General features: G+C 67.0%; 233 protein-coding genes, 5 tRNA genes and 1 other RNA gene (2 of these 239 cut by a window edge). 135 read left to right on the plus strand and 104 right to left on the minus strand.

All coding sequences use genetic code 11. The annotated features are described in order from the left end of the window. Positions 1-211, minus strand: the 5' end (the start) of a protein-coding gene (locus ACWPMZ_RS04355) for an intradiol ring-cleavage dioxygenase (RefSeq protein WP_455702788.1). Its footprint begins 569 nt before the window's first position; the window shows 211 of its 780 coding nt (coding positions 1-211); the start codon lies at positions 209-211; the stop codon falls past the left edge of the window. Then, positions 204-791, minus strand: coding sequence for a TlpA family protein disulfide reductase (locus ACWPMZ_RS04360; protein WP_455702789.1), 588 nt, complete (start codon positions 789-791; stop codon positions 204-206). Before ACWPMZ_RS04360 ends, ACWPMZ_RS04355 begins: the two co-directional genes overlap by 8 nt. A 16-nt stretch (positions 792-807) precedes the next feature. Here ACWPMZ_RS04360 and argH point away from each other — a divergent pair, with 16 nt between their 5' ends. From argH to ACWPMZ_RS04395, 7 genes are all read left to right on the plus strand, one after another. Continuing rightward, positions 808-2,184: an argininosuccinate lyase gene (argH, locus tag ACWPMZ_RS04365; protein ID WP_455704160.1), complete on the plus strand. Its 1,377-nt coding sequence runs from the start codon at positions 808-810 to the stop codon at positions 2,182-2,184. Beyond that, positions 2,181-2,423: a hypothetical protein gene (locus ACWPMZ_RS04370; RefSeq protein WP_455702790.1), complete on the plus strand. Its 243-nt coding sequence runs from the start codon at positions 2,181-2,183 to the stop codon at positions 2,421-2,423. The genes argH and ACWPMZ_RS04370 overlap by 4 nt, the downstream gene beginning before the upstream one ends. 3 nt (positions 2,424-2,426) lie before the next feature. Beyond that, complete coding sequence (lysA, locus tag ACWPMZ_RS04375; RefSeq protein ID WP_455702791.1) at positions 2,427-3,689, plus strand: diaminopimelate decarboxylase; 1,263 nt, start codon at positions 2,427-2,429, stop codon at positions 3,687-3,689. Between the two features lie 2 nt (positions 3,690-3,691). Further along, positions 3,692-4,468 carry an NAD(P)-dependent oxidoreductase gene (locus ACWPMZ_RS04380; protein WP_455702792.1) on the plus strand — a complete coding sequence of 259 codons (777 nt, stop codon included), beginning with the start codon at positions 3,692-3,694 and terminating at the stop codon, positions 4,466-4,468. Between the two features lie 108 nt (positions 4,469-4,576). Further along, positions 4,577-4,741, plus strand: coding sequence for a hypothetical protein (locus tag ACWPMZ_RS04385; RefSeq protein ID WP_455702793.1), 165 nt, complete (start codon positions 4,577-4,579; stop codon positions 4,739-4,741). Between the two features lie 13 nt (positions 4,742-4,754). Beyond that, entirely contained in the window at positions 4,755-5,711 is a 957-nt protein-coding gene (locus tag ACWPMZ_RS04390; RefSeq protein ID WP_455702794.1) for a hypothetical protein, read from the plus strand. Next, positions 5,699-6,601, plus strand: a complete 903-nt coding sequence (locus ACWPMZ_RS04395) for a transposase (protein WP_455702795.1) — start codon at positions 5,699-5,701, stop codon at positions 6,599-6,601. The genes ACWPMZ_RS04390 and ACWPMZ_RS04395 overlap by 13 nt, the downstream gene beginning before the upstream one ends. Here the strand turns inward: ACWPMZ_RS04395 and ruvX are convergent. Genes ruvX through pyrE form a run of 8 tightly spaced genes read right to left on the minus strand, consistent with a single transcriptional unit; the run spans position 6,598 to position 12,276 of the window. Next, on the minus strand, positions 6,598-7,095 hold the full coding sequence (gene ruvX, locus ACWPMZ_RS04400; RefSeq protein ID WP_455702796.1) for a Holliday junction resolvase RuvX: 498 nt from the start codon (positions 7,093-7,095) through the stop codon (positions 6,598-6,600). The genes ACWPMZ_RS04395 and ruvX overlap by 4 nt on opposite strands. Next, positions 7,062-8,246, minus strand: a complete 1,185-nt coding sequence (locus ACWPMZ_RS04405) for a DUF3089 domain-containing protein (RefSeq protein ID WP_455702797.1) — start codon at positions 8,244-8,246, stop codon at positions 7,062-7,064. Before ACWPMZ_RS04405 ends, ruvX begins: the two co-directional genes overlap by 34 nt. Beyond that, positions 8,246-9,355 carry an AI-2E family transporter gene (locus tag ACWPMZ_RS04410; RefSeq protein ID WP_455702798.1) on the minus strand — a complete coding sequence of 370 codons (1,110 nt, stop codon included), beginning with the start codon at positions 9,353-9,355 and terminating at the stop codon, positions 8,246-8,248. The genes ACWPMZ_RS04405 and ACWPMZ_RS04410 overlap by 1 nt, the downstream gene beginning before the upstream one ends. Beyond that, on the minus strand, positions 9,356-10,252 hold the full coding sequence (gene lepB / locus ACWPMZ_RS04415) for a signal peptidase I (protein WP_455702799.1): 897 nt from the start codon (positions 10,250-10,252) through the stop codon (positions 9,356-9,358). It lies immediately after the preceding gene. A gap of 14 nt (positions 10,253-10,266) precedes the next feature. After that, entirely contained in the window at positions 10,267-10,683 is a 417-nt protein-coding gene (gene acpS / locus ACWPMZ_RS04420; protein ID WP_455702800.1) for a holo-ACP synthase, read from the minus strand. Further along, on the minus strand, positions 10,680-10,922 hold the full coding sequence (locus tag ACWPMZ_RS04425) for a hypothetical protein (RefSeq protein WP_455702801.1): 243 nt from the start codon (positions 10,920-10,922) through the stop codon (positions 10,680-10,682). Before ACWPMZ_RS04425 ends, acpS begins: the two co-directional genes overlap by 4 nt. A gap of 26 nt (positions 10,923-10,948) precedes the next feature. Further along, positions 10,949-11,698 carry a pyridoxine 5'-phosphate synthase gene (locus ACWPMZ_RS04430; protein ID WP_455702802.1) on the minus strand — a complete coding sequence of 250 codons (750 nt, stop codon included), beginning with the start codon at positions 11,696-11,698 and terminating at the stop codon, positions 10,949-10,951. Continuing rightward, the gene (gene pyrE, locus ACWPMZ_RS04435; RefSeq protein WP_455702803.1) at positions 11,698-12,276 is read right to left on the minus strand and encodes an orotate phosphoribosyltransferase; all 579 of its coding nucleotides are present in this window, start codon (positions 12,274-12,276) and stop codon (positions 11,698-11,700) included. The genes ACWPMZ_RS04430 and pyrE overlap by 1 nt, the downstream gene beginning before the upstream one ends. Before the next feature lie 188 nt (positions 12,277-12,464). On the opposite strand from pyrE, the gene coxB reads away from it, so the two are divergent. The 8 genes from coxB (at position 12,465) to ACWPMZ_RS04475 (ending at position 18,921) form a co-directional block, all read left to right on the plus strand. Next, a complete protein-coding gene (coxB, locus tag ACWPMZ_RS04440; protein WP_455702804.1) occupies positions 12,465-13,598 on the plus strand; it encodes a cytochrome c oxidase subunit II in 1,134 nt (377 codons plus the stop codon). A gap of 41 nt (positions 13,599-13,639) precedes the next feature. Then, a complete protein-coding gene (gene ctaD / locus ACWPMZ_RS04445; RefSeq protein WP_455702805.1) occupies positions 13,640-15,370 on the plus strand; it encodes a cytochrome c oxidase subunit I in 1,731 nt (576 codons plus the stop codon). Positions 15,371-15,449: 79 nt separating this feature from the next. After that, positions 15,450-16,382 carry a heme o synthase gene (locus ACWPMZ_RS04450; RefSeq protein ID WP_455702806.1) on the plus strand — a complete coding sequence of 311 codons (933 nt, stop codon included), beginning with the start codon at positions 15,450-15,452 and terminating at the stop codon, positions 16,380-16,382. Further along, positions 16,379-16,501, plus strand: a complete 123-nt coding sequence (locus tag ACWPMZ_RS04455; protein ID WP_455702807.1) for a hypothetical protein — start codon at positions 16,379-16,381, stop codon at positions 16,499-16,501. Before ACWPMZ_RS04450 ends, ACWPMZ_RS04455 begins: the two co-directional genes overlap by 4 nt. A gap of 5 nt (positions 16,502-16,506) precedes the next feature. Beyond that, on the plus strand, positions 16,507-17,073 hold the full coding sequence (locus ACWPMZ_RS04460) for a cytochrome c oxidase assembly protein (protein ID WP_455702808.1): 567 nt from the start codon (positions 16,507-16,509) through the stop codon (positions 17,071-17,073). Positions 17,074-17,137: 64 nt separating this feature from the next. Further along, positions 17,138-17,959, plus strand: a complete 822-nt coding sequence (locus ACWPMZ_RS04465) for a cytochrome c oxidase subunit 3 (RefSeq protein WP_455702809.1) — start codon at positions 17,138-17,140, stop codon at positions 17,957-17,959. Positions 17,960-17,962: 3 nt separating this feature from the next. Further along, entirely contained in the window at positions 17,963-18,331 is a 369-nt protein-coding gene (locus ACWPMZ_RS04470; RefSeq protein WP_455702810.1) for a DUF983 domain-containing protein, read from the plus strand. 29 nt (positions 18,332-18,360) lie between these two features. Next, entirely contained in the window at positions 18,361-18,921 is a 561-nt protein-coding gene (locus ACWPMZ_RS04475) for an SURF1 family protein (protein WP_455702811.1), read from the plus strand. 30 nt (positions 18,922-18,951) lie between these two features. On the opposite strand, the gene ACWPMZ_RS04480 is transcribed toward ACWPMZ_RS04475, so the two are convergent. Beyond that, complete coding sequence (locus ACWPMZ_RS04480) at positions 18,952-19,413, minus strand: SRPBCC family protein (RefSeq protein ID WP_455702812.1); 462 nt, start codon at positions 19,411-19,413, stop codon at positions 18,952-18,954. A gap of 48 nt (positions 19,414-19,461) precedes the next feature. Here ACWPMZ_RS04480 and ACWPMZ_RS04485 point away from each other — a divergent pair, with 48 nt between their 5' ends. From ACWPMZ_RS04485 to ACWPMZ_RS04525, 9 genes are all read left to right on the plus strand, one after another. Then, on the plus strand, positions 19,462-19,806 hold the full coding sequence (locus ACWPMZ_RS04485; protein WP_455702813.1) for an ArsR/SmtB family transcription factor: 345 nt from the start codon (positions 19,462-19,464) through the stop codon (positions 19,804-19,806). A 58-nt stretch (positions 19,807-19,864) separates the two neighbouring features. Next, positions 19,865-21,268 (plus strand): threonine synthase, encoded by a 1,404-nt coding sequence (gene thrC / locus ACWPMZ_RS04490; RefSeq protein WP_455702814.1) that lies wholly within the window; start codon positions 19,865-19,867, stop codon positions 21,266-21,268. After that, positions 21,268-22,167 (plus strand): class I SAM-dependent methyltransferase, encoded by a 900-nt coding sequence (locus ACWPMZ_RS04495; RefSeq protein ID WP_455702815.1) that lies wholly within the window; start codon positions 21,268-21,270, stop codon positions 22,165-22,167. Before thrC ends, ACWPMZ_RS04495 begins: the two co-directional genes overlap by 1 nt. Before the next feature lie 9 nt (positions 22,168-22,176). Then, positions 22,177-22,545, plus strand: a complete 369-nt coding sequence (locus ACWPMZ_RS04500) for a dihydroneopterin aldolase (protein WP_455702816.1) — start codon at positions 22,177-22,179, stop codon at positions 22,543-22,545. Beyond that, positions 22,545-22,862 (plus strand): Rossmann fold domain-containing protein, encoded by a 318-nt coding sequence (locus ACWPMZ_RS04505; protein WP_455702817.1) that lies wholly within the window; start codon positions 22,545-22,547, stop codon positions 22,860-22,862. Before ACWPMZ_RS04500 ends, ACWPMZ_RS04505 begins: the two co-directional genes overlap by 1 nt. Before the next feature lie 239 nt (positions 22,863-23,101). Further along, on the plus strand, positions 23,102-24,103 hold the full coding sequence (gene moaA / locus ACWPMZ_RS04510; RefSeq protein WP_455702818.1) for a GTP 3',8-cyclase MoaA: 1,002 nt from the start codon (positions 23,102-23,104) through the stop codon (positions 24,101-24,103). A gap of 34 nt (positions 24,104-24,137) precedes the next feature. Continuing rightward, positions 24,138-24,350 carry a MoaD/ThiS family protein gene (locus ACWPMZ_RS04515; protein ID WP_455704161.1) on the plus strand — a complete coding sequence of 71 codons (213 nt, stop codon included), beginning with the start codon at positions 24,138-24,140 and terminating at the stop codon, positions 24,348-24,350. 1 nt (position 24,351) lies between these two features. After that, positions 24,352-24,801: a molybdenum cofactor biosynthesis protein MoaE gene (locus tag ACWPMZ_RS04520; RefSeq protein WP_455702819.1), complete on the plus strand. Its 450-nt coding sequence runs from the start codon at positions 24,352-24,354 to the stop codon at positions 24,799-24,801. Between the two features lie 76 nt (positions 24,802-24,877). Beyond that, positions 24,878-25,306 (plus strand): hypothetical protein, encoded by a 429-nt coding sequence (locus ACWPMZ_RS04525; protein WP_455702820.1) that lies wholly within the window; start codon positions 24,878-24,880, stop codon positions 25,304-25,306. Here ACWPMZ_RS04525 and ACWPMZ_RS04530 read toward each other — a convergent pair. Next, a complete protein-coding gene (locus ACWPMZ_RS04530) occupies positions 25,303-25,989 on the minus strand; it encodes a Crp/Fnr family transcriptional regulator (protein ID WP_455702821.1) in 687 nt (228 codons plus the stop codon). The genes ACWPMZ_RS04525 and ACWPMZ_RS04530 overlap by 4 nt on opposite strands. Further along, a complete protein-coding gene (locus tag ACWPMZ_RS04535) occupies positions 25,986-26,480 on the minus strand; it encodes a hypothetical protein (protein WP_455702822.1) in 495 nt (164 codons plus the stop codon). Before ACWPMZ_RS04535 ends, ACWPMZ_RS04530 begins: the two co-directional genes overlap by 4 nt. 192 nt (positions 26,481-26,672) lie before the next feature. Here ACWPMZ_RS04535 and rplU point away from each other — a divergent pair, with 192 nt between their 5' ends. The 3 genes from rplU (at position 26,673) to ACWPMZ_RS04550 (ending at position 28,288) form a co-directional block, all read left to right on the plus strand. After that, positions 26,673-27,278 carry a 50S ribosomal protein L21 gene (gene rplU / locus ACWPMZ_RS04540; protein WP_455702823.1) on the plus strand — a complete coding sequence of 202 codons (606 nt, stop codon included), beginning with the start codon at positions 26,673-26,675 and terminating at the stop codon, positions 27,276-27,278. Positions 27,279-27,297: 19 nt separating this feature from the next. Next, complete coding sequence (rpmA, locus tag ACWPMZ_RS04545; RefSeq protein WP_455702824.1) at positions 27,298-27,567, plus strand: 50S ribosomal protein L27; 270 nt, start codon at positions 27,298-27,300, stop codon at positions 27,565-27,567. Positions 27,568-27,733: 166 nt separating this feature from the next. Beyond that, positions 27,734-28,288, plus strand: a complete 555-nt coding sequence (locus ACWPMZ_RS04550) for a GNAT family N-acetyltransferase (RefSeq protein ID WP_455702825.1) — start codon at positions 27,734-27,736, stop codon at positions 28,286-28,288. A 12-nt stretch (positions 28,289-28,300) separates the two neighbouring features. Here the strand turns inward: ACWPMZ_RS04550 and wrbA are convergent, their stop codons facing one another. Then, entirely contained in the window at positions 28,301-28,903 is a 603-nt protein-coding gene (gene wrbA, locus ACWPMZ_RS04555; RefSeq protein ID WP_455702826.1) for an NAD(P)H:quinone oxidoreductase, read from the minus strand. Positions 28,904-29,083: 180 nt separating this feature from the next. On the opposite strand from wrbA, the gene ACWPMZ_RS04560 reads away from it, so the two are divergent. Then, a complete protein-coding gene (locus ACWPMZ_RS04560; RefSeq protein ID WP_455702827.1) occupies positions 29,084-30,730 on the plus strand; it encodes an FAD-dependent oxidoreductase in 1,647 nt (548 codons plus the stop codon). Between the two features lie 49 nt (positions 30,731-30,779). Here ACWPMZ_RS04560 and ACWPMZ_RS04565 read toward each other — a convergent pair whose 3' ends face one another. The 8 genes from ACWPMZ_RS04565 to infA all read right to left on the minus strand — a co-directional run bounded on the left by ACWPMZ_RS04565 (position 30,780) and on the right by infA (position 37,579). Continuing rightward, on the minus strand, positions 30,780-31,493 hold the full coding sequence (locus ACWPMZ_RS04565) for an RBBP9/YdeN family alpha/beta hydrolase (protein WP_455702828.1): 714 nt from the start codon (positions 31,491-31,493) through the stop codon (positions 30,780-30,782). Between the two features lie 84 nt (positions 31,494-31,577). Continuing rightward, a complete protein-coding gene (gene epsC / locus ACWPMZ_RS04570) occupies positions 31,578-32,585 on the minus strand; it encodes a serine O-acetyltransferase EpsC (protein WP_455702829.1) in 1,008 nt (335 codons plus the stop codon). 154 nt (positions 32,586-32,739) lie between these two features. Next, positions 32,740-35,259 carry a TonB-dependent receptor gene (locus tag ACWPMZ_RS04575; protein WP_455702830.1) on the minus strand — a complete coding sequence of 840 codons (2,520 nt, stop codon included), beginning with the start codon at positions 35,257-35,259 and terminating at the stop codon, positions 32,740-32,742. A gap of 208 nt (positions 35,260-35,467) precedes the next feature. After that, positions 35,468-35,542: transfer RNA gene (locus ACWPMZ_RS04580), tRNA-Phe, on the minus strand. 89 nt (positions 35,543-35,631) lie between these two features. Next, a complete protein-coding gene (locus tag ACWPMZ_RS04585; RefSeq protein ID WP_455702831.1) occupies positions 35,632-35,796 on the minus strand; it encodes a DNA gyrase inhibitor YacG in 165 nt (54 codons plus the stop codon). Beyond that, positions 35,793-36,752: a ribonuclease gene (locus ACWPMZ_RS04590; protein WP_455702832.1), complete on the minus strand. Its 960-nt coding sequence runs from the start codon at positions 36,750-36,752 to the stop codon at positions 35,793-35,795. The genes ACWPMZ_RS04585 and ACWPMZ_RS04590 overlap by 4 nt, the downstream gene beginning before the upstream one ends. Then, entirely contained in the window at positions 36,745-37,320 is a 576-nt protein-coding gene (locus ACWPMZ_RS04595; protein ID WP_455702833.1) for a Maf family protein, read from the minus strand. Before ACWPMZ_RS04595 ends, ACWPMZ_RS04590 begins: the two co-directional genes overlap by 8 nt. A 13-nt stretch (positions 37,321-37,333) precedes the next feature. Then, positions 37,334-37,579, minus strand: a complete 246-nt coding sequence (gene infA, locus ACWPMZ_RS04600) for a translation initiation factor IF-1 (RefSeq protein ID WP_455702834.1) — start codon at positions 37,577-37,579, stop codon at positions 37,334-37,336. 202 nt (positions 37,580-37,781) lie between these two features. On the opposite strand from infA, the gene ACWPMZ_RS04605 reads away from it, so the two are divergent. From ACWPMZ_RS04605 to ACWPMZ_RS04620, 4 genes are read left to right on the plus strand one after another with little or no spacing between them, the layout of a single operon-like run. Further along, on the plus strand, positions 37,782-40,907 hold the full coding sequence (locus tag ACWPMZ_RS04605; RefSeq protein ID WP_455702835.1) for a hypothetical protein: 3,126 nt from the start codon (positions 37,782-37,784) through the stop codon (positions 40,905-40,907). A gap of 46 nt (positions 40,908-40,953) precedes the next feature. Next, positions 40,954-42,897 carry an excinuclease ABC subunit UvrC gene (gene uvrC, locus ACWPMZ_RS04610; RefSeq protein WP_455702836.1) on the plus strand — a complete coding sequence of 648 codons (1,944 nt, stop codon included), beginning with the start codon at positions 40,954-40,956 and terminating at the stop codon, positions 42,895-42,897. Further along, positions 42,894-43,391, plus strand: a complete 498-nt coding sequence (locus ACWPMZ_RS04615) for a DUF2199 domain-containing protein (RefSeq protein WP_455702837.1) — start codon at positions 42,894-42,896, stop codon at positions 43,389-43,391. Before uvrC ends, ACWPMZ_RS04615 begins: the two co-directional genes overlap by 4 nt. Beyond that, positions 43,378-43,749 (plus strand): YkvA family protein, encoded by a 372-nt coding sequence (locus ACWPMZ_RS04620; protein WP_455702838.1) that lies wholly within the window; start codon positions 43,378-43,380, stop codon positions 43,747-43,749. The genes ACWPMZ_RS04615 and ACWPMZ_RS04620 overlap by 14 nt, the downstream gene beginning before the upstream one ends. Here ACWPMZ_RS04620 and ACWPMZ_RS04625 read toward each other — a convergent pair. From ACWPMZ_RS04625 to def, 4 genes are all read right to left on the minus strand, one after another. Beyond that, complete coding sequence (locus tag ACWPMZ_RS04625; RefSeq protein WP_455702839.1) at positions 43,746-44,003, minus strand: hypothetical protein; 258 nt, start codon at positions 44,001-44,003, stop codon at positions 43,746-43,748. The genes ACWPMZ_RS04620 and ACWPMZ_RS04625 overlap by 4 nt on opposite strands. After that, positions 44,003-45,187, minus strand: a complete 1,185-nt coding sequence (locus ACWPMZ_RS04630; protein ID WP_455702840.1) for a zinc-dependent alcohol dehydrogenase — start codon at positions 45,185-45,187, stop codon at positions 44,003-44,005. Before ACWPMZ_RS04630 ends, ACWPMZ_RS04625 begins: the two co-directional genes overlap by 1 nt. Next, positions 45,184-45,843 carry an SRPBCC family protein gene (locus ACWPMZ_RS04635; protein WP_455702841.1) on the minus strand — a complete coding sequence of 220 codons (660 nt, stop codon included), beginning with the start codon at positions 45,841-45,843 and terminating at the stop codon, positions 45,184-45,186. Before ACWPMZ_RS04635 ends, ACWPMZ_RS04630 begins: the two co-directional genes overlap by 4 nt. A gap of 149 nt (positions 45,844-45,992) precedes the next feature. Then, the gene (def, locus tag ACWPMZ_RS04640) at positions 45,993-46,562 is read right to left on the minus strand and encodes a peptide deformylase (RefSeq protein WP_455702842.1); all 570 of its coding nucleotides are present in this window, start codon (positions 46,560-46,562) and stop codon (positions 45,993-45,995) included. 101 nt (positions 46,563-46,663) lie between these two features. Here def and ACWPMZ_RS04645 point away from each other — a divergent pair, with 101 nt between their 5' ends. Continuing rightward, the gene (locus tag ACWPMZ_RS04645; protein ID WP_455702843.1) at positions 46,664-47,056 is read left to right on the plus strand and encodes a nuclear transport factor 2 family protein; all 393 of its coding nucleotides are present in this window, start codon (positions 46,664-46,666) and stop codon (positions 47,054-47,056) included. Here the strand turns inward: ACWPMZ_RS04645 and recR are convergent. After that, on the minus strand, positions 47,046-47,645 hold the full coding sequence (recR, locus tag ACWPMZ_RS04650) for a recombination mediator RecR (protein WP_455702844.1): 600 nt from the start codon (positions 47,643-47,645) through the stop codon (positions 47,046-47,048). The genes ACWPMZ_RS04645 and recR overlap by 11 nt on opposite strands. Before the next feature lie 45 nt (positions 47,646-47,690). On the opposite strand from recR, the gene fmt reads away from it, so the two are divergent. Next, a complete protein-coding gene (gene fmt, locus ACWPMZ_RS04655; protein ID WP_455702845.1) occupies positions 47,691-48,593 on the plus strand; it encodes a methionyl-tRNA formyltransferase in 903 nt (300 codons plus the stop codon). Continuing rightward, positions 48,590-49,333, plus strand: coding sequence for a tRNA pseudouridine(38-40) synthase TruA (gene truA / locus ACWPMZ_RS04660; RefSeq protein WP_455702846.1), 744 nt, complete (start codon positions 48,590-48,592; stop codon positions 49,331-49,333). Before fmt ends, truA begins: the two co-directional genes overlap by 4 nt. Here truA and ACWPMZ_RS04665 read toward each other — a convergent pair. Continuing rightward, on the minus strand, positions 49,330-51,558 hold the full coding sequence (locus ACWPMZ_RS04665) for a transglycosylase domain-containing protein (protein ID WP_455702847.1): 2,229 nt from the start codon (positions 51,556-51,558) through the stop codon (positions 49,330-49,332). The genes truA and ACWPMZ_RS04665 overlap by 4 nt on opposite strands. Positions 51,559-51,689: 131 nt before the next feature. On the opposite strand from ACWPMZ_RS04665, the gene ACWPMZ_RS04670 reads away from it, so the two are divergent. Further along, positions 51,690-52,622 (plus strand): TauD/TfdA dioxygenase family protein, encoded by a 933-nt coding sequence (locus ACWPMZ_RS04670; protein ID WP_455702848.1) that lies wholly within the window; start codon positions 51,690-51,692, stop codon positions 52,620-52,622. Between the two features lies 1 nt (position 52,623). Here ACWPMZ_RS04670 and ACWPMZ_RS04675 read toward each other — a convergent pair whose 3' ends face one another. Continuing rightward, entirely contained in the window at positions 52,624-53,577 is a 954-nt protein-coding gene (locus ACWPMZ_RS04675) for a leishmanolysin-related zinc metalloendopeptidase (protein WP_455702849.1), read from the minus strand. A gap of 220 nt (positions 53,578-53,797) precedes the next feature. Between ACWPMZ_RS04675 and ACWPMZ_RS04680 the strand changes: the two genes are divergently transcribed. After that, on the plus strand, positions 53,798-54,904 hold the full coding sequence (locus ACWPMZ_RS04680; RefSeq protein WP_455702850.1) for a zinc-binding dehydrogenase: 1,107 nt from the start codon (positions 53,798-53,800) through the stop codon (positions 54,902-54,904). Here ACWPMZ_RS04680 and cobS read toward each other — a convergent pair. Beyond that, entirely contained in the window at positions 54,901-55,884 is a 984-nt protein-coding gene (gene cobS, locus ACWPMZ_RS04685; RefSeq protein ID WP_455702851.1) for a cobaltochelatase subunit CobS, read from the minus strand. The two genes, ACWPMZ_RS04680 and cobS, sit on opposite strands and share 4 nt — an antisense overlap. 65 nt (positions 55,885-55,949) lie before the next feature. Then, complete coding sequence (locus tag ACWPMZ_RS04690) at positions 55,950-56,561, minus strand: winged helix-turn-helix transcriptional regulator (RefSeq protein WP_455702852.1); 612 nt, start codon at positions 56,559-56,561, stop codon at positions 55,950-55,952. 146 nt (positions 56,562-56,707) lie between these two features. On the opposite strand from ACWPMZ_RS04690, the gene ACWPMZ_RS04695 reads away from it, so the two are divergent. The 8 genes from ACWPMZ_RS04695 (at position 56,708) to ACWPMZ_RS04730 (ending at position 61,873) form a co-directional block, all read left to right on the plus strand. Further along, positions 56,708-57,142: a VOC family protein gene (locus tag ACWPMZ_RS04695; RefSeq protein ID WP_455702853.1), complete on the plus strand. Its 435-nt coding sequence runs from the start codon at positions 56,708-56,710 to the stop codon at positions 57,140-57,142. Then, on the plus strand, positions 57,139-57,807 hold the full coding sequence (locus tag ACWPMZ_RS04700; protein ID WP_455702854.1) for a glutathione S-transferase family protein: 669 nt from the start codon (positions 57,139-57,141) through the stop codon (positions 57,805-57,807). The genes ACWPMZ_RS04695 and ACWPMZ_RS04700 overlap by 4 nt, the downstream gene beginning before the upstream one ends. Positions 57,808-57,809: 2 nt before the next feature. Further along, the gene (locus tag ACWPMZ_RS04705; protein WP_455702855.1) at positions 57,810-58,526 is read left to right on the plus strand and encodes a DUF1428 domain-containing protein; all 717 of its coding nucleotides are present in this window, start codon (positions 57,810-57,812) and stop codon (positions 58,524-58,526) included. Between the two features lie 3 nt (positions 58,527-58,529). Beyond that, a complete protein-coding gene (locus ACWPMZ_RS04710; RefSeq protein ID WP_455702856.1) occupies positions 58,530-59,333 on the plus strand; it encodes a VOC family protein in 804 nt (267 codons plus the stop codon). 4 nt (positions 59,334-59,337) lie between these two features. Next, a complete protein-coding gene (locus ACWPMZ_RS04715) occupies positions 59,338-59,817 on the plus strand; it encodes a VOC family protein (protein WP_455702857.1) in 480 nt (159 codons plus the stop codon). 3 nt (positions 59,818-59,820) lie between these two features. Next, entirely contained in the window at positions 59,821-60,489 is a 669-nt protein-coding gene (locus ACWPMZ_RS04720) for a dihydrofolate reductase family protein (protein WP_455702858.1), read from the plus strand. A 2-nt stretch (positions 60,490-60,491) separates the two neighbouring features. Then, the gene (locus ACWPMZ_RS04725) at positions 60,492-61,166 is read left to right on the plus strand and encodes a glutathione S-transferase family protein (RefSeq protein WP_455704162.1); all 675 of its coding nucleotides are present in this window, start codon (positions 60,492-60,494) and stop codon (positions 61,164-61,166) included. A 74-nt stretch (positions 61,167-61,240) separates the two neighbouring features. Continuing rightward, positions 61,241-61,873: a glutathione S-transferase family protein gene (locus tag ACWPMZ_RS04730; RefSeq protein ID WP_455702859.1), complete on the plus strand. Its 633-nt coding sequence runs from the start codon at positions 61,241-61,243 to the stop codon at positions 61,871-61,873. On the opposite strand, the gene ACWPMZ_RS04735 is transcribed toward ACWPMZ_RS04730, so the two are convergent. After that, positions 61,870-62,472: a J domain-containing protein gene (locus tag ACWPMZ_RS04735; RefSeq protein ID WP_455702860.1), complete on the minus strand. Its 603-nt coding sequence runs from the start codon at positions 62,470-62,472 to the stop codon at positions 61,870-61,872. The two genes, ACWPMZ_RS04730 and ACWPMZ_RS04735, sit on opposite strands and share 4 nt — an antisense overlap. Before the next feature lie 40 nt (positions 62,473-62,512). Between ACWPMZ_RS04735 and ACWPMZ_RS04740 the strand changes: the two genes are divergently transcribed. From ACWPMZ_RS04740 to ACWPMZ_RS04755, 4 genes are read left to right on the plus strand one after another with little or no spacing between them, the layout of a single operon-like run. Further along, the gene (locus ACWPMZ_RS04740; RefSeq protein ID WP_455702861.1) at positions 62,513-62,803 is read left to right on the plus strand and encodes a BolA family protein; all 291 of its coding nucleotides are present in this window, start codon (positions 62,513-62,515) and stop codon (positions 62,801-62,803) included. Next, complete coding sequence (locus tag ACWPMZ_RS04745) at positions 62,800-63,507, plus strand: glutathione S-transferase (RefSeq protein WP_455702862.1); 708 nt, start codon at positions 62,800-62,802, stop codon at positions 63,505-63,507. Before ACWPMZ_RS04740 ends, ACWPMZ_RS04745 begins: the two co-directional genes overlap by 4 nt. Positions 63,508-63,520: 13 nt before the next feature. Then, positions 63,521-64,405: a pirin family protein gene (locus ACWPMZ_RS04750; protein WP_455702863.1), complete on the plus strand. Its 885-nt coding sequence runs from the start codon at positions 63,521-63,523 to the stop codon at positions 64,403-64,405. Continuing rightward, on the plus strand, positions 64,405-65,283 hold the full coding sequence (locus ACWPMZ_RS04755; protein ID WP_455702864.1) for an alpha/beta fold hydrolase: 879 nt from the start codon (positions 64,405-64,407) through the stop codon (positions 65,281-65,283). Before ACWPMZ_RS04750 ends, ACWPMZ_RS04755 begins: the two co-directional genes overlap by 1 nt. A gap of 10 nt (positions 65,284-65,293) precedes the next feature. On the opposite strand, the gene ACWPMZ_RS04760 is transcribed toward ACWPMZ_RS04755, so the two are convergent. Then, positions 65,294-66,364: a DUF2332 domain-containing protein gene (locus tag ACWPMZ_RS04760; RefSeq protein ID WP_455702865.1), complete on the minus strand. Its 1,071-nt coding sequence runs from the start codon at positions 66,362-66,364 to the stop codon at positions 65,294-65,296. A gap of 44 nt (positions 66,365-66,408) precedes the next feature. On the opposite strand from ACWPMZ_RS04760, the gene hisG reads away from it, so the two are divergent. The 3 genes from hisG to nusB are packed head-to-tail and all read left to right on the plus strand — an operon-like array spanning position 66,409 to position 68,827. Further along, a complete protein-coding gene (hisG, locus tag ACWPMZ_RS04765) occupies positions 66,409-67,080 on the plus strand; it encodes an ATP phosphoribosyltransferase (protein WP_455702866.1) in 672 nt (223 codons plus the stop codon). Next, positions 67,080-68,372 (plus strand): histidinol dehydrogenase, encoded by a 1,293-nt coding sequence (gene hisD, locus ACWPMZ_RS04770; RefSeq protein ID WP_455702867.1) that lies wholly within the window; start codon positions 67,080-67,082, stop codon positions 68,370-68,372. The genes hisG and hisD overlap by 1 nt, the downstream gene beginning before the upstream one ends. Further along, positions 68,369-68,827 (plus strand): transcription antitermination factor NusB, encoded by a 459-nt coding sequence (gene nusB, locus ACWPMZ_RS04775; protein WP_455702868.1) that lies wholly within the window; start codon positions 68,369-68,371, stop codon positions 68,825-68,827. Before hisD ends, nusB begins: the two co-directional genes overlap by 4 nt. Here nusB and ACWPMZ_RS04780 read toward each other — a convergent pair whose 3' ends face one another. Next, entirely contained in the window at positions 68,828-69,661 is an 834-nt protein-coding gene (locus ACWPMZ_RS04780) for a S1/P1 nuclease (protein WP_455702869.1), read from the minus strand. A 58-nt stretch (positions 69,662-69,719) separates the two neighbouring features. Here ACWPMZ_RS04780 and thiL point away from each other — a divergent pair, with 58 nt between their 5' ends. Next, positions 69,720-70,586 carry a thiamine-phosphate kinase gene (thiL, locus tag ACWPMZ_RS04785; RefSeq protein ID WP_455702870.1) on the plus strand — a complete coding sequence of 289 codons (867 nt, stop codon included), beginning with the start codon at positions 69,720-69,722 and terminating at the stop codon, positions 70,584-70,586. A gap of 3 nt (positions 70,587-70,589) precedes the next feature. Here thiL and ACWPMZ_RS04790 read toward each other — a convergent pair whose 3' ends face one another. Next, the gene (locus ACWPMZ_RS04790; protein ID WP_455702871.1) at positions 70,590-71,606 is read right to left on the minus strand and encodes a fatty acid desaturase; all 1,017 of its coding nucleotides are present in this window, start codon (positions 71,604-71,606) and stop codon (positions 70,590-70,592) included. Then, positions 71,606-71,803 carry a hypothetical protein gene (locus tag ACWPMZ_RS04795; RefSeq protein ID WP_455702872.1) on the minus strand — a complete coding sequence of 66 codons (198 nt, stop codon included), beginning with the start codon at positions 71,801-71,803 and terminating at the stop codon, positions 71,606-71,608. The genes ACWPMZ_RS04790 and ACWPMZ_RS04795 overlap by 1 nt, the downstream gene beginning before the upstream one ends. A 233-nt stretch (positions 71,804-72,036) precedes the next feature. Between ACWPMZ_RS04795 and ACWPMZ_RS04800 the strand changes: the two genes are divergently transcribed. From ACWPMZ_RS04800 to ACWPMZ_RS04815, 4 genes are all read left to right on the plus strand, one after another. Continuing rightward, complete coding sequence (locus ACWPMZ_RS04800; protein WP_455702873.1) at positions 72,037-74,181, plus strand: sodium-translocating pyrophosphatase; 2,145 nt, start codon at positions 72,037-72,039, stop codon at positions 74,179-74,181. Positions 74,182-74,333: 152 nt separating this feature from the next. Further along, complete coding sequence (locus ACWPMZ_RS04805; protein WP_455702874.1) at positions 74,334-75,491, plus strand: GNAT family N-acetyltransferase; 1,158 nt, start codon at positions 74,334-74,336, stop codon at positions 75,489-75,491. Next, the gene (locus ACWPMZ_RS04810) at positions 75,488-76,363 is read left to right on the plus strand and encodes a JmjC domain-containing protein (protein ID WP_455702875.1); all 876 of its coding nucleotides are present in this window, start codon (positions 75,488-75,490) and stop codon (positions 76,361-76,363) included. The genes ACWPMZ_RS04805 and ACWPMZ_RS04810 overlap by 4 nt, the downstream gene beginning before the upstream one ends. Positions 76,364-76,398: 35 nt before the next feature. Further along, on the plus strand, positions 76,399-77,277 hold the full coding sequence (locus ACWPMZ_RS04815) for an acyl-CoA thioesterase (protein WP_455702876.1): 879 nt from the start codon (positions 76,399-76,401) through the stop codon (positions 77,275-77,277). 3 nt (positions 77,278-77,280) lie between these two features. On the opposite strand, the gene ACWPMZ_RS04820 is transcribed toward ACWPMZ_RS04815, so the two are convergent. Beyond that, entirely contained in the window at positions 77,281-77,721 is a 441-nt protein-coding gene (locus tag ACWPMZ_RS04820; protein ID WP_455702877.1) for a four-helix bundle copper-binding protein, read from the minus strand. A gap of 109 nt (positions 77,722-77,830) precedes the next feature. Between ACWPMZ_RS04820 and ACWPMZ_RS04825 the strand changes: the two genes are divergently transcribed. Further along, the gene (locus ACWPMZ_RS04825; protein ID WP_455702878.1) at positions 77,831-78,193 is read left to right on the plus strand and encodes a DUF1622 domain-containing protein; all 363 of its coding nucleotides are present in this window, start codon (positions 77,831-77,833) and stop codon (positions 78,191-78,193) included. 58 nt (positions 78,194-78,251) lie between these two features. Here the strand turns inward: ACWPMZ_RS04825 and ACWPMZ_RS04830 are convergent, their stop codons facing one another. Continuing rightward, positions 78,252-79,913 carry a formate--tetrahydrofolate ligase gene (locus ACWPMZ_RS04830; protein WP_455702879.1) on the minus strand — a complete coding sequence of 554 codons (1,662 nt, stop codon included), beginning with the start codon at positions 79,911-79,913 and terminating at the stop codon, positions 78,252-78,254. Positions 79,914-80,129: 216 nt separating this feature from the next. On the opposite strand from ACWPMZ_RS04830, the gene ACWPMZ_RS04835 reads away from it, so the two are divergent. Both ACWPMZ_RS04835 and ACWPMZ_RS04840 read left to right on the plus strand, forming a co-directional pair. Then, positions 80,130-81,572, plus strand: a complete 1,443-nt coding sequence (locus tag ACWPMZ_RS04835) for a DNA recombination protein RmuC (RefSeq protein ID WP_455702880.1) — start codon at positions 80,130-80,132, stop codon at positions 81,570-81,572. Further along, the gene (locus ACWPMZ_RS04840) at positions 81,569-82,276 is read left to right on the plus strand and encodes a hypothetical protein (RefSeq protein WP_455702881.1); all 708 of its coding nucleotides are present in this window, start codon (positions 81,569-81,571) and stop codon (positions 82,274-82,276) included. Before ACWPMZ_RS04835 ends, ACWPMZ_RS04840 begins: the two co-directional genes overlap by 4 nt. 15 nt (positions 82,277-82,291) lie before the next feature. On the opposite strand, the gene ACWPMZ_RS04845 is transcribed toward ACWPMZ_RS04840, so the two are convergent. The 7 genes from ACWPMZ_RS04845 to ACWPMZ_RS04875 form a co-directional block, all read right to left on the minus strand. Then, positions 82,292-83,095, minus strand: a complete 804-nt coding sequence (locus ACWPMZ_RS04845) for a TrmH family RNA methyltransferase (RefSeq protein WP_455702882.1) — start codon at positions 83,093-83,095, stop codon at positions 82,292-82,294. Positions 83,096-83,116: 21 nt separating this feature from the next. Further along, positions 83,117-83,392 carry an HPr family phosphocarrier protein gene (locus ACWPMZ_RS04850; protein WP_455702883.1) on the minus strand — a complete coding sequence of 92 codons (276 nt, stop codon included), beginning with the start codon at positions 83,390-83,392 and terminating at the stop codon, positions 83,117-83,119. Positions 83,393-83,396: 4 nt separating this feature from the next. Further along, entirely contained in the window at positions 83,397-83,801 is a 405-nt protein-coding gene (locus tag ACWPMZ_RS04855; protein ID WP_455702884.1) for a PTS sugar transporter subunit IIA, read from the minus strand. A gap of 70 nt (positions 83,802-83,871) precedes the next feature. Continuing rightward, positions 83,872-84,798, minus strand: coding sequence for an RNase adapter RapZ (gene rapZ, locus ACWPMZ_RS04860; protein WP_455702885.1), 927 nt, complete (start codon positions 84,796-84,798; stop codon positions 83,872-83,874). A 40-nt stretch (positions 84,799-84,838) separates the two neighbouring features. Beyond that, positions 84,839-85,258, minus strand: a complete 420-nt coding sequence (locus tag ACWPMZ_RS04865; protein ID WP_455702886.1) for an HPr kinase/phosphorylase — start codon at positions 85,256-85,258, stop codon at positions 84,839-84,841. After that, the gene (locus ACWPMZ_RS04870) at positions 85,255-86,814 is read right to left on the minus strand and encodes a stimulus-sensing domain-containing protein (protein WP_455702887.1); all 1,560 of its coding nucleotides are present in this window, start codon (positions 86,812-86,814) and stop codon (positions 85,255-85,257) included. Before ACWPMZ_RS04870 ends, ACWPMZ_RS04865 begins: the two co-directional genes overlap by 4 nt. After that, positions 86,807-87,580 (minus strand): response regulator transcription factor, encoded by a 774-nt coding sequence (locus ACWPMZ_RS04875; protein WP_455702888.1) that lies wholly within the window; start codon positions 87,578-87,580, stop codon positions 86,807-86,809. Before ACWPMZ_RS04875 ends, ACWPMZ_RS04870 begins: the two co-directional genes overlap by 8 nt. A 247-nt stretch (positions 87,581-87,827) precedes the next feature. Between ACWPMZ_RS04875 and ACWPMZ_RS04880 the strand changes: the two genes are divergently transcribed. The 5 genes from ACWPMZ_RS04880 to ACWPMZ_RS04900 all read left to right on the plus strand — a co-directional run bounded on the left by ACWPMZ_RS04880 (position 87,828) and on the right by ACWPMZ_RS04900 (position 94,417). After that, complete coding sequence (locus ACWPMZ_RS04880) at positions 87,828-89,429, plus strand: phosphoenolpyruvate carboxykinase (protein ID WP_455702889.1); 1,602 nt, start codon at positions 87,828-87,830, stop codon at positions 89,427-89,429. Positions 89,430-89,558: 129 nt separating this feature from the next. Next, positions 89,559-90,467, plus strand: coding sequence for a PAS domain-containing protein (locus ACWPMZ_RS04885; protein ID WP_455702890.1), 909 nt, complete (start codon positions 89,559-89,561; stop codon positions 90,465-90,467). 200 nt (positions 90,468-90,667) lie between these two features. After that, the gene (locus ACWPMZ_RS04890) at positions 90,668-91,093 is read left to right on the plus strand and encodes a TadE/TadG family type IV pilus assembly protein (protein ID WP_455702891.1); all 426 of its coding nucleotides are present in this window, start codon (positions 90,668-90,670) and stop codon (positions 91,091-91,093) included. After that, the gene (locus ACWPMZ_RS04895; protein WP_455702892.1) at positions 91,090-92,745 is read left to right on the plus strand and encodes a TadG family pilus assembly protein; all 1,656 of its coding nucleotides are present in this window, start codon (positions 91,090-91,092) and stop codon (positions 92,743-92,745) included. The genes ACWPMZ_RS04890 and ACWPMZ_RS04895 overlap by 4 nt, the downstream gene beginning before the upstream one ends. 82 nt (positions 92,746-92,827) lie before the next feature. Beyond that, positions 92,828-94,417, plus strand: a complete 1,590-nt coding sequence (locus ACWPMZ_RS04900) for a tannase/feruloyl esterase family alpha/beta hydrolase (protein ID WP_455702893.1) — start codon at positions 92,828-92,830, stop codon at positions 94,415-94,417. On the opposite strand, the gene ACWPMZ_RS04905 is transcribed toward ACWPMZ_RS04900, so the two are convergent. Together ACWPMZ_RS04905 and ACWPMZ_RS04910 are read right to left on the minus strand one after the other, a co-directional pair. Then, positions 94,414-95,391, minus strand: a complete 978-nt coding sequence (locus ACWPMZ_RS04905; protein WP_455702894.1) for a polysaccharide deacetylase family protein — start codon at positions 95,389-95,391, stop codon at positions 94,414-94,416. The two genes, ACWPMZ_RS04900 and ACWPMZ_RS04905, sit on opposite strands and share 4 nt — an antisense overlap. A 50-nt stretch (positions 95,392-95,441) precedes the next feature. Beyond that, entirely contained in the window at positions 95,442-95,834 is a 393-nt protein-coding gene (locus tag ACWPMZ_RS04910) for a DUF3597 domain-containing protein (RefSeq protein WP_455702895.1), read from the minus strand. Positions 95,835-95,930: 96 nt separating this feature from the next. On the opposite strand from ACWPMZ_RS04910, the gene ACWPMZ_RS04915 reads away from it, so the two are divergent. After that, positions 95,931-96,155 carry a hypothetical protein gene (locus ACWPMZ_RS04915; protein WP_455702896.1) on the plus strand — a complete coding sequence of 75 codons (225 nt, stop codon included), beginning with the start codon at positions 95,931-95,933 and terminating at the stop codon, positions 96,153-96,155. 27 nt (positions 96,156-96,182) lie between these two features. On the opposite strand, the gene ACWPMZ_RS04920 is transcribed toward ACWPMZ_RS04915, so the two are convergent. Together ACWPMZ_RS04920 and ACWPMZ_RS04925 are read right to left on the minus strand one after the other, a co-directional pair. Beyond that, complete coding sequence (locus tag ACWPMZ_RS04920; protein ID WP_455702897.1) at positions 96,183-96,851, minus strand: energy transducer TonB; 669 nt, start codon at positions 96,849-96,851, stop codon at positions 96,183-96,185. Positions 96,852-96,963: 112 nt separating this feature from the next. Then, complete coding sequence (locus ACWPMZ_RS04925; RefSeq protein ID WP_455702898.1) at positions 96,964-97,620, minus strand: alpha/beta hydrolase; 657 nt, start codon at positions 97,618-97,620, stop codon at positions 96,964-96,966. A 90-nt stretch (positions 97,621-97,710) separates the two neighbouring features. Between ACWPMZ_RS04925 and ACWPMZ_RS04930 the strand changes: the two genes are divergently transcribed. Genes ACWPMZ_RS04930 through ACWPMZ_RS04940 form a run of 3 tightly spaced genes read left to right on the plus strand, consistent with a single transcriptional unit; the run spans position 97,711 to position 100,201 of the window. Then, positions 97,711-98,790 carry a cysteine desulfurase family protein gene (locus ACWPMZ_RS04930; protein ID WP_455702899.1) on the plus strand — a complete coding sequence of 360 codons (1,080 nt, stop codon included), beginning with the start codon at positions 97,711-97,713 and terminating at the stop codon, positions 98,788-98,790. Then, on the plus strand, positions 98,787-99,869 hold the full coding sequence (locus ACWPMZ_RS04935) for a cysteine desulfurase family protein (RefSeq protein WP_455702900.1): 1,083 nt from the start codon (positions 98,787-98,789) through the stop codon (positions 99,867-99,869). Before ACWPMZ_RS04930 ends, ACWPMZ_RS04935 begins: the two co-directional genes overlap by 4 nt. Continuing rightward, positions 99,866-100,201, plus strand: coding sequence for a 2Fe-2S iron-sulfur cluster-binding protein (locus tag ACWPMZ_RS04940; protein WP_455702901.1), 336 nt, complete (start codon positions 99,866-99,868; stop codon positions 100,199-100,201). The genes ACWPMZ_RS04935 and ACWPMZ_RS04940 overlap by 4 nt, the downstream gene beginning before the upstream one ends. A 3-nt stretch (positions 100,202-100,204) precedes the next feature. On the opposite strand, the gene ACWPMZ_RS04945 is transcribed toward ACWPMZ_RS04940, so the two are convergent. Next, the gene (locus ACWPMZ_RS04945; RefSeq protein ID WP_455702902.1) at positions 100,205-100,750 is read right to left on the minus strand and encodes a type 1 glutamine amidotransferase domain-containing protein; all 546 of its coding nucleotides are present in this window, start codon (positions 100,748-100,750) and stop codon (positions 100,205-100,207) included. 98 nt (positions 100,751-100,848) lie between these two features. On the opposite strand from ACWPMZ_RS04945, the gene parC reads away from it, so the two are divergent. After that, a complete protein-coding gene (parC, locus tag ACWPMZ_RS04950; protein WP_455702903.1) occupies positions 100,849-103,128 on the plus strand; it encodes a DNA topoisomerase IV subunit A in 2,280 nt (759 codons plus the stop codon). Between the two features lie 76 nt (positions 103,129-103,204). Here the strand turns inward: parC and ACWPMZ_RS04955 are convergent, their stop codons facing one another. From ACWPMZ_RS04955 to ACWPMZ_RS04980, 6 genes are all read right to left on the minus strand, one after another. After that, positions 103,205-103,714, minus strand: a complete 510-nt coding sequence (locus ACWPMZ_RS04955; RefSeq protein WP_455702904.1) for a hypothetical protein — start codon at positions 103,712-103,714, stop codon at positions 103,205-103,207. A 239-nt stretch (positions 103,715-103,953) separates the two neighbouring features. Continuing rightward, the gene (locus ACWPMZ_RS04960) at positions 103,954-105,120 is read right to left on the minus strand and encodes a CCA tRNA nucleotidyltransferase (RefSeq protein WP_455702905.1); all 1,167 of its coding nucleotides are present in this window, start codon (positions 105,118-105,120) and stop codon (positions 103,954-103,956) included. Next, a complete protein-coding gene (locus ACWPMZ_RS04965) occupies positions 105,117-105,716 on the minus strand; it encodes an NUDIX hydrolase (RefSeq protein ID WP_455702906.1) in 600 nt (199 codons plus the stop codon). Before ACWPMZ_RS04965 ends, ACWPMZ_RS04960 begins: the two co-directional genes overlap by 4 nt. Continuing rightward, entirely contained in the window at positions 105,713-106,279 is a 567-nt protein-coding gene (locus tag ACWPMZ_RS04970) for a DUF1285 domain-containing protein (RefSeq protein ID WP_455702907.1), read from the minus strand. The genes ACWPMZ_RS04965 and ACWPMZ_RS04970 overlap by 4 nt, the downstream gene beginning before the upstream one ends. A gap of 26 nt (positions 106,280-106,305) precedes the next feature. Continuing rightward, a complete protein-coding gene (locus ACWPMZ_RS04975; RefSeq protein WP_455702908.1) occupies positions 106,306-106,821 on the minus strand; it encodes a GNAT family N-acetyltransferase in 516 nt (171 codons plus the stop codon). Between the two features lie 43 nt (positions 106,822-106,864). Next, complete coding sequence (locus ACWPMZ_RS04980) at positions 106,865-108,061, minus strand: PQQ-dependent sugar dehydrogenase (RefSeq protein WP_455702909.1); 1,197 nt, start codon at positions 108,059-108,061, stop codon at positions 106,865-106,867. Here ACWPMZ_RS04980 and ACWPMZ_RS04985 point away from each other — a divergent pair. Both ACWPMZ_RS04985 and ACWPMZ_RS04990 read left to right on the plus strand, forming a co-directional pair. Then, on the plus strand, positions 108,060-108,698 hold the full coding sequence (locus ACWPMZ_RS04985; protein ID WP_455704163.1) for a ribonuclease HII: 639 nt from the start codon (positions 108,060-108,062) through the stop codon (positions 108,696-108,698). The genes ACWPMZ_RS04980 and ACWPMZ_RS04985 overlap by 2 nt on opposite strands. Before the next feature lie 105 nt (positions 108,699-108,803). Continuing rightward, positions 108,804-109,721 carry a hypothetical protein gene (locus ACWPMZ_RS04990; protein WP_455702910.1) on the plus strand — a complete coding sequence of 306 codons (918 nt, stop codon included), beginning with the start codon at positions 108,804-108,806 and terminating at the stop codon, positions 109,719-109,721. Positions 109,722-109,734: 13 nt separating this feature from the next. On the opposite strand, the gene ACWPMZ_RS04995 is transcribed toward ACWPMZ_RS04990, so the two are convergent. Then, positions 109,735-110,436 (minus strand): sulfotransferase family protein, encoded by a 702-nt coding sequence (locus tag ACWPMZ_RS04995; protein WP_455702911.1) that lies wholly within the window; start codon positions 110,434-110,436, stop codon positions 109,735-109,737. 262 nt (positions 110,437-110,698) lie between these two features. On the opposite strand from ACWPMZ_RS04995, the gene ACWPMZ_RS05000 reads away from it, so the two are divergent. The 3 genes from ACWPMZ_RS05000 (at position 110,699) to folP (ending at position 115,850) form a co-directional block, all read left to right on the plus strand. Then, positions 110,699-111,820 (plus strand): DNA methyltransferase, encoded by a 1,122-nt coding sequence (locus ACWPMZ_RS05000; protein WP_455702912.1) that lies wholly within the window; start codon positions 110,699-110,701, stop codon positions 111,818-111,820. An 81-nt stretch (positions 111,821-111,901) separates the two neighbouring features. Next, positions 111,902-114,508 carry a G8 domain-containing protein gene (locus ACWPMZ_RS05005; protein ID WP_455702913.1) on the plus strand — a complete coding sequence of 869 codons (2,607 nt, stop codon included), beginning with the start codon at positions 111,902-111,904 and terminating at the stop codon, positions 114,506-114,508. A gap of 217 nt (positions 114,509-114,725) precedes the next feature. Beyond that, on the plus strand, positions 114,726-115,850 hold the full coding sequence (folP, locus tag ACWPMZ_RS05010) for a dihydropteroate synthase (protein WP_455702914.1): 1,125 nt from the start codon (positions 114,726-114,728) through the stop codon (positions 115,848-115,850). On the opposite strand, the gene ACWPMZ_RS05015 is transcribed toward folP, so the two are convergent. Next, positions 115,851-116,300 carry a hypothetical protein gene (locus tag ACWPMZ_RS05015; RefSeq protein WP_455702915.1) on the minus strand — a complete coding sequence of 150 codons (450 nt, stop codon included), beginning with the start codon at positions 116,298-116,300 and terminating at the stop codon, positions 115,851-115,853. It abuts the gene before it with no gap. A 158-nt stretch (positions 116,301-116,458) separates the two neighbouring features. Then, positions 116,459-117,880: a sigma-54-dependent transcriptional regulator gene (locus ACWPMZ_RS05020; protein ID WP_455702916.1), complete on the minus strand. Its 1,422-nt coding sequence runs from the start codon at positions 117,878-117,880 to the stop codon at positions 116,459-116,461. 161 nt (positions 117,881-118,041) lie between these two features. Between ACWPMZ_RS05020 and ACWPMZ_RS05025 the strand changes: the two genes are divergently transcribed. The 8 genes from ACWPMZ_RS05025 to ACWPMZ_RS05060 all read left to right on the plus strand — a co-directional run bounded on the left by ACWPMZ_RS05025 (position 118,042) and on the right by ACWPMZ_RS05060 (position 124,466). Further along, positions 118,042-118,161 (plus strand): aa3-type cytochrome c oxidase subunit IV, encoded by a 120-nt coding sequence (locus ACWPMZ_RS05025; protein ID WP_455702917.1) that lies wholly within the window; start codon positions 118,042-118,044, stop codon positions 118,159-118,161. Positions 118,162-118,186: 25 nt separating this feature from the next. Next, a complete protein-coding gene (locus tag ACWPMZ_RS05030) occupies positions 118,187-119,308 on the plus strand; it encodes an NAD(P) transhydrogenase subunit alpha (RefSeq protein ID WP_455702918.1) in 1,122 nt (373 codons plus the stop codon). A 9-nt stretch (positions 119,309-119,317) separates the two neighbouring features. Next, positions 119,318-119,623, plus strand: a complete 306-nt coding sequence (locus ACWPMZ_RS05035; protein ID WP_455702919.1) for an NAD(P) transhydrogenase subunit alpha — start codon at positions 119,318-119,320, stop codon at positions 119,621-119,623. A gap of 59 nt (positions 119,624-119,682) precedes the next feature. Beyond that, a complete protein-coding gene (locus ACWPMZ_RS05040; protein WP_455704164.1) occupies positions 119,683-121,134 on the plus strand; it encodes an NAD(P)(+) transhydrogenase (Re/Si-specific) subunit beta in 1,452 nt (483 codons plus the stop codon). A gap of 95 nt (positions 121,135-121,229) precedes the next feature. Further along, complete coding sequence (locus ACWPMZ_RS05045) at positions 121,230-121,928, plus strand: aspartate/glutamate racemase family protein (RefSeq protein WP_455702920.1); 699 nt, start codon at positions 121,230-121,232, stop codon at positions 121,926-121,928. Positions 121,929-122,030: 102 nt separating this feature from the next. After that, positions 122,031-123,191: a deoxyguanosinetriphosphate triphosphohydrolase gene (locus ACWPMZ_RS05050; RefSeq protein WP_455702921.1), complete on the plus strand. Its 1,161-nt coding sequence runs from the start codon at positions 122,031-122,033 to the stop codon at positions 123,189-123,191. Continuing rightward, positions 123,184-123,873, plus strand: coding sequence for an NAD(P)H-binding protein (locus ACWPMZ_RS05055; RefSeq protein ID WP_455702922.1), 690 nt, complete (start codon positions 123,184-123,186; stop codon positions 123,871-123,873). Before ACWPMZ_RS05050 ends, ACWPMZ_RS05055 begins: the two co-directional genes overlap by 8 nt. Continuing rightward, complete coding sequence (locus ACWPMZ_RS05060; RefSeq protein ID WP_455702923.1) at positions 123,870-124,466, plus strand: DUF938 domain-containing protein; 597 nt, start codon at positions 123,870-123,872, stop codon at positions 124,464-124,466. The genes ACWPMZ_RS05055 and ACWPMZ_RS05060 overlap by 4 nt, the downstream gene beginning before the upstream one ends. A 51-nt stretch (positions 124,467-124,517) precedes the next feature. Here ACWPMZ_RS05060 and ACWPMZ_RS05065 read toward each other — a convergent pair whose 3' ends face one another. The 3 genes from ACWPMZ_RS05065 to ACWPMZ_RS05075 form a co-directional block, all read right to left on the minus strand. Continuing rightward, positions 124,518-124,643, minus strand: coding sequence for an entericidin A/B family lipoprotein (locus tag ACWPMZ_RS05065; protein WP_455702924.1), 126 nt, complete (start codon positions 124,641-124,643; stop codon positions 124,518-124,520). A 14-nt stretch (positions 124,644-124,657) separates the two neighbouring features. After that, complete coding sequence (locus ACWPMZ_RS05070; protein ID WP_455704165.1) at positions 124,658-124,786, minus strand: entericidin A/B family lipoprotein; 129 nt, start codon at positions 124,784-124,786, stop codon at positions 124,658-124,660. Positions 124,787-124,851: 65 nt separating this feature from the next. Next, entirely contained in the window at positions 124,852-125,772 is a 921-nt protein-coding gene (locus tag ACWPMZ_RS05075) for a DMT family transporter (protein WP_455702925.1), read from the minus strand. 89 nt (positions 125,773-125,861) lie between these two features. On the opposite strand from ACWPMZ_RS05075, the gene ACWPMZ_RS05080 reads away from it, so the two are divergent. Beyond that, entirely contained in the window at positions 125,862-126,086 is a 225-nt protein-coding gene (locus ACWPMZ_RS05080) for a hypothetical protein (RefSeq protein WP_455702926.1), read from the plus strand. Between the two features lie 42 nt (positions 126,087-126,128). On the opposite strand, the gene ACWPMZ_RS05085 is transcribed toward ACWPMZ_RS05080, so the two are convergent. Then, positions 126,129-127,646, minus strand: a complete 1,518-nt coding sequence (locus ACWPMZ_RS05085) for a CpaF family protein (protein WP_455702927.1) — start codon at positions 127,644-127,646, stop codon at positions 126,129-126,131. 210 nt (positions 127,647-127,856) lie between these two features. On the opposite strand from ACWPMZ_RS05085, the gene ACWPMZ_RS05090 reads away from it, so the two are divergent. Continuing rightward, positions 127,857-128,765 carry a DMT family transporter gene (locus ACWPMZ_RS05090; protein WP_455702928.1) on the plus strand — a complete coding sequence of 303 codons (909 nt, stop codon included), beginning with the start codon at positions 127,857-127,859 and terminating at the stop codon, positions 128,763-128,765. On the opposite strand, the gene ACWPMZ_RS05095 is transcribed toward ACWPMZ_RS05090, so the two are convergent. Continuing rightward, entirely contained in the window at positions 128,762-130,249 is a 1,488-nt protein-coding gene (locus tag ACWPMZ_RS05095; protein WP_455702929.1) for an ArnT family glycosyltransferase, read from the minus strand. The genes ACWPMZ_RS05090 and ACWPMZ_RS05095 overlap by 4 nt on opposite strands. 87 nt (positions 130,250-130,336) lie before the next feature. On the opposite strand from ACWPMZ_RS05095, the gene ACWPMZ_RS05100 reads away from it, so the two are divergent. After that, positions 130,337-130,618: an HNH endonuclease gene (locus tag ACWPMZ_RS05100; protein ID WP_455702930.1), complete on the plus strand. Its 282-nt coding sequence runs from the start codon at positions 130,337-130,339 to the stop codon at positions 130,616-130,618. 100 nt (positions 130,619-130,718) lie between these two features. Here ACWPMZ_RS05100 and ACWPMZ_RS05105 read toward each other — a convergent pair whose 3' ends face one another. From ACWPMZ_RS05105 to ACWPMZ_RS05130, 6 genes are all read right to left on the minus strand, one after another. Continuing rightward, positions 130,719-130,976 carry an ATP synthase F1 subunit epsilon gene (locus tag ACWPMZ_RS05105; protein ID WP_455702931.1) on the minus strand — a complete coding sequence of 86 codons (258 nt, stop codon included), beginning with the start codon at positions 130,974-130,976 and terminating at the stop codon, positions 130,719-130,721. Between the two features lie 4 nt (positions 130,977-130,980). Next, on the minus strand, positions 130,981-132,438 hold the full coding sequence (gene atpD, locus ACWPMZ_RS05110) for a F0F1 ATP synthase subunit beta (protein WP_455702932.1): 1,458 nt from the start codon (positions 132,436-132,438) through the stop codon (positions 130,981-130,983). A 54-nt stretch (positions 132,439-132,492) separates the two neighbouring features. Further along, positions 132,493-133,368, minus strand: a complete 876-nt coding sequence (locus ACWPMZ_RS05115) for a F0F1 ATP synthase subunit gamma (protein WP_455702933.1) — start codon at positions 133,366-133,368, stop codon at positions 132,493-132,495. 28 nt (positions 133,369-133,396) lie between these two features. Further along, on the minus strand, positions 133,397-134,926 hold the full coding sequence (gene atpA / locus ACWPMZ_RS05120) for a F0F1 ATP synthase subunit alpha (protein WP_455702934.1): 1,530 nt from the start codon (positions 134,924-134,926) through the stop codon (positions 133,397-133,399). Positions 134,927-134,963: 37 nt separating this feature from the next. After that, entirely contained in the window at positions 134,964-135,518 is a 555-nt protein-coding gene (locus ACWPMZ_RS05125; protein ID WP_455702935.1) for a F0F1 ATP synthase subunit delta, read from the minus strand. A 136-nt stretch (positions 135,519-135,654) separates the two neighbouring features. Next, positions 135,655-137,208, minus strand: coding sequence for a S1C family serine protease (locus tag ACWPMZ_RS05130; protein WP_455702936.1), 1,554 nt, complete (start codon positions 137,206-137,208; stop codon positions 135,655-135,657). A 101-nt stretch (positions 137,209-137,309) separates the two neighbouring features. On the opposite strand from ACWPMZ_RS05130, the gene ada reads away from it, so the two are divergent. From ada to ACWPMZ_RS05145, 3 genes are read left to right on the plus strand one after another with little or no spacing between them, the layout of a single operon-like run. Then, on the plus strand, positions 137,310-138,332 hold the full coding sequence (gene ada / locus ACWPMZ_RS05135; protein ID WP_455702937.1) for a bifunctional DNA-binding transcriptional regulator/O6-methylguanine-DNA methyltransferase Ada: 1,023 nt from the start codon (positions 137,310-137,312) through the stop codon (positions 138,330-138,332). After that, the gene (locus ACWPMZ_RS05140) at positions 138,329-139,093 is read left to right on the plus strand and encodes an isocitrate lyase/PEP mutase family protein (protein WP_455702938.1); all 765 of its coding nucleotides are present in this window, start codon (positions 138,329-138,331) and stop codon (positions 139,091-139,093) included. Before ada ends, ACWPMZ_RS05140 begins: the two co-directional genes overlap by 4 nt. Before the next feature lie 39 nt (positions 139,094-139,132). Next, on the plus strand, positions 139,133-140,071 hold the full coding sequence (locus tag ACWPMZ_RS05145) for a CPBP family intramembrane glutamic endopeptidase (protein ID WP_455702939.1): 939 nt from the start codon (positions 139,133-139,135) through the stop codon (positions 140,069-140,071). Here ACWPMZ_RS05145 and ACWPMZ_RS05150 read toward each other — a convergent pair. Then, positions 140,029-141,576 carry a hypothetical protein gene (locus ACWPMZ_RS05150; RefSeq protein WP_455702940.1) on the minus strand — a complete coding sequence of 516 codons (1,548 nt, stop codon included), beginning with the start codon at positions 141,574-141,576 and terminating at the stop codon, positions 140,029-140,031. The genes ACWPMZ_RS05145 and ACWPMZ_RS05150 overlap by 43 nt on opposite strands. Before the next feature lie 57 nt (positions 141,577-141,633). Then, entirely contained in the window at positions 141,634-143,799 is a 2,166-nt protein-coding gene (locus tag ACWPMZ_RS05155) for a primosomal protein N' (protein ID WP_455702941.1), read from the minus strand. 65 nt (positions 143,800-143,864) lie between these two features. On the opposite strand from ACWPMZ_RS05155, the gene ACWPMZ_RS05160 reads away from it, so the two are divergent. Together ACWPMZ_RS05160 and cobT are read left to right on the plus strand one after the other, a co-directional pair. Further along, the gene (locus ACWPMZ_RS05160; protein WP_455702942.1) at positions 143,865-144,575 is read left to right on the plus strand and encodes a DUF4197 domain-containing protein; all 711 of its coding nucleotides are present in this window, start codon (positions 143,865-143,867) and stop codon (positions 144,573-144,575) included. Between the two features lie 47 nt (positions 144,576-144,622). Beyond that, positions 144,623-146,440 (plus strand): cobaltochelatase subunit CobT, encoded by a 1,818-nt coding sequence (gene cobT, locus ACWPMZ_RS05165; protein WP_455702943.1) that lies wholly within the window; start codon positions 144,623-144,625, stop codon positions 146,438-146,440. Positions 146,441-146,487: 47 nt separating this feature from the next. Here cobT and ACWPMZ_RS05170 read toward each other — a convergent pair whose 3' ends face one another. Further along, a complete protein-coding gene (locus tag ACWPMZ_RS05170; RefSeq protein ID WP_455702944.1) occupies positions 146,488-147,354 on the minus strand; it encodes a hypothetical protein in 867 nt (288 codons plus the stop codon). Between the two features lie 166 nt (positions 147,355-147,520). Here ACWPMZ_RS05170 and cysS point away from each other — a divergent pair, with 166 nt between their 5' ends. Further along, positions 147,521-148,996 carry a cysteine--tRNA ligase gene (gene cysS, locus ACWPMZ_RS05175; RefSeq protein WP_455704166.1) on the plus strand — a complete coding sequence of 492 codons (1,476 nt, stop codon included), beginning with the start codon at positions 147,521-147,523 and terminating at the stop codon, positions 148,994-148,996. Further along, positions 148,984-149,922 (plus strand): NAD(P)-dependent oxidoreductase, encoded by a 939-nt coding sequence (locus ACWPMZ_RS05180; protein ID WP_455702945.1) that lies wholly within the window; start codon positions 148,984-148,986, stop codon positions 149,920-149,922. The genes cysS and ACWPMZ_RS05180 overlap by 13 nt, the downstream gene beginning before the upstream one ends. Before the next feature lie 44 nt (positions 149,923-149,966). On the opposite strand, the gene ACWPMZ_RS05185 is transcribed toward ACWPMZ_RS05180, so the two are convergent. Together ACWPMZ_RS05185 and ACWPMZ_RS05190 are read right to left on the minus strand one after the other, a co-directional pair. Then, positions 149,967-150,320 carry a hypothetical protein gene (locus ACWPMZ_RS05185; protein WP_455702946.1) on the minus strand — a complete coding sequence of 118 codons (354 nt, stop codon included), beginning with the start codon at positions 150,318-150,320 and terminating at the stop codon, positions 149,967-149,969. Next, complete coding sequence (locus tag ACWPMZ_RS05190) at positions 150,304-150,498, minus strand: hypothetical protein (protein WP_455702947.1); 195 nt, start codon at positions 150,496-150,498, stop codon at positions 150,304-150,306. The genes ACWPMZ_RS05185 and ACWPMZ_RS05190 overlap by 17 nt, the downstream gene beginning before the upstream one ends. 116 nt (positions 150,499-150,614) lie before the next feature. On the opposite strand from ACWPMZ_RS05190, the gene ACWPMZ_RS05195 reads away from it, so the two are divergent. The 3 genes from ACWPMZ_RS05195 to ACWPMZ_RS05205 all read left to right on the plus strand — a co-directional run bounded on the left by ACWPMZ_RS05195 (position 150,615) and on the right by ACWPMZ_RS05205 (position 153,106). Further along, entirely contained in the window at positions 150,615-151,238 is a 624-nt protein-coding gene (locus ACWPMZ_RS05195) for a LexA family transcriptional regulator (protein WP_455702948.1), read from the plus strand. Between the two features lie 115 nt (positions 151,239-151,353). Further along, positions 151,354-152,394, plus strand: a complete 1,041-nt coding sequence (locus ACWPMZ_RS05200; RefSeq protein WP_455702949.1) for a nuclear transport factor 2 family protein — start codon at positions 151,354-151,356, stop codon at positions 152,392-152,394. A 43-nt stretch (positions 152,395-152,437) separates the two neighbouring features. Beyond that, positions 152,438-153,106, plus strand: coding sequence for an MBL fold metallo-hydrolase (locus ACWPMZ_RS05205; protein ID WP_455702950.1), 669 nt, complete (start codon positions 152,438-152,440; stop codon positions 153,104-153,106). Here ACWPMZ_RS05205 and ACWPMZ_RS05210 read toward each other — a convergent pair. Then, entirely contained in the window at positions 153,103-153,495 is a 393-nt protein-coding gene (locus tag ACWPMZ_RS05210; RefSeq protein WP_455702951.1) for an MAPEG family protein, read from the minus strand. The two genes, ACWPMZ_RS05205 and ACWPMZ_RS05210, sit on opposite strands and share 4 nt — an antisense overlap. A gap of 192 nt (positions 153,496-153,687) precedes the next feature. Here ACWPMZ_RS05210 and rpmF point away from each other — a divergent pair, with 192 nt between their 5' ends. The 5 genes from rpmF to ACWPMZ_RS05235 all read left to right on the plus strand — a co-directional run bounded on the left by rpmF (position 153,688) and on the right by ACWPMZ_RS05235 (position 156,679). After that, entirely contained in the window at positions 153,688-153,870 is a 183-nt protein-coding gene (rpmF, locus tag ACWPMZ_RS05215; RefSeq protein ID WP_455702952.1) for a 50S ribosomal protein L32, read from the plus strand. Between the two features lie 28 nt (positions 153,871-153,898). Beyond that, positions 153,899-154,954 (plus strand): phosphate acyltransferase PlsX, encoded by a 1,056-nt coding sequence (gene plsX / locus ACWPMZ_RS05220; protein WP_455702953.1) that lies wholly within the window; start codon positions 153,899-153,901, stop codon positions 154,952-154,954. 14 nt (positions 154,955-154,968) lie between these two features. Next, a complete protein-coding gene (locus ACWPMZ_RS05225) occupies positions 154,969-155,916 on the plus strand; it encodes a beta-ketoacyl-ACP synthase III (protein ID WP_455704167.1) in 948 nt (315 codons plus the stop codon). A gap of 89 nt (positions 155,917-156,005) precedes the next feature. Then, entirely contained in the window at positions 156,006-156,302 is a 297-nt protein-coding gene (locus ACWPMZ_RS05230) for an integration host factor subunit alpha (RefSeq protein ID WP_455702954.1), read from the plus strand. After that, positions 156,302-156,679: a MerR family transcriptional regulator gene (locus tag ACWPMZ_RS05235; protein WP_455702955.1), complete on the plus strand. Its 378-nt coding sequence runs from the start codon at positions 156,302-156,304 to the stop codon at positions 156,677-156,679. Before ACWPMZ_RS05230 ends, ACWPMZ_RS05235 begins: the two co-directional genes overlap by 1 nt. Before the next feature lie 19 nt (positions 156,680-156,698). Here ACWPMZ_RS05235 and ACWPMZ_RS05240 read toward each other — a convergent pair whose 3' ends face one another. The 3 genes from ACWPMZ_RS05240 to ACWPMZ_RS05250 form a co-directional block, all read right to left on the minus strand. Beyond that, positions 156,699-156,965, minus strand: a complete 267-nt coding sequence (locus ACWPMZ_RS05240) for a hypothetical protein (RefSeq protein WP_455702956.1) — start codon at positions 156,963-156,965, stop codon at positions 156,699-156,701. A gap of 77 nt (positions 156,966-157,042) precedes the next feature. Continuing rightward, positions 157,043-157,576, minus strand: coding sequence for a SixA phosphatase family protein (locus tag ACWPMZ_RS05245; RefSeq protein WP_455702957.1), 534 nt, complete (start codon positions 157,574-157,576; stop codon positions 157,043-157,045). Next, complete coding sequence (locus ACWPMZ_RS05250) at positions 157,573-160,311, minus strand: ATP-dependent DNA helicase (protein WP_455702958.1); 2,739 nt, start codon at positions 160,309-160,311, stop codon at positions 157,573-157,575. Before ACWPMZ_RS05250 ends, ACWPMZ_RS05245 begins: the two co-directional genes overlap by 4 nt. 210 nt (positions 160,312-160,521) lie before the next feature. Between ACWPMZ_RS05250 and ACWPMZ_RS05255 the strand changes: the two genes are divergently transcribed. Next, a complete protein-coding gene (locus ACWPMZ_RS05255; RefSeq protein ID WP_455702959.1) occupies positions 160,522-161,565 on the plus strand; it encodes a hypothetical protein in 1,044 nt (347 codons plus the stop codon). 70 nt (positions 161,566-161,635) lie between these two features. Here ACWPMZ_RS05255 and ACWPMZ_RS05260 read toward each other — a convergent pair whose 3' ends face one another. Beyond that, positions 161,636-163,123 carry a tannase/feruloyl esterase family alpha/beta hydrolase gene (locus ACWPMZ_RS05260; RefSeq protein WP_455702960.1) on the minus strand — a complete coding sequence of 496 codons (1,488 nt, stop codon included), beginning with the start codon at positions 163,121-163,123 and terminating at the stop codon, positions 161,636-161,638. 13 nt (positions 163,124-163,136) lie between these two features. Further along, positions 163,137-163,388: a hypothetical protein gene (locus tag ACWPMZ_RS05265; protein ID WP_455702961.1), complete on the minus strand. Its 252-nt coding sequence runs from the start codon at positions 163,386-163,388 to the stop codon at positions 163,137-163,139. A 110-nt stretch (positions 163,389-163,498) separates the two neighbouring features. Between ACWPMZ_RS05265 and ACWPMZ_RS05270 the strand changes: the two genes are divergently transcribed. Next, complete coding sequence (locus tag ACWPMZ_RS05270) at positions 163,499-165,130, plus strand: lysine--tRNA ligase (protein ID WP_455702962.1); 1,632 nt, start codon at positions 163,499-163,501, stop codon at positions 165,128-165,130. On the opposite strand, the gene ACWPMZ_RS05275 is transcribed toward ACWPMZ_RS05270, so the two are convergent. The 3 genes from ACWPMZ_RS05275 to ACWPMZ_RS05285 all read right to left on the minus strand — a co-directional run bounded on the left by ACWPMZ_RS05275 (position 165,118) and on the right by ACWPMZ_RS05285 (position 167,689). Next, positions 165,118-165,816, minus strand: coding sequence for a prolyl hydroxylase family protein (locus ACWPMZ_RS05275; protein WP_455702963.1), 699 nt, complete (start codon positions 165,814-165,816; stop codon positions 165,118-165,120). The genes ACWPMZ_RS05270 and ACWPMZ_RS05275 overlap by 13 nt on opposite strands. 4 nt (positions 165,817-165,820) lie before the next feature. Then, on the minus strand, positions 165,821-166,510 hold the full coding sequence (locus tag ACWPMZ_RS05280; protein ID WP_455702964.1) for a prolyl hydroxylase family protein: 690 nt from the start codon (positions 166,508-166,510) through the stop codon (positions 165,821-165,823). 138 nt (positions 166,511-166,648) lie between these two features. Continuing rightward, entirely contained in the window at positions 166,649-167,689 is a 1,041-nt protein-coding gene (locus ACWPMZ_RS05285; protein WP_455702965.1) for an RcnB family protein, read from the minus strand. A 238-nt stretch (positions 167,690-167,927) separates the two neighbouring features. Here ACWPMZ_RS05285 and ACWPMZ_RS05290 point away from each other — a divergent pair, with 238 nt between their 5' ends. Both ACWPMZ_RS05290 and ACWPMZ_RS05295 read left to right on the plus strand, forming a co-directional pair. After that, complete coding sequence (locus ACWPMZ_RS05290) at positions 167,928-168,059, plus strand: entericidin A/B family lipoprotein (RefSeq protein WP_455702966.1); 132 nt, start codon at positions 167,928-167,930, stop codon at positions 168,057-168,059. A 172-nt stretch (positions 168,060-168,231) separates the two neighbouring features. Further along, a complete protein-coding gene (locus ACWPMZ_RS05295) occupies positions 168,232-168,447 on the plus strand; it encodes a hypothetical protein (protein ID WP_455702967.1) in 216 nt (71 codons plus the stop codon). Between the two features lie 34 nt (positions 168,448-168,481). On the opposite strand, the gene ettA is transcribed toward ACWPMZ_RS05295, so the two are convergent. Beyond that, positions 168,482-170,155, minus strand: coding sequence for an energy-dependent translational throttle protein EttA (gene ettA, locus ACWPMZ_RS05300; protein ID WP_455702968.1), 1,674 nt, complete (start codon positions 170,153-170,155; stop codon positions 168,482-168,484). Positions 170,156-170,319: 164 nt separating this feature from the next. On the opposite strand from ettA, the gene ACWPMZ_RS05305 reads away from it, so the two are divergent. Continuing rightward, a complete protein-coding gene (locus ACWPMZ_RS05305; protein ID WP_455702969.1) occupies positions 170,320-171,150 on the plus strand; it encodes a hypothetical protein in 831 nt (276 codons plus the stop codon). A 17-nt stretch (positions 171,151-171,167) separates the two neighbouring features. Beyond that, entirely contained in the window at positions 171,168-171,542 is a 375-nt protein-coding gene (locus ACWPMZ_RS05310) for a DUF6152 family protein (RefSeq protein WP_455702970.1), read from the plus strand. A gap of 19 nt (positions 171,543-171,561) precedes the next feature. On the opposite strand, the gene ACWPMZ_RS05315 is transcribed toward ACWPMZ_RS05310, so the two are convergent. The 4 genes from ACWPMZ_RS05315 to ACWPMZ_RS05330 all read right to left on the minus strand — a co-directional run bounded on the left by ACWPMZ_RS05315 (position 171,562) and on the right by ACWPMZ_RS05330 (position 174,483). Continuing rightward, positions 171,562-171,638: transfer RNA gene (locus ACWPMZ_RS05315), tRNA-Pro, on the minus strand. A gap of 21 nt (positions 171,639-171,659) precedes the next feature. Beyond that, positions 171,660-171,736, minus strand: a tRNA-Ile gene (locus ACWPMZ_RS05320). A 49-nt stretch (positions 171,737-171,785) separates the two neighbouring features. Next, positions 171,786-172,781, minus strand: coding sequence for a polysaccharide deacetylase family protein (locus ACWPMZ_RS05325; RefSeq protein ID WP_455704168.1), 996 nt, complete (start codon positions 172,779-172,781; stop codon positions 171,786-171,788). A 19-nt stretch (positions 172,782-172,800) separates the two neighbouring features. Next, positions 172,801-174,483: a sensor histidine kinase gene (locus ACWPMZ_RS05330; RefSeq protein WP_455702971.1), complete on the minus strand. Its 1,683-nt coding sequence runs from the start codon at positions 174,481-174,483 to the stop codon at positions 172,801-172,803. Positions 174,484-174,700: 217 nt separating this feature from the next. On the opposite strand from ACWPMZ_RS05330, the gene ACWPMZ_RS05335 reads away from it, so the two are divergent. After that, positions 174,701-175,165 (plus strand): Lrp/AsnC family transcriptional regulator, encoded by a 465-nt coding sequence (locus ACWPMZ_RS05335; RefSeq protein ID WP_455702972.1) that lies wholly within the window; start codon positions 174,701-174,703, stop codon positions 175,163-175,165. 6 nt (positions 175,166-175,171) lie between these two features. Here the strand turns inward: ACWPMZ_RS05335 and ACWPMZ_RS05340 are convergent, their stop codons facing one another. From ACWPMZ_RS05340 to aroQ, 4 genes are all read right to left on the minus strand, one after another. After that, positions 175,172-175,804, minus strand: a complete 633-nt coding sequence (locus ACWPMZ_RS05340; RefSeq protein ID WP_455702973.1) for a phytanoyl-CoA dioxygenase family protein — start codon at positions 175,802-175,804, stop codon at positions 175,172-175,174. A gap of 28 nt (positions 175,805-175,832) precedes the next feature. Beyond that, entirely contained in the window at positions 175,833-177,182 is a 1,350-nt protein-coding gene (gene accC, locus ACWPMZ_RS05345) for an acetyl-CoA carboxylase biotin carboxylase subunit (protein ID WP_455702974.1), read from the minus strand. 4 nt (positions 177,183-177,186) lie between these two features. Beyond that, positions 177,187-177,687 (minus strand): acetyl-CoA carboxylase biotin carboxyl carrier protein, encoded by a 501-nt coding sequence (gene accB, locus ACWPMZ_RS05350; RefSeq protein ID WP_455702975.1) that lies wholly within the window; start codon positions 177,685-177,687, stop codon positions 177,187-177,189. A gap of 106 nt (positions 177,688-177,793) precedes the next feature. Further along, the gene (aroQ, locus tag ACWPMZ_RS05355; protein ID WP_455702976.1) at positions 177,794-178,228 is read right to left on the minus strand and encodes a type II 3-dehydroquinate dehydratase; all 435 of its coding nucleotides are present in this window, start codon (positions 178,226-178,228) and stop codon (positions 177,794-177,796) included. A gap of 123 nt (positions 178,229-178,351) precedes the next feature. On the opposite strand from aroQ, the gene ACWPMZ_RS05360 reads away from it, so the two are divergent. Further along, complete coding sequence (locus tag ACWPMZ_RS05360; protein ID WP_455702977.1) at positions 178,352-180,664, plus strand: calcium-binding protein; 2,313 nt, start codon at positions 178,352-178,354, stop codon at positions 180,662-180,664. Between the two features lie 285 nt (positions 180,665-180,949). Next, positions 180,950-181,243 (plus strand): putative quinol monooxygenase, encoded by a 294-nt coding sequence (locus ACWPMZ_RS05365; protein WP_455702978.1) that lies wholly within the window; start codon positions 180,950-180,952, stop codon positions 181,241-181,243. A gap of 170 nt (positions 181,244-181,413) precedes the next feature. Here the strand turns inward: ACWPMZ_RS05365 and ACWPMZ_RS05370 are convergent, their stop codons facing one another. Both ACWPMZ_RS05370 and ACWPMZ_RS05375 read right to left on the minus strand, forming a co-directional pair. Continuing rightward, positions 181,414-182,172, minus strand: a complete 759-nt coding sequence (locus tag ACWPMZ_RS05370) for a hypothetical protein (RefSeq protein ID WP_455702979.1) — start codon at positions 182,170-182,172, stop codon at positions 181,414-181,416. A 173-nt stretch (positions 182,173-182,345) separates the two neighbouring features. Beyond that, positions 182,346-182,756, minus strand: coding sequence for a holin family protein (locus ACWPMZ_RS05375; protein WP_455702980.1), 411 nt, complete (start codon positions 182,754-182,756; stop codon positions 182,346-182,348). An 83-nt stretch (positions 182,757-182,839) separates the two neighbouring features. Here ACWPMZ_RS05375 and ACWPMZ_RS05380 point away from each other — a divergent pair, with 83 nt between their 5' ends. Next, positions 182,840-183,682 (plus strand): fumarylacetoacetate hydrolase family protein, encoded by an 843-nt coding sequence (locus tag ACWPMZ_RS05380; RefSeq protein ID WP_455702981.1) that lies wholly within the window; start codon positions 182,840-182,842, stop codon positions 183,680-183,682. 85 nt (positions 183,683-183,767) lie between these two features. Continuing rightward, positions 183,768-184,631: a dioxygenase family protein gene (locus ACWPMZ_RS05385; protein ID WP_455702982.1), complete on the plus strand. Its 864-nt coding sequence runs from the start codon at positions 183,768-183,770 to the stop codon at positions 184,629-184,631. A gap of 31 nt (positions 184,632-184,662) precedes the next feature. Here the strand turns inward: ACWPMZ_RS05385 and ACWPMZ_RS05390 are convergent. Continuing rightward, positions 184,663-184,739: transfer RNA gene (locus ACWPMZ_RS05390), tRNA-Pro, on the minus strand. A gap of 220 nt (positions 184,740-184,959) precedes the next feature. On the opposite strand from ACWPMZ_RS05390, the gene yajC reads away from it, so the two are divergent. From yajC to secF, 3 genes are read left to right on the plus strand one after another with little or no spacing between them, the layout of a single operon-like run. Next, positions 184,960-185,280: a preprotein translocase subunit YajC gene (yajC, locus tag ACWPMZ_RS05395; protein WP_455702983.1), complete on the plus strand. Its 321-nt coding sequence runs from the start codon at positions 184,960-184,962 to the stop codon at positions 185,278-185,280. A gap of 22 nt (positions 185,281-185,302) precedes the next feature. Beyond that, positions 185,303-186,907, plus strand: a complete 1,605-nt coding sequence (secD, locus tag ACWPMZ_RS05400) for a protein translocase subunit SecD (RefSeq protein ID WP_455702984.1) — start codon at positions 185,303-185,305, stop codon at positions 186,905-186,907. 13 nt (positions 186,908-186,920) lie between these two features. Then, complete coding sequence (gene secF, locus ACWPMZ_RS05405; RefSeq protein WP_455702985.1) at positions 186,921-187,898, plus strand: protein translocase subunit SecF; 978 nt, start codon at positions 186,921-186,923, stop codon at positions 187,896-187,898. A gap of 39 nt (positions 187,899-187,937) precedes the next feature. On the opposite strand, the gene ACWPMZ_RS05410 is transcribed toward secF, so the two are convergent. Both ACWPMZ_RS05410 and ACWPMZ_RS05415 read right to left on the minus strand, forming a co-directional pair. Next, complete coding sequence (locus tag ACWPMZ_RS05410) at positions 187,938-189,119, minus strand: glycosyltransferase (RefSeq protein WP_455702986.1); 1,182 nt, start codon at positions 189,117-189,119, stop codon at positions 187,938-187,940. Further along, a complete protein-coding gene (locus tag ACWPMZ_RS05415) occupies positions 189,116-189,688 on the minus strand; it encodes a helix-turn-helix domain-containing protein (protein WP_455702987.1) in 573 nt (190 codons plus the stop codon). Before ACWPMZ_RS05415 ends, ACWPMZ_RS05410 begins: the two co-directional genes overlap by 4 nt. A gap of 92 nt (positions 189,689-189,780) precedes the next feature. Here ACWPMZ_RS05415 and ACWPMZ_RS05420 point away from each other — a divergent pair, with 92 nt between their 5' ends. After that, positions 189,781-192,069 carry a DUF885 family protein gene (locus ACWPMZ_RS05420; protein WP_455702988.1) on the plus strand — a complete coding sequence of 763 codons (2,289 nt, stop codon included), beginning with the start codon at positions 189,781-189,783 and terminating at the stop codon, positions 192,067-192,069. 7 nt (positions 192,070-192,076) lie between these two features. On the opposite strand, the gene ACWPMZ_RS05425 is transcribed toward ACWPMZ_RS05420, so the two are convergent. Next, positions 192,077-193,879, minus strand: a complete 1,803-nt coding sequence (locus ACWPMZ_RS05425; RefSeq protein WP_455702989.1) for an ABC-F family ATP-binding cassette domain-containing protein — start codon at positions 193,877-193,879, stop codon at positions 192,077-192,079. A gap of 99 nt (positions 193,880-193,978) precedes the next feature. On the opposite strand from ACWPMZ_RS05425, the gene ACWPMZ_RS05430 reads away from it, so the two are divergent. The 4 genes from ACWPMZ_RS05430 to ACWPMZ_RS05445 all read left to right on the plus strand — a co-directional run bounded on the left by ACWPMZ_RS05430 (position 193,979) and on the right by ACWPMZ_RS05445 (position 197,265). Continuing rightward, entirely contained in the window at positions 193,979-194,695 is a 717-nt protein-coding gene (locus tag ACWPMZ_RS05430; protein ID WP_455702990.1) for an SIMPL domain-containing protein, read from the plus strand. 66 nt (positions 194,696-194,761) lie between these two features. After that, a complete protein-coding gene (locus ACWPMZ_RS05435; RefSeq protein WP_455702991.1) occupies positions 194,762-195,085 on the plus strand; it encodes a PepSY domain-containing protein in 324 nt (107 codons plus the stop codon). Positions 195,086-195,164: 79 nt separating this feature from the next. Further along, positions 195,165-195,842, plus strand: a complete 678-nt coding sequence (locus ACWPMZ_RS05440; protein ID WP_455702992.1) for a response regulator transcription factor — start codon at positions 195,165-195,167, stop codon at positions 195,840-195,842. Between the two features lie 106 nt (positions 195,843-195,948). Further along, positions 195,949-197,265: an ATP-binding protein gene (locus ACWPMZ_RS05445; RefSeq protein ID WP_455702993.1), complete on the plus strand. Its 1,317-nt coding sequence runs from the start codon at positions 195,949-195,951 to the stop codon at positions 197,263-197,265. 4 nt (positions 197,266-197,269) lie between these two features. Here ACWPMZ_RS05445 and ACWPMZ_RS05450 read toward each other — a convergent pair whose 3' ends face one another. Beyond that, a complete protein-coding gene (locus ACWPMZ_RS05450; protein ID WP_455702994.1) occupies positions 197,270-197,698 on the minus strand; it encodes a GFA family protein in 429 nt (142 codons plus the stop codon). A 120-nt stretch (positions 197,699-197,818) separates the two neighbouring features. On the opposite strand from ACWPMZ_RS05450, the gene ACWPMZ_RS05455 reads away from it, so the two are divergent. Next, a complete protein-coding gene (locus ACWPMZ_RS05455; RefSeq protein WP_455702995.1) occupies positions 197,819-198,439 on the plus strand; it encodes a peptidase in 621 nt (206 codons plus the stop codon). A 3-nt stretch (positions 198,440-198,442) separates the two neighbouring features. Here the strand turns inward: ACWPMZ_RS05455 and ACWPMZ_RS05460 are convergent, their stop codons facing one another. Beyond that, a complete protein-coding gene (locus ACWPMZ_RS05460; protein ID WP_455702996.1) occupies positions 198,443-198,748 on the minus strand; it encodes a chorismate mutase in 306 nt (101 codons plus the stop codon). A 65-nt stretch (positions 198,749-198,813) separates the two neighbouring features. On the opposite strand from ACWPMZ_RS05460, the gene ACWPMZ_RS05465 reads away from it, so the two are divergent. The 6 genes from ACWPMZ_RS05465 (at position 198,814) to ACWPMZ_RS05490 (ending at position 204,977) form a co-directional block, all read left to right on the plus strand. Then, a complete protein-coding gene (locus tag ACWPMZ_RS05465; RefSeq protein WP_455702997.1) occupies positions 198,814-199,824 on the plus strand; it encodes a polyprenyl synthetase family protein in 1,011 nt (336 codons plus the stop codon). 61 nt (positions 199,825-199,885) lie between these two features. Next, on the plus strand, positions 199,886-202,306 hold the full coding sequence (gene hrpB, locus ACWPMZ_RS05470) for an ATP-dependent helicase HrpB (RefSeq protein ID WP_455702998.1): 2,421 nt from the start codon (positions 199,886-199,888) through the stop codon (positions 202,304-202,306). Positions 202,307-202,324: 18 nt separating this feature from the next. Then, entirely contained in the window at positions 202,325-202,603 is a 279-nt protein-coding gene (locus ACWPMZ_RS05475; protein ID WP_455702999.1) for an ETC complex I subunit, read from the plus strand. An 80-nt stretch (positions 202,604-202,683) separates the two neighbouring features. Next, an RNA gene (gene ffs / locus ACWPMZ_RS05480) (signal recognition particle sRNA small type) lies at positions 202,684-202,778 on the plus strand. A gap of 50 nt (positions 202,779-202,828) precedes the next feature. Next, positions 202,829-204,619 (plus strand): DNA polymerase III subunit gamma/tau, encoded by a 1,791-nt coding sequence (locus tag ACWPMZ_RS05485; RefSeq protein ID WP_455703000.1) that lies wholly within the window; start codon positions 202,829-202,831, stop codon positions 204,617-204,619. 22 nt (positions 204,620-204,641) lie between these two features. Further along, the gene (locus ACWPMZ_RS05490; RefSeq protein WP_455703001.1) at positions 204,642-204,977 is read left to right on the plus strand and encodes a YbaB/EbfC family nucleoid-associated protein; all 336 of its coding nucleotides are present in this window, start codon (positions 204,642-204,644) and stop codon (positions 204,975-204,977) included. Between the two features lie 19 nt (positions 204,978-204,996). On the opposite strand, the gene ACWPMZ_RS05495 is transcribed toward ACWPMZ_RS05490, so the two are convergent. Next, positions 204,997-205,818: a PilZ domain-containing protein gene (locus tag ACWPMZ_RS05495; protein WP_455704169.1), complete on the minus strand. Its 822-nt coding sequence runs from the start codon at positions 205,816-205,818 to the stop codon at positions 204,997-204,999. Between ACWPMZ_RS05495 and lon the strand changes: the two genes are divergently transcribed. Together lon and ACWPMZ_RS05505 are read left to right on the plus strand one after the other, a co-directional pair. Beyond that, the gene (gene lon, locus ACWPMZ_RS05500) at positions 205,817-208,210 is read left to right on the plus strand and encodes an endopeptidase La (protein ID WP_455703002.1); all 2,394 of its coding nucleotides are present in this window, start codon (positions 205,817-205,819) and stop codon (positions 208,208-208,210) included. The two genes, ACWPMZ_RS05495 and lon, sit on opposite strands and share 2 nt — an antisense overlap. A gap of 244 nt (positions 208,211-208,454) precedes the next feature. Beyond that, on the plus strand, positions 208,455-208,727 hold the full coding sequence (locus ACWPMZ_RS05505) for an HU family DNA-binding protein (protein WP_455703003.1): 273 nt from the start codon (positions 208,455-208,457) through the stop codon (positions 208,725-208,727). Between the two features lie 55 nt (positions 208,728-208,782). On the opposite strand, the gene rlmB is transcribed toward ACWPMZ_RS05505, so the two are convergent. Continuing rightward, the gene (rlmB, locus tag ACWPMZ_RS05510; protein WP_455703004.1) at positions 208,783-209,490 is read right to left on the minus strand and encodes a 23S rRNA (guanosine(2251)-2'-O)-methyltransferase RlmB; all 708 of its coding nucleotides are present in this window, start codon (positions 209,488-209,490) and stop codon (positions 208,783-208,785) included. A gap of 217 nt (positions 209,491-209,707) precedes the next feature. Between rlmB and ACWPMZ_RS05515 the strand changes: the two genes are divergently transcribed. The 5 genes from ACWPMZ_RS05515 to ACWPMZ_RS05535 all read left to right on the plus strand — a co-directional run bounded on the left by ACWPMZ_RS05515 (position 209,708) and on the right by ACWPMZ_RS05535 (position 215,592). Beyond that, positions 209,708-209,793, plus strand: a tRNA-Tyr gene (locus ACWPMZ_RS05515). 268 nt (positions 209,794-210,061) lie between these two features. Continuing rightward, positions 210,062-212,530 carry a TonB-dependent receptor gene (locus tag ACWPMZ_RS05520; RefSeq protein WP_455703005.1) on the plus strand — a complete coding sequence of 823 codons (2,469 nt, stop codon included), beginning with the start codon at positions 210,062-210,064 and terminating at the stop codon, positions 212,528-212,530. Between the two features lie 29 nt (positions 212,531-212,559). Next, positions 212,560-213,468: a VOC family protein gene (locus ACWPMZ_RS05525; protein ID WP_455703006.1), complete on the plus strand. Its 909-nt coding sequence runs from the start codon at positions 212,560-212,562 to the stop codon at positions 213,466-213,468. Positions 213,469-213,493: 25 nt separating this feature from the next. Further along, a complete protein-coding gene (locus tag ACWPMZ_RS05530) occupies positions 213,494-214,612 on the plus strand; it encodes an FAD-dependent oxidoreductase (protein WP_455703007.1) in 1,119 nt (372 codons plus the stop codon). 8 nt (positions 214,613-214,620) lie between these two features. Further along, a complete protein-coding gene (locus ACWPMZ_RS05535; protein WP_455703008.1) occupies positions 214,621-215,592 on the plus strand; it encodes a fumarylacetoacetate hydrolase family protein in 972 nt (323 codons plus the stop codon). 56 nt (positions 215,593-215,648) lie between these two features. Here the strand turns inward: ACWPMZ_RS05535 and ACWPMZ_RS05540 are convergent, their stop codons facing one another. Continuing rightward, complete coding sequence (locus tag ACWPMZ_RS05540; RefSeq protein ID WP_455703009.1) at positions 215,649-216,242, minus strand: TetR family transcriptional regulator; 594 nt, start codon at positions 216,240-216,242, stop codon at positions 215,649-215,651. Positions 216,243-216,422: 180 nt separating this feature from the next. Between ACWPMZ_RS05540 and ACWPMZ_RS05545 the strand changes: the two genes are divergently transcribed. Beyond that, positions 216,423-217,375 carry the 5' portion of an MBL fold metallo-hydrolase gene (locus ACWPMZ_RS05545; protein WP_455703010.1) on the plus strand. 31 nt of this gene lie beyond the right edge of the window, so the window shows 953 of its 984 coding nt (coding positions 1-953); its start codon is at positions 216,423-216,425; its stop codon lies beyond the right edge, outside the window.

Here is a 217,375-nt window from a genome sequence, read left to right on the forward strand (position 1 = left end):
CCAGCACGTTGAGCCGGCCGCCCTGGTCGCGCCCACCGTCGGCCGGGAAGGGCCCGCGGGTCTCGCGCGGGGTGAGGATGCAGGAAGCGGCCTGCGCGCCGCTGCTGCACGCCCCCAGCGCCAGCCCGCCCAGACCGAGCAACCCCAGCGCGCCCCGGCGGTGGAGCGTTGCGGCGCTGTCGAGCCGGAGCTGACTGGTGGTGTCAGGCATCGTTCGCCAGCGCTTCGTCGATCAGGCCGCGCGCCTCGGGGCTGCCCCAGTCATACCCGCCGATCACCCGCCATACTTCCTTGCCCTGCGCGTCGTAGAGCACGGTCAGCGGCAGGCTCGCCCCGCCGCCGAAACCGAAAGCGAGGTCGTTCTCGGGATCCATCCAGCTGGGCAGGTTGTCCCATCCCTTGCCTTCGAGGAACGGGCCGACGAGCTCCGCCCCCTTCATGTCCTCGCTCACGGTCACGACGTCGACCTTGCCCTTCAGCTCGCCCGCGAGGGAATTGAGCAGCGGCATTTCCGCGATGCAGGGCGCGCACCAGGTGGCCCAGAGGTTGAGCAGCATCGGCCGGCCGGTCGGCTTGGCGAGGTCGAACTTGACGCCGGCGAGATCGGTCACCACCGCTTCGGGCAGGTCCTGGCCCGCCTGGCTGCGGTCGAGCAGGCCGGTGAGCTCCTCGCCGGCCTTGGCCGCGGCGGAATTTTCCTTCTGTTGCGCCGCCTCCTCGCTTTGCCTATCGCAGCCCCCCGCAAGAAGGGCGAAAGCGCACGTGAGCGAAAGCAAGGCCAGGCGGGGCATGGAAGGCTCCAATCAGATGTGGGGCGGGCGCTTTGCAGAAGGCCCCGCGGCGATCATGCGCGAGATTAACGCTTCCATCCCGTTCGACAAGGCTCTGTGGCGTCAGGACATCGCCGCCAGCAAGGCGCACGTCGCCATGTTGGGCACTTGCGGCATCGTTTTGGCCGAAGATGCGCAGGCGATATCGGCGGGGCTCGACACCGTCGCGGCCGAGTACGAAGCCGACGGCGTACCCGAGGACTGGGACCTCGAAGACATTCACATGACCACCGAAAGCCGGCTGGCCGAACTGATCGGTCCGGTGGCGGGCCGGCTGCACACCGCGCGCAGCAGGAACGACCAGGTGGCGACCGACTTCCGCCTCTGGGTGCGCGACGCGATGGACCAGGCCGACGCCGGGCTGGCCCAGCTCCAGGCGGCGCTGGTGACCCGCGCGGGCGAACATGCCGGCTCAATCATGCCCGGTTTCACCCATCTGCAGGCCGCCCAGCCGGTGACCCTGGGTCATCACCTGATGGCCTATTACGAAATGATCCGGCGTGATCGCAGCCGCTTTGCCGACGCACGGGCACGGATGAACGAAAGCCCGCTCGGCAGCGCCGCACTGGCCGGCACGGGCTTCGCGATCGACCGCGAGATGACCGCGCGCGCGCTCGGGTTCGATCGGCCGACGCAGAACAGCCTCGATGCGGTGTCCGACCGTGATTTCGCGCTCGATTATCTGCAGGCCGCCGCCCAGTGCGCGCTACACCTAAGCCGTTTGGCGGAAGAACTGATCCTGTGGGCCAGTCAACCGTTCGGTTTCGTCCGCCTGCCGGATTCGCTGAGCACCGGCAGCTCGATCATGCCGCAGAAGAAGAACCCCGACGCGGCCGAACTGGTGCGCGGCCACAGCGGCCGGATCGTCGGTTGCCTGACCGCGCTGATGGTCACGATGAAGGGCCTTCCGCTGGCCTATTCGAAGGACATGCAGGACGACAAGCCGCCCGTGTTCGAAGCCGCGGGGCTGCTCGGCCTGTCGATCGCGGCGATGACCGGCATGATCGCCGAGGCGACGTTCCGCACCGACCGCATGCGACAGGCCGCCGAACTGGGCTATGCCACCGCCACCGACCTGGCCGACTGGCTGGTGCGCCAGGCGGGGGTGCCCTTTCGCGAGGCGCACCATATAACGGGCGCTGCGGTCAAGCTGGCGGAGGGCAGGGGCGTGGCGCTTGATGCGCTGTCGCTCGGCGACCTGCAGGCGATCGACGGCAGGATCGGCGAGGACGTCTTCGCCGCGCTTTCGGTCGAATCCTCGGTCGCCGCGCGCGCCAGCCTAGGCGGCACGGCTCCCGAACAGGTCCGCAAGCAGGTCGCCGCCGCACGCAACGTCTTGGGGATGGAATCATGAGACTACGCCATTCCGCCCTGCCGCTGCTCGCGCTGCTGGCAGCCTGCGGGCAGAAGCAGGACCTGCGCCCGCCCGAAGGCCATGACCTGCCGCCCGCGCCCTATGGCGCCGCGAACCAGCCGACGGCCGCCGAGCTGCTCGAGCCGTCGATCCAGGCCGCGCCGGAACGCAGCGTGGAATTGCGCCGACGGTCCGAAGAGCGTGCCGACGATCCCTTCGACCTCCCGCCCGAGAACTGATCCTTGGACCATTTCCAGCTTCGCGATGGCGAACTCTACGCCGAGGACGTGCCGCTCGCGCGCATTGCCGAGGATGTCGGCACGCCGGTCTACGTCTATTCGCGAGCCACGCTGGAACGCCACGCGCGCGTCTTCCGCGAGGCGCTGAGCGGCCTGCCGCGCACGCACGTGGCCTTCGCGGTCAAGTCCAACCCCAACCTGGCCGTGCTCAAGGTCATGCAGCGCGAGGGGCTGGGGGCCGACGTGGTGTCGGGCGGCGAGCTGAAGCGCGCTCTCGCCGCGGGGATGCCCGCGGATGACATCGTCTTTTCGGGCGTCGGCAAGACCGCGCGCGAACTTGCCATGGGTCTCGAGGAGAACATCGGCCAGTTCAACATCGAAAGTGAAGAGGAAGGCATCGAGCTGGCGCAGATCGCGGCGGCGCGCGGCCAGGTGGCGCAGTGCGCGCTGCGGGTGAACCCGGATGTCGATGCGCGAACTCACGCCAAGATCTCGACCGGCAAGTCGGAGAACAAGTTCGGCGTCCCGATTGACCGGGCGGCCGGCATCTACGCCCGCCTTTCGCAATTGCCGGGCATGGCGATGCGCGGGGTCGCAGTCCACATCGGCAGCCAGCTTGCCGACCTCGAACCGCTCGAAAGCGCCTTCGGCAAGCTCGGCGCGCTGATTGCCGAACTGCGCGCGGGCGGCCACCCGGTGACGCACGCCGACCTCGGCGGCGGCCTGGGCGTCCCCTACAAGGCGGGCGAGGTCTTCCCCAGTCCCGCAGAATACGGCGCCATGGTCGAGCGGGCGACCCGCGGCTGGGACGTGACGCTGATGTTCGAGCCGGGCCGCGTCATCGCAGGTAACGCGGGGGTGCTTCTGACGCGGGTGATCCGCGTTAAGCGGGGCGGCAACGGCCCTCCGTTCGTGATCGTCGATGCCGCGATGAACGATCTGGCGCGGCCCGCGCTCTATGGCGCCTGGCACGATTTCGATGCCGTCCGGCCGGTTCCGCAGCGGATGACGGCCAACATCGTCGGCCCGATCTGCGAGACCGGCGATACCTTTGCGATGGGCCGCGAGATCGATGCACTGGAGGCCGGCGACCTTGCTGTCTTCCGCACTGCCGGCGCCTATGGCGCGACGATGGCGTCGAGCTACAACAGCCGCGGCTTCGTGGCAGAGGTGATGGTCGACGGATCCAACTATGCCGTCGTTGCCGACCGGATCGCGCCCGAAGAGATAACCGCCGCCGAGCGCGTTCCCGACTGGCTCCAGTGACGATGCGCGCCTTGCCCCTTTTCCATCGCGTGGCCGGCCAGCCGGTGATCGTGCTGGGGGAGGGCGAGGCAGCGGCGGCCAAGCGGCGCCTGGTCGAGCGTGCGGGCGGGCTGGTCGAAACTGATGTCCAGGCAGCGATCGATCGCGGTGCAAGACTGGCTTTCGTGGCGCTCGACCGGGACGAAGCGGAAGCGGCGGCGATCCGCCTGCGCTGCGCCGGGTTGCTGGTCAACGTGGTCGACCGGCCGGAACTGTGCGACTTCACCACGCCCAGCGTGCTCGATCGCGATCCGGTCATGATCGCAATCGGGACCGATGGCGCGTCCGCCGGGCTCGCCAAGCACCTGCGCTTGCGGCTCGAAGCGCTGCTGCCCGCCGGGCTCGGGCTGCTGGCGGAGGCCCTGTCGGCCGCCCGCGCGGCCATACGCGAACGCTGGCCCGACGGCGCCGAACGGCGCATGGCGCTCGATTCGGCACTGCGCGAAGGGGGTTCGCTCGATCCGTTCACCGGGGCGGGACCTGCCGAGGTGGCCGAGTGGCTGACGGAGGGCCGCGCAGTGCCGCGCTCCAGCAGGATAGAAATGACGGTCGGCGACGATCCCGACGCGCTGACGCTGCGGCAACTCCAGTTGCTGGGCGCGGCCGAGACCATCGTCTTCGAACCGGGCGTGGGCGAAGACATCCTGCACCGCGCCCGGGCCGATGCCGTGCGCCTGCCGATCGCACAGGACGACGGGCGACCGCGCTCCGGCCTGACGGTTATCCTGCGCGCCGGCTGACCGGCCACCTATTCAAGACATTACAGTCATTTAATTTCAAGTCGCCGGGTGCGGACGGCAGGGCTTTTCGCGCGGGGACGCAGCCCCGCGTTGAAAAGGGAAACCCGCATGAAACTTCCGTCCATCGACATCGCATCGTTGCCCGAATTGGGCACCAAACTGACCGGCATCTTCGGCAGCATCGGCGAAAACACGCCGGGCCACGACGACACGATCGTCATCCTCGCGACGTTCGCGTTCGAAGTCTCGCCTCCAGGCGGCGGCATCCTCTGAGGCCGAGGGCGCGATGCGGATCGACCCGGTGATAGAGGCCATGCGGCGGGACCGGTCGGTCCTGCAGCAGGCGCAAGGCGTGGTTTTCGACGCCGCCCGCCGATGGTCGCAGGACCCCCGCATCGCGCCCGTCGTAGAAGAACTGGATGCCTTCGGAGCAGGCGCCTCGCTGTTCGATTGCCCCCTGGTGTCGGATTTGTTCGGGCCGGGGAGGGCGGCGCAGGAGTTCGTGGCCTCGTTCGCCCGCGGCCAATGCGCGGCGCTTACGGAGGCGCGTTTCGCGCAGGTCCCTTTCCGCCATGCCTACGACGGGCGCATGGCCACCCTGCTGCTCGCCCAGCGCGGCCCTGCGCGACTGACGCTGGTCTCGTTCGAGCCGGGTAGCCACGCGGGTGGGCCGCTCGTGTTCAGCGATTCGGTGCGGCACGAAGCCGTGCTCGCCGGAAGGGCGCAGGCGACGCGCACCGTGCACTGCCGCGACGGCGCTTTCGAGCGAAGCGAACTGGCGCTCGAAGCGGGGTCCCGGCTGACGCTCGACCTTTCTAGCCAGGCACTGTTCGTCCACCGGGTCGCGCAACGCCTGGTTTGCTTACGCCTTGCCCGCGACAGTGCTGAACCCGGTCCGATGCGCGAATACGATCCCGCCACCGGCGCGCTGCGGCGGCAGGCGTCGGGCAGTTCGCGCGACAGCCGGCATGAAACGATGCTTGCGCTGCTCGGGCGGATGAAGCGGACCGAGGCAGCGCCGACGATGGCGGACCTGGCCCTGTCGCCCGGGCCCGACACCTTGCGCTGGGAAGCGCTGCGCGAATGCCTTGCGCTCGATACCGCGACCGGATTTGCGGCGCTGTGCGCCGTGGCGTGCCGGCCCGGCGATCCCCTGGCCATGGCTGCCGGCGCCCTGCGCGCGCAACTCGTCGAGGCGCATCCGCAACGGCTGCAGCTGGAGGCAACCGCATGCCGCGCGTGATCGAACTGCCGGGCGAAGCGCAAGCGTGCGAACTTGGCGAGTGCGTCGAGGCGCTGGAGGCGTCGGGCTTCGACCCGTTCGCGGAGGAAAGCCTGCTTCACGCGGCGGGATGGCTGCGCCGGCTGGGGCACAATCCCGACTTCCTGGCCGACATCATCCTGCGCGAACTTAAGAACCGCCACCGCGAGGACACCTGCGACAACAGCTACAGCCCGCAGGTCATCATGCTCTCGGGCCTGGGCGGCGAGATGTTCATGCGGGCGAACATCTGGCCCAGCGAGGACGAGCACATGGTGCGCGCCAGCGGCGGCTCGGCCTTCGTCTACGGCATGGCGCACGATCACAATTTCGACTTTCTTACATACGGTTATTTCGGCCCGGGCTACTGGTCGGACTACTACGAGTACAATTACGGCGCGGTCGCCGGTGCCGTCGGCGAGCCGGCCGGGCTGCGTTTCGTGGAACGCTCGCGGCTCGACCAGGGCAAGCTGCTTCACTACCGCGGCCTGCGCGACGTCCATGCGCAGATGCCGCCTGATTCGCTGTCGATTTCCCTCAACGTGATGCACGCCGATGGGGCGCAGGGGTGGTACGACCAGTACGGCTTCGACCTTGCATCGAACACCGTGAGCAAGGTGCTGGACACCCCCGCGACCGACGTCTTCCTGCGCATCGCCGTCGGGCTCGGCGTGGATGAAGCGCTCGATCTGGCCGAGACCTTCGCCCGGACACACCCGTCCGACCGCATGCGGCTGACCGCGCTCGAGGCGCAGGCAGGGCGGCTCTACATTGCGGGTCGCGATGCGCTGTGGCGGCGGGCGGAAGGCGCCGGTTCGCGCCTCGTGATGTTGGAGGCGCGGCGCCATCGCGCGGCGCTGGCAGCGAATTAGAAAACTCCGCCCGCCAGCGCGTCGAGCGCGGCCTGGAGGATGACCGCGGCTGCGTGGCTGTCGATCCGGGTGGCCCGCTTGGCCCGGCTCCAGTCCTGCGCGATGAGGTCGCGCTCGGCGCTCGCGGTCGACCAGCGTTCGTCCCACAGCAGCACCGGCACGCCCAGCGGCGCGAGGTTGCGCGCATAGGCGCGAGCCGATTGCGCGCGCGGACCCTCGCTGCCGTCCATGTTGAGCGGCAGGCCGAGCACGATCCCGGCCACCTGACGCGCGGTCACCAGCGTGCGCAGTTCCTCGAGGTCGCGGCCGAACTTGCCGCGCGGCAGCGTCTTGCCCGCGGTGGCGAAGCGCCATCCGGCATCGCTCAGCGCCGTGCCGATGGTCCTGGTGCCCAGATCGAGCCCGAGCAGCACGCCGCCGCCGGGCAGGGCCGCGCGAAGCTCGGCCGCAGTCGTGGCGATCAGGTGGCCGCTGGCGCTGCCGGAGCCGCCCATGCCCGCATCCGCCGCACCACGTCGTCCTGCAAGTTCCGCCAGAACAGCGGGATATCGTAGACGTGGTAGTTGTTGCCCGGAAGGACGCCGGGCCCGAGGTCCGGCGGATCGCCGATCAGCAGCAGGCCCGATGGATCGCAGCGCGCCGGGACCGCGCCGGGGATCAGCTCGGCGGTGGTCAGGCCCTCGTCCGGCTTGAGAGTGCCGAGGTTGGCCGCGGCATCCGCCTCCCCATCGATCGTGCCGGTCAGCGGGTTGACGCACAGCAACCCTGTCTCGCCGCGCGGCTGCCCATCGTAACCGGGCGATGTCCGGTAGCGTTCGAGCAGCAGGCCCGGCTCGGCCGGATCGGCAAAGCTGGAATAGGCGACGATGCAGCGCGGTTGATCGGCTGCCGCGCAGGCGGGCAGGCCCAGGGCTGGCAGATCGTGTGCGACCGAGATCGGCCAGCCGATGGCGTAGACCATCGCGATGCGGCCCTGCAGCGGGGTTCCGGCGATGCGCTCCTTGAGCAGGCGGGTGATGTGCGCCGCCCCCTGGCTGTGCCCGGCAAGGACTATCGGCATGCCCGGCTCCACGCTTTCGAGGAAGTAGTCGAAGGCCATCGACACGTCGCGATAGGCCGCGTCGATCGCGCGGGTCGCCTCGGGCTTGTCGGTCAGGAATGCGCCAAAGGTCGCCTGGCGATATTTCGGCGCCCAGATCTCGGTGGCGCGATTGAACGGGCTGGCCATGCCCCGGATGAACAGGCGCGCGCGGGAATCCGCTTCCGCGTCATTGGCCGGGGCATTCCAGGCGGACCGGTTCATGTAGCTGGTCGGATGGACGAAGAAGACGGCGAATTGCGGCACGGTCTCGGCCGCAGGCGTCGGCACCGGCACGGGTACCGAATCGCCCCCAGCCTGCGCATCCTCGACGGACAGCAGCGGTTGCCAGCGCGCCGGGTCCGCCGGTGCACCTATGCCGGGGCGCGAAAACCACATCGCCGGATCCTGGTAGGCGCCGCCCGCCAGCGCGTCCTGCTCGACGAACTCGGCAGTCGGCACCAGCGCCACCTGGGTCGCCTTGTCGGACCATGCGGTCAGGGCAATCGCCCCGATGATGACCAGGACGATGCAGACGGCAACGATATTGAGGAACGTCCGGACCATCAGTCCGCGGCGCCCTCTTTCTTCAGCCGGTCGGCCCGCCGCTCGAGCGCGACCTTGATCATCGCCAGCATGGGATCGGCGAGCGCCAGGCCCAGGATGCCGAACAGCACGCCGAAGATCAGCTGGCTCATCAGCACCAGCGCCGGGGCCAGGTCGACCGTCTTCTTCGCGATCATCGGGACCAGGATGTAGCCGTCGATGTTCTGCACCAGGAAGTAGACGAAGATCGTGTAGAGCCCCATTTCGGTACCGCCGGAAAAGCCGACCAGCACCATCAGCGCGCCGGAAATGATCGCACCGATATTGGGGATAAACGCGAGCAACCCCGTCAGCAGCGCCAGCAGCGCGGCCATCGGCACCGGCGTGCCCGAATAGAGCCCCCAACCCATCAGCATGACCCAGGTGAACAGGCCCTCGAAAGCCATCCCGGCGAGGCGCCCGGCGAGCAGGCGGCGCATGGTGAAGGCCATGTGCCCCACGGTATCGGCCAGCTCTGCCCGGCGGTGGCCGGGCACCATCCAGGCCAGCCCCCGCTCGTAGGCGCGCGGATCGATTGCAAGATAGATGCCGATGATGGCGATGAGGAACAGGGTCGTCAGCCCGCCGAAGATGCCGCCGATCGCCTTGGTGACCGTGCCGACCCCGCTGAAGAGGTTGTTCACCAGGTTGCGGATATCGTCCTCGCCCACGGCGAAGCCCTTGGACTGCATCCAGGCGAAGATGCGGCCGAGCTGTTCCCCGGCCAGCGCCGGGAACTGCGCGGCCTGCTGCGAAATCTGCGATCCGGCGAAGTAGAACAGCCAGGCCAGGAAGGCGACCGACAGGAGCAGCACGATCGTCATCCGCCAGCCGCGGCCGATCGGCAGCACGCGCCCGAGCAGGCGCGCCCCGCCGTCGAGCATACAGGCGAAGACCATGGCCCCGAAGATGACCATCAGCGACTGCGCGATGTAGATCGACAGCACCACCAGCCCGATCACCGTGGCCCAGACAAGCGCCTTGCTCGCCTCGTAGCGCAGCTTGGGATCGGTAATCTGGGTCGGGTTGTTGCCGACGTTGTCTTCGGCGATGACCTTTTCGATCGGCGGATCTGCGGCAGTATCGCTCATCTAGTCGGCGCCCTTCTCAAGTGCGGGGCGCAGCGTGGTCCACGCGCGGCCCGGGCGCAAGCTTTGCCACCAGGTCAACGGGTTCCAGGTCGCGCTGCCGTCGAGCGAGAAGGTGAGGAATTCGGCGCGCCCGCCGATGTTCTCGATCGGCACCGGGCCGCCCAGGCCCTGCGACCAGCCGGATTGCGCGCGGCTGTCGGCAGAATGGTCGCGGTTGTCGCCCATCAGGAAGACATGGCCTTCGGGAACGAGCGTTTCGGGATAATTGTCGAGTTCCTGCTCGCGGTCGTCGATCACGAGATAGCTGGCGCCGTTGGGCAATGTCTCGCGATAGGTCGGCGGCTCGAACACCACCTTGCCGCTGGGCAGCACGGTGCGGAAATCGTAGAAATCGTCGAGACACGAGCGGCCCCCGTCGCAGACCTGCGCGTCCTCGGCGATCTGGACGCTTGGGACGACCTCGCGCCGGACTGGGCGGCCATTGAGGATGACCTGGCCGTCGACCACGGCGATCCGGTCGCCCGGGCGGCCGATCACGCGCTTGATGTAGTCCTCCGCCCGGTCCGGCGGCACCGCGATCACGATGTCCCCGTATTCCGGGGTCGAGGGATTGATCCGCCAGTGGCTGCGCGGCAGCACGTGGAAGCTCGCCGAGACCCATGACCAGCCATAGGGATATTTGCTCACCACCAGCCGGTCGCCCACCAGCAGGCCCGGCATCATAGAGCCCGACGGGATGTAGAACGGCTTGGCGACGAAGGTGTGGAACGCCAGCACGCCCAGCAGCATCAGCGCCAGGCCGCGCAGTTCGTGCAGCCAGTTGACCTTTTCCTTCGCGGGCTTTTCAGCGCCCGGCTTGTCTGGGGTTGCCGTGGGGTCGGCGGGTGCTTGATCCATCGTGCTTTCGGAAATCAGAGGGGGCCGGATGACATGGGGCTGGCCTCGATCACCACGAAGGCCTGCGCCCAGGGGTGATCGTCGGTCATCGTCAGGTGAACCCGCGCCTCATGGCCGTGCGGCGTCAATTCCGCAAGCCGCGCGGCGGCGCCCCCGGTCAGGGCAAGCGTCGGCGCGCCCGAGGGCAGGTTCACCACGCCGATGTCCTTGTGAAACACCCCGCGCTTGAATCCCGTGCCCACCGCCTTGGCGAAAGCCTCCTTGGCGGCCCAGCGCTTGGCATAGGTGCCGACCGCGGTGAACGGGCGGCGGGCCGCCTTGGCCCGCTCGACGTCGGTGAAGCAGCGCGCGGTGAACTTGTCGCCCCACCGCTCGAGCGAACTCGCGATCCGCTCAATGTTGGTGAGGTCGGAGCCGAGGCCGATGATCACGAGATGCTCGCCGTCCTGTAAAAGATCCAGATGAGCAAGACCCAGTTGACGCTGACGACAAGCGAGGCGGCAATGACTATCTTCTTCGCGTCTACGAGGAGGCCGACAAGCAGGTATGCCACCAGCTGGCCTGCGATCCAGAGCCATCCGAACGTCCCGCCAGCCCCACCGACCATCGAAATTGCAATAAGAAGCGGAGGCAAGCCGAGGAGGCCCACGATTCCCTTCGAAAGCCCCACAAGGTGACGCTCCGTTCTCGGCGAATTCACCGCGCGTCATCCATCAGGTCGCGCATGCGCACCACCGCGCTTTCCAGCCCGGTGAAGATCGCCTCGCCGATTAGGTAGTGGCCGATGTTGAGCTCGGCGAGCTGGGGGATGGCGGCGATCGGCTGGACGTTGTCGTAGGTCAGGCCGTGGCCCGCATGCGGCTCGATCCCGTTCTTGGCGGCGAGCGCGGCCATGTCGGCGATCTTCCTGAGTTCCACCGCCACCTGATCGCCCTCCGCATGGGCATAATCGCCGGTGTGGAATTCGACCACGGGAGCGCGCAGGCGCAAGGCGGCATCGACCTGGCGCTCGTCCGGGCCGATGAACAGGCTCACGCGGATGCCGGCTTCCGACAGCTTGTCGACGATTGGCACGAGCCGGTTGTGCAGGCCCGCGGCATCGAGTCCGCCTTCGGTCGTCACCTCCTCGCGCTTTTCGGGCACGATGCAGGCGGCGTGCGGGCGGTGGGCGAGGGCGATGGCGAGCATCTCGTCGGTCGCTGCCATCTCGAGATTGAGCGGCAGGCCCGTCGCGTCCTGGATGCGCTTCAAGTCGCCGTCGCGGATATGCCGGCGGTCCTCGCGCAGGTGCGCGGTGATTCCGTCGCCGCCGCAGGCCGCGACGATCTGCGCCGCGCGGACCGGGTCGGGATGGTCGCCGCCGCGCGCGTTGCGGATGGTGGCGACGTGATCGATGTTGACGCCAAGGCGCAGCCGGGGGTGCGCGGGCCGATCGGGATCGGCCACTATGTGCGGCTGCCGGGCTTGGTCACCGGGACGGCCGCGAGCTCCGCCGGGATCTCGTCGGGCGCATAGGTCGGGAAGTTGAGCGCCACGAGCGGGAAGAAGGGGACGCCCATGTCGACCTCGCCGGCCGAACGGTCGACCAGCGCGGCAGCCGCGATCACATTGCCGCCGGCGGCCTCGATCGCCACGATCGCTTCCTTGCCGCTGAGGCCGGTGGTGACCACGTCCTCCACCATCAGGACCTTCTCGCCTTCCTTCAGGGTAAAGCCGCGGCGCAGTTCGAAGGTGCCGCTCGGCCGCTCGACAAAGACCGCGTCGACATCGAGCGCGCGGCCGATCTCGTGGCCGATGATCAGCCCGCCCATCGCCGGGCTGACGACCTTCTCGATCTGGCTGCGCAGTTCGCGTGGCATCTTCTGGCAGATCGCCAGGGCGAGCCGGCCGGCGCGCTCGGCGTTCATCAGCACGCGCGCGGCCTGCAGGTAGTGGGCGCTGTGCCGCCCGCTGGAGAGCCGGAAATGGCCTTCGAGCAGGGCGTGGCTGGCGCGGAACTCGGCGAGAACCTCGTCTTCGGTCATGGCAGTATCGCGCAATTCCCTAGGATACGATTTGCGGTCCGCCGACGGGGCGTCGGACCTGTCGAAAAATCTCCCTAGAAGCGCTTGAGGCACGGGGCAAGCGCGCGTATAGGCCCGCCAAACCTGCCCCTGCCGGGGCCGTTGGCGTGTTCGCGCGCATTGCAAACAGGACGGAAAGCGGCACAGTGATGACCCTTGGCGAGTTCGCCCGCAAGCGACTGAGTTTCCTCGCGGTATTGGTGGCAATCCTGGCCATCGTGGTCGTGGCGCAGCCCGCTTCGGCGGCGGCGGCCGAGCCGGCCGCGCAATCCGCGGCGCTGGCTGCCGACGCCACGGCTGCCGACGCAGCCGCTCCGGCTGCTGCCGACGCGGCTGCTGCTCCGGGCGCGACCGCCGCTGCCGCCGCCGCTCCTGCAACCGGCGGCGCCGCCGCTTCGGGTTACACGCCGCTGGGTCCCGAATGGATCAAGGGCCAGCCGCACAACGGCGGTTTCGACTTCCAGAAGCAGTATTCGCCCACCGGCCACTTCGCCTACAAGATGCACACCTGGCTGCTGGTCCCGGTCATCACGGTGATCAGCCTGTTCGTGCTGTTCCTGCTGCTCTACGTCATGGTCCGCTTTCGCCGCGCGAAGAACCCGGTCCCGTCGAAGACCAGCCACAACACCTTCATCGAGATCATCTGGACGGTCATCCCGGTGCTGATCCTGGTGATCATCGCGATCCCCTCGATCATCCTGCTGCGCGACCAGTACGAAGCGCCGCCGGAAGATGCGCTGACCGTCAAGGTCACCGGCTACCAGTGGTACTGGGGCTACACTTATCCCGACAACGGCGACTTCGAGGTCATCTCGAACATGATGCCCGAGGAAGAGGCCAAGGCGAAGGGCTTCCCCAGCCAGCTCGAGGTGGACAACCGCATGGTCGTGCCGGTCGGCGAATGGATTCGCATCCAGACCATCGGCGCCGACGTGATCCACTCGTTCGCGGTGCCCAGCCTGTGGTACAAGCTCGACAGCGTGCCCGGCCGCCTGAACGAGAAGAAGATGTTCATCGAGGAACCCGGCATCTACTACGGCCAGTGTTCCGAACTGTGCGGCGCGCGCCACGGCTACATGCCGATCGCGATCGAGGCTCTGCCCCGTCCGCAGTTCGAAGCCTGGGTGCGCGCGCAGGGCGGCACGCTGCCCGCTGATGGGGCCGCGTCCAGCGCGGTCACCGCGACGACCCCGGCCGCCGCCGCCGATGCCGCCGCGACCACCTCGAGCGAAGCGGACACGGTGACGGATCCGGCGCCCGCGCCGACCGCCCCGACCGCGTGATCGCAGCCTAGACCGAATTACGGACCCGAGAGACCAGACAGATGGCTACCACCGCCGACCACTTCGAAGCCCATCACGACGATCACGCGCATCATGACGCCGATCACAAGCCGGGTTTCTTCGCCCGCTGGTTCATGTCCACGAACCACAAGGACATCGGCACGCTGTACCTGATCTTCGCGATCTTCGCGGGCATCATCGGCGGGGCCATCTCGGGCATCATGCGGATGGAACTGGCCGAGCCGGGCATCCAGTATCTCGGCTGGTGGGTCACCTTCCTCGGCGGTCCCGAGCAGGTCGATCTCAACGCCATGGGCCACATGTGGAACGTGTTCATCAGCGCCCACGGCCTGATCATGGTGTTCTTCATGGTCATGCCGGCGATGATCGGCGGGTTCGGCAACTGGTTCGTGCCGCTGATGATCGGTGCGCCGGACATGGCCTTCCCGCGCATGAACAACATCTCGTTCTGGCTGACCGTGGCGGGCTTCTGCAGCCTGCTGATGTCGAGCTTCGTCCCGGGCGGCACCGGCAACGGCGCCGGCACGGGCTGGACGGTCTATGCCCCGCTCGCGACGAGCGGGTCGGTCGGCCCGGCGGTCGACTTCGCGATCTTCTCGCTGCACCTGGCCGGTGCCGCGTCGATCATGGGCGCGATCAACTTCATCACCACGATCTTCAACATGCGCGCGCCGGGTATGACCCTGCACAAGATGCCGCTGTTCGTATGGTCGGTGCTGGTCACCGCGTTCCTGCTGCTTCTGGCGCTGCCGGTGCTGGCCGCGGCGATCACCATGCTGATCACCGACCGCAACTTCGGCACGACGTTCTTCGACGCGGCCGGCGGCGGCGACCCGATCCTGTACCAGCACCTGTTCTGGTTCTTCGGCCACCCGGAAGTCTACATCATGATCCTGCCGGGCTTCGGCATGGTCAGCCAGATCGTCGCCACGTTCAGCCGCAAGCCGGTGTTCGGTTACCTGGGCATGGCCTACGCGATGGTCGCCATCGGCGTGGTCGGGTTCATCGTCTGGGCGCACCACATGTACACCGTGGGTCTCGACGTTAACACGAAGATGTATTTCACCGCGGCGACCATGGTCATCGCGGTGCCGACCGGCATCAAGATCTTCAGCTGGATCGCCACGATGTGGGGCGGCTCGCTCGAGTTCAAGAGCCCGATGATCTGGGCGATCGGCTTCATTTTCCTGTTCACCGTCGGCGGTGTGACCGGCGTGGTGCTGGCCAACGGCGGCATCGACGATGCGCTGCACGACACCTACTACGTCGTCGCCCACTTCCACTACGTGCTGTCGATGGGCGCGGTGTTCAGCCTGTTCGCCGGGTTCTACTACTGGTTCCCGAAGATGAGCGGCCGGATGCACTCCGAACTGCTGAGCCACCTGCACTTCTGGGGCTTCTTCATCGGCGTGAACATCATCTTCTTCCCGCAGCACTTCCTGGGTGCGCAGGGCATGCCGCGCCGCTATCCGGACTACGCGGAAGCCTATGCCTACTGGAACGAGATCAGCTCGTTCGGGTACGAGGTGATGGCCGGGTCGATGATCTTCTTCTTCGTCAACCTCGTCTACGCCTTCACGGCCGGCAAGAAGGTGGGCAACAACCCGTGGGGCGAAGGCGCGACTACGCTCGAATGGAGCCTGCCGAGCCCGCCGCCCTACCATCAGTTCGAGACGCTGCCGGTGATCGAGGATTACCACAGCCATCACAACGCCATCGGCACGCCGGACGAATTGAAGGAAGCGCACTGAGCGCCTGCCTTTCCGGCCAGCGATACCGTATAGCTGGGGCGCGCCGGAAACGGGGCGCCCTTCGCTTTTGGAGCCGAACATGACCACCGCCGCTCCCCCCAACGCAGCCATTGCCGAGTGGCGGGACTATTTCGCGCTGACGAAGCCGCGGGTGATGAGCCTGGTGGTCTTCACCGGATTGTGCGGCCTGCTCGCCGCGCCGGGCACGATCCACCCGGTGCTCGGCTTCGTCGCGGTGCTGTGCATCGCGCTGGCCGCGGGCGGGGCGGGCGCGCTCAACCAGTGGTGGGAAGCCGATATCGACGCGGCGATGAAACGCACGTCCAAGCGCCCGCTGCCCAGCGGCAAGATGCACCCCAGGAACGCACGCGATTTCGGCATCGCCATCTCGACCGGCGCGGTGCTGCTGATGGGCTTGGCGGTGAACTGGCTTTCGGCCGCGATCCTGGCCGGCTCGGTGGTCTACTACGCGGTCATCTACACGATCTGGCTCAAGCCCAGGACGCCGCAGAACATCGTCATCGGCGGCGGTGCAGGGGCCTTTCCGCCGCTGATCGGCTGGGTCGCGGTGACGAACGACATCACCCTGATGCCGGTGCTGCTGTTCCTGATCATCTTCATGTGGACCCCGCCGCATTTCTGGGCGCTCGCGCTGTTCGTGCAGACCGATTACGCCAAGGCCGGCATCCCGATGCTGCCCGTGGTCGCGGGCGAGACCGAGACCCGGCGGCAGATCCTGATCTACTCCGTGATCCTGCTGATCGTCAGCCTGGTCCCCTGGTGGATCGGCGGCACCGGGTGGATCTACGGCGCGGCGGCGCTGCTGCTGTCGGGGCTGTTTCTGGTGATGGCCGTGCCCGTCGCGGCAAGGCGCTCTGTCCCCGCGGAGCAGGGCGGGGACCGGATGCAGCCCGAGAAGCGGCTGTTCGGCTATTCGGTGCTCTATCTCTTCGCGCTGTTCGCCGCGCTGGTTGCGGATCACATGCTTCTGGGGGTAGGGGGCACGGCATGACTCCAGAGGAAGAAGCCGCCTTCAAGCAGGCCCGCAAGGGCCGCAACGTCGCCCTGGCGCTGGTGCTCGCCGGGTTCGTCGTGCTGTTCTACGTGCTGACCTTCGTCAAGATGGGCTGAGCGCGATGGCGAGCGTGGCGATCGAGGGGAAGAACCGGCGCACCGGGCTGCTCATGTTCGGCCTGGCGCTGGCGATGCTGGCGCTGGGGTTCGCCGCGGTGCCGCTCTATCGCCTGTTCTGCCAGGTGACCGGATTCGGCGGCACGACCCAGCGCGCGACCGAGGCGCAGGCGGCGGACGCTGCAACGCGCAGCGCCGGCGCGCGGATGATCTCGATCCGCTTCGATGCCAATACCGCGCCTTCGCTGCCGTGGCATTTCAAGCCGCTGCAGGTGACCGACACCGTGCAGATCGGCCAGCGCGACATGGCGATCTACACCGCCAAGAACCTGTCCGACATGCCCGTGACCGGCAACGCGACCTTCAACGTCGAGCCGGAACAGGCGGGCAAGTATTTCAGTAAGGTGCAGTGCTTCTGCTTCACTCAGCAGACGTTGCAGCCGGGGCAGGAAGTGCGCATGCCGGTGGTCTATTATGTCGACCCGGCCGCGCTCGACGATCCGAACATGGACGGGGTGACGCAGATCACCCTCAGCTACACATTCCACAAGGCGGTCGATCAGGCCTCCTAGCCACTTTACCCATGCGGCCGGGGCGATTAAGGGCCACGGCGAATACCAATCAGGAAGCGATCCAATGGCCGGCGCCAAGAACCACGACTATCATATCCTTCCCCCCGACATCTGGCCGCTGGTCGGCGCGTTTTCGGCCCTGACCTTCACCAGCGGCATGGTGCTCTACATGCACGACATGCCGAACCACTGGCTGGTCCTGGGCCTCGGCATCGCCGGCCTGATCGCCACGTTCTTCAGCTGGTTCGCCAATATCATTAAGGAAGCGCAGTCGGGCGATCACACGCCGGTCGTGCAGCTTCACCTGCGCTACGGCATGATCCTGTTCATCGCTTCGGAAGTGATGTTCTTCGTCGGCTGGTTCTGGAGCTGGTTCGATTTCGCGCTCTTCCCCTCGGCTATTTCCGAGGTGGTCGGCGGGCAGTTCCCGCCCAAGGCGATCGAGGCGGTGATGGATCCGTTCGACCTGCCGCTGCTCAACACGCTGATCCTGTTGTGCTCGGGCACCACGGTGACCTGGGCGCACCACAGCCTGATTCACGGCGATCGCGAAGGGCTGAAGAAGGGCCTGTGGCTGACCGTCATCCTGGGCGCGATCTTCACCTGCATCCAGGCCTACGAATACGCTCACGCGCCGTTCGCCTTCGGCGGCAACACCTACAGCTCGGCGTTCTACATGGCGACCGGGTTCCACGGCTTCCACGTCCTGGTCGGCACGATCTTCCTGATCGTTTGCCTCGTGCGCACCTACAAGGGCCACTTCACGCCCGACCATCACTTCGGCTTCGAAGCGGCGGCGTGGTACTGGCACTTCGTCGACGTGGTGTGGCTGTTCCTGTTCATCGTCGTCTACATCTGGGGCGGCTGGGGCGCGCCGATCCACTGATCGATGCTCGATATCGATGACTTGTCGAAGGGGCAGCCCGGTCTCGGCCAGGCTGCCCTTTTCGGTCTCTGCCCCCGCTGCGGGGCCGCGACCCTGTTCGCCGGCTGGGTGCGCTTCGCACCGCGCTGCGGCGCCTGCGGGCTGGACTTCGCCCGCTTCAACGTGGGCGACGGCCCGGCGGCGTTCCTGATCATGATCGTGGGGGCGCTGGTAACCGGGCTGGCCATCTGGCTCGAGCTTGCGCTCGGTCCGCCGTGGTGGGTCCACCTCCTGCTATGGGTGCCGCTGGTGATCGGCGGGACGGTCTGGGGCCTGCGCATGGCCAAGGCCGCGCTGCTTCATTCGGAATATCGCCGCGGGGGCGGCGAGTGACGGCTCCTGCCGCCAGAGGGCGCCTGCCCGTGATCGCGACGATCGTGGTGCTGGCCGCGGTCGGCACGATGATCGCGCTCGGCGTGTGGCAGCTTCAGCGCATGGCGTGGAAGGAAGACCTGCTGGCGCGCTACCGCCAGGCCGAAACGATGAGCGCGCCGATCGCATGGTCGAGCGATCCGGCGGATTACGAAAAGGTCCTGTACCGCCGCACGCGGGTCGACTGCGTGGAGGTGACCGGCATGGATTCGGTCGCCGGGCGCTCCGCCGCCGGGCAATCGGGCTGGTCGCACGTCGCGCATTGCCGCCTCGTGGACGGCGGCACGGCCGACATCGCGCTGGGCTGGTCGCGCGATCCGGCTTTCCCGGCATGGACGGGCGGGGAGGTCGGCGGCGTCATCGGCCCGCAGGGCGAAGGGGTGAAGCTCGTCGCCGCGCCCGCGCAGGCCGGGCTGGCGGATCTCGCTGCGCCCGATCCCAACGACATCCCCAACAACCACCTGGCCTACGCCGTGCAGTGGTTCTTCTTCGCCCTGACCGCGCTGGTCATCTACTGGCTGGCGCTGCGGCGGAAGTGGCGCGGGGCTTAGGCCAGGCCGCGCATCGGCGCGTCCCCGCGCCTACTTGTACATCCCCTCGCGCAGGTTGATGCCGTGCTCGGTCCAGACCTTGAGCGCCGCGAGCATCTGGCTCCAGCCCATGCAGTTGCCGTAGCTCGCCTTGAGGCCTGCGTCGGTCTCGTGCCAGCCTTCCTCGGCGATTTCGACCAGCGTGCGAGCGTCGTCGCCCTCGACCGGCTTGAAGGTCATCATCACCGTGGTGTCGTACTTGGGCCCGTCACCGGGCTCGTTCGCCTCCCACTCGAGGACGATCCGCTGGTCGGGCACCACTTCGCGCACGTGGACCGGGAAGGCGCCGGGGAAATCGGCGAAGTCCCATGTCACCGTCGCGCCTTCCTCCAGCCGCCCGCGGGCGCCGCCGGTGGTGAAATAGCACGACAGCTTGGCCGGGTCGGCGACCGCCTCGAACACCTCGTGCACCGGGCGGGCGATATTGGCGAACACGCGAAACTTGAGGTCCATCGCAAAGCTCCTCTTGAGTCGCCGCCAGATATGTTATAAAAACATAACATGTCAAGCGACGACGATCTCGACGCCGTGTTCAAGGCGCTGGCCAGCCCCGTGCGCCGGGCGATCTGCGACGCGCTCAAGCCGCGCCCGCTGACCACCAAACAGCTGGCCGAGGCCTTCGCCGAAATCGACCGCACCACGGTGATGATGCACCTGCGGGTGCTGGAGGAGGCCGGCCTCGTCGTGCCGGTGCGCAAGGGGCGCGAGCGGTTCAACCATCTCGACGCCATGCCCATCCAGGCAATCCACGAGCGCTGGATCGGCCCTCATGCCGCCGCGGCGGCGGCCGGTCTGTCGCAGCTCAAGCGCGAACTGGAAGCCGCGCCCGATGTGGCGAAGGTTTAGCCGCCCCTAGCGCCGGTTGCTTGCCCGCCGCCCGCCGCACCGCTAACCGCTGGCCGCGATGCAGTACGTCTCCACCCGCGGCACCGCCCCGGCGCTCGATTTCGAAGGCGCGACCCTCGCCGGCCTGGCCAGCGACGGCGGGCTCTATGTCCCTGCCGCATGGCCCACGTTCACGCCCGGCGAGATCGCGGCGATGCGCGGCCTGCCCTATGCCGAACTGGCCCAGCGCATCATGCAGCCGTTCGTCGGCGACTCGCTCAGTCCCGAGCGCCTGCTCGAACTGTGCCGCGAGGCCTATGGCCGGTTCAGCCACGCCGCGGTAACCCCGCTCAACCAGCTCGACGAGCGCAACTGGCTGCTCGAGCTGTTCCACGGCCCCACGCTGGCGTTCAAGGACGTCGCGCTGCAGCTTCTCGGGCTGCTGTTCGAAGAGTTCCTCGCCCGCCGCGACGAGCGGCTGACCATCGTCGGCGCGACCAGCGGCGACACCGGCAGCGCGGCGATCGACGCGGTGGCCGGGCGCGAGCGGATCGACATCTTCATGCTCCATCCTGCCGGCCGGGTCAGCGACGTCCAGCGCCGCCAGATGACCACAGTGAAGGCGCCCAACGTTTACAACATCGCCATCGACGGCAGCTTCGACGATGCGCAGGCAATGGTGAAGCGCATGTTCGGCGACACCGCGATGACCGGGAGCTTCCGCGTCAGCGCGGTCAACTCGATCAACTGGGCCCGGCTCATGGCGCAGGTGGTCTATTATTTCGCCGCCGCGCTGCAGCTCGGCGCGCCCGAGAGGAAAGTCGCCTTCAGCGTTCCCACCGGCAATTTCGGCGACGTCTTCGCCGGGCACGTCGCGGCGCGCATGGGCCTGGGCATCGAGCGGCTGATCGTCGCGACCAACGTCAACGACATCCTCCACCGCGCGCTGGCCCATGGCGACTATTCGGCCGGCACGGTCACCCCCACCGCCGCGCCGAGCATGGACATCCAGGTGTCGAGCAATTTCGAGCGCCTGCTGTTCGACGCCGGCGGGCGCGACGGCGTGGCCTTGGCCGAGCAGATGCGCGGCTTCGAGGCGACGAAGGCCATGCGGCTGACCAACGCCCAGCGCGAAGGCGCCGCCGGCCTGTTCACCAGCGCGCGCGCCGACGCCGACGACATGGCCCGCGCCATGCGCTGGGCGTGGGAGAGCTGCGACGGCGAGGTGATCGACCCGCATACCGCTATCGGCCTCCACGCCGCGCGCGCGGCGGACCTGCCGGCCGATGTCCCCATCGTCACGCTCGCCACCGCGCACCCCGCGAAATTCCCCGACGCGGTCGAGCGCGCGACCGGCCTGCGCCCTGCGCTGCCCACGCGCGTGGGCGACCTGTTCGAGCGCGACGAGGCCTACGTCGAACTGCCGGGCGATTACGATGCGATCGCCGCCTATGTCGCGGAGCACGCGGCGCCGAGCCGCTGATGGCGCAGCTTGCCGAGCAGCCGCTGGTCCTCGCCGGAGAGGGCTGGGACGATTACGGCCTTGTCGACAGCGGGCATGGCCGCAAGCTCGAACGCTACGGGCCGCATCGCTTCATCCGTCCCGAACCGCAGGCCATGTGGGCGCCGCGCCTGCCCGACTGGCAGGCCGACGGCGAGTTCGTGCCAGGCAGCGACGAGGACGGCGGCGGCAAGTGGCACTTCGCCCGGCCGGTGCCCGACGGTTGGCAGCTGGCATGGCCGGATGCCGACGGACCGGTCCGCTTCACGGCGCAGTGCACCCCCTTCCGTCACCTCGGCTTCTTCCCGGACATGGCCCCGGTGTGGAGCTGGATGCGCGGCGAGCTGACGGGCAAGCCCGACGCGGCTACCCTCAACCTGTTCGGCTATACCGGTGTCGGCACGCTGGCGCTCAGCGAATGCGGCCCGGTGACCCACGTCGATGCCAGCAAGAAATCCGTCGCCCAGGCGCGCGAGAACGCCGCGCTGGCCGGGATGGAAGACCGCTCGATCCGCTGGCTGGTCGACGATGCGGCCAAGTTCGCCGCGCGCGAGGTGCGGCGCGGCAAACGCTACGACGGGATCATCCTCGACCCGCCCAAGTTCGGCCGCGGCCCCGACGGCGAAGTCTGGCGGCTGGAGGAGGGGCTTCCCGGCCTCGTCGCCGATTGCCGGCAACTGCTCGATCCCAACAGCCGCTTCCTGTTCCTCACCGTCTATGCCGTGCGGATGAGCAGCCTCGCGCTCGCCGGGTTGCTGGCCGAGCACCTGGCAGGGCTGCCGGGCCGGATCGAACACGGCGACCTGGCCGTGCGCGAGGATGGGGAGGGCGGCCGCCTGCTGCCCACCGCGATCTTCGCGCGCTGGTCGAATCCGGAGTAACGCGGGGCCATGGCCGATTCGCTCTATCTCGAGATCGCCGACTTCGAGCACCTGGTGCATACCGGGATCTACTCGGAGGAGACCGGCCGTCCGCAGCCGCTGCGTTTCACCGTGCGGGTCAAGCTGAAGGCGATCGACCACTACGATGCCGACACGCCGCTCGATGCCAGCAAGAACTACATGGACCTGAAGTTCGCCTGCTCTGGCGCGCTGGGCGACACGCACTTCAAGCTGATCGAGGCGGTGGCCGACCATGTCTGCGAGACGCTGTTCGTGCAGGACGAAAGGATCGAAGAGGTCAGCGTGAAGATCGTCAAGCTGGCGCTGAGCGAGGCGGACGAGAAGATCGGCATTACGCTCACCCGCGAGCGGCGCTGATGGAGGTCATGCGGTGGGAGGTGGCCGATCTGGCCGAGGGCCCGCTCGATCGCGCAGCCCGCTTCTACGCGCACGACGTTGCCGGGATCCGCAGCAGTCGCGACGGCCATCCCGGACGCGACGTGGCGCTGGTCTTCGCTCCCGCGTCGCACGAACATCAGGCCTGGCGGCTCGCTGCCGTGCAGGAGCTGGCCCGCGAGTTCGCCCCCGCACGGGTCAATGGGATCGTCGGCCAGGAAGAGGAGGCGATCGCCGCGACCATCGCCTATCTCTGCGGCGCCCCCGGGGTGACCGGCCAGCTTCTCGCGGTGGCCTAGACTTTCCTACAAGCCTGCAATCTGCTGCTGTCGGGCAATGGCACCGTCTTCCTTTTTACCGAGCATCGCGGGAGCCGTGACTGCCGCCTTCGAGCGCCGGGGGATTTTCTCCCCTGAACCGTGTAACATGCGGTCCATGTCTGCGATCTACGCCCGCTCCGACGCCCTGAAAGCACAGCGAACTGCGCCCCAAGGCGAATGCGTTTGAACTTGCCCCGCGCAACCTCCACAATGCGCGCATGAGCTGTTCCGCTCCCCTCGTCGACGCGTTCAACCGGCGCATCAGCTATCTGCGGCTGTCGGTGACGGACCGGTGCGACCTGCGCTGCACCTATTGCATGCCCGAGGCGATGCAGTTTCTTCCGCGCAAGGACGTCCTGAGCCTGGAAGAACTGCACAAGCTGGCGCTCGCCTTCATCGACCGCGGCGTGAGCAAGATCCGCCTGACCGGCGGCGAACCGCTCGTGCGGCGCGACATGATCGAGCTGGTCCAGGCGATCGGCCGCAAGCTGGGCGACGGGCTGGACGAGCTGACCCTGACGACCAACGGGACCCAGCTCGACAAGTTCGCCGAGCCGCTGTTCGCCGCCGGGGTGCGCCGCATCAACGTCTCGCTCGACACGATGGACGCGGGCCTGTTCCAGGAACTCTCGCGCCGCGACCGCCTCAGCGCGGTGCTGCGCGGCATCGCCGCCGCGCGCGACGCCGGGCTCAAGGTCAAGATCAACACCGTCGCGCTCAAGGGCCTGAACGAGGAGGAGATTCCCTTCCTCGTCGAATGGGCCCATGCACAGGGGCACGACCTGACGCTGATCGAAGTCATGCCGCTGGGCGAGGTGGAAGGCGAGCGGGTCGACCACTACCTGCCGCTGACCGCGATCAAGGACGCGCTCGACGCGCGCTGGACCCTGACCCCCTCGGCCCACTCGAGCGGCGGCCCGGCGCGCTACTGGGACGTGGCGGAAACCGGCGGGCGGGTCGGCCTGATCACCCCGCTGACCAACAACTTCTGCGCCACCTGCAACCGCATCCGCGTGACCGCGACCGGCCAGCTCTACGCCTGCCTGGGCGGGGCCGAGCAGGTCGACCTGCGCGCCGCCTTGCGGTCCGAAGCGCCTGACGCGGCGCTCGCCGCCGCGCTCGACGAGGCGATGCGGATCAAGCCGGAGCGGCATCATTTCCGCATCGAACAGGGCGCCGCCCCGGCCCAGCCGCGGCACATGTCCCTGACCGGGGGCTAGGACCCTGGCCGTCCGCGTCGTCTTTCTCGGCAAGCTGGCCGACCTCGCCGGCGCGCCCACGCGCGAATTCGCCGCGCCGCTCGACTGGGGTTCGCTGCTCGAAGGGCTGGACGGCGATCTGGCCGACATGGTCGCCGGCGACAGGGTCAAGCTGGCGGTCGGCGGCACCGTCGTGGCCGACAAGCGCACGCTGATGGCGGGCGACGGCGACGAGGTCGCGCTTCTGCCGCCCGTCTCCGGGGGCTGACATGGCGCGCGACGTCCGCCTGGTGAGCGAGCCGTTCGAGCCCGAGCGGCTCGTGGCCCAGTTCAGCGCCGCCTATCCGGGCCTGGGGGGTGTCTGCACCTTCGTCGGCGCGGTCCGGCCGGACGACGGGGTCGAGGCGCTCGAGCTCTCGCACTACGCTCCGCTGACCCTCGCCGGGATGGAGGCGCTGGCCGACAGGGCGCTCGCCCGCTTCGACCTGCTGGGGATCCTCGTAGTCCACCGCACCGGCGAAATGCGCCCCGGCGATCCGATCGTGCTTGTCAGCGCCTGCGCGCTCCACCGCCGGGCGGCGATCGAGGCGGTCGATTTCGCGATGGACCATCTCAAGTCCGACGCCTGGTTCTGGAAGCGCGAGAAGCGCGCCGGCGCCTGGAGCTGGATCGAACCGAGGGCGCAGGACCACTCGGACCTGGCACGGTGGGGCGAATAATTCGGCGGGTTTGATCGTGGTCAAATCCTTGCCCCGCGATCGGGTGCAAACCGGCTCCATAGCAAGGAGCTGACCGATGGCCGAGAAACTGACCCGCCAACTCGTCGCCGAAAAGGCGATCGTCCATGCCGAGATCCCCATCCGCGCGCCGCACCAGGTCGACCGGACCTTCGAGTTGCCGACCGGGCTCTATATCGCGATGGCGGCGCTGTTCTTCGGTTTCGTGGCGGTGATGGCCACGGGCTTCGCCGCGCCGGGAATGGTCGTGCCGACCGGGATCATCGTGGTCTTCATCGCGGCTTTCTTCGCCGTTCCCACGGCCATGATGCGCACCCGGCCCGAGACCCGTCGGAAGGCGCTGCCCTGGCATCGCTTCCAGCGCGAAGGGATCGTCACGCACTTCGGCCCAGCGAGCGCGCGCGACGCGGCGATCCAAGTCCTAATCCTGCCGGCCATGCTGTTCGGCTGGGGCCTCGCCGTGGTGACGATCGCCGCGCTGGTCTAGTCCGCCGCCGCTCCAAGCCGCGCGGGGTCGAGCAACTCGATCCCGCGCGCACCGCGTTTGCGGATCGCCCCGTCTGCTTCCAGCGCGGACAGCATCCGGCTCACCGTCTCGATGGTCAGGCCCAGCAGGCTCGCCATTTCGCCCCGCGTCAGAGGCAACTCGAAAGTCCCCGCCGGATGGCACGGCGAATCGCTCGCCGCCCGGGCCAGCGCCAGCAGCAGGTTGCCGACCCGCTCCTCGGCGCTGCGCCGGCTGGTCAACTCGAGCATCCTGCGGCTTTCGTGCAGGTCCTCCTGCGTGCGCCGCAGCAAGGCACGGGCGAGCGCCGGATGGTCCTGCACGGCGCGGTCGAGGTCGGCCTGTGCAAACAGGCAGACCTTGCTGTCGGTCAGCGCGGTGATGTCGTGCGCGGCGAAGGGTGCGAAGAGCTCGCCGACGAAGCCCGCCGGATGGACCAGCGCGAGGATCCGCTCGCTGCCGTCTTCGTCGGTCGCGGATATCTTCAATGCGCCACTGACGAGCGTAGCGCAGTTCGTGCTCGGCTCGCCTGCCGCGAAGACGGTCTCACCCCGCCGGAATGTGCGGGTACGCCCACTGCGGGCGAGCGCCTCGCGGCCGGCGTCGTCGAGCACCGAGCAGGCGGCCCTGTCGCGGACCGGACACTCGGCGCAGGCGAGGCTCATTGCCCCAGCGAGGCGTGGATCTCGTTGATCCGCGCCGTCTCCTCGTCGACCATCGCCGCGATCGCCGACTGCGCTTTGGCGAGCCCCTCGGTGGAGCGCCCTTCGGTCGATGCATCGACCACGAGCCGGTCGAGATCGGCGAGCGCGATCATCGTCCGGCTCCTCTCCGTCTCCAGCCCGGCGAGAGCGACGCTGGCCGATGCCCAGCCGTCGCTGCCGACCGCCGCCCCGCGCCCGCCACGTGCGGCGGACTGGGCCGCGGCAAGCTTGGAGCGAAACGAATCGTAGGCCGACGTCGCTTTCGCCACGAGACCATCGACCGAGGCGAGCGCCCCGGCGCTGGGCGGTTCGGGTGCCGCGGGCGGGGCAGGCTGCAGGGTTCCGGTCACCCGCTCGGCGTCGCGAATCGCCAGGCTGGGATAGTTTGCGCCGCCCGTGGCGCAGGCCCCCAGAAGGAGCGATATAGGCAAGGCAAGGAAGTGCGGCTTCATGGGTGTGGCCTAGCGCCAACCCCGGGCGCTGACCAGTTGCCCGAAGCGAAAATCCGGCCTAGTGGGCGTTGACAGGCGCCGGCTGTTCCCCTAACGGCTGCGCTCTTTCCGGCACCCCGTTGGGTGCCCTTTTTGTCGTTTACGGCTGCAGCAGCCGGGGGCGGCAGTCGAAACGAACGGATTAGGTGAACCATGTTCGCAGTAGTGCGCACGGGCGGCAAGCAGTATCGCGTTTCCGCCGGAGACAAGATCGCGGTTGAGAAGCTGGCGGGTGAAGCCGGCGACACGATCGAGCTGGGCGACGTCCTCCTCGCGGGGGACGGCGGCGAAATGAAGGACTCGGCCAAGGTGAAGGTCGCGGCGGAAATCATCGCCCAGGCCAAGAGCGAGAAGGTCAAGGTCTTCAAGAAGCGCCGCCGGCACAACTATCGCCGCACGGCCGGCCATCGCCAGCAGATGACCCTCCTGCGCATTGTGCAGGTTGGCGATTCGAAGGCCGAGCCGACGCAGAAGAAGGCCGCCGCACAGCCGGCAGAGGCCGACGCTCCCGTCGCCGTGACCAAGGCCGATGCCCCCGTCGCTGTCACCAAGAGCGCGCCGAAGGCTGAAGCCGTCAAGGACGAGCCGGCTAAGGGTGTCGACACGGTGAAGACGGACAAGGCCGTGAAGGCGGAACCGGTCAAGAAGGCCGCCACCGCCGCCAAGGCCGACGAGAAGCCCGCTGCCGCTGCAAAGCCGGCCGCGAAGAAGGCCCCCAAGGACGCCGCGCCCAAGAAGCCGGCTGCCGACAAGAAATAAGAATTCGGAGTAGTTCGCAATGGCACACAAGAAAGCAGGCGGTAGTTCGCGCAACGGTCGTGATTCGGCCGGCCGTCGCCTTGGCGTGAAGAAGTTCGGCGGTCAGGAAGTGATCGGCGGCAACATCATCGTGCGTCAGCGCGGGACCAAGTTCTATCCCGGCAGCAACGTGGGCATCGGCAAGGATCACACCCTGTTTGCCCTGGGCGCCGGCCGCGTGCGATTCCACGACGGCAAGCAAGGCCGCAAGTACGTGTCGGTAGACATGATGGCCGAGGCTGCAGAATAAACGGATGAACCGATAAAGGGGTCATCCACCGGGATGGCCCCGCCGGACACCAGAGTCCGGCCAGTCGAGGGAGATGGGGCCAGCCCGTCTCCCTTTTTTAGTCTCCCTCGCAACGAGACCGTCATGGACCCGGGCTACGGGCCGGCGGCACGAGGGAGTGAAGACGATGTTCTACCGGAGCGAGCGGCTGTTCCTGCGGCCCCCCTTCCCGGAGGATTCCCGGGCGATCCATGACGGCATCTGCGATGCCGGCGTCGTGGCGATGCTGTCGAGCGCGCCGTGGCCCTATCGCATGGCCGATGCCGAGCAATTCTGCGGTCGCGGCATGCGTCCGATGGAGCCCACCTTCATCGTGACGCTGCCGGATGCTCCCGGTGCACCACTCGTCGGCGCAATCGGGCTGCAAGCGAAGGACGAGGGCGCCGAGCTCGGTTACTGGATCGCTCGTCCTTATTGGGGACGTGGTTATGCCACCGAGGCAGGAAAGGCCGTGCTCGATGTCGCACGGTCGCTCGGCATCCGAAAGGTGCTGTCGGGCCATTTCGTCGACAATCCGTCCTCGGGCCGGGTCCTGCGCAAGCTGGGTTTTGCCGAGACGGGCGAGGTCCGCCCGACCTTCTGCCGGGCGCGCGGCGGCGAGCTGGTCCTGGCGCGGCGTTTCGCGATCGAACTCGATCCGGCGGGCGAAGCTTGCGCGGCAGACCGGATGCGTACCGCATGAAACGGTCGGCGGTCAGGCGCTGAGCTTGGCCGCCGTTTCCGCCACGCGCTTGCCCAGGTAACGCGCGCCGTCCAGTTCGACGGTGCTGGGCTGGCGCGACCCATCGTTGTCGGCGATGGTCGTGGGGCCGTAAGGCGAGCCGCCCTTGACCTCGCCCACACCGTTCTGCCCGGCGAACCCGTAATCTAGGCCGACGATCGTGCAGCCGAAGTGCAGCAGGTTGGTCAGGATGGAGAACAGCGTCGTTTCCTGTCCGCCGTGCTGGGCAGCCGTCGACGTGAAGGCGGCGCCGACCTTGCCGATCAGGGCGCCGCTGAACCAGACGCCGCCGCAGGTGTCGAGGAACGCGGCCATCTGGCTCGGCATCCGCCCGAAGCGCGTCGGCGCACCGATCACGATGCCGTCATAGCTGCCCAGAACATCAGGGCCTTCGATTTCGGCGTGGCTGTCGTCCTTGCGAAAGCCGGCCGCGGCGGCGACCTCGGGCGGTGCGGTCTCTGCGACCCGGCGAATTTCGCAGGTGTGGCCGGCGCCCCGCACACCTTCGGCAACGGCCTCCGCCATCGTGGCGATATGACCGTAGGACGAATAGTAGAGCACGAGAATCTTGGCCACGGCGGGGTCCTTTCGGGGAGAATCGAGTGGGTCAGACCCTGTGCGCGGCCGGCCCACGCGTCAATTGGTTCGGGCCCGAGCGACGCATCGGAGAGCTCGCATCGCGCGGCGATGCCATCTCCGGCACCCGGCGGCCGTGCCGCGCTTGACTTGGGCCTTCGGCGCGCCATTCAGTGCCCTATGGAAACGATCGGCGGCGACCTTCGGGCGATGAGCCCGCAACCCTTCCTGCCCGAATACCTCGCTGCCATGCGGCAGGTGGGCGTGGAGCGAATGTACCGCGCGGGTGAGATCATTACCCCGGTCGGGCAGCGGATGGACCGCTTTCTGCTGGTGCTCGATGGGCAGGTGGACATCGTCCATCCATTCACCGGGGAAACGATGATTGCCGGTGCCATGGGCACGGGGCAGTTCCTCGGCGAGCTCAACTTTCTCAATGCAGGCACCAACACGACCCCGACCCGCGCCGCGGTCGATACCCTGATGCTCGAGGTCCCGCGCGCGGAGATGCTGGAGCTGATGGCGCGCACCCCGGAGCTGGGCGATCACATCATCACGGTCTTCGCTGCCCGGCGGCGCCGGCTGCTAGAGGAGCAGCGCAGCGCGGTCACCCTGATCGGCGCCGACCGTGACCCGGCGATCCAGCGTGTCGCGGTATTCCTCTCGCGCAACAGGATCCCGTTCCAGAACTACGACCTCGACGAGAAGTCCGAGACGGCGATCGCGCTGTGCGAACTCGTCCGGCACCGGCCGTCGGTAGTGACCGACAAGGGCGTGCGGATCGAAGACCCGACCCCGCGCAAGATCGCGGCCCTGCTCGGCCTCGATCTTGAGACGAGCGAGATCGAGCAGCTCGACCTCCTGATCGTGGGTGGCGGCCCGGCGGGCGTGGCGGCGGCCGTCTATGCCGGGTCCGAGGGGCTGAAGGCGCTGGTGATCGAGGACACGGCAATCGGTGGCCAGGCCGGCACCAGCAGCCGAATCGAGAACTACATGGGATTTCCCAGCGGAATCTCGGGTGCCGACCTGGTGTTTCGCGGACAGATCCAGGCCATGAAGTTCGGCACTCGCTTCGCCATGCCGCGCCGGGTGCAGAGCCTGGCGCGCACCGAGGACGGGTTTTGCGCCACGCTCGAGGACGGCAGCACGCTGTGCGCCCGCGCGGTGCTCGTGGCGACGGGCGTGCAGTATCGGCGCCTGCCGATCGATCGGCTCGAACAGCTGGAAGGCGCGGGAGTCTACTATGCTGCCACCGAGATGGAGGCTCGATTCTGCCGCAATACCGAGGCGGTGGTGATCGGCGGCGGCAACTCGGCAGGCCAGGCGGCGATGTTCCTTTCCCGCCATGCCCGCCACGTTCACCTGCTGGTCCGCGGCCACGACCTGTCGGCGACGATGAGCGACTACCTGCGGCGACGGCTTGAGGCAGAGCCCGCCATAACCATCCGCTATGGCTCGCAGCTCTGCGGGCTCGAGGGCGACGCGCAGCTCGAAGCGGTGATCTGCGCCGAGCCCGACGGCAAGGTGCGGCTCGACGCCAGGGCACTGTTCGTCATGATCGGCGCGGCGCCCAACACCGAATGGCTGTCGGGCCTGGTCGAGCTGGACGACAAGGGCTTCGTCAAATCCGGGCCGGATGCCGGGGTTGCCGGCCCGTACGAAACCACCCATCCGGGAATCTTCGCGGCCGGGGACGTGCGGTCCGGGTCGGTGAAACGCGTGGCCTCATCCGTCGGCGAGGGCTCGGTGGTCGTGAGCGCTATCTGGTCCTACCTCGATGCGCACCCCGGTTCCGAGCAAACCTCGCTAACGGCCGCTTCGGCCTAGAGTTGCTCACGCTGCTTCCAAACGGGAAGGCCTCCGGAATTGATGTAGCTCAAGGGTCTCCAGTGCTTCCAAGCGGGTAGCTAAGGGGCGTGCCGGCGCGGCGAAAGGGTACCACCCGATTGTTCGGATCGTAGGACGAGTTGCGACCGATTCCCATTCGCCGACCGGAAGCGCCAGCGCGCCTTTCGACAAGCCGAGCGAGCAATTCCTTGCCCGCCTGCCAGTCACCCAGTCCCGAGTCGGCATTCAAATGGCCCAGCCTGCCCACGTTTTCGAAGCCGGCGCCCCAGTCGTCTGCAAGCTGCCGCGCGGCATCGATGCTGCAGAAGGGATCGTTTTCGCTGGCGACCAGGATTGAAGGAAAGGGCAGGTTCTCGCGCGGGCAACTCGAAAAGCGGGCAAGCCGGGCATCGATGCCCTCGCGGTCGACATCGGGGGGCGCAACAAGCAGCGCTCCGATGACAGGATTGCCGTAATCCGGCTGCTCGAGTGCCGCCCACCAGGCGACAGCAAGGCAGCCCAGACTGTGCGCAACCAGGATTGTCGGGCGTGCGGCGCGATGGATCGCAAGGTTCAGCTGATTGACCCAGGTATTGCGGTGAGGATTATCCCACATACCGAGTTCGGCGCGCCGGAAATCGCTACACTGCTGTTCCCACAGCGATTGCCAATGCGCAGGTCCGCTATTGTTGAGCCCGGGGACGTTCAGGATGAGTGGGCGACGAGCCATCTGATCGTCGTCGAGCTGAAGGTCGTGGTTCACGGCGTTGCTCCTGAAATCAAATTCATGGACTTGCCGAAATTATGTCTACTAAACCGATTGACAATAGGATTGCGGTAGGCGGCCTCAGGTTTGCGGTATCGCGCCCGGGTCTGCCAAAACTTCTTCGATCGTGTGATGTTGCGAAAGCGCCGTTATCGTGTGGTTCTGCTCCGGTGCCTGCAGGACCCGCGTGTAGGGTGGAACGCCGTGGGTCAGCCACACGTTGCCCCCGATCTCTGAACCCCTGCCGATGACAACCCGACCAAGGATGGTAGCACCCGAATAGATCACCACATCGTCTTCGATGATCGGATGGCGTGGCATCGATTTGAGCAACAGGCCGTCCTGGTCGGTGGCAAAGCTCTTCGCGCCAAGGGTGACACCCTGATACAGCCGGACGTTTCTGCCGATTATGGCGGTCTCGCCTATGACGACGCCCGTGCCGTGGTCGATGAACAGGCCTGCGCCGATATGAGCGCCCGGGTGGATGTCGATCCCGGTTTGCCCGTGAGCGATCTCCGAAATGATTCGAGCGACGAGCGGCGCACCCAATGCCCCCAACAGGTGCGCCAACCGATGATGGATAATCGCCAGTAAACCGGGATAGCAAATCAGAACCTCATCGAGACTGCGCGCGGCGGGATCTCCGCGGAAGGCGGCCTCGATATCCAGATCGAGCATCGTGCGGATGCGAGGTAGCTGCCGGGCGAACTCGGCAACGATGGAAGAGCTGTGCCGGTCGATCGCTTCGGCTTCGGTCTTGTCGGGAATGCCGTGGTAGGCGAGCTCAAGACGAATTTGCGCCTGAAGACGAGACAGCGCCACGCGCAGTGTCTGGGTGACGAACTGGTCTTCGTTGTGCGGCCGGACATGGTCCGGACCAAGGCGGAGCGGAAAAAGCACTCCGCACAGGTCCTCCATGAGCTTCTGGACGCGGTAGCGAGACGGGAAGCCAACGCTGCCAAACTCCGCATTCCGGGCGTTCGCCTTGCGCGTCTCGTGGCGGATCCTGTTCAGCTCGCCGATCACATCGTCGATCTGCCAGAAGTCCTCCGATTGCTGCCCTGCTTCGGTAGGTTCTGCGACAGCCATCAATCTACTTCCTTTGGTTAGCGAGGTGCGCGCAGCCACGGCTTCCGAAGCGGTTTGCTGCGCGCGTGTCTCCGGCTCTCGGCCCTCCATGGCGGAGAGCCGAGAATATGCTCGAATGAGATCCGGGACGGCCGGGTGGTCTTTCCGGGCCGGGTCAGAACGACCCCTTGATCGTAAAACCCCAGGTGCGTTCGTCGCCCGGCGTTCCGGCGATCAGGCCGACATTGCCCGGGGCCACCTGCAGCAGTTCGATGTAGTTCACGTCGAAGGCATTTCGCACCCAGGCGAAGAGATCGAGACCCTCGGTGCGGAACCCTGCGCGGAAGTTGGTGAGCGCGTAACCATCGACCACGGTGTACACCGAAGGCGAGGCGTTCGAGTTCCAGTTCGAGCGATAGTTGCCATCGATCCCGATGTACGCCTGCCCGTCACGCGAGAGCAGGGAGACCGGGGCGTTGGCTTCCGCCCCGTACGAGAATGCCCACTTGGACACCCCGGGCAAACTCTGGCCGGAGATGTCGCACGAGCGGGGCGACAGCGAGCCGGGCACGCCGGCGGGGCCAGGCTGCTGGCTGCCGTTGGCGGCCACGAAAGTACCGCCCGACAGCTCCGGCGGGCAGGGAGCGCTGGTAAACCTGGCGTAGGTCGCGTCGGTGTAGGCGGCGTTGGCGTAAGCGGTGAACCGATCGCTGGTGCGGATCTTGAAGTCCGCCTCGATGCCCTGCGAACGGACCTTTTCGGCGTTGGCGAGATACCCTCGGACGGTGCCGAACTGGCCGCCGTTCACCGTCGCCTGGAAGTTCTTAATGTCCGTGCGGAAGGCGGTGAGATTGAACGTGGCCTGCCGGTCGAGGAACTGTGTCTTGAGACCGACCTCGTAATGGTTGACCGACTCGGGCAGCACGGTGCTCGCCGACAGCACCGGCTGGTTGTTGGTGTCGAGCGGCAGACCGTTCTGGTTGATCCCGACCGTCTTGAAGCTCTTGGCGTAGGTCGCATAGGCCAGGACGTCGCGCGCGATCTTGTAGTTGACGTTCAGGTCGTAGCTGAAATTCCAGTCGCTAACCTCAGGCGTTGTCAACTGCGGCTGATAGACGCCGCACTGCGCGGTCAAGACCGCGTTGCCAGCCTGCGCTGCCGCGCTGCAGCTTTGAATGAGCTGGCCCGACCCTGTGGTGACGACCCTCTGATAAAATCCTTCCTTCTTGTCGTAGTTGATCCGAATGCCCGGTTGAATGGTGAGGTCGGGGGTCACTTCGTAGCTGAGCTGGCCATACAACGCTGCGCTGTCGGACTTGAGGTACTGCGTGTTGCTGGCGGTGAGGCCGTTGAGCACCTCGGGCCGATTGTACACGTTGTTCGGGTCGGTCGAGGGTGCCAGACTGTAGCGCGTGGCGTCGAGACCCTGACGCTCGAGTCCTTGCGTATCGATCCGCTGGCGGAAACCGAACAGCCCGACGACCGCATCGATGCGGTCACCTTCGTAGTTGTAGCGGAACTCCTGGCTGTATTGATTCTGCTGCGACGGATTGTTCGAAGCCGAGACGACCGAGGCCGCGGTAAAGTCGCGGTCGTTCTGCGGCTTCCAGTCCCAGAACCGCCAAGCGCTGATCGAATTGAAGGTGCCGGGGCCGACGTCCCATTTGACCCTCAGCGAGGCGCCACCAATGATGTTCCCCGCCTGAAGGGGCGCGTCGAGATAGGCCACGCGATCGTAAATGTTGCGGCTCGTGGGCTCGTAATTCCGCCCGGTTTCGGTGCGGATGCGCGCGATGATTGCGTCGAACTGCCGGTTGAGCGCCCGTTGGGTGGTGCCTAGGCGTACGAAGCCCGTCCCGCAGCATTCGGGATCCTGCTCGCTATAGTCGCCCGACAGGATGATATCGAGATCCGCATTCGGGCGGAACAACAGCTGCCCCCGGACGCCGAGATTGTCCTGCTCGTTGATGAGGCGATCGGAGGTCGGGTTATAAAGTGTCCCGTTGCGGCTGGTCGAGGCGATGGCGATGCGCGCTGCAATGGTGTCGGACAGCGGGCCCGAGACAGCGGCCTTGGCCTGCTTCAGTCCGAGATTGCCCACCGTCAACTCGGCGCGGCCCTCGAAATCGAAAGTCGGCTGGTTAGTCGTGATGTTGATTGCGCCGGCGGTCGTGTTCTTGCCGTACAGCGTGCCTTGCGGGCCGCGCAGCACTTCGACCTGGTCGACGTCGAGAAAGTCGAACGTCGCCGCGGCCACCCGCGAGTTGTACACATCATCGACGTAGATACCGACGCCCTGCTCGAAGCCGTCGCTGGTGAGGCCGAACGGCACACCGAGACCGCGGATGTTGACCGAGGTGTTGCGCGGATTTGAGGTATAGACCTGGAGCGTCGGGGCGAGCTGCTGGAGCTTCACGACGTTGAAATTGCCGGTCGCCTCGATGCTGTCGCCCCGGATGACCGAGATCGCCAGCGGGACATCCTGTGCGGTTTCCTGGCGCCGGCGGGCGGTGACGATGATGACGTCGCCGCGGGAAATTTCGGGCTCTTCTTCGCCGACGCTATCGGCGGTCGCGACCGAAGCAGCAGGGGTCGTTGTGGGCACAGTGTCGTTGGCTTCGCTCTCCTGCGCCAGCGCCATCGTGGGAAAAGCAGCAGTGGTGAGCAAAGCAACGGCCAGGCGATAAGGACGCATATAAACTCCTGTCAGGTCGGTGTGGACCTAACTCTACTAAAGGAGTTGACAATGGCGTTGCGACGAAGCCTTTCCAGTTTGCGCCCAAGCGAAACTTTCCATTTCGATCGCTTCGATTTCAGATACGGCGCGCCAGATGGGGCCCTTCAGGGCACGCGCCGATGCGCCAATCCCTTCGCAGGGCAGACGGGAATTCAAAGATGGGGAGTGGTGCCCAGGGGCGGAGTCGAACCACCGACACGACGATTTTCAGTCGTCTGCTCTACCACTGAGCTACCCGGGCGTCGCCAATTTGCGTGCCCCGAAAGGAGCCGCCAGCGATTGGAAGCGCGCCTATGGCGCTCCCCGCAACGGTTGGCAAGACCCTTCCGCTCAATCGCTCTCGGGCGCCACGTCCTCGGGAGCGGCGGGCGGGCCGGGGATCGCGTAGCCGTCGTTGAACCACTGGGCGAGGTCCCGGTCGCGGCAGCGCGACGAACAGAACGGGGCGAATTCTTGGGAGCGGGGCTTGCGGCAGATCGGGCAGGGCTTGTTCATCGCGAGACCGCCTGCGCGAAGCCGCCGTCGAGCGCAAGAGCGGCCTCCTGCACAACCTTCACATCCCGACCGGTCCGCCGCCCAAGGGCAGCCAGCCAGTCGTCGGTCAGTCTTGCTTGCACGGCCGGATGACAGGTGAGGAGCAACTGACCTGGTTCGACCAAAAACTCTGCCCGGCGCAAAAGCAGGCGCGCGGCCGACCCCGCTCTATCGAACGCCAGGCAGTGAAGGAGCGACGGACGAGTCACGCGCGCGACGATTTGCACGAAGCCGAAGCCGTTCATGGCCGTGCGTTCGTGGGGCCAGTCGACAAGCGCGTCGTCCAGCGCGCGGTCGACCCAGCGACGGTCGGACTTGTCCGTCAGCGTCGGGAAGTCGATCCCGATCGAACCGCTGAGGTCCATCCGGTTGACCGCGTCGGCGATGGCGGGGACGCAGGCGCGAGCCAGTTCGGCGGCACGATAATTCCCGTCGACGTCGACCAAAGTCATCGCCTGTGTCGGTATCACGGTGATCGAACCCCCGGGGAACGCGACCTCGCCGCTCCACGCCTCCTGCCAGACGTCCTCCCACAGTCCCGTCGGGAAGTGCCGCACGATCCGGGCCCCCAGTGATTCCCCCAGAGTTGGCGCGGGGCGGGGCGCCGCGTCGGTCGGCCGCACCTGCGCGCGCTTGAGGCGGCCCCTTTCGGCCAGGGCGGGCCGCGTCACTTCGAAGCGAAGGGTCGATCCCTCGACAGCACCGGCGGGCAGCCGGTCGCAAAGCGCCTCGAGACCGCCGGCGAAGCCCACCGTGCCCCGCCGCCGCTTGCCGTCGAAATGGATCAGCTTGCCCTCGAGCACGGCGCCTGTGGCGAGGTCTCCCGGCCAGTCGATCTTCGCTGCCCGGGCCTCTCCGCCATCGACCAGCAGCGCGCGGTGCTCGCCGATCCCTTCCTCGACCAGCCACTCAGCCAACGGGGAAGCCTGCGGATTTGAGCAGGGCCCGCGTCTCGAACAGGGGGAGACCGACGACGCCCGAGTGGCTGCCGGAAATCCACGCGATCAGGCCCTCGGCGCTACCCTGGATGGCATAGCCGCCGGCCTTGCCATGCCATTCCCCGCCGGCGACGTAGGCCTCGAGCTCCTCGGCCGAAAGGCGCTTGAAGCGCACCTGCGTTTCGCTCAGGCGCTCGCGCAAGGTGCCGTCGGGCGCGAGCAGGGCGACCGCCGACAGGACCCGGTGCCTGCGGCCGGAAAGGATGCCGAGGCAAGCGCGCGCGGTCGCTTCGTCTTCCGCCTTGGGCAGGATCCGGCGACCCACCGCCACAACGGTGTCTCCCGCCAGAACGTGGGCGATCGGATCCGCTGCGGCGTGCGCTTTTTCGGCGGCCATACGGCGGGCGTAATCGCGCGGCAGTTCGGCCTTGCGGGGTGTTTCGTCGATGTCCGACCCGCCGAAGCGCGCGGGTTCGATCCCGAGCCGCGCGATCAGTTCGCGCCGGCGCGGGCTTGCAGAGGCGAGGATGAGACTGGGCGCGTCCAAGGCGCCGGCCCGCTTACTGAGGGCCCGGGCCGCCCCGGCCGGGCATGAAGCGATAGGTGATGCGACCCTTGGTGAGATCGTAGGGGGTCAGTTCGACGAGTACCTCGTCCGCCACCAGCACGCGGATGCGGTTCTTGCGCATTTTCCCCGCCGTGTGGCCGATTATCATATGGCCGTTTTCGAGCTCCACCCGGAACATCGCGTTGGGCAGCAGTTCAACCACCTTCCCGCGCATTTCGAGGAGTTCTTCTTTCGCCATATAATTCAGTTTCCAATTCGCTGCATTTCGTCGGCGGGCGCCATAGCTGCAAGGGGGTCAAAAGGAAAGCCTCGCCCCTCGCCCTGCGAACTATCGCGACGGGACGCGACACTTTGTTACCCGAAATGCAGTTGCCGCTGTCACGTCGTTCATCGACTAGGCGCCACGGGGGATGCGTGAACTTGTCCGAAGGATTTCCGCCGTGCGCTATCTCCCCGCAGCCAGTCTGACTGCTCTTGCCGCCGCCATCGCCGCCCCCGCAGCGCTGGCTCAAGACGCTCCGACTGACGTAAAGGCGCCTGCTGCAGCGGCGCAACAGGTCGTCGATCCGCCGGCTCCGGGCGAAGAGACGATCAGCGATAACGAGATCGTGGTCATCGCGGGTTCGCTGCGCGGACAGGTCGATGCCCCGCAGCCTGCGATCGCCGAACTCGATGAGGAGGACATCGCCTCGTACGGCGCTGGCTCGCTCGCCGAACTGGTCGCCGCGCTTCAGAACGAAACCGGCAGCGGCCGCGGGCGGGGCAGCGGGCCGCCGATCATGCTGATGAATGGACTGCGGGTATCTAGCTTCCGCGAAATGCGCTCGTTCCCTCCCGAGGCCATCCGCAAGGTCGAGATCCTGCCCGAGGAAGTGGCGCAGAAATACGGCTATTCGCCCGACCAGCGAGTGATCAACTTCATCCTGAAGGACAACTTCGCGAGCAAGGAAGTCGAGCTGGAATACGGCCAGCCCGACCGCGGCGGCACTTCGACCAAGGAGGCCGAGGCGACCGTGCTGCGGATCAGCGGCCCCAGCCGCATGAACTTCAACCTTGAGGTCAGCGACACCAGTGCGCTGACCGAAAGCGAGCGCGATATCGTGCAGACGGTCGTTCCGGTGGTGGCGGGCGATCCCGATCCGGCGCCTTACCGGACACTCGTTGCCGACGCGCAGACCTATTCGCTGACCGGCAACTGGACCACCGCTCTGGGTGAATCCGGGTCGTCGCTAAGCCTCAACGGCGCGATCCAGCGCAACGAGAGCAAGTCGTTCAACGGGCTCGACAGCGTGCTGCTCACCGCGCCCAGCGGGGCCACGCGCCTGCGGCTGTTCGGTGCCGAAGATCCGCTGTCCCGCAGGAGCCGCAGCGACACCTATTCCCTGGGCGCGACGCTCAATACCCGCGCGGGTGACTGGCAGCTGACCGGCACGGTCGACGCCAATCACGGTGACAGCGAAACCCGGATCGATCGACAGGCGGATACCGCGGCGCTGCGCGCTGCCGCGCTGGCGGGTGCCTTCGCCCTGGATGCGCCGATTGCGGCGGGCCTCGCTGGCAACGGGTTCGACACCTCGCTGAGCAAGACCGACAGCGCCACGGCCAAGTTCACCGCGATGGGCCAGCCGCTCGAACTGCCCGCCGGCGAAGTGGCGGTCACGCTCGACGCCGGATACGACTGGGACCGCATCACCAGCAGCGATACGCGCAGCGGCGGACCGGGAAGCCGGCTTACCCGCGGAGATCTCAATGGCGGCATCAACGTCTCGATCCCCGTCGCCGAGCGCGGCACGGGCGCGCTCGGCGCGATCGGCGACCTTTCGGCCAACCTGAGCGCGGGCGTGAACTATCTTTCGGATTTCGGCACGCTGACGGATTGGAGCACGGGTCTCAACTGGAGCCCGATCGACGATCTCAACTTCCAGGCGACCTATATCGTCCGGGATGCGGCACCCGGGCTGAGCCAGCTCGGCGCGCCGACGATCGTCAATTTCAACGTGCCGTTCTTCGATTTCACGACCGGCACCACGGTGCTCGCCGATGTGACCAGCGGCGGTAACCCGAACTTGTCCAAGGAAACGCAGAAGGACCTCAAGCTCGGCGTTTTCTACCAAATTCCGCTGTTCGATCGCTCGACGATCTCGGTCGAATGGTTTCGCAACAGCTCGCGCGACGTGACGGCCAGCTTCCCCTTGCTCACACCCGAGATCGAGGCGGCTTTCCCGGGTCGTGTGACCCGCGATGCGGCGAGCGGACGCCTGCTGTCGGTCGATCAGCGCCCGGTGACGTTCTACAGCCAGAAATCGCAGCGTTTGCGCACGGCGATAAACCTTTCGGGACGCATCGGCGAACAGCCTGCGGGTGGACAGCGCGGCGGTGGCGGCTTCGGCGGTGGCTTCGGCGGTGGAGGACCGGGCGCCGGCGCATCCGGAGGCGGTGAGGCCGGTGGCGGCAGACGCGGCGGCGGCGGGACGATGGTCTTCGGCGGTCCTCCGGGCGGCCAGGGCGCGGGCCAGGGCCGTTTCAACTCCGAGGCTTTCCAGCAGTTTCGCACTCAATTGTGCGCCGAAGGAGCCACTGGCGTTCCCGATATCTCGGGCTTGCCGGAGCAGATGCAGCAACGCCTGAAGAACGAGGACGGCACGGTCGATCCCGCTCGCGTCGCCGAAATGCGGCAGCGCATGTGCAATGGCCAGGGCGGTCCGGGCGGGGCGGCGTTCCTCAATCCCGAGGGTTTCCAGCAATTGCGCACGGCGTTTTGTCCCGCGCCCGGCACTCCGGGCGGGGCGCCGGCCGAGCCAAACCTTGCGGTTCTCCCCGAGCAGTTCAGGGCAAGGCTCAACGGACCCGATGGGACGCCGGATCCGGCCCGGATCAAGCAGTTGCAGGATCGTATCTGTTCGGCCGAGGCGGGCCAGGTCCCCGCGGGTGCCGGTGGCCGGCGAGGCCAGGGCGACGGGCAGGGCGCGCCCCAGGTTGCCGCACAGGGCGGCGTTCCGGCTCAGGCAGCGCCCGCTCCGCAGGCCGCCGGGCAGGGCGGGGGAGCGGCCGGCTTCAACCCGATGCAGCGCCGGCAGGGCAATTTCGGACGCTGGAACCTGTCGCTGAGCCATACCTACGAGATCGAGAACGAAGTCCTGATCGCACCGGGCGGACCCTTGCTGGACCTGCTCGACGGCGATGCCCTTTCGGGCGGCGGAATTTCGCGCCACAGCTTCGGCCTGGAAGGCGGGGTCTTCTACAACGGCATGGGACTGCGCTTCCAGGGCGACTACGGCGGCAAGACGCGGGTCGACGGCAGCGGGCTGCCGGGCAGCACGGACCTGTTCTTCGACGACATCTTCAAGCTCGACCTGCGGATATTCGCGGACCTCGGCCGGAAGGAAAAGCTGGTCGAGCAGGTGCCGTTTTTCGCGGGCACGCGGGTGTCGCTCAGCGTCGACAACGTGTTCGACGCCAGGCAGCGCGTTACCGACAGCACCGGCGCCACGCCGCTGCGCTACCAGCCGTTCCTGCTCGATCCGAACGGGCGGACCTTCGAAATCGAATTCCGCAAGATCTTCTGATCCTTCCGGGGTGACGGAATCGGCGCGAGACCCTATCTCGCGTTCCATGTCCCGCACCCCGGCAGGCTCTCCCCCCGATCCGCGCGGCGCCGAGCGCTTCCTCGAGGAGCGCGCGACATATGCCGTCCAGGGCGCCGGCAAGCCGGACCTGGAGGCTGGGATCAAGGCGATCCGCGAGACCGTCCGCACGCTGAAGCCCAAGCCCGGGGTCTATCGGATGACCGATGGGCGGGGGGACGTGCTCTATGTCGGCAAGGCACGGGCGCTGAAGAACCGGGTCGCGAATTACACCCAGGTTTCCAATCTTTCCAATCGCTTGCAGCGCATGGTCAGCCAGACGCGCGGAATGGAGATCGTCACCACGAACTCCGAGGCGGAGGCCTTGCTACTCGAAGCGCAGTTGATCAAGCGCTTCAGGCCGCCGTACAATGTTCTGCTGCGCGACGATAAGTCGTTCCCGTTCATCCTGCTGCGGACCGAACATGCCTTTCCGCGCATCATGAAACATCGCGGCGCGCGCAAGATAAAGGGCGACTACTACGGTCCCTTCGCCAGTGCCGGATCGGTCAACACCACGATCAACGCACTGCAGAAGCTGTTCCTGCTGCGATCCTGCACCGACAGCTTCTTCGCCCGGCGCGACCGGCCCTGCCTGCTGTACCAGATCAAGCGATGCTCGGCGCCGTGCGTCGGCCGGATCGACCGCGAGGGTTATGCCGAACTGACGCGCGAGGCGAAGGACTTCCTCGGCGGCAAGAGCGGCGCGGTGCAGAAGAAGATCGAACGCCAGATGGCCGAAGCGGCCGCGGCGCTCGACTTCGAAAGCGCGGCCATGCTGCGCGACCGGCTCCGCGCCGCGACCTTCATCCAGGGCAGCCAGGCGATCAACGCCGAAGGGGTGGGCGATGCGGATGTCTTCGCGCTGGCGGCCAAGGGCGGGCAGCTGGGCATCCAGGGTTTCTTCGTTCGCGGCGGGCAGAACTGGGGCCACCGCGCCTTCTTCCCGAGCCACTACCAAGAGGTAAGCGAGGAAGAGGTTCTGAGCCGCGTGCTGGCGCAGTTCTACGAGGAAGTGCCGCCGCCGCGCACCATCCTGGTCGATCGCGAGCTGCCCGACCGCGCGCTGCTGGAAGAAGCCTTTTGCGCGCTGGCGGGGCGCAAGGTCGAGATCAGCGTGCCGCAACGGGGCGAACGCCGCCGGCTGATGCAGCAGGCTCAGCGCAATGCGCTCGAAGCGCTGGACCGCCGCCTGGCCGAAAGCGGGACCCAGGCCAAGATCATGCGCGAACTGACCGAGTTCCTCGAACTGCCGGAGGAGCCGCGCCGGATCGAGGTCTACGACAACAGCCATATCCAGGGCACCAAGGCGGTCGGGGCGATGATCGTCGCCGGGCCGGACGGCTTCCAGAAGGGCCAGTATCGCAAGTTCAACATCAAGAGCGCGCAGACCGACGACGACTTCGGCATGATGCGCGAGGTCATGGCCCGCCGCTTCGGGCGCGCGCTGGAAGAGGATCCGGACCGCGACGGAGACACCTGGCCGGGCCTGGTGCTGATCGACGGCGGCAAGGGGCAGATGTCCTCGGTGCGCGACACGCTGGAGGAACTGGGCATCGAGGACGTTCCTCTCATCGCGGTGGCAAAGGGACCGCACCACGGGCGCGAGGGCCGCGAGGTGTTCCATTTCCCCGACGGCCGGGAGAAGACCCTGCCGACCAACAGCCCGGTGCTGTTCTATCTCCAGCGCCTGCGCGACGAGGCGCACCGGTTCGTGATCGGGGCGCACCGCGCCAAGCGCAGCCGTGCCATTACCGCCAGCCCGCTCGACGAGATCCCCGGCATCGGCCCCTCGCGCAAGCGCGCGCTGCTGCTGCACTTCGGCACCGCGGGCCGGGTGCGGGCTGCCTCCCTCGAAGATCTGCAGCGGGCACCCGGCGTCAGCGCGGCGGTGGCGCAGGCGGTCTACGATTTCTATCACCCGCGCGGATGAGCGAAGGCTTCCGTTTCAAGTGCCGCACCTGCGGCGAATGGCACGAGGGTGTCCCGCACCTGTCGGCGGCCGCTCCCCTGTACTACTACGGCATCCCCGAAGCGGACCGGGAGCGGCGCTGTGTGCTTACCGCGGATACCTGCGTGGTCGATGGATCGATTTTCTTCGTGCGCGGGATTATCGAAATCCCCGTCGCCGGCCTTGCCGATCCTTTCGGATGGGGCGTCTGGGTGTCGCTCAGCGAAGCGCATTTCCGGGAGTACGACCGGGCAACCGAAGGGCGCGAACGCCTCGGGCCGTACTTCGGCTGGCTGTCGGCCGCGCTGCGCCCCTACCCCGAGACAGAGAACCTGAAGACGATGCTGCACCCCCGCCCGCTGGGCGAGCGGCCGTCGATCGAACTCGAACCCACAAACCATCCGCTGGCGATCGAGCAAAGGTGCGGCATCGACCGCCGCCGGCTCGAGGAAATCTACGAGAGTGTCCTTCACTAGGCTGCGGGACTGGGCCCGCGCGATCAAGCGCGATGTCGTCGCCCTGTGGCTGGCCGCCGGCGACCCACGCACGCCGCTTGCCGCCAAGATCGTCGCCGCCACCACCGCCGCCTACGCGCTCAGCCCGATCGACCTGATCCCGGACTTCATCCCGGTGCTGGGCTACCTCGACGACCTGCTGATCGTGCCGGCCGGCGTCTGGCTGGCGGTGCGGCTGATGCCGGTGCAGTTGATGGCCGAACTGCGGGTGGAGGCCGAGGCGCGCGATCGACCCCGGTCGATGGCCGGGGCGGTGGCGGTCGTGACGGTCTGGCTGGCGGCGGTTGCCCTGGCCGGCTGGTGGTGGTTCGCGCCCTAGGCCGATTTTGGCTGGGCCATTCGACGGTGCATCTCGGCCAGGAGAGTGTCGGGCAGGATGCCTGCAAACACGTCCTGAACCTTGTTCATGAACCCGCTCACCGTGTGACCGTCGCCGGCGAGCAAGGCGTCATATCCGTCGCGCGCGACCTTCGCCGGATCGGCCCTGTTCTGCGAACGGCCGACGCTGGTGTCTTCCAAGTTTGCCCGATCGAAGAATTCCGTTTTGGACAGCTTGTCGATCACCTTGCTCATCACGCGGCCGCAAACGCGGGCTTGAGGACCACCTTGGTCCATTCGTTCTGCTGCTCCTTGAAGTTCTTGTACCCCTCGGCCGCCTGACTCAGCGGCAGGCGGTGGCTGATGAGGAAGGTGGTATCGAGGGTTCCGTTCTCGACCATCGCCAGCAGCTTGCGAGTGTATTTCTGCACGTGCGTTTGGCCGGAGCGGATCTGCAAGCCCTTCTCCATCAGGGCGCCGAGCGGAAACTTGTCGCTCATGCCGCCATACACCCCGGGGATGGAGACCTTGCCGCCGAAGCGGACGGCAAGCAGCGCCTGCTTGAGCGCGCTGGCGCGATCGGCACCGATCCCGACCTTCTGCTTCACCACGTCGATCATGTTGTCGATGGCGAACCCATGCGCTTCCATGCCCACGGCATCGATCACGGCGTCCACGCCGATCCCGCCCGACATCTCCATCAGCGCCTCGCGCACGTCGGTGCGACGGAAATCGATGATGTCGGCCCCGAGCTTCGCGGCGAGTTCGAGGCGATGCGGATAGTGGTCGATGGCGATCACCTTTGCGGCGCCCATCGCCAGGGCAGACTGTATGGCAAACAGGCCGACCGGGCCGCATCCCCAGACCGCCACCGTATCATCGGGCTGGATGTCGGCGTTTTCGGCCGCCATCCAGCCGGTAGGGAGGATGTCGGACAGGAACAGGACCTTCTCGTCCTCCAGATGGTCCGGAACGACGATCGGCCCCACGTCGGAGAAGGGCACGCGAACGTATTCGGCCTGGCCGCCGGAGTACCCACCGGTCAGGTGCGAATAGCCGAACAGTCCGGACATCGGCTGACCGTAAAGCGTTGCGGACATGTCCTGCTTTTCCGCCGGATTCGAGTTCTCGCAGGCCGAGTACTGCTCGACGGAACAGTGAAAACAGCCGCCGCAGCTGATCGTGAACGGCACGACGACGCGCTGGCCCTTCTTTAGCGTGCTGCCCGAACCGATCTCCACCACCTCGCCCATGAACTCGTGGCCGAGGACATCGCCGGGTTTAACGCCTGGAATGACGCCATCGTAAAGGTGCAGGTCGCTGCCGCAAATCGCGGTCGACGTGATTTTGATGATGGCATCGCGCGGATTGATGATCTCCGGATCGTCGACGGTTTCGACGCGAACGTCCTTGGCTCCATGCCAGGTGAGCGCCTTCATGCCGCGTCCTCCTGCTGGGACTGGCGCGTTTCGTCGCGCCGCCTTGCCGATGTCGCCACTTCGCCGGTTTCCAGCAGCATCTTCAATCGCTTGAGATCGTGGCGCGCCTGGACGGCCGGTTCGCGAAGGAACAGCTTGGCGACGGCCCTGCCCGCGGCGCCTGCAGGGGGATCGTACGCGACGATCAGCGTGACCTGCGTCCCGCGATCTCCCGGCGCATCTTTGAACATGACCCGGCCCTCGGTATCGATTTCCGATCCCTCGACGGAGCGCCAGGCAATCAGTTCACCCGGTTCCTCGCGCACGATTTGTGTCTCGACGTCCACCGTCCGACCGGCGGGCGCCTTGATGCGCCAGGTCGAGCGCTTTCCGTCGGGCGATTTCGTGATCGCTTCGAGGTTTTCCATGACTCCGACCAGATTCGAGAAATCGCGCCAGAACGCGAACAATTCGTCGCGCGGCTTGCGGATGGTGACGGTCCGGCCGGTGACTTCGTAGTCTCCGAACCCGCGCCTGGCGGTGTAGCCCGGCGCACTGTCGCCTTCGCCGCTCTTGCGCCGTTGGTGCAGAAAGGCGCCGAAGGCCAATCCGCCCAGCGCCAATCCCAAACCTACTGCACCCGCTGCAGCGGCTTTACTTTCCTGTTTCGATGTCATTTTCCGGTCTCCTCTTCGTCAAGCGAAGCGAAACCGGGGATGTTCCCGGTAGAGTGACCGAGGCTGAAGCTTATCGATGGGGCGGGCAGCGCAGAGGGCCGGCCGAGTTGGGAGGCAGTCGCGCCGGGCTAAGCAACTAGACTACCCGGTCAGGCCGCCTTGCGCAGCTTGTCGAGCTTCTTGAGCGCCATCTGCCGCTTCAGGCGGCTGAGGTGGTCGATGAAGAGGATGCCCTCGAGGTGGTCCATCTCGTGCTGGATGCACACGGCCAGCATGCCTTCCATCTCTTCTTCGTGGGTCTTGCCCGCGAGATCCTGCCAGCGCACGCGGCAGCGTGCGGGGCGCTCCACATCGGCATAGATGTCGGGGACCGACAGGCAGCCTTCCTGATAGCTCCGAATGTCCTCGCTGGGGTCGAGGATCTCGGGGTTTACGAACACCCGCGGATCGTTCTTCACAGGCTGGTGATAGTGCGTTTCGCCGCCGTGCGAATGGCATTCCTCGGGCTCGGCGTCGGGATCGTCTTCCTGCAGGTCGATAACCAGCAGGCGAAGCGGCTCGCCCACCTGGATCGCGGCGAGGCCGATGCCGTGCGCGGCGTACATCGTGTCGAACATGTCGTCGACGAGCGTCTTGAGGCCATCGTCGAAGGCTTCGACGGGCTTAGACACGATCTTGAGCCGGGGATCCGGCACTTCCAGGATTTCACGGATAGCCATGGGGGCCAGATAGTATTTAGTCGCCCGTCCGACAAGACCGTGCGACGGAGCGAGGAACGCCGGCCAGCGGCGCGAATTGTTTCATCGAAGGAGGCCGTTCGATGAACGACGAGCAGACGATAATCGATCTCGAAACGAGGTTCTGGCAGACGATGGTCGACAAGGACGCCAAGACCGCGGCGAACATGATTGCCGGCGAAGGATTGGTCATTGGGCCGATGGGCGCGATGGCGATCGACCCCGCTAAATACGAAGCCATGACCAACGAAGGCGACTGGAACCTGAGGACCTTCCAGTTCGATGACGTTCGGGTCGTTCAGCCGTCGGGCGATGTCGCGATCATCGCCTACAAGGTGCACCAGACCGGCGACATGAAGGGGCAGGAAATGGACCTCAAGTGCGTCGACAGCACCACCTGGGTGCGCGAGGATGGCGCATGGAAGTGCTCCCTGCACACCGAGACGATCCTCGGCGAAATGCCCCTCAGGAACTGACCGGCCTGCGCGCGCGCAGCGCCTGCGCCAAGGTGCCTTCGTCGAGGTAATCGAGCTCGCCGCCCACGGGCAACCCGTGGGCTAGTTGGGTCACGCGCACCGGGTAGGCTTCCAGCCGTTCGGCAATGTAGTGCGCGGTCGTCTGGCCTTCGAGGGTGGCGTTCATCGCCAATACGATCTCGTCGATCCCCCCTTCCGCCACTCGCTCGAGCAGGCGGCCGATCGTCAGGTCCTCGGGTCTCACGCCTTCGAGCGCCGACAGGCGCCCACCGAGCACATGGTAGCGGCCGGGGAACAGCTTCGCGCGGTCCAGTGCCCACAGGTCGGCGACGTCCTCCACCACGCAAAGCTGGCGCTGGTCGCGGCGCGGATCGGTGCAGATGACGCAGGGGCTTTGCGTGTCGACGTTGCCGCACTCGGGGCACTCCACCAGCCGTTGCTGCACGGCCACCAGCGCCTCGACGATCTGGGCCAGCGCGGTTTCCCGCCGCTTGACCAGCCAGAGCACAGCGCGCCGTGCGCTGCGGGGGCCGAGACCCGGCAGGCGGGCCAGCGCGCTCGCCAGCGTCTCGATTTCTTGCGAAGCCATCGGACGGGAGATAGGGCGCGGGGCTGGAATTAGGAAGGCCGGACAATGCGCATCGTCTTCATGGGAACGCCGGACTTTTCCGTGCCGACCCTGCGCGCTCTGGCCGAGGCCGACCATACGATCGTTGCAGTCTACACCCAGCCGCCGCGGCCGGCCGGGCGGGGCAAGCAGGAGCGCAAGTCTCCGGTTCACCTCGTCGGCGAGGCGATGGGCATTCCCGTGTGCCACCCGCTGAGCTTGCGCGATCTCGACGTGCAGGCCGATTTCGCCGCGCACGAGGCGGATCTCGCGGTGGTCGTGGCCTACGGCCTGATCCTGCCGCGCGCCATTCTGGAGGCGCCTAAGCGTGGTTGCCTCAACGTCCACGGCAGCCTGCTGCCCCGCTGGCGCGGTGCGGCGCCCATCCAGCGGGCGATATTGGCCGGCGACAGCGTGACCGGAATCACGATCATGCAGATGGAGGAAGGGCTCGACACCGGGCCGATGCTGGCCGTCGCGCGCGTTCCGGTGGAGGACAAGACCGCGGGTGAGCTGCATCACGAACTGGCAGAGGTCGGCGCGCACCTGCTCGTCGATACGATCGCCCAGCTCGACCACATCAAGCCGCAGGCCCAGCCGCATGGCGCAACCTATGCCGACAAGATCGCCAAGTCCGAAAGCCGCCTCGACTGGAGCGAGACCGCCGAGCGGCTCGAACGCGAGGTCCGCGCGTTCTCGCCATTCCCCGGTTCGTGGTTCGAATTCGATGGCGAGCGGATCAAGGTGCTGCGCGCGCGGATGATCGGCGTGAACGGCGCGCCCGGCACGGTGCTTGACGACGAGCTGACGATCGCCTGCGGCAATGCCGCGCTGCGCCCGGTCACCGTGCAGCGCGCGGGCAAACCGGCGATGGACGCCGCGGCCTTCCTGCGCGGAATGTCGGTGCCGGTCGGCACTGTCCTGCGGTGACCCGTTTCGCGTTGACCTTGGAATTCGACGGCGGACCTTTCATGGGCCTGCAGCGGCAGGATCACGGGCCGAGCGTCCAGCAGACCGTGGAGGATGCGGTCCACGCGGTGACGGGCGAGCGGGCGGTGCTGCACAGCGCGGGCCGGACCGACAGCGGGGTCCACGCGCTGGCGATGCGCAGCCACGTGGATATCGCGAAGCCAATCGAGCCGTTCCGCCTGGCGGAGGCGCTCAATGCGTTGATGCGCCCCGCGCCGGTTGCAGTGATCGCCTGCGAGGTGGTGGCGGACGACTGGCATGCGCGGTTCTCCTGCGTCGGACGCGAATACGAATATCGCATCCTCAACCGCCGCGCCCCGCCGACGCTGGAGAAGGGCCGGGTGTGGCATGTGACCCGCCCGCTGGATGCCGAGGCGATGCACCGCGCGGCGCAAGCGCTCGTCGGCAGTCATGATTTCACGACGTTCCGTTCGGTGAACTGCCAGGCGAAGGACCCGGTCAAGACGCTGGACCGGCTCGATGTCAGCCGCGAAGGCAACCACGTGGTGATACGCGCCGCGGCGCGCAGCTTCCTGCATCACCAGGTGCGCTCGATGGTCGGCACGCTGGCGCTCGTCGGCCTGGGGCAGTGGAGCAAGGGGCAAGTGGCCCAGGCCCTGGCAGCGAAGGACCGGGCGGCGCTCGGCCTCAACGCGCCGAGCGAGGGGCTGTATTTCGTGCGCGCCGTCTACCCGGCCTAATTGCCCTGCTGCTGCTGTTCGATCCGCTGGCGCTGCTGCTGGTAGATCTGCTCGTCGAGCTGGCGCCCGGGGGGTGACGGCGAGGGCGAGGGCTGCGGCTGCCCGGGCGTGATGCGCACGCCGTTGCCGTCCACCCGCACATCCACCGGCACGCCCTCGATCGCGCCTGACAGGCCCACTCCGCCGTCGCCGATGGTCAGGGTCGCATCGTCGCCGAGGGGGATGTCGCCGACGTCGGGGACGTCGAGCGGCTGGACCGGCCCGCTCGGATTGACCCGCGGGGCGGGCGCCGCTTGTCGACCGGTGGCTTGCAGCATGAAATCCTTCCAGATCCGCGCCGGAAGGCTGCCGCCGGTCACGCCGGGCAGGGGACTGTTGTCGTCGTTGCCGATCCACACGCCGACGACCAGGTTTTCCGCATAACCGACGAACAGGGCGTCGCGGTTGTCCTGCGTCGTCCCGGTCTTGCCGAAGTTGGGCACCGGAAGGGCGGCGGCGCGCCCGGTGCCGCGGTTGACCGCCTGGCGCAGCATCGACTGGATATCGGTGTGCGTGGAGCGCGAGAGGCTGTCCCGTCCGCCGAGCAGCCAGCCGAACACCCCGCCATCGTCGCGCGGGAAGGCGGTGGGCCTGACCGGGAAGCTGTTGGCCGCGACCCCCGCGTAGGCGCTGGTCAGTTCGAGCAGCGTCATCGTCGAGGTGCCGAGCGCCATAGAGGGATCGCCCTCCGGCAGCTCGCTGGTCACGCCGAGCTGGCGCGCCATGGCGACAACGGCGTCGCTGCCGACCTCCTGCTGCAAGCGCACCGCGGCGACATTGCTCGAGCGGGCGAACGCGTCGGCCAGCGTGATCGTGGGCGAATAGCTGCCGCTGGAATTCTTCGGGCGGTAGGTGCCGGTCGTGATCTCGGAATTGTCGATCACGTCGTCCGGGCTCATCCCGGCATCGAGCGCGGCAAGGTAGACGAACAGCTTGAACGTCGATCCCGGCTGCCTGCGCGCCTGGGTGGCGCGGTTGAACGGGCTCTTGCGGTAATCGCGCCCGCCGATCATCGCCACGACCTCGCCGTTGGGCCGCATCGCCACCAGCGCCACCTGGGCACTGCCAAGCGGGGCGCGGTTGACGGCCCGCCGCGCGGCTTCCTGCAAGCGCGAGTCGAGCGTCGTGGCGATCGTCTGGCGCGCGTAGCCGACATCGGACAGCTTGCGCGCTTCGGGCAGCGCCCAGTCCGCGAAATAGGTCCCCGTAGGCAGTTCGCTGTCGAGATCGCGCACGTCTAGCCTGGGCGCCTTCATGGCCCGCGCCTCGGCCTCGGTAAGATACCCCGCCGCGACCATCGACTGGACGACGATTTTCATCCGCCGCTCGGCACGGGCATAATGCTTGGTCGGCGCGTAAGCACTCGGCGCCTGGACCAACCCCGCCAGCATCGCCGCCTGGTTGGGCAGCAGCTTTTCCGGCTGGCGATAGAAGTAATGCAGGCTGGCGGCGCGGATGCCGTAGACGTTGTCGCCGAAATAGGCGTTCGAGAGATACCGCTCGAGTATCTCGTCCTTGGTCAGCCAGGTCTCCAGCCAGAAGGCAATCAGCGCTTCGCGTGCCTTGCGGGTGAGGGTCTGCTCGGGCGTCAGGAACGTGAACTTGGCGAGCTGCTGGGTGATCGTGCTGCCACCGCCATAGCCCGTCCAGACTGCGCGGACGATGGCGCGCGGGTCGACGCCCCAGTGGGTATAGAACCGGCGATCCTCGGTGGCGATGAAGGCCTCGGCCACATGCGGCGGAAGCTTGGCCATCTCGACCGGGGCCTCGACCACCGCGCCGTTGCGGGCGATCGGCGTGCCGTCGCTCGCGAGCAGCGTGACCTGGGGTGGGGCAATCGGCTTGAGCGACTTGGAAAGCGGCGCGGTGATCAGCAGCCACGCGACCAACAGCAGGAACACGCCCACGATGGCGGCCACGATCCGCGATACCCACCACCGCTTGCGCCGATCCTGCCAGTACGCGCGGTGCCACCAGCGCTGGTCCGTTCGATGATGGTCGGGGAAGCGGCGCCCCAGTTCACCGTCGAGCCATTGGCCGAACTCGGGGTCGCCCGGGCCTTCGCTCTCGTAGAGCGGGGAGTAGGGCGCATCCTCGATCCAGCCGGGCCCCGCGTCGTCGTCGGGCTCGATCCGCGCCCAGTCGGGTCGCCTGTCGCGAGGTTTGATGAGGCCGAACAATGCCATGGATGCTGTATTACTTAACCAACACAGTTATTGCGAGCGATTTTCCAGCGCCCGGTATGATTGCTGACAGGTTGACGCAAAGACGATATGATTAGCATACTAAGCAAATTCGATGTGAGGCCTGCACACTTATGAGCCCAGAGGTGAACCTGCTGCAACCGTGCGGCGCGGAGTTGTCGGGTGTCGATGTCGCGCAGCTGACGCCGGACCTCGTGACCCTGGTCGAGGATCTGATGCGCGAGCACGCGATCCTGGTCATCCGCGGGCAGGGCCACATCGACGACTTGGACCATCTGGCATTCAGCCGCGCGTTCGGTCCGTTGGAATTGCCCGGCGCCCGGCCCGACGGTCACATGGCCCGGGTGGCATTCGGCCTTTACGACGTCTCGAACCTCGGGCCGGACGGCGAGATCGCCGATGCGGACGGACCCCGCGCGAAAATTGCCAAGGGCAACGAGCTGTTCCATGCCGACAGCAGTTTCAACGATCTGCCGAGCAAGTGGTCCATGCTGCGCGGCGTGATCGTCACCCCGGAAAAGGGCGAAACCGAACTCATCGATGGGCGACTGGTTTACGACGCTTTGCCCGCGGAGATGAAGGAGCGCCTCGAGGGGCTGCAGGTGGTTCACAACTACCTCCACAGCCGGCGCAAGGCCGGGGCCGCGGTTGCCGACGACAGCCCGCTCGCGCCCTACATGCGCGCGGTGCACCCGCTTGTTCGCACGAGCGCCTCGGGTCGGCCTGCCTTGTTCGTGGGGGCTCACGCGGAAAAGATCGTCGGGATGGACCCGGCCGAGAGCACTGCGCTGATCGAGGAGCTGATCGCCTTCGCCACCCAGCGCCGGTTCGTCTACGCACACAAGTGGCGGCAGGGCGACATCGTGATCTGGGACAATCGTTGCACGCTCCATCGCGGGACCGAATACGATTACCGCCGCTACAAGCGCGACATGCGCCGCTCGACGATCAACGAGAGTGGCCCGGAACGCAGCGCGATCCCCGAGCATCTGAGCCTGGCGATGCTGTCCGGGCCACCCGCAACGCAGGCGGCCCGGAACGACTAGTTCAGACGAGCGGCAATTCGGCCACCACCACTTCCCAGTTGCTGTTGAGCTGGTAGCCCATGTCGGCAAACGCCGCGCCGCTCATGGTCGACATGTAGTTGGCGTCGTCGATGTAACCGGTCATCAGTTCATTGAGATAAGTATCATCGTCCCAGTGCGAGCCGGCCGTCCCCTGGCCGCCGTCGGTCTCGACGAAGATCTGGCTGGTGCCGAACAACTCGAGGGATTCCGCCTTTGCCTTCGCGCCGGTGAACAGGTTGTTGGCGTCGACCAGGTTCAGGCGCGACCAGATCGAGCCGAAGCCCAGGCTGTGCGCCATTTCGTGGATGACGATGTCGTCGAACAGGCCCTGATTGAAGAAATCCTGCGCATCGGCGATGTCGAATTCCATCGTCGCCGTGGCCGGGAGCGAGTTGCTGGTCCGCACCGATGTCGGCCCGGCCTGGCCCAGGATGCCACCGGCACCGTCGATGTTGCTCAGCGTCGCCGAGATCGTGATGTCGTCCACCGTCGTGGTCTTGCCGCGGCTGCGGACGGAAACGTCGGCGAGCTCTCCGACGATCAGAGAGGTGAAGAAGTCGGCGGCCGCCACGAAGGTGTCGTGCAGTGCCTGCGTCCAGGTCCCGTTGAACTGGATCGTGATGTTGAAGCCCGATGCGGCATTCGACGGACCGCTCACATAAGCGGGAAAGGTCAGGCCGCCCCCGCCGCCACCGCCGCCGCCGCCGCCGCCCCCGCCACCGCCGCCGGGCTTGGCCGACGCCGGCCCGCCGTTGTGTCCATGCGCGACATCGGTCACGTAGATCACGCGCGTCAGATCGACTCCGGTGATGACGTCGCTCGAATCCGGAATGGCCGGCGCAGGCAGTATGCCGCCGCGGCCCACCGCCGGCGGATCGGCGAACCCGTGGAACACGACATCTTCGGCAAAGGGCTTGGCTGGTCTGACTGGCATGTTCGATTTCCTCCCTTCCCGACACCGCGCGGCTTGGTCTCGGGAGCAAGCGCAGGCTACCCCCATTTTGTAGGCATGCAATTCCATTTACCGCGTTTCCACCGCGAGCGGACTTGCACCGCGCGCGGCCTGCCGGGAGTGCTTGCCGAAGTAGCAAAAACGGCGCGATACACGCGGCAGCGGAGTCGCTTTGGCTCGAAGAAGGAAAAGGCGATGGCGCATGACGTATAGCGGCCACCAACTGCGGACCACCCTGGCCGATGACGGCACTCTCACGGTGGAGATCGTGCCGCACGAATGGAGCGAGCCGCAGGGCAACACGATTCTCGTCCGGGTCGAAGCCGCGCCCATCAACCCATCGGATCTCGGCCTGTTGTTCGCCTCCGCCGACACCGACAGTGCGGAGTACGCGCCCGGCAAGGTGGTGGCGCGCATGCCGGAAGGTGCGACGCGCGCGATGAAGGCGCGCCACGGCATTTCCATGCCGGCGGGCAACGAGTGTGCCGGCACGGTCGTTGCTGCGGGCGACGCACCGGCAGCCAGTGCGCTGCTGGGCAAGCGGGTCGCCTGCGTGCCGGGGACGGCCTATGCCACCTACGCTCTCGCCGACGCGGCGATGGCGATGCCGCTGCCCGACGATGTTTCCGCCGAGCAGGGCGCATCAAGCTTCGTCAATCCGATGACCGCGCTGGGCTTCGTCGAGACCATGCGGATGGAGGGTTTCACGGGGCTGGTCCATGCTGCCGCTGCCAGCAACCTGGGGCAGATGCTGGTGAGGATCTGCGCGGAGGACAAGGTACCGCTGGTCAATATCGTCCGCAGCCAGGCGCAGGTCGCCCTGCTACGCGACTTGGGCGCCGAGCACGCGCTCGACATGACGCTGCCCGATTTCCAGCAGGACCTTGCCGAGGCGATCCATTCGACCGGCGCGATGCTCGGCTTCGATCCGATCGGCGGCGGCACGCTCGCCGGGCAGATCCTGACCGCGATGGAGCAGGCCGCCAGCCGCGGCGCCGCCTTCAGCCGCTACGGATCGTCGGTGCCCAAGAAGGTCTATATCTACGGCGCGCTCGATATGGGGCCCACGATCCTCAACCGGGCCTTCGGGCTGACATGGGACATCGGCGGCTGGCTGCTCACGCCGTTCATGGCCAAGGCGGGACCGGAGGTGGTCGGCCGGATGCGAACGCGGGTGATGGCCGGACTGACGACCACGTTCGCCAGTCACTACAAGGCGCGCGTCGGCCTCGAGGAGATGCTGTCGAAGGAGGCCGTGGCGGAGTACAACGCCCGCCGCACGGGCGAGAAATACCTCGTCGTGCCCTAGATCTTCGCCACGACGCTTTCAGGCAGTTCCACGCCGAACACGCGCTGGTAGTATTCGGCCACCAGCATCCTCTCCGCCTCGTCGCACTTGTTGAGGAAAGTCAGCCGGAAGGCGAAGCCGGGATCGTTGAAGATCTCGGTGTTCTGGGCCCAGGTGATGACGGTGCGCGGGCTCATCACGGTGGAGATGTCGCCGCCGATGAAGCCCTGACGGGTCAGGTCGGCGACGCGGATCATGTCCGCCACCAGCTTGGGATCGACCGTCGTCTTGGCGGAAACGATCTCCTGCTCGACCGAGGCGGGCAGATAGTTCAGCGCGGTGACGATGCTCCAGCGGTCCATCTGGCCTTGGTTGATCGCCTGGGTGCCGTGGTAGAGACCGCTCGTGTCGCCCAGGCCCACCGTGTTGGCGGTGGCGAACAGGCGGAACCACGGGTTGGGGCGGATCACGCGGTTCTGGTCCAGCAGGGTCAGCTTGCCCGACTGCTCCAGCACGCGCTGGATGACGAACATCACGTCCGGGCGGCCGGCGTCGTATTCGTCGAATACCAGCGCCACCGGGTGCTGCAGCGCCCAGGGCAGCAGGCCTTCGCGGAATTCCGTCACCTGCAACCCGTCGCGCAGCACGATCGCATCGCGCCCGATCAGGTCGATGCGGCTGATGTGCGCATCCAGGTTGATGCGGATGCAGGGCCAGTTGAGGCGGGCGGCGACCTGTTCGATATGGGTCGACTTGCCGGTGCCGTGATAGCCCTGGATCATGACCCGGCGGTTGTGGGCGAAGCCGGCCAGGATCGCGAGCGTGGTATCGCGGTCGAAGACGTAGGTCTCGTCGCGATCGGGCACCCGCTCGTCGGCCTTGGAGAAGGCCGGGACCTTCCAGTCGACGTCGATGCCGAAGGTCTCGCGGACGTCGATTTCGCGGTCGGGCGCGGCTATCGCAGTGCCCGATTCTCCGTGGGTGCTGGTCATCTCGTTCATCGTGGTGAACGCCTAGACGCGGGGGAGGGGTGCTGCAACCGGCAATCCAGTTGCCGATTGGCCGTTCAGCCCACCTTCTGGGGGAGATGGAAGAGGTCGATAAAGCGCGCGAAAAGCGACGGATCGCCTTCGACCGTCAACCCCTGTCCGGCAAGCCCGGCCGGAGGAACCTTCAGGTAGATCATGGCGGCGACGAGCGGCGCGGCCGGAGCGCGGACGACGACGTCGGCCCCGGCCGTCGGCCCGCGAACGATCGGCATCGTCCCGTCCTTCACCGTTGCCACATAGCTCTCGCCCGCGACCTCGAACCCGACCGTAGCGCTGAGGTGCCGCGCCTTCTCCTTGTCCAGCATGGTCCGCAGCGACAGCATCAGCGAGACCGGCGACAGCGGCAGCGTGGGATCGTGCGCGACATGGGTGGCGGCCCACCGGCCCAGTTCCTGGATCGCGGGTTCGGCCAGTTGGCCCCATTCGGTCAGTTCGTAGACCTGCACGTTGGCGGGCGAGGGGAGGGCGACCTTGCGCACGGCGCCCGCCGCCTCGAGCCCGGCAAGCCGCTCGGTGAGCACCTTGGCCGAAATGCCGGGCAGGCTGGCGCGAAGTTCGGAAAAGCGGCGCCCGCCGAACATCAGTTCCCTGATCACCAGCATCGACCAGCGTTCGCCGACGAGTTCCATCGCGAACGCCGTTCCGCAGGCGTCCTCGTACCACTTGCCATGACCTTTTCGCGGCGACTCGGTTTCTTTTTGTAACTTCACGGTTGCTTTTAGTAACTGACAAGTGCACCAAAGGCAAGTCCCGAGTCGCGAATGGAGAGAGAGCGATGGAGAAGATGATTTTCGTAAACCTGCCGGTGGCCGATCTCGGCAAGTCGCGGGCTTTCTACGAGGCGCTCGGGTTCGTAAACCAGCCCAACTTCACCGACGAGACCGCTGCCTGCATGAAGTGGTCCGACGCGATCTACGTCATGCTGCTCACCCATCCCAAGTGGCAGGGCTTCACCGCCAAGGCGATCCCCGACGGGTTCAAGAGCGCGCAGCACATGCTGGCGCTGGTGCTGGAAGACCGGGCGGCGGTCGATCGCCTGGTCGAGGCAGGCGCCGCCGCGGGGGGCGCGGTGGACACCAGCGAGCCGCAGGATCACGGCTTCATGTATCAGCGCACGCTGGAGGACCCCGACGGCAACATCTGGGAGCCGTTCTGGATGGACCCCAAGTTCGCCAGCGGTGAAGCCGCCCCGCAGCCGGGGGCTGCATGATGGCCGCGCCAACCGTCACCGCCTTCGACTGGGTGCCCGATTTCGCCAAGGGCCTGGTGCGCGACCTGCGGGTCCGCTGGGCCTTCGAGGAAATCGGCCAGCCTTACGCGATCGAGAAGTTCGGCGCCGCCGCGCCGCGCCCCGATGACTACGCCCAGTGGCAACCGTTCGAGCAGGTCCCCGCCTTCCGCGACGGCGACCTCGCGTTCTTCGAAACCGGCGCCATTCTGCTCTACATCGCCGAAAAGCATGGCGCCCTGCTGCCGCAGGATGCGCCGGCCCGCTGGCAGGCCATCTCCTGGCTGTTTGCCGGGCTCAACAGCGTGGAGCCGACCATCCAGCGGTATTTCACCTACCACGTCTTCAATGCCGGCAAGGACTGGGCGGCGAGCGCCGAAGAGGCCGTGCTGCCGCTGCTGAAGCAGAAACTGAAGCGAGTGTCCGACGCCCTGGGCGACAAGGACTGGCTGGCCGGTGAGTTCTCGATCGCCGACATCATGATGGTCACAGTGCTGAACAATCTGCGCGATACCGATTTCGTCGCCGGATTCCCCAACCTGGCCGCCTATCACGCGCGCGGCCTGGAGCGGCCGGCCTATCAGCGGGCGCTCGCATCGCAGCTGGAAGATTTCGACGGCGTACCCCCGTCCAAACAAGGAGCCTGATCATGTATCTGCAAGGATTCATCGTCCCCGTCCCCGCCGAGAAGCAGGACGCCTATCGCGACATGGCCGAGAAGTTCTGGCCCATCGCCCACGACAACGGAGCGATCGAGCACGTCGAGGCCTGGGAGGCCGACGTTTCCGACGGCAAGCAGACCGATTTCCGCCGCGCCGTCGCGCTTGAGGATGGCGAGAAGGTCGTGTTCTCGTGGGTCGCCTGGCCCGACAAAGCCACGGCAGACGCCAGCAACGAGAAACTGATGAACGACCCGCGCATGGACGAAATGGGCAAGGACATGCCGTTCGACTCCACGCGGATGGTCTATGGCGGCTTCGAACCCTTCCTCGATGAAGGCGTGTCCAGGGGCGGCGGCTATGTCGATGGTTTCGTGGCCCCTGTGCCGGATGAAAATCGGGAAGCTTACGTCAAGATGGCGACCGATGCGGCCAAGGTGTTCCTCGACCACGGCGCGCTGCGCGACGTCGAGGCCTGGGGTTCCGGCATCGAATTGGGCAAGGTCACCAGCTTCCCGCGTTCTGTCGAGGCGAAGGAGGGCGAGAGCGTGGTGTTCTCGTTCGTCGAATGGCCCGACGAGGCGACCCGCAAGGCGGGCTGGGAAAAGATCATGGCCGACGAACGCATGAACGGCGTGGACATGCCGTTCGACGGCAAGCGAATGTACTGGGGCGGTTTCGTCCCCATCGTCGACCGCGGGCGCTGAGCGATGGGCAGGCAGGAGGATCGCGGCGCTTTCGTCTGGTACGAGCTGATGACCGACGACCCAGCGGGCGCCAAGGCGTTCTACGACGCGGTGGTCGGCTGGAACCTGCAGGCAGAGGGCAACAGGATGCCCAACGGCAGCGAATACCGGATGATCGGCCGGTCGGATGGCGGCAATGCGGGCGGCGTGCTGGCGATCACGCCCGCGATGGCCGGGCACGGAACGAAGCCGGGCTGGTTTCCCTACATTCATTCGCCCGATGTCGACGCGACCTGCCAGGCGCTCACGGAAGCCGGGGGCACCGTGCACATGGCGCCCAGCGACATGGGCGTGGGCCGCATCGCGATGGTTGCCGACCCGTGGGACGCGGTTTTCTACGTCATGGACCCGCAACCACCCGCGGGCGATCCGGACGCCAAAAGCGACGTGTTCGCTGGGAAACCGCAGCACGTCCGCTGGAACGATCTGTGGTCGCCCGATCCCGCAAAGGCGGCCGCGCTGTACGGCGAACTCTTCGGCTGGCGCCAGGAGGGGTCGATGCCGATGGGCGAGCAGGGCGACTACCTGTTCCTCTATCGCGGAGAAGGCATGATCGGCGCGGCCGGACCCGCGACGCCGGGCGGGCGCGGTCCGCGGTGGGACATCTACATCGGCGTCGACGATATCGATCGGGCGGCCCAGGCGGTCGAAGCCGGGGGCGGCAAGCTGACCGGCGAAATCCAGCAGATCCCGGGTGGCGACTATTCGGTCCACGCGCAGGACCCGCAAGGTGCGGCGTTCGGCCTCGTGGGCCCGCGCAAGGAGTGATGCAATGAGCGAGAAGATGACCACCGTGCTGTGGTACGACGGCACGGCAGAGGAAGCTGCGCAGTTCTATGCCGAGACGTTTCCCGACAGTTCCGTCGGCACCGTCTTTCGCGCCCCGGCGGATTTCCCCGGCGGAAAGAAGGGCGATGCGCTCACCGTCGAATTCACGCTGATGGGGCGGAGTTTTTCGGGCCTCAACGGCGGCGACATTTTCAAGCCCAACGAGAGCGTGAGCTTCATGGTCGTGACCGAGGACCAGAAGGAGACGGACCGTTACTGGAACGCCATCGTCGGCAACGGCGGGCAGGAAAGCCAGTGCGGCTGGTGCAAGGACAAGTGGGGCTTCAACTGGCAGATTACCCCGCGCACGCTGCTGGAATCGCAGCAGGCGGGCGGCGATGAAGCGGCCCGCGCATTCGAAGCGATGATGACGATGCGCAAGATCGACGTCGCCGCCATCGATGCCGCGCGCAAGGGCAGCTGACGCATGGCCCGGCGTATCCTGGGCACCGTGTTTCAGACGCTCGACGGCGTGATGCAGGCGCCGGGCGGGCCGAGCGAGGACCCGACCGATGGCTTCGACCTTGGCGGGTGGCAATTCGGCTTTCCCGACGAGGAAGCGGGCGAAGCGATCGGCGAAAGCCTGCAGCCGCCCTACGCCCTGCTGCTGGGGCGCCGGACCTACGACATCTTTGCCTCCTACTGGCCGTATCACGACGGTGACGACAAGGAGGTGGCCGACCAGTTCAACGCGGCGGAGAAGTTCGTCATGACCCGGTCGGATGCGCCGCTCGATTGGGCAGGGAGCCGGCGGATCGGCAGTTTCGAGGAACTGGCCGAGGTGAAGGCGGGCGAGGGGCCGGACCTGCAGATCTGGGGCAGCAGCACGCTTTACCCCGGGCTGATGCAGCGCGGCCTGCTCGACCGGATGACCCTGCTGACCTATCCGCTGGTGTTGGGCAAGGGCAAGCACACCTTCCATGACGGCGCGCCGCCCACGACGATGCGGCTGGTCTCCGGCCGGATGACCGCCAGGGGCACCGCCGTCGCGACCTTCGAACCGACGCCCGGCATTGCACAAGGCGACAGTCCGCCCGCGCAATCAAATCCGAGCGAGGAGCGGCGCCAGAGCGCGATCGCCCGGGGCGACTGGTGAGCATGGAGCTCTACGGCCACCTGTTCTCGTCCTACACCTGGAAGGCGCTGATCCCGCTCTATGCGAACGGAACGCAGTTCACCTTCCGCGAGATCGGCCCGGCGGGAAGCGAGGAGGCGAATGCTTTCGTTCATGCCGAGCATCCAGCGGGCAAGTTCCCGATCCTGGCCGACGGCGAGACCGTGGTGATCGAGGCGACCGCGATCGTCGAGTACCTCGCCGTCCATCATCCCGGGCCGGCGCCGCTCATCCCCGCCGACCCGGCCGAAGCGGCGCAGGCCCGGATGATCGACCGGGTGTTCGACAACTACCTGGAAAGCAACTTCCAGCGCATCGTCGGCGCCTACCTGACCAACACCGAAGTCGGGAAGACGCCCATCGTCGGCGAGCCGATCATGGCCGAGGTCGAGGCCGGCAAGGCAGGATTGCGCCGGGCCTATGCCTGGCTGGAGCGATGGCTGGGGTCGCACGACCTGCCGACCGACGTGTCGCTAATCACCTGCGCCGCGGCCCCGGCGCTGTTCTATGCCGACTGGTGCGAGCCGATACCGGGCGATTGCCCGCGGCTCTGGGCATTGCGGGAACGGCTGCTCAAGCTGCCGCCCGTTGTGCGTTGCATCGACGATGCCGCCCCCTTCCGCGGCTACTTTCCGCCGGGGGGCGAATTGCGGCTGTAAGGGTGTTACGACCTTTCCTACAGGGCAGCGTTCTGTAAATGTTCTCCGCTTGCAATGTTGCCGGGAGCGATTCGATGGCTGCGATCACGTTCTTCTTCAATCCGATGAGCCGGGCGCAGATCGTGCGCTGGGCGCTGCATGAGGTCGGGGCAGATTACGATGCCGTGTTCGTCGACTGGGGCCACAAGCCGAAGGCGCTGCTCGACGCCAACCCGATGGGCAAGCTGCCGACGATCATCCATCACGACGGCGGCCACGATCGCGTCGTGACCGAGGCAGCTGCGATCTGCCATTACCTCGCGGCGGTGTACACTTCGTCTAACCTTTCGCCGCAGGACCATGAAAAGGCGGACTATTTCCGCTGGATGTTTTTCGCCGCGGGGCCGCTGGAACAGGCGGCCACGGCGAAGATGCTGGGCTGGCAGGTTCCGGCGAACCGCGAGGCCTCGGCCGGGTTCGGCACCTACGACCTGACGGTGGATACGCTGGAACACTGGTTCGACAGCCATGACTACGTCTGCGGCGACCGCTTCACGATGGCCGACGTCTATGTCGGAATGTCGGTCGATTGGGGGCTGAAGTTCGGGTTCCTGCCGGATCGCCCCTCCTTCCTCGCCTATGCAGAGCGCTTCCGCGCCCGTCCGGCCTATCGCGAGGCGAAGGCGATCGACGATGCGCTGATCGCTCAGGCCCAGAGCGAAGGCTAGGCGAAGGCGGCGGCCTTGCGCAGCAGCTGATAGGCCTCGATCACCCGTTGCAGGCGCACTTCGTGGCTGCGGTCGCCGCCGTTGCGGTCGGGGTGGTAGCGGCGGACGAGTTCGCTGTAGCGGCGGCGCAGCGCCGGCCGGTCGCTCTGCGCGGACAGGCCCATCACGCTCAGCGCCTCGTGCTCGCGCACGGTGAAGCGCGGGTGGGCCGCCTGCCAGGCGGCGCGGCGCTTCGCCTCGCCCGCCGCCCGCGCCTTGATGTCACCCGCGCGGGCGCCGATCGCGTCGAGCGGGTCGTCGAAGTCGGTCCAGCGCGGCATGCCGTTGGCGCCGGGGGTGAAGGCCCGGGTCTCGCGCGCCCAGCCGCCGAGCGGCGATTGCGCGGCGTAGATCTCCTCGGCGCTCATGCCCTCAAACCAGTCGTAGCCCGCGTTAAACTCGCGCACGTGGTCGAGGCAGAACCAGCGCCACTGGCCCGGCCCGTCGAACCCGGAAGACCGGCTGCCGGGCGCGCGGAACTCCCCCGCTTCGTCGCATCCGGGCGCCTCGCACGCGCGTTGGCTATCCTCGAACCTTCCATGGAACCTTGCGCTGCGCATTGGCTATAGGATGGGGAGACTCGCAAAAAAGGAAAGACCGTTGACCGGACAGGTTGCACAGGAAATCGAAAATCTGCTGCAGGAGGCCTTCGCGCCGACCCGGCTCGAGGTGATCAACGACAGCGCCAAGCACCATGGCCACATGGGCGACGACGGCAGCGGCGAATCGCACTTCACCCTGGTGGTCGAAAGCGCCGCGTTCGCCGGAAAGGGCCGGCTGGAACGCCAGCGAATGGTCAACCGCGCGTTAGGCGACATTCCGGGCCAGCGGGTCCACGCCATGGCAATCCGCGCCTTCGCTCCCGGAGAAGGCGGCGGGGACGGCGCGTGAGCATCCAGCTCTGGTACTGGCCGACGATCCCCGGCCGCGGCGAGTTCGTCCGCCTGTTCATGGAAGCCGCCGAGATCGACTACGAGGATGTCGCGCGCGACGAGAGTGCCGACGCGCTGGTCGAGGACCTGCACGCCCGCCAGGGCATCCGCCCGTTCGCGCCGCCCTACATCGTCGACGACGAGATCGTGATCGGCCAGACCGCGCTCATCCTCACCTATCTCAACGACCGCGAAGGGCTGGGCAGCGGCGACCTCGCGACCGATCTCGGCCTCGTCCAGCTGCAGTTCGACATCGCCGACTTCGTGGCCGAAGTGCATTCGGTCCACCACTCGATCGCCAGCGGCCTCTTCTATGCCGACCAGATGGATGCCGCTTACAGCCGCGCGGAGGACTTCCGCGCCAACCGGATCCCCAAGTGGCTAATCCATTTCGACAACGCGGTGGGCACCAACGGCGGGCCTTTCGTGCTGGGCGACCAGTGGAGCCATGTCGACACCAGCCTGTTCCAGGTGATGGAAGGGCTGGACTACATGTTCCCCAACTACATGAGGAAGATGCAGGGGACCTGGGCCTGGCTCGAAGGGCTGCAATCCGCGGTGCCGGAGATCGAGGGCCTGGCCGAATACCTGGCCAGCGAGCGGCGCATCGAATTCAACGAGGACGGCATCTTCCGCCACTACGAGGAGCTGGACGAACAATGACGGAGATTTGGCAATGAGCATCATCAAAACAGTCACCCCCGTCACTCACGATCTCGGCAGCTTCCAGGTGCGCCGCGCGGTGCCGAGCGTGGATTGCCGGATGGTGGGACCGTTCGTGTTCGTCGACCAGTTCGGCCCCGCACAACTGGCGCTGGGGGAGGGGATGGACGTGCGCCCGCACCCGCACATCAACCTCGCCACGGTCACCTGGCTGTTCGAGGGCGCGATCGACCACCGCGACAGCCTCGGCACCTACAGTACGATCCACCCCGGCACGGTCAACCTGATGACCGCCGGAAGCGGCATCGTCCATTCCGAACGAAGCCCGGCGAGCGAGCGGGCGGGCGGGCCCAAGCTGTACGGCATGCAGACCTGGCTCGCGCTGCCCGACGGGCAGGAAGAGATTGCCCCGGCCTTCGAAGCGGTGAGCGACCTGCCGGTGATCTCCGACGGCGGGGCCGAGGCGCGGATCATCATGGGCTCGCTGTGGGGCGAGCGCGCACGGACGACCTGCCATGCCGAAACGATCTACGCCGATATCGTGCTGGCCCCCGGCGCGTCGCTGCCGATCGAGGCGGAGGCGGACGAGCGCGCGGTAATGCTGGTCGGCGGCGAGGGCAGCCTCGATGGACAGCCCCTGTCCCTCTACACCCTCTATGTCCTCAAGCCGGGCGAGGCGATGACCCTGCAAAGCGAACGCGGCGGGCGCGCGATGCTGCTGGGCGGAGAGGCGTTCGCCACCCGGCGGCATGTCTGGTGGAATTTCGTCAGTTCGGACCGCGAGCGGATCGAACAGGCCAAGGCAGACTGGCGCGAAGGCCGTTTCGCGCCGGTGCCGGGTGACGAGGTGGAATTCATCCCGCTGCCCGAGAAGCCGATCACCGTCAGCTACCCCTGATGCATCGCGTCGCGCTGGCCAGCGGCGTCGAACTGGCGGTGGAAGACACCGGCCCGCGCGGCGCGCCGGCGCTGATCTTCCTGCATGGTTTTCCGGAGAACCACCGCACCTGGCGCCACCAGGTCGCGCATTTCTCGGATCGCTTCCGCTGCGTCGCGCCCGATCAGCGGGGCTACGGGCAGTCCTCCAGGCCGCCCGAAGTGAGCGACTACACCGCCGACAAGCTGGCCGGCGACGTGTTCCAGCTGGCCGATGCGCTGGGGATCGACCGCTTCACCATCGTCGGCCACGACTGGGGCGGGGCGATCGCGTGGATCGTCGCTGCGCTGGGGCAGGGCACCCGGGTCGAGCGCTGCGTGATCGCCAACGCGCCGCACCCGGCGATTTTCCAGCGGCTGCTGTGGACCGACCGGGCGCAACGCCGCGCGAGCCAGTACATGCGCGCCTTCCGCGATCCGGCCAACGACGAGCTGGTGCGCCAGCACGGCCTCGGCACGCTTCTCCTCAAGGCGCTCGACTGGTCGAAGCCTTCGCCCATGCCGCCCGAGGAACGTGCCATCCTGCTGGAGGAGTGGGCCGATCCCGAGCGGGCCTTCGCGATGCTCAACTGGTATCGGGCGAGCGCGATCGACGTGCCTCCCGCCGACGCGCCGCTGGCATTGCCCGAGGATTACGCGCCGTTTCCCTTGCCGCGCATTGCCATCCCGACATTGGTCGTCTGGGCGGAAGGGGACGAGGCCCTGCCGCTGGTCAACACCGAGGGCCTCAGCGACTGGGTCGGTGATCTGCGGCTGGTGACGGTGCCCGGCAGCGGCCATTTCGTCCCGTGGGAAGCGCCCGATGCGGTCAATGCCGCGATGGACGATTTCCTGCGCTGACGGTTGGCGGTCAGTCCGCCCCGCGCCATTCGACCCATGCGCCGTGCGGGTGCGCGGTCGAGAGCAGGACGGGCTCCTCGCCGCCGGGCCAGTAGCGCACCACGAGCTCGTGGCTGAACGTCGCCCGGTTGGTCTCCAGGCTGATCCAGGCGAGGGGAGTGTCGGCAGCGGCAGACTTCCCGGCCGCCAGCATCATCCGCTCGATCTCGGCCTTCGCGCTATCGGGGAGGTATTGCCACATCACCGTGTGGAACATCGTCCGCGTCACCCCCGATTGCTGCGGACGGGCCAGCATCTCGCGCACGAAATCCGCGGCGTCCTGGCGCACGACCTCCGGCGCGGCGCGCCCGGCCATCTCGATCGCCGCGTCGAGCCGCGCCATGCGCTCGGTGGCGTCGGCCCAGACATAGGCCTTGAGCCTGAGCGCCTGGTCCGGATCGCCGAGATCGATCGGCGCGAGGTCGCAGCCGCGCACCGATACGATCTCCACCGTAACCTGCGGCGGCGGATCGCCGCGCCACTCCGGCGCGATGGTCATCGGGGAGGCAGCCGGGCCTGCGGTCGTCCCGCCCAGATCGTAGCGATAGCGATCCATCATCGTGTTCACGCCCGCGCTGGCGCCGATCTCGTTCAGTTCGAACTTCGGCCCAAGCCGCTGAGACAGCCACAGCAGCCCCGCCATCACGCTGGCGGAACGGCCGGCCTCGTTGGTCTGGGGCGGCCCGTCGAGCCAGGGCATGAGGCGTGCGTCGAACATCTCGGCCATGCTGGCGACGATCGCGTTGATCGCGCGCTGATCGGTCAGCAGACCGGCGTAGACAGGTTCGAGCCGACGGTCCTCGCCGCTCAGGTAGAGCCAGTGCAGGCCGCCCGCGACACGCAGCGGCATCGCGTCGGCCAGCGACAGGCCCTGCCAGTTGGCCATCCGCCGCCCCGTCGCGCTCGGCCCGTCGAGGATCGCCAGCTCCGCGCGAATTACCCGCGCTGTGCAGGGCGCGCCCGCCTCCTCGCCGTGGCGGGCCTGCCACTCGATCGCCTCGCGGACGTCGGCGATTTCCATCACGGGCTTGCCCTCGGCCATTTGCGTTGCCCTTTCCCCGGTGCTTGCCTATCTGCGCCCCGACCATGACCGCGCCGCCGCCCCAACGCCCTCTCACGTTTGCCGTCCCCAAGGGCCGCATTCTCGACGAGGCACTGCCGCTGATGGCGCGCGCGGGCCTCGTGCCGGAAAGCGCTTTTCACGACAAGGGCAACCGGGCGCTGGCTTTTGCGTGCGAGGGCGGCCAGGCGCGCCTGATCCGGGTTCGCGCGTTCGACGTGGCGACTTTCGTGGCCTTCGGCGCGGCGCAGGCCGGGATCGTCGGCAGCGACGTGATTGACGAATTCGATTTCTCCGAGCTCTATGCCCCGGTCGACCTGGGCATCGGGCGCTGCCGCCTTTCGGTGGCCGAGCCGCGCGACACCGCGCCCTACAATCCGGGCAACCCCAGCCACCTGCGGGTCGCCACCAAGTATCCCAACCTGACCAAGCGCTGGTTCGAGGCGCAGGGCATCCAGGCGGAATGCATCAAGCTGAACGGCGCGATGGAGCTGGCGCCCGGCCTGGGCCTGGCGGGGCGGATCGTCGACCTGGTATCGACCGGGCGCACGCTGGCGGACAACGGGCTGGTGGAGACCGACACCATCATGGACATTTCCGCGCGCCTGATCGTCAACCGCGCCGCGCTGAAGACCGACCCGCGCGTCGCCGCGCTGGTGGAACGGTTCCGCGCGCTGTCGGATGCGGACGCCGCCTGATGCAGCGCTTGAAGACCACCGACCCGGAGTTCGCCAGGAAGTTCCAGCGCATCGTCGACGACCGGCGCGAGAGTGGCGACAACGTCGCACGCACCGTGAGCGACATCCTCGAGAAGGTCCGCGGCCGGGGCGACGAGGCGCTGCAGGAAATGACTGCGCGCTACGACGGCCATTTTCTCACCGCCGACATCTCCAGCTGGCGCATCTCGAAGGACGAGTGCGAGATGGCCTTCCTCGCGCTCGACGCGAAGCTGCGCCAGGCGCTCGAACTGGCGGCGCAGCGCATCCGGGCCTATCACGAAAGCCAGCTTCCCGCCGACCGCGACTACGTCGACGATGCCGGCGTTCGGCTCGGGGCGAAGTGGCGTCCGGTCGATGCGGCGGGGCTCTACGTGCCCGGCGGCAGGGCGTCCTACCCCTCGTCCCTGCTGATGAACGCCATTCCGGCCCGGGTGGCAGGGGTCAAGCGGCTGGCGGTGGCCACGCCGACGCCCAAGGGCACCTGCAACCCGCTGGTGCTGGCTGCCGCGCACATCGCCGGGATCGACGAGATCTGGCGCATGGGCGGGGCGCAGGCGATCGGCGCGCTCGCCTATGGCACACAGCGGATCCGCCCGGTCGATGTGATCACCGGGCCGGGCAATGCCTTCGTCGCCGAAGCCAAGCGCCAGTTGTTCGGCGTGGTGGGTATCGACATGGTCGCCGGCCCGAGCGAGATCCTGGTCATCGCCGACAGCAGCAACGACCCTGACTGGATCGCCGCCGACCTGCTGAGCCAGGCCGAACACGATCCGGCCGCGCAGTCGATCCTGATCACCGACGACGAGGATTTCGCCGAGCAGGTGGAAGACCGCGTCGACGTACAGTGCGCGATGCTTTCGACCAATCGCACGGCCAAGGCGAGCTGGACCGATCACGGCGTGATCATCCTGGTGCAGGATCTGGCCGAGGCCGTCGGCCTCGCCAATCGCCTGGCGGCCGAGCACGTCGAACTCGCGGTCGAGGATCCCGAGGCCATGTTTGCCGAACTGCGCCATGCGGGCAGCGTGTTCCTGGGGCGCCATACGCCCGAGGCGGTCGGCGATTACGTCGCGGGGCCCAACCACGTCCTGCCCACGGGCCGCCGCGCGCGGTTCGCCAGCGGGTTGTCTGTGCTCGATTTCATGAAGCGCACGAGCTTCATCCAGCTCGACCGCGCGGCGCTCGAACAGATCGGCCCCGCCGCCATCGCGCTGGCCGAGGCGGAAGGTCTGCCGGCCCACGCTGAATCCGTGAAGGTCCGTCTCAAGTGAGTTCCAAAGGCAATCGGCGCTCCCAGGCCCGTTCCGCCGCCCGCCTCGCGGCGGTGCAGGCGCTGTACCAGTACCAGATGGAAGGGACCGGCTCGGCGCGATTGCTCGACGAGTTCCACCAGCACCGGCTCGGCCGCGAGATCGAGGACGCGCAATATGCCGACGCCGACGTCGACTTCTTCGACGACGTGGTCAGCGGCACGATCGCCCGCATCGAGGAGATCGACGCCCTGCTGACCGAGCGTCTGGCCGAGGGCTGGACTATCGCCCGGCTCGACCGGACGATGCTGCAGATCCTTCGCGCCGGGGCCTACGAATTGCTTGCCCGGGCCGACATTCCGGTCGGCACCGCGATCAGCGAATACGTCGACGTGGCGCACGCCTTCTTCGAACAGCGCGAGGCCAAGTTCGTCAACGGCGTGCTCGACGGCGTGGCCAAGGCCGTGCGCAGCTAGCTAGCGCGCTTCGGCGAACACCCAGTCCAGATAGGCCGCCATGCGGATGCCGGCCTGCTGCAGGCGCTGCTCCATCGCGGCGTTCCAGTCGTAGGTGTAGAGGTACTGCAGCTTGAACGGCGCCTCCACCGTGCCGTTGCCGAATTCCGCCGTCGCCGTGGGGTAGATCCGGTTGCGCAGGGCGATGCTCTCGTCGAGCCAGATCGCCGGCCGCGGCTCCCACCATTCGACCACCTGCTCGGGCTTCATCCGGCCCTCGAGCCGCTCGGCATACTCGCTGTAGCTGAGCGCCTGTTTCTCGATCATGCCCACGTCCCACACCCAGTGCAGGTTGGTGCGTACGGGGTTGTCGAACCACAGGACCTGTACGTCGTTGCCGCCGCGGTCGCCGTCCTTCCCTACGTGGAGCGGCTGGTGGAGGTCGCCCACGATGTGCACCACGAACCGAAGCGCCAGCTCGCGCCTTTCGGGCGTGGTGGCGGGATCGCGCAGTTCGCGGGTGAACATCTCAAGGGCCGTCACGGCATCGCCCTCGGGCGGGTGGACCAGGTCCTCGGCACCGTCCGCGGCATCGGCCAGGGTGACGAAATGCCAGGGGTAAGAGGTGCGCCGCCAGAACTCTTCCCGGCCCGAGCGCTGCTCGTCGGGCCATGTCGAGGCTTCGGGCAGCTGCTCGTGGTTGAGGATCTGCTCGATCCTCGCGCGTGTCTGGCCGCTGACGTTATCCTGCGCTATCTGCGCGGTGATGCGATGGCCGACCGGACCCCAGGCGCCGACCGGGGTGGCGGAGGCGAGCAGCCCGGCAGTGGCGGTGACAAGGGCAAGGGTCTTCATGCGTGCGAATCCCGATAGTGCATTTCGTTGCCCCGTCGCTTAGCGAAATGACCGCCGGATGAAAGGGGAAGCCGCCTTCATAGCCGCCCTGCGGCAGATCGCGCGCGATCCCGCGGCCCGGGGCTTGGACGACGATTGCGCAGTTCTTCCGCTCGGCGCCGAGATGCTGGTGCTGACCCATGACGCGATGGTCGAGGGGGTCCACTCGCTGCCCGGCCAGGACCTGGCCGATGTCGCGTGGAAGCTGGTGGCGAGCAACCTGTCCGACCTTGCGGCCAAGGGCGCGCGGCCGATTGGCGTCCTGCTGGGACACACACTCGGCGAAGGGGATGACCGCTTCCTGGCCGGGCTGGAGGAAGTGCTCGGCCATTACGGCGTGCCGCTGCTCGGCGGAGACACCGTGAGCGGAACCGGTGCGCGCACCTGGGGCCTGACCGCCATCGGCACGGCGACCCACGTTCCCGTCCCCTCGCGCAGCGGAGCAAGGCCGAGCGACGAGGTCTGGATAACCGGCGCGCTGGGCGGCGCGATGATCGGATTCGAAGCGATGCGCGGCGGCCTGGCCGCCGATACGATGCGCTATCGCCGCCCGATGGCGCGGCTGATCGAAGGCGAGTTGCTCGCGCCCCTCGTCACCGCGATGATGGACATTTCCGACGGCCTGCTGCTCGATGCGTCCCGCATGGCACAGGCCAGCGGAGTGACGATCGAGATCGATGGCAGCGCGGTGCCCGTTCAGGCCCCCGAGGAACGGCGCGAGGACGCCATGCGCTGGGGCGACGATTACGAGTTGCTGTTCACCCTGCCGCGCGGCAGCGAAGCGCCGGTTGCGGCGTCCAGGATCGGGCGCGTGGGCGAAGGCGGGGGCTCACCCGTGCTGGTCGACGGGCGCGAGCCGCAGGGAAAACTGGGTTACGAGCACTGAGGCTCAGAGCGCGCTGCAGTCCACTCCGCGCTTCTCCAGCAGGGGCTTCATTTCATAGTACGCGTACTTGGTCGCGTGGTTGGGGATGCCCGGGTAGAGATGGTGGACGATGTGGTACTGCATCCCGAGCGACAGCCAGTGCCCGACGCGGGTGCTGAACACGCGGGTGTTGGTATAGCGGTCGAGCCCGTCGCGCGGATGGTGCGGCGCCCAGCTGAGCCAGTAGCGGATGTAGCTGAGACCCAGGTGCCGCGGCAGCCAGAAGAGGAACGCGGCCTCGAAGGCATGACCCGACCAGGCGAGCGCGAACATGAAGCCCATGCTGCCCAGTTGCAGCAGCATCGTATCGCGCAAGGCGACCTTGGCGGCCGGCGTGCCGATCCGTTCGAGACAGCGCTTGTAATGGTGGATCGATCCGTCCGCCCCCGGTTGCCGGTTGAGCCAGGTCTTGATCCACGCCTTGAAGCTGCTGTCGGCCCCGTCGGTGTAGTCGGGATCGTTCTCGGGGTGATTGGTGTGATAGTGGTGATGCAAGTGCATCAGCCGCGCCATCGAGAACGGGAAGATCAGGATGATCGTGGCGACCTGTCCCACCGCCTCGTTCCAGAAGTGATACTTGGTTCCGGGCCGCCCGATGTTGTTGTGCATCGCCTCGTGGCTCGGCACGTAGCCGACCGCGGCGATGAACGTGGCAAACAGAAACCACGGCCAGATCGGCGTGATGTCCAGCATCGTGAGCGGAAAGCTGGCGATCCACAGCGCGAAGCAGGCGAGCGTGACCACGGTGTAGATCCGCATCTGCCTGGGGTCGGACAGCCAGCGGGCGGCGACCTCGCGCTCCTGCATCCGCAGGCTGACACGCACGTGCTTGTCGAGCTCGGGCGCCGTGCGCCACTGGAACACCGGCTCGTGCCCGGCGGCATCGCCCCGGTCGCGGGTGACGCCGCCTTCGATCAGGCCGCCTTCGGGCAGGGCCTCGATCGTCTCGTCGCGGGCGAGATCGTCAAGCGGGCGGTCCATCAGATCCACCGGCCCTTGATGTTGGCGTAGAGGCCCCAGGCGCCGCCGAAGATCAGCCCGAAAGCAAGTGTGGAGAGGCCGAACGGGGCGCCGATGTCCCAGTAGTCCATCGACTGGGCGGTGAGCGGCGCGATGAAACCGATCCCGAACAGGAACGGCATCCACAGCAACAGCTTCCTGATGATCACGATCCCCATCGATGGTTACCGTATTATATACCATCGTGACCCGCAATATTCCTAGAATCCCTGTATGATTCCGGAACGCCGGGCGTGGTATTCGCGCCACGCCGCCGGCGGGCGCTGGCATCGTGGAGAAGCCGGCGGGATGGCCCGATTGCCCCTTGCGCCTCGCCCGCGTGCCCTATAGCCAACCGCTTCCCCTCGCGAAGACGGTGGGGAGTAGGGATTCAAGAGGGGGAAGGTCACTCATGGACCTCGTAGTCATTTCTATCGTTCTGGGCCTGCTGGCGATCGTCTACGGTTTCGTCACCAGCCGCCAGGTGCTCGGCAGTTCGGCCGGCTCCGAAAAGATGCAGGAAATTGCCGCTGCGATCCAGGAAGGCGCGCAGGCCTATCTGAAGCGCCAGTACACCACGATCGCCATTGTCGGCATCGTCGTGGCGATACTCGTCGGCCTCTTCCTCGGTCCCATCAGCGCCACAGGCTTCGTGATCGGTGCCGTGCTTTCGGGCGTCGCCGGGTTCATCGGGATGAATATCTCGGTACGCTCCAACGTCCGCACCGCGGCCGCCGCCCAGAAGGGCCTGCAGGAAGGCCTGACCCTGGCGTTTCGCGCCGGCGCCATCACCGGCATGCTGGTAGCGGGTCTCGCGCTGCTTGCCATCGCGGTGTTCTTCTACGTTCTCGTCGGCTCGATGGGCTTCGAGGCCAATAGCCGCGTCGTCGTCGATGCGCTGGTCGCGCTGGCCTTCGGCGCCTCGTTGATCTCGATCTTCGCGCGCCTCGGCGGCGGCATCTTCACCAAGGCGGCGGACGTCGGCGCCGACCTCGTCGGCAAGGTCGAGGCCGGAATCCCCGAGGACGATCCGCGCAACCCGGCCGTCATCGCCGACAACGTGGGCGACAATGTGGGCGACTGCGCCGGCATGGCCGCCGACCTGTTCGAAACCTACGTCGTGACCGTGGGCGCCACGATGGTGCTTACCGCGCTGCTCATGAAGGGCCTTGGCGACCTGCTGCTGCCGATGATGTCGCTGCCGCTGCTGATCGGCGGAGCGTGCATCGTCACCTCGATCATCGGCACCTACTTCGTCCGCCTGGGCGGCGGCACGAACGTGATGGGCGCGATGTACAAGGGCTTCCTGGTCACCGCCGTGCTCTCGGTCCCGCTGATCGCCTTGGTCATCGACTACGCGATCGGCCTCGACACGACCATCGGCCGCAGCCTCGAAGGCGTCGACCTGGGTGAACCAGTGGCGACGGAAGGCCTGGCCGAACAGGTCGTCAGCTTCACCGGCTGGGACTTGTTCTGGTGCTCGCTGCTCGGCCTGGTCATCACCGGCCTGATCATCTGGATCACCGAATACTACACCGGCACCAAGTACCGCCCGGTCAAGTCGATCGCCAAGGCGTCGGAAACCGGCCACGGCACAAACGTCATCCAGGGCCTGGCTATCTCGCTCGAAGCGACCGCGCTGCCGACGCTGGTGATCGTTGCGGGCATCATCATCGCGTACCAGCTCGCCGGCCTCATCGGCATTGCCTATGCGGCGACCGCGATGCTGGCGCTCGCCGGCATGGTCGTAGCGCTCGACGCCTACGGCCCGGTGACGGACAACGCCGGCGGTATCGCGGAAATGGCCGGTCTCGACGACAGCGTGCGCGAGAAGACCGATCTGCTCGACGCCGTAGGGAATACCACCAAGGCGGTGACCAAGGGCTACGCCATCGGTTCGGCAGGCCTCGCAGCGCTGGTCCTGTTCGCCGCCTACACCACCGACCTGGGCGAGTTCTTCCCCGACGTGGACGTCGATTTCAGCCTCGAGAATCCGTACGTCATCGTCGGCCTGCTGCTCGGCGCCCTGTTGCCGTACCTCTTCGCCGCAATGGGCATGACGGCTGTCGGACGCGCTGCGGGCGACGTGGTGATCGACGTACGCGAGCAGTTCCGCACCAATCCGGGCATCATGACCTACGAGTCCAAGCCCGACTATGCCCGCACCGTCGACCTGGTCACCAAGGCCGCCATCAAGGAGATGATCGTCCCCTCGATGCTGCCGGTGCTCGCGCCGATCGTGGTCTACTTCGTGATCACCGCGATCGCCGGGCAGCAGAACGGCTTCGCGGCCCTCGGCGCCCTGCTTCTCGGCGTGATCGTGGGCGGGCTGTTCGTCGCCCTGTCGATGACCGCCGGCGGCGGCGCGTGGGACAATGCCAAGAAGTACATCGAGGACGGCAATCACGGCGGAAAGGGCAGCGAAGCCCACAAGGCGGCCGTGACCGGAGACACGGTGGGCGATCCTTACAAAGATACTGCCGGTCCGGCGGTCAATCCGATGATCAAGATCACCAACATCGTCGCCCTGCTGCTGCTGGCCGCTCTCGCGGGCTGACACGGCAGGCAACGAACCCGAACCCCGCCGGGAGTGATCCCGGCGGGGTTTTTCTTTGCCTGCCGCACGGTCGTTAACTGTTCTTTCGGCTTGCCCGCCTAGGAAAAGGGCCATCGGCACCGCCCGCCGCCGCTCGCGAAAGTTAACGCCCGATGGCCACACGGCCCGCCGCGATTCCACAATTTGCCGCTGCGGCGGGGGAAGTCGCCGCGCCGACCGTCCGGCTCGAAGCGAAGTCGTGGCGCGAACTGGCCGTTCCGGACGAGGCGGTCCGGTGGGAAGCGCTGGCCGAATGGGCGGCCGAGCCCAATCCTTTCTACGAAAGCTGGTATCTCCTGCCGGCCCTCGAAGCGTTCGATCCGGCGGGCCGGGTGAAGCTGCTCTGCCTGGAGGCCGATGGCGTGCTGGCCGGCGTGATGCCGCTGGCGCGCGACTGGACCTATTACGGCTACCCATTCCCGCAGATGTTCGGCTGGACCCACCCGAACAGCTTCGTGGGCACGCCGCTGGTCGCTGCGGGGTTCGAGAAGATCTTCTGGCGCGAACTCCTTGCCTGGGCCGACCGGCACGCCGGCGCGGCGCTGTTCCTCCACCTGACGAACGTGCCGCTCGCGGGGCCGCTGCATGGCGCCCTGAGCGAAGTCTGCCGGGCGGAGGGCCGCGGGCTGGCTCTCGTCAAACACGAGGAGCGGGCCATGCTCGCCAGCGATCTCGCCCCGGAGGACTACTTCGCGGCCGCACTGGGCGGCAAGAAGCGCAAGGAACTGCGCCGCCAGCACAACCGGCTGGCCGAGCAGGGCGATCTGCAGGTCCGCCGCCTGCGCGGAAGCGAAGGCCTCGACCAGTGGATCGCGGCGTTCCTCGAGCTCGAGGCGCGCGGGTGGAAGGGCGCGCAAGGCTCGGCCATGGCCAGTTCGGAGACCACCAAGCGCCTGTTCAGCCAGGCTCTCGCAGGCGCAGCCCGGTGCGGCAGGCTGGAGCGGCTCGAACTGACGCTCGACGGACGGTCGATCGCGATGCTGGCAAGCTTCCTCACCCCACCCGGGGCATTTTCCTACAAGACCGCCTTCGACGAGGACTTCGGCCGCTTCTCGCCCGGCGTGCTGTTGCAGCGCGAAAACCTCGACCTGCTCGAACGCCCCGACATCGCCTGGTGCGACAGTTGCGCGGCGCCCGACCACCCGATGATTGATCACCTGTGGCGCGAGCGCCGGGCGATCGGCCGCGTCTCCGTTGCAATCGGCGGCCCGCTCCGTCGCCGCCTGTTCGCCGCCCTCGCGCGGCGCGAAACCCGAGGAATCGAGCAATGACGGCTATCAACAACACCCTTGGGGGCATCGCCCTGGACGCTTTCCCGCCGGCCACCCGGGCCCGCTTCGCGGCAAACTATCCCGAGGTGACGCACGTCCTGCAGCATGGCCTGCGCGAACATCCGCTCCTGGCGATCGAGGCGCTGGCGCAGCTTGGCGAGGCGCTGCCCGACGCCTCGGTCGAATACAATCGCGGCAACCTGCCCATCGGCGTCGATGGGAAGCCCGGCTCGAATGGCCTGACCATCGGCGAAACGATCCGCACGATCGCCACCAGCGGTTCCTGGGCCGTGCTCAAGAACATCGAGCAGCATCCCGCCTATGCCGCGCTGCTGGCCGGCCTGCTGGGAGAGATCGAAAGCGAAATCGTGGCCAGGACCGGCCGCATGCTCAAGACTCAGGGCTTCATCTTCGTGTCGAGCCCCGATGCTGTGACGCCCTATCACTTCGACCCCGAACACAACATCCTGCTGCAGTTGCAGGGGACCAAGACGATGACCGTCTATCCCGCCGGCGACGCCCGGTTCTCGCCCAACCGGGTGCATGAGCAATATCACACCGGCGGCGCACGCGAACTGCGCTGGAGCGACGACTTCCTGGGTCTGGGAACGCCCTTCGACCTCAATCCCGGCGACGCGATCTTCGTACCGGTGATGTCGCCGCACTATGTGAAAAACGGACCTGCGGTGTCGATCTCGCTGTCGATCACCTGGCGCAGCGACTGGTCGTTCGCCGAGGCGGACGCGTGGGCCTTCAACAAATGGCTGCGGGCGCGCGGCTTCGAACCCAGGCGGACCGGCCGCTGGCCGCGGACCAACAAGGCCAAGGCCTATGCCTGGCGGGTCCTGCGGCGGCTCGGCGCGCGCGAATAGTTGACCCCTGGCAGAGCCGGGGCCATGGCGCGGCCATGAGCGAACCCACCGCCGAAGACCTTGTCGCGCGCCTTCTCGAACTGCTCGACCCGAAAGACCTCGGCCAGGATCGCTTCGAAGGGCCGCGCAAGCCCGGCGGCGTCGGCCGCGTCTACGGCGGCCAGGTCATCGCGCAGGCGCTCGTCGCCGCGCAGCGCACCGTCGATCGCGGCCGCCGGGCCCATTCGCTCCATGCCTATTTCCTGCGCGGCGGCAGCGAGGACCATCCGATCGAGTTCGAGGTGGCGCGCGTGTTCGAGGGGCGCAGCTTCGCCAACCGCCGGATTACGGCGAGCCAGCAGGGCCAGGCGATTCTGGCTGCATCGGTGTCGTTCCAGGCGCAGGAGGAGGGCCTGCAGCATCAGGCGGCCGCCATGCCCGAGGTGCCGCCGCCCGAGGATCTGGCGTCCGAGGCGGACCTGATCTCGGCATTGCCCGAAAGCGCGAAGCGGGGGCTGTTGCCCTTCCTGCTCGAACCGCGCCCTGTCGACACGCGCCCGGTCGATCCTCGCGCCTTGCTCGACAGAAGCGAACTGCCGCCCCGGCAGCAGGTCTGGTTCCGCATGCGCGCCGCGGCGCCCGCCGATCCGCTCATCCATCAGGCGATCCTCGCCTACTGGTCGGACATGCGCCTCATGCTCACGTCGACGCTGCCGCATCCGGTCGCGTTCGCCCTGCGCGACATCAAGGGCGCCAGTCTCGATCACACGATCTGGTTCCACACGGACGTCAAGATCGACGACTGGCTGCTCTACGACATGGAAAGCCCGTGGAGCGGAGGCGCGCGCGGGCTCAACTTCGGCCGCATCTTCAGCCGAGACGGGACGCTGGTCGCCAGCGTTGCGCAAGAAGGCATGTTCCGCCCGGCGCGCTAGGGGTCAGGCGGCGCCATGGTGGAAGGTGCTGGCGCGCCCTTCGGCATGAACTTCTTGGTTGAGCGTTTCGAGCGCCCGGCGGCAGTCGTCGGCGCATTCCTGGCACATGCGGGCACAGCGGCGGCAATGGTCGTGGTCATGCTGTTCGCATTCCGCCCGGCAGGTTTCACAAGCCTCGATGCAGGTCGCCAGCATCGTGCGGATAAGCTGGCGGTTCTCGTCGGTCCGGCGGCTCGCCACGCGGTACGTCGCGGTGCACACATCTGCACAATCCATGCACAGGCGGATGCAGCGGCGCATGTCCATCTCCTCGGCGCTGCAGGCATCGGCGCACGAATTGCAGATCGCCGCGCAATACATCGCGTGCTTGACCGCCTCGGCCAGGTGCTCGTTGTAGTCGGCACCGACTTGCGGATGTTCCCGGATCATTTCCTTGATCGACATTGCTCGTCTCCTTCCGGAAAAGAGCGAACGGGCAGGGGGCTTGTTCCGGCGCCCTGTTGAACGGCCGACACGGTTCGTCCATTAACCGGGCATGTTGACCGATGCGCAGATGCTGGCCATCGCGACCGACGCCTCCCGGCTGTTCGAACTCGCGGGGATAGCCGCCATCATCCTGGGCGCCTTGTTTGCGGCAGGCGCGCTGGTCGTTAGCACCGTCGCGCGCGGTGCGGGCAGCGCGGCGGTTGGCCGAGCCGACCTGATCCCGGCCTTTCGCAAGACGCTGGGGCGTTCGATCCTCATCGGCCTGGAGCTGCTGGTGGCCGCCGACATCATCCGCACGGTGGCGATCGAACCGACGCTGCGCAGCGTACTCGTGCTGGGGCTCATCGTCATCATCCGCACCTTCCTGAGCTTCAGCCTGGAGGTGGAAATCGACGGCAAGTGGCCGTGGCAATCGCGCAAGGACCAATAGCAAAAGGCCGCCCCGCTGCCGGGACGGCCCTATCGCTGTTGTGGCAATCGACTGGAACTTAGAACAGGCCTTCGATCTGGCCGTTCTCGTCGAGATAGATCGCCTCGGCGCTCGGCACCTTGGGCAGGCCAGGCATGGTCATGATGTCGCCCGCAATGGCGACGACGAACCCGGCACCGGCCGAGATGCGCACCTCGCGGATCGTCACGTCGAACCCGCTCGGCGCGCCGAGCGCGGTCGGGTCGGTCGAGAACGAGTATTGCGTCTTGGCCATGCAGACGGGGAAATTGCCGTAGCCCATCTCTTCCCACTGCTTGAGCTGGCTGCGCACCGCAGGCGAAATCGTCACGCTCTCGGCGCGGTAGATTTCGCGGCAGATCGTCTCGATCTTTTCCGCCAGCGGCATGGCATCGGGATAAAGGTTTTTGAACTGCGCGCCCTTGTCGGCCTTTTCGGCGACGATCCGGGCCAGGTCTTCCGCCCCGGCGCCGCCGTCGGCCCAGTGCTTGCAGATCACCGCATCGGTGCCGTACTTTTCGGCCATCTCCTGGATGACCGCGATTTCTTCGTCGGTATCGAGGTAGAAGTGGTTGATTGCGACGGTCGGATTGATGCCGAATTTATTCAGGTTCTCGATGTGGCGCTCGAGATTGACCGCGCCCTTGCGGACCGCGTCGACGTTCGGATCGGCGAGATCCTTCTTTGCCACGCCGCCGTTCATCTTGAGCGCGCGGACGGTGGCCACCAGCACGATCGCGTCGGGCTCCAGCCCGGCGAGGCGGCACTTGATGTCCATGAACTTCTCGGCGCCAAGGTCCGCACCGAAGCCCGCCTCGGTCACCACGTAGTCGGCCATCTGCAGGGCGGTCTTGGTGGCGATCACGCTGTTGCAGCCGTGCGCGATATTGGCGAACGGGCCGCCGTGGAGGAAGGCGGGCCGGTTCTCCAGCGTCTGCACGAGGTTGGGCTGGATTGCGTCCTTGAGCAGCACGGTCATGCTGCTGTCGGCCTTCACGTCGCGGCAGAAGACCGGGGTCTTGTCGCGGCGGTAGCCGATGATGATGTCGCCCAGGCGCTTCTGCAGGTCTTCCAGGTCGCTCGCGAGGCACAGGATGGCCATGATCTCCGAAGCGACGGTGATGTCGAACCCGGTTTCGCGCGGGAAGCCGTTGGATACGCCGCCCAGCGGGCCGACGATCTGGCGCAGTGCGCGGTCGTTCATGTCGAGCACGCGGCGCCAGGTCACGCGGCGCAGGTCGATCTCGAGCGAGTTGCCCCAGTAGATGTGGTTGTCGATCATTGCGCTCAGCAGGTTGTGCGCGCTGGTGATCGCGTGGAAATCGCCGGTGAAGTGAAGGTTGATCTCGTCCATCGGCATGACCTGGCTCTTGCCGCCGCCCGCGCCGCCGCCCTTGACGCCGAAGCAGGGGCCCAGGCTGGGCTCGCGCAGGCAGAGCAGCGCCTTCTTGCCGATGTTGTGGAGCGCATCGCTGAGGCCGACCGAGGTGGTCGTCTTGCCTTCGCCCGCCGGGGTGGGGTTGATGGCGGTGACGAGGATCAGTTTCCCGTTGCTGCCGCCCTTGGGCAGCGCATCGCGGTCGATCTTGGCCTTGTACTTGCCGTAGGGGATTAGCGCCTCGTCGGGCACGCCCGCCGCGGCAGCGACCTCGGCGATCGGCTTCAGGGTAGCCTGACGGGCGATTTCGATATCGGTGGGCATCGGCGGTCCTCTCCGGTTGGCTTCGGTTGTTCACTCACGCGAAATTTTCGCGAATCCGAAATTGTAAGTGGCACATACTATCGGGGCGGGGCGAATCTCAAGTGTGTTTCTGGCTTGGGGGCTCACGGGCCGGGGGATGGTCACGATGCTCGGCCTTGTGCCCGGTAAGCGGGGGCGATAGGTTCGCTTTCTGTTCCCATTGCCTCGAGACCTCGCATGGATATCACCGCCGTCATCCTCGTCATTGGCGCTCTTTTGGCAGGGTTCGCGCTCGGCTGGTTCCTGGGCGGCCGCCCGGTGGCCGACTGGAAGGCCCGGCACGGCGAGCGCGATGCCGAGGCGCGCGATCTCGACGAGAAATTTCGCCGCGCCATCGTCGAGCTGGAGAATGCGACGGTCCGCGCCGGGCGTGCCGACGAGCTGGCGGTGCAGCTGGAAACGGTGCGCACGCAGCGCGAGAGTCTCGCCGGCGAACTCGCCACCCTGAAAGCCAACGCGGCCAATTTCGACGAACAGAAGCGCCTGCTGGTCGAAGCGCGCGAAGAGCTGCTCAAGGAATTCCAACTTACCGGCAGCAAGGTGCTGGGCGCCGCGCAGGAGAAGTTCCTCGCCAGTGCCGCCGAACGCTTCGGCCATGCCGAGGCGGCCAACAAGGAAGCGGTCAAGTCGCTGCTCGAGCCGGTTCACCAGCGGCTGAAATCCTATGAGGAGCAGGTCACCGGCCTGGAGCAGAAGCGCGTATCGGCCTTCGGCGAGCTGACCGGCCTGATCGCCTCGATGCGCGAAGGGCAGGAACAGGTCCGGCGCGAAGCGCAGCGGCTGGGCAACTCGCTGACCAACGCGCCCAAGGCGCGCGGCCGCTGGGGCGAACGCGCATTGCAGAACCTGCTCGAGCAATGCGGCCTTGCCGAGCATACCGACTTCCATCTCGAACACTCGATGGACACCGACGACGGCCGGCTGAGGCCCGATGCGATCGTCAACGTCCCAGGACAGAAGAAGCTCGTGATCGACGCCAAGGTCTCGCTCAACGCCTATCAGGCCGCCTTCGAGGCGGACAACGACGACGATCGCAAGCGCCACATGGATCTGCATGCCAAGTCGATGCGCGGGCATGTGCAGACGCTGGGCGCCAAATCCTACCAGAGCCAATTCGCCGAAGCGCCCGATTACGTGGTGATGTTCGTGCCGGGCGAACACTTCGTTGCCGCCGCGCTCGAAGCCGATCCCGAGCTGTGGGATTTCGCCTTCCACAACAAGGTGCTCCTGGCCACGCCGACCAACCTGGTCGCCATCGCCCGCACGGTTGCGCAGGTCTGGCGGCAGGATTCGCTGGCGCGCGAGGCGCAGGAAATCGGGCGCATGGGAGCCGAGCTTTACGAGCGCCTGCGGGTTGCGGCGGATCACCTCAAGCGCGTGGGCGGCGGGCTGGAAACGGCGGTCAACAACTACAACAAGTTCGTCGGCAGCTTTGAACGCAACGTCCTGTCCTCGGGCAAGCGGCTGGCGGAGAAGGGCATCGAGGTCGGAAAGGCCGAGATTCCCGAAGTTCCCCTTGTCGAAAGCGCCCCAAGATATACATCTGCCGAGCAGGAGACGTCCGCCATGCCGCAGCTCGGTAGGGGCGGGGAACGGGAAGAGGTACGCGAAAGCGGATGAGAGCACTGATTGCGGCACTGCCGCTGCTGGCCCTGCTGGCGGCCTGCGACCAGAAGTCCGCTCCTGTCGAGGAAGTCGCAGAGACGGCCGAAGAGCTTGTCGGCGCGGACAAGCCGGAGGCGCCTCGGCTAGCGACGGGCCCCTATGCCCCGCGCAACGCCTGCGGCGATCTCAAGGGGGCCGATGTCTTCCTGCAGGACCTCGCCAGCGCCGTTAACGCTCGCGATGCCGACGCCCTCGTCGCGCTGGCGGCCGAGGATGTAAAGCTCGATTTCGGCGACGGCGCAGGTACGGTGGAATTGCGCCGGCGCCTGCAGGCGGACGACCGAAAGCTGTGGCAGGAACTGTCGGACCTCCTCACGCTCGGCTGCGCCCCGAACAAATCCGGCGGGCTGACGATACCGTGGTACTTCGAGCAGGATTTCGGCGGGGCCGATCCGTTCATGTCGATGCTCGTCACGGGAGAAGCAGTGCCGATGCTCAAGTCGCCCGAGGAAGGGGCCGAGGTCATCGAACCGGTATCGTGGGACGTGGTGCAGATTTCCACTCTCAAGCCGGACGACGCCTACCAGCAGATCAAGGCGAAGGACGGCAAGACCGGGTACATCGAGACGGGCAAGCTGCGCAGTCTGGTCGATTATCGACTGCTCGCCTCGTCGCGCAACGGCAAGTGGCGCATCGTCAGCCTGGTGGCTGGGGATTAAGGCACGTTCCAGCGACTACGCGTCGAGCGTCGCAAGCACCTCGTAGGCGAGAACGGCCGCGGCAACGGCGGCGTTGAGGCTGTCGGCTCGCCCGCGCATTGGCATGGTCACCCTGAGGTCGCAGGCGGCTTCATAGGCTTCGGGCAGTCCGCGCGATTCGTTGCCGACCAGGATGAAGCACGGCGCAGCGTAGGGCGCGCCGCGATAGGGCACGGCATCGCGCAGGCTGGCGGCGACGAGCTGCCCCGTTCCGCCACGTAACCAGAGCAGAAACTCGTCCCAGCTCGCCTGGGCGATGGCCTGGGTGAAGACCGCGCCCATGCTAGCCCGCACGGCCTCGGCGCTGAAGGGGTCGGCGCATTCGTCGATCAGGATCAGGCCGCCGGCACTCACCGCGTCACCGGTGCGCAGCGTCGTGCCCAGGTTTCCCGGGTCGCGCAGCGCCTGGGCCACCAGCCAGATGTCGGCCGCGTGTCGATCCAGCGCCTGGATCGAGGTGTCCCATTCTGCGAACACCCCGATGACGGCCTGCGGATTGTCCTTGCCCGTGATCTTGGACAGGATGTCGGGCGTCGTCTCGATCACCTCGCCGCCGGCCGCGGCGACATCAGCTTCCAGCGCATCGAGCAACGGGTGCGGATCGCGCGCCTCGGCCATGACCAGCGTTTCCGGCAGGCGGCCGCTTTCGCGCGCGTCGGTCAGCAGGCGCAGGCCTTCGGCCAGGAAGCGCCCCTCGCGCTTGCGATGCTTCTTGTCGCGCAAGGCGCGCAGGGCCTTGACGGTGGGGTTAGAGAAGCCGGTGATCTGCCTGCGGGTCATGCGCTGCGTCCGCCCAGCGGCCTAGTCTTCGCCGAACTTGCTGCTCACCAGTTCGACCAGTTCGACCAACCGCTCCTCGGCATTTTCGCCCGAGACGGCGATTTCGATCGTATCGCCCATCGCGGCGCCGAGCATCATCAAGCCGAGGATGGAATTGCCACCGGCGCTGTGCCCGTCCTTGCCTACGGTAACCTGGCAACCGTCCATCGCCGAAACCGCGCCCACGAACTTGGCGCTGGCGCGCGCATGGAGGCCGCGCTTGTTGACGATCTTCACCGCCTCGCGCACCTCGCCCATCGGGTCAGGCGTCCTGTCCGAGGAATTCTGACGCTATCGTGATGTAGGTGCGCCCGGCATCGCGCGCCGCAGTGACCGCCTCGGTCAGCCCGAGCGACTTGCGCGCGCCGGCCAGCCGGATCAGCATCGGCAGGTTGATGCCGGCGATGACTTCGGTCTTGCCCGCTTCGAGCAACGAGATCGCGAGATTGGACGGCGTGCCGCCGAACAGGTCGGTCAGGATCACGGCGCCCTTGCCGCTGTCGACGCGCTTGATCGCGTTGGCGATCTCGCGCCGGCGCAATTCCATGTCGTCATTCGGCCCAATGCAAATGGTCGCGACGTCGGCCTGTTCGCCGACCACGTGCTCCATTGCGTGGACGAATTCCTCGGCCAACCGGCCGTGGGTCACCAGAATCATGCCGATCATGCGGTATGACAACTCTTCAATTGCGGTCCCGAGCCCGCGCGATTCGCGGGCGAAGGGGGCGGGCATAGGCTCAATGCTGCACCCCTTCAATCATCTCTGCGGACCTGGCGCCGAGGTTGCGGTGCAGCAGGGTAGGGGAAAAGCCCGCGTCGCGCAGCACGCCGGCCAGCCGTTCGGCCGTGTAGACCGACCGGTGCCGCCCGCCGGTGCAACCTATGGCAATGTTGACGTAGGTCTTGCCCTGCGCGGCATAGCGCGGGAGCAGGTCGAGCAGGAGCTGGCTGATCTTGTCGAACGCCGGGGCGAAGGCAGGATCGCGTTCAATATGTTCTCCCACGGGGGCGTCCAGTCCGGTCAATTCGCGCAGTTCGGGCACCCAGTGGGGATTGTCGAGGAAGCGCATGTCGAACACGAGGTCGGCCGCCGGCGGCACGCCGCGCGCAAAGCCGAAGCTCGATACCGTGACCGTGGTGGCGCCGGGGGATTCCGCTCCGAACCTTTCGCGCACCACCTGCTTGAGCTCGTTGGTGGTGTAGCGGGTCGTGTCGATGAGAATGTCGGCCCATCGCCGCAGCGGGGCAATCAACTCGCGCTCGGCCGCGATCCCCGCGGTCACCGGCATGTCCTGCGCCAGGTGATGGCGCCGCCGTGTTTCGTCGAAGCGCCGCTGGAGCTCGGCGCCCGAGCAGTCAAGGAACAGCGTCGTGACCAGCAGGTCGCTGCGACTGGCCAACTGCTTGACCCGGGCGATCACTTCCTCGGGAATGAAGCCACGCGTGCGGCAGTCGAATCCAATGGCGAGCGGTGCACCGTCGCCCTCCGCCCGCTCGCCCTCCTTGCCGATCAGACGCCGCAGGAAGCGCACCGGGAAGTTGTCGAGCGCCTCCCAGCCGAGGTCTTCCAGCTCGCGCAGGGCGGTCGTCTTGCCGGCACCGAGCATGCCGGTGACCAACAGTATCCGCTGGCGATCGTCGCCGGGGGAAGAAATGCCGGGCATCGCCGCCGTTCCTGCGCGGTTGAGACGGGAAAGGAAAGCCCTAGGGCAATCCGAATTGCCGCAGCGCCCATTCCACGCGCAGCGGCAGGGCAGGGGTGTCGGGGTAGAGCCGAACGAGCGGCAGGGCCTGTCCGGCGACCTCGGCGGCACCGGGCGCGGCGATAAAACGCGGCGCTTCGGGATCGAGGCGGACAACCAGTGCGAGAGGGGCGCTCACGGCCGGAAGGTCGATCAGGCCCACGTTGCGAATTTCCAGCTTGCCCGCGGTGTGCGGCGGCGGCGCGGCGATCACTCTGTCGCCTTCGACCTCAAGCGTGACGCCGTCGTCGCCCACGAGTTGCGCGCCGCGATCAAGCAGCATGAGCGCCAGCGTGGATTTGCCGCTGCCGCTCGCCCCTTCGATCAGCAAGCCGCGCCCGCCGATGGCAACGCAGGTTACGTTGGCCAGCAGGCCGGTCACGCGGCGGGCAGTGACAGCACGAGACAGGCGCCGCCATGACCATCGGCCCGATCGGCCACCGTCAGTGTGCCGTCATGCGCTTCGGCAATCGTGCGGCCGATGGCGAGGCCGAGGCCCGAGTGCGAGCCGAATTCCTCCGCTTCCGGGCGAAGCGAATGGAACCGGGCGAAGACTTTCTCGCGCGCTTCGGGCGCGATGCCGGGGCCTTCGTCGCAGATCGAGACCTCGACGAGTTCGCGCCCGCCCGAAATCCTGATCGCGATCCGGCCGGCCGGCGGCGAGAACGAGACCGCGTTGTCGAGCAGGTTCTCGATCACCCGCTCGATCCGGATGGGCACGCCCATGACGAGGCACGACCCGCCCTCGCGCGCGAGTTCGATCGACACGTCGCCGTTCTCTCCGCGCGTTTCGCGCCGGGCGATGACGTTCTCCACCAAACGGGCCATGTCGACCGGTTCGAACACCGCGCGGCTCAGTTCCGCGTCGATCCTGCTCGCTTCGGAAATCTCTGACACCAGCCGGTCGATGCGGCGCACGTCGTGGGCGGCTACCTGGGTAAGCTGCGCGCGCAGGTCCGGGTCCTCGACCTTGGGCAGGGAATCGATCGCGCTGCGCAGGCTGGCGAGGGGGTTCTTGATCTCGTGCGCCACATCGGCGGCGAAGGTTTCGACCGCATCGATGCGGTGGCGCAGGGCGTTGGTCATGTCGCTGGTGGCGCGGGCCAGCAGGCCGATCTCGTCGCTCCGCTCGGTCATGCGCGGGACCTCCACCTGGCGGTCGCGCCCCTGCCGCACGCGGATCGCGGCGCGGGCCAGCGTGCGCAGCGGCACCACGATGGTGCGCGCCATGTAGAGCGAAACCAGGATCGACATGATCAGGGCGAAGAACACTGCGCTGACCAGCGTCGAGCGGGCTTCGCGCACGTTCTCCGTGATGTCGACCGCGTTGCGCGTGGTGAGCAGAGTGGCGCCGACCAGCCCCACGGGGGCGGCGGCGTTGATCACCGGGGTGCCGTCGGGCGCGTCGCGCAGCTTGATCTGCGTCAGGCCCTGCGCGCGGGCGGTCGCGAGCTCGGGCCAGGCATCGGCCTGCTGCGATTCCGGTTCGATATAGTCGGGTATGGGTTCTGCACCTACGATGGTGTCGACCGCACGGTCGAGCCAGCGGGCATATCGCTGGCGAAATGTATCGTCGCCGACGCTGTCGAACTGGAACGCCGGTTCGCCCAGCGCGAAGCTGTCGGCCCACAGCCTGCCTTCGGCATCGAACATGCGCAGGCGCATCTTCTGTTCCTTGCCGATCTGCAGCAGCACGGCCTCCTGCCGCTCCTTGCTCGCGCCGGCCAGCGCCTCGGCGGTAATCTGCGCCTCGATCCGCGCCAGCTTGTAGCGCTCGTCGAGCAGCACCTTGCGGTAGGAATCGAGGTAGAAGATGCCGCCGCCCAGGATCAGCAGCGGCAGGATGTTGACCGCCAGAATGCGGAAGGTGAGCGGCGGCGAGCGCAGGCGGGCGAGCGGATCGTGCTCCGGCCTGTCGCCGGCCAGCGTCTCAGCCATCGGAATAGGAATAGCCCGCACCGTACAGCGTTTCGATCCCGGTGAATTCCGGGTCGACCGCGCGGAACTTGCGGCGCAGGCGCTTGATGTGGCTGTCGACCGTCCGGTCGTCGACGAACACGTCGTCGGGATAGGCCGCGTCCATCAGCTGGTTGCGGCTCTTGATGACGCCGGGGCGCGCGGCAAGCGCCTCGAGGATGAGGAACTCGGTCACTGTCAGCGAAACCGGGCGGCCGTCCCAGGTGACGCGGTGGCGCGCCGGGTCCATCTCGAGCCGGCCGCGAGTGAGGGCGGGCCCGTCGGCGCCGGTAACGGGATCGTCGATACCGCCCGTCGCCGGCCCAGCACGGCGCAGGATCGCGCGGATCCGGGCCAGCAGCAGCCGCTGGCTGAAGGGCTTCGTGATGTAGTCGTCGGCGCCGAGGGCCAGGCCGGCCGCCTCGTCCTGCTCCTCGTCCTTGCTGGTCAGGAAGATGACCGGCAGGTCGCTCGTCTCGCGCAGCCGCTGCAGAAGTTCCATTCCGTCCATCCGCGGCATCTTGATGTCGAACACGGCGAGATCCGGCGGGTTCTCCACCAGCGCGCGCAGCGCGGCTTCGCCATCAGAATAGACCCGCGTGGCATAGCCTTCGGCCTGCAGCGCGATGGATAGCGTGGTCAGGATATTGCGGTCGTCGTCGACCAGCGCGATCGTCCGGCGCGGCTCGCCGCTTGGGGCATCGGCAGCGGCCTGCGGCGCGTCGGCGGTGGAATCGGTGTTGGTCATGGCAATGTCCGTGTTGCACCAAGGAGTTAGCGACAACGCCCGGGATTGCCAATGCGCATGGCCGGGCAATGCCTCGCGCTTGCGGTAATAAATTGATTTCGAAACAAAAACTTGGAAGTGAAGAATCGGTTTCAGATGCTAAGGTGCGTCCGGTTTGACGGCGCGGCGTGCCACGACTATGCGCCGCGCCAACCAAGCAGCCGTGCAACGATGCGGCGCAATTGAGAACAGCCCCGGAGATCAACTCGTGACAGTTCAGCTTCCCGTTTCGCTTGCCGATCAAGGATTTGACACGCGTGCCAAGATCCTGCCGAACTTCGGCACCGCGGCGCTGGTCGAGGAAGCGCTGAAGCGGGGCGAGGGCCGCCTGACCAAGGACGGCGCGCTGCTGGTCGACACCGGCAAATTCACCGGGCGCAGTGTGAAGGACAAGTACGTCGTCCGCGATGCGACGACCGAGGACACGATCAATTGGGGCGCGATCAACCAGCCGATGGACCAGGCGCACTGGGATACGCTCAAGGCTGATTTTCTCGCCGAGCTGAAGGACCAGGACGAGTTGTTCGTGGCCGACCTGTTCGGCGGCAGCCAGCCGGAATACCGCGTCAACGTGCGCGTCGTGAACCAGCTCGCCTGGCACAACCTGTTCATCCGCACGCTGCTGGTCCGCCCGACGGCCGACGAACTGGCCGGCTTCGAGCCGGAGTATACGATCATCAACCTGCCCAGCTTCAAGGCGAACCCCGACCGCCACGGCTGCCGCAGCGACACGGTGATCGCGGTCAACCTGACCGAGAAGCTGATCCTGATCGGCAACACCGAATATTCGGGCGAGATGAAGAAGGGCGTGTTCGGCCTGCTCAACTTCCTGCTGCCGGCGCAGGGCGTGATGCCGATGCACTGTTCGGCCAACATCGGCGCCGACGGCAAGAGCGCGATCTTCTTCGGCCTGTCTGGCACCGGCAAGACCACGCTCAGCGCGGATGCCAGCCGCACCCTGATCGGTGATGACGAGCACGGCTGGTCGGACACGGCGATCTTCAACTTCGAAGGCGGCTGCTACGCCAAGATGATCAATCTTTCGGCGGAGGGCGAGCCGGAGATCTTCGCGACCACGAAGATGTTCGGCACGATCCTCGAGAACGTGACGATGGATCCCGAAACGCGCGAACTCGACTTCACGGACGACAGCAAGACGGAGAACACCCGCGGCGCCTATCCGATCGAATTCATTCCCAACACCAGCGAGAAGAATCTCGGGCCGCCGCCCTCGAACGTTATCCTGCTCACTGCCGACGCGTTCGGCGTGCTGCCTCCGATCGCGCGCCTGACGCCGGAGCAGGCGATGTATCACTTCCTGTCGGGCTACACCGCCAAGGTCGCCGGCACCGAGATCGGCGTGACCGAGCCGACCGCCACGTTCAGCACCTGCTTCGGCGCCGCTTTCATGCCGCGTCACCCCAGCGTCTACGGCAACCTGCTGAAGAAGCGCATCGCCGAAGGCGGCGCGCAGTGCTGGCTGGTCAACACCGGCTGGAGCGGCGGCAAGGCGAGCGAGCCGGGCATCAAGCGCATGCCGATCAAGGCGACCCGCGCGCTGCTCAACGCCGCGCTCGACGGCAGCCTCAACGATGTCGAGTTCCGCAAGGATCCGAACTTCGGCTTCGAAGTCCCCGTGGCCGTGCCCGGCGTCGACACCAACCTGCTCGACCCGCGCGCCGCGTGGAGCGACAAGGAAGAATACGACCGTACCGCCCAAAAGCTGGTGCAACTGTTCGTCGACAACTTCGAACAGTTCACTGCCCACGTGGACCAGGGGGTTCGCGACGCAGCCCCTCAGGCAGCTTGAACTGGTTGTAATTTAATTGTGCGGCGAAGGCACCACTTGCAATTTACAAAAGCTTCATAGACACCCGACCATAATAACATAATTGCGGATCGTTGCGCTCAAAGGGGTCGAGCGGAACGGGGTCTTTAAATGGCGTCTGATGATGGGCACGGGTTACCCAATGCGGCGACGGCTGCGGAGTTCGTGCGTCAATTCGCAAGCTACAGACGGACCGCGCTGAGCGAACCGGTTTTCATTACCAATCACGGCAAGCCGAGCCACGTCCTGCTCGACATCGGGAAGTACCAGGCTCTTGCCGAAAACGGCAGCGAAGGCGGACACGACGACCAGGAACTGGTCGATTCGGTCATGACGGCGCTGGCCGACGCCTCCAACGAGGCGCTGGTCATCTGTGACTTCGCCTTGCGCTGTGTTTACCTGAACGCGGCTGCCACCAGCCTGCTGGGGATCACGACGCGCAATTCGATCGGCCGACTGCTGTCGGACTTAGCTCCGCGCCTGCAAGGGACCTTGCTCGACCATCAGCTGCGCCGCACGCGGCAGACACGCGAAGTCATGCGGGCCGACTTGCCCTCGCCCTGGATCCCGGGGAACTGGTTGCATACCCACACCTACACGGCGTTCAATCGCGTGGTCCTCGGATGCCGCGACATCACGGACGATGTGGAGAACAATCGGTTCGCGGACGTGAAGGCGACGCTGCTCGAAGTGATGAACGTTCACGGCAGCGTCGGATATGCGCGCCTGTCCAATCGCGCCACGATCGACAAGGCGAGCGACACGCTGGCCAATGCCGTAAGCCTTCCGAGCGAACGGATGATCGGCGTGCCCTTCGTCAATCTGATCGAACTCGCCGACCGGGCGGCGTTTCGCGAGAAGCTGGAAAGCGTGCTGCGCGACGGGAAGACGCTGAAGGATAGCGTGAACCTGATTTCCAACGAGGGAAGCGGAACGCGCGTCGACCTGGCTGTGCAGCAGTTGAGCGGTGCCTACGGGACCGAGGGCGCACTCGTGCTGCTCACCTTCGCGCGCGAATAACGATTCGCTGAAGCGGTCCAGGCAATTCGCTTAATCTATGCACCGGGCGCCGTTTCGTTGATTGAAGCCGTATTTACCAAGAGCCCTTTTTGCTCCTGTCGGCCTGCAGCAAGTCTGGACCGGCGCGTTACATAAATTCTGCATATTTCGCCGATTCTCCTCGATAAGGACGATTTACGCAGATCCGCCACTTTGGCGGCATGACGAAACAAACCAGAAATCCCCGCTCTCTTCTGCGTGACGAAGGCGGCGCGGTCATGGTGGAGGCGGCTTTCGCCTTCCCCATCCTCATCGTTCTGCTTCTGGGCATGGTCACCTACGGCATGTGGTTTGCCGCGGCCCACGCCTTGCAGGAAGGGGCGAACAGTGCGGCGCGATCCACGCTGGGTGCGCTCGACGCCGGCGAGCGGGATGCGCAGGTCGACAAGACGGTAGCCCGCATGCTGGCCAGCAGTTCCATGCTGAACCCGGCCAAGGTCGAGACCGACACCTCGCTCGACGGCACGTACTACAGCGTCACGCTGACCTACGACATCAGCGAGGAGTCGCTGTTCGCCAACTCGATCGTTCCCTTGCCCGGCGATACCATCGTGCGCTCGGCGCTGGTCGAGGTGAGCGGCTCATGATCCGCACCAAGCGCCGCCTGAATGAACTGCGCGCGGACGAGGATGGCTCGGCCGTCGTCCTGTTTGCCTTTTCGGCGCCGGCCCTGCTCGGGCTTGCGGCGATCTCGGTGGACCTTGCCTCGCTCTACCTGTCGGAGCGGGAGCTGCAGGGCCTGGCCGACGCGGCGGCCGCCGCCGCCGTATCGGTCGACATCGAATCCCAAGGGCGGAGCGCGGCCGAACTGCTGATCGCGCGCCGCGGGCTCGAAAGCCAGAACATCGCGCTCTACGAAACCGGCACCTATGCGCGCGATGCGGCGATCGCGTTTGACGACCGCTTCTCCGCGGGCGGGAGCAACGTGAACGCGGTGCGCATCCGGCTGAGCCGCGTGGCGCCCTTGTTCTTCGCATCGATTTTCGGGCGCAGCGACTCCACCGTGGCTGCCGAGGCGACCGCGGCGAAGAACGACATGGTCGCGTTCGAACTGGGCTCGAAGCTCCTGTCGCTCTCCAGCAGCTTGCCAAACCAGTTCCTTTCCCGCCTGGCGGGGAGCGAACTGAACCTGACCGATCAGGACATCGCCCGGCTGGCCGCGACCCAGATCGACGTCGTCACGCTGGCGGACCGCCTGCGGGCTGAGCAGGGCGAGCCCGACCGCAATTTCGGCGAGACCTACGATGCGGTGTCCGGATTGGTCGACATCGTGGAAGCCATGGCCGCCGCCTCGCCCGATTCGGCGACCTCGGGGATGCTGCTGGGTATCGTGGCGAGCCTGTCGGGCGAGGGCATCGTCATGTCCGAGCTCATCGATCTCGGCCCTCTGGGTCTGAACGACGTGGACGACGGGAAGGCAGGCATCCGGGTCGACGCCTACACCTTGCTGCGCAACGTGCTGGAGGCGAGCCACGGAGACCAGTACGCCGTCGAATTGAACGTGACGGTGCCCGGTCTGGCTTCCACCAAGGTGGGGATCGCCGGGGGTTACGGCTTCCAGCGGTCGCCCTTCATGTCGGTCTCAGAGGCGGGGAACGTCATCCTCCACTCGGCACTGACCCGGATCTATGTCGACGGGCGGCTGGCCACGGCGGTACCGCAACTGCCTTCGGTGCGCTTTCCCCTCTATCTCGAGCTCGCCCCGGCGGACGCGCAGATCGTGCGCGTCGAATGCGACCGCGAGAACTCGTCCAACGGCGTCGACGTGGAAGTGCGCCCCTCGCTCGGGCAGATTGCCATCGCCAATGTCGACGTCGCGCAGTTCGACAATCTGTCGGTGGCGCCCACGCTGCTCGACGGCGTGATCGTCAACAGCGCCGCTTTCTCGGTGACGGCCTTCGCCAACGCGTCCCTCGGCGGGGCGCAGGTGCAGACGCTGCATTTCTCGATCGAGGAGATCGAGCAGGGTGCGCGCAAGGAGGCGGGGACGGTTGACCTCGCCCAAGGCACGACCCAGTCGCTGCTCGACGATGCGCAGTTCGAAGTGAAAACGATCGGGCTGACGCTCGGTCTGTCCACCTCGACGGTCTCGGCCGCCACGCGCACGGCGCTTGCGGGCGTGACCTCCCAGATCGACAACCTCTATGGCCAGATCAGCAATATCGCCGGCGTGAAGGTCGGTGTGGCCGAGGTGGGTATCAACCGCCTGCGGTGCGGGTCGCCGATGCTGGTCGGGTGATCGCTCGCGGCATGGCGGGCATCGCCGCGGCAGTGGTCATCGACACGGCGAGGCGCTAGCCATCCCTGCAAGGGAGGGCTCGATGACATCGACGATTCGCAAGCTGTTGCTCGGTACCATTTCGGCCGCGGCGTTCGCTTCCGCTCCGGCGGCAGCGAAGGATTGTTCCGAACTCGCCGGCATGGCGGTGACCGACGGCAAGGTGACCTCGGCAACCTTGGTCGAGGCCGGGAAGTTCGCCCCGCCGGCCGCGCCGGGCGGCCCGCCGCCGGGGGTGGCCGCCGCCGGGTTCGCCAAATTGCCGGCGTTCTGCCGCGTCCAGGCGACGCTGACGCCGAGCAGCGACAGCGACATCAAGGTCGAGGTCTGGCTCCCGGCGAGCGGCTGGAACGGAAAGTACGTCGGCATCGGCAACGGGATCTGGGCCGGCCAGTTGAGCCTGTCGCAACTCGGCGATCCCTTGTCGCGCGGCTATGCCGTCGCGACGACGGACACGGGCCACACCGGCAATGGGCTGACCGCCGAATGGGCCATCGGCCATCCCGAAAAGCTGGTCGATTTCGGCCACCGCGCGGTCCACGGCATGACCGTCGCCGCCAAGGAAGCGATCCGGGCCTTCTACGGCGAAGGCCCCCTTTTCTCGCTGTGGAATTCGTGTTCGACCGGCGGGCGCCAAGGGCTGATGAGCGCCTATCGCTATCCGGGGGATTACGATGCGATCAGCGCGATGGCTCCGGCCAATCCGATGACCGAGCTGATGACCCAGTCGATGTGGTCGGGCTGGCAGCCCAACCGCGCGCCGGGCGCCAAGCTCTCCCCGGCCAAGCTAGGCGCGGTTCATGCGGCCGTGGTGAAGAAGTGCGACAAGCTCGATGGGCTGGAGGACGGGCTGGTGATGAACCCCACCGCCTGCACCTTCGAGCCCAAGACCCTGCAATGCACCGCGGGTGACGGCGATTCCTGCCTCACCCCGATGCAGGTGGATACCCTGCAGGCGATCTACGACGGCATCCGCGATGCCAACGGCAACGTCGTCCTGGGCGGCTGGCCCTATGGCTCGGAAATGCAGCTCGCCGCGCTGACCCAAGGCCCGGCGCCGTTTCCGGTGGCGCTGACATATTACTCGATGCTGGTCTTCGGCGACCGGCAGGGGTGGGACTGGAAGACCTTCGATTACGTGCGCGACCGCCAGGCGGGCATCGCCTACGGGAGCGAGATCCTCGACGTGCCGGCCACCGGGCTCGACGCGTTCTTCGCGCGTGGGGGCAAGTTGCTGCTCAGCCACGGCTGGAACGACGGGCTGATTCCGGTCGGCAACTCGCTGGGGTTCTATCGCGACCTCTATCGTGAAATCCCCCTGCAGCAGGCGCAGGAGCAGCTGCGGTACTACATCGTGCCGGGCATGGATCACTGTTCGGGCGGCGAGGGGGTCAGCGATTTCGACACCCTCGGGACGATCGACGCCTGGGCGACGACCGGCCGGGCGCCGCATGCGATCGTCGCCACTCGGCCCACCGTCACGGCAGGCGGCCCGCCGGGAGCACCGCCAGCGGCACCGCGCGCGCCGATGTCACGCCCGCTGTGTCCCTATCCGCTGGTTGCGAAGTACGACGGGCAGGGCGACACCGCGCTGGCCGCCAGCTTCAGTTGCGTGCGGCCCGAAGAGATCTAGCGGCTGCCGTAGAGGACGTTGGCGACGACCTGCTCGATCACCCGTGCACCGCTGCGCCAGGTGTTGCGTGGCAGTGTCGGGACGGCGCCTGACAGGCCGCCGACGCGCGGCGGATCGGCGGCATAGGTCGCGGTCCGGACGCCCGGCAACGTTGCCAGTGCCAGGCAGAACTTGTCGAACCGCCGCTGCAGCAGGCGATTGACCTGCGTACGGTCGCGGCTGAGCAGTTCGAAGCTGTGCGACACCACGGTGAAGCTCTCGATCCCCTCGTCGCGCGCATGGATCGCCGCCTCGCGCAACTCTCGCGCCGAGAGTGCGGTCAACTGGGCGTGGCGCAGGCCGCGCGCGCCGGTGATGCATCCGATCGGGACTTCGATCACGCCCAGCTTGCTTACCGGGCGCCTGTCCTCGCGGCCCAGGCTGATCGCGCAGGCCGAGTGCGGGATGCCCGGGGCGTGGTTGCTGTCGTGCGTGAAACCGAGGCTGGCGAGCGCGCGAAGGGTGTCGTCGTTCGCGCCATAGTTGCCCGCCCGAAAGGCGACCGGTTTGGGCGCGCCTGCAGCCATCAGGGCCTCGCGCGCATATTCGAGCAGGGCGATCTGTTCGCCCAGCGCAAAGTCCTTGAGGTTCTGCCCGGTGCGCCCCGGCACGGGCGAGGAGCTGCCGGCGAGCGCCAGCCATTCGGTATGGAGATGAAGCTGCACGTCGTGCCCGCGCGCGAGGATGGGTTCGACCACCTGGCTTATGGCCCCGGTGCCCCAGACGAGCGCGGGCATGGGATCGACGAAGAAAACCGCCTTGAGGCCGAAGTTGTCGAACCGGTCGAGCGTGTAGGCGAGGCCGGCCCCGCCGGTGCTGGTCTTGCCCGCGATCGAACGGTCGAAGTTCGCCGCGCGCGCGGCGGTATCCACGCCGTTGCGCGCGGCGAAACCGAATTCGTATTCGGTGTCGATCGTCAGATATACTTTCGTCACTATCCCGCAGGATAGCGACCGAAGGTTACGAAACGGTCAGCCCGCAGGGCTCAGTCGATGTATTCTGCCGGGACGCGGCCACCGCTCTTCGAAAGGTCCTGCATCACGCGGCGGTGCAGCCAGACGTTGTCTTCCGCCGTGCCGGAATAGTCGGACCGCCCCATCTCCTCGGCCAGGGCCTTGCGCGAATCGTAATCGGAATCGACCCCGATGAGTTTCATCAGGTCGACGATCGACGTGCGCCAGTTGAGGTTGGTGGCGCCGGGCAGGGCATCGAGATGGTTTTCCACGTCAATGACGGGGGCGGGCTGCGGCTTCGGTGCCGCGGGCGCCGACGCCGAAGTCGAGGCCGGTGCGTCCATCGGTATCGCAGAGGTGGTAGTCGGCGCGGCCTGTTCCTTGCGGCCCAGGATGGCGTCCTTGATCTTGCTGAAAATGCTCACCGGATACTCCTCTCGCGAAACGTCGCTCTCGGACGCCCCAACAGGTGAGTGCGGCGGTTGGTTCCGTCGGCCCGCCCGACGCGCTAGGAAACGCCGATGGACACCGTGCTCTCGATCATCATGCTTGCCGCATTCGCTCTGCTTGCGGGAGCCATCTGGCTGTGGCGGCGGCAAGGCCCGATCAAGCAGGTCTGGCTGATGGTCCTGCTGTCGGTGGTGATGTTCATCAACGTCGCGATCTGGCTGATCCCCGACAAGGACGGCGCGGCGCCCCTGCTGGAACAGGAGAGGCAGGACCGCGCCGCAGTGGCTCCCGAATAGGGCCCTATCCGGGAGGGTGCAGGCAGGTCAGCGCGGGATCTGCCAGCGCACGATGCTGGTGTAGCGGCCGACGACCTTGGCACCCGTGCCGTCGGTCGCCGCGTCGAACCGGGCGCGCCTTTCGACATAACGGCACGTGGCCTCGTCGAGCCGTGCGCTCCCGCTCGACTTCGTGATCTCGCAGGCGTCGACCCGGCCGTCTGAGCCGACGATCACGGCGAAGCCGGTGGTGCCTTCCTCCTCGTTGCGGAGCGAACTCGCCGGATAGTCCTCGGTCAGGACCCAGCGGCCGGGATCGTTGCGCGGCCGGGCGGCAGCAGGGGCGAAGCTGGGTTGCGGCCTAGGCTGGATCAGCGGTGAAGGGACTGGACCGGGGACCGGAACGACCGTGGGGCGAGCCACCTCGAGCGGATCGAACACCTCCACCTCGACGCGCGTGTTGCTGGGCAATTCCATCGGTGGCTTGGGGGCGACCAGCGGCGCCTCAGCGGCCGCGGGAGGCTGATCGACGGGTGGAGGGGGCGGCGGGGGATCGCTCTTGAATTCGATGATCGGATGGAATGAAGGTATCGTCTCGATGCCGACATAGCTCAGGCCGTTGACCAGGACATATCCAACGGCGGCATGGATTGCGATGACGCTGGCTATGGCGGTCGTCCGCCGGCGGGGATCGGTGATGCGGTTTGTATAGGACACGGCAACTCTCCCAAATCGTATGTGACAATGTAACATCTCATATTACGCTCGTGCAGGCAAGCGGGTTCCTGCGCCGGCGCGCATGACTTTGTTCAACCGGTGGGAGGCCGCCTCAGCGGATCGGGCAGTCGGGCGACAACCGGAAGTCGAGGTAGTTGTCGACCGAGGCCATCAGTTCTTCGGTCTCGTTCTCGAAGAAGTGGTTGGCCCGGGGGATTTCCTCGTGGTGGATCGTGATGTGCTTCTGGGTGCGCAGCTTGTCGACCAGCTTCTGGACCGCGATCGGCTGGACCACGGTGTCCGCCGTACCCTGGATAAAAATCCCGCTCGCCGGGCAGGGAGCGAGGAAGCTGAAATCGTACATGTTCGCCGGCGGGGCGATCGAGATGAAGCCGCGGATTTCCGGACGGCGCATCAGCAACTGCATGCCGATCAGGGCGCCGAAGCTGACCCCGGCGATCCAGGTAGTCTGCGCTTCCTGGTGGATCGACTGGACCCAGTCGAGCGCGGCGGCGGCATCGCTCAGTTCGCCGATGCCGTTGTCAAACGAGCCCTGCGACCGGCCTACACCGCGGAAATTGAAGCGCAGCGTGGCGAACCCGCGGTCGACGAAGGTCTTGTACAGTCGCTGGACGATCCGGTCGTTCATCGTCCCGCCGCCCTGCGAATGCGGGTGCAGGATCATGGCGACCGGTGCGCGCGCGCGGGTGGGCGGGGCGAAACGGCCTTCGAGGCGGCCTTCGGGGCCGGGGAAGATCACGGAGGGCATGGGCGGTTCTCGACTGCGTTGACGCGGCGCGGGTGGCGCGCCGGGAGTGGGCGGCTATATAGGGATCGCGCCCAAAATCGCAATTGCTACATGACCCGTACCTATCTCGACCACGCAGCGACCACGCCTCTGCGGCCCGAAGCGGCCGAGGCGATGCGCCTTGCCTTCGCCGATTGGGCCAATCCCAGCAGCCCGCACGCCGAGGGCCGCAAGGCCCGCGCCGCACTGGAAGGGGCGCGTGAACGGATCAAGGCCGCGCTCGATTGGGATGGCGAGTGCATCTTCACGTCCGGCGCAAGCGAAGCGGCCGAACTGGCGCTGGGCGGCGCCGATGCGCCCAAGACCTTCGTCTCGTCGATCGAGCACGATTCGGTGCTGCGCGCGACGGAATGGAGCGACCTTACCCTGTCGGCCCGGCCCGACGGTTCGGTCGACGCGGCGCTGCTTGCCATGACGCTCGACCGCCACCGGACGCTGGTGGCGATCCAGCACGTCAATTCCGAGACCGGCAATCGGCAGTCGATCGATCGGCTTGCCGGGCCGGTTCGCGATGCGGGCGGCCTGCTGCTGGTCGATTGCGCCCAGAGTGCCGGGAAGTTTCCCCTGCCGCTTGGGGCCGACATGGCGATCGTCTCGGCACACAAGTTCGGCGGCCCGGTCGGGGTCGGCGCGCTGCTCGTGCGCGATTTTGAAATGCTTCACCCCACCGGCGGTCAGGAACGTGGCTATCGCCGCGGGACGGAGAACCTGCCGGGCGTGCTCGGCATGGCCGCCGCGCTCGACGCTTGCACCCGGCCCTATCTCGATCCCGCCGTGCTCGAACCGCTGGGGGCCTTTGCCGCAGAGGTTCGCGCTCTGGGCGGCGAATGGCTGGCCGACCGCCTGGCCGACCCCACGCCCTACGTTTGCGCCGTGGCCATGCCGCACCTTGGAGGGACAGCGCAAGTCCTGCGCTTCGACATGGCAGGCATTTCGGTTTCGCAGGGAAGCGCATGTTCGTCGGGCACGATGAAGCCGAGCCGGGTGCTGAAGGCCATGGGGCTGGCCGACGAACTCGCCGCGCGGACCATCCGCGTCAGCTTCGGCTGGACGACGACGAAGGCCGAGGTCGAGCGGTTTTGCGAGGTGTGGCTTGCGATGGCGCGCGAGGCCGCCGAAAGGGCGGCATGATCTATCTCGACAACCAGGCCACCACGCCCCTCGCGCCCGATGCGCGCGAAGCGATGCTGGCCTGGCTCGGAGGCCCGGAAAGCGATGGATACGGCAATCCGCATTCCTCGCACCGGCTCGGCCGCAAGGCGGAAGCCGCAGTCGAGATCGCGCGCGAGCAGGTCGCGGCCCTTTTTCCACCTGGCGGGACGACGATCTTCACCGGCAGCGCGACCGAGGCGTTGAACCTGGCCTTGCGCGGTAGCGAACCGGCACGGCAGGGCCGGCCCATCGCGGTGAGCGCGATAGAGCACGCGGCCGTCGCCAATACGGCGCAGGCGCTGGGCAATTGCCATGTCCTGCCGGTCGATAGCGAGGGCCTGCTCGATCCGCAGGTGGCGCTGCCTGACGGGCTCGGCGTCCTGGCGGTCATGCAGGTCAACAACGAGATCGGCACGACCCAGCCGGTCGCCGATCTGGCCGAGCGGGCCGGCGCGATGGGCGCGCTGGTGGTTTGCGACGCGGTCCAGGCAGCCGGCAAGATGGCCATCGCCGACGCCGACCTGATCGCCGTATCCGCGCACAAGCTTTACGGGCCCAAGGGGATCGGCGCGCTGTGGATCCGCGATGGCGTAGAACTCCAAGGGCAGATCACCGGCGGCGGGCAAGAGGCGGGCATTCGCTCGGGCACGCTCAGCCCCGCGCTCTGCGCCGGGTTCGGCGCAGCGGTAAAAATTTCGCTGGAGCGAATGGAGGACGACCGGGCGCATGTGTCCGCGTTGTTCGCCCGGGCGCGGGAAATATTTGCCGGTTGGGCGCTCAACGGCAGCGCCACTCACCGCTACCAGGGCAACCTCAACCTGCGCCGCGAGGGGCTCGACGTGGCACGCCTCATGTCCGATGTTCGCCAGGTGTGTTTTTCCGCGGGATCGGCGTGCGCCAGCGAGGCGAGGAAGCCCAGCCGGGTGCTGTCTGCCGTAGGCCTGTCCGCGGCTGAGGCGAAGACGTCGATCCGTCTCGGCTTCGGTCGTTATACGACGATGGAAGAGGTGGAGGAGGCCGCGAACCTGCTCACCGCGGCGGCTGAGGCCCAGGCATGAGTGTCACGGCGCGGTTCATCGATCGCGACGGCAGATCGGTCGAAGCTGTCGGAGAAGAGGGCACGAGCCTGCTCGAAGCCGCGCAGGCGGCCGGACTGCCGCTGGAGGGGACGTGCGAAGGGCAAATGGCTTGTTCGACCTGCCACGTCATCGTGGCGCCCGAGTGGTTCGATCGCTTACCCGATGCGAGCGAGGAGGAGGAGGACATGCTGGACCTCGCGGCCGGTGTCGCTCGCACCAGCCGCTTGTCCTGCCAAATCCTCCTCAGCCCCGAGCTTGACGGAATCGAGGCGCGCATCCCGAGCGAAAGCCGGGACATGCGCCGTCGCTGACGGTCAGGCGCTTTCGAGCGCCGGCGTCTTCTCCACGGCAGCAATGATCGCCTTGTTGAACGCCGGAATATCGTCCGGATTGCGGCTGGTGATGAGGTTGCCGTCGGTCGCGACTTCCTGATCGACGACGTTTGCGCCCGCATTGCTCAGGTCCGTGCGGATCGAGGGCCAGCTCGTCACCGTCTTGCCTTCGATCACGCCTGCTTCCGCCAGCAGCCACGGCCCGTGGCAGATGGCCGCTACCGGCTTGCCGGCCTGGCAGAAGTCTTTGACCATCTGCACCGCGCCCTTGTTCATGCGCAGGATGTCGGGGTTCATCTGTCCGCCGGGCAGGACCAACGCGTCGAAGTCGTCAGCCAGTGCCTCGTCCAGCGTCAGGTCGACCTTCACCGGATCGCCCCAGTCCTTTTCCTTCCAGCCGCGGATTTCGCCGTCCTCCGGGCTGACGACGACGGTTTCGAAGCCGGCATCTTCCAGCGCGGCCTTGGGCTTTTCCAGTTCCGACTGCTCGAAACCGTTGGTGGCGAGGATCATGATCCGCTTGGGCATTGGTAACTCCTGTTGTTCGGGGTGTGCCCTTCAACGGATGTTGAAACCCGACCGTTCCGCGTTGTTCGGCAAGGCGCGCGGCTGCTAGGGCGAACGGCATGGTTGCCACGATCGACGATACCGACCCGTTCGACGCCATTGTCGACGCCCCGTTCGACAGTGCGCTGTCCGAACGGTATCTTGTCTATGCTCTCTCGACGATCACCGCCCGCTCGCTGCCCGATCTGCGCGATGGGCTGAAGCCGGTTCACCGGCGGCTGCTGTGGGGCATGCGGCAGATGCGCGTGGGACCGGATTCCGCGTTCAAGAAATGCGCCCGCATCACTGGCGACGTGATGGGCAAGTACCACCCGCACGGCAACCTGGCGCTCTACGACGCGCTGGTTCGCCTCGCCCAGCCGTTCACGCTGCGCTATCCGCTGATCGAGGGGCAGGGCAACTTCGGCAATATCGACGGCGATGGCGCCGCGGCAGAACGCTATACCGAATGCCGCCTGACGCGCACCGCGATGCAGCTGATGGACGGGCTGGACGAAGGCACGGTCGACTTCGTCCCGACCTACAACAACGAGGAAGAGGAGCCGGTGATCTTCCCCGGCATCTTCCCCAACCTCCTCGCCAACGGCGCCAGCGGCATCGCGGTCGGCATGGCGACGAGCATCCCCAGCCACAACGTCCACGAGGTGATCGATGCCGCGCTCGAGTTGATCGACAATCCGCATGTCGAACACGCGCGGCTGATGGAGATATTCAAGGGTCCGGACTTCGCCACCGGCGGCCTGCTCGTCGACAGCGCGGAGATGATCAGCCAGGCCTACGAAACGGGGCGCGGCGGCTTTCGCGTGCGCGGCCGGTTCCATGCCGCTGAGGCCCAAACCGAGGCCGACCGCGAGGCGGGGATAGAGCGGCTTGGCGGCGGGCAGTACCAGCTCGTCATCTCGGAAATCCCCTACCAGGTCGCCAAGGGCAAGCTGATCGAACAGATCGCGCAGGTCATCGCCGACCGGAAAGTTCCGATCCTGGAGGACGTGCGCGACGAGAGCGACGAGGCCATCCGCATCGTGCTGGTGCCCAAGAGCCGCAACGTCGATCCCGACCTGCTCAAGGAATCGCTCTACAAGCTGACCGACCTGGAGACGCGCTTCAGCCTCAACCTCAATGTGCTCGACCACACGCGCACGCCGATGGTCATGGGGCTGAAGGAGCTGCTGGAAAACTGGATTGTCCACCAGATCGACATCCTCCAGCGGCGCAGCCAGCACCGGCTGGCGAAGATTGCCGACCGGCTGGAGCTGGTCGAAGGCTACATCATCGCCTTCCTCCACCTCGACCGAGTGATCGAGATCATCCGCACCGAGGACGAACCCAAGCCGGTGATGATGGCGGAATTCGGCCTGACCGACCGGCAGGCCGAGGCGATCCTCAACATGCGGCTGCGCAGCTTGCGCAAGCTGGAAGAGATGCAACTGCGGCAGGAAAAGGACGCCCTGCTTGCCGAGAGCGCGGAACTGGAAAAGCTGCTTGCCAGCCCGGCCCGCCAGCGGACCCGGCTGAAGCGCGACCTGGCGACTCTGCGCAAGGACTATGCCGAAGACACGGCGCTCGGCGCGCGGCGCACCACGATCGCGGAGGCCGCGCCGACCGCCGCGTTCAGCATGGACTCGATGATCGAGAAGGAGCCGGTCACCGTCATCCTTTCCAAGCGCGGCTGGATCCGGGCCGCGCGCGGCCACGTCGACCAGGAATGGAAGTACAAGGAGGGCGACGAGGAGGCTTTCGTCGTCCACGCGCAGACGACCGACAAGCTGCTGCTGGCGGCGGACGACGGGCGCTTCTTCACCATCGGGGCCGACCGGTTGCCGGGCGCGCGCGGCTTCGGCGAACCTATCCGCAACGCGCTCGACATCGATGCCGATGCCCAGATCCTGAACGTCATCGTTCACAAGCCTGGGACGCAGCTTCTGCTGGCGAGCACGCTGGGCAAGGGCTTCGCCGCCGTGACCGACGAACTGCTGGCCGAAACCCGCAAGGGCCGCCAGGTGGTCAACCTCAAGGACCGTCAGAAGCTGGTCGTCGCCAGGCCCATCGCGCCCGAGCACGACCACGTGGCGGTGGTGGGCGACAATCGCAAGCTGGTGGTCTTCAACCTCGAGGAACTGCCGGTGATGAGCCGCGGGCAGGGGGTGACGCTGCAGCGCTACCGCGACGGCGGCCTCAGCGATGCGACCACGCTCAGGCTGGAGGACGGCCTGTCATGGGCGATGGGCGGCGATACGGGGCGCACGCGGACCGAGACGGAGATCGTCATGTGGAAGGTCGCGCGCGGTGCCGCGGGCAGGCTGCCGCCGCAGGGCTTCCCGCGGGACAACAGGTTCTGACCGGCCGAGCCGCCGGACAATAAAAAGGGGCGCCCGGATCGCTCCGGACGCCCCCAGGGTTGCGACCCTTAACTGGTCAGGACGCGGCGGTCGCGGCCGATGCGCCCAGCGCGGTCTTGATCTGGTCGGCCTTGACCTGCGCGGTGACGCCGGCTTCGGCCGGGAGGAAGGCCTCCTTCTTCAGCGCGAAGGCGCCCCATTCGGTCTTCACGGTGACGTCGTCGCCCTCGATCTTCTCGACCGAGCCGATCGCCACGCCGTCCACGTCGACCACGGATGCGCCGGCGACGAGCTTGGTTTCGAGCGCGGCGGCAGCTTCGGCCGCGGCGGTCGCCATCATCTCGTTGAGCTGCGCCTGGGTGACCGAGATGGTCGGGCCCTTCTCGCTGTCGCCGAAGCGGTCGAGCGGCAGCCCGGCCTTGTGCTCGCCGGTGTTGAGCGTGACGACGCCGTCGGCGACCGCCTCGACCTGGCCGACCGGGTTGCCTTCCGGGCCGTATACGGTGGCGCCCACGGTCACTTCGGCGTGGGCGGCGCCGAGCGGGGCGAGGGCCAGGGCGGCAGCGGCGATGAAATACTTGGTCATGTTGATCCCCTCTGGGTCATTCTAGGGTCGATGAGTCCCCATGCGGCAAAACGCCGTCCGTCGGGACCCAAGGTGCTGATGCAGGACGAACCGCGGCCCTGACGCCGCTGCGCTCTCACCGGCGATGCCGATGCCCGCGAAACCGCCGAGGCGGAGGGAGTGCCAATATTCCGGCCGGGAACCGGGATGGCAAGCCGAAAACTAACGAAAGTTAGGTGAAGCTGCGCTGAATCGCCCGGTCAGCCGGGCAGTTCGTCTTCCAGCAATTGCTCGACCCGCGCGCGGTCGGGGAAGCCCTCGGCCACCCAGCGCCGTTCGACCGCCTGCAGGATTCGCGCGACCTGCGGCCCGGCCGCGACCCCGCGCTCGACGATCTCGCCACCCTTGAGCGGGAGTGAAGGGATATCCCATCCCTCGATCGGCCGGGGATCGATCCCGGCCAGCAGCAACTGGTCCATCGCCCCCTCGCGCCCCAGAATGTAGGCCAGAGCCTTGGGATCGCCGGGATCGCCCGCGCGCGCCGCAGCGCTCGTCAGCCGCTTGCGATTGGCGGTCGAGAGACGCAGGCGGCTGGCGACTTCGGCGGCAACCTTGCGGTCGGCCGGGAGCAGTGCGGCGAGGCGCCGCAGAGGCGAGGGCGGCAGGCCGGCCGCGTGTTCGGCAGCGACCAGAGCCTCAAGGGTATCCAGCGTCTGCCCCGTCACTTCGGGCAGAACCACCGGCAGCACCCCGGTGGCGTGCATTCGCCGGACCGTGGCGACCGGATCGGGGATCGTCAGCAGGTTTTGCAATTCCCAGCCGACCCGCTCGCGGCTGAGCCCCTTGAGCATCGGTGCCAGCTCCACGCAGGCCGCCTCCGCCGCAGGGTCGAGCGCGCAGCCGAAGCGGGCCTGGAACCGGTAGTAGCGCAGGATTCGCAGATGGTCCTCGCGGATACGCTCGCGGGCATCGCCGATGAAGCGCACGCGCTCCGCCGCCAGATCGGGGAGGCCGCCGAAGTAATCGAACACTTCGCCCGTCGCGACGTCGGCGTAGAGGGCGTTGATCGTGAAATCGCGCCGCGCGGCGTCGTCCTGCCAGTCGTCGGCGAACCTGACCGTGGCGCGGCGGCCGTCGGTCGATACGTCATGCCGCAGCGTCGTGATCTCGACATGCCCCCCGTCGAGCACCGCGGTGACCGTGCCGTGCGCGATCCCGGTCGGGACCGAACGGATTTTCGCCGCATCCAGCCGGCCGATCACTTCGGCGGGTTCGAGCACGGTGGCGGCATCCAGATCGTGGACCGGCTTGCCCAGCAGCGTGTCGCGCACGGCGCCCCCGACCCAGCGGATGGAATCCGATCCCAGTGCGTCGATCAGCCCGCGCAGATCATCGCGCGCCATCCAGTCCGCTTCGAGACGGGTCATCGGACCAGGTCCTGCCAGGCGAGGCGATGCGACAGGTTGGTCAGGATGCCGGCGGTGATGCCCCAGATGCGGTGTCCCTGCCATTCGATTTCGGTGTACTCGCGCTCGTAGCCCCGGAAGAGGCCGGTCTTGCGCACGTGGTTGGCCTGGTCGAGCACGAAGCGCAGCGGGGCCTCGAACCAGCCGGCGACCTCGCGCGGGTCGGGCCGCAGGGCGAGGTCCGCGGGGATCATGCCGAGCACCGGCGTGAGCGAAAAGCCCGATCCGGTGACGAAGCTTTCCGCCTGGCCCACCACGCGCACGTCCGCCACCTCGATGCCCAGTTCCTCGTTCGCCTCGCGCAGGGCGGCGGTCACCGCGTCCTCACCAGGCTCGAGCTTGCCGCCGGGAAAGGCGACCTGCCCCGGGTGATTGGTCATGGTGTCGGGCCGATGGGTCAGCAGGACACCCGGCTCCGACCGGTCGGTCACCGCGATCAGCACCGCCGCGTCGCGCAGGGTCGCGGGCGCGAAATCCCGATCGTCGCGCAGGCCTACCGAACCGACGTGGCTGCTAGCGTGAAAAAGGTCGGACAGGCGGTCGAACAGCGGGGTCATGCCGGCACCAGCGAGAAGGTCGTGCCGCGGCTCGACACCGACAGCTCGCCGCCAGCGCTGTTCGACAGGGCGTGCTCGACAAGCTGCAGGTAGGTGGAACGGTTGAGCCGCGCCTCGCACCCGCGCCGGACGGCGAGATAGAGTGCGGGAACGTCAGGATCGCCGGCCGCGCGCAACGGATGCTCCGCCCCGGCGACGACGAGTTCGTCGGTGTTCAGGCGAAAGGCCAGGGCCTTCTCGCCCGGCCCGCCTTCGACCTTCAGTTCGACCGCTTGGAATGCCGCGTCGTCCACCTCGATCGCCTGTTTGCACTCGGGCGTCACCAGCCAGTGCCGCCCGTCCGCATCCCGCGTCAGCAGGCTGGCGAAGGCGCGGACCATGGCCGGGCGGGTGATCGGCCGGCCCTCGTGAAACCAGGTGCCGTCGGCCGCGATGCGCATGTGGCTGTCGGCGACCTGAGAAGGGTTCCACCTCTCGACCGGCGGCAGCCTGCGCGCCTCAACCGCCGCAGCGATGTCGGCGAGCGACATCGTGGCCAGGTCGGGAAGGGGATCGTAGGGCATCGCCCGTCAGGCGATGCCAGATCGACCTAGCCGCGCCAAGGGCCGAGCATGCCCGACTGCGGGAGAACCGCAGGGTCGGCCCCGCGGACGAGGAGCCGCGCTGGGTCCCACGGGCCGGGGCAGCGCCAGCCGCGCGGCGCCTCGACGAAGCCGAAGCGCCCATAATACGGCGCGTCGCCGATCAGCACCTGCGGCAGGGCGGCAGCGGGGTCGAACGCGCTGGCCTGCGCAGCCATCAACATTCGCCCGTAGCCGGTGCCCTGCAGTTCGGGGACGATGGCGACCGGGCCGACCATGATCAGCGGATGCGCGCGCCCGGCATCGTCGGTCAGCGCAACCGGCCATGCCTGGATCGTGCCCGCCAGCAGGCCTTCCTCGTCCAGCGCGGCGAAGCTGAGCGCCGGGAGCCAGTCGGTTCCTTCGCGGATCGCATAGGACGTACGCCGCCTGCGCTCGGGCTCGAAGGCGCGGTCGAGCAACTGCTCGATCATCGCCGGTTCGACCGCCTCGAGCGGGATCAGGGTGCGAGTCGCGCTGTCCATGGGACGCGCGCCCTAGGGGCGGGCAATCCGGCTGGCAATCGGTTTACGAGGCGGGCTTGAGTTGCAGCAGACGCCCGCCCTTGCCGTCCTCGATAACGAACAGCGAGCCGTCGGGCCCTTCGGCGATATCGCGCAGCCGCTTGCCGAAATCGGTTCGCGCCGCTTCTGTCCCCTTGTCGCCCGACAGGCTGACGCGGACGACGGACTGCGTGCCGAGGTTGGCGATGATCGCCTGGCCCCGCCACTGCGGCCACAACTTGCCCGAATAGAAGACCATGTCGCCCGGCGCGATGACCGGGGTCCACCAGATGGCGGGCTTGGAGAACCCGTCATCCGCCGTGTGGTCGGGAATGTCGCTGCCATCGTAGTTTACGCCGTTGGACCGCACCGGCCAGCCGTAATTCGCGCCGCGCTGCACCTTGTTGAGTTCGTCGCCGCCGCGTGGGCCATGCTCCAGATCCCACAACTGCCCGTCGAGGTCGAAGTGCAGCCCCAGCAGGTTGCGTTGACCATAGGACCAGATCTCGCGGCTGACTCCACCGCGGCTTTCGAACGGATTGCCCGCCGCCGGGGTGCCGTCGAGGTTGAGCCGCAGGACCTTGCCCAGATTGTTGCCCAGGTCCTGCGCCGGGGCGCCCTGCATCCGGTCGCCGCTGGACAGGAACAGGTACTTGCCGTCGGGCGAGAAGACGATCTTGTGGCTGAAGTGGCCGGGGCTGTTGATCGCCGGGCTCTGCCGCCAGATCTCCTTCAATCCTTCGACCCGGCAGGCGTCGGCTTCCTCGCACACCAGCGTACCGCGGCCCATCATCGCGGCGCGCTTGCCATCGCCGGCATCGCCCGCCCATGTCAGGTAGATCGTCCGGCGCGAGAGCGTGGGCGCGGTTTCGGAGGGCAGGAACGCCACGTCGCCCAGGCCGCCCTGTCCACCATAGGCGACCGTCGGCAGGCCGGTCACCGTCCCGGCGCGTCCGCTCGGCAGGTCGACGAACTTCATCGTGCCGCCCTTCTCGGTGACGAAAACGGTCGAGGTGCCCGGAGCGAAGGCGAGGGCCCAGGGCTCCTCGAACGTGCCATGGCTGGTTACCGCGAACGGTCCCTTGGCGCCTTCCGGGGTGCCTGCGGCGACCGTGGCCGATCCGGCGGGGGCCGGGGCGCTATCCCCACCCGTGGCGCTGTTGCAGCTTGCGAGGGCGAAGGCGCCCAGCGATAACGCGATGGTCGAGATTTTCATGGTCATGCTCTCCGGAACGCCTTCAACTGATTTCTGTGCCGCGATCGCGGGCCCGATCGTCGCTGGTGTCGACGAGGCGGGGCGCGGGCCGCTGGCGGGGCCGGTTGTGGCGGCAGCCGTCGTGCTGTGCAAGCCGCGCCCGGGTGGTCTCGACGATTCGAAGAAGCTTTCGCCCGAGCGCCGCGCCACGCTGGAGCGGCATATCCGCCGCCGCTGCGCATTCGGCATCGGCGTGGTCGAGGTCGAGGACATCGATCGCCTCAACATTTTCGGCGCCACCATGCTGGCGATGAGCCTGGCCATGCAGCGCCTGTGCGAAGCGCTCGGCGTGGATTGCACGCAGGCGCTGATCGACGGTAACCTGACGCCGATGGGCCGGCGGCCGGAATGGCGCTGGCCGGCCCGCGCGATCGCTGGCGGCGACGGGCGCGAAGCGTGCATCGGCGCAGCGAGCATCCTCGCCAAGGAGTATCGCGACCGCCTGATGCGCGAATACCATGCCGCCCACCCACACTACGGCTGGGACCGCAACAAGGGCTACGGCAGCCCCGAGCACCTGGCCGCGCTCCGCCGCCACGGGCCGAGCCCGCTGCACCGCCGCAGCTTCGCCCCCGTCGCACAGGCCGATCTCTTCGCGGCATAGGCAGCCGTCCGGTGCGCCGGGTGCCTGGCATCGGCGGCTCACCATCGGTTTTCCATCATGGACGTTCCGCAGTGTGCGATCCATCCTGTAGCGAGAGGAGGTCATATGCCTGCAACCGTCTCGCACATTCCTTTCGTCGCCGCCGGCCTTGCACTGGCCCTGTCTGCTTGTGGCGGAGATGACAAACCATCTCCCACTCCTACTCCGCTGCCCGCTCCGACACCTGCGCCCACGCCCATTCCAACTCCCACGCCAGTTCCGTCGCCAGCACTCTATTATCCGCTGCCCGGGGTCTTCGGCGCACTTGGTCAGATGGTTCCGCAGACGTTCTCGGTTCTGGCGATCCGCTCTCGGGCGAAAGACAATGGCTGGAGCTTCGATCGCGACATGTCGTCGGTCACGCTGGGTCCGATCGCGGGCTTGCGCCTGGATGGTGGTGACAAGCTTGTCTTATCGATTCCGGGGCGGGGCGAGGCGCCGCTCGTGATCAGTCCTTCCGGATACTTGTCCGACGGGCGGATCATTTACGGGTCATTCGCCGCCCTCGGCGGAACTGGACATTTGCGTTCTGCGCTGACCAACTCGACGCCCCCTGTATTCTTCAAGGCGGCGGGCGCAGGCGGCTGGATCGGACAGACCGAGCCGGGCGCCCTGTATCCCTGGGAACTCGTTGATATCGTCTATGGAATTGCCACCCCGGCAACATCCGTTCCGGCCAGCGGGACAAGTACTTTCCGAGCGATCGATGACTTTGTCGAGGACATCAAGATCGATTACGCTACCGGAAAGGTCAGCGGCAGCGTCACCGTCGCAGGCGGGGCCCGCAAGTTCGTCTTTGTTGATGTAATTCTGGGCGCCGATCGAACCAGCTTCAAAGGCACGATGGTCGACACAGGTTCGGGTACGAGCGGCCCGATCGAGGGCCGGCTGGTCGGCCTGAACGGCGAAGAACTGATCGCAGTCTACAAGGTCGAGCATCCGACAGGGCCGATCGCGCTGACGCTCGTCGCCATGCGCATCTGAGCCTTGGCAGCTGTCAGCGCCGGCTCGACGCCAGCTGTCGCTTCGCGTCGATGTAGAGCCGCGCTGGCGATTCCAGCAGGGCCGGATCATCCGGCAACGGAGAGAACGGGGCGCCCGGAGAGGTCGGGCCTGCCGGCCGCTCGTTGACATGCGGAAAGGGCTCGTCTGGCATGGGCACACCTAGGAAGGCGCATAGTGGTCCCCACCCCTGCGCGGGCCGGAATTCCAGGAGGCGTTCGGGCGCGATCGCGGCACGCACTTCGTCGTTCCGGCGGCGATACCATGCGGTCAGGGCGGCGCGGTCGGAAAGGTCGGACCCTGCCGGATCGAATACGTTCGTGCGCATGAAGCGCTCCACGATCGATCCGGCCGTCACCGATCGCATGCGCGGCGCGAAGATCGTCGCTTGGGTCGAATCGAACCAGGCATCTGCGTCACGCTCGGCGAGGATGATCCGGGCTTGCGGATAAAAGGCGCTGAGTTCGCGCCAGTAGACGGCCGAGGGATAATCGCTGGTCGAACGGAAACCGCGGAAGATTTCGTCCCAATCCGGCCGCCCTTCGCTGGCGGCGATCCACAGCGGCATCTGCCGCGCGGCATCGGCGAAGACCTCGGTCATGTGGTGACAGGGCCCGAAGCCGAGCCGCTCGAGCGCGAACTTCATCGACAGGGTGCCAGTCCGGCCAAGGCCCGCGGCGATCACCTCGATGGCCATAAGCATTCCCTCCCAGCTGCTCGTCGGCGGCAGTCTGCTGCATGTTGGGAGGGGTGCGCAAGACTTGCCGCCATGGCGAGTCCTTCGCGCCACACCACTAGATATCGAGTCCTCCAAAGGTGGGCAGACTCAATATCCTGTGGCAGACTCCTTTCGTTCCACCTGAACCACACCGGGGCGGCCTGGCTCTGTTGCCAACTTGCCGCTTGACCTGCGGAGCGGGCGGACTCACCCTGTGGATAACTCAGGGGGATAAGGACGGATGGGACAACTGGAGAAGATTCGCCCGGCGAAGGCCGGGGCGCCGGAGGTCGTGCTGCCGATCGGCCGGATCCTGCCGGGCGACTGCGTGGCCGCGATGCGCGGCCTGCCCGATGCCAGCGTCGATCTCGTCTTCGCCGACCCGCCCTACAACCTCCAGCTCGGCGGCGATCTGGCCCGGCCGGACGGCAGCCATGTCGATGCGGTGACCGACCACTGGGACCAGTTTGCCAGCTTCGCTGCCTACGACCAGTTCACGAAAGAGTGGCTGACCGAGGCGCGCCGGGTGCTCAAGCCCGACGGTGCGCTGTGGGTCATCGGCAGCTACCACAACATCTTCCGCGTCGGCTCGATCGTGCAGGACCTGGGGTTCTGGCTGCTCAACGACATCGTCTGGCGCAAGTCGAACCCCATGCCCAACTTTCGCGGCACGCGCTTCACCAACGCCCACGAAACGCTGCTCTGGGCCAGCCAGGGCGAGAAGGCGAAGTATCACTTCAACTACCGCGCGATGAAGACACTCAACGACGAACTGCAGATGCGCAGCGATTGGGTGATCCCGATCTGCGGCGGACAGGAGCGGCTCAAGGAAGGCGGCACCAAGGTCCATCCCACGCAGAAGCCCGAGGCGCTGCTCTACCGCGTGCTGCTGGCGACGACCGAGCCGGGCGACATCGTGCTCGATCCCTTCTTCGGCACCGGCACGACCGGGGCGGTCGCCAAGCGGCTCGGCCGCCGGTGGATCGGCTGCGAGCGCGAGAGCGGCTACCGCGATGCCGCCTACAAGCGCATCGAGAAGGAGCTGCCGCTCGACGAATCGGCGCTCTCCACGATGCAGAGCCGCCGCCAGCATCCAAAGGTGGCGTTCGGCTCGGTCGTCGAGGCAGGGCTTATCCCGCCCGGCACGCAGGTGTTCGACAAGCAGCGCCGCTGGATTGCCACCGTGCGCGCCGACGGATCGCTCGAGTCCGGCCGCGAAACCGGGTCGATCCACCATGTCGGCAAGACGCTGCAGGGCGCGCCGAGCTGCAACGGCTGGACGTTCTGGCATTTCGAGGCCGGTGGCGAAATCAGGCCGGTCGACGCCGCGCGGCAGACCTACTTGCTCGCCGCAGAGGACTGACTGCGCAAGGCGCGCCGCCGCGCCTTGTCAAACCCGCTGCCCGAATGCAAAATCAGCCGCTTGCGAGAGGGGTTGATTGAAATGCGCATCGAGTTCCGCTTGCCGGGCCGGGCCTGGCTGTTTGCCTTGTCGTTGTTGTATGGGGCCGGCGTGGCGCAGGCCCAGGAAGCGCACGACCACGGTGCCGACACGGCCGAGGTGGCACCTGCCGCCCCGGCCGCGATGCGCCAGGTCCGCTGGTCGGACCCGGCCGCGTGGCCCGGTGGCAAGGTTCCCGCCGCCGGCGATGCTGTTATCGTCGCGCGCGACATGGACATGGTGCTCGACGTTGCGCCGCCCGCGCTGCGCAGTTTGACGGTGGAAGGCCGCCTGTCCTTTGCCGACGAGCGCGACCTCGGGCTCGAAACCGAGTGGATCTACCTGCGTGGCGGCGAGCTTGCGATCGGCAGCGAAGACCGGCCCCATCGCCACAAGGCGACGATCACGCTGACAGATGCGATCAAGGGCGAGGACATCAACACGATGGGCGACCGCGGGATCATGCTCCTGCGCGGCACACTCAACCTGCACGGCGACCGCGAGAACGCGTGGACCAAGCTGGCGGCCACAGCCGCCAAGGGCGCGCGGACCATCCAGGTGCTCGACGCCTCGGGCTGGCGCAAGGGCGACGAGATCGTCCTCGCCTCGACCGACTTCGATCCCAACCAGGCGGAGCGGCGGATCGTCGCCGGGGTGAAGGGCAACACGATCACGCTCGACCGCCCGCTCGACTACATGCACTTCGGTGCGATCACCTATGGCGTCGACGAGCGCGGCGAGGTCGGCCTGCTGACCCGCAACATCCGGATCGAGGCGTCGAAGGATGCCGATGCCGACTGGTTCGGCGGCCACATCATGGCGATGGCCGGGTCCCGGATGTACGTTTCGGGCGTGGAGCTCAACCGGATGGGGCAGAACATGCACCTCGCCCGCTATCCGATCCACTGGCACATCCTGGGCGAGGGGAAGGGCCAGTACATCCGCAATTCGGCGATCCACGACACCTACAGCCGCTGCGTCACCGTGCACGGCACCAACAACCTGCTGATCCAGAACAACGTGACCTTCAACACCGTGGGTCACTGCTATTTCCTCGAGGATGCGGTCGAATACGGCAACCAGTTCGTCCGCAACCTGGGCATCCTGGCCAAGTGCCATCCGGACGGTAAGCCCTGCGTGCCCACCAACCTGGGCCCCGGTCGGGGCATCGGCACGCCAAACGGGCAGGGCAACAAGGACATCCTGATCCCTTCCGACAACACCGCCGCGATGTTCTGGATCACCAACCCCGACAACATCTACCGCGACAACGTGGCCGCCGGGGCCGAGATCGGGTTCTGGTTCGCCCTGCCCGAAAAGCCGACCGGCGCGCACGAGGGCAAGGACGGATACCCGCGGCGCACCGCGGTGGGCGAATTCAGCGGCAACGTCGCGCATTCGAACTACGACGGGTTGATGTTCGACCGCGGGCCGCGCCCCGATGGCACGTTCACCGTCGGCGGCAGCAACTATCACTTCGCGTTCACCGATCCGGCCGACCCGAAAAGCGCGCCCAAGGGTTCGCTGTTCGACAGCTTCACCGCCTACAAGAACCGCCATGGCGCGGTCTGGGGCCGGGGCGAACTGCACACCTTCCGCAACCTGCGCGTGGCCGACAACGCGATCGGCTTCACCCACGCGGCCTCCGCCGTCGGCCGGGCGGATTTCACCTCCAAGGTCGTCGATTCGATCTTCGTGGGAGAGAGCGACAACGTCGGCAACCCGAGCACCCCGGCAGAGATCGCCTACGGCCGCAGCATGCCCAACGAGATGGCCGACTACCCCATCCGCGGCTACGAATACTACGACCTGCGGCACGACGTGGAAAACACCACCTTCGTCAATTTCGCGCCCAACGCCACCCGCAGTGCCGGCGCGCTGTCGTACCTGATGTACACCAGCTTCGGGATGAGCACGGAGAACGCCATCTCGGGGGCGAAGTTCGTCAATTCGCGGCCGGTCGATTTCCCGCCTGTGGTGCGCAAGTGGTCGTCGGACTTCGGGCGCCAGAATGCCTGGCGCGGCGCGACCATCCACGACAAGGACGGTTCGGTCGGCGGCGTGCCGGGTTCCTACATCGTGCTCGACAACGGCATCGCCTCGGACGAAGAGGCCTGCACGTTAAAGCCCGAATGGGGCGCGGCGATCTGCCGGGGCGATTTCGGGCACTTCGGCCTCGGCCCGAACATGGGGTTTGGCAGCGCGCCGATCGAGGATCCGATCATGCTGAGTCGCAATGGGCGCCGGTGGGAATATACCGGCCAGACCACGATCCGCAGCGGCGCCGAAGTGCGCGTAGAAACCGGCCGCAAGGACCTGTCGCTCTCGCTGACCGAGATGGACGACGGCTCGTGGGTGATGTTCGAATTGCCCGGCTTCGCCGCCGCCGGAGGCCTGCCGGCGCAACCCAGCCTTGCGGCGCTGCGCGAGGCGGACAAGACCTCTTGGTTCGCCGACAAGGGCACGCTGTGGGTCAAGCTGGTGGTCGACAACTCGGCTGGCCAGACCGTTACGGTGGGCGTCCCCGGTGCGGGCGTCAGCACCGTTGGCACAGGACCGAGCGGCGCGTTCAACGCCGGCGCCCGCCTCGATGTCAGCCGGCAGGGCTAGGGCAGAGCCAAGAGGTCGCTCCGGGCGCAATCGCGATCCGGCGCGGTCGCTTGAGCGGCCTATGTCCTACTCGCCGGCAGATGTGTACGGCGGGGCGCATGACTCGCGGAACTCCCTGCTGTGGCGCCTTCACGCCGCCACCAGGCCGGGGCGATTTTTCTTGCTTTGGACCGTGTAACATCCGGTCCATGTCTGGCACCTTCGGGAATAAACTGCAGTGCATGATCGCGTCTATCTCCAGCCGCTGACCTTCGCGCCTTCTCCGCAGGCCTTCCATGGCGATGCGGTGCGGCTGGCGGGGGGCATGGTCTATGCCCGCGAGTTCGCGGTGACCGTGGTCGAGGACGGCGCGGTCTCCCGGCGCGACATCGCTACGCCTGGAACAATCGACGAGGTTCTCGGCACGCTGCCCGACGCGCTCGGCGCCCAAGCCGAAACCCAGTGGTCGAACCTGCGCAAGGCTCACCTGCCGCTCGTTCTGGGCGAACGGACCATCCGGCTCGATCAGCCGCAGGTCATGGGCATCCTCAACGTCACTCCCGATTCGATGTCGGACGGCGGCCAGTTTCTCGACGATCCCGCCGCCGCGCACGATCATGCCGCGACGATGCACGAAGCCGGCGCGGCGATCATCGACATCGGAGGTGAGAGCACGCGCCCGGGCGCCGCGGCCGTGTGGGAGGGCGACGAGATCAAGCGCGTGATCCCGGCGGTCGAGGCGGCGGTGGCGATGGGCGCCGTGGTCAGTGTCGACACCCGGCGCCCGGCGGTGATGGAGGCCGCGCTGGCGGCGGGGGCGGCGATCCTCAATGACGTCTCGGCCCTGCGGCACGATCCGCGCAGCCTGGAATTTGCCGCGGCGAGCGGGCGCCCGGTCATCCTGATGCACGCCCCCGGCCCCAGCGGCGAGGTGGCGGGCGACCTGCACAAGGACGCAAGCTACGGCAATGTGGTGTTCGAGGTGTTCGACTGGCTCGCCGCGATGCGCGACCGGGCGGTTCACGGCGGGGTCGATCCCGAAAACCTGATCCTCGATCCCGGCATCGGGTTCGGCAAGTCTCTGGCGGACAATCTCGCGCTGATGAACGCGCTGCCGCTGTTCCACGCGCTGGGCTGCCCGCTGCTGCTGGGCGCGAGCCGCAAGCGGACGATCGGCGCGCTCAGCAACGAGGCGCCTGCGCACCAGCGCCTCGGCGGCAGCCTTTCGCTGGCGCAGGCCGGGATGGACGCCGGCGTGCAACTGCTGCGGGTCCACGACGTTTTCGAGACGGTCCAGGCGCGCAACGTCTGGCGCGGGATGCGCGACGCGGCGCTGACCGATTTCGCCGGCCTGGAGGGCTGATCAGCCCGGCAGGTCGATGCTGGCGACCACGGCGGCAATGGCGGCATCGAGCGCGGGCGTGGCGCCTTCCGACTGGCTGCTCACCAGGAGCGCGCGCGAGCCGACGGGCACGAGCGTGTATTCCAGTTGCATGCCCTCGACCACCCCGGCTTCCACGGTGATCCCGGCCGCGCCGTCTATCGTCGCTTCGTTGATGGCCTCTCCCAGCGCGCCCTCGCTCCATTCGTCGGCATAGGCCTTGTAGGGCCGCTCGAGCAGGGCGAGTGTCAGGCCGGGCTCGTCGACCGCCGGATGATCGTCGTCGGCATGGGGTCCGGTGGCAGGCAGCAGCTTGACCGCGAACGAACGGCTCGTCCCATCCGGTGGAATGGCTATCTCGACATCGGCGGGCACCAGTTGCTCGGCGTCGTAAGTGAAGGTGACCTCGCCCACATGGCCCGTCTTCAGCAATTCCTCGCCCCTGGTCTCAACCGCTTGCGGCTCCGCGCTGGGGGTACAGGCCGCGATGAGACACACCGCCATCAGAGAGAAACAACGACCCTTGGAATTCATATTCATCAAGTGCGCCGCGCGCACCAAGGTTCCGGGTAATGCGACGAACCGCCAAATCAGGCGGCGTTCTCGATCCCCAGGTCGCCGAGCTTGCGGTACAGGGTCGAGCGGCCGATGCCGAGCCGGCGGGCCACTTCGGTCATGCGCCCACGATAATGCCCGATGGCCAGGCGGATGACATCGGCCTCGATCTCTTCCAGCGGGCGCAGGTTGCCGTCGTGGGTATAGAGTTCGACCCCGACCCCTTCCTGAGCCGCCGCAGCAGCTTCGCCTTCGCACGGGCCGACGATCTCGGACAGTTGCGGGAAATCGTTCGCCGTCAGCGCGGATCCTTCGCAGAACACCGCGGCCCGGAACAGGACAGCCTGCAACTGGCGGACGTTGCCCGGCCAGTCGAATGCCGAGAGCAGCTTGAGCGCGGCGTCGGTCACGCCCAGCGCGCGCAGGCCCGGCTGTTCGCCGATGCGGGCCAGGAAATGACGCGTCAGGGCGGGGATGTCGCTCGTCCGCTGGCGCAGGGCGGGCAGGGAAATGCGGTTGCCCGCCAGCGCTTCGAACAGGTCGCTGCGGAAGGTACCGGCGGCGACGAGATCCGCCAACGGCAGGTTGCTCGTGGCGATCGTGCGGATGTCGACCTTGAAGGAGTGCGAGGCACCGATCGGGCGGACTGCCTTTTTGGCGAGACCCTCGGCCAGCCGTTCCTGCAACTCGGGCGACATGCGGTCGATCTCGTCGAACACGATCGTGCCGCCGTCGCAGTTCTGCAGCACGCCCACCTGGCGGTCGAAGGCACCGGGAAATGCACCCTTCTCATGCCCGAACAGGACCGACTCGATGGAATTGGCCGGGACGCTGCGGATGTTGAGGATGCGAAACGGCGCCTTGGCCCGCGGGCTCGCCGCAACCATCGCGCGGACCAGCATTTCCTTGCCGGTGCCGCTTTCGCCCTCGATAAGCAGGGGGCCGTGACTGCGCGCCGCTTTCGCCGCCTTGGCCAGCGCGTCGCGGAACGGCGGGGCGGTACCGATCATCGAATCGAAGTCGAGATCGGCGCTCATCTTCTCGGTCAGCGGAGTGAGTTCGTCGTGCGGGGCGGTGCGCTCGGTCGCATTGCGCAGCGCGGCCATCAGCCGGTCGGGCGACACGGGCTTGACCAGATAGTCGGTCGCTCCGGCGCGCATCGCCTCGACCGCCAGCAGCGGGCTGGCGCTGGTCGTGAGCATGAGGATCGGCAGCGCAGGGCGGCGGGCCTTGAGTTCCGCGATCAGCTGGCAAGCGTCGTCGCCCGGGACCCACTGGTCGAGAATGATGGCAGAGAGCTGCATCCCCTGCCGCGTTCCGAGCGTGGCGATGGCGGTTTCGGCGTCGCGGACGACATGCGTGCGCCAACCTTCCCGCGCGGTCAGCGCGGTGATGAGCCGGCTCTGCGCGGGCTCGTCGTCGATCAGCATCAACATTCGCTGTTCCTGCTCGGCCATGCGCTCCCCAGTCCGGACCCCTTCGCGGATAGGGCAACATGTAGACGGGAGGGGTAAAGAGGCGATTAAGCAGGCCGCGCCCGTTTCAGGACGGGGCTTGAGAACGCGCCGACCGCACGATAGAGCACGGGGCACCAGATAACGACGCAGGATAACCGCCAATGGCCGCCAACGACATGAATGCCGCAAAGAAGACCTACAGCGGGTTCATCGGCCTCCTCAAGTGGTCCGTCCCGCTGATCGCGTTGATAGCCGCCTTCGTCGTCTTCCTGATCTCCTGATCGCACGGCTCGGGGGGAGGGGCGGATGCGGATCGCGGTTCTGAGGGAAAGGGCCGCGAACGAACGCCGCGTCGCCGCCACCCCCGAGACGGTCAAGAAATTTATCGCGCTGGGCGCGGCCGTCGCGGTCGAGAGCGGCGCGGGCGCGGGCGCATCGATCCCCGACGAGAGCTACCGGGAAGCCGGCGCCGAGGTGGGCGACGCGGCTGCGACCCTCGCAGGTGCGGACATCGTGCTGGCCGTTCAGGCCCCTGACGCGGCGGCCCTTGCCGGCGTCAACAAGGGCGCCTGGGTCGCGGCAACCTTCGACCCGTTCGTCGAGCGCCAGCGTGTCGACGGCTATGCCGCGGCGGGCCTGGAAGCGCTGAGCATGGAATTCATGCCCCGCATCACCCGCGCGCAAAGCATGGATGTCCTCTCCAGCCAGTCGAACCTTGCCGGATACAAGGCCGTGATCGCCGCGGCGGACGAATACGGCCGTGCCTTTCCCATGATGATGACCGCCGCCGGCACGGTGACCGCGGCCAAGGTCTTCGTGATGGGCGTTGGCGTCGCGGGGCTGCAGGCGATCGCGACGGCCCGTAGGCTGGGCGCGCAGGTTTCGGCCACCGACGTGCGCAGCGCCACTCGCGAGCAGATCCAGTCGCTCGGCGCCAAGCCGATTTTCGTCGAGAACGTGGCCGGGATCGAGGGCGAGGGCAGCGGCGGCTATGCCACCGAGATGAGCGAGGAATACCAGAAGGCGCAGGCCGAGCTGGTTTCCGGCCATATCGCCAAGCAGGATATCGTTATCACCACCGCGCTGATCCCCGGCCGGGCGGCGCCCCGGCTGATCTCCGACGCGCAGATCGCCACGATGCGCCCGGGCAGCGTGATCTTCGATCTCGCCGTGGCGGCCGGCGGCAACGTGGAAGGATCGGTCGTCGACCAGGTCGTCGAGCGGCACGGGGTCAAGGTCATGGGGTTCGCCAACACCGCCAACCTGCTCGCCGCCGACGCCTCGGCGCTGTTCAGCCGCAACCTCTTTAACTTCCTGTCGGCCTTCTGGGACAAGGACGCGTGCCGCCCCGTCCTCGACGAGGAGATCGGCAACGCCGTGCGGCTGACGAAGGACGGCGCGGTCGTCAGCGAAAGGCTCAAGGGGTGAGGGACTGACATGGATTTCATCTCAATCCTTTCGATCTTCGTGCTGGCCTGCTTCGTGGGCTACTACGTCGTCTGGTCGGTCACGCCCGCGCTGCACACGCCGCTGATGGCGGTGACCAACGCGATTTCCTCGGTCATCATCGTCGGCGCGCTGATTGCCGCAGCCGCGGCGGGCAATCCGGTGGCCAAGTGGCTCGGGCTGCTCGGCGTGGTGCTGGCCAGCGTGAACATCTTCGGCGGCTTCGCGGTCACCGCGCGGATGCTCGCGATGTACAAGAAGAAGGATCGCCCGGCGGCCAAGGAGGTTGGCAAGTGACCATCCTGGCCGATCCCGCCCCCGCTTATGTTCCGCCGCTCCAGACCGGGGTGGCCGCCGTGGCCGAACACGCGGTGAACCCGTGGGTCGCGGTCGCCTACCTCGTCGCGGGCGTGCTCTTCATCCTGGCGCTGCGCGGACTGTCGTCGCCGGCCACCAGCCGCGCGGGCAATCGCTACGGCATGATAGGCATGCTGATCGCCGTGGTGACGACGCTGGTCACGCACGAGATAGCCAGCCTGCCCGAAATCCTCGCCGCCATCGCCATCGGCGGCGCGTTCGGGTTCGTCATCGCCCGCCGCATCGCAATGACCGCGATGCCGCAGCTCGTCGCCGCGTTCCATTCGCTCGTGGGCCTGGCCGCCGTGCTGGTGGCGGGCGCCGCCTACAGCAACCCCGGCGCTTTCGGCATCCTCGTGCCCGCAGGCGGCGGCAGCCTTGCGCCCGAGGCGATGCGCTGGATCATCAGCCCGGTCAGCCGGATCGAGATGGCGCTCGGCGCGGCGATCGGCGCGATCACGTTCTCCGGTTCGGTCATCGCCTTCGCCAAGCTCAACGGCAACATGAGCGGAAAGCCGATCCTGCTGCCCGGCCGCCACGTCATCAACCTTGCCACGATCATCGCCATCCTGGTGCTGACCGCGATGTTCGCCCACGCGGCGCCGACGATCCCCGGATGGATCTGGCCCGCGATCCTGGTACTGGCGTTCCTTGTCGGATTCCTGCTGATCATTCCGATCGGCGGGGCGGACATGCCGGTCGTCGTGTCGATGCTAAACAGCTATTCCGGCTGGGCGGCCGCGGCGATGGGCTTCACGCTGCACAACACCGCGATGATCGTGACCGGCGCGCTGGTCGGATCGTCGGGCGCGATCCTCAGCTACATCATGTGCCGCGCGATGAACCGCAGCTTCCTGTCGGTCATCGCCGGCGGCTTCGGCGTCACAGCCTCGGCCGACGACGGCGAGGCGAAGGAACAGCGCCCGTGGAAGCGCGGCAGCGCCGAAGACGCGGCCTTCCTGCTGAAGGAAGCCGAAAACGTCATCATCATTCCCGGCTACGGCATGGCGGTGGCCCAGGCACAGCACGTCCTGCGCGAAATGGCCGACCACCTGAAAGACGCCGGGGTCAACGTGAAATACGCGATTCACCCCGTCGCCGGCCGGATGCCCGGCCACATGAACGTGCTGCTGGCCGAGGCCAATGTCCCTTACGACGAGGTCTTCGAGCTGGAGGACATCAACTCCGAATTCAGCCAGGCCGACGTCGCTTTCATCATCGGCGCCAACGACGTGGTCAATCCGGCGGCCAAGACCGACAAGGGCTCGCCGATCTACGGGATGCCGGTGTTCGACGTCGACAAGGCCAAGACGGTCATGTTCATCAAGCGCAGCATGGGCGGCGTCGGCTATGCCGGGGTCGACAACGACGTATTCTACATGGACCAGACCATGATGCTGCTGGCCGACGCCAAGAAGATGGTCGAGGAAATCAACAAGGCCCTCGGCTGACCATCCGTCAGGCCGGAAACCGACCGGGCAACGCCGCGTTCAGACTTTGGTGGCAGGTTCCAAGCCGCAAAAGTGGCGATTGAGGGAAATTCGGTTTGCGAAAGCTCGGTATTATCGGCGGGATGAGCTGGGTTTCGACCCGCACCTATTACGAAGAGATCAATCGGCTGGTGCAGGCCAGGACCGATCCCCGGCACAGCGCTCCGCTGCTCATCGAGAGTCTCGATTTCTCGTCGATCTATCGCCTGCAGGACGAGGCGGCGTGGACCAACGCAGCGGAGGTGCTGGCCGGGGCGGCGCAGCGGCTGGAAGGGGCGGGCGCAGAAGCGCTCGTCATCGCCGCCAATTCGATGCACCGGGTCTATGACAAGGTGGCCGCGGCGGTCGCCATCCCCATCTTCCACATCGCCGAAGCGGTCGGCGAAAAGATGGCCGCGGACGGCGTGGAAACCGCCGCTTTGTTCGGCACGCGCAACGTGATGACCGAAAGCTTCTATCGCCGCCGGCTGGTCTCGCACGGCGTCGACCTGCTGCCGCCCGACATGGCCAACGTCGAGGAGCTCGACCGCATCATCTACGACGAGCTGATGGCGGGGAAGGCGACCCGCGATGCCGAACGCAAGCTCAAGACGATGATCACCGTCAAGGAGCAGGAGGGGGCCAAGGCCGTGGTGCTAGCCTGCACCGAGCTCGACCAGATCGTCGATGTCGACGCCAACGTCCTGCCGATCTACGATTCTACACGCATTCACGCGCTTAAGGCTACGGAGTGGATGCTAGGCGAAGACGCGTAAGGCTCTGCGCGCCGCCCTCCGGCTGCGATTCCAACCGGCGCGCCCAGCGTTCCCGACCCGTTCCCGTTGTCATGGTTGCCGTCGACGCCTAACCCGCGCGCGATGAGCCGCGCCCTCTACGCCAGCGAACCCGCCGCCAGCCGCGGGCGCGAATTCGTGGAGGACCGGGCCGGGGCGCGGGGGCCGCGCAGCGAATTCCAGCGCGACCGCGACCGGGTGCTTCATTCGATCGCCTTCCGCCGCCTGGCCGGCAAGACCCAGGTCTTCATCGCGCCTGACGGCGACCATTACCGCGTCCGCCTGACGCACAGCCTTGAGGTCGCGCAGATCGGCCGCGTAATCGCCCGCGCGCTGGGGCTGGACGAGGATCTGACCGAGGCGTTGTGCCTGGCGCACGATATCGGCCATCCGCCCTTCGGCCATGCGGGCGAGGATGCCCTACGGGCGGCAATGGATGCGCGCGGCGGGTTCGATCACAACGAGCATTGCCTGCGCACCCTGATGCGGCTTGACAGCCCATATTGCGGCCATCCCGGGCTCAACCTGTCGTGGGAAGTGCTGGAGGGCCTCGCCAAGCACAACGGGCCGGTTCGCCAGCCCGGCTGGGCGCTTGCCGCGCTCGATGATGCGTTCCCGCTCGACCTTGCGCGGCAGCCCTCGCTCGAGGCGCAGGTCGCCGCGCTTGCCGACGACATCGCCTATGACAACCACGACATCGACGATGGCTTGCGCGCCGGATTTTTGGAGCTCGACCAGTTGCTCGAACTCGATTTCGTGGCCGACCAGTGGCGGGCGATCGAGGGACGCTTCCACGGCGCGAACCGCCAGGCGCTGCTGCGCGAACTCGTGCGCAGCCAGATCGGACTGATGGTGAACGACCTGATCGAGACGACGCAGGCTAATCTGGCCGATATCGCGACGGATGCCGAGGTGCGCGATGCGCCGAAGCCGCTCGCCGCGTTTTCCTCCGCGATGGCGGAGCAGGAACGGGCGCTTAAGCGCTTCATGTACGCCAACCTCTACCATCACGAGCAGCAACGCACGACCGCCGAGCGCGCCCGCGGGGTCATCGCCCGGCTCTTTGCCGCCTACGACCAGCAACCCGAACTGATGCCGGAAAGCTGGCGCCACGCGCTGCCCGGCGAGGAGCCGGCCCGCAGCCGCCATGTGGCCGATTTCATTGCGGGAATGACCGACCGTTATGCGATCGACTGCTACCGGCGCATCTTCGGGACCGCGCCCGAAGGCCTATCCAATGTCTGATGTGCCGCGCATCCTGCTCGCCGGGGCGACCGGCCTCGTGGGCGGCAAGGTCATGGCGCTATGCAACGGGCGGGACGACCTGCGGCTCGTGGCGCTGACCCGGCGTGAGGCGCCCATGCCCGGCGGCGCCCGGATGGAGATGATGGTCGCCGAACCCGCCCGGTGGGACGAGGCGGTCAGCCTGATCGGCCCGGATGCCGCGATCTGCGCCCTTGGCACGACGTGGAAGAAGGCCGGTAAGGACGAAGCGGCGTTTCGTCTGGTCGACGAGGAACTGGTGCTGCGCGTGGCGCGCTCCGCGCTGACGTCGGGCGTCAGGAACTTCGTCTTCGTCTCCTCGGTCGGGGCCGAAACCGGCAGCAAGACCTTCTACCTGCGCATCAAGGGCGAAGTGGAGCAGCGGCTGCGCAAGCTGGGCTTCCATCGGCTCGACATCCTGCGCCCGGGGTTGCTGCGCGGGCAGCGCGAGGGCGATCGCCGACTGACCGAGCGCGCCGGCATCGCGGTGGCCCCGCTAGCCAACGTCCTGCTGCGGGGAGAGCGGCGACGCTACCGCGCGATCGACGCGCGCGTGGTGGCCGAGGCCGCGCTGCAATGCACGCGCGAGAAGGCGCGCGGGACCTTCGTGCACGAACACGACAGCCTGCTGCGCTACGCCCATCGCTTCGCCAGCGGACAGTGAGGCGCAAGGCACCCGCGGCGGAGCGCAATCGCGAGCCGATCGCGGCGGTTCTGGCGGGGGAATTGCCGGCGGGGGGCCTCGTGCTGGAAGTTGCCAGCGGCACCGGCGAGCACGCCCTGCATTTCGCCCGCCGCTTTCCAGGGTTGCAATGGCAGCCGACCGATCCCGATCCCGCTGCCTTGGCCTCGATCGCCGCCTGGCGTGAGGCGGAGGGTCCTGGCAATCTCCTGCCGCCGGTCTCGCTCGACGCATCGAGCGCCGAGTGGCTGCTCAGCCAGGCCGACGCGGTGCTGTGCATCAACATGGCCCACATCAGCCCCGGCGCCGCCACCGAGGGACTGGTGCACGGCGCCGCACGGCTGCTGCCGCCCGGCGGGCCGCTGCTGCTCTACGGGCCGTGGCTGGAGGACGAGGTCGAGACCGCGCCCAGCAACCTGGCCTTCGACGCAGACCTCAAGGCGCGCAATCCGGCCTGGGGCCTGCGCCGCCGGGAATGGCTCGACGAAATGGCGACCGCGCTGGGCTTCAAGTTGGCGCGGCGCGTCGCCATGCCGGCCAACAACCTGCTGCTGGTCTATCGCAAGCGCGCATGAAAAACGCCCGCCGGATCGCTCCGACGGGCGTTGTTCCGCGTATTTAGGCGATCAGAGCGCGCGGTCGCCCGCTTCGCCCACCGATTCCACGTCGCGACCCACACCCTTGACGGTGTTGCAGGCAGAAGCACCGGCAACGAGGCCGAGCGCGACGAGCGAAAGAACGATCTTCTTCATGGTCGCTCTCCCCGTCAGATCACGTCGTCGCCGGCCTGGCCGACCGACTCGATGTCACGGCCCGCACCCTTGACGGTGTTGCAGGCGGTCGCGGTGAGGGCGATGGCGCCGGCAGTCAGCGCGATGAGAAATTTCCTGGCCATTGATGCGGTGTCCTTCATGTTCGAGTCCAAAACCCTGTCTGGCATCAAGAACCCCCGCCGTCCGTTCAGGTTCCCTCGGCCCGCGCAACGTCGCGCAAGGTCGGGCGGCGCAGGCGATGCTCGCGCCAGGCGATGACGAGCCCGGCGCCGATCACCAGCGGTGCGCCGAACCACGTGCTGGTGGGCGGCAGGGTCGAAAACAGCAGCCAGCCATAGAGCGTCGCCCAGAACAGGCTCGAATAGTCCATCACGATCACGCTCGCCACACGGCCCAGCCGCGAAGCGGCCGTCAGCAGCAATTGCCCGACCAGCCCCGAAGCGCCGACCGCGCCGACGATTAGCCAGGTCGTCGTATCGTGTCCTTGCATGACGAACGGCATCGCGGGGGCAAGCAGCAGCGTGCTGAACAAGGCGAAATAGAACACGATCACCAGCGGCTGCTCGGTGCGGCCAAGGTCGGCTATCTGGATCGAGATCAGCCCGATCATAAACGCTCCGCCCAGTGCCACCAACGCGCCGTAGAGCGGGATATGCCCGCTGCCGGGCTGGGCGATGATCACGATGCCGACAAAGCCGGCGACGATCGCCCCACAGCGCCAGGGGCCGACCTTTTCCTTCAGCATCAGCATCGCCAGTACGGTGGCCCAGATCGGCGCGGTGAAGCCCAGCGTCGTCGCCTCGGCCAGTGGCAGCAGGATGATCGCCCCGAAATTGAGCGTCATGCCCACCGCGCCGTAGATCCCGCGCAGGAAGTGCGTGCGCGGACGGTGGGTGCCCAGCGCGCGGATGCCGCCCGTGGTCAGCAGCACCCAGCCAACGAGCGCGGGGATCGTTACCGCCTGGCGCCAGAACATGATCTCGACCACGTGGACACCCCGGTCGGAGGCCAGCTTGATGAAAGCGCTCATGGTCGCCATGCAGGCGATCGCCCCCAGCCGCGTGGCCAGCGCCAGCAGCGGGCGGTCCTGGGGGGCGGCGGCTTCCACGCGCGCCTGATAGGCCGCTGGGCATCGCGCGCAACCCCCGCGCGGGCGGCGGATTGCCGAGCTGCCGCTCGCGCCCCATATGGCCCGCGATGCACGCCTTCCTGACATTCGCCAGCCAGGCCAAGGTCCTTGCGCTGTGGGGCGGCATGCTGGTCGCGCTGGCGGCGGTGGCCACTATCATGGAGCGCCGCCGGATAAAGCGGCGTACGATCGACCAGGTCGGCTGGATACCGTGGACCGCGATCTTCCTGACCTGCGCGGTGCTGGGCGCGGGCCTGCTGGCGGTGGCCGTGCCCGCCCTGCTGCGAGGTTAGTCGCGCACTGACCGGTTAGGCCGAGCCAAGGTCGCCTGTCTCCTAGAGACAGGCTTCCAGATAGGCCTGGTCGAACCCGTACTGGCGCGCCTTCTCCAGAGTGTAGGGACGCAGGCCCGAGGCGCGGAATTCGCCCAGGATCTTGCCGTCGTCGCTCTCGTCCAGATATTCGAAGGCGAACAGTTCCTGGGTGACGATCACGTCGCCTTCCATGCCGATCACCTCGGTGATGTTGGTCGTGCGGCGCGAACCGTCGCGCAGGCGCTTGACCTGCACGATCAGGTCGACCGATTCGGCGATCTGGCGGCTGATGGCTTCCTTGGGGATCTTGATGTCGCCCATCAGGATCATGTTCTCCATACGGCCAAGACATTCTCGCGGGCTGTTGGCGTGGAGCGTGCACATCGAACCGTCGTGGCCGGTGTTCATCGCGGCGAGGAGGTCGAAACACTCCGCGCCGCGGATTTCGCCCAGGATGATCCGGTCGGGGCGCATACGCAGGGCGTTCTTGACCAGATCGCCGATGGTGATGGCACCCTGGCCCTCCAGGTTCGGCGGGCGGGTTTCTAGCGGCAACCAGTGCGGCTGCTGCAGACGAAGCTCGGCGGCGTCCTCGATCGTCAGCACGCGCTCGCCCGGGTCGATCATCTTCGACAGGGCGTTGAGCATCGTCGTCTTTCCCGAACCGGTACCGCCCGAGATGACGACGTTCATCCGGCTTGCCCCGGCGACCTTGAGCGCGGTCGCCATCTTGTCGCTCATGCTGCCGAAGTCGCGCAGCATGTCGATGGTGATGGGCTTTTCGGAAAACTTACGAATCGAGATTGCCGTGCCGCGCAGGCTGAGCGGCGGGACGATCACGTTGACGCGGCTGCCGTCCTTGAGGCGGGCGTCCGCCAGCGGCGTGGTCTGGTCGACGCGGCGGCCGACCTGGTTCACGATGCGCTGGGCGATCTGGAAAAGGTGCTGTTCGTCGCGGAAGCGGATGTTCGCGAGGGTCAGCTTGCCCTTCTTTTCGATATAGGTCTGATCGGGGCCGTTGACCATGATGTCGGAGACGTCGGGATCGCCGAGCAGCTCCTCCAGCGGGCCGAAGCCGAGCAGCTCGTCGATCAGGACCTTTTCCAGCGCGAACTGTTCGCGCCGGTTGAGCGTGACCTTCAGCTCGGCCAGCACCTCCATGATGATCGGGCGGAATTCTTCCGACAGCTCTTCCTTCGACAGGGTCGAGGCGGCCTCGGGATCGACGCGTTCGAGCAGGCGCGGCAGCACCTGTTCCTTGATCTTGTGGACGCTGGCTTCGAACCCGCCCTGTTCATTGTTGCCGTCGTGGACGGCGTTGGCACGGTCGGCCAGGCGGGTCATTGCGTCGGACTTGTTGGGCGGCGGCGCCGAACCCATCGGGTCCTGCGGCACTCCGCCACCGGGAAGCGGGGGGAACTGATCGCCCCCATCCTTCGGCACCGGTCCGCCGCCCTTCATGGGGCGGGCGACACCGAAGCTTGGGCGCGCACCAGGGGTCATCCCGCCGACACCGTTCTTGCGTCCGAAAGCGCTCATTCCCGTCCCTCTTGCGATGGCGTCAGTGCCGTCCGTCGAGCGGGCGCTGCGTCCGTTGCCGGTCGCATGACACCCGATGCAGGTGTGGTGAATAAATTCCAAAGCTTGAAATTGTCCTAAGGATGTCCCGATTCGGGAGTTCCGGTGGATTGCCCGCCGCTGGCGCACACCCTAAGCGGGTCGCGCAACGGGGAAGGGGCGCCGATCGCCATGCACAATGCCGAACGCGCCGGATTGCTCTATGCCCTGGCCGGGTTCTGCACGCTGTCGATCGGTGACGCGATCATCAAGGGGATGGCGGGCGAATGGCCGGCCACGGCGATGGCGACCACGCGCTATGTCATGGGCACGATGCTGCTCGCCGTGCTGATGGTGCGCCATGAAGGCGCTGCCTCGCTCGCCTTGCCGCGGGACCGGCTGCAGTGGCTGCGTGGTGTGGCCATCAGCTGCTCGGCCATCGGGATGTTCCTGGCCGTTTGGATCATGCCGCTGGCCGAAGCGACGACGATCGCCTTTACTCAGCCGATCATAACCTCGATCCTGGCCGCGATCTTCCTGCGCGAACGGGCCCGCCTGTCGACATGGATCGCCACCGCGGTCGCCTTCGCCGGGGTGTTCCTGGTGCTGCGGCCCAACTTCGAGACCGCGGGCTGGGGCGTGCTGTTCCCGGTGATGGGCGCGACGGGCATGGCGGTCACGATCATCGCCAACCGCAAGGTCACCGGGCGGGCGAGCGTGCTGGCGCTGCAATACTACATGTCGGTCACCGCGATGCTGTTCCTGCTGGGGGCGAGCGCGGTGCTGCACTTCGCCGGGCCCGACAGCTTCGCGTTGCACGCGCCGCACTGGTCGATCGTAGCCCGCTGCGCCTTCATCGGCCTTACCGCGACCTTGGCCCAGTGGCTGATCTTCATGGGGACGGTGAAGGCGGGCGCCGGGACGGTGGCGCCGATGACCTACGGTCAGTTGCTGATGGCAGCGGGGCTGGGCTGGATCTTCTTCGGCGACCATCCGGATGCGACCGCGTTGCTCGGCGCGGCGGTGATCATCGGGGCGGGCCTGTTCCTGTGGTACGAAGGCCGGGTTCGCGTGCGGCCGGAAGTGCCTAGACCGGACTAGTCGGCTAGGTCGCGGCGCACCCAGGCGGTGACCTCGCGGTGATGCAGGCCGGTGGTCATCAGCGGGACGTAATCGCGCGCCGTTGCGGCGGCGATCTGCGCCGTGTTCTCGGCACGCTGCAGGGTCATCGGCTTGTCGGCAGTGACGATCACTGCGGGGCGCGTTGCCAGCACGCGGGCCAATTCGGCCACCTGGTCGGTGCCGAGCGATTTCCTCTCGAGCGCGTTGTTCAGATGGTCGGGATAGACGAATTTCGTCGGCAGGCAGGTGCCGGTCGTGCGGTAGAGCACGGTCGGCCCGTCGAACAGGTAGAGACAGTCGCGCTTGGCACCCACCAACGGCTCGATGGTGGCCGACAGCGTGGCGACGGCGCGCCTCTCGGCGTTCGAGTGCGGGATGCGATCGGCGAAGTTGAGGATGTACAGACAGCCGGCGAGCAGGGCCGCGGCAGGCAGCCAGCGGCCGGGCGCCGTGCGATCGATCAGCGGCAGGGCGATCAGGATGGCGGCAGGGACCAGCGCCCCGTAATAGTAGAGATAGACGGTCGCGGGGAGCAGCACGGTGCCGAGCGCCGCCAGCGCCCAGCCGCAGTAGAGGCCGTAGCGGCGCCAGCTTGCCAGGCTCTTGAGGCGGAAAGCGGCATAGAGCCCCGGCACGATCAGCATGGCCAGGGGCGCGACGCCCACGATGTGCGCCGGCTGGAATCGTCCGTGCGGGCTGGGGGTCCGCTCGAAGAAGCTGACGAAGTTGGCGAACCAGAAGGCGTCGAAATGGCCCTGCGCGGCATAGAACGCGGCGACCAGTGTGGTGGGCGCGATCCCGGCGAGGGCGAAAACGGCGGCAAGGCGGGCAACGCGCGGCAGGCCGGCCCCGCGTCGCCACTGGCACCACAAGGCATAGCCGCCCAGGAACAGGCACTGCGGCAGGACGGTGTATTTCACCTGCAGCGCCAGGCCGCCCAGCGCCATTGCCAGCACGGCGCGGTGCGCGGCGTCGGGACGGGCAGGGTCGCGCACCAGCCAGAGCATCGCCAGCATCAACGGGACATGGAAGATCTCGCTCTGGCCCGAATAGCTGCCGTAGGCGGCCATCAGCATCAGGTAGAGCGAGCCGGCGACCGTGGCCGAGCCGCGGTCCACCAGGTCGCGAGCGAGCAGGTAGACCAACCAGGCCCCGCCCAGCGCCGCGAGCGCCGCCAAGCCTTGGTAGGCCAGCGGGCCGGGCCCGAACAGTCCGTGGGCGAGGGCGAAGATGGCGAACAGGCCGAACGGCTTGCGGTCCCACACGTCGACATAGGGCAGGTCGCCCTGGGTCATCCGCCAGCCGACGAAGGAATAGAGCTGGTCGTCGAAGTCCGCCACCGGATCGCCGAACCAGAACCCGCGCGTCAGAAGGGTAACCAGCAGCAGGACGAACGCGGCGATCCAGTCGGCGCGAAGGCCGATGCGGCCGCCCTGCGGCAAACTTTGCGCGACACTCGCCATCGACCGGTTCGAACCCCCGCTTGCCACACGCGGCAATCAGGTCCGCTTCTGTGGCAGCTTGGTTAATTAATGCTTAGGGCGAGCGGAATGGACGCTGCCGACGATCCAACCTGCTGGCTCTGCCGGCGGCCGCTTGGCCGCAAGATTCAGTGGCATCACACCGTGCCCAGGTCCAAGCGCGGGCGCGACACCGTCCCGGTCCATCCGATCTGCCACCGGACGATCCATGCCCACTTCACCAATGCCGAGCTTGCCCGGTCGGGCGGCGAACGCGCGACAATCGTGCAGAACAGCGAGATCGAGCGCTTCATCGATTGGGTGCGCGACAAGCCGCCGGACTTTCACGCGCCGACGAGGCGCCCGCGGTAGCGGCAGCACATCACACCTACGGGCTATTGCGGCGTGCGTGGCGGACGTGAAAAGGGGCGCCGCAACGGGCGCCCCTCTCGAAATCCAGTTTGAAGGCAGGTCAGCCCTCGACGTGTTCCGCCAGCACGGTCAGGCCGTTCTCGCCGACCTCGGCGAAGCCGCCGCGAACCTCGATCGTTTCGGGCTGGCCGCCTTCGGTCCTGAAGACCTGCAGCGCGCCGTCGCGGATCGTGCTCATCACCGGGGCGTGGTTTTCCAGCACGCCGAAATCGCCCTCGGTTCCGGGGACGACCACCATGTAGACGTCCTCGGACCGGACCAGCTTTGCCGGCGTCACCAGTTCGAAGTGGAGGGCCATCGGCTCAGGCGTCCTCGGCCAGCTTCTTGGCCTTCTCGACCGCTTCCTCGATGCCACCGACCATGTAGAACGCGGATTCGGGCAGGTGGTCGTACTCGCCGTCGACGACGGCCTTGAACGACTTCACGGTGTCCTCGATCTGCACGAACTTGCCCGGGATGCCGGTGAACACCTCGGCGACGTGGAACGGTTGGCTGAGGAAGCGCTGGATCTTGCGCGCGCGGGCCACGGTCAGCTTATCCTCTTCGGACAGTTCGTCCATGCCGAGAATGGCGATGATGTCCTGCAGCGACTTGTACTTCTGCAGCACTTCCTGGACCCGGCGGGCAGTGGCGTAGTGCTCTTCGCCCACGACGCGCGGTTCGAGCACGCGGCTGGTCGAATCGAGCGGGTCCACAGCCGGGTAGATGCCCAGTTCGGAGATCGCGCGGCTAAGGGTGGTGGTGGCGTCGAGGTGGGCGAACGAGGTCGCCGGCGCCGGGTCGGTAAGGTCGTCCGCGGGAACGTAGATGGCCTGCACCGAGGTGATCGAGCCCTTGGTGGTCGAGGTGATGCGTTCCTGCAGCGCGCCCATGTCGGTCGACAGGGTCGGCTGATAGCCCACGGCCGAGGGAATGCGGCCGAGCAGCGCCGACACTTCCGAACCCGCCTGGGTGAAGCGGAAGATGTTGTCGACGAAGAACAGCACGTCCTGGCCTTCCTCGTCGCGGAAGTACTCTGCCATGGTCAGGCCCGACAGCGCGACGCGGGCGCGGGCGCCCGGGGGCTCGTTCATCTGGCCGAACACCAGCGCCACCTTCGAACCTTCGGAGGTCGCGTTGCCGTCGGCGTCCTTGGCGATGACGCCGGCGTCGAGGAACTCGTGGTAGAGGTCGTTGCCTTCACGGGTGCGTTCGCCGACGCCCGCGAAGACGGACACGCCGCCGTGACCCTTGGCGATGTTGTTGATCAGTTCCTGGATCAGCACGGTCTTGCCGACGCCCGCGCCGCCGAACAGGCCGATCTTGCCGCCGCGCGCATAGGGCGCGAGGAGGTCGATGACCTTGATCCCGGTGACCAGGATCGCGCTTTCGGTCGACTGGTCGACGAACAGCGGGGCCTCGGCGTGAATCTGGGCGGTCTTCTCCGCGTTGATCGGCCCGCGCTCGTCGATCGGCTCACCGATGACGTTGACGATCCGGCCGAGCGTCTTGGGACCGACGGGGACGGAAATCTGCGCACCGGTGCTGGTCACCGACTGGCCGCGGGTCAGGCCCTCGGTCGCGTCCATCGCGATCGTGCGGACGGTGTTCTCGCCAAGGTGCTGGGCGACTTCGAGAACGAGGCGGTTGCCGTTGTTGTCGGTCTCCAGCGCGGTGAGGATCGCCGGCAGCTCGCCTTCGAAGGCGACGTCGACGACGGCGCCGATCACCTGCGATATGGTGCCGTTGGTGGTCTGGTTCAGAACGGGGGCGGTGGCCATTTCGAGTTCCTTGGCTTGATTCTTAGAGCGCTTCCGCGCCGGCTTCGATTGTCGCTACAGCGCTTCCGCGCCAGCAATGATTTCGATTAGTTCGGTGGTGATCGCGGCCTGGCGGCTGCGGTTGTACTGGATCGTCAGCTTCTGGATCAGCTCGCCCGCGTTGCGCGTGGCGTTGTCCATCGCGGTCATCGAGGCGCCCTGTTCGGACGCCTGGTTCTCCAGCAGCGCGCCGAAAACCTGGGTCTTGAGATAGCGCGGCAGCAGTTCTTCGAGAATCTCCTGCTCGTCGGGCTCGTACTCGACGGCCGCCTGCGAGGCGGTCGCGCCACCCGTGGTCTGCGGGACCGGGATGATCTGCAGAACGGTCGGCTCCTGCGTCAGCGCGCTCTTGAACGTGCTGAAGAACAGGTGCGCCACGTCGAACTTGCCGGCCTCGTACATCGCCATCAGCTCGGTCACGATGCGCTCCGCCTCGGCATAGCCGGGCTCGCGCACCTCGGTGGTGTCGAACATCTGGGCGATGTTGTTCGGGTGCTGGCGGCGGATCGGCGCGCGGCCCTTGCGGCCCACGAGGTAGAAGTCGACGTCCTTGCCCTGCGAACGCAGCTCGGCCGCCTTGGCGAGAGCGGCGCGCACGATGTTCGAGTTGAAGGCGCCGGCCAGGCCCTTGTCGCTGTTGGCCACGACGAGCAGGTGCCGCTGGTCCTTGCCCGTGCCGCTGAACAGCTTGGGCGCACCATCGTTACCGGCGACCTTGCTTGCGAGCGAGGCCATGACCTTGCCCAGCCGCTCGGCATAGGGACGCGCGGCCTCGGCAGCCGCCTGCGCCTTGCGCAGCTTAGCGGCCGCGACCATCTGCTTGGCCTTGGTGATCTTCTGGGTCGACTTGACCGAGTTGATCCGACCCTTGAGTTCCTTCAGCGAGGCCATTTCGGCTCCCTAGTTCGTCTCTTCAGGTTCAGGCGTACTGCTTGGCAAAGGCGTCGAGCGCTTCGACCGTAGCCTTCTTGGCGTCGTCGCCGAAATCGCGCGTGTCGCGGATCATGGTCAGCACGTTGGCGTGCTCCGAGCGCATGAAGGCCAGCATCTTGGCCTCGTAATCCGTCACCTTGTCGACCGCGACGGTGTCGAGGTAGCCGTTGGTGCCGGCGAAGATCGACACGGTCTGCTCTTCGAACGGCATGGGCGAGAACTGCGGCTGCTTGAGCAGCTCGGTCAGGCGCGCGCCGCGATTGAGCAGCTTCTGGGTCGACGCGTCGAGGTCGGAACCGAACTGCGCGAAGGCGGCCATCTCGCGGTACTGCGCGAGCTCCAGCTTGATCGAGCCCGACACCTTCTTCATCGCCTTGGTCTGCGCGGCCGAGCCGACGCGGCTGACCGAAAGACCGACGTTGATCGCGGGACGGACGCCCTGGTAGAAGAGGTTGGTTTCCAGGAAGATCTGGCCATCGGTGATCGAGATCACGTTGGTCGGAATGTAGGCCGACACGTCGCCCGCCTGCGTCTCGATGATCGGCAGCGCGGTGAGCGAGCCCGAGCCGTTGTCGGCATTCATCTTGGCCGCGCGCTCGAGCAGGCGGCTGTGCAGGTAGAACACGTCGCCCGGATAGGCTTCGCGGCCCGGCGGGCGGCGCAGCAGCAGCGACATCTGGCGATAGGCGACGGCCTGCTTTGAAAGGTCGTCGTAAACGATCACGGCATGCATGCCGTTGTCGCGGAAGTACTCGCCCATCGTCACGCCGGTGTAGGGCGCGAGGTACTGCAGCGGGGCCGGCTCCGACGCGGTGGCGGCGACGATGATGGAATATTCCATCGCGCCGTTTTCTTCGAGCGTGCGGACGAGCTGCGCGACGGTCGAGCGCTTCTGGCCGACGGCGACATAAATGCAGTAGAGCTTCTTGCTCTCGTCATCGCTGGCGTTGTTGCCCTTCTGGTTGATGAAGGTGTCGATCGCCACGGCGCTCTTGCCGGTCTGACGGTCGCCGATGATCAGTTCGCGCTGGCCGCGGCCGACGGGCACGAGCGCGTCGAGCGCCTTGAGGCCGGTCTGCACCGGCTCGTTGACCGACTGGCGCGGGATGATGCCGGGGGCCTTCTTTTCAACGCGCATGCGCTGCTCGGCCACGATCGGGCCCTTGCCGTCGATCGGGTTGCCGAGCGCGTCGACCACGCGGCCGAGCAGGCCCTTGCCCACGGGCACGTCCACGATGGTGCCGGTGCGCTTGACGCTGTCGCCTTCCTTGATCTCCGAGTCGGAGCCGAAGATCACGACGCCGACGTTGTCGGCTTCGAGGTTGAGGGCCATGCCCTGCACGCCGTTGGCGAATTCGACCATCTCGCCGGCCTGGACCTTGTCGAGGCCGTGGATGCGGGCGATGCCGTCACCGACCGAGAGCACCGACCCGACTTCCGAGACTTCAGCCTCGGTGCCGAAATTGGCAATCTGGTCCTTGATGACCTTGGAGATTTCTGCGGCGCGGATTTCCATGACGTGAACTACCTTTGAAAGAGACGGGCTGGCGCCCTTAGGCCTTCATGGCTTGTGCAAGAGTGTTGAGGCGGCTGCGGATCGAACCATCGATCCGCTTGGAGCCCACGGTGACGACCAACCCGCCGAGCAGGTCGGGGTCGACGCGGGTCTTGAGCTTTACGGTGCGGCCCTCGCGAGCGCGCAACTTCTGTTCCAGCGTGCCGATCTGCTCGTCGGTCAGCGCGTGGGCGCTGACGACTTCGGCGCTGACCTCGCCGCGCTGGGCGGCGGCGATCGTGTGGAACGCGCGGATCATGCCGGGCAGGGCCGACACCCGGCGGTTCTCCGCCAGCACGCCGAGGAAGTTCCGGGTCAGGTCGGAGAGACCGAAAGCGGCAGCAAGGCCGCTCATGACCTTCGAGATCTGGCTGCGCTTGATCTCGGGGTTCTTGATCAACGCCCTGAGCTCGCCCGATTCGTGCAAGGCGGACTCCAGCCGCGCGAGATCCGATTCGACCGCGGTGACTGTGCCCGCTTCGGAAGCGAGGTCGAACAGGGCCGAGGCATAACGCCCTGCCAGGCTGGCCTGAATACCGGCGGAAAGCTCCACGCGAAGAGGTCCTCTTGGGTCAGAAGGAACAGGTTTTTCACCTGCCGTGGGATGGGCGCGCAGCAGCGGCCCCGGCAAGGCTGGCGCGCCCCTAACACCCGACATGCTGCGATGCAACCCGAGTCCGGGCGCGAATTCAGGACTCGGTTTTTCCCGCCTCGACGCAGCTGTAGACAAGCCGCTCGTTCGGCCGCTGCGGCAGGAGCGAAAGAACCGCCGCCTGCTGCCCGCCGAACTCGCGGATGGCATCCTCGCCCGCTCCGCAGGCCGGTGCCTGGTAGGCGCCCCGTGCCTTGCGTGCCGCGTCCATTGCCTCGCGGCCGAGAAGGTAACGCTCGACGCGGTATTCGCCGCTGGCCGGATCGAAGCGGTTGACCGAAACGGCGGCGTCGCTGTTGGGCACGAACACGCGGCTCCAGTTGCCACCGTCGGCGCCGTACTGGGTCCTGCCATTGACGCATCCGGCGGCGTTGAACTCGAAGGGGACCGAGGGCTCGGCAGCGCCGGTCACCCGGCTGCGGGCCTGTTGCAGCGTGCAGACCAGCGCCCCGCTCCCCGTAGCCTGCGTGGGCAGGGCGCCGGTCGCGTCGGCCGCCATTTCCTCCCGCAGCAGATCCTGCAGCCTTTCGTCGGCCTGCGAATGCGGGGGGCGCAGCAGCCATGCCACCACCGCCCCGATTAGAGCGGCAAGGGCGATGCCCGCCGCGATTTTCATCGGGGTCGATTCTTCGTCCTCGTGCTTGAGCCAGGCAAAGCTGCCGGCGCCCACGGCCACCAGCAACAGCAGGAAAGCCAGCGCCATGCCGTTCTCGCGCTCGTCCTGGATGGCGAAGTCGATCTCGCGCTGCGCCTCGTCGCGGCGGCGGGAGAGCGCGCTCTCCTCGGCCTGCGCCCTTGCCTGCGCCGCGCGCAAGTCCGCTTCGGCCTGGGCGCGTTCCTCGGCGTCGAGATCCGCCAGGCTGCGGCACGGCAAGGCATTGATGGCGGCGTTGACGCCGTTGGCACGAAGGAAAGGAAGCAGTTCGCGGTTGGAGATGGCGAAGTAGAACTCGGCGTCCGACCCGCCGCTTTCCGCCCCGAAGCTGTTGACGCCGAGCACGCGGCCGCAAGGATCGAGCAGCGGCCCGCCGGAATTGCCGCGCGCGATCGGCGCGGTGTGCAGCAGGGTGTCGAACTCGCGGCTCGGGCGCCGTCCGGCAAGCGAGCCGCTCGCCTTGACCGGCGGCTGGGCGGTGAAGATGTCCGCCGCCGCCAGCCCCTGCGCCCGGTCGACGTTCATCGGATAACCCACCGAGACGACCGACCCGCTGTCCTCGGCCGGATTGCCCGCGATGGTAAGCGGGGGGAGATGCATGGCCTTGGTCGTCGCCAGCAGGGCAAGGTCGTTGCGTTCGCTCACCGCCGTGATGCGGGCATAGACCGCCTCGCCCCCGTCAGACGGGACGATGCCGATCGACAGGTCGGGGTTCTCCCGCGCTTCCTCGATCACGTGGGCGTTGGTCACGATCCGCTCCGGGCTGACGGCGAACCCGGTTCCGTGGCTGATCGGGATGAGTTGCTCGCCGTCGACCTGCACGATGATGACCCGCACCACGCCGCGCGATGCCGCATCGATGTCGGCCGGGTCCGCCCCGGCAGCCGCGGGCAGGACGAAGGCGAAGAGGGCCAGGGCGGCGGAAATCCGGAACATCGCCGCACCTATGGCAGCGCCGGGTTTGAACGCAAGCGGCGGGAAGCCGGCCCTTGCAGCCCTCGCTAGGACCGGCGCATTCTTGCTACAGGAGCCTTGCGATGATCGATGACGATTCAGCCTGGAGCGCCGTTCAGCGCCGCGACCGCCGGTTCGACGGGCGGTTCGTGACCGGGGTCCTCACGACTGGGATCTATTGCCGGCCCTCGTGCGCCGCCCGCCATCCGGCCCGCGGGAACGTCAGTTTCTTTGCCACCGGGGCGGAGGCGCGGGCGGCAGGCCTGCGGGCCTGCAAGCGCTGCCTGCCCGACGAAGTGGCGCGCGACGAGGCGGCGGTGCTCGCGGCGATCGACGAAATCAAGGCCTCCGACGGGCGGCCTCAGCTTGCCGAACTGGCCCAGGCGGTCGGCTATTCGCCGAGCCATTTCCAGCGGGTCTTCGCCCGTGCCACCGGCCTTTCTCCGGCTGCCTACGCGCGGGCCCTGCGCGAAGAGCGGGCGCGGCAGGCGCTTCACAGCAGCGGCACCGTGACAGAGGCGATCTACGAAGCGGGCTTCGAGGCGCCGAGCCGGTTCTACGATGCAATGGGAGGAAAACTGGGGATGACGGCAAGCGACTGGCGCGACGGGGGCAGGGGTCGGACGATCCATTACCGGATCATGCCGACGAGCTACGGGCCAATGCTTGTGGCGGCGACCGAGCGCGGGGTGTGCTGCCTGTCGTTCGACGAGGATGCCGGGCACCTGGCGGCGCGCTTTCCGAAAGCGGAGCTGGTCGAGGCGGGGGAGGAGTTCGCCCAGCTTTTCGCGCAGGTCCTGGCTGCCGTGGAGGAGCCCGGCGGCGGCGATGCGATTCCGCTCGACGTCAAGGGTACGGCCTTCCAGCAGCGGGTCTGGCAGGAATTGCAGCGCATCCCCAAGGGTGAGACCATCAGCTACGGCGAGCTCGCGGCGCGGGTCGGCAACCCGAAGGCGAGCCGTGCGGTGGGCGGCGCCAACGGGGCCAACAACATTGCCGTGCTGATCCCGTGCCACAGGGTCATCGCGAGCACCGGACACTTGGGCGGCTATGCCTATGGCCTCGAAATCAAGAGCGAACTGCTCAGGAGGGAACGAACGAAATGAACGACCAGGTTGAGGCTTTCCGCGCACTGCACGTTCCCGGCGACCCGCTGGTCCTGTTCAACATCTGGGATGCCGGCTCCGCCCGCGTGGTGGCGGCGGCAGGCGCCAGGGCCATCGCGACGGGTAGCTACGGCGTGGCTGAATCCCTCGGTTTCAAGGACGGCGAAACGGTGCCGCTCGATCTCGTGCTGGCCAACCTCGAGCGCATCCTGGGCGTGGTCGATGTGCCCGTGTCGATCGACATGGAGACGGGGTATGGCGATACGGCGGCGGAGGTGGCGCGGTCGGTTCAGCGGGCGCGGGACGCGGGGGCCGCGGGCATCAACATGGAAGACCGCATGCCGGGCCAGGACGTCGTTTTGCCGACGGAGGTCGCCGCCGAAAGGGTCGCGGCCGCGGCTGGCAGCGGGCTGTTCGTCAACGCCCGGTGCGACATCTTCCGCGGCCAGGACGTGGCAAAGGACGGTCCGCGACTCGTGAATGAAGTGCTCGATCGCGCTGACCATTACGCCCGGGCAGGTGCGAGCGGACTGTTCGTGCCGTTCCTGGCCGACACGAAGTGCATTGCCGCGATCTGCGAAGGATCGCCGCTGCCGGTCAACGTGCTGTGGAGCCCGCCGCTCGGCGACCGGGCGGCGTTGGCAGCGCTGGGCGTCGCGCGCATCAGCCACGGGCACCAGCCGTGGGCGGCGGCGATGGCCTGGTTGAAGGAACAGGCGGTAGCGGTCTTCGACGGAGCGAGTCCGCCCTACGCCGGATAGGCGCTCGACGCTGCGAGTGCCGCGGCCTATTCGCAGCGCATGACGAACGAGATCGAACGGGCGAACAGCCCCAGCCTGGCGCTGCGTTTCCTGCGCTTTCCGCTGACCCTCATCGTGTTGGGGTTCGTGGTCTTTTCGTTCGTCGCCGCGCCAGTCCAGGCGATGGCCTTCCTCGGCACGGAGGCGGTGACGGGGCCGGCGATCCTGGCGGCATCGGTCGTCACGGCCGCGCTGGTCATCCTCGTCTGGAAGGGCTGGCGCCGCTGGATCGAGGGCGACCGCGACCGCGAGTTCACCTGGCCGGGCGCCGGGCGCGAACTGGGCGCCGGTTTGTTGGCAGGGTTCCTGATCTTCGCCTCCGCCACGGGGATCGTCTGGTTGCTGGGTGGAATCACCTTCCAGGGCGTGCGTCCGATCGGCGAGACGCAGCTGTGGCAATGGCTCGGCATCGCCATCGTCAGCGGCGTTTTCGAGGAGACGCTGTTCCGCGGCGTGGTCCTGCGCCAGTTCGAGCGGCTCGGCGGCACCTGGGTCGCGCTGGTACTGTCGTCATTGCTGTTCGGCCTGATCCACCTCGGCAACGAGAATGCAACTGTGACGGGCGCGGTGGCTATCATGCTGGAAGCCGGCATCCTGCTGGGCGCAGCCTATCTCTACACCCGCCGTTTGTGGTTCGTGGCCGGCATCCATGCCGCGTGGAATTTCACGCAGGGGTGGATCTTCAGCGTGCCCGTTTCCGGCACCGGCGAGGTCATCGGCCTGTTCTCGACCCGCCGCGACGGGCCCGAGTGGCTGACCGGCGGCGACTTCGGGCTGGAAGCGTCGATCCCCGCAATCGTCGTTTGCACCCTCGCCGGGGTGGCCATGCTGGTCGCCGCCCACCGCAAGGGCGAATTCCGCCCGTCCGAACGGCGGCGGCGGGCCGCGCTGGCCGTTCAGGCCGAGCCTTCGCCCTCCGCATCCGTCGAACCGTCGTAATCCGCGCGGTCGGAGCGCATCTTCTCGATCTTTTCCACCAGGTCCTTGCCCTGCTTCGAGTAGTGCGGGTGGAAGGCGAGGAACTGGACCAGCGACAGCGCCGGTTCGAACTTGCCCTGGTCGGCATAGGCCATCGCCAGCTCCACGCGGTAGTCGACGATCTCCGGCGCGCGCCCGAACGCGGCTTCCAGCCCCTGGATGGCGACATCCGGCGGCCGCTTTCCATACTCCGAGTATGTGCGGTAGAATTCGTACAGCGCCTGAGGGTTGCTCGGATCCGCGTTGTTGGCCCGGACGAACAGCTTGCGCGCCTCGGCAACATCGGCATCCGAAGGTGACCCGTCGCCCATCTCCAGAATGGTCAGACCTTTGGTCATCAGGGCCGCCACGTTCTTCGGATCGACGGCGAGCACCAGGTCCGCCGCAGCCTGCGCCGCGCCAAAGTGCGCCCGTCCGACCGCCTTGTCCTCCGTCTCTTCGCCGACAGCGAATTCGGCCTGGGCCAGTTCGGCCAGAACGGCGGGATTGTCCGGCGCGCTGGCGGCGAGCGCCGCAGCCCTGGCGAGCGCCTGGGCAGGATAGATGCTGGCGCGGCGCGCGATCCGGGCTTCCAGCAGATCCGATTCCATCGGGCTGAGCCGGGTGACTGTAACCGTCCCGTCGTAGGGAAGGGCGTTCTTCGAGGTGAACGACGTCAGCCCCCGGCGCGTCAGGCGCAGCAGTTCGCTGTCGAGATCGTCGAGCGAGCCGAACGCTTCGACTGCCGCCTCTTCCGGCGTGCTGCCGGACCCGAACGCCCGCATGTAGCGGTCGAGCTTGGCGAGGCCCTCGGGCGTCGAGATCAGCGCGTGGGTCAACAGCCACGAACGGCCGTAGAATACGTCGGACTGCATCGCGTTCAGACCTTCGAGGTCGCCGGTCAGGATGCGCTTGATCGGCAGGCGGTCGCCGTCGAGCAGGCCGTAGGCGCGCGCCTTGGCGACATTGCCCACGGTGTAGCCTTCGGTCCGGCTGAACGTGGTGTATGAAAAATATTCCGCAAAGCCCTCGAACAGCCAGAGTGGATAGGAATCGGGCACGTAGCGGGTGAAGAAGTGATGGGCGTACTCGTGGAACAGGACCTGCCGGGCCGTGCTCTGATATTCGCTTTGCGCACGCTCGCGACTGGACACGGCAAACGCACCCTCGGTGTTGCCGGTGTAGAAACCGCCGAGCGACCCGTCACTGACGCCGCGCAAGCGCGAAACCGCGTCGGTGTCCTCCAGGATGAAGATGGGCAGGCGGCTGGCATCCTCGTGCGCTCCGGCCTTGAACCAGCCTCTCAGCAGCGCGTCGAATTTCTCGGCGTCGTCCGCGAAGCGCCGGAGTTCGCCTTCCGACCCCTCGCTGTAGAGGATGAAGTGCTTGCTGTCGGCGCGCAGCCACTCGGCGCTGGCCTGCGCCGGAAGATTGACCAGTATTGCAAGAACAAAGGCCGCGAAGGCCCTGTATCGAAGCGGTTTCATAGGTTCGACCCCCAAGTCCGCCGGCAGGATGCATAACCGGCAAAAGCCAGTCAATCCTCAGACGAAGCTGTAGGGATCGATGTCGACCGCGACGCGCACGCCGGGTGCAAAGGTCAGGGCGCCCAGCCACTGGCGGATCACGTCCTGCACTTCGGCGCTGCGGCGCGCGTTGAGCAGGAGGCGATAGCGATAGCGGCCGCGCAGCAGGGCCATGGGGGCCGGGGCCGGTCCCACGATCATCACATCGTCCAGTTCAGGCCGCGTCGCGCCGATCCGGTTGGCGGCTTCCTTCGCCTCGTTCTGGTCCTCGCTGGACACGATGATCGCGGCCCAGCGGCCGAACGGCGGGGCGCCGGCATGGCGCCGCGCGTCGGTCTCGGCTTGGTAGAACGCGTCGCGGTCGCCGGCGGCCAAGGCGGCGATGACTGAGGCCTTGGGATGGCGGGTCTGGATCAGCACCTCGCCCGGCTTGTCGCCGCGCCCGGCGCGCCCGGCGACTTGGGCGATTTGCTGGTAGGTCCGCTCCGCCGCGCGCAAGTCCCCGCCTTCGAGCCCCAGGTCGGCGTCGACCACGCCCACCAGGGTGAGCTCGGGGAAATGGAAGCCCTTGGTGACCAGCTGCGTGCCCACGATCACGTCCACCGCGCCCGCCTCCACCTCGGCCACGAAGCGCGCCGCGCTGCCCGGCGAATTGAGCGTGTCGGACGTGGCGAGCGCCAGCCGCGCTTCGGGCAGGAGCCGGGTGACCTCGTCGGCGATCCGTTCCACCCCGGGGCCACAGGCCACCAGGCAATCGGGCTCGCCGCACTCGGGGCAGGTGTCCGGCGGTGCCGTCTCGTGTCCGCAATGATGGCAGGCGAGGCGGCGGCTCAGGCGGTGTTCGACCAGCCAGGCGCTGCAGTTGGGGCACTGGAAGCGATAGCCGCAATTCCGGCACAGCGTGAGCGGGGCATAGCCGCGCCGGTTGAGGAACAGCAGCGACTGCTCCCCGCGCGCCATCCGCTCCTTGATTTCCTCGACCAGGCGGGGCGCGAGCCAGTGCCCGCTGGGCGGCTTTTCCTGTGTAAGGTCGATGGTGGCGATTTCGGGCAGCCGAGCGTCGCCGAAACGGTCGGCCAGTTCCAGCCGCTCGTAGATGCCGCTGGCCGCCATCTGCAGGCTTTCAAGCGCGGGCGTGGCGCTGGACAGGACGATGGGGATGTTTTCGAACCGGGCCCGCATGACGGCCACGTCGCGGGCGTTGTAGCGCACGCCTTCGTCCTGCTTGAAGCTGACCTCGTGCGCCTCGTCGACCACGATCAGGCCGAGGTTGGCATAGGGCAGGAACAGGGCTGAGCGGGCGCCGACGGTGACTTGCGCTTCCCCCGCCGCGATCGAGCGCCAGGCGCGGCGCCGCTCGGTCGACTTGAGCGAGGAATGCCAGACGATCGGCGGCGCGCCGAAGCGCTCCTCGAACCGGCGCAGGAACGCCGCCGTCAGCGCGATCTCGGGCAGCAGCACGAGCACCTGCCGGTTCGCCCTGAGCGCCGCGGCGATGGCTTCGCAATAGACTTCGGTCTTGCCCGATCCGGTAACCCCGTCGAGCAGGAAGGGGGCGAATTGGGCTGCCTCCACCGCCTCGACCAGGCGGCTCGCCACCGGGGCCTGGCCTTCGTTCAGGTCCGGCTCCGTGAAATCGGGGCGCGCGCGGGGGTAGGGGCGGTCGCAGTCGACCTCGACCGGCTCCAGCGCGCCCTGGTTGACGAGCCCGCGCAGCACGCCTTCGCTCACCGCGGCGATGCTCGCCAGTTCGCGGATCGTCGCCTGTTCGCCATCGAGCGCCTCGATCGCAGCGAGGCGTTGCGGGGTCATCCGTTCGGGCATTCCGCCGGTCAGCCGGTATTCGATGGTGGTGGCCGGTCCGCGCAGCGCGCCGCCGCTCGCCAGAACCATCCGCGCGACCGAGGCGAGGCTGGCGCAGTAATAGTCGGCGGTCCATTCGATCAGCCGCCGCAGCTCGGCCTTCAGCGGCGGAACGGGCAGCACCGCCAGCAGGGGGCGCAGCTTGGCGTCCGGAACCTCGGTCGCGGGCAGTCGTTCCGCTTCCCACACGATCCCGACGATCTGGCGGGGGCCCAGCGGCGCAACCACGACGCTCCCCGGTCGGACCTCCATTCCTTCGGGAACGCGATAGTCGAGCGGGCCGAGCGCGGCATTGAATATGATCAGTCGTGCACGGTTCATCGGGTCGCCCATATGGGCAGCGTTTGGGTGGTGCCGCAAGGCACGCCGCCAGAGGAGCTGTTGAGATGACAGAAGTTGCTTCCCCCAATGCCACCATCCTGCGCCGCCGCGCGTTTCTCGCCGGCGGACTCGCCACGTCGGGCGCCTTCGCGCTGTCGGCCTGCGCCAGCGGGTTCGGCGGGGGCTTCAGCTTCGTCGACGCGATCCAGCGCCTGCTCTTCCTGTCGAGCGAGCGCGCGTTCGACAGGATGACCAGCAACGGCGGGTTCTGGGACCAGCAAGTCAGTCAGCTGGGCCTCGGCGAGTTCCTGGGCGGGCGGGGCGACGTTCTGTCGCGCATCCTGACGTCGGCGCTGTTCAAGAACCGGCTGGAAGATGCCTTTGGCGATATCGCCTGGGATGCCAGCCGCCGGGCCGCGCCGGTCGTGGCCGATACGATCCGCACCGTCGGCTACCAGAACGCCATCGACCTCATTCGCGGCGGGCCGACCGCTGCGACCAGTTTCCTGCGCGGCAACATGGGCAGCCGGCTGATCGACGTCATGGCGCCGGACGTGGGCAACGCCCTGCGGGTTGCGAGCGACCCGCTGGTGGGGCAGGTACTGGCCGCCTTCACCGGCGTGAACAGCGCGTCGCTGGCCACGGGCTTCGCCGACCGGGTGGACGACGTGATCTGGAACGAGATCGGCCTCGAGGAATCGGCCATTCGCCGCGACCCCGGTTCGACCCGCGACCCGGTGCTGATCAGCGTCCTGGGTGCCGGCAACGCGTTTTGACATAACGAGCCTTCGCCTTCGCGCTGCAATTGTGTAGGCGCGCAGCGATGGCCGACGAAACGCCCCTCGACCGTTTCAAGCATGCGCTGACGGGCGCCGCGCGCGCGATCGCGCACGAGGCGGAGGCCGAGGTGTCGTGGACCAGCGACACGCCGGCCGTGCAGGGCAAGGCGATCCGCGTGCCGATGCCCGGGCGCAACCTGCCCGCCGGTGCGGCGCAGGAAGCGCGCGGGTTCGCCGACAGTTTTGCGCTCAAGCTGCGCCACCACGACGAGGGCCTGCACCGCAAGGGCATGCCGGCCGAACCGCTCGCCCGCGCCGCCTACGACGCGATCGAGCGCGTGCGCTACGAGGCGCTGGGCGAGAACAACTATGCCGGAATGCGCGGCAACCTGGCGGCGGCGACCGACCTGCGCACCCGCTCCGATCCCATCGCGCGGGCGACGGTCGAGGACGAGGTGCCGGTGGCCGCGGCCCTCTCGCTCATGCTGCGCGAGGCACTGACCGGCCAGCCCGTCCCGCCCTCCGCCAGCGCGGCGGTGGACATGCTGCGCGAATCGATCGAGGCGCGCACCGGCGACGATTTCGAACGCCTCGCCACCCTGCTCGACGACCAGCGCGCCTTCCAGCAACTCGGCCTCGACATGCTTCGCCATCTCGAGATGATCGCGACCGACGAGTTCGACGATGCGGGCGACGAGGACATGGACGGCGAGGAGCAGGACGGCTCCGACGAGACCGACTCCGACAATTCCGAGGAGCAGGGCACCGAACAGCGCCCGCAGGAAATGACCGCCGAGCAGGGCGAGGGCGACGAGGACGGGGAGAGCGAAAGCGTGCCCCAGGACCAGGAGATGTCCGAAGGCGAGGTCGGCGACGAGGGCGAGGAGGCGATGATGCCGGTGCGCCCGAACCGCCCGTGGACCGATCTGCCCGAAACCTTCGACTACCAGGTCTACACCGAGGAATTCGACGAAGAGGTCGAGGCGACCGAGCTGTGCGATTACGAGGAGCTGGACCGCCTGCGCGCCTACCTCGACAGCCAGCTCACCGGCCTGCAAGGCGTCGTCACCCGCCTCGCCAACCGGCTTCAGCGCCGGCTGATGGCGCAGCAGAACCGCTCGTGGGACTTCGACCAGGAAGACGGCCTGCTCGATCCCGCCCGGCTCGCCCGCGTGATCGTCAGCCCGGGCCATTCGCTCAGCTACAAGATCGAGCGCGACCAGGAGTTCAAGGACACCGTCGTCACCCTGCTGATCGACAATTCCGGCTCGATGCGCGGGCGGCCGATCTCCATCGCGGCAATCAGCGCGGACATCATGGCCCGCACGCTCGAAAGGTGCGGCGTGAAGGTCGAAATCCTCGGCTTCACCACGCGCGCCTGGAAGGGCGGGCAGAGCCGCGAGAAATGGCTGAACGAAGGAAAGCCCTCGCAGCCCGGCCGCCTCAACGACCTGCGCCACATCATCTACAAGAAGGCCGACGAGCCGATGCGCCGCGCGCGCAAGAGCCTGGGGCTGATGATGCGCGAGGGGCTGCTGAAAGAGAACATCGACGGCGAGGCGCTGATCTGGGCGCACAACAGGATTTTGGCGCGCCCTGAGGATCGCCGCATCCTGATGGTCATCTCAGATGGCGCGCCGGTCGACGACTCCACGCTCAGCGTGAACAACGCCGGTTATCTCGAAACGCACCTGCGCAAGGTGATCGACTGGATCGAGCGCCAGTCCCCCGTCCAGCTCGTCGCCATCGGCATCGGCCACGACGTGACCCGCTATTACAAGCGCGCGGTGACGATCATGGATGTCGAACAGCTCGGCGGCACGATCATCGAGCAGCTGGCGGACCTGTTCGAGGTGGAGTGATGGGCCATCGCCGATCCCAAGAGGACCGGCGATGGAATCTCATCGGATCAACGTCGCAGGCCGCTGCGCGTTTCAAGTTCGGCGATGCGCCTTTCCAGGTACGCCTTTTCCTCGGCCGTGGTGGTCAGGCGGGCGTAGGCAGCTTCGAGCCGCGCGACGTCACCCTGTTCGATCCGCAATTGGGTCTGCGTCGCGGTGGCGAGGCCGCTCCGCGGGATCGCCTGGAGGATCGCGTCGAGGCGCGCGCGGGGAGTGAGGCTGGTGGCGCCGTAGGCCACGTCACCCAACCTCTCGTCGAGCCCATCTAGACGCTCGTCGAGGTCGAGCTTTTCGCTGTCGCTCAGTACCCCGTCGCTGAGGTACGATTTCTCGACCTCGATGACCGCATCGTAATCCAGCTTGAGCCGCGTGCCTTGCGTGCGGCTGACCTTGCGCGCGGTAACTGCGGCGTCGACCCGCTTGCGGAAGTCGAGCCGCCCTTCGGATACTTCGGCAGTCGGCATGGCCATGCTGGCGGGGTAGTTGCCGGTGTTCAGCACCTGCACGAGGACGTTGTAGCGCGCGGTGAGGTCCGAACGCTCCTGGGTCGTAAAGGTGCGATCGCCCGCGTAGCTCGTTTCGAGCTGGGTCAGGGCATAATAGTCCGATTTCAGTCGGGCCGCCGTCGTCTGATTGAGCGATCCGGTGCGGACATTCGTGTCGATTTGCGTTTCGAACTGCGCGCGCTGGTTGCCCAGCGGGGTCTGGCCCGCGTTCCACTGCGCCTCGATCGTCTGCGGAGTGGTGGCGGGGCGGCCGCCCAGGAGAGTGCCGAGGATCGCACCGATGCGTTCCTGGGTGGTCTGCGCCGTTGCCGACGTGCCGGCCAACGCCATGGCAATGGCTGCCGTCGTCAGCAGGATGGGCTTTTTCATGGGAATACCTTCCGGAATGGGAGAAAATTCGCGCTGCTACAGGCGAGTCGGGAGCACAACGCCTTGACCGGCAAACGGTTTCCTTGCCGCAGCAGCCCCGTTCTCACGCGTGCCGGCCTGCCTGGCTCGACTTGACGTCGTATTGGCGGTGCGTATGCCCGCCGCCATGACCGCGCCGCTCCACCTGTTCAACTCGCTCACCCGCGCACTCGAACCCTTCGAACCCGTCCATCCCGGCGAGGCGCGGGTCTATTCGTGCGGGCCGACGGTCTACAACTATCCGCACATCGGCAACATGCGCGCCTATGTCTTCGCCGACGTGCTGGGGCGGACGCTGAGCTGGAAGGGCTACAAGCTCACCCATGTCATCAACATCACCGACGTCGGCCACCTGACCGACGATGCCGACGCGGGCGAGGACAAGCTGGAGAAGGCCGCGGCCGAGCGCGCGCAGTCGATCTGGGACATCGCGAAGCACTATACAGAGGCGTACTGGGCCGACGTGAAGGCGCTCAATATTCGCCAGCCGGCCCAGTGGTCGATCGCCACCGACTACATCGAGCCGATGATCGAGTTCGCCAAGTCCATCGCGCCGGAGCATTGCTACGAACTCGACAGCGGCCTTTACTTCGACGTCTCGACCGTGGCCGAATACGGGCGGCTCGCTCGGGCTAAGACGGATGAGGGCGAGGGCCGGATCGAGGCGGTCGAGGGCAAGCGCAACGCGGCCGACTTCGCCATCTGGCGCAAGACCCCGGCGGGCGAGACGCGGCAGATGGAATGGGACTCGCCCTGGGGCCGCGGTGCGCCGGGCTGGCACCTCGAATGCTCGGTGATGAGCGGCAAGCTGCTGGGCTTTCCGTTCGACATCCATACCGGCGGGATCGACCACCGCGAGATCCACCACCCGAACGAGATCGCCCAGAACCAGGCCTTCTGCCACTCCGACGCGAGCGGGGCGAAGGTGTGGATGCACAACAACTTCCTGGTCGAACGCAGCGGCAAGATGAGCAAGTCGGCGGGCGAGTTCCTGCGGCTCAGGCTGCTGACGGACAGGGGATACCATCCGCTGGCCTATCGCCTGATGTGCCTCCAGGCGCATTACCGCAGCGAGCTCGAGTTCAGCTGGGAAGGGCTGGGCGCTGCACTGACCCGGCTCAAGCGCATGGTGCTCGCTGTCGAGCAGCTCCGCGCCCGGCTGGGCGACGACGCTCCGCTGGCGGCGCCCGAAGGGGGCTGGACGCAAGGCGCGGTGCACGGCGAGATGGACGCGACGCTCCTGCCGCGCCTCGCCGACTTCGACGCCGCGATGAGCGACGATCTCAACACCCCACTGGCGCTGACCGTGCTGGAAGAGGTGCTGACGGCCAAGAAGCTCGACCCGGTCAAGCGCCTCGCGCTGGTGGAGGCGATGGACGCGGTGCTGGGTCTCGGCTTGGCGAGCCTCGCGCGCTCCGACCTTCGCCTTCGCCCATCTGCCGCGAGCATCGAGGAGGCCGCGATCGAGGCGACGCTCGCCCGCCGCAAGGAAGCCCGCGCGGCGAAGGACTTCGCCACCTCCGATGCGCTGCGCGACGAGCTCGCGGCGAGCGGCGTCGAGGTGATGGACGGCGACCCGCTGGGCTGGGAGTGGAAGCTCTGACAACCGAACACATTGTCGCGGTCCTCCCCGCGCACCAGCGCGCAGCGATCGAGCCGCACTTGCCGGCCGAGATCGAGGCGTACTGGTGGCACGATCCCGCGGAGATGGTGGCCCTGGCGCCGCTGGCGCAGATCGGCTGGTTCGACCTTCACGAGAAGCCCCCGGCGCTGGCGGCCATCGCCGCGGCGAGCGACCTGCGCTGGCTGTGCACCACTTATGCCGGTGTCGACTGGATGCCGCTGGGCGACCTTGCCCGGCGCGGCGTCGTCCTGTCGGGCGGGTCGGGCCTCACCGCCAACCAGGTGGCCGAGTACGCGGTCATGGGGATGCTCGCACTGGCCAAGGACCTGCCGGCCATCGTCCGCGCGCAGGACCGCGAGGAGTGGATGACGGAGCCGCAGGGCGAGCGCGACCTGGCGGGCAGCCGTGCGCTGCTGCTGGGGCACGGCGCCATCGGCCAGGCGATCGGCAGGATGCTCGCCGGGTTCGATGTCGCCTGCGAACCGGTGGGCAGCCGCGACACGGGCTGGCGGGACCGGCTGGGCAGCTTCGACTGGATCGTCATGACCCTCCCGGAGACCCCGCAGACCGCCGGGATGATGGGCGCCGCGGAGATCGCCGCGCTGGGCCCGCAGGCGGTGGTCGTGAATTGCGGCCGGGCGGCGACGCTGGATCAGGAAGCGCTGCAGCAGGCGCTTGCCGAGCGGCGCATCGCGGGCGCGGTGCTCGATATCACCGATCCCGAGCCGCTGCCCCCCGGCCACCCGCTATGGTCGCTGCCCAACGTGCTGATCACCATGCACCTCGCCGGCACCCCCACCGCCGCCAGCCGCGCGCGGGCGGCGCAGCGGTTTCTCGAGAACCTGGCGCTATGGCGCGCGGGCCAGCCGCTGGTGGCGCAGGTGGATCTGCAACGAGGCTACTGACCGGCGGCGAAAGGTTACACCAAGTATACACCGGACCAGGCCGCTCATTCCTCGTCGAGCAGCAGCAGTTCGCAGGTGACGGTAAGGCGCGGTTCTGGCGCGAGCGTGTGATCGACCGAAACCATGGCCGCGTCGGCCACGAGTTGCCGGGGTATCGTGAATTCGTGTTCCGGCAGGAAGGCGATGAAGCGCTCGCCCGCGTCGACCGCGTCCACCCCTGCGAAGGTCACCGAAACACGGTGCCGGGTGCCGGCGAAGGTGACGCTGGCCCAGGACTTTTCCTCGTGCGTGGCGATCGAGCCCTGGCCCTCTGCCAACGCCAGCAACTGTTCGCGCAGGCGGGTGGTGGGCGAACGCCGCACCGTGCGCGGCATCTGCAGCTTAGTGTTGATGTGCATCGGGACCTCCGGCATAAGTGTTCATGAAATGTTCTACCCGTCTTTCCGTGGCATCGCGCGGCGTGCGCCCGTTGCGCAGGTCCAGCACGAAGCGTGGATCGCTGACCGCGAGGCGGCCGAAATTGGTTGCTGGCATCCTGGTCTGGCGCAGGAAGACCTCGATCTTACGGATCAGCATGGCGACTCCTTTTCCCCGGCGAATCGATGCCCCGATTCGTCGCGGGCGAAATCCAACTTGTCTAGGAAAAATACTTCGCGTAGGAAGGTTTTCTTAGCGATACAGGGAAGTGTCTCATGAACCCGCGCGACCGCCTGACCGAATTGTCCACCGAAAGGGGGGCCAGCCTTGCCGCGCTGAGCAGGATGATCGGCCGCAATTCCAGCTATTTGCAGCAGTTCGTCACCAAGGGCAGTCCGCGCAAGCTGGAGGAGGAAGACAGGCGGCGACTGGCCGATTTCTTCGGCGTCGGCGAATCGGAACTGGGTGCCCCCGACGACCACGGCGAGCCCCGCGGCGACTACGTGGATATCCCGCGGCTTCCGCTCGAGGCATCGGCAGGTCCGGGTGCGGCCGCGGCACAGGAAATTTCCTTCGACGCCTTCCGCTTCAGCCGCCGCTGGCTGCGCGAACAGGGGCTGGAGCCGGGCAAGCTGTCGGCCATTCGCGTCATGGGCGATTCGATGGATCCCGTGCTGCACGATGGCGACGAGATCCTGGTCGACACCCGCGAGCAGCGATTTCGCGACGGCATCCACGTGGTTCGCCTGGACGATACCCTGCTGGTCAAACGCATCGCTTCGCAGGGCGGGGGGCGCTTTGCCCTGCTCAGCCAGAACCTGGCTTACCCCCCCGTGACAGTTGCGGCGGCCGATCTGCAGATCGTCGGCCGCGTGGTGTGGAAAGGCGGCAGGCTCTAAACCCTTTCCGCCGCTCCCGGCTTCCAATCGGGTCAAGAACTGCCGTCGATGCGGGTCTGGCCGCACCTGCAGGCGCCCGATAGTCTCCCGGCAACAAGCACATGGGAGGATGGCGATGGCTTACCGAGTGATGGCCCTGGCGCTGCTGGCGCTCGTGCCGGCCGAAGCGCAGGCGCAGGCGGCGCGCGAATCGCTCGCCCAGCGGGTCGAACGGCTGGAGGACGAAAGCACGATTCGCACCCGGCTGATCGAGTACGGCAAGTTCCTCGACGCCAAGGACTACCATGCCTACGCCGCGCTCTTTGCCGAGGACGGCGTGTGGCACGGCGGGTTCGGCAGTTTCACCGGCCCCGCGGCGATCGAGGCGATGCTCACGGCCAATCTCGGCGCGCCGGAGCCGGGGTTCGTCAACACCAGCAACTTCCACATGCTGACCAATCCGCTGATCCGCATTCAGGGCGACCGCGCGCAGGTCGAATCGAAGTACCTGTTCTGGAACGCCACGGCAGAGAACCGGCCCAATCCGCTGCTGGCCGGGCGCTATGTCGACGAATTCGTGAAGCGCGGCGGCGAATGGAAGATCGCGCGGCGCACGACCTGGGGGCAGATTCCCTTCCGCGATCCCAACGCACCGGCCGCGCCGGGGGGCGGACCGGCGGCCGCCGCACCGGCCCTGTCGCTGGAGCAGAGGCTGCACCGGGCCGAAAGCGTCCTCGCTATCCAGCGCATCATCGTGGATTATTCCGACCGCATCGACCGGCAGGATTTCGACGCCTACGCCGATCTCTTCACGCCGGACGGCGTATGGCAGAACGGTCCGACGGTCCGGCGCGGACGGGCCGAGATCAAGGCCATGCTGACCGGCCTGTTCGGCACGCCGCCCGCCGGCTTCGTCAACCGCGACAGTTATCACCTGGTGTCCAACCCGCAGGTTGATATCGCGCCCGACGGCAACCACGCCACGGCCCGGAGCCGCCACCTGCTGGTCATGCGCGGCGAGGGCGGGGCGCCCACGCCCATGCTCGCCGGGTTCTACGAGGACGAGCTGGTCCGGCTCGACGGCGCGTGGAAGATCGCCAAACGGGTCGACAACCCTGTCATGCCCACGGCCGAGGAGTGGATGAAGGTCATCCGTGCGCGCAACGCCGCGCGCTAGCGGCATCTTGCGCCGGGCCGGCCGCGCGTCCACCTAGCGCCGCATGACTGTTGAATCCCCGATCCGTGCCGCGATCATTCCGGTGACGCCGTTCGTGCAGAACTGCTCGCTCGTCTGGTGCACGAAGACGATGCGCGGCGCGCTGGTCGATCCCGGCGGCGACCTCGACAAGCTGAAGGACGGCGCGGCCCGGGCGGGGGTGACGCTGGAAAAGATCCTGCTGACCCACGGCCATGCCGACCACTGCGGCCAGGCCGGGATGCTTGCCGAGGAACTGGATCTGCCGATCGAAGGCCCGCACGAGGCCGACCGGTTCTGGATCAGCCGGCTCGACGAAGACGGCCCGCGCTTCGGCATCCAGACCGCCGTGTTCGAACCAACCCGCTGGCTTAGCGACGGCGATACCGTCAGCTTCGGCGAGGTCGAGCTGGAGGTCATCCACTGCCCCGGCCATACGCCGGGCCACGTGGTATTCTTCCACCGGCCCAGCAGCTTCGCCTTCGTGGGCGACGTGCTGTTCGAAGGATCCATCGGGCGGACCGATTTTCCGATGGGCAACCACCAGGACCTGCTCGATTCGATCACGCAGAAGCTCTGGCCGCTGGGCGACGGGGTGACCTTCGTTCCCGGGCACGGCAATCCTTCGACCTTCGGCCGCGAGCGTCAGCACAACCCCTATGTCGGCGACACGGCGATGGCGGCCGCGCGCTAGGCGACGCCTGCCGCGATCAGCGCGGCATAGATGCCGAGACCGACAAGGGCGAGCATGGTGACGGCTATGCCGACACCGCGCTTCCAGTCCCCCACCTCATCGTCCATTCCGAACGCGTGGAGCACGCGGGCCACGATGTAGGCGCCCGCGACGAAGGCCAGCCACGGCGCGCCCCGGCCCGACAGCTCGATCGCGCCGATCAGCAGCAGGACGAAGGGGGTGTACTCGACATAGTTGAGCTGCGCTCGCATCCGCCGCCCCAGCAGCGCGTTGCCGCCATCGCCGTGCGATATCCTTTCCTTTACCCGCACGCGGCCCACCCGAATGCCGAGCCACATCGCCATGATCGCCGCGGCGGCGAACATGCTCAGCGTCACCGGAAGTATCATCGATCATCCCCCTCGCATCTGGACCGGGCGCGAGAGTGGCGCCACGCCGCTTGCAAGGCCAGCGAAAATCGGTATAGCGCGCGCCTTCACCGCATCGGCCGGCCGCTTCCCGCGCGCTTGCGCAGGTGTGGGGCTTGCCCTAGGGCGGACCGCGAAAATTGCAATTTACGAGATCAAGGAACAGGTGACGCCATGGCTGTCCCCAAAAGAAAAGTATCGCCGCACCGCCGGGGCAACCGTCGCTCCCACGACTCGCTGAGGGTCGAGGCTTTCCACGAGTGCGGCAACTGCGGCGAACTCAAGCGCCCGCACAACATGTGCTCCGCCTGCGGCCACTACAACGGCCGCCTGATCCTGGAGCCGAAGGGGCTCTGAGCCTCTTTAACCGGAAGGATCCGTTCGCATGAGTCTGCCGCGTATCGCCGTTGACGCGATGGGCGGGGATGAAGGCGTGCGCACGATGATCTCCGGCGCGGCCCTGGCCCGCCGTCGGCACGACAAGTTCAAGTTCCTCCTCGTGGGCGACCGCGCGCGCATCGAACGCGCGCTGGAAGCCCATCCCAACATGCGCGAAGCGAGCGAGATCCTCCACTGCGAGGATGTGGTGGGCGGCGACGAGAAGCCGACCCAGGCGCTGCGCCGCGCCAAGACCACCAGCATGGGCCTGGCCATCCAGGCGGTGAAGAACGGCGATGCCGGGGCGGCCGTCAGCGCCGGCAACACCGGTGCGCTGATGGCAATGAGCAAGCTCGCCCTGCGCACCATGCCGGGGATCGATCGGCCCGCGCTTGCCGCCCTGATGCCCTCGCTCGGCGATACCGACGTCGTCATGCTCGATCTGGGCGCCAACACAGATTGCGACGCGCGCAACCTGGTGCAGTTCGCGATCATGGGCGCTGCCTACGCGCGCATCGTCAACGGGCAGGACAGCCCGCGTGTGCGGCTGCTCAACATCGGCACCGAAGATACCAAGGGCACCGGCGAAGTGCAGCAGGCCGCCGCGCAGCTACGGGCCGCGACCGGACTTGCGATGAGTTTCGAAGGCTTCGTCGAAGCCGACAAGATCAACCGCGGCGAGACCGACGTGGTCGTGTGCGACGGTTTTTCCGGCAATATCGCCCTAAAGGCGATCGAGGGCGCTGCGCGCTTCGTGACCGACCTGTTGCGTTCCGCCTTCACCAGCTCGCTTCGCTCGAAGATCGGCTTCCTGGTCTCCCGCCCGGCGACCGAGCTGTTGCGCCATCATCTCGATCCGAACAATCACAACGGTGCGGTGTTTCTCGGCCTCAACGGGGTGGTCGTGAAGTCACACGGCAGCGCGACGGCCAAGGGCGTGGCCAACGCCGTCGACGTGGCGGCGCGCCTGCTGGAAGAGAGCCTGACCGAACGCATCGCCGCGGACCTGGCCGAGCTCGGCAGCGAAACGATGCGCACCACAAAGGGTGGCGCGACCAGGTGATCCGTTCGGTCTTCATGGGCTCGGGATCTGCCTTGCCGAAGCGGCTCGTCACCAACGACGAACTGGCCGCGCAGGTCGACACCAGCGACGAATGGATCCGCGAGCGGACCGGGATCACGCAGCGCTATATCGCCGGCGACGGGGAAACCACGGCTACCCTGGCGACCGACGCGGCGCGCGCGGCGCTGGAGAATGCCGGCGTCGACGCGTCCGAAGTCGACCTGATCGTCCTGGCCACCGCCACGCCGGACCAGACCTTTCCCGCAACCGCGACAAAGGTCCAGCAGGCGCTCGGCTGCAACGGCGGCGCGGCGTTCGATGTCGCGGCGGTCTGTTCGGGCTTTCTCTATGCGCTGGGCACAGCGGACTCGATGATCCGCACCGGCATGGCCCGGTGCGCGCTGGTGATCGGGGCGGAAACGTTCAGCCGCATCCTCGACTGGGAAGACCGCGCGACCTGCGTGCTGTTCGGCGACGGGGCGGGGGCGATCGTGCTGACGGCGCAGGACGTGCCGGAAGAGGGGCCGGGGGTACTCGCCACCCGCCTGCATGCCGATGGCGCCCACAACGCGCTGCTGTTCGTCGACGGCGGCCCGTCCACGACCGGGACGGTGGGCAAGCTGCGCATGCAGGGCCGCGAGGTGTTCCGCCACGCCGTCACCAACCTGGCCGAGGTGCTGGGCGAAGTGATGGAAGCCGCGGGCATGAGCGCCGACAAGATCGACTGGGTCGTGCCCCATCAGGCCAACCGGCGGATCCTCGACGCGACGGCCAAGAAGCTCGGCCTGAGCGTCGAGAAGATCGTCGTCACGGTCGACCGGCATGCCAACACCTCGGCCGCATCCGTGCCGCTCGCGTTCGACGAGGCCTGGCGCGACGGGCGCCTGAAGCGCGGCGATCTCGTCGTGCTCGAAGCGATGGGCGGCGGCTTCACCTGGGGTGCGAGCCTCCTAAGGCTGTGAATGGCTTTGCCCGAATGGGGCGGTAAGCTTGCGTAACCCCTGTAATTTGTTAGGGTGCCGTGGGGTCGGTACTGGGAGTTCAGCAGCATATGATGCGATCGGTGGGCACTCTCACTCGCGCCGACCTTGCGGAGACGATCAACCGCAAGATGGGCTTCTCTCGCGCCGAGAGCCTGGACATGGTCGAGAAGATTCTCGGCAAGATGTGCGAAGCTCTGGCCGATGGTCAGAACGTCAAGATTTCGGGCTTCGGCAGCTTCATCCTGCGCGACAAGCGCGAGCGGGTCGGCCGCAATCCGAAGACCGGCGTCGAAGTGCCGATCACGCCGCGCCGCGTGCTGACATTCCGCGCCAGCCAGAAACTGAAGAGCCGGATCGCCGGCTGATGCCGTTGCCGCCCGCTTTCGAAGACGGGAAGGATGACGGCGCGATGCGCACGATCGGCGAAGTCGCCGCGGCGCTCGGCATCAAGCAGCACGTCCTGCGTTACTGGGAGCAGCAGTTCCCGATGCTGCGGCCGCTCAAGCGCAGTGGCGGCCGCCGCCTCTATCGGCCCGAGGATGTGGCATTAGTCGGCGACATAGACCGGCTGGTGAACCGCGAAGGCTATACCCTCAAAGGGGCGCGCCAGGCGCTGGAAATGAACAGGGCGCCGGACCCTGTCGATCTGCCGCCGCCGCAGGCCATTCCGGCAAGTGCGGACATGCTGACCCAGCTGCGTGCGATCCGCGATCGCCTCGCCCGCGCGCTCGAGGCGGCGTAGCAGCCCGAAAGGGCTGCCTTCAGCCTGAATTGGCCGCGTAGGGCTGGAAGTCGGGCCGCTGGACGGCACCGTAATCGGTTTCCGGCGGCGTTTCGCGCACGTGGATAAAAGGCACCCAGAGGTCGCCGAAGGCTGCCTTTTCATACCACACGTCAACCACGTCGAACGAACCCCACGATCCGTCGGGCCCCTGCAGGCGCAGGCCTTCGCCGATCCGCGGCACCACCAGGAACTTGAGCTTGCTCTGCGACTGGTGTGTCTCGTTCTGGACTTCGATCTCGATCAAGTCGTTGCCTCGCCTTCGGAAACTCGGCCTTAACCGCGAATGCTTGCGGAAATGCAAACGCGCGGGCGGCTTTTGTCCTAGGCCACGCGCTCGGGTCCGAGCTCGGGGTCGAGATCGCGCGGACGGGCGAAATGGACCAGCCGGCCGCAACCGGCGGCGAGCTCTGCCCAGCGGTCTATGTCGAGTTCGAGGACGGCGAGCGCGGCGGTGGGAAACTTCTTCCCCGCTTCGGTCAGAAGGTCACTGTCCTGATCGGGATCGACCAGTTCGAACACCAGTTCCTGCAGGCCCGGGTTGTGCGCCGCCACCAGCAGGCTTTGCGCGTCGCCGGCACACTCGCGGATGACCGACATCAGCGTGATTGCGTCCGCCAGGTACAGGCGGTCGTCGTAATAAGGCCGCACGTCGATTGCGGTGCCTTCCAGGGTCCGCTTGACCCGCGCCGCTGGGCTGGCGAGCGCGGCATCGCAGTGCCAGCCAATGGCGCGCAGATGGGCGCCGATCGCTTCCGCCCCGCGGCGCCCGCGGTCATTGAGGCCGCGGTCGAAGTCGCGCAGCGTCATGTCGTCCCAGTCGGACTTCGCATGGCGCAGGAGCGTGAGGCGCTTCACGGGGCTTGGCGATCCTGTTCGATTTCCGCGGCAATCGGAACCGCGACAGAAACACCGCCCGAGAGCCGCTGTAAAGCTTCATCCAGTGTGCAGCGGACGACCGGCGTTCCCTTCGGGAAGGCGGAAAGAAGCCTGCTCGGGAAGGCGGACGAGAGCACGACGAAGTGGCCGCGATCGTCCTTGTTGCGGATCAAGCGGCCGAACGCCTGCGCCAGGCGCGAACGGATGATGGCATCGTCGTGGGCCGATCCGCCATTGGCTGCGCGGCGGGCGCGGTGGAGGATGCTGGGCTTGGGCCAGGGGACCTGTTCCATCACCACGCAGCGCAGCGACTGGCCCGGCACGTCGACCCCGTCGCGCAAGGCGTCGGTACCCAGCAGGCTGGAGCGCGGATCGTCGCGGAAGATGTCGACAAGCGTGCCGGTGTCGATCGGATCGACGTGCTGGGCGTACAGCGGCAAGCCTTCGCGGGCCAAGCGGTCGGCGATGCGGCCGTGCACGGCGCGCAGGCGGCGGATGGCGGTGAACAGTCCCAGCACACCCCCGTTCGACGCCTCGATGATCCGCGCATAGGCGCCGGCGAGCGCAGCCAGATCGCCTTTCTTCACGTCGGTAACGATGAGTACTTCGGCGTTGGCGGCATAATCGAACGGACTGTCCGCCACGGTCAGCAGCGGCTGGACCTCGATGTGCGGCGCGCCCGACCGCGCCACGGCCCCCGCCCAGTCGGGACCTTCGGCGCCCAGGGAACACAGCGTCGCGCTGGTCAGCATCACGCCGTGCGCCGGGGCGAGCACGACCTGCGCGAACGGCTTCATCGGGTCGAGGAAGCGGCGATGGATGCCGATGTCGAACTCGCGCGCGTCCGAACGTTCGACCGCCAGCCAGTCGACGAAATCGGGATCGGCCGGTCCGCCCAGCCGGTCGAGCAGGGCCTCCCATGCCGCCAGCGTATCGGCCCGCCAGCCGAGCGAATGGCGTGCGCCCTCGATCCGCGCGCGCCCCTGCGCGTCGAGCCAGTCGGGCGCATCCTCGATCAGGGCTTCCAGCCGCAGACCCAGTTTGAGCAACGGACGGCGGATCTCGCCCAGCGCGCCGGCGGCCTGCTGCGCCAGCTCGACGAAATTGCCGTCGAGCTGCGCGGCCTCGGTCTCGATGCCGTAGCCCATTTCCTGCCCGCCGCTCTCGTCGCGCGCATATGTCAGGGCGCGCACGGCGCCGAGCAGCGCCTCGATTTCGCCCGAGGGGGCCCCTTCGGCGATCCGCTGCAACCATCCGTCGGAGGGCAGGGCCTCGGCCGCGTCGATCGCCTGGTGGACCGCCTTGCCGCCTTCTTCGTCATAGGATGCGACATCGGCCAGGCGGGCGGCCAGTCCCCGCCGGCGGCCCTTCGAGCCGCGTTCGGGCCCTTTGATCCAGCGCTTGAGCTCGATCGCCTCCTGCCCGGTCAGCGCGGCGGCGAAGGTGCTGTCGGCCGCGTCGAACACATGGTGTCCCTCGTCGAAAACGATGCGGGTCGGCCTCTGCGCATGATCGCGGCCGCGCGCGGCGTTGACCATGACGAGCGCGTGGTTGGCGATCACGAGATCGGCCTCCGCGCTGGCCCGCGCGGCGCGTTCGATGAAGCACTTCCGGTAATGCGGACAGCCGGCATAGACGCACTCGCCGCGCTGATCGGTCAGGCTGCGGATCGCGCGGTTGCGGAACAGCGTGCCGAGCCAGCCGGGCAGATCGCCGCCGACCATGTCGCCGTCCTGCGTGTAGGCGGCCCAGCGCGCCACCAGATGCGCCAGAACCGCCGCCCGGCCGCCGAAACCGCCCTGCAGCGCGTCTTCCAGGTTGAGCAGGCAGAGATAGTTTTCCCGCCCCTTGCGCACGACCACCGGCTTGCTGCCGTCGGAACGCTCGGCCGGCCAGGCGCGTGCGCTCTCGCGGCGCAGTTGCCGCTGCAGGTTCTTGGTAAAGGTGCTGACCCAGACGGTCCCCTGCGATTTCTCCGCCCAGAGCGAGGCCGGGGCAAGATAGCCCAGCGTCTTGCCGATGCCTGTGCCCGCCTGGGCCAGCAGCAGGTGCGGCAGTTTTCGCCGGTCGCGCGGGGCGAAGATGCGGCCCGCTTCGCGCGAATAGCTGTTCTGCCCCTCGCGCCGTTCGGCGCCTTCGCCGGTCAGGCGGGCGAGGCGGGCCTCGATCTCGAACTCGTCGATTGCGACCTGCGCGGGCTGCGGACGTTCGGCCGTCTCCTCCCATTCGGGCAGGCGGCTGAAGAGCCACTTTTCGGCCTGTTGCGGCTGCTTGACGTAAGGCGCGAGGACATTGGCCCAGGGCCATCGCAAGCGCGCCAGCGATTGCAGAGCGGACCAGGCGCCCTCGCGCTCCGGCCAATCGTCGGCCTGGCACTGCTCCAGTAGCGCCGCCGCCGCTCGCTGGAGAAATGAGGGCACGTCGGAGTCGCTCGCCGGCTCCTGCAATCCCAGCGCGTGAGCAACGCCCTTGGGCGTGGGGACGACGACGCGCGCGGGGCGCACGAATGCATAGAGCTCCAGCAGGTCTAGTCCGGACAGGTCGGGATAGCCCAGCCTCGAGGCGACCAGCGGCGCATTGAGCAGCAGGATCGGCGTATCCGCCGCGGCCATGATGGCCTCGCCCTTCGAGCACCCGCGGGTCGCTCCGTTGCCGTCCCGCAGCCAGGTGCCCGCATGGCTGGCGTGAAGTGCGGGAAGGGCGAGAGAGTTCATGCCGAGAACCCTGGCCGTGGCGGAACGAAAAGTAAACGGAGCACCTCCGAATTGGTCCGGAGCGGCAGTTCCGTCCCTCCGCTCGTCGCACGGAAAAATCGGATGGCCGGATTTCCCGCAGAGTATTCTCCTGCGAAATCAACGCAATGGGAGATTCCTGAACGCCGGATAAAGGAACGCCGTGTCGCACATCGCAGTTTTACCGGGACTATGCGAAACACTATCCACTTCTCCGCCAGCGCCACTGCCGCGATTGCCGCTGCCCTCGCGCTCTCTGCCACCCCCGCCTTTGCGCAGGACGCCTCAAGCGCCCCGCTTGACGGCCCGATCGTGAATGTGCCCACGACGGCGAGCCCGTCGGTTTCGCAGCCGGCCGCCCAGCCGACGATCGTCCTGCCGGACGTTTCGACAACCTCGGCCCCGGCCCCGGCGACGACCGTCACGCAGCCGCAGACTACCACCACCACGCCCGCTCCGCGCGCTGCAACCACCACGACGACGACGCCGCGTACGGCCACCACTTCGAACGCTGCCCCGGCGGCGCGTGAAACCCGGACTCAGGCCGCCACCCCGGCTCCCGTCCGCTCGACTGCTGCGACCAATATCGCGGCCCCCGCCGCCGCGACCGCCGCTCCCGTGATCGCCAGCGAGACGGTCAGCGAGCCTGCCACGGCGTTCGAGCCCGTCGCCGCCGCGCCAGTCGAGAGCGAGGTCGCGCCCACTCCCGAGCAGACCTCCGATGTGACCGGCATCCTGGCGCTGGCCCTCATGGGCCTCGTGGGCGCCGGCCTGGCGGGCTTCGCGCTGCTCGCGTTCCGTCGCAAGCCGAAGAAGGCCTATCGCGCCGCTCCGGCGATCGAGCGTCCGATCGTGCGCGAACCGGTTGAGCCCGCGCTCGCCGCCAGCCCGGTCATTACCGGCAGTGCGGTGGCGGCTGCGCCCGCTTCCGCCGCCCTTTATCGCCAGGAGAGCGCGCCCGCCGCGGTTCTGGACAGCAACGGCGCTGCGGTTCCGCTGCCCAGCCAGATGCCGGAAAGCTTCGAGGAACGCGATACGCTGCTCAAGCGGATGGTGGCGGCGCGCCCGGACCGGGCTAACCCATTCACCTCGTACAAGGCGCGTGTTCACCGTGCGCGCCTGATCCTTCAGTCGCTCGGCCGCAAGTTCGAGAATTCCCGGCCGTGGATCGACCTCAGCGAGTACCCGCGCAACTGGCCGGCTCTCGCTCGCAGTCCGCGTTACCAGACGGCGTAGTCCACCCTCCCGCTACGCCGGACATGGAAGGGCGGCCCCATGCGGGCCGCCCTTTTCGTGTGTCCGCCGGTCAACTCTTGCGAGCGACGCAGGACCAGTTGGCGGCGACATTCGCATCGCCGCTGCCCTTGTAGTGCGCGACCTTGGGAAAGGCGCAATGGGGGCGGGACAGGGTGCGATCGTCCCTCGTCGCAAGGATGACGTCCGGCGCCTTGCCCGTGGAATCCCAGGCCTCGATCGTCGACAGCAGCGGCAGCACGTCCGCGCCGTTTCCGCCGCGGCAATGACCGACCCCGGGCGCGAGGAAATGGCGCATCTGGCTGGCCGCCCTGGGACTGCGAGCGAGCACGGCGTGGGCATAGTCGTTGGTGCCTACCGGGCTTGGCCCGGCATCGCTTTCTCCGTGCCACATCAGCAGTTTGCCGCCGCGATTGAAGAACGGTGTGAGGTTGGGATCCTTGGCTTCGTAGAGCGCGGCGAAGGGATGGGCGCGGACCGCCGGAACGTCGGTCTGCGGCGAGAAGTCCGCCCAGTCGACGCTGCGTCCCGGGAAGATAACCGGGCCCAGGCCGATCAGCCCGCCGCCCTGTGTCGGATCGTTGCCCTTGCCGTCGGTCGCGGCGAAGAACGGCCAGGTGGTTTCGCCGCCCCGGCTCATCGGCAGCAGCGCCCACTGGCCGTCGGGCGAGCGGATGCCGTCGTAAAGAGTGCGCAGTGCGCCGACCTGCGCGGCGCTGAGGCACTGGTCGGTCTTGCCGCCGGCGCACTGGATCGTGGCCGGATCCCACTTGCACTGACGCGGATCGTTGATGAGGCCGTCCTTCAACCCGTCATCGGCGTCGCAGGCGGCGAGGGCGGCGCTTTCGGCAAGTTTGAGGTCGCCGGCGGAGAACCCCCCGCCTTTGGTGAAGACGTTGGTGCGCAGGACCGAACTCGTCTGCACCTGCAGCGTGTAGACCGGCGCGCCGGCCACGATGACGTCGTAGTCGGCGGGATAGCGCTGCGCTTCCATCAGGCCCATCCGGCCCCCGGTCGAGCAGCCGACGTAGTAGGCGCGGTCGACCTTGTTGCCGTAATAGGCAGGCGCGACCCTTTTGCCCGCGACGGTCATTTCGTGGATCGCGCGGTGGCTGAAATCGGCGGTCTTCACAGGGTCTTGTGCCCAGGAGTTGTCCCACACGTTGCCGATCGGATGGCCGCCGTCGGTCGACATCGTGGCGTAACCTTTGCCCAGCGCCTCGGCCACGGTCTGCACGGCGACGTTGCCGATCCAGCCGCCGCCGCCCACGCCGTAGACCTTGCCGTTCCACTGGGCAGGGAGGCGGTAGACCACCCCGATGTTCGATCCGGCGACCGGCTGGAGGGTGCCGGTGACCTCGCAAAACGCCGGAATCGCGTCCTTCTGCGCAACCCAGCTCGACCTTGCGCCGACCAGGCCCAGAGAGGACGCATCAAAAGCGGCGCACTTTTCGGCGGCTGCGAGCGACGTGGGCGCCGAGCTTTGCGTGGCGCAGCCACTGGCGAGCAGAGCGAATGTGAAGAGTGCGATATAACGCATTGAAATCTCCTGCTCAGGTGATGAATTTTGTACGACTGTGGACTTCGACCTGACGCCATCTGCGAATGAAGCGCTCGATTTGGTGTCCCGCCGCCGTTTCGCGTAACAGGACGGCCGGGAAAACCGGCCGAGCACCATTGGGCGAGCAGCGCGCGCGCCGGCCGGGAAACGGCGGCGCGTCGCGGCGAGCCGGGCGAGCAATGGCCATGCGTTTCCTCTCCCCCAGGAAATCGTTCGTGCGCTTCATCTGCCAGAGCGGCGGCAAGACGCAACCGCTTTGCTTGGCCCGATCCCACCTCGCCGGCCCGAAGCGTGCTGTCCGGGCCTTCCTTCGCGCTTGCAACATGGGCGGCCTTGGGCGAAGGCGCGCAGGCAATGACCGACGCTCAAATCCCCGAGGGGCTGCTCGAAGCTGCCCGCGTGTCCAAGGCCTGGCCGTTCCAGGAGGCGATGAAGCTGGTCAAGCGCTTTCCCGACGGCAAGACCGCCAGGGACGGTTCGCCCGAAGCGATCGTTTTCGAGACCGGCTACGGCCCCAGTGGCCTGCCGCATATCGGCACCTTCCAGGAGGTGCTGCGCACGACGCTGGTGCGCCGCGCGTTCGAGATCGTCTCCGGCGGCGCGCCGACCCGTTTGATCGCCTTTTCCGACGACATGGACGGGCTGCGCAAGGTGCCCGACAACGTCCCCAACCAGGCGCTGATGCAGGCCAACCTCGGCAAGCCGCTGAGCCGCATTCCCGACCCGTTCGGTGCCGGGTTCGACAGCTTCGCCGCGCACAACAACGCGATGCTTCGCGACTTCCTCGACCGCTACGGCTTCGACTACGAGTTCGTCGCGGCGAGCGAGCGATATAATTCGGGCGCGTTCGACAGTGCGCTGGCGCAAGTCCTGCGAACCTACGACCGCATCATGGACATCATGCTGCCCACTCTTCGGGCCGAGCGGGCGGCGACCTATTCGCCGGTCCTGCCGATCAGCGAAAAGAGCGGCGTGGTGCTGCAGGTCCCGGTCGAAGTGATCGATGCCGATGCCGGCATCGTGCGCTTCGAGGACGATGGGAAGATGGTCGAGCAGACCGTCTTCGGCGGGCGGGCCAAGCTGCAGTGGAAGGTCGACTGGGCTATGCGCTGGTATGCGCTGGGCGTCGATTACGAGATGTGCGGCAAGGACCTGACCGACAGCGTGACCCAGTCGGGCCGTATCGTGCGCGCGCTGGGCGGGCGCATGCCCGAGAACATGATCTACGAGCTGTTCCTCGACGAGAACGGCGAGAAGATCTCCAAGTCGAAGGGCAACGGCCTGACGATCGAGGAATGGCTGCGCTACGGCAGCGAGGAGAGCCTCGGGCTCTATCTCTACCGCGAGCCCAAGAGCGCCAAGAGCCTGCACGCCGGGATCGTGCCCAGGACGGTCGATGAGTACTGGCAGTTTCGCGCCAAGATACCGGAGCAGCCGATCGAACAGCAACTGGGCAACCCGGTGTGGCATCTGCTGCGCGCCAACGGTTACGCGGGCGGGGACGGCGACACGCTGCCGGTGACCTATGCATTGCTGCTCAACTTGGTCGGCGTGCTGGGCGCCGATGCCACGGCGGAACAGGTCTGGTCGTACCTGGGCAACTACATCCACGATGCCGATCCGGCGAACCACCCCGATCTCGACGCGCTGGTCGGCCGGGCACTGGCCTACAACCGCGACTTCGTCGCCCCGACGCTGAGGAAGCGCGCGCCCGCGGCGAACGAGGCTGCGGCGCTGCGGGCGCTCGACGCCTATCTCGCCGCTGCCCCGGCAGACGCTTCGGCGGAGGATCTGCAGACCGAGGTCTACGAGATCGGCAAGCGCGAGGAATTTGGCTTCGCCTCCCTACGCGACTGGTTCAAGGCGCAGTACGAGACGCTGCTGGGTTCACCCCAGGGGCCGCGCATGGGCAGCTTCATCGCGCTCTATGGTGTGGCCAACACCCGCCGCCTGATCGCCGACGCGCTGGCGCGTCAGGCGAGCTGACGGGTCGGCCCACAGCGATACCAGCGCGTCACCACGTACTTGCTGCCCGCGCCGAGCGGGTTGCCGGCGTGGATGGTGAAGGGGTTGGGGACGCCCTCGCGGTCGGCGTTGTTCCACGCCAGCAGGGTCCCGCGGCGCGGCGCCACGGCCATGTCCAGGCGGGGAAAGTCGGTCTCGCCGCCGTGATCGACCGAATTGAGATAGACCATCGCGGTGATCGAGCGCTGGCCGCCGTTGTCCTGCTCGATGCGCCAGCCGGGCGTGCCTTGCGGAAACCAGTCGGTGTGCGGCTTGAACTGCTGCCCGGCGGTGTAGCGCTGGCCCTGCAGCGCTTCGCCATGACTGCAATCGAGGCCGAGCAACCGGTCGATCCGGCGCTGGACCTTGCGCACCAGGGCCTCGCGCGGGTGCAGCGGGGCCGAGCTCGAGGTGCGGAAGTCCGGGTCCTCGCTGGCGCTATAGGTCCGGCTGGGCACCGCGACCGCATCGATCATCGCAATCAGCGCCGCGCATTCCTCCAAGTCGAGGAAGTTCGCCATCGCCCAGGCTTCCGCTTCGTCGCAAGGCAGCAACTGCACCGCCTTGTTCGCCGCAAGGCGCCGCCGCACCCGCTCGCCGATCGTGCGCAGGCGCGCCCTGTCGGGATGGTCGGGTTCGGGCGCGAGATGCGGTACCGCGACGGCCAAGCCGTCAGCCCCAGCGCCGCGTGCGATACCAGCGGGTGATGACGTATTTTACCCCGGCGGTGACCTTGGTCCCGGTGTGCATGGTGAATTCGTTCGGCACGCCCTCGATATCGGCGTTGTTCCAGATCAGCAGGACCCCGGCCTTGGGGGCGATCGACAGACCGAGCTTGGTGAAGTCGGTCGAACCGCCGCCCTCCACGTCGTTGAGGTAGACCATCGCCGTCCAGCTGCGTTGCCCGCCGTTGTTCTTCTCGCGCTCCCAGTACTGCGCCTCGGTCCAGAACCAGTCGTTGTGCGGCTGAAATTGCTGGCCGGGGAGATAGCGCTGGCCCTGGATCGTCTCACCCCAGCGGCCGTCGATATCGAGCAGGTCGTCGATCCGCCGGCTGATCTTGCGCACGAAGGGATCCTGCGGGTCGACGTCGCCCGAATAGCTGGTGCGGTATTCGGTCCCGTAGTTGAGGTCGAACACCGCGCTGGGCCTCGCGACCTTGTCGATCAGGCCGATCATGCGGGTGCATTCCTCGGCGCTCATGAAGTCGCCCACCGCGTAGAGCTCGGCGTTTTCCTGGGTGACGGTGTAGACGCCAGGGTTGGCTTCGAGCCGCTGGCGCACCTGTCGCCCGAGTTTGCGCAGCGCGGCCTGGTCGGGGACGGTTCTGGCGGCTTGCGCGGTCGTGATCGTGCCGGTCATGGCGCCGACCTATGCAAAGCGCGGCCCGGGATGCAAGTCTGGGTCGACGAACCGCGCGCAAAAGCCCCCCTCGCCCTGAGACGAGAGGGGCTCCGCCCCCGTCGGTCCACTCTTCCGACGGAAACTCGTGCTAGGAAATCACCAGAAGAAGTCGTGAATCACGTCGACCACCTGGCCGCTGTACTGGTCCACCAGCAGCGCATCGTCGTAATAACGGACCCAGCGATAGGGGCCGTAGACTTCCGGCAGGCGGTACTGCCACGGATCGTTGATCCAGTACCGCTGGCCGTAGAACAGGCTGTCGAGAAAGACCCCGATGCTCAGCCGGCGATAGTTGTAGTTCCGGTACGGCGCGTAATACGAGCCCAGGCGGAAGACCGTGCGGTTGCTGTTGCGGTACGACTGCCAGTTGTAGCGGTTGTTGTCGCGCCAGCGACGGTCCCACTGCCGGTCGTTGCGGTTGCTGTCGCGCCAGCCGTCGCGATAGGCCTGCTGGTTCTGGCGATAGTCCTGCCGCCGGTCCTGGCGGTTATCGTATTGCCGTCCGTCACGCCAACCTTCGCGGTAGGTGCCGTTGCGGTCGCGGTTGGCATAGGTGCCGTTGCGCTGCCAGTCGCGCGACGCAGTGCTGCCGTCGCGGGTGCCGTTCCAGCCACGCTGCTGCCGGGCCTGCGCTTGAGCCTGGGCCTGGGCCTGAGCCTGCTGCTGCTGGCGCTGCGCGCGGATCTGGGCCTGGGCCTGGGTTTGCGCTTGAGCCTGAGCCTGTCCCGCACCGTTCCAGTCGCCGCCGCCGCGGTTCCAATCCCGGCCGCTGCGCTGCTGCCCGGTGTCGGACCGGCGCTGCGACTGGTTCCAGTCGCGTCCCGAACGATCGCCGCGATTGGCGTCGCGCCCGGCGTTCTGCTGGGCGACCTGCGGCTGCGGCTGGCGCTGTGGCTGTGGCTGCGCCCACTGGCGCTGCGGCTGCGGAGCGATGCGGACTTCCTGCGGCGCCTGGCGCTGGGCCCGGCCGTTGTCGCCGTTGCCCCAGTTCGCGCGGCCGCTCTGGGCTTGGCGGGCTGCGCGCGCCTCGGCGGCGACGCCGTTCTGGTCCTCGGCCGAGGCAGGGGTTGCGGTCACAGCAAGGGCAGCCGCGAGAGCCGCCAGCGCACCACCGGTGAAAAACTTTGTAACGGACATCTGCAGAAACTCCCGACGAAAACCGCAGAGTGGGTGCGGAGCTGTAATGACGCTGGACTAGTCGAGTCGGGCTGTCGCGATTGTGAACCGGCCTGACCGCCTTCCGTTCATGTTTCGGCTCTTCGAAATGAACGGTCGAGGATGCCGGGAACCGAATGACCGGGTCGGATGTCCTACCTGCATCCACTCCCCGGCAGACGCGGTGTTTGCGCAGGGCCAAGCAAAGGGAAGTCGCACCATGAAGAAGATCCTCGTCGCGCTCGCCGTCTCCAGCGGCCTGCTCCTCTCCGCCTGCAACACCGTCAAGGGCCTCGGCAACGATGTCGAATCCGTCGGCGACTGTGCCGATGGCCAGCGGGGCAACTGCTAAGCGCAGCAGCTCATACGCCGGTTATGCACCGGCGGCACAAGACGGCGGGTCGGGAGCGATGCTTCCGGCCCGCCTTGCGATTCCGCCCGGATCGGAAAGGCGGTGGCAAGGGGGCGGCACACATGGTAAACGGTTGCCAAGTCGCACCCTGGCACGCGAGGGGGGCCGGCCGATGGCATTCGTCACAATTCGCCACAGCGACAACCAGACGATGATCGTAAACGTCGATCAGATCACGCACATGTCTCACGACATCTACGGCACCAACATCTTCTTCTCCTCGGGCGAACACATCGTGTGCCCGGAGGATATCGATTCGCTGACCGACCGGCTGTTCGGCTCCGCGCCGCCGGAATCCCTGCTGATCGCGCAGCCGCGCGTCACCTAGCCGTGGCCGATGCCGGCACGGCCGTTTGCCGGCTTCAGCGCGTGAGCTTCTTGTAGGCCAGCCGGGTCGGGCGATCCGCAGCGTCGCCCATGCGGCGGCGCTTGTCTTCCTCGTAGGCCGCGAAGTTGCCTTCGAACCATTCGACGTGGCTGTCGCCTTCGAACGCCAGGATGTGCGTCGCCAGGCGGTCGAGGAAGAAGCGGTCGTGGCTGATCACCACGGCGCAGCCGGCGAAGTTCTCGATCGCGTCTTCCAGCGCGGCCAGGGTCTCGACGTCGAGGTCGTTGGTCGGTTCGTCAAGCAGCAGGACGTTGCCGCCTGCCTTCAGCATCTTGGCCATGTGGACGCGGTTGCGTTCGCCGCCCGACAGCTTGCCGACGTTCTTCTGCTGGTCCTGGCCCTTGAAGTTGAACGCCCCGACATAGGCGCGGGTGCTCATTTCCTGCTTGTTGACCGTCATGTAGTCGAGACCGTCGGAGATTTCCTGCCACACGTTGTTCTTGGGGTTCAGATCGTCGCGGCTCTGGTCGACGAAGCCAAGATGGACGGTCTGGCCGATCTCGATGCTGCCGCTGTCGGGCGTTTCCTTGCCGGTGATGATCTTGAACAGCGTCGACTTGCCCGCGCCGTTGGGCCCGATCACGCCCACGATGCCGCCCGGCGGCAGCATGAACGACAGGTCCTCGAACAACAGCTTGTCGCCATAGGCCTTGGTGAGGTTCTTCGCCTCGATCACCTTGCCGCCCAGCCGCTCGGGCACCTGGATGACGATCTGCGCCTTGCCGACCGCGCGATTGTCCTGCGCGTTCTGCAGTTCCTCGAACTTGCGGATACGGGCCTTCGACTTGGTCTGCCGCGCGGCGGGGGTCTGGCGAATCCATTCGAGCTCGCGCTGGAGGGCCTTCTGCTTGCCCGATTCCTCGCGGCTTTCCTGTTCGAGCCGCTTGGCCTTCTTCTCGAGGTAGGTCGAGTAGTTGCCCTCGTAGGGGTAGTAGGAGCCGCGATCGAGTTCGAGGATCCAGCCCACCACGTTATCCAGGAAGTAGCGGTCGTGGGTGATCATCAGCACCGCGCCGGCATATTCCTTCAGGTGGTTTTCCAGCCACTGCACGCTTTCGGCGTCGAGGTGGTTGGTCGGTTCGTCCAGCAGCAGGATGCTGGGCTTCTGGATCAGCAGCCGGGTCAGCGCCACGCGGCGCTTCTCGCCGCCCGACAGGCTCTCCACGCCCATGTCGCCCGGCGGGCAGCGCAGCGCCTCCATGGCGACCTCGAGCTGGTTGTCGAGCGTCCAGCCGTCGACCGCGTCGATCTTGTCCTGCAGTTCGGCCATCTCGGTGCTGAGCGCGTCGAAATCGGCGTCTTCCTCGCCCATTTCCATGCCGATCTGGTTGAACCGCTCGACCATGTCGGCGGTCTCGCGCGCGCCGTCCTTGACGTTCTCCAGCACGGTCTTGCTGGGGTCGAGCTCAGGCTCCTGCTCGAGATAGCCGACGGTGATGTTCTCGCCGGGCCAGGCCTCGCCGGTGAAGTCGGTGTCGATCCCCGCCATGATCTTGATCAGGGTCGACTTGCCCGCGCCGTTGGGGCCGACGATGCCGATCTTGGAGCCCTGGTAGAACTGCAGGTTGATGTCCTTCAGCACGGGCTTCTGCGCGCCGGGGAAGGTCTTCGTCATGTTCTTCATGACATATGCGTACTGGGCGGCCATCGGGGGTCCTTCGGGTATTCTCGTGTGTTCGGGGTTGGCGCGCAGATAGGCGGTGCGGGCTAGGGGGGCAAGCACCTCGAAACAGATACGATCTGCGACGAGGTTTGACTTTCGCAAACGCGCGCGCCGTGGCAGTCTGGCGGCAAGAGGAGAGGGAGAGCGCGATGGGCGGATTTGCCGGAAAGCTGCTTGCTGGTTTGTTGATGGGCACCGTGGCGAGCACCACGCTGGCGCAGGGAGCAGAGCCGCTGACGCCGGCACGCGACTTCTCCGGCGTATGGACGACCTATCGCGCACCCGATGCCGCCGCGCCGACCGGTGCGGGCGGGCTGATCTCCGCCGTGCCGCCGCCGCCCTTCACCGAGGAGGGCAAGCGCCGGGTGGAAGAATACCGCAAGCTCGTGGGCGAGGGCGGGGACGGCACCGGCAACTTCTCCGGCGACAGCCCCGCGGCGCACTGCGTGGTCTACGGGATGCCGACGATGATGCAGTCGGCCGGCGGCTATCCGATCGAGTTCATCCATCGGCCCGAACAGCTGACGATCATCTACGAGGTCGAGAGCGAGACCCGCCGGGTCTACATGCCCGGCTTCGGCGTCCCGCCGGCAAAGCGCCTGCCGGTGCGGCAGGGCTATTCCGAAGGGCGCTGGGACGGCGACACGCTGGTCGTGACCACCACCGACCTGTCGGACGGGCAGGACCAGCGCACCTATCCGCACAGCGAGGAGGCCACCATGGTGGAACGGATTCGCGTGGTGCCCGATCCCCAGGTCGGCAAGATCATGGAGTACGAGCTGACCATGACCGATCCGGTATACTACACCGCGCCGGTCACCTTCACGAAGAAGTGGATGCCGCTCAAGGACGGGCACATCATGGCCTACAACTGCACCGAGGAGCCGTGGCTGCGCCTGCTGGACGCCCGCCGCCAGCAGCTCGACGCGGGCCAGCCGATCACCGCCATGATGGCCGACGTCATCGACGTTTACGACTGATCCAGGGGAACCGACCGATGAATCGCAGCATCCTTTTTGCCGCCGCCTGCACCGCGCTGATCGCCGGGGCCGCCGCCGCGCATCATTCCGCCGCGCACTTCAACTTCCGCACCCCGGTGACCAAGACGGGCACGGTCAAGCTGCTGCGGGTGATCAACCCGCACACGCACATGATCGTGACCATCACCGACGGGAAGGGCACGCGCGAGTGGGATTTCGAAGGCCACAGCGCCTCGAACTTCTACCGTTCGGGCTACACGCGCGGATCGGTCAAGGCGGGTGACACGATCGCGGTCACCTTCGCACCGCTGCGCGACGGGTCCGACGGGGGCTACATCGTGGCCTTCACCACCGCCGGCGGCGAAAAGGTCGGCTTCGCGCCGCCTCCCTAGGCGGGCCAACCGGGCCGACTGGTCGGGGAGACAGGATTCGAACCTGCGACATCTTGCTCCCAAAGCAAGCGCGCTACCGGACTGCGCCACTCCCCGACCCTGGTCGACGCGCAAGGCTGGTGGGCCCGGCAGGACTCGAACCCGCGACCTAGCCGTTATGAGCGGCCAGCTCTAACCAACTGAGCTACAGGCCCGTACCACCGCTTGCGCGGCGCTTCGCTTAGGCGCGCGCCTGCCGCCTGTCTAGCGTTCGACCGCGCGCATGATGCCGGCAACGGTGGTCGGCTCGACCCCGCGCATACGGCAATAGTCGAACACCCGGCGCCACCAGTCGTACAGCCCGTCGAGCCCGGCATCGTCGCGCACGTAGGGCGTAAAGCCGGGCTGGAGCGAGGGGCTGTGGAAAGAGAACACCAGCAGAGGCAGCCCGTCGTCGATCGCGATGTCGATCGCGCGGACGGCTTCGTCGCTGCTTACCCCTTCGGGCGTGAGCGCGATGCGTTCGAGCAGGCCGAGGCGCGAGAGCAGGCCCGGCAGCATCGGGACCTTCTGGGCCGCCGGAAACAGCGCCGAACCCTGCTTGCGCAGCAGGCCCCACCAGACGGTGGTGACCGGCAGCTCGAGCACGGTGCGCTCACGGTCGATCCAGAACGGATCGAGCGGAAAGCCGCGGTAATCGGGCCCTTCGCCCGCCGAATAGTCGAAGTTCGAACGCACAGAGGTGTCGATTGCGATGCCGTTGTCGCGCAGCAGCTCGGCGGTGTGCGGCCCGGTGCCATAGCGGCCGGCGCGGTAGATCAGCGGCGCCACGCCGAAGGCCTCTTCGATCCGGTCGCGCAGCTGGCCCAGCTTGGCGGCCTCCAGATCGCGCGGCAGGTTGCCGGCGAAGGAGTTGCGGGCCGTCACTTCCTCGTCGAACGGTGGGTTGACCCACGGGTGGAGCTGGACGCCGATCTCCGCCTTGCCGGCGGCGATCGCGGGGCGCAGGATATCGGCGGCGAGGGTCGAGTTGGCGATCGGCCAGTCCACCAGATAGACCGGCGCCACGCCCAGGCTTTCGCAGAACGACTGGAACTTCGCCAGGCGGGGGACGTGGTTCAGACCGTGGCGATCGCGCGTGAACGGGCCCGACCAGTCGAATTCCTCCTCGGTATCGACGGTGACGATGAAGCGCCGGCCGAAATCGGCGGAGAAGCGCGCACGGGCAGAAGGCGGCGGGACTGGGCAGATGGCTTGCATTGCCGACACGTCTCCACTCTCAGCCGGCGGATCCCCCGGCCATGTCGCCATCGCTATGCCCGCCGCCGACTCCGGTCAAGGCAGGCAGGCGGAGCACTAGCGTCTCGCCGTTAACGTCGAGTGACCCCCCGGCGGCCAGGGCCTCCGCGCGGGCAAGCCGCAGGGTGAAGCCGCTGCCGAACATGCCGGCGGTGACGGCGGCGGACTGGCTGGGCGCGGCCGTGGCGAAGACGTCGCCCGCCTGGGCGAGGCTGAGCGGCAGCTCGAACACAAGCTCGACCACTTGCCCGCCGCCGCGCAGGGACAGCTCGACCAGTTCGCCGGGCGCCAGCGAGCCGGCCAGCGTGGCGAGCAGTCGCCAAACGAGCAGCGCGGCATCCTCCTCGCCCAGCCGGACGGCGAAGCTGTCGCCGGAGGTCAGCAGCCGCATCCGGGCGCTGCGCGGGCGCATCACGCCCTCCAGCCGCCGGAGCGTGCGGTCGAGCATCAGTCGCAGGTTGGACCCGTCGGGCGAAAGGTCTTCCGCGCCTCCTTCGAGCCGCACCATGCGGTCGATCTCGTCGAACCCGGCCAGAAGCTTCGCCGCATCGACCCCGATCGCCGCGGCGAGCGCGCGATAGGCATTGGGCACCGGGGCGAAGAGCTGCTGCTGGATGATCTCGGCAAATCCCTGCACCGCGTTCACCGGCGTGCGCAGTTCGTGCAGCACCTGGCGCATCCGGTCGCCCGCGCCGCCGGGGTCGGGCTGCGTGGTCGCCGTGGCCGGACGGCGCAGGCGGCCCTGGTATCCGCGGAAGGCGCCGGTGCCTTTCGCGAAGCGGGGCGCGGCATCGAGCCGCCACTCGCCGGCGACAGCGCGGGTGCCGGGCAGGTCCACGCTGCCGCCGCGCACGGGCTGGCGCCGCGCCATGGCCCGGCCGGTGGCGGCATCGACGGTTCCCGGCCGGGTGAGCACGAGCCCGACGAGGAGCGGAGCAAATGCGCCCTCGGCCCAGGTGATCCGTCCGGCCGCATCGGTCGCGAAATCGCAGGCCGCGGCGGCGCCCTGGCCCGGGTCGGGCGCGCCGCCTTCCAGCGGGAGAGTAGGGGCCAGCGCGGCCGGTGCACCGGCGCGCGACTGGCGGAACGCCTCGATCCGGCGGACCAGCGCCGAGATATCCTCGCGCGCATCCGGTTCGGGTGCGGGTTCGGGCGCGGCTTCGGGCGCCGCGGGGGCGGCCTCGACCATCGTATCGTCGAGTTCGAGCAAACTGCCGGGGCCGGGCTGCGGCAGCACGAGATCGCGCACGCCCAGCCGGGCCAACAGCATTCGCGCCCCTTCGGGCAGGTCGCGCCGGTGGCGCAGGAACCCGCGCGCGATGATCGGCAGGCGAGGGATCAGGCGCTCCCACTCGTCCTCGCCCAGCCGCGCGGTCGCCATGGCCGCTGCCGCGGCCTGCGGGTCGCCTTGCGCCAGGTGCGCCAGCAGGCGCGGATTGCGCAGCCGCAGCCAGGGCTCGCGCAGGATGCGCGACCGTTCGCCCGGCGGAAGCCGTTCCTCGATCTCGGCGAGGCGCCCGTAAGCCGCCTGCACCAGCGGGCCGTCCGTCTCGGCCGGGGTCGAACCGAGCAGATCGAGCAACTGGCGATACTGCGTGCGCGCCGCTGCCTCGCCCGCGGCGCCCGAGCGCAGGACAGTGGCAAGGCGATCGTCGAGCAGCATCGAAACTCCACGCGCGCGCAAGAATGCGGAATGCACCACGCGGCAATGTGGCAATTAGCGATTTGGAAAACGCGCGAAACGCGAAGCTATGCACCGTTGCAAAGCGGGACGGTTGCGGCCATAGATAATAAAGTTTCCCGGGAACCTTTCGAATTGGCGCTTAGTTGCGGGATCGGGACCAATTTATGGCGTGGCAGGGCACGCTTCGGAGCAGGGAATGGCATCTCTCGATTCGATTGACCGCAAGCTTTTGTCCGAATTGCAGAGCGAGGGGAGAGTAACCAACGTCGAACTGGCGCAGCGCGTGGGCCTTACCGCCCCGCCGTGCCTGCGCCGCGTGCGCGCGCTGGAGGAAGACGGGGTCATCCGCGGCTACCACGCCGATCTCGACGCCTCGAAGCTGGGCTTCGCCATCACCGTCTTCGCGATGGTCAGCCTGAAGAGCCAGGCGGAAGAAGACCTGCGCGCCTTCGAGGACCACATCAAGGGCCTGCCCGAAGTGCGCGAGTGCCACATGCTCAACGGCGAGATCGACTTCATCCTCAAGATCGTCAGCCGCGACTTGCAGAGCTTTCAGGAATTCCTCACCAGCAAGCTGACCCCCGCGCCCAACGTGGCGAGCGTCAAGACCTCGCTGACGATCCGCACCGCCAAGCACGAACCGGGCGTGCCGCTGGGGTAGGACGGCTCAGCCGATTCCCCGCCATTCCAGCGGTTCAGGTAGCTCCTGCGCCGAATAATCCACCTGCAGGACCCGGCGGCGGCGTCCGCTCTCCGCGCGGTTGGAAGCGTGGAGGATCGGCGTCGCGTAAATCCAGACATCGCCAGCCTTTGCCAGGCAGGACTCGAGCGTACAGCGCCCGAGCGCCGCGCCGATCGCGTCTTCCGGGATGAGGCCGAACCGATGAGAGCCAAGGGCCACCAGCAAAGGCGCATTGGTCTCGTCGACCGGATCGACGTGGACCCGGATCGTCAGCATGTTTGCCAGAACGTCGAATGGCGGTGCGACGTGGACCAGGCCCTGCTTGCTGGTCCACGGCCCATAGCCTGGTACCTCGTGCCGTTCCTTCACGCAGATAGTGCGGTCCTGATGCCATCCGAGGGCCCAATTGTTCGCATCGGACTTGGTGAAGGCGATCGCCCGCACAGGTCGCGCCTTCGAACCGAGGAACCGGGCGGCAAGCGCGCCTATCGCTCCGGCGGCATTTAGCTCGGGAGTGAAAGAGCCCAGGTCCGTCAGGCGCGAACCGGCGCTGCGGTCGCTTTCGAACAGCGGGGCGATGCTCGGAAAAAGACGGTGGCGGCGCCGGGTTCGATGCACGCCCCTTCGTCACCGAAAAGGCTGGTCGTCAGCCTGCCTTCTCCCGCAACCAGTCCTCCAGCCACTTGATCGAATAGTCGCCGCTCAGCACGTCGGGCTGTTCGAGCAGCGCGCAGTGGAGCGGGATCGAGGTCTTCACCCCGTCGATGACCATTTCCTCCAGCGCGCGCTTGAGGCGCATGATGCAGCCTTCGCGCGTGCGGCCGTAGACGATCAGCTTGGCGATCATCGAATCGTAGTACGGCGGGATGCGGTAGCCCTGGTAGAGCCCGCTATCGACCCGCACATGCATGCCGCCCGCCGCGTGATAGGCGGTGATCTGGCCGGGGCTGGGGGCGAAGGTCCACGGATCCTCGGCGTTGATCCGGCATTCGATCGCGTGGCCCTTGAACTCGATCTCGTCCTGCGTGACCGACAGCGGCTTGCCGTCGGCGATGCGGATCTGCTCGCGCACCAGGTCGAGCCCGGTGATCGCCTCGGTCACCGGATGCTCCACCTGCAGGCGGGTGTTCATCTCGATGAAGTAGAACTCGCCGTTCTCCCACAGGAACTCGATCGTCCCCGCGCCGCGATAGCCCATGTCGGCCATCGCCTTCGACACGATCCCGCCCATGCGCATCCGCTCGTCGGGGGTGATGACGGGCGAGGGGGCCTCTTCCAGCACCTTCTGGTGGCGCCGCTGCAGCGAACAGTCGCGCTCGCCCAGGTGGATCGCGTTGCCCTCACCGTCGCCGAACACCTGGAACTCGATGTGCCGCGGGTTGCCGAGGTATTTCTCGATATAGACGGTGTCGTCGCCGAACGCGGCCTTGGCCTCGTTGCCGGCCTGCTTCATCAGCGTTTCGAGCTGGTCGGCGCTTTCGCACACCTTCATCCCGCGCCCGCCGCCGCCGCTGGCGGCCTTGATGATCACCGGGTAGCCGATTTCCTCGGCGATCCGGGCGCCTTCGACAGGGTCGCTGACCGCGCCGTCGCTGCCGGGGACGAGCGGCAGGCCCAGCGCGCCGGCGGTGCGCTTGGCCTCCACCTTGTCGCCCATCGTGCGGATGTGCTCGGGCTTGGGGCCGATCCAGGTAATCCCGTGCGCCTCGACGATCTCGGCGAACTGGGCGTTTTCGGACAGGAAGCCGTAGCCCGGGTGGATCGCGTCGGCATGGGCGATCTCGGCCGCGGAGATGATCGCCGCGACGTTGAGGTAGCTGTCCTTGGCCGGCGGCGGCCCGATGCAGATTGCATGGTCGGCCAGCCGCACGTGCATCGCATCGGCATCGGCGGTCGAGTGGACCGCCACGGTCTCGATGCCCATCTCGTGCGCGGCGCGGTGGATGCGCAGCGCGATCTCGCCGCGGTTGGCAATCAGGATGCGCTTGATCGCCATGGGGCTAGGCGACGACGATCAGCGGCTGGTCGTATTCGACCGGCTGGCCGCTATCGACCAGCACCGCCTTCACGGTCCCGGCGGCGGTGGCGGTGATCGGGTTCATGACCTTCATCGCCTCGACGATCAGCAGCGTGTCGCCCGGCTTCACCGCGTCGCCCACCTTGACGAACTCGGCCGCGCCCGGCTCGGGCGAGAGATAGACGGTGCCGACCATCGGGCTCTTGATCGCATTGGCGGTATCGGCCGCGGGGGCGGCGTCCGGCGCGGCAGCGGCGGGGGCTGCGGACGCCGGGGCCGGCGCTGCGGCGACGGGGGCGGCGACTTGCTGCACGGCGGCAGGCGCGGCAACCGCCGCGCGCGACACGCGGATGCGGCTGCCGCCGTCCTCCACTTCGATCTCGGTCAGGCCGGTCTCGGCCAGGACATCCGCCAGCTGGCGGACAAGCGTGGTATCTACGGACATGCCCGGCTTGCGCCCGGATGCGCCCTTGGATTCGGCCATTTGCGCCTCTTGTCAGTTCAAGCGGCGCCTATGCGCGGGCGCGGCGCGAAGGGCAAGGGGGCGCTGGCGGAGGGATCCCAAAGGGCAGGGCGTACGCACCCGGCGCTCAGAGCGCCGCGGCCTTTTCCAGCGCCACGACGTAGCCCTGCGCGCCCAGGCCCTTGACCGCATCGACCGCGCCCATCGCCACGTAGGAGATATGGCGGAACGGCTCGCGCGTTTCCGGGTCCGACAGGTGCACCTCGATCACCGGCACCTTGATCGACTTGATCGCGTCGAGCAGCGCGATCGAGGTGTGGGTATAGGCCCCGGCGTTGAGCAGCACCGCCTTCGCCCCTTCCGCGTGCGCTTCGTGCAGCCAGTCGACCAGGTGCCCTTCGTGGTTGGACTGGCGCATGTCGATCTCCAGCCCCAGATCGCGCGCCCGATCCTCCAGCATCCCGGCGATATCGTCGAGCGTGGTGGTGCCGTAGATCTCCGGCTGGCGGATGCCGAGCATGTTGAGGTTGGGGCCGTTGAGGACGTAGACAGTGGTGGACATGGGCCCGCTCTAGCGGGGGGATACAAGTTGGCAAGACAGCTGATGCGCCGCCGACGGCTGCCGGAACCCTCCGCACCGCGATGGGTTGCTTCTCCAGTTTAATCTCCCAGGGTCGAAATCGCCATGCCTGCAGCAAACTATCAGCCCGAACGGGGCTTCAAACTCGGTTCGGTTTCGACGCTTCGCGAGGGTATTGGCGATGCGAACGACGATGTGTTGGCGAACGGCAACCTCGTCACGACCTTCACCACGACCTACTCATTCATTTCGCGCGCGAGCACGGTCAACGTGGTGGTGCAGTCCCTGGACGGCGGGATCGTAAGGCAATTCACGCTCACCTTACCCGGGCTCCAGAGCGAGGCGGATGTCCTGGCCACGAGCGACGGGGGCTTCGCGATCACCTGGGCGCAAGCCTCATATTCGTCCTCGACCGGCCAGTCGGGCGCGGGCGACATCTATCTCCAGCGCTTCGATGCGCAGGGCAACGCACGGTCCGAACCTGTCCTGGTGAACGCCGTTCCCGATAGCGGCTTCGCCCCCGGCATGTCGGACCATACGCCGACGGTTGCCGAGCTCGGCGATGGCTCGCTGGCCATAGCCTGGGTCAGCACGCGTTCCGGCTCGGCGGATATCTACGCCTCGATCTTCAGCCCGACGGGCCAGCCGGTTGCACAGGACATCCTCGTCCACGCTAACACCGCGGGATCGCAGGAACAGCCGGTCGTCATCGATCTCGGGAGCGGCAATTTCCTCGTCGCCTGGCACACCAACACGGGACCCACCGGCGAAAACGATGGCGAGCTGCACGGACAGGTCTTCGACCGGACCGGCGCCCGCGTCGGCGGCGAGTTCCTGATCAACACGCAGAATGCCGGCGACCAGTTCGCGGTCTCTGCAGCGACGCTGGCCAACGGCAACGCCATCGTGGTCTGGGAGAGCAACCTGCTGATCAAGGCGCAGTTGTTCGATCCGTCCGGCAACAGGGTGGGCACCGAGTTCACGGTCGCCCCGCAGCAGTTCGAGCAGATGCGCCCCTATGTCGCGCCGGCTGTCGATGGCGGATTCGTGGTCGGCTGGATCGACAACGGGGCCGGGATCGCCGCGCGCTCATTCAATGCCGACACGACGCCGCTCGGCGATGCGTTTCGCGTGGTCGAAGGACTGGTCTCATCTTTCGAGCTCGACCTGCAGGGGCAGGGCGGGCTTGCGGTATCCTATTCGATCGACAGGACCGTCTATTCGCGCCTGCTGACGAGCGTGCCGGCACAAACGATCACCGGATCCCCGGCCAGCGAGGACCTTTACGGCAACTCGCTCGACAATACGATCTACGGCCTCGCCGGCAACGATCAGCTGTTCGGCGGCGCGGGCAACGATCGCCTGTTCGGCGGCACCGGGATCAATTTCATCGACGGTGGTCCGGGCATCGACACGGTCGATTTTTCGGGCTGGGGCTATCCCGTGCAGGTCGACCTGCTCAACAACGTCGCCGCGCACGAGGATGCGACCGATTACGTGTTCAACGTCGAAAACGTCATCGGCTCCGCCTTCGCGGATGTGCTGATCGGCGATGCGCAGGAAAATCGCCTCGAGGGCGGTTCGGGCGACGACCTGCTGGCGGGCGGTGCGGGCGCCGATGCGCTGATCGGCGGCGCGGGCAGCGATACGGCGAGCTACGAAGGCAATTTCGGCGGCGTCTTCGTCAACCTGACGCTGGGCAAGGGCTATACCAACTTCGCTTTCGGTGACACGTACGATTCAATCGAGAACGTGCTCGGCAGCTCTTTCGCCGACTTCCTGATCGGCGATCCGGGGATCAACCGGCTCGACGGCGGCCCGGGTAACGACACCGTGATCGGCGGTATCGGGCCCGACATCCTGATCGGAGGGGCGGGCAGCGACACGCTCAGCTTCGAGGACAATTCCGGCACTGTCTTTGTCGATCTCAAGTCGGGCAAGGGCTACAATAACGCGGCGCAGGGCGACACCTTCTCGGGCTTCGAGAACGTCATCGGTGGGCTGTTTGACGATACGCTGATCGGCGACGATGGCGCCAACTTCCTCGACGGCGCGATGGGCGCCGATACGCTGGTCGGCGCCGGCGGGGCGGACACCTTCGCCTTTTCCTACGCACCGGGCGCGACGAGCGTGTGGGGCAGCCCCAACGTGGACACGATCGTCGACTTCAAGACCGGTGAGGACAAGCTGGCGATCAGTTCGGCGGCGTTTGGCGGGGTTCTGACGCCCGGCGCCTTGCCGTCCGATCGGTTTCTCGTCGGCTCGGCCGCAGGCGATTCCAACGACCGCTTCGTCTACGACCAGGCCAGTGGGAAACTGTATTTCGATGCCGACGGGAATGGGTCAGGCGCCCCGGTCCTCATGGCGATGTTCCTCAATCACGATCCGGTGGCGGCCAGCGATTTCGTGATCGTCTGACCGGTCGCAACGTCCGCTAGTCACCCATAACCGGCCGTTCGCGGATGGCGCGGAGGTCACCAAAAAGCTGACAGGCAGTTATCGCGCTTTCAGGTTCGAATGCGGACCTTCTGAAACGTCCGGGTTTGGAGGCGGCAAACGTTCCTGAAAGGCGCAAGCTGACCTCGACCCGGTCCAGTGGGACCTTCCGTTGCAAGGGTGGAACAAACGCCCAGGGCGACGGTTCGGACAAAGGGCGGTGCGCCCTACCCTAGCGGCGCCATCGTACTTCCATCGGAGGCTATCATGGCCAAACTTGCTCTCTACGTGCCGCTAAAAGCTAAACCCGGCAAAGAAGGCGAGGTCGCAGCATTCCTCCGTTCGGCGCTTCCCCTCGTTAACGAGGAAGCGGGCACGCTGAACTGGTACGCCCTTGAAAGTGCGGCTGGGCAGTATGCAATCTTTGACACGTTCGACAGCGAAGAAGATCGACAAGCGCACCTTGATGGCAAGGTGGCTGCAGCCCTGATGGAAAAGGCGAGCGAACTCTTCGCGGAGTCGCCGCAAATCCACAAACTCACAATCCTCGCAGCGAAGTAGCTCCGCCATCCGGCGGGCGCGGGGCTAGACATCCGCTTTCCTCCCCATGATTGGTCGTTCGTACACGGCTCGGCGTTTCCTTAAGCTGATAGGCAACTTCTGCCCTGGCTGAGCTGGGAACGGTCTTCCGCCCTGTGCGCTCTTGGCGTTCGGCCGGGCTTCTATGGTCCTCAGAGCAGGTGCCGGTTTGCCTGGACCGGCGTCAGCAACAGGGACGAAGGTAGTTCACCGGCTTGCACCACGAACTCCGATTCATCGACCGTATCAGCTATTCTATTGTAGACGATCCGATAATATACTGGCGTGGCAAGAAGAGGACCGGTGATGGTTGTCTGTGTCACCAATTGCTTCTTATCACCACAATAAACGATCGTCCTCTCGCTGCTGTCGATAGCGCGAAATTTGAGCGAAATGGATTCGCGATCTGTTTGTGCCGATACATCGAAAACCTGCCCATCATCCAGCGTCCACTTAATCGTCTCTTCACCGGTCGAAACCAGGACTTTTCGTTTGGCATCATTCTTGATCCAAAATCGACCTCCGGCAAACAGGATCTTAACAGCGTAGACAGGCGCGCCTGCCTTGCGTAGCCGACGAGCGAAGTGAAGCCGGGCGACGGAGGGTGGCATGGCACGGATGGCGGCATTGAGCACATCCATGGCGTTATCGCTTCGCTTCTCATCCATGATATAGCTGCCCGGAAGCAGCCTTTGCGCCGCGCCGGCCGAACATGGTGCAATAACCACTATTTCGTTCGGAAGTCTTTTGGGTGAATCGGGCGGTCCGATGAGAGGCTCATCCCTGGTCGCGGCGCCATGGTCGATCCCGTGAACCGTGGACGTCCGACCAGGCGGTGCTTCCTGGGCGAGCGTTGGCGACCAGAAAGACGCGGCTGCGAGAATCAATAGACCAAAGACGGTTCTTGCCATTTGGCTCTCCAGACCTATCGGATACACTATTCCAACGAAGACCATAATTGCCGCGTGCGAGCGAAGCTTGGCAACGGCAACTCTCGACAGTCCATCTTTCTGTGCAACAGTCTTTTCCGTGTTCGCTTTCCACCCCATTCTCGGACGTTCGCGGATGATGCAGCGTATTGGGCCTACCGCTCCACGCCCTTGACCTTCCCCCATTGGCGCGCGGCCGTGTAGCCGAGGTAGCCGGTGCCGAAGAGCGCGTAGAGCTCGTCGGGCAGGCCGCGCAGGTAGGCGGTCATGCCCTGGCCGATGTTGGTCGCGGCCGCCGGATCGAAGGCGGACAGCACGCCCATCGGCAGGGCGAACAGGATGATCGCGTACATCACGTAGAGAAAGCTGGGCCGGGCGCGGCTGGTCCATGGGTCGGTGGAGTTCGCTTCCGCCACGATGGCCGACATCTGCGCCTCGAACCGGGCGAGTTCCTGCGAGCCTTCCAGCCGGATCAGTTCGAGCTTGGCCTTCTCGCGCGCGGCCTTGTCGGGAATGACCTTGTCGATGATAGAGGCAAGCGGGCCGATGATGGTGTCGAGGAACATGCGAATCGCCTTTGGTTCGGGTTTTTGTCTCGATGAACCATATCGGTTCTTGTAGGAAAATGGTTTTTGCCGGGAGGGATGCGATGAGGCTTGCGCGGTTCGAGATTGGCGGGGCGGTCGATTGCGGCGTCGTGGTCGGCGACGGGATCGTCGCGCTGGGTGAGCCCGATATGCTGGCGATCGTTGCGGGCGGCCGCGACGGGCTGGCCCGGATCGCGGCGCAAGTCGCCGGCCGCTCGCCCGACCATGCGCTGGACGCGGTGCGCCTGCTCGCGCCGCTGCGGCCCGGCAAGTACATGGCGATCGGCATGAACTACGCCCGTCACAACGCCGAGATGGGCCGCGACGGCCCGCCGCCCCGGCAGTACTGGTTCAACAAGCAGACGACCTGCATCAGCGGCCCGTTCGACCCGATCGACCCCGGCGTTTCGGAGGCGGTCGACTACGAAGTCGAGCTCGGCGTCGTCATCGGCGCGAAAGTGAAGAATTCATCGGCCGCGGAGGCGCTGAATTTCGTCTTCGGCTATCTGGTCGCCAACGACGTCTCGGCCCGCGACTGGCAAAAGCACAGCCCGACCTTCACCATGGGCAAGAGCTTCGATACCCACGGCCCGATCGGCCCCTGGATCGTCACCGCAGACGAAATTCCCGACCCCCAGAACCTTGCCCTGCGCTGCCTCGTCAACGGCGTGGTGCGGCAGCAGAGCAATACCGACAACATGATCCACACCGTCGCCGCGCAGATCGAATACCTCTCGACCGCCATGACCCTCGAGCCCGGCGACCTCATCGCCACCGGCACGCCCGAGGGCGTGGGCGCAGGAATGGACCCGCCGCGTTTCCTGCAGGCAGGCGACGTGGTGCGCTGCGAGATCGACGGCATCGGCGCGATCGAGAACCGGGTGGCCGCGCCGCTTACTGCGTGAATGCCGCCAAGGTTCTTGCCAGGCGCAAAAAGACGGCGGAACCTGCCCGCGGGCGGCGAATCGCCGCGAGGGGAGGGGACGGCCGATGGACCACGCCACGCTGGATTCGATCACGGACATTGCCGCGCACCGCTGGAAGACCCGCTCGACCGATCCGCGCACCGCGCAGCTGATGGAATCGCTGGTGCGCCATCTCCACGCCTTCGCGCGGGAGAACGAGCTGACCCTGGGCGAGTGGTTCGAGGCGACCGAATGGATGTCGCGCACCGGCCGCATCAGCGACGCAAAGCGCAAGGAGTTCATCCTCGCGTCCGACGTGCTTGGCCTGTCGATGCTCCTCGAACTGATGCACGACGGCAAGCCGGGCGGGGCGACGCAGAACAGCCTGCTCGGCCCGTTCTACATCGAGGATTCGCCCCTTATCGGATACGGCGAGCGCCTGCCCGGGATCGCTGATGGCGATGGCGAGCCGCTGATCGTGTCGGGCACGGTGAGCGACCTGGCGGGCAACCCGCTGGCCGGCGCGCTGATCGACGTGTGGCAGAACGATGCCGAGGGCACCTACGAGGCGCAGCTCGAACGCTGCGAAGCCCCGTATCACCGCGCCAAGATCCGCACGCGGGACGACGGAAGCTACATGTTCCGCACGGTCGTGCCGGTCGATTACTCGATCCCGACCGACGGGCCGGTCGGCCAGCTTATCGGCCGCACCACGATCTCCGACGTGCGCCCGGCGCACATCCATTTCAAGGTCGAGGCGGACGGCCATGCGCCGCTGGTGACGCACGTGTTCGACGGGCGTTCGAAGTCGCTCGCCACCGACCCTGTGTTCGGCACGCGCGACGGCCTGCTGCTCGATTTCGCGGAGTGCCCCGCGGGCACCGCGCCCAACGGCGATGCGATCGACCGGCCGTTCCGCGCCGTGGCGCTCGATTTCAGGCTGGCCTGAGGGGGCGCCGGCACGATCGGCCGGAAACCACTGGTCGGGACGAGAGGATTCGAACCTCCGACCCCCACACCCCCAGTGTGATGCGCTACCAGGCTGCGCTACGTCCCGATCCAGTGGAGGCCGGGCCTATAAGGCCGGTCCCGCGCCAAGGCAAGGCGGGGAATGCACAGGCAATGCAGCGCGGAATGCGCGGGGCGAATGAGCCCGTTCGATTGCGTGTGTGTTGCATTGCTGCTACGCGCGGCGCCCATCGGACCGGGGGTGCATTGCCGCCCCCTTCACAGGCCGCAACCGGACACCATCTCTCCCGCCATCATGGACCACAACAATGCTTGATTTCCTTTCCGCCGGAGCCGCCGCAGGCGCAGCGCCGGGCTGGACCGGTTTCCTGCCGATCATCGGCATGGTCGCCATCTTCTGGTTCCTCATCATCCGCCCGCAGATGCGCCAGCAGAAGGCCCACCGCGAAAAGATCGCCAGCGTGAAGAAGGGCGACCAGGTCGTCACCGCGGGCGGGATCGTGGGCAAGGTCGTCAAGGTCGACGACCAGTACGCGGAGATCGACATCGCCCAGGGCGTGCGGGTCAAGGTGGTCAAGGCGACGCTGGGCGACATCGTCGCCCCGGGCGGCAAGCCGGCCAACGACTGACCGCAGCAGGATTCAACCGACGATGCTCGATTTTCCCCGCTGGAAGCGCGTGTGGCTCTGGGCCGTCACGCTATTCTTCTCGGTCGCGGCGCTGCCTTCGCTTCTTGCGCTGGCCAACGTCAACCTGCCGTCGGCCCTGCCTTCGCCGATGGTCAACCTGGGTCTCGACCTGGCGGGCGGAAGCCACATCCTGCTCGAGGCAAACCCGGCGCAGGTTGCCGGGCAGCGGCTCGAGGCGATGGAGGAATCGGTCCGCACGGCGATGCGCCAGGCGGAGCCGCGCATCAGGATCGGCGACATCTCGACATCGGGCGGCCGCCTGTCGTTCATGATCGACGATTCTTCGCGGGTGGATGCGGCGCGCGAGGCGATCCTGCCGGCGGTCAACGGCACCGGCACGGTGCGCGAATGGGACCTGCAGGTTGTCGATGGCAGCCGGTTCGTCATCACGCCGACCCAGCCCGGGCTCGAAGCGGCGGTCGCCTCGGCGATGGAAAGCGCCACGGAAGTCGTGCGCAAGCGGATCGACGCGCTCGGCACGCGCGAGCCGACGATCATTCGCCAGGGTCCCGAACGCATCGTGGTGCAGGTGCCCGGCCTGCAGGATCCGCAGCAGCTCAAGGACCTGCTCGGCCAGACCGCCGAACTGGAATTCAAGCTTGTCGACACGACCGCGCCGCAGTCCGACGTGGCGCAGGGCATCGCGCCCGCCGGCAGCGAGATCCTGCCCTACGACGAGACCTCGCCCTACGCCGGCCAGTTCATCGCGGTGAAGCGCCTGGGCGGCATCCGCGGGGATTCGCTGACCAACGCCCAGCAGAGCTTCGCGCAGCAGACCAACGAGCCGATCGTCAACATCACCTTCGACAGCCAGGGCGGCTCGCGCTTCGCCCGGCTGACGAGCGAGAACGTCAACAAGCCGTTCGCCATCATCCTCGACGGCAAGGTTCTCTCCGCGCCCAACATCAACGAGGCGATCCTGGGCGGCACGGCGCAGATTTCCGGCGGGTTCACCGTGGAAACCGCCAACAGCCTGGCGATCGCGCTGCGCTCGGGCGCGCTGCCGGTCGACCTGACCGTGATCGAGGAGCGCACCGTCGGGCCCGATCTGGGTGCCGATTCGATCGAGAAGGGCGGCATCGCGCTGCTCGTGGGCCTCGGCGCGCTGATGGCCTTCATGATCGTAACCTACGGCCGGTTCGGCATCTACGCCTGCGTGGCGCTGATCCTGAACCTGATGATGATCCTGGGCGTGATGGCGCTGTTCGGGCCGCTCGCCGCGCTGACCCTGCCGGGCATCGCCGGCCTGGTGCTCACCGTGGGCGCCGCGGTCGACGCCAACGTGCTTATCAACGAGCGCATCCGCGAGGAGCGCGCCAAGGGACGCCGCGTGTTCCAGGCGGTCGAGCAGGGCTACAAGGAAGCCAGCCGCGCGATCTTCGACGCCAACATCACCAACGTGATCGCGGCGGTCATCATGTTCATGTTCGGCACCGGCCCGATCCGAGGCTTTGCCGTGGTTCTGATGATCGGCATCGTCACCTCGGTGTTCACCGCCGTGACGCTGACCCGCCTGTGGGTCTCCACCTGGCTGCGCCGCACCCGTCCCAACGATATCGTGCTGTAAGGATGAGCCCGGAATGAAACTGCTCAAGCTTATACCTGACAATACGAACATCCGCTTCCTGCGCTGGCGGGTGCCGTTCTACGTCATCAGCCTGCTGCTGATGGCGGCATCGATCGGCCTCGTCGCCACCAAGGGGCTCAACTTCGGCGTCGACTTCGTCGGCGGCCAGATGATCCGCATGACCTTTGTCGAAAGCGCCGAGGCGCCGGTGTCCGACCTGCGCCAGCGGATCGACGCGCTCGGCTACGGCGAGCCGATCATCCAGCAGTTCGGCGCGCCCAACGAAATCTCGATCCGCATGGCGCTGCCCGAGGGCTACGAGCAGGACCGCGCGCTTGCCTCGACAATGAGTTCGCAGATCGTCGAGGCCGTGCGCTCCGCCTATCCGGACGCGCGGCTGGACGGGAACGACACCGTTTCGGGCAAGGTCTCGGGCGAACTGGCGTGGGACGGGGCGATCGCACTGGCGCTCGCGATGATCGGCATCTCGATCTACATCTGGGTCCGCTTCGAATGGCAGTTCGGCATCGGAGCCCTGTTCGCGCTGCTCCACGACGTGACGCTGACACTGGGCATGTTCGCGCTGACGCAGATGGAGTTCGACCTCAACATCGTCGCCGCGCTGCTCACGCTGATCGGCTATTCGCTGAACGACAACATCGTGGTCTACGACCGGGTTCGCGAGAACCTGAAGAAGTACCGCAAGATGCCGCTGGCCGAACTGCTCGACCTGTCGGTCAACGAGACGCTGTCGCGCACCGTCGTCACCTCGACCTCGCTGCTCATCACGCTGGTCGCGCTGCTGTTGCTCGGCCCCGACGTGATCTTCGGCTTCACCGCGGCGATCACGCTGGGCATCTTCGTCGGCACCTACAGCTCGATCTACATGTCCACGCCGATCCTGATCTGGCTGGGCGTGACCGGGGACAGCTTCGTGCCGACCGAAACCGCGGCCGACCGGCAGGAACGGATCGCGCGCGAGGGGGTCTGACGGCTCCGGCACCCGGCCGGGCGCCACGCCCTTGCGCCGCTAGCGGGTGATTACGGCCGAGTAGATCTCGTCCAGCGCCGCCGCGTGGCTGGCCCAGCCGAACCGGGCCACCTGCGCGGCGACCGTCTCCGGCTCGGGCGGCGCCGCCAGCAGCACGTTGACGGCCGCGGCGATGGCGCCCGGATCGCGTGCGACGATCCGGCCCGCCGCATCCGAGGTCACCAGCTCCTTTGCCCCGCCAGCGTCGCTAATCACCACCGGGCAACCGCAGGCCAGCGCCTCCACCCAGGCGTTCGCCAGGCCCTCGCTGACCGATGGCGAGACGAGAGCGTTGCAGGCCGACAGGATGACCGGCAGCATCGTGTGATCGACCGAGCCCAGGAAATGGACCCGGTCGCCAAGTCCCGCTTCCTCGGCCTGGGCGCGCAGTTTCGCCTCGTCCTCGCCCCGGCCGACCAGCAGCAGTTGGGCGTGGGGAACCGAACCGAGCGCCTCGATCGCCAGGGCCTGTCCCTTGCGTTCGATCAGCGCGCCCACGGTGGCGAGCAGGGGCGCGCCGGGCGGCAGCGTGAAGCCGAAATTGAGCGCGATCCGGCGGCGACATTCGATCCGGTCGAGCGGCCGGAACAGGTCGCGGTCGAGCCCGGTGTAGTGAACCTCGATCTTCTCCTCGGGAAAGCCGAGCGCGGCCATGTCGGCCTTGAGCGCCTGCGATACCGCGAGCAATCGGCTTGCGCCGTCCGCTGCCTTGCGCATCTGCTTCAGGGGCAGCCGCTTCCTGCCCCAGTAGGAGATATCCGCCCCGCGCGCCTTGATCGCGAAGGGCAGCCGCAGATGCCCGGCGATCCGCGCGGCGGCGGGTCCGTCGGGATAGAAAAACTGGGCGTCGATCAGGTCGAACGGCTTCTCTGCGTGCAACCGCAGCGCTTCGGGCAGGACGGCACGGGCGATCAACGCGGGGTTGATCGGCCCGCTGACCCCGGGAAGAAGAGTGAAGGGCAAGCGGTGCACCGCAACCCGATGCTCGGCCGCACTGCCGAGCAGGTCGCGCCGCGCGGCGAAGCGGCCCGGCGCAAGCGGCGGAATGCCGATGGGATTGATGACGGTCACCTCCCACTCGCCGGTCCGGGCCAGCGCCTCCAGGCTGCGCGCAACGAAAGTGCCGAAGCGCGGCGCCTGCGCGTTGGGATAGAGCGTCGCCAGCGAAAGCAGGCGCTTCACAGCTTGCGAACCAGCATTTCCGCCACGGCCAGCCAGGCGGGCCGGTCCACCACCAGCTGCTTCTGCCCCGCGCCCGGCGGGAGCAGGCCGACCATGGTGCCCTGCCGGTCGATCAGCCGGCCGAAGGCAAACCGTCCCCCGGGGCGTGGAGCCAGCACGTCGCGGTTGATTATCCGGGGCGCTTCTTCCGGCGGCAACTGGCGGAGCCAGAGTTGGTCGCCCGCTCGATATTCCCCCTGGCTCGTCTCGATCGCCAGACACACCAGCGGCGCCTTCGCTTCGAGCGCGGTCGGCAGGATCGCGTCGCGCGGGTTGGGCAAGGCTTCGGCGCCCGTTTCGCCCAGCCGGGCGACGATCTGCGGCACGGCCGCCTCGCTTCCCTTGAGCAGCATCTCCGGCTCGCAGCCGAGCGCGGCGGCGATCTTGTTCATCCAGTCGAGCGAGAGATTCCGCATCCCGGTTTCGAGACGGCCGATGGTCTGCGGGGTCGTGGGCGGGGAACAGGCGGCGGCCACGTCGGCCAGCGTCATGCCCTTTTCCCGGCGGACGTCGCGGATGCGATTGATCACGGTATGCCCCTTAGAACCTAATTGGTTATTTCACTTTCCTACAACTCGCCAGATTGTCAAGGCTGGATGCGTTCTGAAATCGGGAGAATTGCATGAAGCGCGAACTGGTCGAACGCGAACTGACCGAAGTGGGGCCACGGCGTCGTGGCGGCATGGCGAAGCGCCGCCGGTCCGTCACCGTCAACCTGACCGAATCCCCGATTTCCTGGCTCCACGCGCGCGGGCACCTGGACGCGCGGCTGTTCGAAGCGGGCGAGCGGCTGCGGGCGGATTACGAGCGCGCCCAGCTTTCCGCCGGCGTGACGATGCGCTGGGAGCCGGTGCGCATCCGCGGCGGCGGGGATCCGGGTCTCAACCCGACCGAGCGGCAGATCGCGGCCAAGGCGCGCTTCGACGGCGCGATCGCCGAGGCGGGCAAGGGTCTGGCCGACATCCTGTGGCGCGTTGTCTGCGCCTGCGAACCCTTGCCTCAGGCCGAAAAAGCGCTCGACTGGCCGGCGCGCAGCGGCAAGCTGGTGCTGCGCCTCGCGCTCGACCGCGTAGCCGATTTCTACCGGCTGCCATGTGCGGCAATTTTTCTTCCCCAGGACCGTGTAACATCCGGTCCATGTCTCTGGCCTTGGCCCCTTGCGAAGCCGCACTTGGCGTGGGACGAGACGGCCATGACAGACCAGGCCCTTTACGACGTTTTCGACGCGATCTTCCACGGCGACATGGCGCTCGACCCGCAGCAGGCGACGGCGCTGGGCCTCGACAAGGGGGAGCTCGCGGCGGCGCGCAGCCGGCTGAATGGCGTGGGGCCGCAAGCCGAACGGAAAAGGTTCGATCACGCCCGCAATGCGCTCGCCGCCCTGCGCGCGATCGATCCGGCGGGCCTGTCCGCCACCGGGCAACTGCGCCGGCAGGTGGCTGAATACATGCTCGAACAGCGGCTGGTGGCCGAACAGTTCGCGGTGTCCGCGATGGGCTATCCTTATCGCATCAGCCAGCAGAACGGGGCGCACTGCAAGCTGCCCGACTACCTCGATTCGAAGCATCCGGTGGACAGCGCCGACGATGCCGAAGCCTATCTCGAGCGCTTGTCGGCCTTCGCCGGAGTGCTCGACGAGGAAAGCCGCACCAGCCACGAGGATGCGGCCCGCGGCTACCTCGCGCCGGACTGGGCGCTCGACTATGCCGAAGCGACGATGGGCAAGCTGCTTGCCCAGTCGCCCGAGGCGAGCGGCATGACCCGCTCGCTGGCCGAGCGCGCGGCAGCGAAAGGCATCGCCGGCACCTGGGCCGAGCAGGCGGCGGCGATCGTGGAGAACGAGGTCTATCCGGCCCTGCGCCGCCAGGCCGAGACGGTGCGCGAGCTGCGCCCGGCAAGTGCCCCGGGCGACGGGATCTGGCGCCTGCCCGACGGGGAGGAACACTATGCCGCCGCGCTCGCCTATTACACGACCACCGGCCAGTCGGCGGACGAGGTCCACGCCACGGGCCTTGCCCAGGTGGAGGAACTGTCCGCCCAGCTCGACACGATCCTGAGGGCCGAAGGGCTGACGCAAGGGAGCGTCGGCGCGCGGCTTGCGGAATTGAACAACCGGCCCGACCAGCTCTACGCCAACGACGATGCGGGAAGGGCGGCCTTGCTCGCGGTGCTCAACGAAGGCGTGGATTCCATGCAGGAGCGGCTGGGCGAGGTCATGGCGACCGTCCCCGAAGTGCCGATCGTGGTGAAGCGCGTGCCGCCCGAGATCGAGGACGGGGCCAGCGCAGGGTACTACTATGTCGCGGCGCTCGATGGGTCGCGCCCAGCGATGTATTGGGTCAACCTGCGCTCGACGCACGACTGGCCGCGCTACACGCTGCCAGCCCTGACCTATCATGAGGCGAACCCGGGGCATCACTACCACCTCAGCCTGGTCCAGCAGGACCGAGAACTGCCCTTGCTGCTCAAGAACTACTGGCTCTCCGCCTATGGCGAGGGCTGGGCGCTCTATGCCGAGATGCTGGCCGACGAGATGGGCGCCTACGAGGGGATCGAGCGCGCCGGGGCGCTGCAGTCGTGGCTGTTTCGCGCCGCGCGGCTGGTGGTCGACACGGGGCTGCACGCCCGCCGCTGGACGCTCGACGAGGCGACGCGCTATTTCGCCGACACCGTGGGCTTCACCCTGCCGCGCAGCCGGGCGGAGATCGAGCGCTATTGCGTGATGCCGGGGCAGGCCTGCAGCTACAAGGTCGGCCAGAACGAATGGGTGCGCCAGCGGATGCGGGCCGAACGGGCGCTGGGCGACCGGTTCGATCTCAAGCGCTTTCACGACCTGCTGACCGAAGGGCTGATGCCCTTGTCGATGTTCGACCGGCGCGTCGGCGCCTTCATCGAGCGCGAGGCGGCCTAGCTAAGGATCAGCCTTCGACCAGCTCGGCCAGCTCGAGCCAGCGTTCTTCGGCCGCTTCCTTCTCGGCGCGCGCGGTCTCGATGCTCTTTGTGACGGAGGCGAACTTCTGCGGGTCGGCGGTGTAGAGACCGGGGTCGGCGAGAATGGCCTCCCCCTTCGCAATGGCCGCGTCGAGTTCCTCGATGCGCCGCGGCAGCAGCTCGTAGTCGCGCTGGTCCTTGTAGGTCAGCTTGGTCGGGCGCGCAGCTGGCGGGGGAGGGGGCGCGGCGACGGGCGCCTTTGCGGCGGCCTTCTTGGCTTCGGGCCGGTCCTTGCGCTTGGCCTGCCAGTCCTCGTAGCCGCCGGCCACGATGTCGACCGTGCCGCTGCCGTCGAGGCCCAGCGTGACGGTGACGGTCCGGTCGAGGAAGTCGCGGTCGTGGCTCACGATCAGGACCGTGCCTTCGTAGTCGGCGATGACTTCCTGCAGCAGGTCGAGCGTCTCCAGGTCGAGGTCGTTGGTCGGCTCGTCGAGTACCAGCAGGTTGCTCGTGCGGGCAAACTCGCGGGCCAGCAGCAAGCGGCTGCGCTCGCCGCCCGACAGCACGCCGACCTTCATGTCGACGATGGCCGGATCGAACAGGAACTCTTTCAGGTAGCCCTGCACATGCTTGCGCACCCCGCGCACGTCGATCCAGTCGCCGCCCTCGGCAAGGATCTGCCGCACCGTGCGGTCGGGCTGCATCAGGCTGCGCTGCTGGTCGATCATCACCCCCGTCAGCGTCTTGGCCAGGGTGACGCTGCCCTCGTCGGGCTCGATCTCGCCGGTCAGCAGCTTGAGCAGGGTCGTCTTGCCCGCGCCGTTCGCGCCGACCACGCCGATGCGGTCGCCCCGCTGGATGCGCAGCGTGAAGTCGCGGATGATGGTGCGCTCGCCATAGCGCTTGGTCACCTTGTCGGCGTTGATCACCGTCTTGCTGCGGCTTTCGTCGTCGGTCGCCAAGGCCAGCTTCGCCGCGCCGGCTGGGCTGAGCATGGCCGCGCGCTGGGCGCGCATCTGGTAGAGTTTTTCAAGCCGGCCCATGTTGCGCTTGCGCCGCGCGGTCACGCCCCGTTCCAGCCAGTGCGCCTCCAGTTTGAGCCGGGCGTCGAGCTTCTCTGCGGCGCGCGTCTCCTCGGCGTAGACCGCCTCTTCCCACGCCTCGTACCCGCCGAAGCCGATGTCCTTGCGGCGCAGGCTGCCCCGGTCGAGCCAGAGCGTGGAACGGGTCAGGCGCTTGAGAAATGTCCGGTCGTGGCTGATTACCACGACCGCGCCGCGATAGCGGTCGAGCCAGCTTTCGAGCCATTCGATCGCCGCGAGATCAAGATGGTTGGTCGGCTCGTCGAGCAGCAGCAGGTCCGGATCCTGCGCCAGTGCGCGGGCAAGAGCTGCGCGCCGCTTCTCGCCCCCGCTCGCCGTCTTGGCCGGCCGCGCCATGTCGATGCCCAGTTGCCCCGCGATGCTCTCCACCTCGTGCGGCAGCGGCGCATCGGGGCCCGAAAGAGCGAAATCCATCAGCGTGGCGTGCGGGGAAAAGTCCGGGTCCTGTTCCAGCAGCACGATCCGCGTGCCCGGCCTGATCTTGCGCAGGCCGCGGTCGGCCTCGATCCGGTCGTCGATCAGGCGCAGCAGCGTGGTCTTGCCCGCGCCGTTGCGGCCGATCAGCGCCAGCCGGTCCCGCGGGCCGATGTGCAGATCGAGCCCTTCGCCGGGAGGCGCGCCGAACAGCCAGCCATTGCCTTGTTGCAGGCCAAGCCCTTCCCAGGAGAGGATCGGAGGTTCAGCCATCGCGCGGCGCACTTAGGGGCGGAAGGGCGGCGGAACAACCCGGTTCACCGATGCGTAATGGCTCTGCGGCCATCAAAAATGCCGAAGGAGATTTCTTGCATGACACGTTTCGCCATCCCGCTCGTCGCCGTTGCCGCCGCCGTCGCGGCCCCCGCCGCCGCCGCCGAAGTCCAGATCGCCAGCCAGGGTCCGGTGGTCGAACTGACCGTGACCGAAACGGTCAGCGCGGACCCCGACCTGGCTACGGTGGGCGCCGGCGTGACGACCGTCGCACCCACGGCTGTCGAGGCGATGCAGCAGAACAACAACCAGATGGATGCGGTGGTAAAGCGGATCGAACAGCTCGGCGTCAGCGAAAAGGACATCCAGACCACCGGGGTCAATCTCAATGCGGAGTTCGACTATGACGATGCGACCCGCCAGCAGCGGTTCCGCGGCTATCGCGCAAGCAACCGGGTGACCGTGAAGCTGCGCGACATTACCCGCACCGGCCGGGTTCTCGACGCGCTCGTCGTCGCGGGCGCGAACGACCTGAGCGGCATTTCGTGGTCGATCGAAAACCCCGATCCGGCCCGCGAACAGGCGCGCGAAGCGGCCTTCGGCGCGGCCCGCACCAAGGCCGAGCGCTATGCCGCGCTTTCGGGTTACACGGGCCTGCGCCTGCTCGAGGTGAGCGAAACCGTCATGCCCGGCAGGCTGACGCAGTACGACGTAGTCGCGACGGCCGCCTCTGCGCGCAACGAATCCATGCCGATCCGGCCGGGCCAGGTCGAGACCGGCGTGACCGTCACCGTCAAGTACGAGATGACGCGCTGAACCCTGAACCGGGCGCGGCGGCTGCATTCACAACTTGTTCAATCCGCCGCGCCTAGGCATGCCGCCATGATGCGCAAGATTATCCTCCCCATCGCTGCCCTGGCCCTCGCCGGGTCGGGCCTTGCCGCGCCGGCCCTTGCGCAGGGCCGCGGCGACCAGGCTACCGCGCGCAAGGAAATGAACGCGGGCAATGTGATGAAGCTGCGCGATATCGAGCGTATCGTCATCCCGCAGATCGAGAAGCGCGGCGAGAACATCCAGTACCTCACGCCGGAGTTCGACGAGGTCGCTCGGGCCTACCGCATGAAGTTCATCGACAACACGCGCGGCCAGATGATTTGGGTCGATGTCGATGCCCGCAACGGCCGTATCCTGCGGATTTCGAAATAGGGCACGGAAACGCTGTTCAGGTTGACGCGTTCATGTTCAAGGCCCACCTTCCGTGCGGCGTGAGAACAGGAAACCAACAATGCGCATCCTGATCGTCGAGGACGAGCCTACCCTCGGCCACCAGCTCAAAAACACCCTGGAGCAGAACGGTTATGCCGTCGACCTGTCGACCGACGGGGAAGACGGCCACTTCCTCGGCTCGACCGAGGAATACGATGCCGTCGTGCTCGATCTCGGCTTGCCCGAGATCGACGGGCTGACCGTGCTCAACATGTGGCGCAAGGAAGGCCGCATGTTTCCCGTGCTCGTGCTGACCGCGCGCGACAGCTGGTCCGACAAGGTCGCCGGCCTCGATGCCGGGGCCGACGATTATCTCGCCAAACCTTTCCAGACCGAAGAGCTCATCGCCCGCCTGCGCGCGCTGATCCGCCGCGCGTCCGGCAATGCGAGCTCCGAGCTGACCGCCGGCGACGTGCGCCTCGACACGCGGTCAGGCCGTGTCACCCGGGCCGGTGAGCCGGTCAAGCTGACGGCGCAGGAATACAAGCTGCTGAGCTACCTGATGCACCACAAGGGCAAGGTGGTCAGCCGTACCGAACTGATCGAGCACATTTACGATCAGGATTTCGACCGCGATTCGAACACGATCGAGGTCTTCGTCACCCGTATTCGCAAGAAGCTGGGTGCCAACGTGATCACGACAATCCGTGGCCTCGGTTACAGTCTCGACGACCCCGACGAACCTCCCCGCGAGTAGCCCGCCGGTCGCGGCGAAGGGGACCCAACCCCCCGCGGAGGAAGTCTCGGAGGATACCGGGGCAGAATCCATCACGCCCGCGCACACCGGAAGTCTCAGCCGGCGGATGATGCTGATCGCGGCGGGGTGGATTTCTATCCTGCTGCTGGTCGGCGGGGTGGCGCTCGACAGCACGCTGAAGAACCTCGTCACGCAGCAGTTCAACGACCAGCTCGACTACAGCCTCAACGGGATGCTCGGCTCGGCCGAAATCGTCGAGGGCGAGGTGTGGTTCAACCGACCGCTGGGCGATCAGCGATACCTGGAGCCCAACAGTGGGTTCTACTGGCAGATCAGCGGCAAGGGGTTCGAGGATTATCCCTCGCGCTCGCTGTGGGACCGCCGGCTGGAGGTGGACCTGGCCGTCGACAACCGCGAGCCGCGCTATTACGATTCCGACCAGTTTCCCGACGAACCGCTGCGCATCGTCGAGCGTACGATCCGCCTGCCGGGCAGCGATACGGAGTGGCACTTCATCGTGGCGGCCTCGCGCGCCGAGCTCGACGCACAGATCGGGCGCATCCGCTCGATCCTCGTCTGGTCTTTCGCCGTGTTGGGCATCGGCCTGTTCATCATGGCCATGCTGCAGACCTGGTACGGGCTGAGCCCGCTGCGCCGGGTGCGCAAGGCGATCGCGCGTATCCGCACCACCGGGCGCAATCGCGTGACCGACCCGCTGCCGCTCGAGGTGCAGCCAATGGTCGAGGAGCTCAACGCCCTTCTCTCCCACTCCGAACAGCAGGCCGAAGAAGCGCGGACCCATGCGGGCAACCTCGCGCACGCGCTCAAGACCCCGTTGACGGTGTTGACCAATGCCGCGAGCGCGCGTTCGCCCGATCTCGACGAGACGGTGCTGCGCGAAGCGTCAGTCATGCGGCGCCAGGTCGATCACCACCTTGCCCGCGCCCGCGCGGTAGGGCGGCGGGCGGTCGGCCTTTCGCGGGCCAACGTGCGCGATAGCGCCGATGCGGTGGAGCGCGCGGTCGCCCGCTTGCACCCCGACGTGCGGCTGGACATCGACGGTTCGACCACCGCGGAAGTCGCCATCGAGCGGCAGGATCTCGACGAAATCCTCGGCAACCTGATCGAGAACGCCGCGAAATACGGCGGCGGCAGCGTGTTCGTGACCGTGGATGCCGAGCCGGGTAGCGACCTCTGCGCCATCTGGGTCGAGGACGACGGCATGGGCATCCCCCGCGAGCAGCGCGCCACGCTGTTCACCCGCGGCGCCCGGCTCGACACCGAGAAGCCGGGCACCGGGCTGGGCCTGGCGATCGTGCGCGACGTGGTGGAAATCTACGGCGGGAAGATCGAACTCGGCGAGAGCGAGGACCTTGGCGGTCTGCTGGTCCGCTTGCTCCTACCGCGGGCGAGCGCGGAGTAGACCCTCAGTCGCGAATGCCCGGACGGGGCGGCAGGCCGGGAAAGTGCGGCAGGCTCTCGTCGAGCATATCCCAGGCGATCCGGTCCTTCACGTAGATGCAGTTTTCCGGGCTGACCTGTCCTGGCTCGTCGAGCGATCCCGCCTGCACCATGATGTGATCGCCCGGCGCGTCGCCCGACGTGTAAAGCCGCCCGCCGCAGGTGCCGCAGAAATGCCTGGTGACCTTGCCGCCGGTGTCCCCGGTGTTGGTGAAGGTCTGCGGATCGCCCTCGAGCCGCAACTGGTCCTTGTGAATGCCGATGATGGTGGTGTGTCCGGTGCCCGTCGCCTTCTGGCAATCCTTGCAGCAACACTGGCTGACGAACATCGGCTCGCCCTCGATCCGAAAACGCATCGCACCGCACAGGCATCCGCCCACAAGCCCGTCACCCATCTCCGATTCTCCTTCACGAACAGATTAGCGCGCCTGCTCGCCCTGTCGACGGGTTCAGCGCCGGTTTATGCCGGACCGGTTAACTATCCGGCAATCATCGCATTTCCCTGGAGAAAATCCATGTTCAAGCAATTCGTGCGCCCGGCCCTGCTGCTTGCAGCAACCGCCGCCCTCGGCGCCTGTTCGGCCTATGACAGCTACGGTTACGGCGGCACTGTCGTTTCCGTCGGCTATGGCAACGGCGGCTACTACCCTTATTCGAGCCGTTACGATCGCTACGATCCCTACGGCTACTACGGCTGGTATGACGGCTTCTATTATCCGGGCACCGGGTATTACATCTACGATCGTGGCGGCACGCGCCATCGCTGGAGCGATCAGCACCGGCGCTATTGGGAAGGCCGCCGCGGCGGACGCGACGTACGCGAGAACTGGAGTGCCTGGCGCGGCCAGCAATATTCCGGTCGTCAGGGCGAAAACCGCACCGAGCGCTGGCAGGGCCGCGACCAGCGCGGACAGCAGGGCTGGCAGGGCAATCGCCAGCGGCAGGATCGCCAGCAATGGCAGGGCCGCAGCCGCGATGGAGATTCTGTCGCCGGTCAGCGTGTCGAACGCCAGCCCAGGGTCATGCGCCAGCAACAGCAGGTCGAACGCCAGCAGCAACAGCGAGCCGAACGCCCCCAGCGCTCGGTCAATCGGGGCGAGGAGTTTCGCCGGGGCCGTGAACGGCGCGGGGACTGAGGCCTAGCGCTGCGCGGCCTGCTTGTGATGGAGGATGACTTCCTCGATCACGAAGCGGATGAACTTCTCGCTGAATTCGGGGTCGAGCTCCGCTTCGACGGCGAGCGCGCGCAGGCGCTCGATCTGCCGCGCTTCGCGGCCCGGGTCGCTGGCGGGGAGGTTGGACTGCGCCTTGTACTCGCCCACGGCTTGGGTGATGCGAAAGCGTTCGGCCAACATGTGAATCAACGCGGCATCGATATTGTCGATGCTCTTGCGGTAGACCGCCAGGACGGCATCCTGGTTTTGCGCCGAAGGGTTGCTTGCCATATGCGCCCGGACCTAGCACGGATTCCCCGCTTGCCAAGTCGGCGGCAAGCTTCCAAGTGCGCCGCATGAGCGCCGAGATCCTCCCATTTTCGCGCAAGGACCCTTCGCTGGCGCCGATCCTGGGCCTGACCGCGACGGCCATGAATTCGGTCAACGCGATCATCCTCGACAGGATGCAGAGCGAGATACCGCTTATCCCCGCACTGGCCGGGCACCTCATTGCCGGCGGGGGCAAGCGGATGCGGCCGATGCTGACGCTCGCCGGGGCCGAAGTGGTGGGATACCAGGGGACGCGGCATCACCGGCTGGCCGCCGCGGTCGAATTCATCCACACCGCGACTCTGTTGCATGACGATGTCGTCGATGGGAGCGAGCAGCGCCGGGGCAAGAGCACCGCCAACATCGTCTTCGGCAATCCGGCCACCGTGCTGGTGGGGGATTTCCTGTTCAGCCGCGCCTTCGAGCTGATGGTCGAGGACGGCAGCCTCAAGGTGCTCAAGATCCTCAGCTCGGCCAGCGCGGTGATCGCGCAGGGCGAGGTCGACCAGCTCACCGCCCAGCGCCGTATCGAGACCAGCGAGGAGCGCTACCTTCACATCATCGGCGCCAAGACCGCGGCGCTGTTCGCAGCCGCCAGCCGCATCGCCGCCGTGGTGGCGGAGCGCGGCGAGGCGGAAGAACGGGCTCTCGACGATTACGGCCGCAACTTGGGGGTCGCATTCCAGTTGGTGGACGATGCGATAGATTATGACGGCGGAACGGCCGACATGGGCAAGGACCGTGGCGACGATTTCCGCGAAGGGAAGATGACCCTTCCGGTGATCCTCGCCTACGCGCGTGGTTCGGCCGAGGAGCGCAAGTTCTGGGAAGAAGCCATTGCCGGCTTCCGCACCGAAGATGAGGATTTGGCCCACGCGGTGGACCTCATTCGCCGGCACGAGGCCGTTGCCGCCACTCGCGAGCGCGCGAGGCTCTATGCCCAGCGCGCGTGCGATGCCCTGTCGATCTTCCCCGACGGCAAGGCCCGTCAGGCGATGGTCGAAGCGGCGCAGTTCGCGGTCAGCCGGGGGTACTGAGCGTTCCGGCGACGCGCCGTTCGAGAGTGTCCGCGGGCCGCTGGGTGTGGCATTTTCCAATATGAGCGACGGTCTCCCGATCCATTCCGTCCTGCCGCGATTGCTGGCGGCGTTGCAGGATAGCACCGGCGCGGTCCTCGTGGCGCCTCCGGGCGCGGGCAAGACCACGGCGGTCGCGCCCGCCCTGCTGGGCGAAAGCTGGTGTCAGGGCACGATCATCCTGACGTCTCCCCGCCGGGTCGCCGCGCGCGCTGCGGCGGAGCGGTTGGCCGAGATGCTGGGCGAGGCACCGGGAGAAACGGTCGGTTACCTGACCCGGCTCGATTCCCGACGCTCGGCGAGAACGCGGATTCTGGTCGTCACCGAAGCAATCTTCGTGTCGATGGTCCTGGCCGACCAGGAGTTGACCGGCGTCTCCGCCGTGCTGTTCGACGAAGCGCACGAACGGCACCTCGACAGCGACCTCGGTCTCGCGCTCGTCCTCGAAACCCGCGAGGTCCTGCGTTCCGACCTGCGGGTGCTGGTGATGTCGGCCACGATCGACGGCGCGCGCTTTGCTCGCCTGCTCGGTAGCGAAACTCCAGTCGTCGAGAGCGAGGGCAGGGCGCATCCGTTGCGGATCGCATGGCTGGGCAGCCGACCCGATCTGCGGATCGAGGATGCGATGGCCGCAGCCGTCCAGCAGGCCTGGCGCCAGGAGGAGGGCGACATCCTCGCCTTTCTCCCCGGTGTTCGTGAGATCGAGCGTGTGCGCGAAAGGCTCGAGGCCAAACTCGTCGGCGTTCCAATCCTGCCGCTTCATGGGCAGGTCCAGCCCGCCGACCAGCGGGCCGCCATACGGCGCGATCCGCAAGGCCGGCGGCGGATCGTATTGGCCACCGCGATCGCCGAGAGTTCCATTACCCTCGACGGTGTCAGCGTCGTGGTGGATGCGGGCCTTTCGCGCCGGGCCGAGTTCGATCTTGCCGCGGGCGTGACCCACCTTGTCACCCATCGCGCAAGCCAGGCGGCGGCCGCCCAGCGGGCCGGCCGCTCGGCGCGGCAGGGCCCAGGGGTCGCCTATCGCCTGTGGGAGGAGGCCGCTCATCCCGGTCGCCCGGCGTTTGACCCGCCCGAGATCGTCAACAGCGACCTTGCGCCGTTGGTGCTGGCGTTGGCGCGCTGGGGCGGGGGCGATCCCGGGTCAATGCAATGGCTCAATAGGCCGCCGGAGGCGGCAGTCGCGGCAGCGCGCTCCCGGCTTCTGGCAATGGGCGGGCTCGACGCCGCCGGCCGCATCACCGCGTTCGGCAACAAGGTCGCCGCGCTCGCCATGGAGCCATGGCAGGCGGCAATGGTCCTGCGCGGCGCCGAGCATGGCGCGGCGGAGACGGCCGCCCGCATCGCCTTGCTGCTGCAGGAGCGGGGGCTTGGCGGCAAGGGCGAGGACCTCGCCGCCCGCCTCCAGCGGTGGAATGGCGACCGAACGACGCGAGCAGAGTCGAGCCGCAAGCTCGCGGCCGGCTGGGCCAAGCGGGCCGAGGGTCTCTCGCAACCGGGGGGCGAGGGCGTACCGCCTGCCATACTCCTGGCCTGGGCGCTTCCCGACAACATCGCCCGCCGGCGCGACGGCACGGGGGAAAGCTGGCTCAGCGCAGGCGGGCGCGGTTACAGTCTCGACCCTGCCAGCCCCCTGGCGCGGGCAGAATGGCTCGCGATCGGCGATGCGCAGGGCCAAGCCAAGGGTGCGCGGATCACGGCCGCCCTCCCGCTGGAAGCGGCCGATGTCGAGAAATGGCTCGACGACCGGATCGAGCGGCGCAGTGTCCTTCTCTGGAAGGGCGATCGGGTCGAGGCGCGGCTCGAGAGGCGGCTCGGCGCCGTCACGCTCGCAACCGGTCCCGATCCTCGGCCGGACGGGGACGCCATCACCAGGCTGCTTGTTGAAAAGGCCGTGGAAAACCTTGCGGATTGGCTGCCGAAAACCCTGTTGGCGAGGGCTGGATATGCCGGGATATCCGAGTTGTCCGCCGAGACGCTGGCCAAGGAGGCGGACGATTGGCTCGCCCAGCTACTGGCCGGGCGGCGCGATCTCGAATTACCGCGTGGCGATCTGGCCCAGGCGCTGCTGTCCCGGCTGGACTGGGATACGCGGCAAAGACTCGATCGGTTGGCGCCGCGGGAGTTCGTCACCCCCGCCGGAACGAGCCATGCGATAGACTATGCCGGCCCTGACGCGCCTGCCGTCGAGGCGCGAGTGCAGGCCCTATTCGGGCTCGATGCCCATCCGCTGATCGGCGAAACGCCGCTGCTGCTCAAGCTGACGAGCCCCGCGGGCCGCCCGATCCAGGCCACGCGCGACCTTCCCGGATTCTGGCGCGGAAGCTGGAGAGATGTGGCGAAGGAGATGAAGGGCCGGTACCCCAAGCATCGCTGGCCGGACGAGCCCTGGTGCGAAAAGCCGAGCCTCAAGACGAAGAACGCCTTTTCACGTTCGGAATGATGAATTAGGGCCCCGATCATGCAGGCACGCATTTATCAACGACCCAAGAACGCAATGCAGTCGGGCAAGGCGCTGACCGACGAGTGGGTGCTCGACTTCGTCCCGGCGGAAGCGAAGAAGCCCGACCCCCTGATGGGCTGGGCGGGCAGCGGCGACACGCAGCAGCAGGTGCAGTTGCGGTTCGAAAGCTGCGCGGCGGCGCAGGCCTATGCGGATAAACACGGGATCGAGGTGCAGGTGCACCCGAGCCCTCCGCGCAAGCTCAAGCTTCAGGCTTACGCCGACAACTTCCGGTAAGCCTCGGGCTCGATCCCGAAGTACTTTCTTCGTTGCACCAAAGCCGGTTGCAATCGACGCCGCCCGGTTCCATATCGCGCCCGGGAGTCGGGTGGACGTTCGCGTCGGCTCACCGGGTCAGGTCCGGAAGGAAGCAGCCCAGGTTGATTGCAGCGGGTCGCCCGGCTCCTTTTCCACACCATTGTTGCCATGACATCGGGGGGCGGAGTGCCTACCTTGTGCGGCATGGGTGATTCCCCCGAAAACACTGTGGACAGTACGGACTCGCTTCCGTGGAAGACGGACGCGGGGGAGGCCACTCCCAGCGCCGCCGAACTCGAAGCGGCCGGGCAATCGGCCATGTTCGGGGAGCCCGTTTCCGCAAAGCCGGCGCCGGTCGAGCCCGCCCCCAAGGCTGCTACACCCGCCGCGCAACCCTATCGCGTTCTGGCGCGAAAATACCGCCCGCAGACGTTCTCCGAGCTGATCGGGCAGGACGCGATGGTCCAGACGCTCGGCAATGCGATCCAGCGCGACCGCCTGGCCCATGCCTTCCTCATGACCGGGGTGCGCGGAGTTGGCAAAACCTCGACCGCGCGCCTCATCGCCAAGGCGCTGAACTGCGTGGGGCCGGATGGGCAGGGCGGGCCGACGATCGACCCGTGCGGCCAGTGCGAGCCCTGCAGGGCCATCGCCGAGGGCCGTCATATCGATGTCATCGAGATGGACGCGGCCAGCCACACCGGCGTCGACGACGTGCGCGAGATCATCGAGGCGGTGCGCTACGCCGCGGTCAGTGCGCGCTACAAGATCTACATCATCGACGAAGTCCACATGCTCACGAGGAACGCGTTCAACGCGCTCCTCAAGACGCTCGAGGAGCCGCCGGGCCATGTGAAGTTCCTTTTCGCCACCACCGAGGTCGACAAGCTGCCGGTGACGGTGCTGAGCCGGACCCAGCGCTTCGACCTGCGGCGCATCTCGGCCCCCTTGTTGCAGCAGCACTTCGCCAGCGTGTGCCGGCAGGAAGGCATCGAGGCGGAGGACGAGGCGATGGCCATGATCGCCGCCGCGGCCGAAGGCTCCGTTCGCGACGGGCTTTCGATCCTCGACCAGGCGATTGCCCACGCCGACCTCGAAGGCGGCGGTAAGGTGACTGCCGAGCGGGTGCGCGACATGCTCGGCCTGGCGGACAAGGGAGCGCAGCGGCGGCTTTTTGCCGCTTTGCTCGAAGGACAGCCGCAGGCGCTTATCGCAGAGGTCGACAATCAGTACGCGCTGGGCGTCGAGCCATTGGCGCTGATGCGCGGAATGCTCGACCTGGCGCACAAGGTGACCCTGGCGCAGATCGCTCACCAGGCCGGGGATACGGCTTCGCAGGAAGAACGGGCGGCGATCGAGGAGTGGGCGGAGCATCTTTCGGCCGCGCAGCTACACCGCCTGTGGCAACTCCTGCTCAAGGGCTATTCGGAGGTACGCAAGGCGCCCGATCCGCTGGTTGCCGCGCAGATGGCGCTGCTGCGCGTCCTGCATGCATCGACATTGCCCGATCCGGGCAATCTGGCGAAGCGGATCGAGACGCTGGCCGAGCGAGGAGTGCCGGCGGCTTCCGTACCGGCTTCGTCCCCGGCGACCAACGGGCCGTCCGCCGCGATCGAGTGGGAGCGGTTGATTACCAGCGTCGATCAGTCCGGCGCGCTCGGCGTCGCGCAGGTCATGCGGGACTGGATTCGAGTCATCGACCTGATGCCGGGCGAACTGGTGTACGCCGTCACACCCGGATTGGTCGAGGATCCGGGGCCCGAGCTTCGCGAGGCGCTGTCGCGGGCGACCGGACAGCGCTGGCAGGTCCGGCTCGGCGAAGGCGCGGCCCTGCCGTCGATGCGCGAGCGGGCAGACGCGGAGAAGGCCGATGCGCGCCGGCAGGTCATGGCCGATCCGCTGGTAGAGGCAGCATTCGCGGCCTTTCCCGATGCCGAACTCGTCGAGGATGGCGAGGGCCTGACCGGCGAACGAAACTGGAGCAAGCGGGCCTGAGAGCCCCCGAAGGATAGATCAGATGGACATGGAAGAAATGCTCAAGGCGGCCCAGCAGGCGGCCGAGACGATCCAGAAGCAGATGAACGACGCGCAGGTCAAACTGGACACCATCGAGGTCGAAGGCAGTTCGGGTGGCGGCCTGGTGAAGATCCGTGCCACCGCCAAGGGCCGCATTCAGTCGGTTTCGATCGACGACAGCCTGATCGTGCCGTCCGACAAGCAGATGCTGGAAGATCTGGTCACCGCCGCGTTCAACGATGCGCGGGCCAAGGCCGATCAGGCCGCCAATGCCGAGATGCAGAAGGTCCAGTCGGGCATGGCGCTGCCGCCGGGATTCAAGCTTCCCGGTATGTAAGGCTGCCCGGGCGGGCGCCTCAGTATCCCAGTTTGCCGCGTCGGGTCTGCTCGTGCAATTCCTCGAGCCGGTCCGCCCGTGACTTGTCGCCGCGAAAGTTGGGGCGGGCCTCCCGCTCCGCCTTGCGCTCGCGGCGCCAGCGGATCAGCCATTCCGACTCCTTGCGGTCGAGCCCAACGAGGATCTCTTCCCCGTCACCGGCCACGCCGAGCGCGCCGATGACCTCGTTGTAACTGCGCTCCTGTTCGAGCAGATCGAGCCGCTTGGCTCCGCCCGTCGTGCGAGAGACGTCCGCCGCTTCGGCAACGGTTGGAGGTGGGTTCGGCGCGCTGGCGAGCCCGGCTTCCGCGGCGATTTCGCGCACATGTTCAAGCACCGAAGGCGCAAGCGGCTGATCGAACCTGATCCCGGCCACGCGTCCGTCGAGCCAGCGGACCCGTGCTTCGATCGGGCCGATGGGGCCGATGCGGATTGTGACGAATTGGTCGACCTCGAGCCGCCCAAGCCGATCGTGGATCTGGCAGCCACCTTGGGAAAGGTCGCGCAGCGTAACATCCACGGCCATGCCCGTGCCGGACCGATACCGGCCGGGAACGGTTATTCCGTGTCGCTCGTCCCTACGTTCTTCCATTGCTTCCCTGCCGGACAAATTGCCGGCAACAGGGCCACGGTCATAACATGGCCGGATTGTCGTGTGAAAAGAAAATCCGCGCCGAAGTCCCGGGGAATGTGCCGGGCGGAAGGTTGCGGTCGGGTGGGGAGGGACCCATATCCTGCGACCAAGATCGTGCGTTTTTCCCCCGTATGGGCAGCGCACGCGAACACGGACAAGAGATAGCATGAGCCAGTTTCCTCTCCTTCCCTTGCGCGATGTCGTGGTCTTTCCCGGCCAGGTCGTGCCGTTATTCGTTGGGCGTTCCAAGTCGGTCGAGGCGCTCGAAGCCGCAATGGCCGGCAACAAGGACATCCTGCTCCTGGCCCAGCGCGACCCGCAGTGCGACGATCCGGGCCGCGACGACCTGTACGACATCGGCGTGGTTGCCCAGGTCCTGCAGATGCTGAAGCTTCCCGATGGTACCGTTCGCGTATTGGTCGAAGGCCAGAGCCGCGCCCGACTGACGGACCTTGAAGAGCGCGAAGGCTTCACCGTGGCCCAGACCGAACTGCTCGAGGAAGAGCCCGCGACCGGCAATGCGGTCGCTGCTCTGATGCGCAGCTCGCTCGATCAGTTCGCCGACTATGCCAAGCACAACAAGAAGCTGCCCGACGAGCTTGAAGGCGAACTGGGGCAGATCGAGGACGCCGGCCGGCTGGCCGATGCGATCGCCGGCGCGCTGACCGCCAAGGTAGCCGTCAAGCAGTCGCTCCTCGCTGAGACCGACCCGATGAAGCGGCTGGAGATGGTCTATTCCGTGATGGAGGGCGAGCTGTCGGTCCTCCAGGTCGAGCGCAAGATCCGCGGCCGTGTGAAGCGGCAGATGGAGAAGACGCAGCGGGAATATTACCTCAACGAACAGCTCAAGGCGATCCAGAACGAGCTCGGCGGAAGCGACGGCGAGGATGGAGACGAGATCGCCGAACTCCAGGCGAAGATCGACCGGCTGAAGCTGTCGAAGGAGGCCCGCGCCAAGGCCGAGAGCGAGCTCAAGAAGCTCAAGACGATGCAGCCGATGAGCGCCGAGGCGACGGTCATCCGCAACTATCTCGACGTGCTGCTCGGCCTGCCGTGGGGCAACAAGAGCAGGTTGAAGAAGGACATCCGCAAGGCCGAGGCGATCCTCAACGAAGATCACTACGCGCTCGACAAGGTGAAGGACCGGATCGTCGAGTATCTGGCGGTCCAGGCGCGGACGAACAAGCTCAAGGGGCCGATCCTGTGCCTCGTCGGCCCTCCGGGTGTCGGCAAGACCAGCCTGGGCAAGTCGATCGCCCGCGCGACGGGGCGCGAATTCGTGCGCCAGTCGCTCGGCGGCGTGCGCGACGAGGCCGAGATCCGCGGTCACCGGCGGACCTACATCGGATCGCTCCCCGGCAAAATCGTGACCAACCTGCGCAAGGCCGGAACCAGCAACCCCTTGTTCCTCCTCGATGAAATCGACAAGCTGGGGCAGGACTTCCGCGGCGATCCCGCGTCCGCGCTGCTCGAGGTGCTCGATCCCGAGCAGAACGCCAAGTTCCAGGACCACTACCTCGAACTGGACATCGACCTCAGCGACATCATGTTCGTGACCACGGCCAACAGCCTCAACCTGCCGCAGCCGCTGCTCGACCGGATGGAGATCATCCGCCTCGAAGGTTACACCGAGGACGAGAAGGTCGAGATCGCCCAGCGCCACCTGATCGCCAAGCAGGTCAAGGCCCACGGCCTTAAGAAGGGCGAGTTCGAGCTCACCGAGGGGGGGCTGCGCGACCTCATCCGCTACTACACCCGCGAAGCCGGCGTCCGCACGCTGGAGCGCGAGATCGCGCGGCTGGCCCGCAAGTCGCTGCGCAAGATCCTCGAAGGCGATGCGACGGCGGTCTCGATCACCCCGGAAAACCTCGGCGACTTTGCCGGCGTGCGCAAGTTCAAGCACGGCGTGAGCGAAGAGGAAGCCCAGGTGGGCGGCGTCACGGGTCTGGCCTGGACCGAGGTCGGCGGAGAACTGCTGACGATCGAGAGCGTCACGACGCCGGGCAAGGGCGAGGTCAAGACCACCGGCAAGCTGGGCGAGGTGATGAACGAAAGCGTCTCCGCGGCCTTCAGCTTCGTCAAGGCGAGGGCGCCTGCCTATGGCATCAAGCCCTCGCTGTTCCAGCGCAAGAACGTGCACATCCACCTGCCCGAAGGCGCCGTGCCCAAGGACGGGCCGAGCGCGGGCATCGGTATGGTCACCTCCATCGTCTCGACCCTGACGGGCATCCCCGTCCGGCCCGACGTGGCCATGACCGGCGAAGTGACGTTGCGCGGGCGCGTGCTCGCGATCGGCGGCCTCAAGGAAAAGCTGCTGGCGGCGCTGCGCGGCGGCATCAAGAAGGTCCTGATCCCGGAAGAGAACCGCAAGGACCTGGCGGAAATCCCCGCAAACGTGAAGGAAGGGCTGGAGATCGTCCCCGTCAGTCACGTCGACGAGGTGCTGGCCCACGCGCTCGTGTCGCCTATCGAGCCGATCGTCTGGACGGATGCGGATGATCTGGCGAGCCAGCCGGTGGCCCCGGCCTCCGGATCCGCTGCCTCGCCGATAGCACATTGAGCTTCCAGCAGAGGCGTCCGACAGTCTTTAGCCGCGTGATTGAGCGCTACGAACGTACCGTTTCTGCACAAAACCAGCGATTTCGGGCGGCGAGCTGAAAAGTAGCCGCCCGAAACTCGTTTCGTCGCCTAAATCTCGGCTTTCGCTTTGACAGGCGCCGGAAAAGCCGCTCAATTTCCCTGTCATCGCCGGGCGATTCCGCGCCCCGACCGAATATTGTGTTTGATGAGGGGGATGCTCGCCAATGAACAAGAACGAATTGATCGGAGCCGTGGCTGAGGCAAGCGGACTCTCCCGCAGCGAAGCGACCAGGGCGGTCGAAGGCGTATTCGATACGATCACCGGTGTTCTCTCGAAGGGAGATGAAGTCCGCCTGGTCGGGTTCGGGACGTTTTCCGTCGCCAAGCGCAAGGCTTCGACCGGGCGCAACCCGCGAACCGGCGAGCCCATGAAGATCAAGGCTTCCACCCAGCCGAAGTTCAAGGCCGGCAAGGGGCTGAAGGATTCGGTGAACTGATTTCGCAGCGCATGGCGCACCTGCAGGGCCGCCCCGCGGGGCGGCCCTTCGCATGTCAGGGTTTGCGGCTGGCCACCGCATAAAGCGCGATCGCAGCGGCGTTCGATACGTTAAGGCTTTCGATCTGGCCGGTCATCGGCAGGCGCGCCAGCGCATCGCAATGGGCGGCTATGTTGTGCCGCAGACCTTCGCCCTCCGCCCCCAGGACCAGCGCAATGGGTGACGCGGGCAGGGCATCGGCGAAGACGGCGTCTGCTTCGCCCGCCAGGCCGATCCGCCAGTAGCCGGCCTCGGCGACTTCCTCCAGCGCGCGGGCAAGGTTCACCACGCGAACCCACGGCACCATTTCCAGCGCGCCCGAGGCCGACTTGGCGACGGTGCCGCTCTCGGGCGGGGCGTGCCGGTCCTGCGTGATGATCGCGGCGGCGTTGAACGCGGCCGCCGAGCGCAGGATCGCGCCGACGTTGTGCGGATCGGTCACCTGGTCGAGCACGACCAGCGGGCGATCGGTCTCGCCGCCAAGGACGTCGTCGATATGGATGTCTTCCAGCGGCTCGCATTCGAGGACAAGGCCCTGGTGCGGTGCATCGCGAGCCACCAGCCGGGCCAGATCCGCGCCGTCGGCGTATTCCACATTGAAATCCGGCGGAAGATCGCCGTCGAGCGAGGCGACGCTTTCGCGCGTCGCCCAGAGCTTGCGGTGGCGGCGTTCAGGATTGAGCAGGGCGGCTTCGACCGCATGGCGCCCCCAGAGCCGGACCATGCCATGCGTTGCGCGCCCGCCTGAACCGCGTCCGGTCTGCATTCTGCCAGCGCGCCCGCGCAGTGATTTCTTGCTGCCTTTTGCCATGCGTGCGCCTGTGCCAGCGGGGCCATTGACAGGCAAGCGCCGCTTCGCCATTGGGGCGCCTCTCGGCCGGGGTCCCTGCTTGCGGGGACGGCACGACACGCGGGTAAAACCGCGCTCCGGCAGGTCCGGTGGACAGGTGGCCGAGTGGTTAAAGGCAGCAGACTGTAAATCTGCCCGTGAAAGCGTACGCTGGTTCGAATCCAGCCCTGTCCACCAGCCCGCCCTGCCAGCTTACCGCTCAGACGAACCGTTATCCCGCCGTTCCGCCGGCTGGTTTTCTCGAAAGGGAACCGGTTGTCACGCCTGAACGCATACGTGGCGGTCGAGGCTTAATTCCCCCTCTAGCACCGGTTTGCCAACCTGCTGGCAGCGCTTGCGATTTCCCGCTCCGCCGGTCCCAATGTCGGCGCCACTCGCAATTATTCTTGTGCTGCGGAATAATTATTCCTACCCTCCGGAATATAAGCTTGTGAGGGAGAGAATCATGGCTTCGAAATTTCTGAGCGGCGCGTCGTCGTTCGCGCTGGGCGTGGCCGCTGTGGCGTTCCCCGCCGCTGCGCAGGATACGCAACCCACCGTCAACGATCCGGTCCAGGACACAGACGAAGGCGGCATTACAGACATCGTCGTGACGGCCCAGCGGGTCGAGGAGAACAGCCAGCGCGTTCCGATTGCGGTCGACGTGATCGAGCCGGCCCAGCTTGTTCAGCAGAACGTTATCAGGGCAGAGGATCTCTCGCGCATTTCGCCGTCGCTGTCGGCGGCGGGCGGGGGTGGGCCGACCACCGTGTTCTTCGTGCGCGGCGTGGGCAACGCCACTGTCAACGGCTATTCCGACCCGGCGATCTCGTTCAACTACGACGGGGTCTACATCGGGCGTCCGACGTCGACTTCGGGCGTGTTCTACGATCTGCAGCGGGTCGAGGTCCTGAAGGGGCCGCAAGGCACGCTCTACGGACGCAACGCGACCGCTGGCGCCATCAACGTGATTCCCAACCGTCCGAAGCTGGGCGAGACCTCGGGCAGCTTCATGCTCGGCTATGGCAATTACGACTGGCTCAGCGGCCAGGCCGCTCTCAACGTGCCCGTGGGGGACAACGTGGCGATCCGCGCGGCAGGATCGGTGGCGCGCCGCGACGCCTTCCAGTCCGACGGTAGCGGAAACCAGCGCGAACATGCCGGGCGCCTGCAGATCTACGGTGAACCGACTGCCGATCTCGACCTGCGGCTGGCTTTCGACTTCTCCCGCCAGGGCGGCGCGAGCAGCAGCGGCTTCTACCTCGGCGCCGTCAATCCCACATTCGGGCCGACGGGATTTGCCGGCTACCAGTTCGTCCCCACCGGCTTCTCGGACCAGCAGGGGCTGCTCGATCCCGCGTCCAACGCGCTGCTCGCATCGCGCTTCTACACGCAGGCCGGACACGCGGGCGCGGTCGTCGACGGACAGCCATTCAACGACAACGATTACTGGGGCGTCACGGCGGAGCTCAACTACAACACCGACGCGGGGACGCTGACGATCCAGCCGGCCTATCGCGAGGCCGATATCGCCTATGCCTTCAATGGCGTCTTCCGCCAGGGCTTCACGGCCGAAAAGGACAAGCAGACCAGCATCGAGGCGCGCTGGGCGGGCGAACTGGGCTCCTCGATCGATTATCTCGTCGGCGCAATGTACTTCGACGAGAGCATCGCGGCGACCGCCCGCTACAACCAGCAGACGCTCTCGCCCTATCAGTCCTTCGAGACAGGTACCGAGAGCTGGGCCGGGTTCGGCAAGGTGACCTGGCGGCCGATCGAGCCGCTCAGCCTCACGGCTGCCGGGCGCTATACTTCGGACAAGAAGACCTTCAACGGCACGTCGAATGTCTACATCCTGTTCTGCGGCAATCCCGCACCGCCGCAGGACATCTGCCCGACGCTGCCCTTCATCCCGCTGGTCTCGACCGAGGCGGCGCTGCGCGATTTCTACACTTCGCGCGGCTTCCCGATCACGCCGGCCCCGCTGTTCGCACTGCCACCGCAGGCGGGCGGATCGCAGACGGCGCCGTTCGTGCTGTTCTCGCCCATCGTGATCAACGACAAGCTCGACAACGACAAGTTCACCTACCGGCTGGCGGCCCAGTACGACCTGAGCCCGCGCAACATGGTCTATGCCAGCTTCGAGACCGGCTACCACGCGGGCGGCTTCTCGTTCGCGCGCGGCATCTCGACCTACGAGCCCGAGACGATCAATGCCTACACGCTGGGTTCGAAGAACCGCTTCTTCGGCAACCGGCTGCAGCTCAACCTCGAGGCCTTCCTCTGGAAATACCGCAACCAGCAGTACAGCCAGTTCGGCTACGACCTGGGCAATCCGCCGTCGACCGTGTTCCTGACGCGCAACATCGGCAACAGCACGATCAAGGGCGCGGACATCGATCTCGAATTCCTCGCGACCGAGACCACGCTGCTGTCGTCCAGCGTCCAGTACCTCGACACCAACTACGACAGCTTCACCTACTTCGCGCCCAACCAGGGGCTGCCGCCGAACACGACCTGCCCGTTCGCGCCCACCACGCAGACGACGCCGGGCGGAACGATCAACGTGTTCCGGATCGACTGTTCGGGCCGGCAGGCGTTCAATTCGCCCAAGTGGTCGTTCAACCTCAACGGCCAGCAGACCGTGCCGATCGGCAACGACTACAAGGCAGTGCTGGTGGCCGGGACCCGCTATCGCTCGTCGAGCTTTTCGACCGCGGATTACCTGCCCTACCTGCAATCGAAGTCCACCTATGTCAGCTACGCCTCGTTGACCCTCGGGCGCGAGGATGACAGCCTGTATGTCAGCTTCTACGTCAACAACATCGAAGACAACCGGCGCCTCATTACCGGCACCACCAATTCCGGGGGGCTGATTTCCGCTTCGGCCGAACAGCCGCGGACCTACGGTGTCCGGATCGGCGGAAAGTTCTGAGGCCGGGTTTTCGACTTGGAGAGTGAGACATGACCGTAAGCGTGACCGACCTGCATTATGTGGCCATGGCGGTCCCCGATCTTGCCGCGGAGCGAGAGTTCTTCGGCGAGAAGTGGGGCCTGATCGAGGTCGCCGAAGAGAACGGCCGCGTCTATTTCGCGGCCGAGGGGATGCCGCATCCCTACGTCGTCGTCCTGCGCGAGGATGCCGAGCGCAAGACCGACCTCGTCGGCTTCTCGGCCGCCTCGCGCGAGGACGTGCTGGTGATCTTCGAGCAGGTGAAGGCGGCCGGCGCGAAGATCATTTCGGAGCCCGGCCCGGCGAGCGGCCCGGCGGGCGGGTTCGCCTTCCGCTTCTTCGACCCCGACGGGCGGGCGATGGAAGTCATCTGCGACAGCACGCCGCGCGCCTTCCGCCAGCTCGACAAGGGCGAGGCGATCCCGATCGGCATCAGCCACGTCGTCTTCCACTCGCCCGACCACAAGGGCCTGGCGAAGTTCTACGAGGACGCGCTGGGGTTCCGCCTGTCCGACTGGATCGGCAACTTCATGGTCTTCCTGCGCTGCAATTCGGCGCACCACCGCGTCGCCATCCTGCCCGGGCCGCCGGCGCTCAACCACATCGCCTTCGACGTCAGTTCGGTCGACGAGCTGATGCGCGGACTGGCGCGGATGCACGAGGCCGGCATCAAGCTGAGCTGGGGGCCGGGGCGCCATACGGCGGGCAACAACACCTTCAGCTATTTCATCACGCCCAACGGCAATGCGGTGGAATACACCTCGGACCTCGAGGAGGTGGACGAGGATACCTGGCAGCCGCAGACCTACGAGCCGGGCCCGACCACGATCGACCAGTGGGGCACCGGCCGGATCATCACCGGCAACGTGCCGCACGCCGAAATGCAGCCAGACAAGGGACTGTGGCAGGTTCCGGCCTGACCATGTCGACCGAGGGGGACAAGCGATGATCGAGAGCGCGCTCGTAGTCGGGGGCGGCGTCGGCGGTATGAGCGCGGCGCTGGCGCTCGCGCGCCTTGGCGTGGCCGTCGAGCTGGTCGATGCCGACCCGCAATGGCGTGCCTATGGCGCCGGCATCAGCGTGACCGGCCTTTCGCTGCGCGCGTTCGACGACCTCGGCATTCTGGACGAGGTGCGCGAGAGGGGCTTCGTCGGCGGCGGGATTCGCTTGCGCACGGCCGATGGCGCGGTCGTGATGGAAACTCCGCCGATCCCCGATGAGGCGCCGCCGGTGGCGCGCAGCGGCGGGATCATGCGGCCCGCCCTGCACGAGATCATGTCGCGCAAGGTGCGCGGCTCCGGCATCCGCGTCACCCTGGGCACCGCGGTCGACCGCTTCGAGTTGGAGGACGGCGGTGTCTCGGTCGTCTTTCCCGACGGGCGGCAGCAGCGCTACGACCTGCTCGTCGCGGCCGACGGAATCTATTCCAAGGTCCGCCAGTCGGTCTTCCCGCAAGCAGCCGAACCGCGGTTCACCGGGCAGGGATGCTGGCGGATCGTCGCCGACCGGCCGCCCGAGGTGGACCGCCCGGAAATGTTCCTGGGCGGCCCGGTCAAGCTGGGCTTCAACCCCATTTCGGCCGACAAGATGTATGCCTTCATCCTCGAGCATGTGCCCGACAATCCGTGGTTCGCGCCCGAGGAACAGCTTGCCCATGTGGGCGATTTGCTGGCTCCCTTCGGCGCCTACGTGCCGCAGGTCCGCGCCGGGCTGGGCGAGGGTTCGCTGGTCAACTACCGCCCGCTTGAGTGGCTGCTGCTGCCCGCGCCGTGGCACCGCGGCCGCGTGGTCCTGATCGGCGACGCGGTGCACGCGACGACCCCGCACATGGCCTCCGGAGCGGGCATGGCGGTGGAGGACGGGCTGGTCCTGGCCGAGGAGCTTTCGCGTCACGACGATGTGGATCAGGCGCTGGAATCGTTTGCCGAACGGCGCTTCGAACGCGCCCGGATGGTGGTCGAGAACTCCGTCCGCATCGGCGAGATCGAGATGTCGGGCGGCAACCAGATGGACGCCAACAAGATGCTAGGCAGCACGATGCAGAAACTGCACGAGCCCTATTGAGAGACGACATGACCTACGGACTGGCCACGATCGAAGAGAATGGCGCGCAGCGGGCGGTGCTCGTTTCGGGCGAGCGCTATGTGCCGCTGTCGCACTGGGGCGAAGAGCGCGCGTTGCCAGAGCTGCTGCGCGACTGGGCTGCCGTCGGCAGCCGCCTCGGCACTTGGGCGCAGGATGTGGCTGCCTTTGCCGCGGGCGGCGACTTTGCGTCCGCGCAGGTCGCGCTGCCCTATCGGCCCGGACAGGTCTTTTGCACCGGCGCCAACTACAAGAAGCACGTCGTCGGCCTGATCATGGGCGATCCCTCGATGCGCACCAAGGAGCACGAGGACGTCGATCCTGCCGAGTTGCAGGCCCGGGTCGAGAAGATGATGGATGAGCGGGCCAAGGCGCTCCCTTTCGCCTTCCTCAAGCTGCCGGCCTGCGCGGTCGGCCCGCGCGACGACGTGATCCTGCCCTTCGACGTCGAGAAGCCCGACTGGGAGCTGGAACTGGGCGTGGTTATCGGCAAGCGGGCCCACCGGGTGAGCGAGGCCGAGGCGATGAATTTCGTCGCCGGATTCGCTGTCGTAAACGACGTTACCGCGCGTGAACTCATCTTCCGGCGCGACGGATCGGCGATCGGGGCGGACTGGCTGTCGGGCAAGAGCTTCCCCACCTTCCTCCCGTTCGGCCCGATGATCGTGCCGCGCGAATGCGTTGCCGATCCCTACGATCTGAACATCAGGCTGTCGGTCAACGGCAAGGTCTACCAGGACGAATCGACTTCCGACATGATGGCCTCGATCGAGCGCCAGATCGCCTACCTCTCGAGCCGCGTCGTGCTCGAGCCGGGCGACCTGATCTGCACCGGATCGCCTTACGGCAACGGGTCGGCGTTCGGTGTCTTCCTCAAGCCGGGCGACGTGATGGAAGGAACGATCACGGGGCTGGGCACCCAGCGCAACGCCTGCGTCGCGGAAGCGCCCGCCGCGCGCTAGCCTGTGTATAACGTGCTCGCTGGCAACTGGACGGGGGGACTTAGGAACCCGGAATCCTAGCGCTTGCGCACCCCGTCGGTGACGAGCCGCACCACGAAATCCTCGTACCGCCTGGCCAGCTCGTCGCGGTCGGTGCCCGGCGGCACCAGCAGTTCGATCAGCGGCGCGCCGGCTTCGAAGAAGTCGGAGATGCCGACGACCGCCAGGTACATGAACACCGGGTCGAAATCGTGCAGCTCGCCGTCCTCGTCCACGGCCAGGATGTGGGCGTAGTTGTTGACCGGCTGGCGATTCCACTCGCGCATCTTTTCGCGCACCTCGGGCGAGGAGGCGGAATCCAGTTCCTCGATCATCAGGCGCTGCATGTGCTTGGCGGAGCGGGTGAAGCGGAAGGTGCCGCGGATCATGTCCTCGAGCAGGTCGACCGGATTGCCCACCGGCAGGGGGCGGTTGGCATCCGCGCCGATCTGCTTGGCGACTTCGAACAGCAGGTTTTCCCGGTTGCCGAAATAGTAGCGGACCAGCGCGGGATCGGCCCCGGCCTTGCGCGCGATGGCGGTGCTGGTGACCTGGGCCGGCGGCAATTCCTGCAGCAGCGCGCGCGCCGCATCGAGCAGCGCATCCTTGCCCACGCCGGTCGCGGAAGCCATCGGCCGGCCCTTGCGCCGGGCGCCGCCGTCCTTGTCCGCGCCTGTGCTCGACGATTGTCCCCTGGCCATCGACGCCGTGCTAGTCTGCACGGGGACAAACGACAACACGCACGGCCGCGATAATATTCTTGTAGACAGGAATTATCCGGTTAAGGTCCCCGGCCAAGGAGAGGAATCGACATGGCGAATTGGCCGTTCCGGCAAGGCGTGCACGACATCGGCAACGGCGTATACGGATACGTTCAGCCCGACGGGACGTGGGGGTGGTCCAACGCGGGGCTGGTCAGCTCGGGCGGGCAGACGCTGCTGATCGACACGCTGATGAGCGTTCCCCTGACCCGCGAGATGCTGGCCGAATTCGCCAAGGTCCCCGGCGGTGCGTCGATCGACATGCTGATGAACACCCATGCCAACCCCGATCATTTCTTCGGCAACGGCGTGGTCGAAGGGGCCGAGATCATCTCCACCGCCACCACGCGGCACGAGATGGAAGGCTTCAATCCGCGCGCGCTGGCCAACCTGTCCGCCAATTGGCAGAACATGGGCGAGGCCGGCGAATTCCTGTTCGAGACGATGGGGCGGTACTTCGATTTTTCCGGGGTGGACGAGCTGGCCCTGCCGACGCGCACGTTCGACAAGGCGCTGACGCTGCGGGTGGGCGACAAGACGGTCGAACTGACCGACCTGGGCCCGGCGCACACCGATTCCGACACGATCGCCCAGGTCGTGGAGGACCGGACCGTCTTCACCGGCGACCTGCTGTTCAACGAAGGCCACCCGATCGTGTGGGCCGGGCCGTTCGACAACTGGATCGCCGCCTGCGAGCACATCATCGCGCTCGATCCCGCGGTCGTCGTGCCCGGGCACGGGCCGATCTGCGATGTAGAGAACGTGCGCACCCTGAAGGGTTACTTCGAACACCTGCGCAGCGAGGCGCGCGGCCGGTTCGATGCGGGGATGGACTGGCGCGCGGCCGCGCGGGACATCCCGATCAAGGAATATGCCCACTGGACCGATCCCGAACGGGTCGTCGCCAACGTCTACTCGCTGTTCAAGGGCTGGGATCCCCAGCTCGAGCCGGCCCCGCCGCCGGTGCTGTTCGCCGAGATGAACCGCTATCGCAAGGAACACGA

The organism is Tsuneonella sp. HG222, from assembly GCF_053819185.1.

Bases quoted from the DNA above. Each gene is read 5' to 3' on its own strand.
- ACWPMZ_RS04360 (WP_455702789.1), bottom strand. From the start codon at position 791: ATGCCCCGCCTGGCCTTGCTTTCGCTCACGTGCGCTTTCGCCCTTCTT.
- argH (WP_455704160.1), top strand. From the start codon at position 808: ATGTGGGGCGGGCGCTTTGCAGAAGGCCCCGCGGCGATCATGCGCGAG.
- ACWPMZ_RS04370 (WP_455702790.1), top strand. From the start codon at position 2,181: ATGAGACTACGCCATTCCGCCCTGCCGCTGCTCGCGCTGCTGGCAGCC.
- ACWPMZ_RS04380 (WP_455702792.1), top strand. From the start codon at position 3,692: ATGCGCGCCTTGCCCCTTTTCCATCGCGTGGCCGGCCAGCCGGTGATC.
- ACWPMZ_RS04385 (WP_455702793.1), top strand. From the start codon at position 4,577: ATGAAACTTCCGTCCATCGACATCGCATCGTTGCCCGAATTGGGCACC.
- ACWPMZ_RS04390 (WP_455702794.1), top strand. From the start codon at position 4,755: ATGCGGATCGACCCGGTGATAGAGGCCATGCGGCGGGACCGGTCGGTC.
- ACWPMZ_RS04395 (WP_455702795.1), top strand. From the start codon at position 5,699: ATGCCGCGCGTGATCGAACTGCCGGGCGAAGCGCAAGCGTGCGAACTT.
- ruvX (WP_455702796.1), bottom strand. From the start codon at position 7,095: ATGGGCGGCTCCGGCAGCGCCAGCGGCCACCTGATCGCCACGACTGCG.
- ACWPMZ_RS04405 (WP_455702797.1), bottom strand. From the start codon at position 8,246: ATGGTCCGGACGTTCCTCAATATCGTTGCCGTCTGCATCGTCCTGGTC.
- ACWPMZ_RS04410 (WP_455702798.1), bottom strand. From the start codon at position 9,355: ATGAGCGATACTGCCGCAGATCCGCCGATCGAAAAGGTCATCGCCGAA.
- lepB (WP_455702799.1), bottom strand. From the start codon at position 10,252: ATGGATCAAGCACCCGCCGACCCCACGGCAACCCCAGACAAGCCGGGC.
- pyrE (WP_455702803.1), bottom strand. From the start codon at position 12,276: ATGACCGAAGACGAGGTTCTCGCCGAGTTCCGCGCCAGCCACGCCCTG.
- coxB (WP_455702804.1), top strand. From the start codon at position 12,465: ATGACCCTTGGCGAGTTCGCCCGCAAGCGACTGAGTTTCCTCGCGGTA.
- ctaD (WP_455702805.1), top strand. From the start codon at position 13,640: ATGGCTACCACCGCCGACCACTTCGAAGCCCATCACGACGATCACGCG.
- ACWPMZ_RS04450 (WP_455702806.1), top strand. From the start codon at position 15,450: ATGACCACCGCCGCTCCCCCCAACGCAGCCATTGCCGAGTGGCGGGAC.
- ACWPMZ_RS04455 (WP_455702807.1), top strand. From the start codon at position 16,379: ATGACTCCAGAGGAAGAAGCCGCCTTCAAGCAGGCCCGCAAGGGCCGC.
- ACWPMZ_RS04460 (WP_455702808.1), top strand. From the start codon at position 16,507: ATGGCGAGCGTGGCGATCGAGGGGAAGAACCGGCGCACCGGGCTGCTC.
- ACWPMZ_RS04465 (WP_455702809.1), top strand. From the start codon at position 17,138: ATGGCCGGCGCCAAGAACCACGACTATCATATCCTTCCCCCCGACATC.
- ACWPMZ_RS04470 (WP_455702810.1), top strand. From the start codon at position 17,963: ATGCTCGATATCGATGACTTGTCGAAGGGGCAGCCCGGTCTCGGCCAG.
- ACWPMZ_RS04480 (WP_455702812.1), bottom strand. From the start codon at position 19,413: ATGGACCTCAAGTTTCGCGTGTTCGCCAATATCGCCCGCCCGGTGCAC.
- ACWPMZ_RS04485 (WP_455702813.1), top strand. From the start codon at position 19,462: ATGTCAAGCGACGACGATCTCGACGCCGTGTTCAAGGCGCTGGCCAGC.
- thrC (WP_455702814.1), top strand. From the start codon at position 19,865: ATGCAGTACGTCTCCACCCGCGGCACCGCCCCGGCGCTCGATTTCGAA.
- ACWPMZ_RS04495 (WP_455702815.1), top strand. From the start codon at position 21,268: ATGGCGCAGCTTGCCGAGCAGCCGCTGGTCCTCGCCGGAGAGGGCTGG.
- ACWPMZ_RS04500 (WP_455702816.1), top strand. From the start codon at position 22,177: ATGGCCGATTCGCTCTATCTCGAGATCGCCGACTTCGAGCACCTGGTG.
- ACWPMZ_RS04505 (WP_455702817.1), top strand. From the start codon at position 22,545: ATGGAGGTCATGCGGTGGGAGGTGGCCGATCTGGCCGAGGGCCCGCTC.
- moaA (WP_455702818.1), top strand. From the start codon at position 23,102: ATGAGCTGTTCCGCTCCCCTCGTCGACGCGTTCAACCGGCGCATCAGC.
- ACWPMZ_RS04520 (WP_455702819.1), top strand. From the start codon at position 24,352: ATGGCGCGCGACGTCCGCCTGGTGAGCGAGCCGTTCGAGCCCGAGCGG.
- ACWPMZ_RS04525 (WP_455702820.1), top strand. From the start codon at position 24,878: ATGGCCGAGAAACTGACCCGCCAACTCGTCGCCGAAAAGGCGATCGTC.
- ACWPMZ_RS04530 (WP_455702821.1), bottom strand. From the start codon at position 25,989: ATGAGCCTCGCCTGCGCCGAGTGTCCGGTCCGCGACAGGGCCGCCTGC.
- ACWPMZ_RS04535 (WP_455702822.1), bottom strand. From the start codon at position 26,480: ATGAAGCCGCACTTCCTTGCCTTGCCTATATCGCTCCTTCTGGGGGCC.
- rplU (WP_455702823.1), top strand. From the start codon at position 26,673: ATGTTCGCAGTAGTGCGCACGGGCGGCAAGCAGTATCGCGTTTCCGCC.
- rpmA (WP_455702824.1), top strand. From the start codon at position 27,298: ATGGCACACAAGAAAGCAGGCGGTAGTTCGCGCAACGGTCGTGATTCG.
- ACWPMZ_RS04550 (WP_455702825.1), top strand. From the start codon at position 27,734: ATGTTCTACCGGAGCGAGCGGCTGTTCCTGCGGCCCCCCTTCCCGGAG.
- ACWPMZ_RS04560 (WP_455702827.1), top strand. From the start codon at position 29,084: ATGGAAACGATCGGCGGCGACCTTCGGGCGATGAGCCCGCAACCCTTC.
- epsC (WP_455702829.1), bottom strand. From the start codon at position 32,585: ATGGCTGTCGCAGAACCTACCGAAGCAGGGCAGCAATCGGAGGACTTC.
- ACWPMZ_RS04575 (WP_455702830.1), bottom strand. From the start codon at position 35,259: ATGCGTCCTTATCGCCTGGCCGTTGCTTTGCTCACCACTGCTGCTTTT.
- ACWPMZ_RS04585 (WP_455702831.1), bottom strand. From the start codon at position 35,796: ATGAACAAGCCCTGCCCGATCTGCCGCAAGCCCCGCTCCCAAGAATTC.
- infA (WP_455702834.1), bottom strand. From the start codon at position 37,579: ATGGCGAAAGAAGAACTCCTCGAAATGCGCGGGAAGGTGGTTGAACTG.
- uvrC (WP_455702836.1), top strand. From the start codon at position 40,954: ATGTCCCGCACCCCGGCAGGCTCTCCCCCCGATCCGCGCGGCGCCGAG.
- ACWPMZ_RS04615 (WP_455702837.1), top strand. From the start codon at position 42,894: ATGAGCGAAGGCTTCCGTTTCAAGTGCCGCACCTGCGGCGAATGGCAC.
- ACWPMZ_RS04625 (WP_455702839.1), bottom strand. From the start codon at position 44,003: ATGAGCAAGGTGATCGACAAGCTGTCCAAAACGGAATTCTTCGATCGG.
- ACWPMZ_RS04630 (WP_455702840.1), bottom strand. From the start codon at position 45,187: ATGAAGGCGCTCACCTGGCATGGAGCCAAGGACGTTCGCGTCGAAACC.
- ACWPMZ_RS04635 (WP_455702841.1), bottom strand. From the start codon at position 45,843: ATGACATCGAAACAGGAAAGTAAAGCCGCTGCAGCGGGTGCAGTAGGT.
- def (WP_455702842.1), bottom strand. From the start codon at position 46,562: ATGGCTATCCGTGAAATCCTGGAAGTGCCGGATCCCCGGCTCAAGATC.
- ACWPMZ_RS04645 (WP_455702843.1), top strand. From the start codon at position 46,664: ATGAACGACGAGCAGACGATAATCGATCTCGAAACGAGGTTCTGGCAG.
- recR (WP_455702844.1), bottom strand. From the start codon at position 47,645: ATGGCTTCGCAAGAAATCGAGACGCTGGCGAGCGCGCTGGCCCGCCTG.
- fmt (WP_455702845.1), top strand. From the start codon at position 47,691: ATGCGCATCGTCTTCATGGGAACGCCGGACTTTTCCGTGCCGACCCTG.
- ACWPMZ_RS04665 (WP_455702847.1), bottom strand. From the start codon at position 51,558: ATGGCATTGTTCGGCCTCATCAAACCTCGCGACAGGCGACCCGACTGG.
- ACWPMZ_RS04670 (WP_455702848.1), top strand. From the start codon at position 51,690: ATGAGCCCAGAGGTGAACCTGCTGCAACCGTGCGGCGCGGAGTTGTCG.
- ACWPMZ_RS04675 (WP_455702849.1), bottom strand. From the start codon at position 53,577: ATGCCAGTCAGACCAGCCAAGCCCTTTGCCGAAGATGTCGTGTTCCAC.
- ACWPMZ_RS04680 (WP_455702850.1), top strand. From the start codon at position 53,798: ATGACGTATAGCGGCCACCAACTGCGGACCACCCTGGCCGATGACGGC.
- cobS (WP_455702851.1), bottom strand. From the start codon at position 55,884: ATGAACGAGATGACCAGCACCCACGGAGAATCGGGCACTGCGATAGCC.
- ACWPMZ_RS04690 (WP_455702852.1), bottom strand. From the start codon at position 56,561: ATGGAACTCGTCGGCGAACGCTGGTCGATGCTGGTGATCAGGGAACTG.
- ACWPMZ_RS04695 (WP_455702853.1), top strand. From the start codon at position 56,708: ATGGAGAAGATGATTTTCGTAAACCTGCCGGTGGCCGATCTCGGCAAG.
- ACWPMZ_RS04700 (WP_455702854.1), top strand. From the start codon at position 57,139: ATGATGGCCGCGCCAACCGTCACCGCCTTCGACTGGGTGCCCGATTTC.
- ACWPMZ_RS04705 (WP_455702855.1), top strand. From the start codon at position 57,810: ATGTATCTGCAAGGATTCATCGTCCCCGTCCCCGCCGAGAAGCAGGAC.
- ACWPMZ_RS04710 (WP_455702856.1), top strand. From the start codon at position 58,530: ATGGGCAGGCAGGAGGATCGCGGCGCTTTCGTCTGGTACGAGCTGATG.
- ACWPMZ_RS04715 (WP_455702857.1), top strand. From the start codon at position 59,338: ATGAGCGAGAAGATGACCACCGTGCTGTGGTACGACGGCACGGCAGAG.
- ACWPMZ_RS04720 (WP_455702858.1), top strand. From the start codon at position 59,821: ATGGCCCGGCGTATCCTGGGCACCGTGTTTCAGACGCTCGACGGCGTG.
- ACWPMZ_RS04725 (WP_455704162.1), top strand. From the start codon at position 60,492: ATGGAGCTCTACGGCCACCTGTTCTCGTCCTACACCTGGAAGGCGCTG.
- ACWPMZ_RS04730 (WP_455702859.1), top strand. From the start codon at position 61,241: ATGGCTGCGATCACGTTCTTCTTCAATCCGATGAGCCGGGCGCAGATC.
- ACWPMZ_RS04735 (WP_455702860.1), bottom strand. From the start codon at position 62,472: ATGCGCAGCGCAAGGTTCCATGGAAGGTTCGAGGATAGCCAACGCGCG.
- ACWPMZ_RS04750 (WP_455702863.1), top strand. From the start codon at position 63,521: ATGAGCATCATCAAAACAGTCACCCCCGTCACTCACGATCTCGGCAGC.
- ACWPMZ_RS04755 (WP_455702864.1), top strand. From the start codon at position 64,405: ATGCATCGCGTCGCGCTGGCCAGCGGCGTCGAACTGGCGGTGGAAGAC.
- ACWPMZ_RS04760 (WP_455702865.1), bottom strand. From the start codon at position 66,364: ATGGCCGAGGGCAAGCCCGTGATGGAAATCGCCGACGTCCGCGAGGCG.
- hisG (WP_455702866.1), top strand. From the start codon at position 66,409: ATGACCGCGCCGCCGCCCCAACGCCCTCTCACGTTTGCCGTCCCCAAG.
- hisD (WP_455702867.1), top strand. From the start codon at position 67,080: ATGCAGCGCTTGAAGACCACCGACCCGGAGTTCGCCAGGAAGTTCCAG.
- ACWPMZ_RS04780 (WP_455702869.1), bottom strand. From the start codon at position 69,661: ATGAAGACCCTTGCCCTTGTCACCGCCACTGCCGGGCTGCTCGCCTCC.
- thiL (WP_455702870.1), top strand. From the start codon at position 69,720: ATGAAAGGGGAAGCCGCCTTCATAGCCGCCCTGCGGCAGATCGCGCGC.
- ACWPMZ_RS04790 (WP_455702871.1), bottom strand. From the start codon at position 71,606: ATGGACCGCCCGCTTGACGATCTCGCCCGCGACGAGACGATCGAGGCC.
- ACWPMZ_RS04795 (WP_455702872.1), bottom strand. From the start codon at position 71,803: ATGGGGATCGTGATCATCAGGAAGCTGTTGCTGTGGATGCCGTTCCTG.
- ACWPMZ_RS04800 (WP_455702873.1), top strand. From the start codon at position 72,037: ATGGACCTCGTAGTCATTTCTATCGTTCTGGGCCTGCTGGCGATCGTC.
- ACWPMZ_RS04805 (WP_455702874.1), top strand. From the start codon at position 74,334: ATGGCCACACGGCCCGCCGCGATTCCACAATTTGCCGCTGCGGCGGGG.
- ACWPMZ_RS04810 (WP_455702875.1), top strand. From the start codon at position 75,488: ATGACGGCTATCAACAACACCCTTGGGGGCATCGCCCTGGACGCTTTC.
- ACWPMZ_RS04815 (WP_455702876.1), top strand. From the start codon at position 76,399: ATGAGCGAACCCACCGCCGAAGACCTTGTCGCGCGCCTTCTCGAACTG.
- ACWPMZ_RS04820 (WP_455702877.1), bottom strand. From the start codon at position 77,721: ATGTCGATCAAGGAAATGATCCGGGAACATCCGCAAGTCGGTGCCGAC.
- ACWPMZ_RS04825 (WP_455702878.1), top strand. From the start codon at position 77,831: ATGCTGGCCATCGCGACCGACGCCTCCCGGCTGTTCGAACTCGCGGGG.
- ACWPMZ_RS04830 (WP_455702879.1), bottom strand. From the start codon at position 79,913: ATGCCCACCGATATCGAAATCGCCCGTCAGGCTACCCTGAAGCCGATC.
- ACWPMZ_RS04835 (WP_455702880.1), top strand. From the start codon at position 80,130: ATGGATATCACCGCCGTCATCCTCGTCATTGGCGCTCTTTTGGCAGGG.
- ACWPMZ_RS04840 (WP_455702881.1), top strand. From the start codon at position 81,569: ATGAGAGCACTGATTGCGGCACTGCCGCTGCTGGCCCTGCTGGCGGCC.
- ACWPMZ_RS04845 (WP_455702882.1), bottom strand. From the start codon at position 83,095: ATGACCCGCAGGCAGATCACCGGCTTCTCTAACCCCACCGTCAAGGCC.
- ACWPMZ_RS04850 (WP_455702883.1), bottom strand. From the start codon at position 83,392: ATGGGCGAGGTGCGCGAGGCGGTGAAGATCGTCAACAAGCGCGGCCTC.
- ACWPMZ_RS04855 (WP_455702884.1), bottom strand. From the start codon at position 83,801: ATGATCGGCATGATTCTGGTGACCCACGGCCGGTTGGCCGAGGAATTC.
- rapZ (WP_455702885.1), bottom strand. From the start codon at position 84,798: ATGCCCGGCATTTCTTCCCCCGGCGACGATCGCCAGCGGATACTGTTG.
- ACWPMZ_RS04870 (WP_455702887.1), bottom strand. From the start codon at position 86,814: ATGGCTGAGACGCTGGCCGGCGACAGGCCGGAGCACGATCCGCTCGCC.
- ACWPMZ_RS04875 (WP_455702888.1), bottom strand. From the start codon at position 87,580: ATGACCAACACCGATTCCACCGCCGACGCGCCGCAGGCCGCTGCCGAT.
- ACWPMZ_RS04885 (WP_455702890.1), top strand. From the start codon at position 89,559: ATGGCGTCTGATGATGGGCACGGGTTACCCAATGCGGCGACGGCTGCG.
- ACWPMZ_RS04890 (WP_455702891.1), top strand. From the start codon at position 90,668: ATGACGAAACAAACCAGAAATCCCCGCTCTCTTCTGCGTGACGAAGGC.
- ACWPMZ_RS04895 (WP_455702892.1), top strand. From the start codon at position 91,090: ATGATCCGCACCAAGCGCCGCCTGAATGAACTGCGCGCGGACGAGGAT.
- ACWPMZ_RS04900 (WP_455702893.1), top strand. From the start codon at position 92,828: ATGACATCGACGATTCGCAAGCTGTTGCTCGGTACCATTTCGGCCGCG.
- ACWPMZ_RS04915 (WP_455702896.1), top strand. From the start codon at position 95,931: ATGGACACCGTGCTCTCGATCATCATGCTTGCCGCATTCGCTCTGCTT.
- ACWPMZ_RS04925 (WP_455702898.1), bottom strand. From the start codon at position 97,620: ATGCCCTCCGTGATCTTCCCCGGCCCCGAAGGCCGCCTCGAAGGCCGT.
- ACWPMZ_RS04930 (WP_455702899.1), top strand. From the start codon at position 97,711: ATGACCCGTACCTATCTCGACCACGCAGCGACCACGCCTCTGCGGCCC.
- ACWPMZ_RS04935 (WP_455702900.1), top strand. From the start codon at position 98,787: ATGATCTATCTCGACAACCAGGCCACCACGCCCCTCGCGCCCGATGCG.
- ACWPMZ_RS04940 (WP_455702901.1), top strand. From the start codon at position 99,866: ATGAGTGTCACGGCGCGGTTCATCGATCGCGACGGCAGATCGGTCGAA.
- ACWPMZ_RS04945 (WP_455702902.1), bottom strand. From the start codon at position 100,750: ATGCCCAAGCGGATCATGATCCTCGCCACCAACGGTTTCGAGCAGTCG.
- parC (WP_455702903.1), top strand. From the start codon at position 100,849: ATGGTTGCCACGATCGACGATACCGACCCGTTCGACGCCATTGTCGAC.
- ACWPMZ_RS04955 (WP_455702904.1), bottom strand. From the start codon at position 103,714: ATGACCAAGTATTTCATCGCCGCTGCCGCCCTGGCCCTCGCCCCGCTC.
- ACWPMZ_RS04960 (WP_455702905.1), bottom strand. From the start codon at position 105,120: ATGACCCGTCTCGAAGCGGACTGGATGGCGCGCGATGATCTGCGCGGG.
- ACWPMZ_RS04965 (WP_455702906.1), bottom strand. From the start codon at position 105,716: ATGACCCCGCTGTTCGACCGCCTGTCCGACCTTTTTCACGCTAGCAGC.
- ACWPMZ_RS04970 (WP_455702907.1), bottom strand. From the start codon at position 106,279: ATGCCCTACGATCCCCTTCCCGACCTGGCCACGATGTCGCTCGCCGAC.
- ACWPMZ_RS04975 (WP_455702908.1), bottom strand. From the start codon at position 106,821: ATGGACAGCGCGACTCGCACCCTGATCCCGCTCGAGGCGGTCGAACCG.
- ACWPMZ_RS04985 (WP_455704163.1), top strand. From the start codon at position 108,060: ATGCTCTCCGGAACGCCTTCAACTGATTTCTGTGCCGCGATCGCGGGC.
- ACWPMZ_RS04980 (WP_455702909.1), bottom strand. From the start codon at position 108,061: ATGACCATGAAAATCTCGACCATCGCGTTATCGCTGGGCGCCTTCGCC.
- ACWPMZ_RS04990 (WP_455702910.1), top strand. From the start codon at position 108,804: ATGCCTGCAACCGTCTCGCACATTCCTTTCGTCGCCGCCGGCCTTGCA.
- ACWPMZ_RS04995 (WP_455702911.1), bottom strand. From the start codon at position 110,436: ATGGCCATCGAGGTGATCGCCGCGGGCCTTGGCCGGACTGGCACCCTG.
- ACWPMZ_RS05000 (WP_455702912.1), top strand. From the start codon at position 110,699: ATGGGACAACTGGAGAAGATTCGCCCGGCGAAGGCCGGGGCGCCGGAG.
- ACWPMZ_RS05005 (WP_455702913.1), top strand. From the start codon at position 111,902: ATGCGCATCGAGTTCCGCTTGCCGGGCCGGGCCTGGCTGTTTGCCTTG.
- ACWPMZ_RS05020 (WP_455702916.1), bottom strand. From the start codon at position 117,880: ATGGCCGAGCAGGAACAGCGAATGTTGATGCTGATCGACGACGAGCCC.
- ACWPMZ_RS05025 (WP_455702917.1), top strand. From the start codon at position 118,042: ATGGCCGCCAACGACATGAATGCCGCAAAGAAGACCTACAGCGGGTTC.
- ACWPMZ_RS05030 (WP_455702918.1), top strand. From the start codon at position 118,187: ATGCGGATCGCGGTTCTGAGGGAAAGGGCCGCGAACGAACGCCGCGTC.
- ACWPMZ_RS05035 (WP_455702919.1), top strand. From the start codon at position 119,318: ATGGATTTCATCTCAATCCTTTCGATCTTCGTGCTGGCCTGCTTCGTG.
- ACWPMZ_RS05050 (WP_455702921.1), top strand. From the start codon at position 122,031: ATGAGCCGCGCCCTCTACGCCAGCGAACCCGCCGCCAGCCGCGGGCGC.
- ACWPMZ_RS05055 (WP_455702922.1), top strand. From the start codon at position 123,184: ATGTCTGATGTGCCGCGCATCCTGCTCGCCGGGGCGACCGGCCTCGTG.
- ACWPMZ_RS05065 (WP_455702924.1), bottom strand. From the start codon at position 124,643: ATGAAGAAGATCGTTCTTTCGCTCGTCGCGCTCGGCCTCGTTGCCGGT.
- ACWPMZ_RS05070 (WP_455704165.1), bottom strand. From the start codon at position 124,786: ATGGCCAGGAAATTTCTCATCGCGCTGACTGCCGGCGCCATCGCCCTC.
- ACWPMZ_RS05080 (WP_455702926.1), top strand. From the start codon at position 125,862: ATGCACGCCTTCCTGACATTCGCCAGCCAGGCCAAGGTCCTTGCGCTG.
- ACWPMZ_RS05085 (WP_455702927.1), bottom strand. From the start codon at position 127,646: ATGAGCGCTTTCGGACGCAAGAACGGTGTCGGCGGGATGACCCCTGGT.
- ACWPMZ_RS05090 (WP_455702928.1), top strand. From the start codon at position 127,857: ATGCACAATGCCGAACGCGCCGGATTGCTCTATGCCCTGGCCGGGTTC.
- ACWPMZ_RS05095 (WP_455702929.1), bottom strand. From the start codon at position 130,249: ATGGCGAGTGTCGCGCAAAGTTTGCCGCAGGGCGGCCGCATCGGCCTT.
- ACWPMZ_RS05100 (WP_455702930.1), top strand. From the start codon at position 130,337: ATGGACGCTGCCGACGATCCAACCTGCTGGCTCTGCCGGCGGCCGCTT.
- ACWPMZ_RS05105 (WP_455702931.1), bottom strand. From the start codon at position 130,976: ATGGCCCTCCACTTCGAACTGGTGACGCCGGCAAAGCTGGTCCGGTCC.
- atpD (WP_455702932.1), bottom strand. From the start codon at position 132,438: ATGGCCACCGCCCCCGTTCTGAACCAGACCACCAACGGCACCATATCG.
- ACWPMZ_RS05115 (WP_455702933.1), bottom strand. From the start codon at position 133,368: ATGGCCTCGCTGAAGGAACTCAAGGGTCGGATCAACTCGGTCAAGTCG.
- atpA (WP_455702934.1), bottom strand. From the start codon at position 134,926: ATGGAAATCCGCGCCGCAGAAATCTCCAAGGTCATCAAGGACCAGATT.
- ACWPMZ_RS05130 (WP_455702936.1), bottom strand. From the start codon at position 137,208: ATGTTCCGGATTTCCGCCGCCCTGGCCCTCTTCGCCTTCGTCCTGCCC.
- ada (WP_455702937.1), top strand. From the start codon at position 137,310: ATGATCGATGACGATTCAGCCTGGAGCGCCGTTCAGCGCCGCGACCGC.
- ACWPMZ_RS05140 (WP_455702938.1), top strand. From the start codon at position 138,329: ATGAACGACCAGGTTGAGGCTTTCCGCGCACTGCACGTTCCCGGCGAC.
- ACWPMZ_RS05145 (WP_455702939.1), top strand. From the start codon at position 139,133: ATGACGAACGAGATCGAACGGGCGAACAGCCCCAGCCTGGCGCTGCGT.
- ACWPMZ_RS05150 (WP_455702940.1), bottom strand. From the start codon at position 141,576: ATGAAACCGCTTCGATACAGGGCCTTCGCGGCCTTTGTTCTTGCAATA.
- ACWPMZ_RS05155 (WP_455702941.1), bottom strand. From the start codon at position 143,799: ATGAACCGTGCACGACTGATCATATTCAATGCCGCGCTCGGCCCGCTC.
- ACWPMZ_RS05160 (WP_455702942.1), top strand. From the start codon at position 143,865: ATGACAGAAGTTGCTTCCCCCAATGCCACCATCCTGCGCCGCCGCGCG.
- cobT (WP_455702943.1), top strand. From the start codon at position 144,623: ATGGCCGACGAAACGCCCCTCGACCGTTTCAAGCATGCGCTGACGGGC.
- ACWPMZ_RS05170 (WP_455702944.1), bottom strand. From the start codon at position 147,354: ATGAAAAAGCCCATCCTGCTGACGACGGCAGCCATTGCCATGGCGTTG.
- cysS (WP_455704166.1), top strand. From the start codon at position 147,521: ATGACCGCGCCGCTCCACCTGTTCAACTCGCTCACCCGCGCACTCGAA.
- ACWPMZ_RS05185 (WP_455702946.1), bottom strand. From the start codon at position 150,320: ATGCACATCAACACTAAGCTGCAGATGCCGCGCACGGTGCGGCGTTCG.
- ACWPMZ_RS05190 (WP_455702947.1), bottom strand. From the start codon at position 150,498: ATGCTGATCCGTAAGATCGAGGTCTTCCTGCGCCAGACCAGGATGCCA.
- ACWPMZ_RS05195 (WP_455702948.1), top strand. From the start codon at position 150,615: ATGAACCCGCGCGACCGCCTGACCGAATTGTCCACCGAAAGGGGGGCC.
- ACWPMZ_RS05200 (WP_455702949.1), top strand. From the start codon at position 151,354: ATGGCTTACCGAGTGATGGCCCTGGCGCTGCTGGCGCTCGTGCCGGCC.
- ACWPMZ_RS05205 (WP_455702950.1), top strand. From the start codon at position 152,438: ATGACTGTTGAATCCCCGATCCGTGCCGCGATCATTCCGGTGACGCCG.
- ACWPMZ_RS05210 (WP_455702951.1), bottom strand. From the start codon at position 153,495: ATGATACTTCCGGTGACGCTGAGCATGTTCGCCGCCGCGGCGATCATG.
- rpmF (WP_455702952.1), top strand. From the start codon at position 153,688: ATGGCTGTCCCCAAAAGAAAAGTATCGCCGCACCGCCGGGGCAACCGT.
- plsX (WP_455702953.1), top strand. From the start codon at position 153,899: ATGAGTCTGCCGCGTATCGCCGTTGACGCGATGGGCGGGGATGAAGGC.
- ACWPMZ_RS05225 (WP_455704167.1), top strand. From the start codon at position 154,969: ATGGGCTCGGGATCTGCCTTGCCGAAGCGGCTCGTCACCAACGACGAA.
- ACWPMZ_RS05230 (WP_455702954.1), top strand. From the start codon at position 156,006: ATGATGCGATCGGTGGGCACTCTCACTCGCGCCGACCTTGCGGAGACG.
- ACWPMZ_RS05235 (WP_455702955.1), top strand. From the start codon at position 156,302: ATGCCGTTGCCGCCCGCTTTCGAAGACGGGAAGGATGACGGCGCGATG.
- ACWPMZ_RS05250 (WP_455702958.1), bottom strand. From the start codon at position 160,311: ATGAACTCTCTCGCCCTTCCCGCACTTCACGCCAGCCATGCGGGCACC.
- ACWPMZ_RS05255 (WP_455702959.1), top strand. From the start codon at position 160,522: ATGCGAAACACTATCCACTTCTCCGCCAGCGCCACTGCCGCGATTGCC.
- ACWPMZ_RS05260 (WP_455702960.1), bottom strand. From the start codon at position 163,123: ATGCGTTATATCGCACTCTTCACATTCGCTCTGCTCGCCAGTGGCTGC.
- ACWPMZ_RS05270 (WP_455702962.1), top strand. From the start codon at position 163,499: ATGACCGACGCTCAAATCCCCGAGGGGCTGCTCGAAGCTGCCCGCGTG.
- ACWPMZ_RS05280 (WP_455702964.1), bottom strand. From the start codon at position 166,510: ATGACCGGCACGATCACGACCGCGCAAGCCGCCAGAACCGTCCCCGAC.
- ACWPMZ_RS05285 (WP_455702965.1), bottom strand. From the start codon at position 167,689: ATGTCCGTTACAAAGTTTTTCACCGGTGGTGCGCTGGCGGCTCTCGCG.
- ACWPMZ_RS05290 (WP_455702966.1), top strand. From the start codon at position 167,928: ATGAAGAAGATCCTCGTCGCGCTCGCCGTCTCCAGCGGCCTGCTCCTC.
- ACWPMZ_RS05295 (WP_455702967.1), top strand. From the start codon at position 168,232: ATGGCATTCGTCACAATTCGCCACAGCGACAACCAGACGATGATCGTA.
- ettA (WP_455702968.1), bottom strand. From the start codon at position 170,155: ATGGCCGCCCAGTACGCATATGTCATGAAGAACATGACGAAGACCTTC.
- ACWPMZ_RS05305 (WP_455702969.1), top strand. From the start codon at position 170,320: ATGGGCGGATTTGCCGGAAAGCTGCTTGCTGGTTTGTTGATGGGCACC.
- ACWPMZ_RS05310 (WP_455702970.1), top strand. From the start codon at position 171,168: ATGAATCGCAGCATCCTTTTTGCCGCCGCCTGCACCGCGCTGATCGCC.
- ACWPMZ_RS05325 (WP_455704168.1), bottom strand. From the start codon at position 172,781: ATGCAAGCCATCTGCCCAGTCCCGCCGCCTTCTGCCCGTGCGCGCTTC.
- ACWPMZ_RS05330 (WP_455702971.1), bottom strand. From the start codon at position 174,483: ATGCTGCTCGACGATCGCCTTGCCACTGTCCTGCGCTCGGGCGCCGCG.
- ACWPMZ_RS05335 (WP_455702972.1), top strand. From the start codon at position 174,701: ATGGCATCTCTCGATTCGATTGACCGCAAGCTTTTGTCCGAATTGCAG.
- accC (WP_455702974.1), bottom strand. From the start codon at position 177,182: ATGGCGATCAAGCGCATCCTGATTGCCAACCGCGGCGAGATCGCGCTG.
- accB (WP_455702975.1), bottom strand. From the start codon at position 177,687: ATGGCCGAATCCAAGGGCGCATCCGGGCGCAAGCCGGGCATGTCCGTA.
- aroQ (WP_455702976.1), bottom strand. From the start codon at position 178,228: ATGTCCACCACTGTCTACGTCCTCAACGGCCCCAACCTCAACATGCTC.
- ACWPMZ_RS05360 (WP_455702977.1), top strand. From the start codon at position 178,352: ATGCCTGCAGCAAACTATCAGCCCGAACGGGGCTTCAAACTCGGTTCG.
- ACWPMZ_RS05365 (WP_455702978.1), top strand. From the start codon at position 180,950: ATGGCCAAACTTGCTCTCTACGTGCCGCTAAAAGCTAAACCCGGCAAA.
- ACWPMZ_RS05370 (WP_455702979.1), bottom strand. From the start codon at position 182,172: ATGGCAAGAACCGTCTTTGGTCTATTGATTCTCGCAGCCGCGTCTTTC.
- ACWPMZ_RS05375 (WP_455702980.1), bottom strand. From the start codon at position 182,756: ATGTTCCTCGACACCATCATCGGCCCGCTTGCCTCTATCATCGACAAG.
- ACWPMZ_RS05380 (WP_455702981.1), top strand. From the start codon at position 182,840: ATGAGGCTTGCGCGGTTCGAGATTGGCGGGGCGGTCGATTGCGGCGTC.
- ACWPMZ_RS05385 (WP_455702982.1), top strand. From the start codon at position 183,768: ATGGACCACGCCACGCTGGATTCGATCACGGACATTGCCGCGCACCGC.
- yajC (WP_455702983.1), top strand. From the start codon at position 184,960: ATGCTTGATTTCCTTTCCGCCGGAGCCGCCGCAGGCGCAGCGCCGGGC.
- secD (WP_455702984.1), top strand. From the start codon at position 185,303: ATGCTCGATTTTCCCCGCTGGAAGCGCGTGTGGCTCTGGGCCGTCACG.
- secF (WP_455702985.1), top strand. From the start codon at position 186,921: ATGAAACTGCTCAAGCTTATACCTGACAATACGAACATCCGCTTCCTG.
- ACWPMZ_RS05420 (WP_455702988.1), top strand. From the start codon at position 189,781: ATGAAGCGCGAACTGGTCGAACGCGAACTGACCGAAGTGGGGCCACGG.
- ACWPMZ_RS05425 (WP_455702989.1), bottom strand. From the start codon at position 193,879: ATGGCTGAACCTCCGATCCTCTCCTGGGAAGGGCTTGGCCTGCAACAA.
- ACWPMZ_RS05430 (WP_455702990.1), top strand. From the start codon at position 193,979: ATGACACGTTTCGCCATCCCGCTCGTCGCCGTTGCCGCCGCCGTCGCG.
- ACWPMZ_RS05435 (WP_455702991.1), top strand. From the start codon at position 194,762: ATGATGCGCAAGATTATCCTCCCCATCGCTGCCCTGGCCCTCGCCGGG.
- ACWPMZ_RS05440 (WP_455702992.1), top strand. From the start codon at position 195,165: ATGCGCATCCTGATCGTCGAGGACGAGCCTACCCTCGGCCACCAGCTC.
- ACWPMZ_RS05445 (WP_455702993.1), top strand. From the start codon at position 195,949: ATGATGCTGATCGCGGCGGGGTGGATTTCTATCCTGCTGCTGGTCGGC.
- ACWPMZ_RS05450 (WP_455702994.1), bottom strand. From the start codon at position 197,698: ATGGGTGACGGGCTTGTGGGCGGATGCCTGTGCGGTGCGATGCGTTTT.
- ACWPMZ_RS05455 (WP_455702995.1), top strand. From the start codon at position 197,819: ATGTTCAAGCAATTCGTGCGCCCGGCCCTGCTGCTTGCAGCAACCGCC.
- ACWPMZ_RS05460 (WP_455702996.1), bottom strand. From the start codon at position 198,748: ATGGCAAGCAACCCTTCGGCGCAAAACCAGGATGCCGTCCTGGCGGTC.
- ACWPMZ_RS05465 (WP_455702997.1), top strand. From the start codon at position 198,814: ATGAGCGCCGAGATCCTCCCATTTTCGCGCAAGGACCCTTCGCTGGCG.
- hrpB (WP_455702998.1), top strand. From the start codon at position 199,886: ATGAGCGACGGTCTCCCGATCCATTCCGTCCTGCCGCGATTGCTGGCG.
- ACWPMZ_RS05475 (WP_455702999.1), top strand. From the start codon at position 202,325: ATGCAGGCACGCATTTATCAACGACCCAAGAACGCAATGCAGTCGGGC.
- ACWPMZ_RS05485 (WP_455703000.1), top strand. From the start codon at position 202,829: ATGGGTGATTCCCCCGAAAACACTGTGGACAGTACGGACTCGCTTCCG.
- ACWPMZ_RS05490 (WP_455703001.1), top strand. From the start codon at position 204,642: ATGGACATGGAAGAAATGCTCAAGGCGGCCCAGCAGGCGGCCGAGACG.
- lon (WP_455703002.1), top strand. From the start codon at position 205,817: ATGAGCCAGTTTCCTCTCCTTCCCTTGCGCGATGTCGTGGTCTTTCCC.
- ACWPMZ_RS05495 (WP_455704169.1), bottom strand. From the start codon at position 205,818: ATGCTATCTCTTGTCCGTGTTCGCGTGCGCTGCCCATACGGGGGAAAA.
- ACWPMZ_RS05505 (WP_455703003.1), top strand. From the start codon at position 208,455: ATGAACAAGAACGAATTGATCGGAGCCGTGGCTGAGGCAAGCGGACTC.
- rlmB (WP_455703004.1), bottom strand. From the start codon at position 209,490: ATGGTCCGGCTCTGGGGGCGCCATGCGGTCGAAGCCGCCCTGCTCAAT.
- ACWPMZ_RS05520 (WP_455703005.1), top strand. From the start codon at position 210,062: ATGGCTTCGAAATTTCTGAGCGGCGCGTCGTCGTTCGCGCTGGGCGTG.
- ACWPMZ_RS05525 (WP_455703006.1), top strand. From the start codon at position 212,560: ATGACCGTAAGCGTGACCGACCTGCATTATGTGGCCATGGCGGTCCCC.
- ACWPMZ_RS05530 (WP_455703007.1), top strand. From the start codon at position 213,494: ATGATCGAGAGCGCGCTCGTAGTCGGGGGCGGCGTCGGCGGTATGAGC.
- ACWPMZ_RS05535 (WP_455703008.1), top strand. From the start codon at position 214,621: ATGACCTACGGACTGGCCACGATCGAAGAGAATGGCGCGCAGCGGGCG.
- ACWPMZ_RS05540 (WP_455703009.1), bottom strand. From the start codon at position 216,242: ATGGCTTCCGCGACCGGCGTGGGCAAGGATGCGCTGCTCGATGCGGCG.